This is a genomic window from Nonomuraea sp. 3-1Str, assembly GCF_031570565.1.
GTDB lineage: Bacteria > Actinomycetota > Actinomycetes > Streptosporangiales > Streptosporangiaceae > Nonomuraea.
Genome location: NZ_JALHBK010000007.1, coordinates 1 through 227972 on the forward strand (window position 1 = coordinate 1; position 227972 = coordinate 227972).

General features: G+C 70.4%; 207 protein-coding genes, 4 tRNA genes and 4 pseudogenes (1 of these 215 running past the window's edge). 120 read left to right on the forward strand and 95 right to left on the reverse strand.

Going from position 1 to position 227972, the window contains the following annotated elements; all coding sequences use genetic code 11:
* Positions 1–744: 744 nt before the first annotated feature.
* The 3 genes from MTP10_RS13550 to MTP10_RS13560 all read left to right on the forward strand — a co-directional run bounded on the left by MTP10_RS13550 (position 745) and on the right by MTP10_RS13560 (position 4681).
* Positions 745–1128 (forward strand): hypothetical protein, encoded by a 384-nt coding sequence (locus MTP10_RS13550; RefSeq protein WP_310709499.1) that lies wholly within the window; start codon positions 745–747, stop codon positions 1126–1128.
* 86 nt (positions 1129–1214) lie between these two features.
* Entirely contained in the window at positions 1215–2672 is a 1458-nt protein-coding gene (locus tag MTP10_RS13555) for an ATP-binding protein (protein WP_310709500.1), read from the forward strand.
* A gap of 212 nt (positions 2673–2884) precedes the next feature.
* Positions 2885–4681, forward strand: coding sequence for a Druantia anti-phage system protein DruA (locus MTP10_RS13560; RefSeq protein WP_310709501.1), 1797 nt, complete (start codon positions 2885–2887; stop codon positions 4679–4681).
* 134 nt (positions 4682–4815) lie between these two features.
* On the opposite strand, the gene MTP10_RS13565 is transcribed toward MTP10_RS13560, so the two are convergent.
* The 4 genes and pseudogenes from MTP10_RS13565 to MTP10_RS13580 form a co-directional block, all read right to left on the reverse strand.
* Positions 4816–10386, reverse strand: coding sequence for a DEAD/DEAH box helicase (locus tag MTP10_RS13565; RefSeq protein ID WP_310709502.1), 5571 nt, complete (start codon positions 10384–10386; stop codon positions 4816–4818).
* Positions 10383–11228: a hypothetical protein gene (locus MTP10_RS13570; protein WP_310709503.1), complete on the reverse strand. Its 846-nt coding sequence runs from the start codon at positions 11226–11228 to the stop codon at positions 10383–10385. The genes MTP10_RS13565 and MTP10_RS13570 overlap by 4 nt, the downstream gene beginning before the upstream one ends.
* 236 nt (positions 11229–11464) lie before the next feature.
* Positions 11465–14314, reverse strand: a complete 2850-nt coding sequence (locus MTP10_RS13575; protein WP_310709504.1) for a hypothetical protein — start codon at positions 14312–14314, stop codon at positions 11465–11467.
* Positions 14315–14764: 450 nt separating this feature from the next.
* Positions 14765–15816: pseudogene (locus MTP10_RS13580) on the reverse strand (IS630 family transposase); the annotation flags it as partial.
* Positions 15817–16192: 376 nt separating this feature from the next.
* Here MTP10_RS13580 and MTP10_RS13585 point away from each other — a divergent pair.
* Entirely contained in the window at positions 16193–16798 is a 606-nt protein-coding gene (locus tag MTP10_RS13585; RefSeq protein ID WP_310709505.1) for a hypothetical protein, read from the forward strand.
* Entirely contained in the window at positions 16798–18192 is a 1395-nt protein-coding gene (locus MTP10_RS13590; RefSeq protein ID WP_310709506.1) for a hypothetical protein, read from the forward strand. The genes MTP10_RS13585 and MTP10_RS13590 overlap by 1 nt, the downstream gene beginning before the upstream one ends.
* 51 nt (positions 18193–18243) lie before the next feature.
* Here MTP10_RS13590 and MTP10_RS13595 read toward each other — a convergent pair.
* Positions 18244–19015 (reverse strand): annotated as a pseudogene (locus MTP10_RS13595) (transposase family protein); the annotation flags it as partial.
* A 298-nt stretch (positions 19016–19313) separates the two neighbouring features.
* Entirely contained in the window at positions 19314–20048 is a 735-nt protein-coding gene (locus MTP10_RS13600; RefSeq protein WP_310709507.1) for an XRE family transcriptional regulator, read from the reverse strand.
* A gap of 149 nt (positions 20049–20197) precedes the next feature.
* Here MTP10_RS13600 and MTP10_RS13605 point away from each other — a divergent pair, with 149 nt between their 5' ends.
* The 4 genes from MTP10_RS13605 to MTP10_RS13620 all read left to right on the forward strand — a co-directional run bounded on the left by MTP10_RS13605 (position 20198) and on the right by MTP10_RS13620 (position 22381).
* Positions 20198–20551 carry a hypothetical protein gene (locus MTP10_RS13605; protein WP_310709508.1) on the forward strand — a complete coding sequence of 118 codons (354 nt, stop codon included), beginning with the start codon at positions 20198–20200 and terminating at the stop codon, positions 20549–20551.
* Positions 20535–21032, forward strand: a complete 498-nt coding sequence (locus tag MTP10_RS13610) for a GntR family transcriptional regulator (protein ID WP_310709509.1) — start codon at positions 20535–20537, stop codon at positions 21030–21032. Before MTP10_RS13605 ends, MTP10_RS13610 begins: the two co-directional genes overlap by 17 nt.
* A gap of 67 nt (positions 21033–21099) precedes the next feature.
* Positions 21100–21666 carry an HD domain-containing protein gene (locus tag MTP10_RS13615; RefSeq protein ID WP_310709510.1) on the forward strand — a complete coding sequence of 189 codons (567 nt, stop codon included), beginning with the start codon at positions 21100–21102 and terminating at the stop codon, positions 21664–21666.
* A gap of 22 nt (positions 21667–21688) precedes the next feature.
* Positions 21689–22381 carry a DUF6000 family protein gene (locus tag MTP10_RS13620; protein WP_310709511.1) on the forward strand — a complete coding sequence of 231 codons (693 nt, stop codon included), beginning with the start codon at positions 21689–21691 and terminating at the stop codon, positions 22379–22381.
* On the opposite strand, the gene MTP10_RS13625 is transcribed toward MTP10_RS13620, so the two are convergent.
* Together MTP10_RS13625 and MTP10_RS13630 are read right to left on the reverse strand one after the other, a co-directional pair.
* Complete coding sequence (locus tag MTP10_RS13625) at positions 22345–22821, reverse strand: NUDIX domain-containing protein (protein WP_310709512.1); 477 nt, start codon at positions 22819–22821, stop codon at positions 22345–22347. The genes MTP10_RS13620 and MTP10_RS13625 overlap by 37 nt on opposite strands.
* A gap of 2 nt (positions 22822–22823) precedes the next feature.
* Complete coding sequence (locus MTP10_RS13630) at positions 22824–23564, reverse strand: XRE family transcriptional regulator (protein ID WP_310709513.1); 741 nt, start codon at positions 23562–23564, stop codon at positions 22824–22826.
* 154 nt (positions 23565–23718) lie between these two features.
* Between MTP10_RS13630 and MTP10_RS13635 the strand changes: the two genes are divergently transcribed.
* Together MTP10_RS13635 and MTP10_RS13640 are read left to right on the forward strand one after the other, a co-directional pair.
* Positions 23719–23931 carry a hypothetical protein gene (locus MTP10_RS13635; protein ID WP_310709514.1) on the forward strand — a complete coding sequence of 71 codons (213 nt, stop codon included), beginning with the start codon at positions 23719–23721 and terminating at the stop codon, positions 23929–23931.
* Positions 23928–24119 (forward strand): hypothetical protein, encoded by a 192-nt coding sequence (locus MTP10_RS13640; protein WP_310709515.1) that lies wholly within the window; start codon positions 23928–23930, stop codon positions 24117–24119. Before MTP10_RS13635 ends, MTP10_RS13640 begins: the two co-directional genes overlap by 4 nt.
* Here MTP10_RS13640 and MTP10_RS13645 read toward each other — a convergent pair.
* Positions 24079–24447: a winged helix-turn-helix domain-containing protein gene (locus tag MTP10_RS13645; RefSeq protein ID WP_310709516.1), complete on the reverse strand. Its 369-nt coding sequence runs from the start codon at positions 24445–24447 to the stop codon at positions 24079–24081. The genes MTP10_RS13640 and MTP10_RS13645 overlap by 41 nt on opposite strands.
* A 99-nt stretch (positions 24448–24546) precedes the next feature.
* On the opposite strand from MTP10_RS13645, the gene MTP10_RS13650 reads away from it, so the two are divergent.
* The 8 genes from MTP10_RS13650 (at position 24547) to MTP10_RS13685 (ending at position 30210) form a co-directional block, all read left to right on the forward strand.
* Positions 24547–24876, forward strand: coding sequence for a hypothetical protein (locus MTP10_RS13650; RefSeq protein WP_310709517.1), 330 nt, complete (start codon positions 24547–24549; stop codon positions 24874–24876).
* Complete coding sequence (locus MTP10_RS13655) at positions 24869–26188, forward strand: FtsK/SpoIIIE domain-containing protein (RefSeq protein WP_310709518.1); 1320 nt, start codon at positions 24869–24871, stop codon at positions 26186–26188. Before MTP10_RS13650 ends, MTP10_RS13655 begins: the two co-directional genes overlap by 8 nt.
* A gap of 18 nt (positions 26189–26206) precedes the next feature.
* Positions 26207–26866, forward strand: a complete 660-nt coding sequence (locus MTP10_RS13660; protein ID WP_310709519.1) for a DUF2637 domain-containing protein — start codon at positions 26207–26209, stop codon at positions 26864–26866.
* Between the two features lie 22 nt (positions 26867–26888).
* Positions 26889–27050, forward strand: coding sequence for a hypothetical protein (locus tag MTP10_RS13665; protein WP_310709520.1), 162 nt, complete (start codon positions 26889–26891; stop codon positions 27048–27050).
* 5 nt (positions 27051–27055) lie between these two features.
* Positions 27056–27184, forward strand: coding sequence for a hypothetical protein (locus MTP10_RS13670; RefSeq protein ID WP_310709521.1), 129 nt, complete (start codon positions 27056–27058; stop codon positions 27182–27184).
* A 133-nt stretch (positions 27185–27317) separates the two neighbouring features.
* Complete coding sequence (locus MTP10_RS13675; RefSeq protein ID WP_310709762.1) at positions 27318–28661, forward strand: replication initiator; 1344 nt, start codon at positions 27318–27320, stop codon at positions 28659–28661.
* Entirely contained in the window at positions 28658–28849 is a 192-nt protein-coding gene (locus MTP10_RS13680; RefSeq protein ID WP_310709522.1) for a helix-turn-helix domain-containing protein, read from the forward strand. The genes MTP10_RS13675 and MTP10_RS13680 overlap by 4 nt, the downstream gene beginning before the upstream one ends.
* Positions 28846–30210: a tyrosine-type recombinase/integrase gene (locus MTP10_RS13685; RefSeq protein ID WP_310709523.1), complete on the forward strand. Its 1365-nt coding sequence runs from the start codon at positions 28846–28848 to the stop codon at positions 30208–30210. The genes MTP10_RS13680 and MTP10_RS13685 overlap by 4 nt, the downstream gene beginning before the upstream one ends.
* Positions 30211–30277: 67 nt before the next feature.
* Here the strand turns inward: MTP10_RS13685 and MTP10_RS13690 are convergent, their stop codons facing one another.
* From MTP10_RS13690 to MTP10_RS13700, 3 genes are read right to left on the reverse strand one after another with little or no spacing between them, the layout of a single operon-like run.
* Positions 30278–30604: a hypothetical protein gene (locus MTP10_RS13690; protein ID WP_310709524.1), complete on the reverse strand. Its 327-nt coding sequence runs from the start codon at positions 30602–30604 to the stop codon at positions 30278–30280.
* Entirely contained in the window at positions 30597–32081 is a 1485-nt protein-coding gene (locus MTP10_RS13695; protein ID WP_310709525.1) for an ADP-ribosyltransferase, read from the reverse strand. The genes MTP10_RS13690 and MTP10_RS13695 overlap by 8 nt, the downstream gene beginning before the upstream one ends.
* A 2-nt stretch (positions 32082–32083) precedes the next feature.
* Entirely contained in the window at positions 32084–32323 is a 240-nt protein-coding gene (locus MTP10_RS13700; protein WP_310709526.1) for a hypothetical protein, read from the reverse strand.
* Positions 32324–32865: 542 nt separating this feature from the next.
* Here MTP10_RS13700 and MTP10_RS13705 point away from each other — a divergent pair.
* Complete coding sequence (locus MTP10_RS13705) at positions 32866–34749, forward strand: DUF2075 domain-containing protein (protein WP_310709527.1); 1884 nt, start codon at positions 32866–32868, stop codon at positions 34747–34749.
* A gap of 131 nt (positions 34750–34880) precedes the next feature.
* Here the strand turns inward: MTP10_RS13705 and MTP10_RS13710 are convergent, their stop codons facing one another.
* From MTP10_RS13710 to MTP10_RS13720, 3 genes are all read right to left on the reverse strand, one after another.
* Positions 34881–37502, reverse strand: a complete 2622-nt coding sequence (locus MTP10_RS13710) for a tetratricopeptide repeat protein (RefSeq protein ID WP_310709528.1) — start codon at positions 37500–37502, stop codon at positions 34881–34883.
* Entirely contained in the window at positions 37499–37987 is a 489-nt protein-coding gene (locus tag MTP10_RS13715; protein ID WP_310709529.1) for a hypothetical protein, read from the reverse strand. Before MTP10_RS13715 ends, MTP10_RS13710 begins: the two co-directional genes overlap by 4 nt.
* Positions 37988–38264: 277 nt before the next feature.
* A tRNA-Arg gene (locus MTP10_RS13720) sits at positions 38265–38337 on the reverse strand.
* Positions 38338–38583: 246 nt separating this feature from the next.
* On the opposite strand from MTP10_RS13720, the gene MTP10_RS13725 reads away from it, so the two are divergent.
* Both MTP10_RS13725 and MTP10_RS13730 read left to right on the forward strand, forming a co-directional pair.
* Positions 38584–39144, forward strand: coding sequence for a hypothetical protein (locus tag MTP10_RS13725; protein ID WP_310709530.1), 561 nt, complete (start codon positions 38584–38586; stop codon positions 39142–39144).
* 419 nt (positions 39145–39563) lie between these two features.
* Positions 39564–40655 (forward strand): D-alanyl-D-alanine carboxypeptidase family protein, encoded by a 1092-nt coding sequence (locus MTP10_RS13730; RefSeq protein ID WP_310709531.1) that lies wholly within the window; start codon positions 39564–39566, stop codon positions 40653–40655.
* A gap of 153 nt (positions 40656–40808) precedes the next feature.
* Here the strand turns inward: MTP10_RS13730 and MTP10_RS13735 are convergent, their stop codons facing one another.
* Positions 40809–41282, reverse strand: a complete 474-nt coding sequence (locus MTP10_RS13735; RefSeq protein ID WP_310709532.1) for an SAF domain-containing protein — start codon at positions 41280–41282, stop codon at positions 40809–40811.
* Positions 41283–41681: 399 nt separating this feature from the next.
* The gene (locus tag MTP10_RS13740) at positions 41682–42488 is read right to left on the reverse strand and encodes an S-methyl-5'-thioadenosine phosphorylase (RefSeq protein WP_310709533.1); all 807 of its coding nucleotides are present in this window, start codon (positions 42486–42488) and stop codon (positions 41682–41684) included.
* 142 nt (positions 42489–42630) lie between these two features.
* Here MTP10_RS13740 and MTP10_RS13745 point away from each other — a divergent pair, with 142 nt between their 5' ends.
* A complete protein-coding gene (locus MTP10_RS13745; RefSeq protein WP_310709534.1) occupies positions 42631–44598 on the forward strand; it encodes an MFS transporter in 1968 nt (655 codons plus the stop codon).
* A gap of 696 nt (positions 44599–45294) precedes the next feature.
* On the opposite strand, the gene MTP10_RS13750 is transcribed toward MTP10_RS13745, so the two are convergent.
* From MTP10_RS13750 to MTP10_RS13760, 3 genes are all read right to left on the reverse strand, one after another.
* Entirely contained in the window at positions 45295–45615 is a 321-nt protein-coding gene (locus MTP10_RS13750) for an FmdB family zinc ribbon protein (RefSeq protein WP_310709535.1), read from the reverse strand.
* 72 nt (positions 45616–45687) lie between these two features.
* Positions 45688–47193: a potassium/proton antiporter gene (locus tag MTP10_RS13755; protein WP_310709536.1), complete on the reverse strand. Its 1506-nt coding sequence runs from the start codon at positions 47191–47193 to the stop codon at positions 45688–45690.
* Positions 47194–47216: 23 nt separating this feature from the next.
* Positions 47217–47786, reverse strand: coding sequence for a 5-formyltetrahydrofolate cyclo-ligase (locus MTP10_RS13760; RefSeq protein WP_310709537.1), 570 nt, complete (start codon positions 47784–47786; stop codon positions 47217–47219).
* A gap of 24 nt (positions 47787–47810) precedes the next feature.
* Here MTP10_RS13760 and galU point away from each other — a divergent pair, with 24 nt between their 5' ends.
* The 7 genes from galU (at position 47811) to MTP10_RS13795 (ending at position 52424) form a co-directional block, all read left to right on the forward strand.
* Positions 47811–48713: a UTP--glucose-1-phosphate uridylyltransferase GalU gene (gene galU, locus MTP10_RS13765; protein WP_310709538.1), complete on the forward strand. Its 903-nt coding sequence runs from the start codon at positions 47811–47813 to the stop codon at positions 48711–48713.
* 5 nt (positions 48714–48718) lie between these two features.
* On the forward strand, positions 48719–49906 hold the full coding sequence (glp, locus tag MTP10_RS13770; RefSeq protein ID WP_310709539.1) for a gephyrin-like molybdotransferase Glp: 1188 nt from the start codon (positions 48719–48721) through the stop codon (positions 49904–49906).
* A gap of 22 nt (positions 49907–49928) precedes the next feature.
* Positions 49929–50399, forward strand: coding sequence for a cyclic pyranopterin monophosphate synthase MoaC (moaC, locus tag MTP10_RS13775; protein ID WP_310709540.1), 471 nt, complete (start codon positions 49929–49931; stop codon positions 50397–50399).
* Complete coding sequence (locus tag MTP10_RS13780) at positions 50396–50878, forward strand: MogA/MoaB family molybdenum cofactor biosynthesis protein (RefSeq protein ID WP_310709541.1); 483 nt, start codon at positions 50396–50398, stop codon at positions 50876–50878. Before moaC ends, MTP10_RS13780 begins: the two co-directional genes overlap by 4 nt.
* Before the next feature lie 32 nt (positions 50879–50910).
* The gene (locus MTP10_RS13785) at positions 50911–51564 is read left to right on the forward strand and encodes a GNAT family N-acetyltransferase (protein WP_397334459.1); all 654 of its coding nucleotides are present in this window, start codon (positions 50911–50913) and stop codon (positions 51562–51564) included.
* Between the two features lie 124 nt (positions 51565–51688).
* Entirely contained in the window at positions 51689–52294 is a 606-nt protein-coding gene (locus tag MTP10_RS13790; RefSeq protein ID WP_310709543.1) for a hypothetical protein, read from the forward strand.
* Positions 52295–52350: 56 nt separating this feature from the next.
* A tRNA-Ala gene (locus MTP10_RS13795) sits at positions 52351–52424 on the forward strand.
* A 176-nt stretch (positions 52425–52600) separates the two neighbouring features.
* Here the strand turns inward: MTP10_RS13795 and xerC are convergent.
* Positions 52601–53149: pseudogene (gene xerC, locus MTP10_RS13800) on the reverse strand (tyrosine recombinase XerC); the annotation flags it as partial.
* 9 nt (positions 53150–53158) lie between these two features.
* On the opposite strand from xerC, the gene MTP10_RS13805 reads away from it, so the two are divergent.
* Entirely contained in the window at positions 53159–53521 is a 363-nt protein-coding gene (locus MTP10_RS13805) for an FtsX-like permease family protein (protein WP_310709544.1), read from the forward strand.
* 131 nt (positions 53522–53652) lie between these two features.
* Here the strand turns inward: MTP10_RS13805 and MTP10_RS13810 are convergent, their stop codons facing one another.
* Complete coding sequence (locus tag MTP10_RS13810; RefSeq protein WP_310709545.1) at positions 53653–54231, reverse strand: TetR/AcrR family transcriptional regulator; 579 nt, start codon at positions 54229–54231, stop codon at positions 53653–53655.
* A gap of 112 nt (positions 54232–54343) precedes the next feature.
* On the opposite strand from MTP10_RS13810, the gene MTP10_RS13815 reads away from it, so the two are divergent.
* Complete coding sequence (locus MTP10_RS13815) at positions 54344–55501, forward strand: amidohydrolase family protein (protein WP_310709546.1); 1158 nt, start codon at positions 54344–54346, stop codon at positions 55499–55501.
* A 181-nt stretch (positions 55502–55682) separates the two neighbouring features.
* Here the strand turns inward: MTP10_RS13815 and MTP10_RS13820 are convergent, their stop codons facing one another.
* Both MTP10_RS13820 and MTP10_RS13825 read right to left on the reverse strand, forming a co-directional pair.
* On the reverse strand, positions 55683–56573 hold the full coding sequence (locus tag MTP10_RS13820; protein ID WP_310709547.1) for an alpha/beta hydrolase: 891 nt from the start codon (positions 56571–56573) through the stop codon (positions 55683–55685).
* A 60-nt stretch (positions 56574–56633) separates the two neighbouring features.
* On the reverse strand, positions 56634–57494 hold the full coding sequence (locus MTP10_RS13825) for an alpha/beta hydrolase (protein WP_310709763.1): 861 nt from the start codon (positions 57492–57494) through the stop codon (positions 56634–56636).
* Positions 57495–57556: 62 nt separating this feature from the next.
* On the opposite strand from MTP10_RS13825, the gene MTP10_RS13830 reads away from it, so the two are divergent.
* Positions 57557–57994: a helix-turn-helix domain-containing protein gene (locus MTP10_RS13830; RefSeq protein WP_301309554.1), complete on the forward strand. Its 438-nt coding sequence runs from the start codon at positions 57557–57559 to the stop codon at positions 57992–57994.
* A gap of 101 nt (positions 57995–58095) precedes the next feature.
* Here the strand turns inward: MTP10_RS13830 and MTP10_RS13835 are convergent.
* The 3 genes and pseudogenes from MTP10_RS13835 to MTP10_RS13845 all read right to left on the reverse strand — a co-directional run bounded on the left by MTP10_RS13835 (position 58096) and on the right by MTP10_RS13845 (position 60623).
* Positions 58096–58840 (reverse strand): annotated as a pseudogene (locus MTP10_RS13835) (transposase family protein).
* A gap of 706 nt (positions 58841–59546) precedes the next feature.
* Entirely contained in the window at positions 59547–59885 is a 339-nt protein-coding gene (locus tag MTP10_RS13840) for a hypothetical protein (protein ID WP_310709548.1), read from the reverse strand.
* A 453-nt stretch (positions 59886–60338) separates the two neighbouring features.
* On the reverse strand, positions 60339–60623 hold the full coding sequence (locus MTP10_RS13845) for a hypothetical protein (protein ID WP_310709549.1): 285 nt from the start codon (positions 60621–60623) through the stop codon (positions 60339–60341).
* 241 nt (positions 60624–60864) lie between these two features.
* Here MTP10_RS13845 and MTP10_RS13850 point away from each other — a divergent pair, with 241 nt between their 5' ends.
* Positions 60865–64164, forward strand: a complete 3300-nt coding sequence (locus MTP10_RS13850) for a serine/threonine-protein kinase (protein ID WP_310709550.1) — start codon at positions 60865–60867, stop codon at positions 64162–64164.
* 450 nt (positions 64165–64614) lie between these two features.
* Here MTP10_RS13850 and MTP10_RS41960 read toward each other — a convergent pair whose 3' ends face one another.
* Both MTP10_RS41960 and MTP10_RS13855 read right to left on the reverse strand, forming a co-directional pair.
* On the reverse strand, positions 64615–65127 hold the full coding sequence (locus MTP10_RS41960; protein ID WP_397334458.1) for a tyrosine-type recombinase/integrase: 513 nt from the start codon (positions 65125–65127) through the stop codon (positions 64615–64617).
* 20 nt (positions 65128–65147) lie between these two features.
* The gene (locus MTP10_RS13855) at positions 65148–65624 is read right to left on the reverse strand and encodes a hypothetical protein (RefSeq protein ID WP_310709551.1); all 477 of its coding nucleotides are present in this window, start codon (positions 65622–65624) and stop codon (positions 65148–65150) included.
* Positions 65625–65851: 227 nt separating this feature from the next.
* On the opposite strand from MTP10_RS13855, the gene MTP10_RS13860 reads away from it, so the two are divergent.
* From MTP10_RS13860 to MTP10_RS13870, 3 genes are all read left to right on the forward strand, one after another.
* A complete protein-coding gene (locus tag MTP10_RS13860; RefSeq protein WP_310709552.1) occupies positions 65852–66547 on the forward strand; it encodes a glutamine amidotransferase-related protein in 696 nt (231 codons plus the stop codon).
* Positions 66544–67428 (forward strand): LysR family transcriptional regulator, encoded by an 885-nt coding sequence (locus tag MTP10_RS13865; RefSeq protein ID WP_310709553.1) that lies wholly within the window; start codon positions 66544–66546, stop codon positions 67426–67428. Before MTP10_RS13860 ends, MTP10_RS13865 begins: the two co-directional genes overlap by 4 nt.
* 398 nt (positions 67429–67826) lie before the next feature.
* Positions 67827–68021 (forward strand): hypothetical protein, encoded by a 195-nt coding sequence (locus MTP10_RS13870; RefSeq protein WP_310709554.1) that lies wholly within the window; start codon positions 67827–67829, stop codon positions 68019–68021.
* A gap of 265 nt (positions 68022–68286) precedes the next feature.
* Here the strand turns inward: MTP10_RS13870 and MTP10_RS13875 are convergent, their stop codons facing one another.
* A complete protein-coding gene (locus MTP10_RS13875) occupies positions 68287–68814 on the reverse strand; it encodes a CGNR zinc finger domain-containing protein (RefSeq protein ID WP_310709555.1) in 528 nt (175 codons plus the stop codon).
* A 26-nt stretch (positions 68815–68840) separates the two neighbouring features.
* Between MTP10_RS13875 and MTP10_RS13880 the strand changes: the two genes are divergently transcribed.
* Both MTP10_RS13880 and MTP10_RS13885 read left to right on the forward strand, forming a co-directional pair.
* A complete protein-coding gene (locus MTP10_RS13880) occupies positions 68841–69305 on the forward strand; it encodes a GNAT family N-acetyltransferase (RefSeq protein WP_310709556.1) in 465 nt (154 codons plus the stop codon).
* The gene (locus MTP10_RS13885) at positions 69290–70465 is read left to right on the forward strand and encodes an MFS transporter (RefSeq protein ID WP_310709557.1); all 1176 of its coding nucleotides are present in this window, start codon (positions 69290–69292) and stop codon (positions 70463–70465) included. The genes MTP10_RS13880 and MTP10_RS13885 overlap by 16 nt, the downstream gene beginning before the upstream one ends.
* A 189-nt stretch (positions 70466–70654) precedes the next feature.
* Here the strand turns inward: MTP10_RS13885 and MTP10_RS13890 are convergent, their stop codons facing one another.
* Positions 70655–71419 carry an SDR family oxidoreductase gene (locus tag MTP10_RS13890; RefSeq protein WP_310709558.1) on the reverse strand — a complete coding sequence of 255 codons (765 nt, stop codon included), beginning with the start codon at positions 71417–71419 and terminating at the stop codon, positions 70655–70657.
* Positions 71420–72047: 628 nt separating this feature from the next.
* On the opposite strand from MTP10_RS13890, the gene MTP10_RS13895 reads away from it, so the two are divergent.
* Complete coding sequence (locus tag MTP10_RS13895) at positions 72048–73289, forward strand: hypothetical protein (RefSeq protein WP_310709559.1); 1242 nt, start codon at positions 72048–72050, stop codon at positions 73287–73289.
* Between the two features lie 104 nt (positions 73290–73393).
* Here the strand turns inward: MTP10_RS13895 and MTP10_RS13900 are convergent, their stop codons facing one another.
* The 3 genes from MTP10_RS13900 to MTP10_RS13910 all read right to left on the reverse strand — a co-directional run bounded on the left by MTP10_RS13900 (position 73394) and on the right by MTP10_RS13910 (position 75815).
* Positions 73394–73936, reverse strand: coding sequence for a GNAT family protein (locus MTP10_RS13900; RefSeq protein WP_310709560.1), 543 nt, complete (start codon positions 73934–73936; stop codon positions 73394–73396).
* 353 nt (positions 73937–74289) lie between these two features.
* Entirely contained in the window at positions 74290–74508 is a 219-nt protein-coding gene (locus MTP10_RS13905; RefSeq protein WP_310709561.1) for a hypothetical protein, read from the reverse strand.
* 104 nt (positions 74509–74612) lie between these two features.
* Positions 74613–75815 (reverse strand): PP2C family protein-serine/threonine phosphatase, encoded by a 1203-nt coding sequence (locus MTP10_RS13910; RefSeq protein ID WP_310709562.1) that lies wholly within the window; start codon positions 75813–75815, stop codon positions 74613–74615.
* 348 nt (positions 75816–76163) lie between these two features.
* Here MTP10_RS13910 and MTP10_RS13915 point away from each other — a divergent pair, with 348 nt between their 5' ends.
* Together MTP10_RS13915 and MTP10_RS13920 are read left to right on the forward strand one after the other, a co-directional pair.
* Complete coding sequence (locus MTP10_RS13915) at positions 76164–76919, forward strand: ABC transporter ATP-binding protein (RefSeq protein WP_310709563.1); 756 nt, start codon at positions 76164–76166, stop codon at positions 76917–76919.
* Positions 76920–76984: 65 nt separating this feature from the next.
* The gene (locus MTP10_RS13920) at positions 76985–78232 is read left to right on the forward strand and encodes an FtsX-like permease family protein (protein WP_310709564.1); all 1248 of its coding nucleotides are present in this window, start codon (positions 76985–76987) and stop codon (positions 78230–78232) included.
* Positions 78233–78297: 65 nt separating this feature from the next.
* Here MTP10_RS13920 and MTP10_RS13925 read toward each other — a convergent pair whose 3' ends face one another.
* Positions 78298–78705, reverse strand: a complete 408-nt coding sequence (locus MTP10_RS13925; protein ID WP_310709565.1) for a MerR family transcriptional regulator — start codon at positions 78703–78705, stop codon at positions 78298–78300.
* A 48-nt stretch (positions 78706–78753) separates the two neighbouring features.
* Here MTP10_RS13925 and MTP10_RS13930 point away from each other — a divergent pair, with 48 nt between their 5' ends.
* Positions 78754–79638 carry an NAD(P)-binding domain-containing protein gene (locus MTP10_RS13930; protein ID WP_310709566.1) on the forward strand — a complete coding sequence of 295 codons (885 nt, stop codon included), beginning with the start codon at positions 78754–78756 and terminating at the stop codon, positions 79636–79638.
* 236 nt (positions 79639–79874) lie between these two features.
* Positions 79875–80294 carry a DoxX family protein gene (locus MTP10_RS13935; protein WP_310709567.1) on the forward strand — a complete coding sequence of 140 codons (420 nt, stop codon included), beginning with the start codon at positions 79875–79877 and terminating at the stop codon, positions 80292–80294.
* A gap of 37 nt (positions 80295–80331) precedes the next feature.
* Here MTP10_RS13935 and MTP10_RS13940 read toward each other — a convergent pair whose 3' ends face one another.
* A complete protein-coding gene (locus MTP10_RS13940; RefSeq protein ID WP_310709568.1) occupies positions 80332–81300 on the reverse strand; it encodes a helix-turn-helix domain-containing protein in 969 nt (322 codons plus the stop codon).
* A gap of 170 nt (positions 81301–81470) precedes the next feature.
* Between MTP10_RS13940 and MTP10_RS13945 the strand changes: the two genes are divergently transcribed.
* Positions 81471–82241 (forward strand): dienelactone hydrolase family protein, encoded by a 771-nt coding sequence (locus MTP10_RS13945; RefSeq protein WP_310709569.1) that lies wholly within the window; start codon positions 81471–81473, stop codon positions 82239–82241.
* 56 nt (positions 82242–82297) lie between these two features.
* Here MTP10_RS13945 and MTP10_RS13950 read toward each other — a convergent pair whose 3' ends face one another.
* From MTP10_RS13950 to MTP10_RS13960, 3 genes are all read right to left on the reverse strand, one after another.
* A complete protein-coding gene (locus tag MTP10_RS13950) occupies positions 82298–82618 on the reverse strand; it encodes an antibiotic biosynthesis monooxygenase (RefSeq protein WP_310709570.1) in 321 nt (106 codons plus the stop codon).
* An 80-nt stretch (positions 82619–82698) separates the two neighbouring features.
* Complete coding sequence (locus tag MTP10_RS13955; protein WP_310709571.1) at positions 82699–82857, reverse strand: hypothetical protein; 159 nt, start codon at positions 82855–82857, stop codon at positions 82699–82701.
* A 17-nt stretch (positions 82858–82874) separates the two neighbouring features.
* Positions 82875–83447 (reverse strand): dihydrofolate reductase family protein, encoded by a 573-nt coding sequence (locus MTP10_RS13960; protein ID WP_310709572.1) that lies wholly within the window; start codon positions 83445–83447, stop codon positions 82875–82877.
* A gap of 73 nt (positions 83448–83520) precedes the next feature.
* On the opposite strand from MTP10_RS13960, the gene MTP10_RS13965 reads away from it, so the two are divergent.
* Positions 83521–84093 carry a TetR family transcriptional regulator gene (locus tag MTP10_RS13965; RefSeq protein ID WP_310709573.1) on the forward strand — a complete coding sequence of 191 codons (573 nt, stop codon included), beginning with the start codon at positions 83521–83523 and terminating at the stop codon, positions 84091–84093.
* A gap of 35 nt (positions 84094–84128) precedes the next feature.
* Here MTP10_RS13965 and MTP10_RS13970 read toward each other — a convergent pair whose 3' ends face one another.
* The 3 genes from MTP10_RS13970 to MTP10_RS13980 all read right to left on the reverse strand — a co-directional run bounded on the left by MTP10_RS13970 (position 84129) and on the right by MTP10_RS13980 (position 87496).
* Complete coding sequence (locus MTP10_RS13970; protein WP_310709574.1) at positions 84129–84797, reverse strand: response regulator transcription factor; 669 nt, start codon at positions 84795–84797, stop codon at positions 84129–84131.
* On the reverse strand, positions 84794–86410 hold the full coding sequence (locus MTP10_RS13975; protein ID WP_310709575.1) for a histidine kinase: 1617 nt from the start codon (positions 86408–86410) through the stop codon (positions 84794–84796). The genes MTP10_RS13970 and MTP10_RS13975 overlap by 4 nt, the downstream gene beginning before the upstream one ends.
* Before the next feature lie 249 nt (positions 86411–86659).
* The gene (locus MTP10_RS13980) at positions 86660–87496 is read right to left on the reverse strand and encodes a hypothetical protein (protein WP_310709576.1); all 837 of its coding nucleotides are present in this window, start codon (positions 87494–87496) and stop codon (positions 86660–86662) included.
* A 167-nt stretch (positions 87497–87663) separates the two neighbouring features.
* On the opposite strand from MTP10_RS13980, the gene MTP10_RS13985 reads away from it, so the two are divergent.
* Together MTP10_RS13985 and MTP10_RS13990 are read left to right on the forward strand one after the other, a co-directional pair.
* Positions 87664–88191, forward strand: coding sequence for an SMI1/KNR4 family protein (locus tag MTP10_RS13985; RefSeq protein ID WP_310709577.1), 528 nt, complete (start codon positions 87664–87666; stop codon positions 88189–88191).
* 220 nt (positions 88192–88411) lie between these two features.
* Entirely contained in the window at positions 88412–89788 is a 1377-nt protein-coding gene (locus MTP10_RS13990) for a serine hydrolase domain-containing protein (RefSeq protein ID WP_310709578.1), read from the forward strand.
* A gap of 107 nt (positions 89789–89895) precedes the next feature.
* On the opposite strand, the gene MTP10_RS13995 is transcribed toward MTP10_RS13990, so the two are convergent.
* Together MTP10_RS13995 and MTP10_RS14000 are read right to left on the reverse strand one after the other, a co-directional pair.
* The gene (locus MTP10_RS13995) at positions 89896–91467 is read right to left on the reverse strand and encodes a carbohydrate-binding protein (protein WP_310709764.1); all 1572 of its coding nucleotides are present in this window, start codon (positions 91465–91467) and stop codon (positions 89896–89898) included.
* Between the two features lie 267 nt (positions 91468–91734).
* A complete protein-coding gene (locus MTP10_RS14000) occupies positions 91735–92097 on the reverse strand; it encodes a MerR family transcriptional regulator (RefSeq protein ID WP_310709579.1) in 363 nt (120 codons plus the stop codon).
* Between the two features lie 74 nt (positions 92098–92171).
* On the opposite strand from MTP10_RS14000, the gene MTP10_RS14005 reads away from it, so the two are divergent.
* Together MTP10_RS14005 and MTP10_RS14010 are read left to right on the forward strand one after the other, a co-directional pair.
* A complete protein-coding gene (locus MTP10_RS14005; protein ID WP_310709580.1) occupies positions 92172–92831 on the forward strand; it encodes an SDR family NAD(P)-dependent oxidoreductase in 660 nt (219 codons plus the stop codon).
* Positions 92828–93199, forward strand: coding sequence for an SgcJ/EcaC family oxidoreductase (locus MTP10_RS14010; protein ID WP_310709581.1), 372 nt, complete (start codon positions 92828–92830; stop codon positions 93197–93199). The genes MTP10_RS14005 and MTP10_RS14010 overlap by 4 nt, the downstream gene beginning before the upstream one ends.
* A 4-nt stretch (positions 93200–93203) precedes the next feature.
* Here MTP10_RS14010 and MTP10_RS14015 read toward each other — a convergent pair whose 3' ends face one another.
* Together MTP10_RS14015 and MTP10_RS14020 are read right to left on the reverse strand one after the other, a co-directional pair.
* Positions 93204–94304 (reverse strand): M48 family metalloprotease, encoded by a 1101-nt coding sequence (locus tag MTP10_RS14015; RefSeq protein WP_310709582.1) that lies wholly within the window; start codon positions 94302–94304, stop codon positions 93204–93206.
* A gap of 60 nt (positions 94305–94364) precedes the next feature.
* Positions 94365–94724 (reverse strand): ArsR/SmtB family transcription factor, encoded by a 360-nt coding sequence (locus tag MTP10_RS14020; protein ID WP_397334460.1) that lies wholly within the window; start codon positions 94722–94724, stop codon positions 94365–94367.
* A gap of 151 nt (positions 94725–94875) precedes the next feature.
* On the opposite strand from MTP10_RS14020, the gene MTP10_RS14025 reads away from it, so the two are divergent.
* Together MTP10_RS14025 and MTP10_RS14030 are read left to right on the forward strand one after the other, a co-directional pair.
* On the forward strand, positions 94876–96120 hold the full coding sequence (locus tag MTP10_RS14025) for an MFS transporter (protein ID WP_310709583.1): 1245 nt from the start codon (positions 94876–94878) through the stop codon (positions 96118–96120).
* Between the two features lie 83 nt (positions 96121–96203).
* On the forward strand, positions 96204–97409 hold the full coding sequence (locus tag MTP10_RS14030) for an SMI1/KNR4 family protein (RefSeq protein ID WP_310709584.1): 1206 nt from the start codon (positions 96204–96206) through the stop codon (positions 97407–97409).
* 12 nt (positions 97410–97421) lie between these two features.
* On the opposite strand, the gene MTP10_RS14035 is transcribed toward MTP10_RS14030, so the two are convergent.
* Positions 97422–97979 carry a TetR family transcriptional regulator gene (locus tag MTP10_RS14035; RefSeq protein ID WP_310709585.1) on the reverse strand — a complete coding sequence of 186 codons (558 nt, stop codon included), beginning with the start codon at positions 97977–97979 and terminating at the stop codon, positions 97422–97424.
* Between the two features lie 129 nt (positions 97980–98108).
* Here MTP10_RS14035 and MTP10_RS14040 point away from each other — a divergent pair, with 129 nt between their 5' ends.
* The gene (locus tag MTP10_RS14040) at positions 98109–99635 is read left to right on the forward strand and encodes a carboxylesterase family protein (RefSeq protein ID WP_310709586.1); all 1527 of its coding nucleotides are present in this window, start codon (positions 98109–98111) and stop codon (positions 99633–99635) included.
* Positions 99636–99784: 149 nt separating this feature from the next.
* On the forward strand, positions 99785–101911 hold the full coding sequence (locus MTP10_RS14045; protein WP_310709587.1) for an alpha/beta hydrolase-fold protein: 2127 nt from the start codon (positions 99785–99787) through the stop codon (positions 101909–101911).
* A gap of 42 nt (positions 101912–101953) precedes the next feature.
* Here the strand turns inward: MTP10_RS14045 and MTP10_RS14050 are convergent, their stop codons facing one another.
* Positions 101954–102703, reverse strand: a complete 750-nt coding sequence (locus tag MTP10_RS14050; protein WP_310709588.1) for a TetR/AcrR family transcriptional regulator — start codon at positions 102701–102703, stop codon at positions 101954–101956.
* Positions 102704–102838: 135 nt separating this feature from the next.
* Between MTP10_RS14050 and MTP10_RS14055 the strand changes: the two genes are divergently transcribed.
* The 3 genes from MTP10_RS14055 (at position 102839) to MTP10_RS14065 (ending at position 104869) form a co-directional block, all read left to right on the forward strand.
* Positions 102839–103540, forward strand: coding sequence for a DUF4386 domain-containing protein (locus tag MTP10_RS14055; protein ID WP_310709589.1), 702 nt, complete (start codon positions 102839–102841; stop codon positions 103538–103540).
* 36 nt (positions 103541–103576) lie between these two features.
* Positions 103577–103870, forward strand: coding sequence for a hypothetical protein (locus tag MTP10_RS14060; RefSeq protein ID WP_310709590.1), 294 nt, complete (start codon positions 103577–103579; stop codon positions 103868–103870).
* A 267-nt stretch (positions 103871–104137) separates the two neighbouring features.
* Positions 104138–104869: a hypothetical protein gene (locus tag MTP10_RS14065; RefSeq protein WP_310709591.1), complete on the forward strand. Its 732-nt coding sequence runs from the start codon at positions 104138–104140 to the stop codon at positions 104867–104869.
* A gap of 74 nt (positions 104870–104943) precedes the next feature.
* Here the strand turns inward: MTP10_RS14065 and MTP10_RS14070 are convergent, their stop codons facing one another.
* The 8 genes from MTP10_RS14070 to MTP10_RS14105 form a co-directional block, all read right to left on the reverse strand.
* Complete coding sequence (locus tag MTP10_RS14070; protein WP_310709592.1) at positions 104944–105525, reverse strand: HAD-IA family hydrolase; 582 nt, start codon at positions 105523–105525, stop codon at positions 104944–104946.
* Positions 105526–105592: 67 nt separating this feature from the next.
* A complete protein-coding gene (locus MTP10_RS14075) occupies positions 105593–105922 on the reverse strand; it encodes a DUF3140 domain-containing protein (protein WP_310709593.1) in 330 nt (109 codons plus the stop codon).
* Positions 105915–106151: a DUF2945 domain-containing protein gene (locus MTP10_RS14080; RefSeq protein ID WP_310709594.1), complete on the reverse strand. Its 237-nt coding sequence runs from the start codon at positions 106149–106151 to the stop codon at positions 105915–105917. The genes MTP10_RS14075 and MTP10_RS14080 overlap by 8 nt, the downstream gene beginning before the upstream one ends.
* A gap of 43 nt (positions 106152–106194) precedes the next feature.
* Positions 106195–106707 (reverse strand): S26 family signal peptidase, encoded by a 513-nt coding sequence (locus MTP10_RS14085; RefSeq protein ID WP_310709595.1) that lies wholly within the window; start codon positions 106705–106707, stop codon positions 106195–106197.
* Positions 106704–108569: an ABC transporter ATP-binding protein gene (locus MTP10_RS14090; protein WP_310709596.1), complete on the reverse strand. Its 1866-nt coding sequence runs from the start codon at positions 108567–108569 to the stop codon at positions 106704–106706. Before MTP10_RS14090 ends, MTP10_RS14085 begins: the two co-directional genes overlap by 4 nt.
* On the reverse strand, positions 108566–109123 hold the full coding sequence (locus MTP10_RS14095; protein ID WP_310709597.1) for a hypothetical protein: 558 nt from the start codon (positions 109121–109123) through the stop codon (positions 108566–108568). The genes MTP10_RS14090 and MTP10_RS14095 overlap by 4 nt, the downstream gene beginning before the upstream one ends.
* Before the next feature lie 83 nt (positions 109124–109206).
* Complete coding sequence (locus tag MTP10_RS14100) at positions 109207–109377, reverse strand: hypothetical protein (protein WP_310709598.1); 171 nt, start codon at positions 109375–109377, stop codon at positions 109207–109209.
* A gap of 140 nt (positions 109378–109517) precedes the next feature.
* Positions 109518–112259: a BTAD domain-containing putative transcriptional regulator gene (locus MTP10_RS14105; RefSeq protein ID WP_310709599.1), complete on the reverse strand. Its 2742-nt coding sequence runs from the start codon at positions 112257–112259 to the stop codon at positions 109518–109520.
* A gap of 157 nt (positions 112260–112416) precedes the next feature.
* Here MTP10_RS14105 and MTP10_RS14110 point away from each other — a divergent pair, with 157 nt between their 5' ends.
* The 5 genes from MTP10_RS14110 to MTP10_RS14130 all read left to right on the forward strand — a co-directional run bounded on the left by MTP10_RS14110 (position 112417) and on the right by MTP10_RS14130 (position 116812).
* Positions 112417–113226, forward strand: coding sequence for an NAD(P)H-binding protein (locus tag MTP10_RS14110; protein WP_310709600.1), 810 nt, complete (start codon positions 112417–112419; stop codon positions 113224–113226).
* Positions 113227–113276: 50 nt separating this feature from the next.
* Complete coding sequence (locus tag MTP10_RS14115) at positions 113277–113654, forward strand: TIGR03618 family F420-dependent PPOX class oxidoreductase (RefSeq protein WP_310709601.1); 378 nt, start codon at positions 113277–113279, stop codon at positions 113652–113654.
* 31 nt (positions 113655–113685) lie between these two features.
* Positions 113686–114561: a haloalkane dehalogenase gene (locus tag MTP10_RS14120; RefSeq protein WP_310709602.1), complete on the forward strand. Its 876-nt coding sequence runs from the start codon at positions 113686–113688 to the stop codon at positions 114559–114561.
* A 29-nt stretch (positions 114562–114590) separates the two neighbouring features.
* Positions 114591–115475 carry an NAD(P)H-binding protein gene (locus MTP10_RS14125; protein ID WP_310709603.1) on the forward strand — a complete coding sequence of 295 codons (885 nt, stop codon included), beginning with the start codon at positions 114591–114593 and terminating at the stop codon, positions 115473–115475.
* Positions 115476–115636: 161 nt separating this feature from the next.
* Positions 115637–116812: an MFS transporter gene (locus MTP10_RS14130; RefSeq protein ID WP_310709604.1), complete on the forward strand. Its 1176-nt coding sequence runs from the start codon at positions 115637–115639 to the stop codon at positions 116810–116812.
* On the opposite strand, the gene MTP10_RS14135 is transcribed toward MTP10_RS14130, so the two are convergent.
* The 5 genes from MTP10_RS14135 to MTP10_RS14155 all read right to left on the reverse strand — a co-directional run bounded on the left by MTP10_RS14135 (position 116783) and on the right by MTP10_RS14155 (position 120975).
* The gene (locus MTP10_RS14135) at positions 116783–118003 is read right to left on the reverse strand and encodes an MFS transporter (RefSeq protein ID WP_310709605.1); all 1221 of its coding nucleotides are present in this window, start codon (positions 118001–118003) and stop codon (positions 116783–116785) included. The two genes, MTP10_RS14130 and MTP10_RS14135, sit on opposite strands and share 30 nt — an antisense overlap.
* A gap of 85 nt (positions 118004–118088) precedes the next feature.
* Positions 118089–118664 carry a CGNR zinc finger domain-containing protein gene (locus MTP10_RS14140; RefSeq protein WP_310709606.1) on the reverse strand — a complete coding sequence of 192 codons (576 nt, stop codon included), beginning with the start codon at positions 118662–118664 and terminating at the stop codon, positions 118089–118091.
* A gap of 174 nt (positions 118665–118838) precedes the next feature.
* Positions 118839–119588, reverse strand: a complete 750-nt coding sequence (locus MTP10_RS14145) for an MBL fold metallo-hydrolase (RefSeq protein WP_310709607.1) — start codon at positions 119586–119588, stop codon at positions 118839–118841.
* Between the two features lie 22 nt (positions 119589–119610).
* A complete protein-coding gene (locus MTP10_RS14150; protein WP_310709608.1) occupies positions 119611–120201 on the reverse strand; it encodes a DinB family protein in 591 nt (196 codons plus the stop codon).
* Positions 120202–120228: 27 nt separating this feature from the next.
* Positions 120229–120975, reverse strand: a complete 747-nt coding sequence (locus MTP10_RS14155) for a 2OG-Fe(II) oxygenase (protein WP_310709609.1) — start codon at positions 120973–120975, stop codon at positions 120229–120231.
* Positions 120976–121076: 101 nt separating this feature from the next.
* Between MTP10_RS14155 and MTP10_RS14160 the strand changes: the two genes are divergently transcribed.
* Complete coding sequence (locus MTP10_RS14160; RefSeq protein WP_310709610.1) at positions 121077–121295, forward strand: hypothetical protein; 219 nt, start codon at positions 121077–121079, stop codon at positions 121293–121295.
* Positions 121296–121386: 91 nt separating this feature from the next.
* Here MTP10_RS14160 and MTP10_RS14165 read toward each other — a convergent pair whose 3' ends face one another.
* Entirely contained in the window at positions 121387–121842 is a 456-nt protein-coding gene (locus MTP10_RS14165) for a MarR family transcriptional regulator (protein ID WP_310709611.1), read from the reverse strand.
* Between the two features lie 86 nt (positions 121843–121928).
* On the opposite strand from MTP10_RS14165, the gene MTP10_RS14170 reads away from it, so the two are divergent.
* Both MTP10_RS14170 and MTP10_RS14175 read left to right on the forward strand, forming a co-directional pair.
* Positions 121929–122378 (forward strand): SgcJ/EcaC family oxidoreductase, encoded by a 450-nt coding sequence (locus MTP10_RS14170; RefSeq protein ID WP_310709612.1) that lies wholly within the window; start codon positions 121929–121931, stop codon positions 122376–122378.
* Positions 122379–122410: 32 nt separating this feature from the next.
* Complete coding sequence (locus tag MTP10_RS14175; RefSeq protein WP_310709613.1) at positions 122411–123037, forward strand: NAD(P)H-binding protein; 627 nt, start codon at positions 122411–122413, stop codon at positions 123035–123037.
* 78 nt (positions 123038–123115) lie between these two features.
* On the opposite strand, the gene MTP10_RS14180 is transcribed toward MTP10_RS14175, so the two are convergent.
* Positions 123116–123832, reverse strand: a complete 717-nt coding sequence (locus tag MTP10_RS14180) for an FCD domain-containing protein (RefSeq protein WP_310709614.1) — start codon at positions 123830–123832, stop codon at positions 123116–123118.
* 315 nt (positions 123833–124147) lie between these two features.
* Here MTP10_RS14180 and leuA point away from each other — a divergent pair, with 315 nt between their 5' ends.
* A complete protein-coding gene (gene leuA / locus MTP10_RS14185; protein ID WP_397334461.1) occupies positions 124148–125872 on the forward strand; it encodes a 2-isopropylmalate synthase in 1725 nt (574 codons plus the stop codon).
* Here the strand turns inward: leuA and MTP10_RS14190 are convergent, their stop codons facing one another.
* A complete protein-coding gene (locus tag MTP10_RS14190) occupies positions 125873–126826 on the reverse strand; it encodes an oxidoreductase (RefSeq protein ID WP_310709616.1) in 954 nt (317 codons plus the stop codon).
* A 53-nt stretch (positions 126827–126879) separates the two neighbouring features.
* Between MTP10_RS14190 and MTP10_RS14195 the strand changes: the two genes are divergently transcribed.
* On the forward strand, positions 126880–127296 hold the full coding sequence (locus tag MTP10_RS14195; RefSeq protein ID WP_310709617.1) for a MerR family transcriptional regulator: 417 nt from the start codon (positions 126880–126882) through the stop codon (positions 127294–127296).
* A gap of 107 nt (positions 127297–127403) precedes the next feature.
* On the opposite strand, the gene MTP10_RS14200 is transcribed toward MTP10_RS14195, so the two are convergent.
* The 5 genes from MTP10_RS14200 to MTP10_RS14220 form a co-directional block, all read right to left on the reverse strand.
* Positions 127404–128777 carry a hypothetical protein gene (locus MTP10_RS14200; RefSeq protein WP_310709618.1) on the reverse strand — a complete coding sequence of 458 codons (1374 nt, stop codon included), beginning with the start codon at positions 128775–128777 and terminating at the stop codon, positions 127404–127406.
* Positions 128774–129439 (reverse strand): ABC transporter ATP-binding protein, encoded by a 666-nt coding sequence (locus MTP10_RS14205; RefSeq protein WP_310709619.1) that lies wholly within the window; start codon positions 129437–129439, stop codon positions 128774–128776. Before MTP10_RS14205 ends, MTP10_RS14200 begins: the two co-directional genes overlap by 4 nt.
* Positions 129432–129956 (reverse strand): PadR family transcriptional regulator, encoded by a 525-nt coding sequence (locus MTP10_RS14210; RefSeq protein ID WP_310709620.1) that lies wholly within the window; start codon positions 129954–129956, stop codon positions 129432–129434. Before MTP10_RS14210 ends, MTP10_RS14205 begins: the two co-directional genes overlap by 8 nt.
* A gap of 42 nt (positions 129957–129998) precedes the next feature.
* A complete protein-coding gene (locus MTP10_RS14215) occupies positions 129999–132329 on the reverse strand; it encodes a polysaccharide lyase 8 family protein (protein WP_310709621.1) in 2331 nt (776 codons plus the stop codon).
* 200 nt (positions 132330–132529) lie between these two features.
* Positions 132530–133066, reverse strand: coding sequence for an ATP-binding protein (locus MTP10_RS14220; RefSeq protein WP_310709622.1), 537 nt, complete (start codon positions 133064–133066; stop codon positions 132530–132532).
* Positions 133067–133385: 319 nt separating this feature from the next.
* On the opposite strand from MTP10_RS14220, the gene MTP10_RS14225 reads away from it, so the two are divergent.
* The 4 genes from MTP10_RS14225 to MTP10_RS14240 all read left to right on the forward strand — a co-directional run bounded on the left by MTP10_RS14225 (position 133386) and on the right by MTP10_RS14240 (position 139930).
* Positions 133386–135560 carry a sensor histidine kinase gene (locus MTP10_RS14225; RefSeq protein ID WP_310709623.1) on the forward strand — a complete coding sequence of 725 codons (2175 nt, stop codon included), beginning with the start codon at positions 133386–133388 and terminating at the stop codon, positions 135558–135560.
* Positions 135561–135639: 79 nt separating this feature from the next.
* Entirely contained in the window at positions 135640–136476 is an 837-nt protein-coding gene (locus MTP10_RS14230; RefSeq protein ID WP_310709624.1) for an SAM-dependent methyltransferase, read from the forward strand.
* Positions 136477–136495: 19 nt separating this feature from the next.
* On the forward strand, positions 136496–137302 hold the full coding sequence (locus MTP10_RS14235) for an SAM-dependent methyltransferase (RefSeq protein ID WP_310709625.1): 807 nt from the start codon (positions 136496–136498) through the stop codon (positions 137300–137302).
* A 42-nt stretch (positions 137303–137344) separates the two neighbouring features.
* Entirely contained in the window at positions 137345–139930 is a 2586-nt protein-coding gene (locus tag MTP10_RS14240; protein WP_310709626.1) for a DUF6493 family protein, read from the forward strand.
* A 48-nt stretch (positions 139931–139978) separates the two neighbouring features.
* Here MTP10_RS14240 and MTP10_RS14245 read toward each other — a convergent pair whose 3' ends face one another.
* Positions 139979–140761, reverse strand: coding sequence for an MBL fold metallo-hydrolase (locus tag MTP10_RS14245; RefSeq protein WP_310709627.1), 783 nt, complete (start codon positions 140759–140761; stop codon positions 139979–139981).
* 62 nt (positions 140762–140823) lie between these two features.
* Here MTP10_RS14245 and MTP10_RS14250 point away from each other — a divergent pair, with 62 nt between their 5' ends.
* Complete coding sequence (locus tag MTP10_RS14250; protein WP_310709628.1) at positions 140824–141222, forward strand: MerR family transcriptional regulator; 399 nt, start codon at positions 140824–140826, stop codon at positions 141220–141222.
* Positions 141223–141229: 7 nt separating this feature from the next.
* Here MTP10_RS14250 and MTP10_RS14255 read toward each other — a convergent pair whose 3' ends face one another.
* On the reverse strand, positions 141230–142414 hold the full coding sequence (locus MTP10_RS14255) for a hypothetical protein (RefSeq protein WP_310709629.1): 1185 nt from the start codon (positions 142412–142414) through the stop codon (positions 141230–141232).
* A gap of 110 nt (positions 142415–142524) precedes the next feature.
* A complete protein-coding gene (locus MTP10_RS14260; RefSeq protein ID WP_310709630.1) occupies positions 142525–144156 on the reverse strand; it encodes a phospholipid carrier-dependent glycosyltransferase in 1632 nt (543 codons plus the stop codon).
* A gap of 77 nt (positions 144157–144233) precedes the next feature.
* Between MTP10_RS14260 and rsmI the strand changes: the two genes are divergently transcribed.
* Both rsmI and MTP10_RS14270 read left to right on the forward strand, forming a co-directional pair.
* The gene (rsmI, locus tag MTP10_RS14265) at positions 144234–145082 is read left to right on the forward strand and encodes a 16S rRNA (cytidine(1402)-2'-O)-methyltransferase (protein WP_310709631.1); all 849 of its coding nucleotides are present in this window, start codon (positions 144234–144236) and stop codon (positions 145080–145082) included.
* Positions 145083–145092: 10 nt separating this feature from the next.
* Entirely contained in the window at positions 145093–146673 is a 1581-nt protein-coding gene (locus MTP10_RS14270) for a phospholipid carrier-dependent glycosyltransferase (protein WP_310709632.1), read from the forward strand.
* Here MTP10_RS14270 and MTP10_RS14275 read toward each other — a convergent pair.
* Positions 146609–148150 carry a hypothetical protein gene (locus MTP10_RS14275; protein ID WP_310709633.1) on the reverse strand — a complete coding sequence of 514 codons (1542 nt, stop codon included), beginning with the start codon at positions 148148–148150 and terminating at the stop codon, positions 146609–146611. The genes MTP10_RS14270 and MTP10_RS14275 overlap by 65 nt on opposite strands.
* A 99-nt stretch (positions 148151–148249) precedes the next feature.
* Here MTP10_RS14275 and MTP10_RS14280 point away from each other — a divergent pair, with 99 nt between their 5' ends.
* The 3 genes from MTP10_RS14280 to MTP10_RS14290 are packed head-to-tail and all read left to right on the forward strand — an operon-like array spanning position 148250 to position 152249.
* Positions 148250–149554 (forward strand): glycosyltransferase family 2 protein, encoded by a 1305-nt coding sequence (locus tag MTP10_RS14280; RefSeq protein ID WP_310709634.1) that lies wholly within the window; start codon positions 148250–148252, stop codon positions 149552–149554.
* A gap of 56 nt (positions 149555–149610) precedes the next feature.
* Positions 149611–151392: a methionine--tRNA ligase gene (gene metG, locus MTP10_RS14285; RefSeq protein ID WP_310709635.1), complete on the forward strand. Its 1782-nt coding sequence runs from the start codon at positions 149611–149613 to the stop codon at positions 151390–151392.
* 2 nt (positions 151393–151394) lie between these two features.
* A complete protein-coding gene (locus MTP10_RS14290; protein ID WP_397202504.1) occupies positions 151395–152249 on the forward strand; it encodes a TatD family hydrolase in 855 nt (284 codons plus the stop codon).
* Positions 152250–152283: 34 nt separating this feature from the next.
* Here MTP10_RS14290 and MTP10_RS14295 read toward each other — a convergent pair whose 3' ends face one another.
* Together MTP10_RS14295 and MTP10_RS14300 are read right to left on the reverse strand one after the other, a co-directional pair.
* A complete protein-coding gene (locus MTP10_RS14295; RefSeq protein ID WP_310709766.1) occupies positions 152284–153495 on the reverse strand; it encodes a hypothetical protein in 1212 nt (403 codons plus the stop codon).
* A complete protein-coding gene (locus MTP10_RS14300) occupies positions 153495–155444 on the reverse strand; it encodes a serine/threonine-protein kinase (RefSeq protein ID WP_310709637.1) in 1950 nt (649 codons plus the stop codon). Before MTP10_RS14300 ends, MTP10_RS14295 begins: the two co-directional genes overlap by 1 nt.
* Before the next feature lie 70 nt (positions 155445–155514).
* Between MTP10_RS14300 and rsmA the strand changes: the two genes are divergently transcribed.
* From rsmA to rox, 4 genes are all read left to right on the forward strand, one after another.
* Positions 155515–156381 (forward strand): 16S rRNA (adenine(1518)-N(6)/adenine(1519)-N(6))-dimethyltransferase RsmA, encoded by an 867-nt coding sequence (gene rsmA / locus MTP10_RS14305; protein ID WP_310709638.1) that lies wholly within the window; start codon positions 155515–155517, stop codon positions 156379–156381.
* 143 nt (positions 156382–156524) lie between these two features.
* The gene (locus MTP10_RS14310; RefSeq protein ID WP_310709639.1) at positions 156525–157772 is read left to right on the forward strand and encodes an NlpC/P60 family protein; all 1248 of its coding nucleotides are present in this window, start codon (positions 156525–156527) and stop codon (positions 157770–157772) included.
* Positions 157773–157923: 151 nt separating this feature from the next.
* Positions 157924–158496 carry a GNAT family N-acetyltransferase gene (locus MTP10_RS14315; RefSeq protein WP_310709640.1) on the forward strand — a complete coding sequence of 191 codons (573 nt, stop codon included), beginning with the start codon at positions 157924–157926 and terminating at the stop codon, positions 158494–158496.
* Positions 158497–158968: 472 nt separating this feature from the next.
* Complete coding sequence (gene rox / locus MTP10_RS14320) at positions 158969–160396, forward strand: rifampin monooxygenase (protein WP_310709641.1); 1428 nt, start codon at positions 158969–158971, stop codon at positions 160394–160396.
* A gap of 247 nt (positions 160397–160643) precedes the next feature.
* Here rox and MTP10_RS14325 read toward each other — a convergent pair whose 3' ends face one another.
* Positions 160644–161786, reverse strand: coding sequence for an arginase family protein (locus MTP10_RS14325; protein ID WP_310709642.1), 1143 nt, complete (start codon positions 161784–161786; stop codon positions 160644–160646).
* Between the two features lie 491 nt (positions 161787–162277).
* On the opposite strand from MTP10_RS14325, the gene MTP10_RS14330 reads away from it, so the two are divergent.
* From MTP10_RS14330 to MTP10_RS14340, 3 genes are all read left to right on the forward strand, one after another.
* The gene (locus MTP10_RS14330; protein WP_310709643.1) at positions 162278–163180 is read left to right on the forward strand and encodes a 4-(cytidine 5'-diphospho)-2-C-methyl-D-erythritol kinase; all 903 of its coding nucleotides are present in this window, start codon (positions 162278–162280) and stop codon (positions 163178–163180) included.
* Between the two features lie 391 nt (positions 163181–163571).
* Positions 163572–164663 (forward strand): tryptophan--tRNA ligase, encoded by a 1092-nt coding sequence (gene trpS, locus MTP10_RS14335; RefSeq protein ID WP_310709644.1) that lies wholly within the window; start codon positions 163572–163574, stop codon positions 164661–164663.
* 62 nt (positions 164664–164725) lie between these two features.
* Complete coding sequence (locus MTP10_RS14340) at positions 164726–166570, forward strand: ABC-F family ATP-binding cassette domain-containing protein (protein WP_310709645.1); 1845 nt, start codon at positions 164726–164728, stop codon at positions 166568–166570.
* Positions 166571–166588: 18 nt separating this feature from the next.
* Here the strand turns inward: MTP10_RS14340 and MTP10_RS14345 are convergent, their stop codons facing one another.
* Positions 166589–167089: a MarR family transcriptional regulator gene (locus MTP10_RS14345; protein WP_310709646.1), complete on the reverse strand. Its 501-nt coding sequence runs from the start codon at positions 167087–167089 to the stop codon at positions 166589–166591.
* 56 nt (positions 167090–167145) lie between these two features.
* Here MTP10_RS14345 and MTP10_RS14350 point away from each other — a divergent pair, with 56 nt between their 5' ends.
* Together MTP10_RS14350 and MTP10_RS14355 are read left to right on the forward strand one after the other, a co-directional pair.
* On the forward strand, positions 167146–167952 hold the full coding sequence (locus tag MTP10_RS14350) for a trans-aconitate 2-methyltransferase (protein ID WP_310709647.1): 807 nt from the start codon (positions 167146–167148) through the stop codon (positions 167950–167952).
* A gap of 71 nt (positions 167953–168023) precedes the next feature.
* On the forward strand, positions 168024–169514 hold the full coding sequence (locus MTP10_RS14355; protein ID WP_310709648.1) for a CYTH and CHAD domain-containing protein: 1491 nt from the start codon (positions 168024–168026) through the stop codon (positions 169512–169514).
* Between the two features lie 12 nt (positions 169515–169526).
* Here the strand turns inward: MTP10_RS14355 and MTP10_RS14360 are convergent, their stop codons facing one another.
* The 4 genes from MTP10_RS14360 to MTP10_RS14375 form a co-directional block, all read right to left on the reverse strand.
* Positions 169527–170366: an NUDIX hydrolase gene (locus MTP10_RS14360; protein WP_310709649.1), complete on the reverse strand. Its 840-nt coding sequence runs from the start codon at positions 170364–170366 to the stop codon at positions 169527–169529.
* Complete coding sequence (locus MTP10_RS14365) at positions 170353–172416, reverse strand: RNA degradosome polyphosphate kinase (protein WP_310709650.1); 2064 nt, start codon at positions 172414–172416, stop codon at positions 170353–170355. The genes MTP10_RS14360 and MTP10_RS14365 overlap by 14 nt, the downstream gene beginning before the upstream one ends.
* Positions 172417–172469: 53 nt before the next feature.
* A complete protein-coding gene (locus MTP10_RS14370; RefSeq protein WP_397202502.1) occupies positions 172470–173381 on the reverse strand; it encodes a TetR family transcriptional regulator in 912 nt (303 codons plus the stop codon).
* A 79-nt stretch (positions 173382–173460) separates the two neighbouring features.
* A complete protein-coding gene (locus MTP10_RS14375; protein WP_310709651.1) occupies positions 173461–174399 on the reverse strand; it encodes an acyl-CoA desaturase in 939 nt (312 codons plus the stop codon).
* A gap of 294 nt (positions 174400–174693) precedes the next feature.
* Here MTP10_RS14375 and MTP10_RS14380 point away from each other — a divergent pair.
* From MTP10_RS14380 to MTP10_RS14435, 12 genes are all read left to right on the forward strand, one after another.
* Positions 174694–174765 (forward strand) — tRNA-Gln (locus MTP10_RS14380).
* A gap of 123 nt (positions 174766–174888) precedes the next feature.
* Positions 174889–176373: a bifunctional UDP-N-acetylglucosamine diphosphorylase/glucosamine-1-phosphate N-acetyltransferase GlmU gene (gene glmU / locus MTP10_RS14385; RefSeq protein WP_310709652.1), complete on the forward strand. Its 1485-nt coding sequence runs from the start codon at positions 174889–174891 to the stop codon at positions 176371–176373.
* A 64-nt stretch (positions 176374–176437) separates the two neighbouring features.
* On the forward strand, positions 176438–177415 hold the full coding sequence (locus tag MTP10_RS14390; RefSeq protein ID WP_310709653.1) for a ribose-phosphate diphosphokinase: 978 nt from the start codon (positions 176438–176440) through the stop codon (positions 177413–177415).
* 214 nt (positions 177416–177629) lie between these two features.
* On the forward strand, positions 177630–178235 hold the full coding sequence (locus MTP10_RS14395) for a 50S ribosomal protein L25/general stress protein Ctc (protein WP_310709654.1): 606 nt from the start codon (positions 177630–177632) through the stop codon (positions 178233–178235).
* A gap of 124 nt (positions 178236–178359) precedes the next feature.
* Positions 178360–178944: an aminoacyl-tRNA hydrolase gene (gene pth / locus MTP10_RS14400; protein ID WP_310709655.1), complete on the forward strand. Its 585-nt coding sequence runs from the start codon at positions 178360–178362 to the stop codon at positions 178942–178944.
* A 113-nt stretch (positions 178945–179057) separates the two neighbouring features.
* Positions 179058–180497, forward strand: a complete 1440-nt coding sequence (locus MTP10_RS14405) for a sugar transferase (protein ID WP_397334462.1) — start codon at positions 179058–179060, stop codon at positions 180495–180497.
* Positions 180497–181336 carry a 3'(2'),5'-bisphosphate nucleotidase CysQ gene (locus tag MTP10_RS14410; RefSeq protein WP_310709657.1) on the forward strand — a complete coding sequence of 280 codons (840 nt, stop codon included), beginning with the start codon at positions 180497–180499 and terminating at the stop codon, positions 181334–181336. The genes MTP10_RS14405 and MTP10_RS14410 overlap by 1 nt, the downstream gene beginning before the upstream one ends.
* A gap of 18 nt (positions 181337–181354) precedes the next feature.
* Complete coding sequence (cysD, locus tag MTP10_RS14415; RefSeq protein WP_310709658.1) at positions 181355–182269, forward strand: sulfate adenylyltransferase subunit CysD; 915 nt, start codon at positions 181355–181357, stop codon at positions 182267–182269.
* 4 nt (positions 182270–182273) lie between these two features.
* Positions 182274–183536, forward strand: coding sequence for a sulfate adenylyltransferase subunit CysN (gene cysN / locus MTP10_RS14420; RefSeq protein WP_310709659.1), 1263 nt, complete (start codon positions 182274–182276; stop codon positions 183534–183536).
* 185 nt (positions 183537–183721) lie between these two features.
* The gene (locus tag MTP10_RS14425) at positions 183722–184603 is read left to right on the forward strand and encodes a sulfotransferase (protein ID WP_310709660.1); all 882 of its coding nucleotides are present in this window, start codon (positions 183722–183724) and stop codon (positions 184601–184603) included.
* On the forward strand, positions 184600–185538 hold the full coding sequence (locus MTP10_RS14430) for a glycosyltransferase family 2 protein (RefSeq protein ID WP_310709661.1): 939 nt from the start codon (positions 184600–184602) through the stop codon (positions 185536–185538). The genes MTP10_RS14425 and MTP10_RS14430 overlap by 4 nt, the downstream gene beginning before the upstream one ends.
* Positions 185539–185594: 56 nt before the next feature.
* The gene (locus tag MTP10_RS14435) at positions 185595–186452 is read left to right on the forward strand and encodes a WecB/TagA/CpsF family glycosyltransferase (protein WP_310709662.1); all 858 of its coding nucleotides are present in this window, start codon (positions 185595–185597) and stop codon (positions 186450–186452) included.
* Here MTP10_RS14435 and MTP10_RS14440 read toward each other — a convergent pair.
* Genes MTP10_RS14440 through MTP10_RS14465 form a run of 6 tightly spaced genes read right to left on the reverse strand, consistent with a single transcriptional unit; the run spans position 186439 to position 194041 of the window.
* Positions 186439–187338 carry a sulfotransferase gene (locus MTP10_RS14440; RefSeq protein WP_310709663.1) on the reverse strand — a complete coding sequence of 300 codons (900 nt, stop codon included), beginning with the start codon at positions 187336–187338 and terminating at the stop codon, positions 186439–186441. The genes MTP10_RS14435 and MTP10_RS14440 overlap by 14 nt on opposite strands.
* A complete protein-coding gene (locus tag MTP10_RS14445; protein WP_310709664.1) occupies positions 187335–188639 on the reverse strand; it encodes a lipopolysaccharide biosynthesis protein in 1305 nt (434 codons plus the stop codon). Before MTP10_RS14445 ends, MTP10_RS14440 begins: the two co-directional genes overlap by 4 nt.
* Positions 188627–189481: a sulfotransferase gene (locus MTP10_RS14450; protein WP_310709665.1), complete on the reverse strand. Its 855-nt coding sequence runs from the start codon at positions 189479–189481 to the stop codon at positions 188627–188629. Before MTP10_RS14450 ends, MTP10_RS14445 begins: the two co-directional genes overlap by 13 nt.
* Entirely contained in the window at positions 189478–190401 is a 924-nt protein-coding gene (locus MTP10_RS14455; RefSeq protein ID WP_310709666.1) for a hypothetical protein, read from the reverse strand. Before MTP10_RS14455 ends, MTP10_RS14450 begins: the two co-directional genes overlap by 4 nt.
* A complete protein-coding gene (locus MTP10_RS14460; RefSeq protein WP_310709667.1) occupies positions 190398–191666 on the reverse strand; it encodes a hypothetical protein in 1269 nt (422 codons plus the stop codon). Before MTP10_RS14460 ends, MTP10_RS14455 begins: the two co-directional genes overlap by 4 nt.
* A complete protein-coding gene (locus MTP10_RS14465; protein WP_310709668.1) occupies positions 191663–194041 on the reverse strand; it encodes a Wzz/FepE/Etk N-terminal domain-containing protein in 2379 nt (792 codons plus the stop codon). Before MTP10_RS14465 ends, MTP10_RS14460 begins: the two co-directional genes overlap by 4 nt.
* 407 nt (positions 194042–194448) lie before the next feature.
* On the opposite strand from MTP10_RS14465, the gene MTP10_RS14470 reads away from it, so the two are divergent.
* Positions 194449–195549 (forward strand): hypothetical protein, encoded by a 1101-nt coding sequence (locus tag MTP10_RS14470; RefSeq protein WP_310709669.1) that lies wholly within the window; start codon positions 194449–194451, stop codon positions 195547–195549.
* Here MTP10_RS14470 and MTP10_RS14475 read toward each other — a convergent pair.
* The 3 genes from MTP10_RS14475 to MTP10_RS14485 form a co-directional block, all read right to left on the reverse strand.
* Positions 195494–196375 carry a sulfite exporter TauE/SafE family protein gene (locus tag MTP10_RS14475; RefSeq protein ID WP_310709670.1) on the reverse strand — a complete coding sequence of 294 codons (882 nt, stop codon included), beginning with the start codon at positions 196373–196375 and terminating at the stop codon, positions 195494–195496. The two genes, MTP10_RS14470 and MTP10_RS14475, sit on opposite strands and share 56 nt — an antisense overlap.
* Positions 196372–197586, reverse strand: a complete 1215-nt coding sequence (cysC, locus tag MTP10_RS14480; protein ID WP_310709671.1) for an adenylyl-sulfate kinase — start codon at positions 197584–197586, stop codon at positions 196372–196374. Before cysC ends, MTP10_RS14475 begins: the two co-directional genes overlap by 4 nt.
* Positions 197587–197655: 69 nt before the next feature.
* Positions 197656–198372, reverse strand: a complete 717-nt coding sequence (locus tag MTP10_RS14485) for a class I SAM-dependent methyltransferase (protein ID WP_310709672.1) — start codon at positions 198370–198372, stop codon at positions 197656–197658.
* Positions 198373–198472: 100 nt separating this feature from the next.
* Here MTP10_RS14485 and MTP10_RS14490 point away from each other — a divergent pair, with 100 nt between their 5' ends.
* The 19 genes from MTP10_RS14490 to MTP10_RS14580 all read left to right on the forward strand — a co-directional run bounded on the left by MTP10_RS14490 (position 198473) and on the right by MTP10_RS14580 (position 217629).
* Positions 198473–198865: a signal peptidase I gene (locus tag MTP10_RS14490; protein ID WP_310709673.1), complete on the forward strand. Its 393-nt coding sequence runs from the start codon at positions 198473–198475 to the stop codon at positions 198863–198865.
* Between the two features lie 65 nt (positions 198866–198930).
* A complete protein-coding gene (gene mfd, locus MTP10_RS14495; RefSeq protein WP_310709674.1) occupies positions 198931–202419 on the forward strand; it encodes a transcription-repair coupling factor in 3489 nt (1162 codons plus the stop codon).
* Positions 202420–202448: 29 nt separating this feature from the next.
* Positions 202449–203084: a SurA N-terminal domain-containing protein gene (locus MTP10_RS14500; RefSeq protein WP_310709675.1), complete on the forward strand. Its 636-nt coding sequence runs from the start codon at positions 202449–202451 to the stop codon at positions 203082–203084.
* A 3-nt stretch (positions 203085–203087) separates the two neighbouring features.
* Complete coding sequence (locus MTP10_RS14505) at positions 203088–204023, forward strand: MazG family protein (protein ID WP_310709676.1); 936 nt, start codon at positions 203088–203090, stop codon at positions 204021–204023.
* Between the two features lie 91 nt (positions 204024–204114).
* Complete coding sequence (locus MTP10_RS14510) at positions 204115–206319, forward strand: WD40 repeat domain-containing serine/threonine-protein kinase (RefSeq protein WP_310709677.1); 2205 nt, start codon at positions 204115–204117, stop codon at positions 206317–206319.
* A gap of 41 nt (positions 206320–206360) precedes the next feature.
* Complete coding sequence (eno, locus tag MTP10_RS14515; RefSeq protein ID WP_310709678.1) at positions 206361–207638, forward strand: phosphopyruvate hydratase; 1278 nt, start codon at positions 206361–206363, stop codon at positions 207636–207638.
* An 89-nt stretch (positions 207639–207727) separates the two neighbouring features.
* On the forward strand, positions 207728–208150 hold the full coding sequence (locus tag MTP10_RS14520) for a septum formation initiator family protein (RefSeq protein WP_310709679.1): 423 nt from the start codon (positions 207728–207730) through the stop codon (positions 208148–208150).
* The gene (locus MTP10_RS14525; protein WP_310709680.1) at positions 208137–208661 is read left to right on the forward strand and encodes a DUF501 domain-containing protein; all 525 of its coding nucleotides are present in this window, start codon (positions 208137–208139) and stop codon (positions 208659–208661) included. The genes MTP10_RS14520 and MTP10_RS14525 overlap by 14 nt, the downstream gene beginning before the upstream one ends.
* Positions 208652–209596, forward strand: coding sequence for a Ppx/GppA phosphatase family protein (locus MTP10_RS14530; RefSeq protein ID WP_310709681.1), 945 nt, complete (start codon positions 208652–208654; stop codon positions 209594–209596). Before MTP10_RS14525 ends, MTP10_RS14530 begins: the two co-directional genes overlap by 10 nt.
* 173 nt (positions 209597–209769) lie before the next feature.
* The gene (locus MTP10_RS14535) at positions 209770–211230 is read left to right on the forward strand and encodes a hypothetical protein (RefSeq protein ID WP_310709682.1); all 1461 of its coding nucleotides are present in this window, start codon (positions 209770–209772) and stop codon (positions 211228–211230) included.
* A gap of 103 nt (positions 211231–211333) precedes the next feature.
* Complete coding sequence (locus MTP10_RS14540) at positions 211334–211660, forward strand: PadR family transcriptional regulator (RefSeq protein ID WP_310709683.1); 327 nt, start codon at positions 211334–211336, stop codon at positions 211658–211660.
* Complete coding sequence (locus tag MTP10_RS14545; protein ID WP_310709684.1) at positions 211657–212631, forward strand: hypothetical protein; 975 nt, start codon at positions 211657–211659, stop codon at positions 212629–212631. The genes MTP10_RS14540 and MTP10_RS14545 overlap by 4 nt, the downstream gene beginning before the upstream one ends.
* Positions 212632–212649: 18 nt before the next feature.
* On the forward strand, positions 212650–213444 hold the full coding sequence (locus MTP10_RS14550) for a uracil-DNA glycosylase (protein ID WP_310709685.1): 795 nt from the start codon (positions 212650–212652) through the stop codon (positions 213442–213444).
* 92 nt (positions 213445–213536) lie between these two features.
* Positions 213537–214853 carry an NAD(P)/FAD-dependent oxidoreductase gene (locus MTP10_RS14555; protein WP_310709686.1) on the forward strand — a complete coding sequence of 439 codons (1317 nt, stop codon included), beginning with the start codon at positions 213537–213539 and terminating at the stop codon, positions 214851–214853.
* A gap of 82 nt (positions 214854–214935) precedes the next feature.
* Entirely contained in the window at positions 214936–215448 is a 513-nt protein-coding gene (locus MTP10_RS14560; protein ID WP_310709687.1) for an ACT domain-containing protein, read from the forward strand.
* A gap of 261 nt (positions 215449–215709) precedes the next feature.
* Positions 215710–215782: transfer RNA gene (locus tag MTP10_RS14565), tRNA-Leu, on the forward strand.
* A gap of 169 nt (positions 215783–215951) precedes the next feature.
* Entirely contained in the window at positions 215952–216749 is a 798-nt protein-coding gene (locus MTP10_RS14570) for a Bax inhibitor-1/YccA family protein (protein WP_310709688.1), read from the forward strand.
* A 174-nt stretch (positions 216750–216923) separates the two neighbouring features.
* On the forward strand, positions 216924–217157 hold the full coding sequence (locus tag MTP10_RS14575; RefSeq protein WP_310709768.1) for a DUF4287 domain-containing protein: 234 nt from the start codon (positions 216924–216926) through the stop codon (positions 217155–217157).
* Positions 217158–217218: 61 nt separating this feature from the next.
* A complete protein-coding gene (locus tag MTP10_RS14580) occupies positions 217219–217629 on the forward strand; it encodes a PPOX class F420-dependent oxidoreductase (protein WP_310709689.1) in 411 nt (136 codons plus the stop codon).
* Between the two features lie 51 nt (positions 217630–217680).
* Here the strand turns inward: MTP10_RS14580 and MTP10_RS14585 are convergent, their stop codons facing one another.
* From MTP10_RS14585 to MTP10_RS14595, 3 genes are all read right to left on the reverse strand, one after another.
* A complete protein-coding gene (locus MTP10_RS14585; protein WP_310709690.1) occupies positions 217681–218898 on the reverse strand; it encodes an acetyl-CoA C-acetyltransferase in 1218 nt (405 codons plus the stop codon).
* A 112-nt stretch (positions 218899–219010) separates the two neighbouring features.
* Positions 219011–220378, reverse strand: coding sequence for a PQQ-binding-like beta-propeller repeat protein (locus MTP10_RS14590; RefSeq protein WP_310709691.1), 1368 nt, complete (start codon positions 220376–220378; stop codon positions 219011–219013).
* 59 nt (positions 220379–220437) lie between these two features.
* The gene (locus tag MTP10_RS14595; protein WP_310709692.1) at positions 220438–221421 is read right to left on the reverse strand and encodes an SGNH/GDSL hydrolase family protein; all 984 of its coding nucleotides are present in this window, start codon (positions 221419–221421) and stop codon (positions 220438–220440) included.
* Between the two features lie 128 nt (positions 221422–221549).
* On the opposite strand from MTP10_RS14595, the gene MTP10_RS14600 reads away from it, so the two are divergent.
* Positions 221550–222920 carry a cystathionine beta-synthase gene (locus MTP10_RS14600; RefSeq protein ID WP_310709693.1) on the forward strand — a complete coding sequence of 457 codons (1371 nt, stop codon included), beginning with the start codon at positions 221550–221552 and terminating at the stop codon, positions 222918–222920.
* Positions 222921–223001: 81 nt separating this feature from the next.
* Here MTP10_RS14600 and MTP10_RS14605 read toward each other — a convergent pair whose 3' ends face one another.
* Positions 223002–223862 carry an NAD(P)-binding domain-containing protein gene (locus tag MTP10_RS14605; protein WP_310709694.1) on the reverse strand — a complete coding sequence of 287 codons (861 nt, stop codon included), beginning with the start codon at positions 223860–223862 and terminating at the stop codon, positions 223002–223004.
* A gap of 63 nt (positions 223863–223925) precedes the next feature.
* Between MTP10_RS14605 and MTP10_RS14610 the strand changes: the two genes are divergently transcribed.
* Positions 223926–226973 carry a BTAD domain-containing putative transcriptional regulator gene (locus MTP10_RS14610; RefSeq protein ID WP_310709695.1) on the forward strand — a complete coding sequence of 1016 codons (3048 nt, stop codon included), beginning with the start codon at positions 223926–223928 and terminating at the stop codon, positions 226971–226973.
* Between the two features lie 12 nt (positions 226974–226985).
* On the opposite strand, the gene MTP10_RS14615 is transcribed toward MTP10_RS14610, so the two are convergent.
* Positions 226986–227972: the 3' portion of a histidine kinase gene (locus tag MTP10_RS14615; protein ID WP_310709696.1), read on the reverse strand. It continues 156 nt past the right edge of the window; 987 of the gene's 1143 nt are visible here — the last part of the coding sequence; its start codon lies off the right edge, out of view — the gene reads right to left on this strand; its stop codon occupies positions 226986–226988.

Below are 227972 nucleotides of genomic sequence, written 5' to 3' on the forward strand. Positions count from 1 at the left end.
TGGCCGCTCAACGCCGCGAACGCGCCCGCATCCGCAGCGAGAAAGGCATCCGCTGGGGCGGCCGACCCCTCGCACCCGCAGCCTGAACCTCACCCAACCCGGCGATCATTTCCGGTCACAGCACTAGGTCTGGGTGAGAGTGTCCTTGGGGCAAGCCGATTGACGGTGGCCGTGCAAAGCGTGCAGCCCTTGGGAAGACATTGGGAAAGATCTCCCGCAAACGATCGCCGACAGCCGTACGTCACCGGACACACGAAAAAGCCCTTGACGGGCGTTCCCCCTGGTCGAGGGCGCCTTGCTACTGGTCGGACCCTGGTGCCCCCGGCAGGATTCGAACCTGCGGCACCCGCTTTAGGAGAGAGGAGGTTCTACGCCTGTTCAAGTGGCTTGACCTGGGAGAATAGGAGACGCAGATGTGGGACACGTAAGATCATCCCGCGCATGTCCCGGGCCCCGATAAAGAGCAACCACCTCATCCGGTGGCAAGCCGATCCGGAGCACAGGGCCGCCAGGCCCGAGCACCGGAAGCGGTGCGGCAGCCTGAGCCGCGCTTTCGCCAGCCGGCCTCTTCCGACCAGTGTTTGCACAGAGATAATGGCCCGATTACGGGCGCTGCTGCCAGCGGGCGACCTGAGGCCTCCTCTGCGCGCCCCCTTGACCGCTCCGGGGCCGCGCCGGAGCGGATCCGAGAGGCACCCACGGGAGGATGTGCCTCGCGCCTCCTGCTTCGGCCATGATGCTCGTATGGCCACCATCCAGTCAGCATCTGAAATCATTCCGCTCCTCGCGCGTCTCCAGGGACGGGAGATCGCTATGCTCCAGGTGCTCGGGATCAACTCGTTGAAGACTGTGTCACCGTCTCCAGAGGCGCTAGCGGGTGAGTTGGTCACAGAGACAGACATCGCTGAACGCAGTATCCGCATCTGCACGGCTAGCCACTGCATCTTCCTTGATCTGCAGCGCGCTGGTCACGTCGTCTTCCTCGAATCCGCAGAGCCGCACCAGCTTGTTGCCATGGTCAGACGCCCGACCGTCCGGCTCCTCTTGGCTGACGGATCGACCCTGGACTTCACTGAACCGTCCAAGACGAAGCGGATCACGGTCAGGATCGTGGGCAGGTCTGGCTGACTCTGCAGTGAAACGATCAACTTCCCAGGCGGCCTCGATGCAGCTACTCTCGACACAGACACTTGAACAAGTCACCGGGAGAGGCGATGGGCCGACAGACGCAACGCAAGGACGACCTCTTGGTCTCCTCCAACTTCATCCGCGCAGTCCGAGAGTCAGGCTACGTGAGCCTCTCAACTGCCCTCGCGGAACTCATAGACAACTCGCTACAGGCAGCCGCGACGGAGGTCAAGATTACGATCGCGCGGCCGGCGGCAGGTGGCCTTCCAGAGATTCGTGTCGAGGACAACGGGGAGGGCATGTCGCGCTCCCAACTCGAGGTATGCCTTCGGTTTGGCGGCTCGTCCCGCTTCGATGAGCGGCAGTCGTTCGGCCGATTCGGTATGGGCTTGCCCGCCGCATCCCTCAGTCAGGCTCGGCGAGTCGAGGTAACTGCCTGGCAGGACAGCCAACCCGCAAATCAGGTCTTCCTAGACGTCGACGCGATCGCCACCGGAGCCCCGGTTGATCTGCGTGCTAGCCGTCTACCCGGCCCAACCAATGGGTCGGGCTGCTTGGTCGTCTGGCAAAATTGCGATCGCATCGAATACCGGCGCCTTGCTTGGCTCCAACGTGCCTTGCGCCGGGACCTTGGGCGCATCTACAGGCGCTTTCTGAGCAACGGCGACCTTGCCCTCACCATCAACGGGACACGGGTCGAGCCGATCGACCCTATGCTGCTTATGGCGAAGGTCGAGGGACACAGCGCACGCCTGGCCTTCGAACCGCTCCGTTACGAGCTTGCAGCATCGTCAGGCGAGACTGCCTTCGTCACAGTTCGGTTCGCGATGCTGCCAGTTCAGCACTGGCATCGTTTGGATAACATGACCAAGCGACGTATCGGCATCGTCGGCGGAGCTGGCGTCTCCATCCTTCGTGCTGGTCGCGAGATCGCAAGTGGTTGGCATCTGATGGGCGCGAAGCGAAAAGAGAACTATGACGACTGGTGGCGCTGCGAGATCGAGTTTGACCCCATCCTTGATGAGCACTTCGGGATTACCATCAATAAGCAGGGCATACGAGCTTCGCAGGTGCTCCAGGAAGCCCTTGCGCCGGAGCTGGAGTCGATTGCCCGGTTACTGAGTTCGCGTGTACGCCAGGCCTTCGAGGAGGTCAAGTTTCAGGCGGCTACGGAGGCTTCATGTCGGATAGCGGAGGCCGCGGATATTGATCTACCGGTTATTAGGAGAGTTGGAAAGGGCTCAGGTGCGCTAAACTATCGGATCGGCTCCGAACAACTGCCGATCGAGACTATGTTTATCTCAGTTCTTAAGCAGCGCACGCTCGATGTAACGCTAAACGTTGACCACCCGGCCTTCGCAGCGTTGTATCGTCCTCTCCAGACGTTGGGCGACGAGGCGGCAGCAGAACTGCGCATTGCACTCGAACTGCTCCTGCTGTCCTTTGCTCGTACCACGGCCCTCCTGGACCGCGATGGCCACAACTGCGAGGCTCTCCTGCAACTATGGAGCAGGACCTACGGACGGATGCTCCAGAAGTCATGAAACAAGAGGACATGCTCGTCCCCCTCGGTCTTCCAGCCGACGCCTCTCGTCGGGAACGACAAGGGTTCGCTCGGCTCTGCGCTCTACTCGCGAGCGCGTCAATAGGTGATAGGTCTCTAGGCGATCACGATCATTGGATTCGGGCCGCCGAGATAAATGATCTATTCGATCAACCCCTGCTCGCCGCTGCGGCTCACTCTGTCATCGATCTCATGAATCAAGGTTGGACCATTCAGGTCGAAGGATCCAACCATCTTTTCACGCCGCCGTCGGTACAGGGTAGTCAGGAGGAAGAAAAAGCTCGGATCCGACGTCAGGAGCATATCCGTCGCGATGAGCAGCTTAGGAAGCGCAGCGTACGCCAATTCGTCGAGAACATGGAACGGGTGCATCAGCATGGAAACCGGCTAATTTCCATATTCAACCTGATGCGCGACGGCCGTGAATTGGCAGAAGCGCTTCAGAGTGCTGGTGCGTCCACGAAGGTCATTAAGCCATACATTCAGATTGTCGACTCCTCGGTTTGCGAGCTAACCGGGTTCAAGCTCCACGACATCTGGAGGTACTTTCGCCATACGTGGTCTAACGCCTATGCGACTGTGCCCGGCCGCTCCATGCCGATCCTGATCCGGGACGCGGCCACTGATTTCCACGCGGTTATTGGCCTGGCGGCGATCTCCAGCCCAGTCGTCCAAATTGCTGAGCGCGACCGTTGGATAGGATGGGAGACGGATCAGTTCCTGGAACAAGTTCGAGCCGAGCCCACTGCCGATATCGCCTGCTGGCTAGCTCACCGGATCGATGCCCAGCAGAGCGAGATCTATGTCGACGATCTGCTTCGCGACGGAGTTCTTCAGCCAACTGATCTTGCGACGCCCACGCCAGAGGTCATCAACCGTCTGCGGGCTGATGCCGAGCGCCACCGTAAGAAGCACCATCAGGCCAGCACGATCCGCGAGGTTCGCAACATCAAACGCGACGCGTGGGTGGAGCGCGCCATGACGGATCTGTTTCGGTGTAAGCGTTCATCGGCGCTCGCAGAGGCTCTTGAAATCGCCGCCCTGCTAGGAGGCTATCTCTCCCCACCTACAGTCGAAGGACTCACCAAGGCGCTTTCAGATCCGAAGGCACGTACGCAGATGCGCCGTGTGGTGCGTCGCGCACGAGGAGAGCGGGTCGGCACTGTCATCGCAGATCTCACCGTCTGTGGAGCCGTGGCACCCTACAACGCGCTGGCGGCTGGAAAACTGGTTGGGGCGCTGGCCGTCTCGCCGCAGGTATTGGCCGCCTACCGTGAGAAGTACGCGCGCCCAAGTGAGATCGCGTCGGCGATGGCCGGCCGTCCGATCTTGCGCGAACCCCGCCTCTCCTTCGTCGGAACCACGTCGCTATACGGCGCCGGATCAAGCCAGTACAACCGACTGTTCTGGCCTGCCGAGGTTATGGGTGGCAACGGCACCACTCGCATGGGTTTCCACAAACTCGGACGGTCGCGTTCCTTTGGGACCTCGCACTTCTCCGAAGAGACGGTTGGCGCCCTAGTGCGCCTCTCAGCGCTGCGTGGGTCGCTTGTTCGAGTCAATAGCCTTTTCGGCGAGGGCGTTAGCCCTCGGCTGCGCAAAGTGCGGCTGGGACTTGCCGCACTCGGCTGGCCTGTCGACGAGCTCCTCAGGCATGGGCGGGAGCGCATCCTGTACGGTGTTCCGCTGGTTGAGAACCTTCGGGACTACACGTTGGGTATCGACCGGGAACCGAAGTACCTACTGAATCCCGAACTGCCCGAAGCAGACGCCCAGGTCTCTGACTGGTGGCTCGAACGCTGGTGCACAAAGAGAGCGATGCGTCAGGACGTCCTTGAGTCCATGCGTTCCCACCGCTTGATCCGGCCGGTGCAGCACGGTGCCCGCGTACCGCTACCTGTCGGAGACGACATGCTGCCCAACCCTACCGAGAGACCGGGCGTTGTCGAACAACTAACCCTCGCTGTTGGCGGGGACGAATACCTCTGATGTTGTGACTAGCCGCCACTGCCCGCGACGACATTTGCGTCGCGGGCATGCCTCCGTCGCCTTCAAGAAAGAGTAGCCGGTGGCGAGTCGCTATCGACATATAGATGCTTGTGACGATGAGGGCCTGTTTTCGCCTACGTCAGCTCTCTCTGAACCAACTGGCTGGCGAATGGCAGATTGCGAGAGATGACTATGTCATCAATGAGCTTGACCGGGACGCTGCCAAGTGCTTTAGCGTCTCGCAATTCGTTGGTTGGTGCCACGTCTGGGGTCAAAGGACCATGGACACCAAAAATCCACTGCCGGCTATCTTGCGTTGCCAGGATGGGCGCAGTTACCGCCTGGTTCCCTTCGAGCTGGATCGCGACGCCTCGCTCGAACCGAATGCCTTCGATCCGTCGACTGATGAGGTCCTCGAAGAGCCTGTCAGCCGACTGCTCGAAACGTTCTCTGTCCAATGTCGGCAGAGTTCCATAGATCAAGTAACGCAAGAGACTAGCGCCGACGCGCCGGTCTAGGAGATTGTGCTCGAACCGATTCCGAAAACTACGCAAACAGCGGTAGCACGACTCATCACACTTTGCTGGGCAGTCTTCGAGGCGTTCCAGGGCCCGTTCGAATATCTCTAGCCCGTATTCGTTGACCCGGCGGGTGAACCCTGCGCCGCCGGCGAGTGTGTCATAGACGTAGACCTCCGCCTCGAGGCCTTCGCTACCCAACGGGGTCAGGGCAGGTCGGTATTCAGCTTGCAGCTCAGTCGCGTCAATGTCGAGCTTCCGTGTCCCAGCAATCGTGAGTGCCTCCGCGACTGTCCGAAGCGCGATGTGGGTGGACAGAAACCCGGGCCTCAGGGTAATTGGCGTCGCTACCTTCAGGCGGATTAGTAGCACATCGGAAATAAAGTCAGTTCCCAGTACCAGGCCTCGCGTGGAGGCTGAGCCTGAGCAGTGCGGTTCCTTCTCGTCAGGGTATGGCTTCTTGTGCGTTCCGATGACCACATGCGACGCGGTCGCTGTGGGTTCTATGAGCCCGCACCGGATGCAATAGGTGTAACCCTCGCTGCGTGGGCCGGTATTGCTGACTAGCAAAGTCTCTCGGCGGTACGTCTGCTCTAGGCGATCAGTGACACGCAGCCAGGCTGCCTCCTCGGTCGGCCCAGGCGCCATGAGTTTGGCGCGAGTCGCATAACTGAGCGCCGGCGCGTCGTCGGGGCTTGTCCCAGGATCCTTGTCAGCCCGATGCGCAAACCCGGGCGGACGCATCCAGTTCTTCGCCTTGCCGAACTTGCCCTCAGCACCGCACGCCGGACAGTCACGCTCTTCTCCGCGTTCGGCCTGGTCGTAGGGGAAGTGCTTCGCGTAGTGGCAGATCTGGCACTCGAAGTAGAGCAGTTTATCCCGCCAGGCCTCGAATCGCTCCTTCTGGACCAGTGCATAGATGGCCCCGGAGGTCCATTCCTTGTTGTCGATCCACACCACCTTGCCCGGGGCGTACTGGCTGAGTGCCACCGGGAGGCCTTGGCTAGGCGCGTAGCGAAACTCGGCACTGTACGGAGTTGATCGGTCAAGGTCAAAGACGTGGAAGGCAACGACATCCGTTGGAAACGCGTAGCGGGGCAGCACACCCTTGTACAGCAGGCGATCGAGCAGGTTCTTCTGACTGCCTCGGACGCTCGGCTCCTCGGCGTCATGCTCGGCGGTGCTTTCTGCTTGCACGTCATCGGACTCCACCGGAGCCTTATGAGCTGAAGAAGTAGGCAGGCTCGTGTCGAGGTCAAGGTCAAGGGCCTTGTCGATCTCTTGCAGCGTGCTCGTAACGACACCGTCAAGGACAGATGCGCGGTCGGCGTGGCTCAACTCATCGGGAAGCCATGATGCAATCTCATCTCGCAGCGTGCTCTCCCTGGCCTTCAGCCACTCTTCAAGACCAACCCGATTCAGGGGGGAGGCTGTCTTCACGAACGCCTCGACGCTTCCGAGGACCTCGAAAAGCTGCGGCTGCTCGTCTGGGGCGATCTCCGGCAACTGGTCCTGATGGTAGCGCTGCAGCAGGTAAGCGATGACGTGTCGCCGAGCAATCTCGTCATTGTCCATCGTCAGCACCGGATCATCCACTTCCCCTCGGATCATGAGCTCCGGCTGACGGAAGTAGTGGTCATCGTGTGTATCAGCGCTGCCGAAGGCTAGGACGGTAGCGACCGCATTGCCTCGACGCCCCGCCCGACCTGCCCGCTGTTGATAATTGGCGCGCGAAGGTGGCATGTTGCGAAGAGCGACGCCGCTCAGGCTGCCTATATCGATGCCCACCTCCATTGTCGTTGTACAGGAAAGGACGTCGATGGCGGCGCGTGCTTGCTCTCCCGAATGGGACAGGCCGAGGTCGATATCTTGGAACAGCAACTCGTGTTCTTCCGCCTTTGAGAACACAGCGTCAGACTGAGCAGCATTGAGCTGCGCAGTGTGCTCGGCGGCAACAATGCTGACCGGCGACTCGGGCGGATTGCTAAGAGCTCGGACAGCGCTAGCTCGGTAATAGCCCTTACGGGCTTGGAAGACAGGATCGGTGTCTGGGTTGAGCGTACGAATATCATCGGCACCGCAGCTAACGCACCTATCGATGCCAGGGAACGGCCGCTGTGTGAAGCGACAACGTTCGCAGTAGCCCCAAAGTGCGCCTAGCTCCAGAGCAACGTTCTTCGCCAACAGTCGGTACTTGCCAGCCACTGGTTCACAGAACTCCGCCAGCAGGGTCTGGAGCCAGCCGTCCCTGAATTTCTTCTTAGCGGTGCTCGAATTGAGCCAACGCTCGATCGCTTGGAATTTGCCCGTGTGCGGCTGGACGCCACCCTTGGTCTTCCACCAGTCACCATCGGTCATCGAGGGAAACCAGATGCCACGAGTAGGAGTACTCCACTGCATCAGCCATAGCCGCACCAGAGCAAGCTTAGCGTCGGCGTTGCTCGCGATACCGTCGATGTCCGGTAGCTTCGTTAGTAGCGCATCCGCTAAATCGGCCCGCTCGCGGAGGGATGCCAGTCCTAGGGACGATAATCCATAGTGCTTGTCCGTGAGCGTTGCATACATTGCACGCAACAGCGACTGCGGCGGTGAGTCGGTAGTCATTAGAAGCGGCATTAGCTCCATCCCGGTGCCCGTAAGAGCTCCCTTATCAATCGCCTTGGCGACATCACGCATGGCATGAAGCGTTTCCGTGGGACGGAGCTCTGGGCGCAGCCGCACTGACAGCACCCGGGCTCCGATCATGACGACGAGGTACAGACGCTCCAAGCTAAGGGACGGTGCCAGGAACGGTTGCTTAGCCAGTTCACTCCATCCACGTACAATAAGGGGTCGAATTACGTCACGCATCGAGTAGTTCTGCAGGTTGGGTGCCAATCGAGCAGCGACCTGCCTTGAGTCGGAGAAGGCGAGTACTTTGCGGCCGCGTAGCGGTGCAAAGTCGCTGTATGGTTGAGCGCCTGGCGGTTGGACTTCGAGCTGGCGTGCCACTAGTGCCTGGAACGGCTGGTCCCCCTTAGTCTGGTGATCTTGAACAGACGAACGGCCATAGCCGGCGAGCTGACCACAGACGCCGCACGGTTTGAACTCTCCGTTTGCCTCGGTCTCATTTTCGTCGTCCCCATCGTCACTGTTGACGGACTCTCCTCCGCGAAGTCGGGGAAGGAAGACGCTGCGAATGCGGGGACCGAGTTCTTCTGGATTGAGCCGGCCTGTGATCAGATCGAGGTCAGCAATTTCGACACCACTCTGAGATGGCTCCTCGAGCAGCAGATCAAGGGCTTGGAGTTCTGGAATAGAACCTGACGCAGACTCAAAGGCTCCCCCCGGCTCGTGCCACAAGTACGAAGGTTCGAGAACGTCATCGGTATACGCTCGAGCGTAGGCAGAGCCACAGTGCCGACAGGTGTACAACTCGAAGACCCTGGTGCCGCAGCTACAGGTTGCTTGTGGTTGCGCGTAGAGCTTGCCCACTGGCCCCGGCGCTGGGATCGCCTCCCGGTCGACCTCTGGACAGTCGGGGTCCAGGCACGCCCAGAGGCCAGGCAACCCACGGAAGAATGCGTGCACGCGACATGGCAATAGGCCTGCGTCGTCCGCAGACCGGCGCGCCGCGCTCCCCAGTGCTACGAGTGAAGAAACGGCCCTGTCTGCAAGTTGCTTGTCGACCGTTGGGAAGATGAATGAGCCCAACTCGCTGATCGGCTGTGCCCGCTTCATTGTCTCATTCACCAGCAGATTCATTGGGCCGAAGCTACTGAGCGCGCGGTGCAGCAGTTCGCCGACCGTGGCGCTCTTCGCTAGGGCTACCTGCCGGTAGTCCAGAAACCCCTGGACGGAAGCGATGCGGGCCTCGTTGTCGCTGCCTTCGTAGAAGGCGTGCATCGGCACTGCCGCCAGAGCCTCCGCGTCCTGGAGGCTGCCCCAATCGGCTAGTTCACGTAGTGCGTGCCGTCCCTCCACCGTCCTGAAGTCGGCTTCGGATTTGCCACTTAACTGCGCGGCGAACTTACGTGCATATTCCGGGCTTGCGAAACTCGCACTGGTGCAGATTACCTGCAGTTGTTCCGGAGCGATCCCAAGCCGAGCGCGAAGGCGACGCAAAAGAAGCGCGACCTCAGCACCAGCCGCGCCTCGGTAGAGGTGGGCCTCATCGATGATCAAAAGAAACTTCTCGTCGGGGTTGTTCTCCAACCAGGCCCGTGTCGCATCAAACACCGGCCGCTCGAGCGGCCGCATCAGCATGTACTCGAGCATCGAGTAGTTTGTGATCAGGACATCTGGGGGAGCTTCCAAGACCTCGTGGCGTGTCAGAAGTTCGGGGTCGTCGGGCTGAAGGACAGCGCGGACAAACTCGCCATTCTTATTTTTCCAGCGAGAACCTTTAGCACCATACCAGGCCTTAAGGTCGGCTTTAGCAGGCCATTTTCCGCGCAGTCGAAGCTTCTTGATGAGAGCTACCGCGTTGGCGTGTTCTGGTGAAGAGGGATTGGCCTCCTTGTCGAGTAGCTGAATGTAGAAATCCTCGATCGAGCGCAACCGCACCTGGTCCTTCTCGGCCCGCCGCACGCCGGGGTACAACGTGCGGCTTGTATAGCGGGCGAAACGTGCCGGTCGGCCGGCCCAGGCGCTGAAATGGGCAAGGACGCGTGGATCACCCAGCAGTAGCCGGAGACGGCCCAACTGATCGTTCACTAGTGCATTCATAGGATAAAGAATCATGGAGCGAACAGCAGGGGCAGCGAACGACTCTGGCTTGTGGGCAGCCTCTGTTGCAAGCTTTGCCAGCATCGGCAAGAGGAAAGACTCCGTCTTGCCGGAGCCAGTACCTGTGGTGACCGCCAGACTGAGACCGTCACGCGTCGTCCACTCTAGCGCTTCGGCTTGGTGAGTATAGGGAGGGTCATACAGTAGAGGCCCGAGGTTTCCCTCTTGTGTCGTCAAGCTTGCAAACAGCGCGTGAACAGCAGCGTCCAGATCGAGATCGGCAAAGCGTCGATTTGTCTGGTAGCGGGGCGTGCTCTCGATGAATGGTGCACGGAACAGCACACCCTCCTGGTCGAGCAGCGTCCGACGCTGGTCGATTAGAGTGGGATGGCTGACGTGGTAGGTCGCCTCAATGTAGTCCCGAAGGGCCGCTGTGATCTTGTTGACTGTCTCTGCGATCGTCGGCTCTTCCACTGTCACTCCACCGCTCCCTCTAGTGTGATGTGCATCCACAGCATGTCAGCGAAGAAGGCCGACAACTCATCAATCTCGGAAGTTGGTGCACGGTAGCAAAGCAACGCTCCAGCTGTCCGCGAGACCGGTGTCCCCGCAAGTTCAAGGTAGCGCTGCGCCCAGCCAGGCACGGGCCCGAAGAGATCTAGAACCCGGCTCTCCTCCGCACCTGGAGTGGACCGGACTCTGAATAGTTGTGGCTGGCCCCTCACAGCGTCGATGGCAGCCTGAAAGCGCCATGCCTCGTCACAGCCAGCAGCTGCTGGGTCATCGAGCGGCAGGTCCAGGAGTGCGCGAGGCACGCCCTGCTCGATCCGTACCAGGCACCACAGGTCCGCGCCATAAGCCTGCGGTCGACGGCCAACGAAGTCTCCAGAGTCGCCGTTCGAGACTGCGCGCCATCGACCTCGGTAGTAGGTAACCGGCATCTCCGGATCAAGGACTGTCAGACCGTCGATCTGACCTGATTCTGCGGCCTCATCCAAACGCTGGCGCATCACGTCGACAATAGTGAGCGCGCGGTCCGGACCAGGATGTTTGAGCCAGTGTGCGCGGCAGATCTCATTCAGGCCGGCCGCGTGCAACTGGGGAGGCGCGATCTCGGCCTTGAGCGAGAGGAGCCGCATATGACGCTCGTACTGCACCACCGCGCCCACTGACTCATCGACGAGTTGCACGCCGTTGGGGCGCACGCCTAGGAGGAGGTACTGACCGGGTGCCTTCCTCACATACGAGGGTGGACCCAAGTAGAGCTGCCTCCCTCCACCGTTATCCACTCTAGAAAGTTCGATCAGATCGCCAATCGACACCAAGAGATTCAATTGCTCGACGACTCGGTCACGCGTTATCCACGACGACTTATCTAGTGGTGCGATGGCCTTAAGTACAGCGTCTGCTAGTTGACGGGGCGTCGCTGGACACAGGAACGAAGCCGCACGGCGAAGTGAGGCACAGAGAGCCTCCGTTGAGAACAGATCCAGAGCCGCCTCGTCCAGGTCCAGTGCACGTACTGTACGTTTGACGACTTCTTGGCTACTGAGGGGACTTATGTTCGCCAAGTTTCTCCAATAACATCTATATTTGACTTATCTCGAAGATCTTCGGTGCCGAGCACCGCAAATCGAGCCGCTCGAATGAGCGCAGGAGAATGAAGTACGGAGTTCAGAAGCGTGTCCCGCTCGGTGGAGTTCCAGTTCGCGAGGCACCCCGGCTCGCGAGCTAGAAGGAGCAGAAGTTCGGCAGCGTATTGCACGTTCCCTATGCCATTGACGGCTGCTAGCGACGCAATTGCGTTGGAGAATCCCTCTCTCAGTGCTGTTGCTGAGTCCGCCCACCTCCAGAGGTGGGTGGCGATTTGCTTGGCTACAGCACGCTGCATAGGAGAGTCGCCCACCAGTCGCTGCATCTCGTCTAACATATCCGGTTGCTTGCTATTAATCAATGGCAGGCGTTTGCGCTCAAGGCGAGCCCACCTGTTTCCAGCGACAAGGGATACGAGGGCAGTCGTGATTGCGTCTAGCACGCGCTCCCGCTGGCGATCGGCAAAGGGGTCTGGAGATCGATCAGCATTCTGCCAGCGATGGTGCGCGTAGATGAGCTCTAGCACCTCGGATAATGACTGGCCTGCGCATTCTACGAGTGGGTGGTCATTCGCATTCTGGCGTAGCTGATTGGGCTCGGGTGGGAGTATAATCGCGGCGGTTGCATTGCCAGATCTCGCCTCCAGCATTCCACCACTATCAGGGAAGGCGATCGGCCGACGCGGATCGCACTCCTCGCTGATCGTTGGGGTTTCAACTCGATATAGGTGAACCCGCGTGTCCGCATCTGTGCGATCGATCAGGCGTGCCTCATATTCGCCATTGCGCCGCTTGATTAGCACCCAACGCAGCGGAAGGAATCCCCGCTCGCAGATCAGCGAAGCAAATTGCACTCCATTTCGCTTCACTGATATCTCACATGACTCAGCTTCGCCGTAAGAGTAGAACGAGTTGCTTTTGCGCAGATGTTGGTTTGAGAACGTCTTCCACGCGTCATGATTGAAGGGAAGCGAGACGGCCTGCCTACGCCGTGCCAGTTCTCCTCCAGCATGGTCACGCAGCACGATCGTCAGCTCAGCTCTTGTGTGGAGCGGTCCATCGATTGAGATGCTTATGCGACCGTCCAACAGCTCGGATAGTTTTGGTCGAGCTGGTGACGTAAACAATCGGATTCCAGACCCTTCCGTGGCCTCAATTGATGTCACGTGCGGGTCGCGAATTGTCAGTATGAGCGACCCGCTTGCCAAGGATTCGCTCATATCTGCTGGCAGTAATGTGACGCCTACCTCATGCGTGCCCACGGAGAGGCCCTCAATAGCGAAGAGCAGTTCTGAGTTGTAGGCGGGCCAATCAAGCACTACGGGAACGTCGTGATCTACGCTAATTACGCATCTATGTGCAGCTCGAGTTGAACGGATTAGCAGCATCGCTGGCTCACCGGCTAGCCACTCGACAGCACCTTCCCCATCCCATGCGCCAGGTACCAGTCCAACCGGGCCGATAGAGACATCGGACACCACCGCTAGCCCCGCCGAGGCTAGTCGAGCAATATCTGTATCTCCAACAATTTGTGGAACTGTTATTTCAAAACCGCAGACCCCCTCAGCTAAGATCGTTGTCTTAGTGCTCCATGGCAGCGAGAGTGAGTCACTTTCCAGCCGTCCGACCAGGCAGTACTGGTATCCGGGCCGCATCGTTTTGTTTTTGACTTCGACGGCCGGCCCGCCGGCTTGCTTACGGAACAACCACCACGGCCCTCTGCTGATGGCACAGTGATCAGCTATCAGTCGGTTTATAGCTTCGGTGCCATGTTCTAGTTGGATGAGGGGGACTTCGTTCCGCGGCCACGCATACAGGGGCACCTTATCCGGATACATTAGCTTTCCGCGCGGAAGAGGACCTCGATTGCCTTCCACGCTTGGTCGTAGGCTGCGGAGCTCCTGGATAACCTGCTTCTGTCGATTCTGCAGTGGAGTAAGATCGGGCAATTCCAGATATGGGCGCCAGCCGTCGCTGTCGCGTTGAAGCAGCAGCTTTGGGTCGGTGGCATTTGGGAGACGGTTTATCGGTTGCCTAAAACTAGGGTCCGATTTGGGTGGGCGGAACCCTCTGGAGCGTACCAAGTCGGCCGAATGCTTGGCACGAGACAGCCAGGTACGTGATTGCTGCTCGCTAGATAGGCCTTCAACCAGACGATCGAGCGTCGACCTAACGAGGTATGGGCACTCTTCGTCATCGCCTGAGAGCAGTGCTGCAGCGACTTGCCCGAGGAGCCCCTGATTAGCGCAGAAGATTTGAAATCGCTCACTGTATCGGCCCGTGCGAGAAGCGAGGCATGCACCTAGGGAGCTGGGGTCCCTGAGCAACTCCGAGGTCAATACCGTGCGCGACTCGAACAGCAGCTGAGCTAGCTGTCTTTGGAGGTACGTTGGCATGACCGCGTGAGTGATCGGCCAGGCAATGATGCTGAAGTTCGCGGCAAAGCTTCCCTTTGGCTTAGCTCCGCCATAGCCTACTGAGAATTCCTCAAACCACTGTTTGATACGGTTTCGGTTGTTCGAAACGTTCCATCCCTGCTTGCTCTCCCAACCCGGTGTCTCCTGAGAGAAGAGCGGCCAGTACTCGCCGCCTACATAGTTGTAACCGATCTCCGCGGCATACACGACAAAGGGCAACCACCACACGCGGTTCCGAGCACTGAGCCCTTGCGCAATGGCATCACGGACCGCTACAAGGAGCAGTTCGAAATCCACACCACTGAGGTCATGTTCCAGAGCGAAGACAGGAGCCGTGGGTTGCAGTGCCTGGCGGTGTTCGTGCAGCGTTCGAAAGTGGTGATCGAGACGGTTGTGCAAGTACCTGAGGATTTCGCCCGAGTCGCTACGTGCTAACCCCTCCACACTCGACCGACCTCCCTTGAGCCCTACCTTGCGCATAACAGTCTGGAACAGGACACTGACAATTTGAAGAGTCTCCCCTGGCACAGTTGAACCTGCAGCATCTCAGTGACCATGCGCGGCTGGATCGGGATCCGTGACCATCTGGCAGGCCGAGTGGGCGCCATGCCGGCTCAGGTCGACGAGCTCCATCGTGGGCAACTTCTGAGGAAGCACGTCAGACCAGTTCCTGGGGGTAGTACTCGTGATCGGATGCGGCTCCAGACCCTGGCGGTCTGCTGGTCCTGTGGCGAGGTCTTTCGCAGACGCTCAGAGCATGCATCGGAGATCACCATAGGAGTCGCTGCGAAGGCGGCGCGGAAAGCCTAGTGCTGTGACCGGAAACGATCACCGGGTTGGGTGAGCTTTTCAAGCCGCGCATGCGAGAGGTCGGCCGCCCCAGCGGAGGCCCTTCTCACTGCGGATTCGGGCCCGCTCGCGACGTTGGGCGGCCAGCACGTCGGGGTAACGGGCGTGAGCGTTGCACCAGCGCAGATAGGCACGCAGGGCCCGCGTTTGGACGACGTGGTTCGGGTGGTCGGAGTTGGCCAGGGTGAACTGGCGCAACGGACCGAAGTGCGCCTCGATCGGATTGGCCCACGACGCATACGTCGGCGTGAACAACAGCCTGACCTTGTGCTTGTTCGCCCAGGAGCGGATGCGCCAGTTCTTGTGCGCCGACAGGTTGTCCAGGATCACGTAGATGGGGGCGCCGTCCGGTCGGACGGCGCGGACCGACTTCAGGGCGGCCCAGGTGTGGTCGATGCCCTTGGGGCTCGGTTGACGCCCCACAACAGGTGGTCCCCGACCGAATAGCAGCCGTGGAAGTAAGTCACGCCCTGGGTGCGGCGGTAGGTCGCCGGCAGTCGGTCGGGCTCACCAGAGGGCGCCCAGCCCGAGCCGGCGGTGGGTCGGATGCCGAGCGGCCCGAACTCATCGAAGGCGAAGGTCCTCTCCGGCCCGTGCGTCAGGGCGTAGTCGATCTCCTCGAGCTTGGCGTCGAGGTCCGGGTCGGGCGAGTCCTTCCAGGTCTGGGTGCGCTGGAAGGTGATGCCGTGGCGGGCCAGCAGGCTGCGTAACGCCTCCCGGCCGATGGTGAGGCTGCGGCCGGGAAGTCGGTGCAGGTAGTGCAGAAGTTTGCGGATGGACCAGCGGGTGAACGGCTGGCCGAGCTTGCTGGGGCGGGTGGTGGCCGTCGCCGCGATGAACTCTTCGTCATCAGGACTCAGTGGGCGGGGACAGCCTCCCGACCACTGAGGGTCCAGGCAGGCCAGCCCGATCTCGTTGAAGCGATGGATCACATCGCGCACGGTGTCCTCATCGGCCTGCACCAGGCGGGCGATGACCGGCACGGTGTTGCCGCCGGCCGCGGCCAGCAGGATCATCGCCCGCCGGTAGCGGACCGTGCTGGTCGTGCTCTTGGTGCGTGAGCCTGCGGACCTTGACCGGTTGCGTCACCTGGCCTCCTGCATGTTGATCGGTGGTGATCAGCACCATCCAAGTGGCAGGACCGCCTCAGGCGCCAACCCGGTGATCATTTCCGGTCACAGCACTAGCCAGTTGATCTGTCTGCGGTCCAGGTAGCATCCCCAGCCGGAGAACGCTCCGCTGGCCGGTGACATCGCACCAGCGTGTACATATTGCTCGCGACTCCGCGCTCGCACACCTCTACGTCACCATATGCCCCGCCACGCGAACGTGTACGGCCAGTCGTTTAACTACGATAACGGACAAACAGGGCCACCGGGGTGGATATCTATAGCTGACGTACCTGCTGGGACGCGTTACAGTTCTTGGATGCCAGGCGAGGCGATGCACATCAAAGGTGCAGATGGGGCTCGACGCGCGAAGCGTTGGCTTGATTCCACAACCCGGGTGCGTTCGTCGTGGACGAACGAAGATGAGGTGCATGCCTCACGGCTCGAGTTCACTTGGCCCTACGGTGGTCAACCATTTTCCTTTGATATCGGGGGAATCTTTACTGGTGGCGAATTTGAAGGACAATTCTTCGCAGCCGAATGTAAAAACTATACCGGTGACTCCGATCAAGGCACACATTTCGATGACTGGGTAGCCAAATGCTATGTGACTCGTAAGAATCATGCACGGCTAGCTGATCACTTTATGTGGATCACATGGCATCCTTTCCGCGTAACAAGGTGGGCAGATTTGTGCTCTGCTGATTCGGTGAGGGCTGGGCTACTTATACCTCGTAATGCCAAGCGTGTCTTTGGGCATGAGGATATCGATGCTGCGCGGTCTCTTATAGATGACTCTCTTGTAGAGGACGTTGCGAGCCGAATGTGGTTGCTTGTTCTCTCTGAAAAGCAAGAGAAGCTGGTAATCACGCGCGAGCATAGGGCTTTAATTGTAGCTCACCAGATTAAGGAAGGTGAGTTTTAGTGGATGAGTTCTCGTCTATAGTAGCCAATTTGGCATCAAATGAACCATTGCAAAACATGGCATCGATCAAGAATGCCGTAATTGAGCGAATTAAAGAAACGGATGCGGGGGTGGCCATCGAGTCAACAGAGTATTTCAATCATACCTTCGCTCCAGACTTGGTACTTCGATGGCCGACGGACCGTTCGACGCGACATGTGTATTTGCGCACAAGTACTAACCTCAATTATTTGAGGGAGGATATAGCGGTCGTGTCGGGCGTCGGTCCGATCTTTATGCCTTTGCTCCCACTGGTGCCCGGCAATGGGGGCGAAGACTTGGATCGGGAAGCCAGCGAAAGTAATACGCTCGTTGCTGACCCTCCCACCGTCGTTGCCTTTGGTAGCGCTAGCCGAGAGCGGTCCATTCGAAACCTAGTTTCGAGAGCGGTCCTGCAGGGTGGCCGTGGTTATGTTACAAAGCAGCGCGCACGGGCGACCTCTCATACCATCGGTCTGGGATTCGTTGGAGCACAAAAGGCTAATTCTTATATCACGCGGCGAGCGATTGATGTAGCTGCGGTACTGATGGATATCCATCGTGCTGATCAACTGACACGTCTGCTCCATGCCATTTGGCTTGGGTCGGGGGCGCCGGCTTCAGATTTCCCGGGTACGACTGCTATTACTGCAATTCTGGATGCATCTGCGCTCCGGCTTTTGCTAGATATTGCGATAACCGAAGATAGTGAATTCTGGAGGCGTATAGGTGCGAATTTAACGCTCGAGAGGCTGTGTGAGGCGGACGTACCTGCCACTTCGGATGGTCTACAGCAGCTTATCTTGGCAAATTTGGATCGACTGCGAGCTAGAAGTTGTCAGATAGTCAGTCACCGTGATGAGGAGCACGGTTATCCAACTCACCGATGGCTGGTTAAAGCAGGATGCCTGACAATGTCCACCGAACGCTATAGCGCGCATTTTTTGCCAGGTTCTGTTTCGGCCATCGCTGCGGACAGGGTCGGCGAAGAGGATTATATTACTTTGCGGGAGCTGGTTAGTCGAGCAAATGAGGGCAATATCGGGATATCGGAAGTTACGCTAGAGGTTACAGGGGGGCGCCAGCTGGATTATAAATCCTCTAATGATGCCAATATTGTCAGTGACAATATGCTTCAGGAGCTAGGAGGGGTTCTCGGGTCGGATGCTATCGTTCGCGCTGCTGTAGTGCCACTCGGCTCTGGGGCTCGCCAGCTACGCTGCGACTATAGTAAGAACTTTGCCGCCGGGCGAGCAGGTGCTAAGTTTCATATATTTGAGCTACTGGGCACTGCAATTCCACTTCTAAGGGCTCTACTCCCAAGTGAGAGAAATTTCATCAATGGCATCGTGGAACCGTTTGATGGTGCGCTTTAACTGGTGATGCGTTGTTCCGTGTTCTCTGTGAGCCTTTTTCATCCTGAGTAAACGGCCCTCTTCGACGAACTGCAGCACGAGGATCGCCTGTACGAGCGCGGTTGCGCGATGAGGGCAGCAGCGGAGCTTGGTGAGCACCTTCCAGGACTTCAAGGTGGCGACGGCGCGCTCACCGATGGCGCGGATGCGGGCATGCGAGCGGTTGACCTCTCGCTGCCCGCGTGACAGCCATGGACGGTGGTGATGACGCTTGAACGGCGTGCGGATAGCGCCGCCCGCGCCTTGGTAGCCCTTATCCGCGAAGGTCTTCACGCTGGCGCTGGTCAGGGCATCAATCAGGCCGACCGTCCGAGCCGCGGTGACGTCGTGAACGGCGCCCGGAAGTGCAGGAGAGGCCCACACCAGCCGGCCCACGGGATCGGCCAGCACTTGCAGGTTCATCCCATGCTGCTTGTGTTTCCCGCTGTAGTACGGCCGCTCGTCGGCCAGACGATCTATGGGGGGTGAGCGTGCCATCCAGCACGGTGTAGGCCAGCCAGGACACCCGCCTCACGGCGGCGTCCACGTCATCGGCCAACGCGGCCAGCAGATCGACGCTTTCGCGGACGTACCGCCAGGCCGTGGTGGTGCCTATCGCGAAACCGGCGGCCAGTCGTGCGTAGGTGTCGCCGTTACGCAGGTGGGCCAGCACCAGTAGCGCTTGCTGAGCCGGGTCTAACCGCCGCCACCGCGAGCGGCGTTCGGCACGCTGCGTGCGGATGAGCTCAGCCAGGCGGATGAGGGTGTGGTTGGACAGCGGTATCGAGGCACGGTAAGACAGCAACGAGGCTCCCGGTTGGGGCATCGGATCTTGGTCGACTGCTGTCTTATCGGGAGCCTCCTCTCATCCGCCACCGCTCTGCGCACACCGGTCGTGACCAGCGCCGTCAGGTTGGAAAGAGCTCTGTGAGTCGCCTATTTCGCTGGATGCGTGTCGGGCGGTCCTGGCCGCGACCGGCCGGAGAGCCGCAGCGCGGCCAGTGACCGCCCAGGCGCGTGGCAGGCCGCCGCAGGCGGGCTGCCCTTGATGACGTACAGAGAAGTTGCTTTCTGATCTTGCTGCGTCTGGTCCCGCTGGCGGCTCAAGTGTTGTGACGGTAGGGCAGCCCGGTGTCCCATGCGCGCCGGAAGCTGGTGAGGTAGGCGGCTGCTGGTCCATGTTCGTCGGTGCGGCGTAGGTGCATGACGGGGGCGTTGGCTGCTGGTGTGGCGTAGGCGTGGGTGTTGACGAGTAGCTCGTCGTCGGCGCGGTAGATGGAGTTGTAGAGCACCGTGCTGTGCAGCCGGATCTCGACGCCCTGGAGGCCAAAGAGAGGGCTGTAGAGCGTGAGCGCGTTCTGGATCCGGGCGGCCATCACGGTGGCGCCGATTCCTTCGTCTGTTCCTCGGCCGGCGACTTCGGCGCTGTCGGGAGCTCCCAGCAGGATGCGGGTCTTGACGCCTGCGTTGGCGCGGGTGGCGAGGGTGTTGATGAGGCCGCGGTCTTCGGCGAGGAAGAGGGCGCTGTAGGCGAGGATGCCGATCTCCTCGGTCGCTCCTTGGAACAGGTTGTGCCAAACCCTTTGGGGGACGCTCCAGCGGTGGGGGTAGATGGCTTCGACTCCGTCGGCGAGTGCTCGGTGTCGCTGGGCTGCTTCGGGCCACAGGTCGGCTTCGTCGATGTGGAGGAGGTCGGCGATGGCCCAGCGGTGGCGTGGATAGGGGGTGCGGCCGGCAAGCCAGCGGGCGACGGTCTTGGGGTCGACTGCTAAGGCGGCGGCGACGTCGGTGGTGGTGAGTCGGGCGGCGGCCAGGGCGTAGCGGAGGTTGTTGTTCATGAGGACCCGCCTGCTTCTCGCGAAACGGTCTTGTCCTGCGACGATACATCAGACGTCCCTAGACGTCCCTAAGTTGTGGTGTTCCCGCCCCTGACCTTCGGGCGACCCTCGACGCGTACACCGAAGTGGGAGCGTCAGGGAGGACGAGGATGCAGACGAGCAAGAGCGTCAAGGAGCAGCAGCGGGCGTATGCGGAGCGGTTGTTGACCGCGCTGGGCAAGGAGCTGGCACGGCGGGAGATCACGGCGGTGCTGGTCGTGGCCCAGGACGAGCGGCCGGCCCTCGACGTCACCGACAGCCGGTACAGGATGCGGCGGGTGTTCGTGCAGCTGCCGTTCTGCTGGTTCTACTGGGGCGACCAGGGCGACGAGCGGGTCTCCTTCCTTCAGATGCCCGCCGCGGTGGATCGGATCGAGCAGGCCGCTCGCGACGGGTGGCCCGACGGCGAGCAGCAGGAGCTCAGCATCGACTTCAACAAGATGCTCGATGCTTACCGCGGCTGATCGGGTGTCCTCGGGGCGGTGGCTGACTGGTGGGCGGGTCTACACGCAGGTCGCCGACCGGCTTCGGGAGCGGATCATCTCGGGTGAGTTCCCGCCGGGCAGCGTTCTGCCCTCGGAGACGGCTTTGGGCCGCCTTTTCGGGGTGGCTCGGAACACGGTCCGGCGGGGGCTGGCGATGCTGGAGGACGAAGGGCTGCTGGTCACCGTTCCGTCCAAGGGACGGGTGGTGTGCGGGGCGGGGCCGGCGGCGCCGTATCGGTATCAGGTGATCGCCGCTGAGCTGCGCGGGCAGATCGAGCGTGGGGAGCTTGCTGCGGGTGCCGCCGTACCGAGCGAGGCCGAGCTACGGCGATGCTTCACGGCCTCGCGCAACACGGTCAGGCAGGCGTTGGCAGTGCTGGAGCGGGAGGGCCTGGTCGTGGCCGAGCACGGCCGCGGCCGGTTCGTCCGTTCAGAAGCCGATCGGCACGGTGAAGAGTAAGACGTCCTGGGACGTCTCATCTCGCCCACTAGATCCGGCTAGGCCCAGGATGCCTATCGTGAGGCTCGTGGGAGATGTTGAGTGGGCGTACGGGCTGGCCAAAGTCCTGCTGGCAAGCGCGTTGCCCCGGCGGTGGGCGCACACGCAGGGGGTTGCCGAGCAGGCTGAGACGCTGGCTCCGATCCTCGGCACGGACACAGACACGTTGATCGCCGCTTCGCTGTTGCATGACATTGGGTACGCCCCTGACCTGGTCGCCACCGGGATGCATCAGCTCGACGGGGCCCGGTATCTGCGCGACGTGGCCGGCGCCGAGGGTCGGTTGTGTCGACTGGTGGCCTACCACTCGTGTGCGGACAACGAGGCTCGACAGCGTGGCCTGTTCGACGTCCTGGCCGCGGAGTTCGACGCCGAACGGCCTGACCTGGCTCGGGCGCTGACCTACTGCGATATGACCACCGATCCGGACGGCCGGCACCTGGACGTGCGGGACCGGCTGGCCGAGATCCACTTGCGCTACGGCCCTGAGCATCTTGTCTCGCGCTCGATCGGGGCCTCTACGCCGTGCATCCTGGCTGCTGTCGAGGCCGTCGAGACCGCCCTGGCTGCGAAGACTGGGGAGGTTCCTGGCTGAAGGGTCCCGGCATGATGACCTCATGTGGTTACCGGCCCTGTCCGAGCTCAAGCAGGTCGCCGTCGTCCGACGTTACGTCGGCGCGAAGACAGGCGGGAGACCGCGGTACATGCATCTCATGGGCTCCTTCATGATGCTGCCTGACCGAAAGCTGATCCGGTTCGGGCGGTTGCTGGCCAGAGATGCGCGAAGGATCGCGGATGATGATCTTGAGATGCTGCTGGACTTCGAATGGCGCTCTCGGATGACCGCCGCCTGGCTGATCGGTCTCGACCGGCGGACGCGGTTCCGGGAACGGCTCGGAACGCTGCTGTTGGAGAGCGAGATGGTCTACGCGGGTGGGGCATACTGCTTCGCGCTGGCGAGGTTCGCCGAAGAGCAAGACGCCGCGCTCCTGGCCGCTTATCTCGATCGGTATCTTCCCCAGCTGGACTGTCGCTACGACCAGGACGATGCGATGGGCGCTCTCCTCCACCTTGATGAGCGCCGTGGAACGAATCACGCCGCTCGATTCCTTGCCCCAGAAGGCCTGTGGGAGAGATCGGCGGTGCGAGAGCTCGTTCCTGCTGAGGAGAAGGCATACATGGACGAACTGTGCGCGTTCGCCGAGAGTTGCATGACGGGCATGGTGAATGAGTGGTTGCCTCGTGGGCGACTCTTCTTGGATGAGCGCCGGGCTCAGCCGATGTACGGCGACGACGCCCCCGAGAGATAACGCTCGATCCGCATCCTCATCGACCGATCCATGCGCAAGGAGGGGACCTGTTCGCGAGGCACCCATCGGACCTCGCGGGATTCGTCGCTCGGGGTCGGTTCGCCGCTGATCGGGCGGCCGGTGAGGACGATGGAGAATTCCTGGCGGACCTCGCCGTTGGAGGTGTAGAGGATCACGTGGCCGGGGTCGCTGTAGGTCCCTACGAGGCCAGTGATCTCACAGGTGATTCCGGTCTCTTCGAGGGTTTCGCGCACGGCTGCCTGCGGGATTGACTCCCCCAGGTCGATGGCTCCGCCGGGGACGGCCCAGTTGTCATTGTCGGTGCGGTGGATCATCAGCAGGTCGCCGGCGTCGTTGGTGACGATGACGTTGACCGACGGCACCAGGCTGTTGGGCTTGGGCGCGTCAGGGTCATGGTGGAAGTCGATGCGCTGGCCCATGGTCAGGACTCTACCGGGGTGGCCTTGGCCCAGACCTTCTCGTAGCTCTCGGCGTAGGTGGCGACCATGTCGCCTCCGGCCACGCGGCGTAGGTGCAGGACGGGGGCGTTGCCGGCGCGGGTGCCGTACACGTGGGTGTTGATCAGGTATTCGTCGTCGGCGCGGTACATCGAGTTGTACAGGATCGTGTCGTGCAGCCTGAGCTCGAAGTTGTCCAGGCCGATGATGGGCCGGTAGAAGACGAGGGCGCTGCGGATCTGGGCGGCCATGCTGTCGCCGATGCCTTCGTCGGCGCCGCGCTGGGAGACCTCGTGGCTGTCGGGGTCACCGAGCAGGACGCGGACCCGTACCCCGGAGCGGGCCTTGTCGCCGAACATGCGCATCAGGCCGGCGTCGTCGGCGAGGAACAGGCCGCTGTAGACGAGGACGTCGATCTCCTCAGATGCGCCCGAGAAGAGGCGTCCCCAGATGTCCCTGGGGACTGCCCATCGGTGTGGGTAGATCGTGAGGACTTCGCTTTGCGAGGCGGCGGCGACCTGGTCGCGGGTGAGGGCGTCGGGCCAGAGGTACGTCTCGTCCACGCCCAGGTAGGAAGCCGTGGCAAAACGGTGCTTTCGGTAGGGCTGGCGGCCCTGGGTGACCCATCGTTCGGCGGTCTTGGGGTCGACTTCGATCGCGTCGGCCAGGTCGGCGATGGTCACGCCTTTTTGGAGGAGCGCCGCGCGTAGCCGTTCGTTGGCCATCTCACCTGCCCAGTCGGGACGTCCGGGGACCTGCACATCGTAGGCCGGACGTCTTGAACATGTCCCGTCGTGTAGTGATCTCGTCCTGACTCTGCGTCGCATCCTCGGTTGCACAACGCCACAACGGCCCCCAACCGAAGGAGGAGATGCCCCAATGAACATGATCAGCTTCCTGGACGAGACGCCCTCGTGCGAGTGCGGCAACGCGCTGGCCGACGGTCAGGTGCGGTGCTCCAAGTGCATGGCGCGCGAGCGCTGGACGCGTAAGCAGCGGGCCAGGAACCGGCGCGAGCGGCGGCGGGCCACCACCCGGCGTCCCCCGCGCGGTCCCCGTACCGTCGCCGCGGCGGGGGTGAGCTGGACGTGAGCTGGCTCCCGCTGATCGTCGCCGGCCTGCTCGGCGTGTCGCTGCTGGTGGGTTACGTCACGGTCCTGGTCGGCATCCGGCGTCAGGACAGGGCCATGACGCTACGGCGTGAGGTCACCGGCGTGTCGGCGTCGCTGGCGCGCAGGGTCACCGGCTGCCACGTGCGGGATGGCGTGCAGTGGACGTAGCCAACTGCTCCTCGACCTTCGCCAGGCGCACCGAGAGGTCTTGTACGGCGGTGCGCAGCTCGGCGACCTCGCCAGCCAGGTCGCCGGCGGCCGGGGCGTCGCTCGTGTCCCGGACGAAGACGCCCTTGCCCTGCTGGCCGATCACCAGGCCCTCGTTGCGCAGGATGCCGACGGCCATCTTCACCACCGACAGGGAGGCGTCGTACTCCTCGGCGAGCTGGGCGGTGGAGGGCAGCGGGGTTCCGGGCGCGAGGGCGCCGCCGCGGATCTGGGCGCGGAGATCGTCGGCGATCTGGAGGTAGCCGGGCCGCCCGGTGTGCTTGACCATCGCGTCAATCTCACCACACCAAGACAGCCACGCCAACATTGACAACTCAGCCAACTAGGTTAACTATGTTGGCTACGACGTATAAGGAGGTCACACGCCATGCGCACCATCCCGATCCCGGTCGACACCGGCAAGCTCACCATCACCTGCGTCAAGGCACCCCGCCCGCGCGTCCTCAACCGGGACACCGGCGAGATCAAGACCGACAAGAACGGCAACACCGTCTACGAGGTCACCGTCTCTGTGGAGGACGAGTTCGGCCGGATCGAACTCGTCAAGATCGGCATCACCGGCGAGCCGCCCATCACCGCCGGCGACCCGGTCAACGCCGTCGGCCTGGTCGGCTACGTCTGGGAGATGTCCGGCCGGTGGGGCATCTCCTACCGCGCCTCGGCGCTGCTCCCGGACCGGGAGGCCGCCGGTGTCTGACCTGCTGCACTGGCTCGCAGTCCTGCCCCTGATCGGGGTGGGGCTGTGGGCCTGGCGCCGCTTCCACTACCCGTCGTTCTGGCTGATCGCCGCCTTCCCGATCGCCGCCGTCTCGGTCCGTACGTCCTGGCGGCGTATCGCGCTCGGGTGCGGGCTGACGAAGAAGCGGCAGCGCTGGTGGTTCACCACCGTTCCCGGCCTGGTCGCCTCGACCGGGATCGTCAAGGTCAAGCGGCGCTTCCAACGGGTCGCCGTCGACACCAAGCCATTCATGTGGCTGCCCCTGCCGACACGGCACGGCTGGCGCGTCACCGTCCACACGCTCGAAGGACAGACACCCGGCGACTACGCCAACGCCGCCGAACGCCTCGCTCACTCCTGGGGTGTCCACGCGATCCGCGTGTCCTCACCCGGCCCTGGACGGGTCGTGCTGGCCGCGACCATGCGGGACCCGCTCGTCACCGTCGACCAACTCCCGCCCTCAACCGACCTGCTCAAGGTCACCGTCGGCCGGCTGGAAACCGGCAAGCCCTGGGTGCTCGACTTCCGCACCGTGCCGCACTGGCTCAACGCCGGAGCAACACAGTCCGGCAAGTCCAACCTCGCCAACGCCTTGATCGTCGGTTTGGCTCCGCAGCCTGTGGCGCTGGTGGGGATCGATCTCAAGGGCGGGGTGGAGTTCACCCCGTACGCGCCCCGCCTGTCGGCCCTGGCCACCTGTCGCGACGAAGCCGGCCGCCTCCTGGACGACCTGGTCGCGCTCATGCTCGACCGGATGGGCGTCTGCCGCCAAACCTCCGCCCGCAACATCTGGCAACTACCACCCGCCCTACGGCCGGTGCCCGTCGTGGTCCTGGTCGATGAGCTGGCCGAGCTGTACCTGATGGCCGACAAGTCCGAGAAGGACGAGATCGCCAGGACCTCGACCGCCCTGCTGCGGGTGGCCCAGCTCGGGCGGGCGTTCGGCATCTACCTGTTCTGCTGCGGCCAACGGATCGGCTCCGACCTCGGCCCCGGCGTCACCGCCCTCCGTGCGCAGTGCTCCGGCCGGATCTGCCACCGCGTCAACGACCCGGAGACCGCGACCATGACCCTCGGCGACCTCGACCCGGCCGCGCTCGCCTCGGCCCGCGCCATCCCCGCCGAGACCCCCGGCGTCGCCATCGTCGCCGGACAGGACGGCCAGTGGTACCGCGCCCGCTCCTTCTACGTCAGCGAACAGACCGCCGAACACGCCGCCCACACGTACGCCCACCTCACCCCGCCCTGGGCGGAGATCATCACCCACCTACCCGAACACGCCAACGCCTGACCCACGAAGGGAGGAACGATGCGACGCATCACCAGCTGGCTCCTCGACACCGGCCCCGTGCTCGTCCTGGCCGCCATCGCCGGCGCCGGATCGTTCACCCACATCCGCGACACCGCCACCGAACACGGCCAGACCGGCTGGATGTCCTGGGCCGTCGCCGTCTGCATCGACCTCACCTGCGTCATGGCCGCCCGCGAACGCCAACGCGACAAGAAGACCAGCCGCGTACGGCGCGGCCGGTTGTCCTGGCCTGCTCTCGTCCTGACCGGCGGCATCGCCCTCTCATTGGCCGCCAACCTGCAACAAGCCGACCCGACCGTGTGGGGCTGGATCACCGCCGCCACCCCGGCCGGCGCGTTCCTCATCGCCGTCTCCATGCTCGAACGCCGCACCACCAGCACCCGTTCCGAACCCACCCCGGCCTCTGCGCCGTCCACAGCGCTCGTCCCTGCCTCGTCATGCGCACCGGCTCCCACCGTGTCCCGCCAGGACACCGAAGACGTCAAGGACGTCCGTAAGGACGGCCCCGCCCCGGCCCTTGTCGACTACGCCCGCCGCATCGCCGACGAACACCACACCCGACACGGCGCACCCATCACCCGCGACGCCCTACGCACCCGCCTCGGCATCTCCAACCAGCTCGCCAACGACCTGCTCCACACCCTGCACACCGCCTGACCGACGAAAGGAGAAACCGGCCATGCGCATCCGCCTCGACGGCACCCGCGCCGAACTCATCGACGCCCTCTTCCGGCTCCGCCTGAACTTCACCGTCTCCGGCGTCTCGCGCGCCTACCCCGACCGCGCCAAGCCCCGCCACTGGCGCATCTACGTCACCACTCACCCGCGCGAGCGGACCTGACCGCCATGGACGAACAGGACCCGGCGATCGTCCACTACCGGTGCTGCACCTGCAACGGCACTGGCATCACCACCGACAACGCCCGCTGCCTCGACTGCGACGGCACCGGCATCGACAACCACGGCGCCCAATAAGCGCAGCGCCCCCGGCCTGGCCGCACATCCGCCAAGACACACGCCAGGTCGGGGGCCATCCCCTCACCCGAACGAGTGAAAGGAGGTCTCCATCTTGCCTGCAACCCACACCACCGCGCACGCCAAAGCGGGCATGATCGCCCGGCTCAACAGCCCCGACTACGACCGCTGGGCCGCCCAGATCCACCGCACCGGCGGCTGCCGCCAACCCATCCACCTGCGCGGCAAGGTCGACCACTACGACCGCGCCACCGGCCGGCTCCTGCACCGCTACACCACCCGAACCGAACCCGGCGGGGTCCTGCGCCTGCCCTGCAAGACCCGCCGCGCCTCCCGCTGCCCCGCCTGCGCCGAGACCTACCGCGCCGACACCTACCACCTCATCCGCGCCGGCCTGACCGGCGGCAAAGGCGTCCCCGAGATAGTCGCGACGCACCCCACGCTCTTCGTCACCCTCACCGCCCCTTCCTTCGGCACGGTGCACGCCCGCCGCGAGCAAGGCGGCAAGGTCCTGCCCTGCCACCCCCGCCGCGACGCCGAGACCTGCCCACACGGTCGCGTCATGTCCTGCACCACCAAGCACAGCCCCGACGACCCACGCCTCGGCGAACCGCTCTGCCCACACTGCTACGACTACACCGGCTCAGCTCTGTTCAACGCCCTGGCCCCACTGCTTTGGAAGCGCTTCGCCGACTCCCTACGCCGCCACCTGGCCAAACTCGGCGGCCTGACACTCAAGGACCTCCGCCACCACCTCACCGTCTCCTTCGCCAAGGTCGCCGAATACCAGCGGCGCGGCGTCGTCCACTTCCACGCAGTCATCCGCCTCGACGGCCCCGGAGGCCCCACCGCACCACCACCGGCCTGGGCCACCGCCGACACCCTCACCGACGCCGTACGGCACGCCGCCCGAGTCGTCAGCGCCCTGGCCCCCGCCTACGACGATCAACCCGCCCGCCTGTTCAAGTGGGGCACCCAACTCGACATCCGCCCCATCACCCTGACCGGCGACCTCACCGAACAAGCCGTCGCCGGCTACATCGCCAAGTACGCCACCAAAGCCGCCGAATGCGTCGGCACCCTAGACCGCCGCATCAACCCACTCGACAACCTCGACGCCTACAACCTCCGCGACCACGCCAAACGCCTCATCACCGAATGCCTCCGCCTGGGCGCCATCGAAGACCTGGCCGACTTCCGTCTCACCCAATGGGCCCACATGCTCGGCTTCCGCGGCCACTTCTCCACCCGCAGTCGCCACTACGGCCCCACCCTCGGTGACCTCCGTGCTGCCCGCGAGCAGCACGCCCGCGATGACGGCATCACCACCGGCCGGCTGCCGCTCTTCGAAGAGGACACCATCCTCGTGATCAGCGAGTGGGTCTACGCAGGTAAGGGCTACAGCCTCGGAGACCAGATCATCGCGGCCGCGATAACGGGATCTCGAGTCCCCGACATGGCGGGGGATGCCCGATGAGCCGCCGTGACGAACTGCTGACCGTCCCGGAGGTCTGTGCCGAACTGGGTGGAGTCTCCCGTCGCACCTTCTACCGCTGGCGCGAACTCGGCCGTGCGCCGGCCTGCATCCAACTGCCCAATCTCGAACTCCGCGTCTGGAGGAGCGACCTCATGAACTGGCTCGACTCACGGCGGGAGGGTAAGTGAAAACCACCTACTACGTTCAGATCGGCCAGGTTCAGCAGCGCTCCAACCGCGGTACCACCGCATACATCGCGCGCTGGCGAGTGGCAGGCAAGGACAGGTCGAAGACATTTCGAACCAAAGGCCTGGCCAACGCCTTCATGTCCGACCTGCGCCAGGCGGCCAAGGCTGGGGAGGAGTTCGACACCGCCACCGGCTTGCCGGTATCGATGCTCGCGCCCGAAGCCTCTGGACCGTCCTTCCTGGAGTTCGTCCAGGCGTACGTGCTTCGGCGTTGGAACACCTCGGCGGCCCGGACCCGCGAGACTGACGCGTACGCCCTCCTGACGCTGATCCCGGCTCTGGTCGCCGACGCGCCACGTCGTCCCACCGCGGATGAACTACGCGAGGTCCTCAAGACTCACGTCCTCCTGCCGAAGGAAAGGCGAGTCGAACTGACTACGCCGCAGGCTGCGGCGCTGAGCTGGCTGGAAAGGGCATCCCTTCCGCTGTCGGCACTCGGAGAGGCACATGTTCTCCGCACGGCGCTGGACGCTATCTCGGTCACCTTCGCCGGTGCTCCGGCGGCTGCCAACACGGTACGGCGCAAGCGCGCCATCCTTCATCACCTTCTGGAGCACGCGGTGGAGGAAAAGGTGTTCAGCAGCAATCCACTGGACGGGATCAAATGGACGGTACCCAAGGCCGTGACGGTCATAGATCCCCGCACGGTGGTCAACCCCGCCCAGGCACGGCGACTCCTCGATGCCATTCCCAAGGTGGGCCGCAAGCGAGGTGCGCGGCTTCAAGCGTTGTTCGCGTGCATCTATTACGCCGCCCTCCGGCCGGAGGAGGCGGCCGATCTGCGGCTGAGGAACTGCACGCTGCCGGAGTCAGGCTGGGGCCTGATCGTCCTTGAGAAGGCGCGTCCCCAGGGCACGAAGCGCTGGACGAACTCCGGCGAGACTCACGAGTCGCGGAGCTTGAAGCACCGCGCGGACAAGGAGACGCGAGAGATCCCTATTCCGCCGGTCCTGGTCGCCATGCTCCGCGAACACATTGCGAGGTACGGTACCGCCAAGGACGGCAGGATCTTCAGCACAGGCACCGGCGGCACCTACTCCAGCTCGGCGCACTCCTATGTCTGGCAGGAGGCGCGCAAGCTCGCGCTCACTCCGGAACAGGTCGCCTCGTCGCTGGCTGCTCGACCGTACGACCTCCGCCATGCGGCGGTCTCCCTCTGGCTGAACGCAGGCGTTCCGGCCCCTGAAGTCGCCAAGCGCGCCGGCCACGGCGTTGATGTACTACTGCGGGTCTATGCCAAGTGTTTGGACGGCCAGCGAGAGCAGATCAACAGCAAGATCCACGATGCCCTGCGCACATAGGGGTTAGCTCATTGCCCTTCGGCCCCGGCTCGCCCGGGGCCACTTCACGTCTGGACGACTCCAGGCATCACGGTGTGAGACGCAACTCGAAGTCCGGTGCGTACAAGGCTGGATCTAGAAGTTGGCTGGCGGGGGTTCCCGCCTTGTAGGCCTCGGTGAGAATTCGATCCATGCGGCTTTCCGCATACCCCATGTCCGGTTCAGGGTCGTCGATGATGCTGAACCCCGCGGCTTGACGGTCATCCGTCCACACATCTCCGAGCAACCGTCCCCTCCGGTCATATACTTGGGCGCGCCGTACCTGGCCTTTGGCCTTGAAGTCGTAGGAGTCGTTCTCGTCGGCGAACATAGCGGTGGCATCGTGAAATCGAGGAAGGTTCGGGGTGTCAGTCATCTAACGGTCCTTTCCAGCCGAGGTCAGCATCCCTGGACGGCTGAGCGTCCCAGCCAGGCGGCTTGGTCCAGCCATCCGGTACGACGTCCGCTTCCAAGTACCACTGGCCATCTTTACGGTACACACCGCGCACGATGTACCGAGTGCTGCGGCGCAAGAGTACTTCTCGTTCCACAGATAGCTCGGTGATGGGGTACATGTTGAGTGCTTCGTGTCCCTTAGGGACCCGTAACATCATGCGGACCTCTCCATCGAACCCGGCTCGCCGGCCCACGCTCGTGCTCATGTATCCCGGTTCGGTGATGACGCGACCTCGCAGTCGCTTCATTTCGTCGACGGAGTTGATATCGACGTTCAGCGAGTCCAAGAGCCGTTTGCCGACGCCTCTATGCAGGACGATATCGGATGGGAGGTGAGATTTGGCGATTGCCTGATCTATGGCGGAGATCTGGTTGGTTACGTCCGGAGACCAAACAACATCAGGATCAGCAGCCTTCGCTCGTAAGGCTGGGTTGATCTCCAGATAGCCGTGTCCGCCGTAGAACCGCAGTGCGCGCAGTTCCTCCGTGGTGAGGTCCGGTAATGGCAGGTTCTCCTGGGCCCATGCGCGTCCTTCGGCGTTGCTGGTGTGCCGTAAAGCGTCGTCCAGAGGATTCGCCCCCGCCATCGTTGGCTGGCCCGGGGAGGCGGCGATCAGGCCATTCTCGCCGGAGAGGCGCTCTTCGATGCGGGAGAGCGAGGTCGACGGCTTGGGCTTAATCACGTTCTTGGCCGCCCTGCCCAGGGCTCCCACGGCCTTGGCAGTTCCTGACGCTGCTCCGCTGGAGCCGGCTGTTGTGACGGCTGCCACGAGGTCCGGGATCAGCCGGCCGAACGCCCGGTCGGGATTGGACGTCCACGTATCCCAGTCCAGTGCCGACTTGGCGAACTCGGCAGGGTTCTGAGCGCCTTGGATCAGGGCTTGGGCCAGGTCGCTCATGTTGCGTTGCCAGCCCATGAAGTCGAAGATCGCCCGGTTGGGGGAGAAGTCGATCACCATCTTCCCCAGGCCGGCCACGCTCTCCACGGCACCCTTGGCTTGCTCTGTCAGCGGGTCGCCGGAGTTCAGATTCGGATCGAGTGAGTCCTGCAGCTTCTGGCCGAAGCGGTCCCAGAAGCCGCCTGTCACTGGGAGAACCGCTCCAGGGGCGAAGAGGGAGTCGTCGACGGAGATCGGCGGTTTGCCCGCGCCGAACAGCTCTGGCTTGTCCAACTCCATGCGTTCCAGGAGCAGCAGCCGCTTATTGATCTCAGGGCCTTGAGTGCCGGCCCACGCCGCTACTCGACGAATCGTGTCGGCCGAGCCGGTCGACAGCCAGGCGCCCCGCAGTAGGCCCCATAACTCCTCGCCGATGGAGTCCAGCGACGATTCGGCCTGGCGCAGCGCGTCCTTGAGGTTGCGGACTCCCTCGGGGACCATGCCCTCCAGTTGGCCCATGGTTACCGGGGGCTGTCCGCCGGCGTACGGGCTAATAACGCCCGAAGCTCTTCCACCGCACCGGCGCACGCCCCGATCAGGGCGTGGCGCTGAGCGGTCAGCTCGTCAGCGAAGCGCTGGGCGGCCGGGCCAGTCCAGACGTTCTGCGCCATGTGGGCGATCGCGCGGTCGAGGCCGGGCCTGGCTTGATCGGTAAGTTCCTCGGCTCGACGTATTGCCTGCTCCAGTTGCTCCCGGGTCATGCTGACTCCTTGGGTGCGATCGATCAAGCTTGAGACCAAGACGTGAGGCCATTGGACTGCGCTCGATCTAACGCAGCAACCGAATTGCCCGGATTGGTCTGGAGTACTGCGTGACGCGACGTTGAGCCGTGACCACATGCCTTGTGTGGGCGCTTCAGCTCCTATAAGAGTGGCGATCATGAGGAACGCCTGAAAAACCATCAATCACCTCCAGCGATGAAAGCGGGCGGCGTTGCGAAGTCGCCGCGCGGGCACTCTGCCAAAGTGCCGCCAGCAGCAGCGGACAAGCTTCTGATCAAGTCGACGGGCGAGCGAGGCTGGTACGGCATGCCCGATGGTCATGGTCGATGCGGGCCTCCCCGCTCCATGCGCAGCGATCCGCTCCGTATCGAAGGCTCTCGATTGCCTGATCGGGGACTGGAATGAGTGAAGATCCCGGTAATCTCAGGACGTATCGGTGATGCGGCCCGACGGGCTTCCGCTCTGATGGCGGACACGCCCCCATACCGCACGAGTCTTTCGTGCTGCCTGGGGGTAGATCCGTGGCCGTTTTCCGGCATTCGGCGGAAAGTCTGGTCCAGCTGGTGTCCGAGTCGGTGCCCGAGCGCATCCTCAGTGATCTGATCGCCGACTACCTGCGCGCCACCCAAGGGATCAATCCAGGCAGGAGTGAACGCAAGTCCTGGGATCGGAGCATCCCGATTCTGGCCCGGGACCTGGTCGAAGCCGGCTTGGGTGGCGTCGAGATGCTCATCGAGTACCAGCTCCCGTTAACCAGCAAGCGGGCTGACGTCATCCTCGCTGGACGCGACCGGCGGACGGGAGCGGACTCCTACCTGATCGTCGAGCTCAAGCAGTGGAGCCAGGCCGAGCTGTACGAGGACGACGCCAACATGGTTCTGGTGTCGGGAATGGGGCACCGGCCCAAGCTTCACCCGGTCTTGCAGGTGCGGGGCTACTGCGAATACCTGGCCGACTTCGCCGGGGCCCTGGACCAACACCAGAACGCGGTGCGCGGGGTCGCTTACCTGCACAACGCCAGCGATCCGGACATCCACGATCTCTACGATCACGTCGAAGACGAGCGCACCCGGCTTTTCAGCAAGACCCGTCGGGGTCAGTTCGTCGACTACCTCAAGGCCCAGTTCGCGCCCGAGTCCGGGGCTGCGGCGGCCGATCGCCTGCTCTCCAGTGCCATCCGCCCGTCCAAGCAGCTGCTGAAGGTCGCCGCAGGTGAGATCAAGAATCGCGATCAGTTCCGCCTGCTGGCCGAGCAGCGTCTGGCGTACGAGATGGTGCTGCACGCGGTGGAGAAGGCACGGGCGGGCAACTCGAAGCAAGTGGTGATCATCACGGGAGGCCCCGGTTCTGGCAAGAGCGTCATTGCACTGTCCCTGCTGGGCGAACTTTCCGACCGCGGCTACTCCGCTCTGCATGCCACCGGTTCGCGCTCCTTCACCGAGACCATGAGGCGCGTCGTTGCCAAGGGCTCGACACAGGTGAAGGCGATGTTCAAGTACTTCAACAACTTCATGACTGCCAACCCCAACGAACTCGATGTGTTGATCTGCGACGAGGCCCACCGCATTCGCGAGACCTCGGCCAACCGGTTCACCAAGTCGACCGAGCGGACGGGCCGGCCACAGCTGGACGAACTGATTGCTGCGGCGAGGGTGCCGGTGTTCCTGCTGGATGAGCATCAGGTGGTACGGCCGGGTGAGATGGGACGGGTCGCTGACATCACTGCTCACGCCCATGGTCTCGGCCTCGCCGTACACCAGGTCGATCTGGACGCGCAATTCCGTTGCGGTGGGAGCCGCAAGTACGAGCAGTGGGTGCTGCGGCTGCTGGGCCTGGACGGCGACGCTCCGGAGGCATGGTCAGATGACGATCACTTCACCGTTTCCCTCGCCGAGTCGCCCCACGAGTTGGAAGCCCTGCTGAGGAGCCGGCTGGACGCGGGGCACTCGGCACGGATGACGGCGGGGTTCTGCTGGCCCTGGAGTGCCCCGAACGGGGACGACAGCCTGGTCGCAGACGTGCGGGTCGGCGACTGGGCGCGGCCGTGGAACGTCAAGGGTGACAGGGCTGTGGGAAACGCTCCGGCCAGCGCTTTGTGGGCCACCGCACCCGGCGGGTTCGAGCAGGTGGGGTGCGTCTACACCGCCCAGGGCTTCGAGTACGACTGGAACGGCGTCATCTTCGGCCCGGATCTGGTCTATCGAGATGGAAGGCTGGTTACCGTCCGCAGTGCCAGCAAGGACCCGGAACTTATGCGGAAGAAGGTCAGTGACGAACAGGCGGACAGACTGATCCGCAACACCTACAAGGTGCTCCTGACTCGCGGCATGATGGGCACCGCTGTGTACTCGGTCGACCCGACGACGCAGGAGTTCCTACAAAAGCTGCTGGAGTCTCGTGTATGAGAACTGCGATAAGCGCGAGCATCGCGTCTCCAAGTCGGCCAGGGTGCGGTGTGTGTGCTGGAGTTCGACGGCGCCACCTGATGGGCTTGCAGCCACTCGACCTCCAGCATGCCGACTGATCCTCGGGGGGCTTACGCGATATCGCGGATGCGATCGCCTTCCATAGACTCAGACCTGGCCACGGCCTGCTTTATTGCGGTGGTGGCCTCGTCGAGGCGGCCCATCTGCAGTAGGGCGAGGCCGAGGTTGGTCAGCGCTCTGCTTTCGCCGTGGCGGTCGCTGAGGTCGCGGTAAATGGCGGTAGCGTTCCGCAGGGCGGTGATGGCCTCATCGAAACGCCCCACGTGGCGAAGGGCGAGGCCGAGGTTGGTCAGCGCCTGGCCTTCGCGGTGGCGGTCGCCGAGGTCGCAGCAGATTTGTAGGTCTTGCTGGTGGGCGGTGATGGCCTCATCGAAGCGGCCCACTTCTTGCAGGGCGAGGCCGAGATTGTTCAAGGCTTGGCCTTCACCGTGGCAGTCGCCGAGCCTGCGGCAAATGGCGGCGGCGTCCTCGTGTGCGGTGATGGCCTCATCGAAGCGGCCCACCCTTTGCAGAGCGATGCCGAGGCCATCCAGCGCCAGGCCTTCGCGGTGGCGGTCGCCGAGCTCGCAGTAGATAGTGACGGCGTCTTCGAGGGCGGTGATGGCCTCGTCGAAGCGCCGCACGTGGCGAAAGGCGATGCCAAGATTGCCCAACGCCGTGCCTTCGCCGTGGCGGTCGCCGAGGTCGCGGCGGATTTGTAGGTCTTGCTGGTGGGCGGTGATGGCCTCATCGATGCGCCGCATGTGGCGAAAGGCGATGCCGAGGTTGTTCAGCGCTGTGCCTTCCCGGTGGCGGTCGCGGAGGTCGCGGTAGATGGCGGCGGCGTCCTGGAGGGTGGTGATGGCCTCGTCGAAGCGCCGCATCTCTTGCAGGGCGCGGCCAAGGTTGCCCAGCGCGGCGCCTTCACTGTGGCGGTCGCGGAGGTCGCGGTAGATGGCGGCGGCGTCCTGGAGGGTGGTGATGGCCTCGTCGAAACGCCGCACTTGGTGAAGGGCGAGGCCGAGGTTGGTCAGCGCGGCGCCTTCGCTGTGGCGGTCGCGGAGGTCGCGGTAGATGGCGGCGGCGTCTTCGTGGGCGGTGATGGCCTCGTCGAAGCGCCGCACGTGGCGAAGGGCGATGCCGAGGTTGTTCAGTGCCGCGCCTTCCCTGCGAAGGTCGCCGAGCTGGGTGCTAGCAGTAGCAGCGGTGGAGTGGATGCTCAGAAGATCGTCGAATGCGCGACGCCAAGACAGATACTCGCTCAGGCAGGCCGGGAGGAGGCTGGCAATGCGATGACGGCCAGAGGCTTCAGCAAGGCCAACGGCGGAGACCAGATTGGCGCGTTCAGCATCGAACCATGCCATGGCATCGTCTCGTCCGGTGAAGCTGTCCGGGACGGACTGACCGGGCAGAGCGCACAGGTGATCGTTAGCGGCGTCGGCGGTGTGCAGGTAGAAGGTCAGCAACCGCTCCAGCGCCTGTTCGCGGTCGTCGTCGTCTGCTTGGACGTAGCCGTGGTGGTCAGCGTAGAGATGGAGGAGGTCGTGCATACCCCATCGACCGGTGGCCGGGGCGGTGAGTAGGTGCGCCCGGGCCAGCGCGGCCAGTTGCCGACGCACCACCGGCTTCGGGGTGCCCGTCAGGGCGGCGGCGGCCCGGGTGGAGAGGTCCGGGCCGGGGTTGAGGGGCAGCAGTCGAAACAGCCGGGCCTGTTCGGGCTGGTCGGCCAGGAGGTGGTGGTAGGACAGGTCGAACGCTGCACGTACCCCCACCGGGCGGCCACGTTGGTCGCGGTCGCCGCTGTCCAGGGCATCCAGCCTCTGGCGGGCATCGGCGAGTTCGGTGGCCATGTCGGCGAGTGGGCGGTTGGGTTCAGCGCGTAGGAGGGCGGCGATGATCTGCAACGCCAGCGGCAACTGCCCGCACAGCCGGGCGATCTCCGCTGCTGATCCGGGCTCGGCGTCGACGCGCGGATCAGGTCGGCCCACCTGCAGGGCGGTGCGCAGCAGGCCGAGGGCCTCTGCTTCAGGCAGGACGGCCAGGTCGACGAGGTGGGCAGGCAGGGTCAAGGTGTGCCGGGAGGTGATCAGCAGCCGGTGGCACGGCTGTGCCGGCAGCAGCGGCTCGACCTGGCCCGTGACGGCGACGTTGTCGGCCACCACCAGTACCGGCAACGCCTGGCGAGCCCGGTCGGCCAACAGCGATCGATACAAGCCCAACTGCTCTTCGCCGCTCGGCGGAAGTTCGGTGTCGCGGATGCCCATCGCGCGCAACAGCTGCCCTGCCGCGGTCGCGGCGGGTACACGTTCGCCAGGGTCGAGGGTGTAGCCGCGCAGATCGATGAAGAACACCCCGCCGCTGAACCAGCCCTGCTCCATCGCCCGATGGGCACCCACAAGCGCCAGCGCGGTCTTGCCGACCCCGGCCATCCCTGCCACCGCCGACACCAGCACGCCCGGCCTTCCTCCGCCTGCCGGGTCCAGAAAGTCCAGCACCTCTTCTAGGGCGTAGGTGCGGCCGACGAAGCCAACTGGTGCGGCCGGCAGGCCCGCCAATGCCTGAAGGGCCGGACCGGGGACCTGCACGGTGACGTCGCGCGCCAAGGTCACCGGCGCGTAGAACGTTCCGCCAGTGATCTCGTTGCGGATGGCATCACTCCCTGCCTGTTCGTTCGCCATGCGCGACTCGCTCACCGAGGCTGCTCTGGGACATCCGGACCGTCCGAAGACGAGGCAGGAGGCAGGAGCGGTTGAGCTGCGGGCGGGCCGGTGATGTCCCGGGCCATTATCACGGGCGCATGAAAGGTGCCGCCCTTGATCGTGTTACTCGTGTCGCCCGCCCCAGTGGTGGTGGTGTGCCCGGCGTCGCCGGTTCGGATCACCTCGGAGTTGTTCCGGATCGTGACCGGTCGTTCACCACGCGCCGTGACGGCGTCTGTGTCCGAGGGCGGAGAGCTTGCCGGGGAAGAATCTGCGCTCGAAGCTTCGCTGCGGCGGGCCAGGACGACTCCGTACACCGAGATCCCCAGCCCGGCCAGGGCGATGAAGACACCGACCACGCTGGCCAGCTGATCGGCCTCCTCCAGATCCAGCACGATGAAGATCACACCCAGCGCGCCGACCACGATCCCGCCAACAGTCAGCGAGATCCACAGCCCAGGGCTCTTCCACGTCACCATGCCGCCATGGTGAACCACTCACCGCACGTCGCACCGGCATGTGTGCAAACTGCAACGAACCCGCTAGTGCGCGCTACCTGTACCCTGCACGCAGGGGACGGGCGTATGAACCAGGTGAGCTGGGAAGACGCCACCAAGATCATCCCGCACATATCCCGTGATCATGGTCTTATGGCTGCCTAGGGGTGCCTTCGGTGGCCTACTAAGGGTCCGACAAGTAGAAGACCTGCGGCCGTGAAACCACAGGTCGGAGGGCGAAATGCCTGGTCGAGAAGAGTGCCCCCGGCAGGATTCGAACCTGCGGCACCCGCTTTAGGAGAGCGGTGCTCTATCCCCTGAGCTACGGAGGCGGACCCCGTAAGCCTAGCGAAAGTCCGGCACTGTGTGGGCCGTGGGGGCGGGTGACTTTGAGGTCATGAGCATGGGATGTGGGTTCGGGCGGGTCGCGGCCGCGGTATCGCTGCGTCTGCTCCTGGTGGGTGAGCGGACCGCTCGGTGGGTCCCACCGCGTGGCGAAGTCATGGGTGGTGTGAGTAGGCGTAAAGGGATGGCGGTGATCGGGTGGGGTGGGGGCGGGGGTGGCTAACGTCGGGCGGGTGACCAGAAGGCGGCGGCAGGACGTGCATCGGCGGCCCGTGGTGTTGGGGGTGGCGTTGGTGGCGCCTGTGATCTTGGCGGGTGGGTTGCTGGCCGGTGAGCTCAGCGGGTACGAGCGTGCCGGCGTGAGGCAGGAGATGAGGGTCGCTGCTGACGGTGGCGACGTGGTGGTGGAGGCCGTGTTGTTGCCGGCTCCGGAGCGGGCTGAGCGGCGGTATGAGCGGGTTGTTCCGGCTCCGGTATGGGGGCGCTCTCGGTCTGAGGTGAAGGTGGATCGGGTGCCGGAGGTCATGTCTGTTTCCTCCGTTCCTGATCTGGGTGTGGTGGGGCGTTCATCGCGTGGGGGGCGGACGGCTCCCGTTGGGGTGGATGCGATGTCGCCGGGGGTCGCTGAGCGGCGGAGCTCGGGTGAGGCGATGGAGGGTGCTGCCGGGGCTCAGGAAGAGGAGTGCCCGGGGGAGTGGGTGGACACCTGGTTGTGGGAGGTCTGCCGGGAGCGGGAGCAGGAGCGTGCGATCGCCGAGGGGGGCGTTGATGTGCTCTCCGGGGATGAGGGGTGAAGCGGCTCGCATGCCGCGTCACTGAGTTGTGCACGCCTCGCTGGCTCGATTCGCCCGTTCGCTAGGTCTGCCCCGTTCGCTAGGTCTGCGTGGAGGCGGTGGTGGTGGCGGGCGAGGGTTCGAGTGGGCCCGGGCGGGCTCTGGGCCTTCGTCGGCGGGTGCTGTGATCACCGCCTCCGGCGGGGCTTATGGCCGGGGCTTTCTGTCTTCGGTGGGCGAACCCGGTGGCGATGGTGAGCGTAGTTCGGGATATGGGTGTCGATCTTGTTCCGGTGTTCGCGCCGGTCCCGGCAGGGTGGGCGTACAAAGTGCGCTTTTGTGTCATAACGGGTCGCCGGAGTTAGGTCCGGGCACTCCGGGGGCTGTAGTAACGTGCGTGCCTGACCCAGGTAACGAGTTCGCAAACGGAGGAGTCGGACGTGCCATCCCCTCGATCAGCGGGTCTGATCGCGGTCGTCATGGTGATGGCTTCTCTGGTCGCGATGCCTCCTCCTGCTCAGGCCGTTACCGGGCGCGCCGACCGTGCGGAACGGGCGGAGAACAAGGACCCGGCTGATCTTGCCGCGTTGCGGAAAGAGGCCGAGAAGTCGGCCAAGGAGCTGGAGGACGCCACCAAGGCGCTGGAGAAGCGCCGGGCGGACATCGCGGCGGCTGAGAAGGATCTGAAGGCCAAGCTGGACAAGCTCCAGGAGGCCGACCGGAACCTCGCGCGGATCCGCCAGCCGGTGGCGCAGATGGCGGAGCTGCTGTACCAGCAGCCGGTCAGCGGCGATGGCGTCGCGCCGTTCTTGTCGGGTGACGCGAACGCGAACTCGCTGCGGGCGATGACCTATGCGACGTACATCGTGCAGGTCAAGCAGCACTCCGTCGAGCGGACCGCCGCGCTGGCCCGGGAGGCGCAACGGCTGGCGGCCGAGGCGCAGGAGATCAGGGCGAACAACCTGCTGGCCGAGGCGCAGATGTCGGCCGAGGTGGACACGTTGCGGCAGCGCTCGGACAAGATCGTCAAGTCGTTGACCGCTGCCCTGGTGAAGCTCGGTATCAAGATCGACAAGGTGGGGCGGGCGGCGCTGAGCTGCAACCCGCTTCGGGCCGCGACGGCCAACTCCTTCCCGAACGGGCTGATTCCCCAGGCCATGCTCTGCCCGTTGCAGCAGAAGGGGCACAGCCTGCGGGCCGATGCCGCCATCGCGTTCGTCAGCCTGAACGAGGCGTACCGCCGGCGGTTCGGCAGGCAGATGTGTGTGACCGACGCCTATCGCAGCCTTGCCGCGCAGCAGTCGGTGTACTACCGGCGGCCGGGGTTCGCCGCGGTGCCTGGGCGTAGCAATCATGGGCTTGGCCTGGCCGTCGATCTCTGTGGTGGGGTGGAGAGGTACAAGTCGGCGGAGTTCGTGTGGATGGAGCAGAACTCCAAGAGGTACGGGTGGTTCCATCCGGCCTGGGCGTACAGCAGCCCGTTCGAGCCGTGGCACTGGGAGTACAACCCGAAGATCGACTCCCTGTTGTAGAGCGTCCGTCGTATCGGTGGCGGTGGTTCGGGTGGTGGCTCCTGCGGCGTGGCTTGGCCGGCCGGCCCCCGTACAGGCTCTCTGCCAGTTGGCCTGCTTCGTCGGCCATCGGCTCTGGTGCTGAGTTGTGGCGTCGTGGTCAGGGTGCGTGGCTCAGGTTGGTTTGATGGTGATGGAGAGGCGGCCGGACGCCTGGGCTGCCGCCAGCCGGCCCGCCTGGTCCGGTGTGGTGGCGAGGACCAGCAGGGCGTCGTGCTCGTCCGTGGCCTTCGGGATGGTGACGACCGTGACGTCGTCGGCCACCAGCTGAGCGGATTGGCCTTCCCAGGCCGCCAGCACGGCGATGGTCGAGCCGGGGGAGAGCAGGCTCGCCACGTCGGCGTCCGCGATGCGTACCGGTGTCGCCACCGTTCCGGCCGGCAGATGGAGCGAGTGGAGCAGGCGGGCGTCGGTGAACGGCTCGCCGCGGCGCATGGGGCCGGCGAGGACGCGGCCGACGGCTCCGGTCCGCAGGGCTCCGTCGGGGGGCGGTGCGAGGGAGACAGCGCGTACGTCACCGGGACGGAGCACTCCTGGGGCCAGGTCGCGGGCGGCCACCAGCACCGTAGGAGCGGGGTCGGGGCGCATGGCCGCGTAGCCCAGGAGGACGGCGATGCCGGCCAGGACGGCGGCGATGAGGCGCCGTCGGCTGCGCCGGGCCCACCGGCCTGGTCTTCTGCTCGCTCCATCCGTTTTCGGGATGCGCCCACCGGGTCGTCGGCTTCGGTTGCCGCTGAGGTTCAGGATCGTTGCTGCTGAGGGACTCAGACGGCCGGGCTTGCGGTTGCCTGGCTCCGTCATCTCAGGCTGACCGCCTTGGGTGGTTGGCCTGCCCGGCCGGGCCGGTCCAGCCGGGGCGCTCGGCGGCCGGTCGATCCGCGTGGGGCTGCGGCGGGGTTGGTTCGCCGAGGGTGTGTAGGGGCTGCAGCCCGCCGGTGGCCGGGGTCGAACGGCCGGGTGTGGTGGGTGCGAGGGCCTGGAGGGCGGTCATGGGAGCTCGAAAGGCAGGTCGAGACCGTCCAAGGTGGAGCCGCATGGGCACGTGGGTTCGGTGGGCAGGGCTTCGACCGTGTCGGCGACCAAAGTGCGCATGCGGGTCACGTTCTGGGCGAAGAACTTCATCACCTCCTCGTGGGTCACGCCCTCACCTGCCTCGACGCCCGCGTCGTGGTCGGTCACCAAGGAGAGGGAGGTGTAGCAGAGCGCAAGCTCGCGGGCCAGGACGGACTCGGGGAATCCGGTCATGCCGACGATCGTCCAGCCGTTGGAGGCGAACCAGCGCGACTCCGCGCGCGTGGAGAACCGCGGGCCTTCGATGACCACGAGGGTGCCGCCGTCGACCGTTTCCCAGCCGTTTGACCTGGCCGCCTCGATGGCGACCGCGCGGCCCGAGGGGCAGTAGGGGTCGGCGAAGGAGACGTGCACCGCGTGGCCCGCGTCGTAATAGGTCTGCGCTCTGCCGGACGTGCGGTCGACGAGCTGGTCGGGGATGACGAGAGTCCCGGGCCCGTGCTCGGCGCGCAGGGAGCCGACGGCGCTGGGAGCGAGCACCTGTCTCACGCCGAGCGAGCGGAGTGCCCACAGGTTGGCGCGATAGGGGATGCGGTGGGGCGGGAACCGGTGGTCGCGGCCGTGCCGGGGGATGAAGGCGACGGAGCGCGAACCGATCCGTCCGACGGTGACGATGTCGCTGGGCGGGCCGTACGGGGTGGGGACCTGGATCTCCTCCGCGTCGTCCAGCAGGGAGTAGAGGCCGGATCCGCCGATGACGCCGATGTCTGCGCGAGTGAGCATGGCGCTGAGATTAGCGGGGGCGGGTGGTGGGGAACGCGGCTGGAACGGCGGTCTGTGGACAAGGGGACGGCAGAACAGGGTTCTGTGGATAAGCGACCTTGGCGAGGAGTGATCACGAGATAACGGTGAGTAGGATCGGCCCATGAGGCGAAGGGGTCTCGCGTTCATCATCGTCGCGCTCATGCTCGGCATGTTGCTGGCGGCGCTCGATCAGACGATCGTGTCCACCGCGTTGCCGACGATCGTGAGCGACCTGGGCGGCCTGGAGGAGCTGTCCTGGGTCGTGACGGGCTATCTGCTGGCCTCGACCGTGTCCACGCCGCTGTGGGGGAAGCTGGGCGACCAGTTCGGGCGCAAGTACCTGTTCGTGGCCGCCATCGTCATCTTCCTCGTCGGTTCGGCGCTGTGCGGTCTCAGCTCCAGCATGGGGCAGCTCATCGCCTACCGCTCCCTCCAGGGTCTCGGCGGCGGGGGCCTGATGGTGCTGGCGCAGGCCATCGTGGGCGACGTCGTCTCGGCGCGCGAGCGGGGGAAGTACCAAGGGTGGTTCGGCGGGGTCTTCGCCGTCGCGAGCGTGGTGGGACCGCTGCTCGGCGGCCTGTTCGTGGACCATCTGTCGTGGCACTGGGTGTTCTACATCAACCTGCCGCTCGGCGCCGTCGCGCTGTTCGTCATCGTCGCCGGCCTGCCCAACGACAAGTCGCAGACCCGGCACAGGATCGACTTCGCGGGTGTGGTGCTGCTCGGCGGCGCCACCTCGTGCCTGGTCCTGCTGACGACCTGGGGCGGCACCACGTATCCGTGGAGCGATCCGGTGATCCTCGGGCTGGCCGGCGCGGCGGTCGTCCTGCTGGTCGCGTGGGCGGCGGCGGAGCGGCGGGCGCGTGAGCCGGTGCTGCCGCTGGAGCTGTTCAGGATCAGGGCGTTCACGATGTCGTCGGCCGTGGGGTTCGTCGTGGGGTTCGCGATGTTCGGCGCGCTCACGTACCTTCCGCTGTACCTCCAGGCGGTCCACGGGGTCACGCCGACTCTTTCGGGCCTTCACCTGCTGCCGATGATGGCCGGCATGCTCACCATGTCCATCATCTCGGGACAGATCATCAGTAGGACCGGCAAGTATCGCTACCTGCCCATCACCGGCACCGCGTTCGCCACGGTCGGCCTGTTCATGCTCTCCATGCTGACCGAGCACAGCAGCCTGTGGACGATGAGTGTGGACCTCCTGGTGCTCGGCATGGGGCTCGGGATGACCATGCAGGTGCTGGTGATCATCGTTCAGAACGCCGTCGACTTCAAGGATCTCGGCGTGGCCACGTCGGGCGTGACGTTCTTCCGGTCGATCGGCGGTGCGTTCGGTGTCGCCACTCTCGGCTCCGTCTTCTCCTCCCGGCTCAACGACGATCTGTCCAGGCTGCTCGCCAGGACGCGGTTGCCGCCGGGGTTCGACCCTGCCCAAGTGCAGCAGGACCCGACGGCCATCCAGCGGCTGCCGCCCGAGCTCGCGGCCGACTTCTTGCACGTCTACGCCGACGCGATCGCCACCGTCTTCAAGGTGGCGGCGCCGATCATGCTGGTGGCGTTCGCGCTCACCTGGCTCATCCCGCAGCAGCAGCTCCGGGAGACCACCAAGGCCGCCGACCTGGGAGAAGGGCTCGGCGCCACCTCCGCCGAACGCTCCTCACTGGCCGAGGTCGAACGAGGTCTGGTACGGCTGGCGGACGCCGACCTGCGCCGGGGCTTCTACGCCCGGCTCGGCTCGCTGGCCGGGCTGGACGGCATCGCGCCGCAGGGCGTGTGGATCATCGCCAGGCTCGACGGGAAGGGATGGGTGGAGGCGGCGGAACTGGCGTGCCGGGCCGATGTCAGCAGGGCCACCGGCCGGCCGTACGTGGATCAGCTCGTCGAGCGGGGGCTGGTGCAGCGGTCGGACGATGAAGACCGTCTGCGGCTGACCGGTGAGGGCCGGATGGCGGCGGGGCGGCTTACACGGTCGTCGCTTGAGAGCCTGCGGGGATTGGTGGCGGATTGGGGGGACAGCCCGCAGTTGGAGCGGTTGTGTGAGCGGATCACGCCGGAGCTGCTGGGGGCGCATGCCGATCGGCCACGTTGATGACGGTCGGCGGCGAGGGGCGTCGCACTGGCGGAGCGAGCGGCGAGGGGCGCGCGAACGGTCGGTTCGGCGTTGCGCGTGCCTCGATGTCCAGCGTTGCTCGGTTGCGACCACTGGGGGTGGACGAGGCTGACCCGGTGGGCGTGGCTTCGTGGAATGAGGACGGCCATCGAGTGATCCTTCGAGTTTTGACCTGGACTGAAGGAGCAAGCGATGGCCGCGGACAACATTGTGACGCCCGAGCAGTGGCTGGCGTGGCAGATCGAGACAAGCGACCCGGATGTGTTGGGACTCCAGGGTGGCGAGCAGCTCGTCGCGGTCCTGGGCGGCCGAAGGGCTCGCGATTTGTGCGGCAGCCCCGCGTCGGGGCGGCCGGGCCGGCCGGGGCGGCCGGGGCCGCTGGGGCAGCGTTGCTGGTGCGTCGCCGTTCGAAAGCGCGCGTTTCGGCTGTTCGCCCCGCCGCCCAGGGGCGTGCGCATTGCCCGGCCAGAGGGTGTGCTCGCCCGGCGAGCGGCGAGCGGCGAACGCGGTGCGCGTTCGCGGGCCGGGACGGGCGTGCGTGGTGCTTGCCGGGCCTACGAGCGTCAGGTCGCGGGCACAGTGCTACGGCTGGGCTGGCGTCTCATGTTGTGCGCGGCCTGACGAGACGCCGTACCAGCGTTGTGTGCTTGGGGTCGCCCGAGCGCCGGCCCAGGGTCAGTTGGTGGCGGCGGCCGCGGCTGTGCTCGGGGTGGAGGACGTCGACGAAGACGACGACTCGCTCTTGCTCGACGACGACGACGTAGAAGACGACGACGAAGAGGAAGACGAGGACGAGGCGGGGGACGTGGATGACGACGACGAGCGGCTGTCCGTGCGGTAGAAGCCGGAGCCCTTGAACACGATGCCGACCGCCGAGAACACCTTGCGCAGGTTGCCCTGGCAGGCGGGGCAGACCGTCAGCGCCTCGTCGGTGAACTTCTGGACGACCTCGAGCTGCTCACCGCAGTCGTTGCAGGCGTACTGGTAGGTCGGCACGCGCTCCTCCTTCAGGCTTGCTCTGGCACTCGAGCTATGCGACTGCTAATGGTAACCGATACCGTCAATTGACTATTCCAGTCCCCGCTCCCCGTACCATCCGGCCAGCTTGCCGCGGCGGCTGACGGCGCGCAGCCGGCGCTCCACCTGGTCGCGGCAGGAGGCGGTGGTGACCACGAGGAGCTGGTCATCGGCGTGTACCTGGGTGGTGCCCGAGGGGACGAACGAGCGGCCGTCGCGGACGACGAGCGTCACCGCGGCGCCCGCCGGGAGCCGCAGCTCGAACAGCTCCACGCCGTGCAGCTTGGAGCCGGCCGGGATCCGTACCTGCAGCAGGTCGGCCTGGAGCTCCTCCAGCGGGGCCGACTCGACCTCCAGGTCGTGCGCCTCGCCGGGGGCGGTCACGCCCAGCATCCGGGCCACGTACGGCAGCGTGGGCCCCTGCAGCAGCGTGAACACGATGACGATGATGAACACCTCGTTGAAGACGTCCTTCGACCCCTCGACGCCCGCCGCCCACGGGATGGTCGCCAGAACGATGGGGATGGCGCCGCGCAGACCCGCCCACGACAGGAACGCCTGCTCCCGCCAGCTCACCCGCGCGACTCGCACCACCCGCGCCAGCACCGAGCTGAACAGCACGGACACCGGCCGGGCCAGCAGCACCAGGACGGTCCCGGCGATGAGGCCGGGCACGATCGACGACGGCATCTCCTGCGGGCTGGCCAGCAGTCCCAGCATGACGAACAGCCCGATCTGCGCCAGCCACGCCGCCCCCTCGGCGAAGCCCCTGGTCGCCGCCCGGTGCGGCAGCCGGGAGTTGCCGAGGATGAGGGCCGTCAGGTAGATCGCCAGGAAGCCGGAGCCGTGCAGCAGCACCGCGCCGCCGTACGAGACGAAGGTCAGCGCCAGTACGGCGATCGGGTACAGGCCCGAGGCGGGCAGCGCGATGCGGCGCAGCGCGTACGCGCCCGCGGGGCCGACGGCCAGGCCGACGGCGGCGCCGATGGCCAGCTCGACCCCGGTCTCCAGCAGGAACGTGCCGATCGACGGCGTCTGGTGGGCGGCGGCGCTCAGCAGCATCACGGCGATCACGGTCGGGGCGTCGTTGAAGCCCGACTCGGCCTCCAGCACGCCCGCGAGCCGTGGCGGCACGGGCAGCCGGCGCAGCACGGAGAAGACGGCGGCGGCGTCGGTGGGCGCCAGCACCGCGCCCAGGATGAGCGCGGTGATCGGCTCGAACCCGAGCAGCACGTGGACGGCCAGCGCCAGCACCACGATGCTGACCGCGACGCCCACGGTGGCGAGGATCAGCGCCAGCGGCACCGCCCGGCGCACATGGCTCCAGCTCGTGGTCAGACCGCCCTCGGCCAGGATCACGGCCAGCGCCGTCATGCCGATCTGCTTGGCCAGGTCGGGGTTGTCGAACGGGATGCCGAACCCCGACTCGCCCAGAACCAGCCCGAACCCCAGGAACAGCAACAGACTGGGCAGACCGCTGCGGTGCGCGATCCGTACCGAGACGATGGCGGCGATGACGATCGCCGCCCCGATCAGAAGCCAGACATCAAGTGGCATCTGGCCCCCTCTCGTACGTTCGGTCACATAAGCCTAGTGAGTTCCTCGGGACTGATCGCCCAGCCCACCCGCTGGTCATGCGGCTCGGCCGGAACCCCGTCGACCAGCTCGCCGGGGTGGAGCAGCGCGACGGTGGGCACGTTCGGGCCGACGCGGGCCAGGGCGCGGTCGTAGGAGCCGCCGCCCCGGCCCAGCCGAACCCCCGTCAGCCTGTCCACGGCCAGCGCGGGGACGATGACCAGGGCGGCGGTGCGGATCGCGTCGACGCCGCGGCGCGTGTCCACCGGCTCCATGACCCCGTACCGGCCGGGCGCGAGCGTGTCGGGCCCGTCGTACACCGCCCAGTCGAGGTCGTGGTCCTCCTTCAGGACCGGCAGGATCACGGTCGCCCCGTGCTTCCACAGCGCGAACACCAGCCCGTGCGTCCCCGGCTCCGTGTCCACCGACCAGTAACAGGCGACGAGCCCGGCCATCTGGACCCACGGCTGGTCAAGCAGTGTTTCGCGGACTTTGGAGGCGTTCGTCCGGAGCTGTTCTGGGGAGAGTGAAGCACGTGACGACATCACTTCGCGGCGCAGGTTCAGCTTGTCCACAGGTCCCTCCACTAGGGTCTACTCATGGCTGACTTCGACCCTGTGACGAAAGCCGTCGTGCCCGCCGCGGGTCTGGGCACCCGGTTCCTTCCGGCGACCAAGGCGACACCCAAGGAGATGTTGCCCATCGTCGACAAGCCCGCCATCCAGTATGTCGTCGAAGAGGCCGCCTCCGCCGGGCTCCTGGACGTCCTCATGGTGACGGGCAAGAACAAACGGTCGATCGAGGACCACTTCGACCGCGCGTTCGAGCTGGAGGAGGTGCTCGAAGCCAAGGGCGACGAGCACCGGTTGTCCCAGGTTCGCGAGCCGGCCTCGCTGGCCACGCTCCACTACGTACGGCAGGGCCAGCCGAAGGGCCTCGGCCACGCGGTGCTCTGCGCCAAGCAGCACGTGGGCGACCACCCGTTCGCCTGCCTGCTCGGCGACGACCTGATCGACTACCGCGACCACCTGCTCCAGCGCATGATCGAGGTGCGCGGCACGTACGGCGGCAGCGTCATCGCGCTCATGGAGGTGCCGAAGGACCAGGTCTCCCTGTACGGCGTGGCGACGATCGAGGCGACCGACGAGTCGGACGTCGTGCGCGTCACGGACCTGGTGGAGAAGCCGTCGGTCGACGAGGCGCCGTCCAACTGGGCGGTCATCGGCCGGTACGTCATCGACCCCGCGGTGTTCGAGGTGCTGGAGAACACCCCGCCCGGCCGCGGCAACGAGATCCAGCTCACCGACGCGCTCCGCACGCTCGCCGGCCGTAGCTCCGACCAGGGCGGGCCGGTCCACGGCGTGCTGTTCCGCGGGCGCCGTTACGACACCGGCGACAAGCTCGACTATCTGCGCACCGTGGTGAAGTTCGCGGCGGACCGGGAGGATCTGGCCCCGGAGTTCGTGCCGTGGCTGCGCGAGTTCCTCGACGAGATCGGTTGACCTCGATGAAGTCGGTCGACGCGCATCTCGCCGACATCCTGGCCACCGTACGCCCGCTGGCGCCCCTGGAGCTGGAGCTGGAGCGGGCGCTCGGCACGACACTGGCCGAGGAGGTGACCTCGCCGGTGCCGCTTCCGCCGTTCGACAACTCGGCCATGGACGGCTATGCCGTCCGCGCCGCCGACATCGCCGAGGCGCCGGTCAGGCTGCCGGTGGTGGACGACGTGGCGGCCGGCTCCGGCGAGCTGCGGGCGGTCGGGCCCGGGCACGCCGTACGGATCATGACGGGCGCTCCCGTGCCCGCCGGCGCCGACACCGTCGTGCCGGTGGAGTGGACGGACGGCGGCACGGTCACGGTCACGATCGAGCGCACGGCTCCCGAGGGCAACGCCATCCGGCGGGCCGGCGAAGACGTAGGGGCCGGCGACGTCGTCCTGGAGGCGGGGACCGTGATCGGCCCCGCCCAGCTCGGCATCATCGCCGGGGTGGGCCGCCGGCGCGTGCTGGCGCGTCCGCTGCCGCGGGTCGTCGTGCTGTCGACGGGCGCCGAGCTGGCCGAGCCGGGTACCGAGCTCCAGCCCGGGCAGATCTGGGATTCCAACAGCTTCACGCTCACGGCCGCGGTCCGGGCCACCGGGGCGGAGGGCTTCCGGGCCCCCACGGTGAGCGACGACCCCGCCGTGTTCCTCGACCAGCTCGACTCGCAGCTCCTGCGCGCCGACGCCGTCGTCACGAGCGGCGGCGTCTCGATGGGCGCCTACGAACCCGTCAAGGAGGCGCTCGCGCCGCTCGGCACCGTCCGGTTCGAGAAGGTCGCCATGCAGCCGGGGATGCCCCAGGGATTCGGCGTCGTGGGGGAGGACCAGGTGCCGATCTTCGCGTTGCCCGGCAATCCGGTCTCGTCGTTCGTGTCGTTCATGCTGTTCGTACGGCCGGCGCTGCGGAAGATGCGCGGCCTGGACGCCGAGGCGCCCGAGACCGTGACCGCGCACGTCGTCGGCCCGCTGCGCTCGCCGTCGGGGCGGCGCTCGTTCCTGCGCGGCGTGCTGGCGTCGGACGGCACCGTGACGCCGGTGCGCGGGCAGGGCTCCCACCAGCTCGCGGCGCTGGCCTCGGCGAACGCGCTGATCGTGGTGCCCGAGGACGTGACGGAGGTGCCGGCGGGCACGGCCGTCGAGGTGATCCCCCTGTGACCTGTCGGAAGGTGAACCTTCGGTGAGTGAGTTCACGCACCTGGACGAAACGGGCGCGGCACGCATGGTGGACGTGTCCGGCAAGGACATCGGGGCGCGCACCGCCACCGCCACCGGGCGGGTGCTGCTGTCGCCGGAGGCCGTCGCGTTGCTGCGCTCGGGCGAGGTGCCCAAGGGCGACGCGCTGGGCGTGGCCCGGATCGCCGGCATCATGGGCGCGAAACGGACACCCGACCTGATCCCGCTCTGCCACCCGATCGCGCTGCACGGTGTGAAGGTGACGCTCGACGTCGAGGACGAGGGCGTCGCGATCACCTGCCGGGTGAAGACGGCCGACCGTACCGGCGTGGAGATGGAGGCCCTGACCGCCGTGTCGGTGGCCGCGCTGGCGCTGATCGACATGGTCAAGGCGGTGGACCCCGCCGCGGTGATCAGCGACGTGCGGGTGGAGGAGAAGACGGGCGGCAAGACCGGGCACTGGACGCGGCCGTGATCCGCGCGCTGGTGGTGACGGTGTCGAACCGGGCCTCCGCCGGGGTGTACGAGGACCGGTCGGGGCCGCTGCTGGTGTCCCTCCTGGAGGACGCCGGGTGCTCCGTGGACGGGCCCGTGGTGGTGCCGGACGGCGAGCCCGTGGAGGCGGCGCTGCGCGACGGGGTCGCGGCCGCGTACGACGTGATCGTGACGACAGGCGGGACGGGGCTGACGCCCACCGACCTGACGCCGGAGATGACCGCCCGAGTGATATCTCGGGAAATTCCCGGCATAGCCGAAGCGATCAGGCAGGTGAACCGCGACAAAGTTCCCACCTCGATTCTCTCCCGCGGCCTCGCCGGCCAGGCCGGCCGCACGCTGATCGTCAACCTCCCCGGCTCCACGGGAGGCGTACGGGACGGCGTCGCGGTACTCGTGTCCGTTCTCGGACATGCGGTGGAGCAGGTCAACGGCGGCGACCACCAGCGCTCCGCCTGAGCCGTGGCGGCGACATCCCCGATGGGGGGATGATGAGTGATGTGGATCGACTTCGTGGCTGGCCGGCGACCCTGGAAGAGGGTCCCGTGGGTCTCAGGCCGTTGCGGCTGGCCGACGTACGCGTCTGGCGCGATACGAGAGTGCGCAACGCCGACTGGCTGCGTCCCTGGGAGCCGAGCAACCCGGAGACGCCGCTGTTCAAGACCGGTCTCGGCCCGTACGTCTCCATGGTCGGCACCCTGCGCCGCGAGGCCCGGCAGGGTCTGGCGCTACCGTGGGTGATCACGTACGGCGATCGGTTCGCCGGGCAGCTCACCATCGGCGCCATCGTCTGGGGCTCGGCCCGCTCCGCCCAGGTGGGCTACTGGGTGGACGGCGCCCTCGCCGGCCGCGGCATCACGCCCACGGCGCTGGCCATGGCCGTCGACCACTGCTTCTTCACCACCGGCCTGCACCGCCTGGAGGCCAACATCCGCCCCGAGAACCAGGCCAGCCGCCGGGTGGTTGAGAAGCTCGGATTCCGGGAAGAAGGCATTCGTCGCCGTCAGCTCCACATCGACGGAGCCTGGCGCGACCACATCTGTTACGCGCTGACCGTCGAGGACGTCCCCGGCGGCCTGCTGGTGCAGTGGCGACGCGCTCGCGAGTCGGCCTCCCACGGCGGGTCTCCGGTAGAAGAGGTTTGACGATCTCGCGACACACCGCACCGAATGCTCGTCAATCAGTGACACGCGGTCTTACGGTGCGTGACGTGAGCACATCGAAGACGCCGAAAACACCCGGGTGTCTTCGTCGTGCCCGGAGGTGGCCGTGAGCAGCGTCCTCCTCTACCTCGCCATCGTCGTCATGTGGTTGTGCGTGCTCGTGCCCATGTGGCTGCGCCGCGACAAGACCAACCTGGCCGAACTGGCGGAGCTCGAAGAGTACTACACCGGCGAGCACCAACTGCCCGACCTGGAGCGCCTGGAAGCCCAGGAAGGCGCTTTCACACCGCCACCACCGCCGCCGGGTGCCGTCGAGGGCGAACGGGTGGACCCGCGCCAGTTCCGCGTCAGGCGCCGCGCCATCATCGTCGCCCGGCGCCGCCGGCTGCTCTTCTTCACCGGGCTGCTCGTGGTCGCCTCGGTGGTGACGGCCTCGGTCAAGATGATGCCGTGGTGGGGGGTGGCGCCCTCGGTGGTCGTCATGCTGTCGTACCTGGGGTTCCTGCGCATCGCCGTACAGGTGGACCGGGAACGGCGCGACCGCGCCGCCCAGTCCCGCGCCGAACGCGCCCGCCGCCTCCGCGACCAGCGCCGCGCCGCCAGCCTGGCGGCGGAGCAGGAACGCGCCGAGATCATCGACCTGGCGGCCCGGCAGGAGGATGCCCTGTTCGACCAGTACGCGGAGCCGCCGCGGCGCGCGGTGGGAGACTGAGGGGACGGGGATGGCGCGAGGACCTCGGAGAGTTTGCTAATCTGGTCGAGGTTCTTGGGGATGTAGCGCAGTCCGGTAGCGCACTTCGTTCGCATCGAAGGGGTCAGGGGTTCGAATCCCCTCATCTCCACCTAGGTCAAAGGCCGCTTCCGAGTGATCGGGAGCGGCCTTTTGTGTTGCTGAGTGACTACAGGTCCCGGAGGATCTGGTCCATCGCCGCGGCACCCTCCAAGAGGACGGGGCGGAGCTGCTGCGGTAGACGGTTTCGGTGACGCTGGTGTTGCGGTGGCCGACCAGGCGAGAGATGGCCTCGATGGGCATACCGGAGTCAGAGAGCATCGAGACGAAGCTGTGCCGCATCTCGCGCGGCGTCCACTCTTGCGCGTTGAGGCCGGCCTTCTTGAGGACGGCTCGGAACGAGCGGCGGACGTTGCGCGAGTCGAGTTCCGTGCCGACCTTGGACGCGAAGACGAGGTCATTGTCCTGCCACCGGTCACCGGCCGCCTTCTTGGCCACCTCCTGACGCTCGCGGTGGAGCTTGAGGGCTTCCGCGCAGCGTCTGGGCATGGCCAATGTGCGGCGGGATTTGCGGGTCTTGGTGTCGCCGCCTTCGCGTATCGAGCGCCAGACCATGATGACGGGCGGCGTCTCGTCGAGGTTGAGGTGTGACCAGGTGGGCGCCCGCAGTTCCTCCGTGCGTACGCCGAGTAGGAGCGACAGGACGACGTACGCGTGCAGGGTGCTGCCCTCGGACGCCTTGAGGACGGCTTCGGCCTGGTCCAGAGTGAGTGGCTTGGATGGCTCGCCTTCCTTGCCCTTGGGGATCTCGCAGAGCAGGACCACATTGCGCTTCACCTTGTCGGCATGGCGCTGTTGCTGGCGCTGTTCGGGATGGCGACCACGGTGTCGATGAGCGTCGCCGAACGCAGGCGGGAGTTCGGGCTGCTGGGGGCCGTGGGCGCGAGCATGAGGCAGATCCGCTCGATCGTCCGCTGGGAGGCGGCGGCCGTGGTCACCCTCGGCACGATCCTCGGTCTGGTGATCGCGATGGGTACGCTGGTGCTGCTGCATCTGACGAGCGGCAGCTCGTACCTGCGCCCGGCCCCACAGTGGTGGCTGTTCCCGCTGGTCGCGGCGGGTGCGGCCGTGGCGACGCTGGCGACCTCGACGCTGCCCGCGCGCCGGGCCGCGTCCGTACCCGGCCTGGAGGCAGCCAGGGCGGAGTGAGCCCCCACGTCCAGTGAGCGGCCGTCGCATCGTCGAGGCGAGATGCCGACGGCTTCCAACGGTACGGGCGGCGACTCACAACGTGCACCTTTCGTCTCGCACTGCCGCCCTGCGGGATGCCGGCTAGGGGGTCATGGCCTGGTCAGCGGAATGAGCACCTCATCGACGATGGAGGCGATCTCGCCGGAGTCCACGAGACCGCCCTCCCATGCCTGGAGGAGGATCAGGCGTGGCCCGACAGAGACAATGCGCGGGGTGAGGCTGCCGGGTGCGGCTTCGCCGCGTTCGACCGCCTGGCGCAGGACGGACAGCAGTACTTCCTGGTGCGGGCGGATCACCAGCCGGTGGACCTGCTCGAACAGCTCGGGATGGCGGCGGCGGTGGGCGATGAGCGGGAGCAGCGCGCGGCCGCGCGGCTCGTCGAGCGCCCGTACGAAGTGCTCGAGCAGGGCGATCAGGTCATCGCGCAGTGTGCCCGTGCCGGGCGGCGCCGGCGGTTCGCCGAAGCCGGTCGCGGGGTCGCTCAGCGCGGCGAGGACGAGTTCGGCCGGGGTGGACCAGCGCCGGTACAAGGCCGCTTTCCCGGTCCCGGCCGCGGAGGCGATCTTGTCGAACGTCAGCTCCTCGAAGTTGCTCTCGGCCAGTTCGCTCAGGACGGCCTGGAAGATCGCGGTGGTGAGGGCGTCTCCGCGGCGGCGGGTAGGACTCATGAGGACGGATTATCACGCACTTCGCCGTGCTAGCCTCCGTTAGTGAACAAAGTTGTTCCCTATTTGAGGCGGGTGGCCCATGTCCACTGACGGCCGGACAGCCTTACGCAATGTGCGGGTCTTCGATGGCAAACGGCTCGGCGAGCCCCGTACCGTCGTCATCGACGGTGCGCTGATCGGCGACGATCCCGCAGGGGCGGAGGAGATCGACGCGGCTGGGGCGGCGCTGCTGCCCGGGCTGATTGACGCGCATGTCCACCTGCACGGCCCTGGGAACCTGGCCGCCCTGGCCGCCTGGGGAGTGACGACCGGGCTCGACATGGCCTGCTGGCCGGCGGAGCGGGTGGCCTCGTTGCGCGAGGCCGGGGGAGTGGCCGACTTCCGTACTGCTGGACTGCCCGCGATCGGGCCGGGCGGCCACCACGCCCGCATGCCGGGAATGCCGCCGGAAGCCGTCATCCTGACGGCAGCCGGTGCCCGGCGGCACGTCGAGGCGCGGGCGGCGGAGGGTGTCGACTACATCAAGGGCGTCGCCGAGGCTCCCGGTGAGGGCGGGCCGCCCGCGGACGCGCTGCGCGCGCTGGTGGAGGCGGCACGCGAGTACGGGCTCAAGACGATCGTGCACGCCGCCACCCCGGGCGCCTACACGATGGCCGTGGAGTCGGGAGCGGAGTTCGTCACGCACACGCCGATCGCCGGCGGGGTCCGGGCGCACGACGTGGCCGCGATGAGGAGCGCCGGCCAGAGGTCCATCCCGACGATCACCATGATGGAGGCGTTGCTCACCGCCTTCATGACCTCCGGCCCGCCGCCTGGGCGGGACCACCACCTGGGGGAGGTGCTGGGCGACGTCGGCCGTCTGCACCGGGCCGGTATTGAGATCCTCGCCGGGACGGACGCGAACGCCCAGCCGTCCGCGCCGCTGCCCGTGCCCCACGGCGAGAGCCTGCATCACGAATTCGAGCTGATGGCGCGGGCCGGAATGACGCCGGTGGAGATCCTGCGCTCGGCGACCGTGCTGCCCGCCCGCGCCTTCGGCCTGGCCGACCGGGGCGCCGTCCGGCCGGGTATGCGGGCCGACCTGTTGCTGGTCAACGGCGACCCGACCCGGGACATCACGGCCACCCGCGACATCCGCGCCGTATGGTGCGCCGGTCACCCCGTCACTCCGGCCGCCGCTGCCGGGGGGCTGGACGACGAGGCGGAGCCTGTCGTGCAGCTCCGCAGCGAACGGCTCAGGACGCGACCGTCATGCTTCTTCTCTGCTTGATCGTCTTGGTGATTCCGGTGGTCAGCCCGTTGCACCTCCCGACGAATCGGCCACCTCGACGCGCTCCACAGCCTCGCCGACCAGGTCGCCGGCGACCGCTACAACTCGGCCGGAATGAGCGCCGTCAACCACTGACCGCTCACCCGGCGCGGATGCCGACGCCGGGCGGGTGGCTTGCTGCTCACGGCTTCACCATCGTGCGGACGAATGTGGCCGCGCGGGTCATCGCCGCGTCGGCCTCGTCCCACGAGGCGGCGAATGACTGGAAGACGTGTGTCGCCTGCGCGGTGACGTCTAGCGTCACCGACACGTCGGCCGCCACGAGCCTTGCCGCGAGCCGGGTGGAGTCGTCCAGCAGCACCTCGTCAGAGCCGACCTGGATCAACGTGGGCGGCAGACCGTGCAGGTCCGCGAACAGCGGGCTGTGCTGTTCTGCCGCGGATGCGTCGCCGAGGTAGTCACGCACGCGGCGTTCGAGGGCGGTGCGGTTCACGATGAAGTCCGCCTCGGCCCTGACCGTCATCGAATCGCCACTGAGTGTGAGGTCAACCCACGGCGAGAACAGCAACGCCGCGGCGGGCATCGGCTCGTCGGCGGCGGAAAGAGCCGCCAGCAGGCCGAGCGCCACCCCGCCGCCGGCCGACTCGCCGGCGACCGCCACCCGTTGCGGATCGACGCCGGAGGCGATCAGGGCGCGATAAGCGCGTACCGCGTCGTCGGTGGCGGCAGGGGCGGGATGCTCGGGTGCCAAGCGGTAGTCGATGGTGATCACCCGTGTCTGTGACCTGCGGGCCAGGTCTGCGACGATCCCCAGCGAGCTGCGCGCCGACCCGAAGACATACGCCCCGCCATGGAAGTACAGGACGGTGCCGACGCGGGGCTTTTTCGCGAGTTCGACCAAGAGGCCAGGGATCGTGTCGTAGTGGGCTTCGGTGACGATGACGTCCTCAGGGACAGGATGGTGGGACAACAACTGCTCGAATAGGGCACGCTGTTCGTGGACCGCCCCGCCGAGGTCGAGGGGGGACGACGCGCGAAACTGCCGGATGGCCTCTCGCTGCTCACGGCTCATATCTGCTCCTTGCTGTGGGTTCGGTCGGCTCTGTTCCGGACGGGTCTTGAAGGTGTGAGCTCAGACGGCCCGGGCGTGCTCAATGAGAAGGTCGGCGAAGGCGTCCGGCTGGTCGATCGGGGTGATGTGACCGCAGTCCTCAAGCAGGTGCTGGGTGAGGCAGCCGGTGATCGGTTCGAGCTGGCGGGCGGTGGCCGCGCCGATCGCGCCACCGCCGATGGCGAGGGTCGGCGTCGTCAGTCGCTGGTCCTGCGCCCAGTTCCCGATCCATTCCGCGGTGGCCGGCACCGCGCGGTAGTGGTCGAAGGCATTGCCGAGACTCGTTTTGCCCCGATATGCCTCGACGATCACCCGTGTAAGGTCTGCCGGCAGACCTCGGCGACTGCCGGCGGAGAGGAAGAAGCGGACGTAGCGCTCCGCCGAGTTCTCCAGGACGTCCTCGGCCAGACCACCGGGCGCCTGGTGGAAGCCGAACCACCACGGCGGCCCCTGTCGTAGGAAGGCCTCGGCGCCGGGCAGAAGTCCGATCAACCCTTCGGACAGGGTCAGGCTGGTTACGCGCTCGGGCGAAGATGCTGCCAGGGCGAATGCCGGAGTGACACCTAGATCGGTGCCGACGACGTGTGCCTCGCGGTCACCTAGGACGTCCAACATTCGGAGCAGGTCCGTGGCGATCGCGGATGCCTGGTAGCCGCGGACGGCGGGTGTGCTGTCGCCCAGCCCGTGCAGGTCCGGCGCGAGGGCCCGGAAACCTGCCGCGGCCAGCCGGGGTGCGACATCGCGCCAGATCGCGCGGGTGTGTGGGAAGCCGTGCAGCAGCAGCACGGCCGGCCCCTGCCCGAGAGTCTCCACGGCGAGTTCGACCCCGTCGATCGGTATCCGGTGCACGGTCGCGCCGGGAAGGTGAGGGGAAAGAGTCATCTGGCGCACAGGTGCCCTCCTTGATTACGCTTGGGAACGTGGTAACCGTAGGAGACCGTTCAATGAACGGGGAAGAAGGCACTTTTCCGACACCAGGTGACCTCGTGGTAACTGCCTCGCGGCAGGGGAACTTGTTCGATCCTCTGTGCCCGACACGGCTCCTGCTCGACCGGGTGGGGTCGCGATGGACGACCATGGCGGTGCTGTCGCTTGCCGCCGCCGAGGGCGAGCTGCGGTTCACCGAGTTGAAGCGCGAGATGACCGGTGTGTCGCAGAAGATGCTGGCGCAGACCCTCAGGGCGCTGGAACGAGACGGACTTGTCGATCGTCGTGTCGAGGCGAGCAAGCCTCCACGGGTGTACTACCGTCTGACCGGCCTGGGCGCCACGCTCGTCGCGCCGCTGCGAAGTCTGCGAGCCTGGGCTGAGCAGTACATGCCCCTGATCCAGCACAACTGCGATATGTTCGACGCCGCCGACCGCCCGGACGGCCACGGCTAAACAGCCGCGAGCCGACGAAGGACTCCTCCAAGCTGCGTGATACTGCGTTGGCATGGATTTCGAAAGGCGGGTGGTACACCGCCAAGATCAGTGACCTCTTTTCATCCTCGGGCGATTTCGTAGTTCTGCAGAAGAGCGATGGCTTTGCAGAGGTGCCCAGCCTTGAGTGGGCAGCAGTGGAGCTTCCGCAGGATGCGCCAGGTCTTGAGCTGGGCGTTGGCGCGTTCGCCTGGACCGCGAAGGCGGGCGTGTGATCGGTTGGCCCGCTTCTGAGAGGCGAGCTTGTCTCTGCCCTTGTAGGGCGTGATGACCGGACCGTCGGCACCCTGGTAGCCCTTGTCCGCCAAGACAACGATCCCGGCCCGTTCCAGTTCCCTCAGGATGCCCCCAGATCCGGGGAGCGCTGAGATCGTGCGTCCTGCCCGGCAGCGCCCCCGCGGTCCACAGGGTCGCCCCGTCCGGTGACGCGATCACCTGGATGTTCATCCCGTGCACGCGGTGCTTGCCGGAGAAGTACGGCCGGTCGGCGGCGACCCGGTCGGTGCGGATCAGCGTGCCGTCCAGCACCAGGTAATGCACTCCATCCCGGCGGGCCTTGCGCAGCGCCTGCCCAAGCTTGAGCGAACGCGCCGCCAGCAGCATCACGGTCTCCTCCACATGCCGTCAAGCGGTCGCGGTGGAGACACCGAACCCGGCCCCCAGCTCGGTGAACGTCTTGCCCTTGCGCAGGTGAACCAGCACCAGCAGGGCCTGCTGTCCCGGGTTGAGCAGCCGCCAGGCCGACTTGTTCGCCTTACGATGCCGGCGGATCGCTCCGGCGACGTAGTTCAGCGTTGAACGCGACAAATCGACGGCAGCACGATAGACAGCATCCGAGGCCCCTGGTTGTGACGGATCTGGTTGTGGCGATCAATGCATCTACCAGGGGTTTCTTACGTCGTCAGGCGATCGCCAAGCTCGCGATTAGGCTGTGACCAGCGCCCTGCCGTCAGGGGGATGAAAAAGCCTCAGTGATGCTGGAGTACTAAGTAGTGGCGAGGCGGAGTTGGCAGCAGAACCGTAGGTCGTTCTGGAGTTCAGCGAGGGCTTGAGCGGCGCGCTCCTTGTCGCCTCGATCTCTGCTGGGTGACAAACTGAGTGACGATCTAGACGTACGAGCTCGGACGTTCGCGGACTCTCGGAGACGGGCGACGCAGGTCAGAGGCCATATTGGTGCTGCTGGCCATCATGGTCAACTGGCTTCGCATCGAAGGGGTCAGGGGTTCGAATCCCCTCATCTCCACCCAGGGTCGTTCTTGAGACGGCCGGACTGAAGTTGACGGGATCCCGTCTGATCATCGCGATCAGGCGGGATCTTGTTGTTTCAGGGGTTTTCCGAATCGGGTTCGTCCTGATTGGGGACCGCAGGGCGGGTGTCTGGGAAGGCCCGGGTGTTGTCAGGCCGCTGGTGGGGGAGCGGGATCCGGCCGTTGGGCATGGCGAAGCCGGCGGTGGGCTGGGCGCTGCGGTGGGGTGGCGGGTTCTGCGGCTTATGGGGTGGGTGGTGGCCTGCTCAGGCCTGCGGGTGGTGTGCCGTCGAAGGGCTCGACTGGAGTCTGCGGGGTGTCGGCGGGTGTGATGGGCTCGTTTTGGGGCTGGTGGGTGTGGCGCCACTGGCGAGGAAGTGGTCGTTGGCAACCGTGATGAGCAATGCGACCAGGATGGTCTGGGCGACGCGTCCGTGGGCGAGCCGGTTCTTGGGATCGCCGAGGTCGAGGTCGTGTCCCTTGAGTCGGCCGTTGATGCCTTCGGTGTTGGCGCGGACGGACCTGTAGGTTCCGATCCAGGCGGGACTGAGGCAGGGCAGGTCTTGGCGGAACTTGTCGAGGTGCCCGAGGTCGTCCTTGCTCAAGGTGATGGTGTGCTGGCGGCAGATCTTCGGCAGCTCGTCCGTCTTGTGGTCGGGTGTCGGGGGCAGGACGCGGGGTATGGCCGCGAGGTGAGCCGCTCGCTGCCGGGCACTGGAAGCGGATCGAGCCGTCTGCGTTCGCGCTCTGTTTGAGACGCAGCAAGTACGGCCCTCGCGCGGTGATCAACGCGTTGAGTTCTTCCGATGGTGTGCGGATGGCGGCGTCGTCCAGGCCGGTGGTGGCGCGGGCGAGCCTGCCGGGCATCAGCGGGCAGGCCAAGGAGCCGTCGATGGGCAGGGCACCGTGGGCGCTGCCCTGCACTCCCCGTTGATCCACTTTGTAATCGAGTGCGAGTCGGTAGCCGAGTTCGCGTGCGGGTTGGGCGAAGTGGCCGGGTTGTTGGTCGGTGTAGGCGCGGTCGACGACGGCGAATGCTGCGGGCAAGCCGAGGGTGGTCAGGGCGGCCAGCACACCACCCTGACCCACAGCGCCCGGTGCCGGCGGCTCATGTCGTCGCGGTCGTCGGACCACTGGTAGCTGTACTCGGCGATGCCGTCGTGCCTGTCGACGAGGACCTGCCCGTACGTGAACCCCTTCGGGATGTGGTTGACGCGAACTCCTTTGATCGCTGCCGCGCCTCTCGCCGGCTTGTCGACCTTGGCAGCTGACGACCGCAGAATGTCTGCTTTGGAGGGGACGGGACAGCTCGGCCGCCCCGCCGCCTGTGCGGGGAAGGCCACGACAGACGCGGCAACAGGGAGCACGGCCAGGGCGGCAAGCTTCTAAAGCTTGTTCATGTCAGGGTTGGATGCGTCCGGATCGAGAAGGGTTCGGCACTCTTTTCGAGTTCCGCCCGCCGCAGCGTAGGGCCCAAGACAGCCCACTCCGGCGCGTCCCAGGGATGGGATCGCTCAGAAGGAGCGATGCGCACATGGGTATTTTGGGCAGAACTTCGTCGGTGATGAGTGCATCAAACCGAGCGTGTTGATCGAAGGAGACCCTCAGCGGCTCGGTCGTTACTGGCTGGCCGGGCGGCTCGGCGCCGGCGGCCAGGGAGTGGTGTACGAGGCATATGCCGAGGACGGCCGCCGGGTGGCGATCAAGGTGCTGCACGGCGATCAGGTGGCCCAGCTCGGCCGGGAGGCGGCGGCCGCCCAGCGGGTGGCCTCGTTCTGCACCGCGCCGATCATCGAGGCCAAGCTGGAGGGCCCGCGTCCCTACATCGTCAGCGAGTACGTGGAGGGCCCGAGCCTGCGCACGGCGGGCAGGATCTTCGCGGGTGACGACCTGCACCGCCTGGCCACCGCCATCGCGACGGCGCTGACCGCCATCCACGACGCCGGGGTGATCCACCGCGACCTCAAGCCCGACAACGTGCTGCTGGGCCCGGACGGCCCCCGCGTGATCGACTTCGGCATCGCCAGGACCGCCGAGATGTCGCTCACCGCGACCGGCGTGGTGAGCGGCACGCCCACCTACATGGCCCCTGAGGTGTTCGTCGGCCAGCGAGCGGACGCCTCGGCGGACGTGTTCGCCTGGGGAGCCGTCATCGTCTTCGCCGCCACTGGCCGTGATCCGTTCCACGCCGAGAACCTGGGAAGCGTCATGCACCAGGTGTTGTCGGCCACCCCCGATCTGTCCGCGCTGCCCAGCACGCTGCGCCGGTTGGTCTCCTCGGCACTGGCCAAGGAGCCGACCCAGCGGCCGACCGCCCGCGAGCTGCTGCTGGCGCTGGTCAGCGGCGACGGCGACCTCGACACCGCCCGCCTGCTCGCCCAGGGCGGCCGCCGGGCCGCCGGGATCGGCGCGCAGGGGCACGATCCGGCGCTCGGCACGCTGGCCGAGCAGGCGTACACGATGCTCGATCCGGCCGAGCGCGAGCTGGTCCCCGAGGTGTTCCTGCGGCTGGTGACGGTGGACGAGGCGGGCGAGCTGTCGGCCCGGCACGCCGAGCTGGCCGAGCTCGTCGAGGGGCGGGCGCCGCACGAGGTGGCCGCCGTGCGCAGGATCCTCGCCGTGTTCGGCTACCTCCTGGCCAGGCAGGACGGCGGCGTACGGCTGGCCAGGCCGGCCCTGCCCCAGGCCTGGCCGCGGTACCGCCGGTGGATCGAGACCAACCGCGACGGCCTGGCCGTACACCGGCAGATCCTCGCCGCGGCGCGACGCTGGGAGACGGCGGGACGTCGGGACGGCGACCTGTTCCAGGGCAGCAACCTGGACAACGCGTTGGAGTGGGCGGCCACCGCCCGCCGCGACATCACCCTGTCGCCCACCGAACGCGACTTCCTGTCCGCGGCGGCCACCCTGACCAGGCACAGGGCCAGGCGGGCCCGGCTGACCTCGCTGAGCCTGGGCGGGCTGCTGGTGATCGCGCTGGTGGCCGGCGGGCTGGCCGTACAGCAGAGCGCGGTGGCCGACGACCGGGCCGAGCAGATCGCTGGGCAGCTGACCAGGTCGGAGGCGGCCAGGCTCGCGGGGGTGGCGACCACGACCCGCGGGAGCGACCCTCGCCAGGCGATGCTGGCGAGCCTGGCGGCCTGGCGGCTGGACCGCACGCCGGCCACCAGGGCGGCCCTGGTGGCCTCGCTGGCTCAGCGCGAGACGGCGATGTTCCGCGACCCGTCGACCGCGGGCGACACGGTACGCACGCTCGGCGCCGACGGCCGGACGCTGATCAGCGCTGATTCCACCGCGACGCGCGTGTGGGACGTGCGCAACGGCCGGCTCCTGCGGACACGCGGCGCCCGGCCGGCTGAGCCGATGGACAGCGTGACGCTGAGCCCGTCGGGCAAGGTGCTGGTGACAGTGACGGCCAGGCGCGCATCCGCGGTGGACCTCGTCAGCGGCAGGCCGATCAGCGACTACGTCTTCCCCACTGCCAAGGATTTCACGAACGAGTGGGTCGACGTGGCGTTCGAGCGGGACGATTCCGTCCTGCTCCGGGAGGCTGACCGGCGTACCCGCTGGGACCTGCGAACCGGCGCCGCCAAGGCGCTCGGGCCCGCCCCCGCAAGCACATTCAGCCGGGACGGGGTCTGGCGGGCCGCATGGCGCGGTCGCCAGCTGGAGCTGACCAACCTGAGGACCGGGACGAAGGACTTCATCGGCGACAAGGACGGCGCCGGCACTCAGGGCACCTGGAACGGTGGCGAGGCCGTGTTCGGCGCCGGCCTCGTCGCGACGGTGGCATCGGAGTCCATCCAGTTCTGGCGCAGGTCGGACACGCAACTGCTCACCACGGTCCAGGTACGGGGGGGATCTGAGGAGGCGGTGCGGGGGGCCTTCGACGGAAGCACGTTCCGCTACCTGCTGGGCGACCAGGTTTTCTCGGTGGACGTGGCCGACCTGACCACCGAGGACGACGATCACTCTGTGGGCACGGCGGCGCTGAGCGGCGACGGGCGGTTCGTGGTCCGCGACGGCGAGCTGTCGGCCGTCGGCGGGAGGAAGGTCGGCGCGGTGCCGGAGGCGGAGTACGCGGTATTCAGCCCGGACTCCCGTTTCGTCGCCATGTTCGGGCCCGGGGTGCGGATCGTGGACACCGCCTCGGCCGCCGTCCAGGGCACGCTGCGCACGTCCGCCGTGCAGGTGGCCTTCTCTCCCGACGGCGCCAGGCTGGTCGTGGTCACCGAGAAGGGCGGGGTCGAGCTGTGGGACCGGCAGACCAGGCGGCGCATGTGGTCGGCCGAGGCGGGCGCGGCGACGTACGCGGCCTTCTCCTCCGACGGGCGCACGCTGGTGGTGGCGGGCGACCGCGTTCACCTGCTGGAGACGGCCGCAGGCAAGGCGTTGGGGCCGGCGTTCGGCGGCGGCGGCAGGAACGCCGAGGGGGTGCACGCGTATTTCACCCGCTCCGGCAAGGCGGTCGTGGTGCTCGACGCGCGGCGACGGATGACGGTCTGGGACGTGGCCACGCGCCGCAGGCTCGCCACCGCGCGCGGGTTCGGCGACCCCGCCGCCTACTCGCCGCGCGAGGACCTGCTCGCCAGCCTTCAGGTGGGGGGAAGGGTGCGGCTGGTCGACGTGATGTCGGGCACGGACCTGGGCGCGCTGCTTGACCAGGGCGGCGGGCAGGACCCGGAGATCGGGGAGCCGCTCGACGTGGCGTTCACCGGCGACGGGTCGGCGGTGCTGACCGTGGACCGCAACGGCGCGGTCAGGCGGCACGCCGTGGGCGGGGAGGCGTTGGCGGCGGCGGTGTGCGCGAAGGCGGGCGGACTGAGCGCAGCCCAGTGGCGGGTGATCGTACCCACGCTGCCGTACAGGAAGGCGTGTCCCTAGCCGGCGACCGCGACGAAGCCCGTGCCGCGGTGGGTCACATCGGAATAGGCGCGTGTGCGATCCTCGCCCTCAATGGTCTGCAACTGACGACACCCGACCACATCCGTGGACGGGTCATGGTGTTCGTCTTCAGCTCTCGTCCGCGTTCCGTTCTCCGCGCGATCATCTGGTCAATAGGGTCATCACGTATCAGGGTCACACAATTGGATACCCCCACGAGGGCCCCTTCGATGCCTGATGCTGACCTCACCGGCCCCGCATCGTCAACGCTCAGAACGGAGCGACACCGGGCCGGGTGTAACGGCCCGATCGCAGGCTGAGCGGGAAATGATCTCCAAGAGTTCGGGAAGCGATCTTCAAACAGTCGTTCCTCCGCACGTCACAACCACTTGTGAACACCCCACAAGACCAAAAGCCCGATCCTCGCTTCGAGGATCGGGCTTTTACTGGTCAGCCCAGGTGGGGGTGGTCAGTCGTCGAGATCAGAGGGTGGCGCCTCCGCCGAACACAACCCGAGCCCTGTTGTTGCGGTCGCGTGACGCGTGTGTAGCGGTTGAGCGTGGTGGAGATCTGCTCGTGGCCGATCAGTCCGGCGACGTCGTTGACCGGGACGCCTTCGGAGACGAGCCAGGTGGCGTAGCGGTGCCTCAAGTCGCCCTTCGCCCGTGTGCTGGGCGATGTGGGTGACCGCCGCCTCCTTGGTCGGGAAGTGCTTGGTCTGCTCGGTGCCGGCCTTGTTGGTCCAGGTGTCGACGCAATCGCTGCCCGATGGCACCACTGAGCCGAGGAGGCCGGCCCGGAAGGCGTCCCGGTGCGCGGTGAGCAGGTCGACGGCGAAGCGGGGAAGTGGAACCTCACGGCGACCGGCTCTCGACTTCGGGTATGGCTTGATGCTGACGTGCCCGTTGACCTCCACAGCGACGCGGAGCACGCGGACCGTGCCCGCGTCGAGGTCGACGGCATCCCAGCGCAGGCCCGCGCATTCACCCCACCGTAGGCCGGCGCCGGCCGCCAAGGCGACGACCGCGCGATACCGGTCGGGAACGTGGCGGAGGAGCGCGGGTGAACTGCTCGCGGGTGATGATCCGGTCGTCGTCGTCCTGGCGGCGCCGCTTGGGGAGGCGAACGCCCTCGCAGGGGTTGGCCCCGATGAGTCGATCGCGGACGGCGGACTTCATGACGCCGGGCAGGAGACGGTGGCATTCGATCACCGTGGCCGGGGAGAGCCGCTTGCCGAGGTCGGTGATCCATGCCTGAACGGCTGCGTGGTCGATCTTTCCGAGAGGCAGGTCGCGCCAGCGGGCCAGGACATGGTTTCGCATGATCGACGCGTCGCGGGCGGCCGTGGCCAACTCGTGGTTGCGGGATTTGAGCCAGGTGTCCGCGTAGGGCCGAACGTGGTCTTGCTCGCGTGAGGGTCGACGTACGTCCCGCGTGGTCTGGGCAGCCTTGGTGATCACTGGCGGAGCTGGTGCCGCTGCTGGCGAAGATGTCCACCGGCCCGCCGCCCAGCGCCGAGATCAGCCGGTGCAGGCCGCACTCCTGACCGCGGATGCCGCCGTCGTCGCCCAGCCTACCTGCTCACCGCCGCCGACCTGCGCCAACTGATCTGACATGAGTGATCGCTCATGGCGGGGGCGTGGTCCAACATTGGCGCTCATGGCTGGGTCGTCGCATAGTGAGGGCCATGGACCGATCCCTGCGCGTCGCGGTCATTGGCGACCGCGACCCCGCGTTTCCTCTGCACCTGGCCACCGACGACGCGCTGCGCCACGCCGCCGCGCACCTCGGCATCGCGGTGGACGTCCGCTGGCTCGCCACCGAACCGCTCGAGTCCAATCTGGCCGAGGTCAAGGCCGCCGACGTGTTGTGGTGCGCGCCCGGCAGCCCGTACCGCAGCCTGCTCGGCGCTCTGGCCGCGCTCCGGCACGGCCGCGAGCACGGCGTCCCCACCCTGGGAACGTGCGGCGGCTGCCAGCACATGGTCATCGAATACGCCCGCCACGTGCTCGGCTATGAGGACGCCCAGCACGCCGAATACGACCCGTACGCCTCGACCCTGTTCGTGTCGGAGCTGACCTGCTCGCTGGCGGGCAAGACCATGCCCGTGACCCTGGTTTCCGGTTCCCGGGTGGCCACGTCGTATGGGCGGACCGAGGTCGAGGAGGAGTACTACTGCAATTTCGGCCTCGACCCCGGCCGACAGGGAATCCTGCACGACGGCGGCTTCCTGGTCACTGGCGTGGACGGCGGCGGCGAGGCCCGGGTGCTGGAGATCCCCGGGCACCCGTACTACGTGGCCACGCTGTTCGTGCCGCAGGCCCGCTCCCGTCCCGAGGCACCACACCCCTTGGTGGTCGACCTGCTGCGTGCGGCGCTATGACGTTCACCCAGCTCAGGATCCTGCAGGCGGTCGCGCGAATCGGCAACATGACCAGGGCCGCGGAGGAACTGGCCACCACCCAGTCCGCCGTCAGTCACGCGTTGCGCGCGCTGGAGAGCGAGCTCGGGGTGGCGCTGCTGGTACGAGGCAATCAGGGGGTGAGCTTGACAGCGGCGGGGCGAGCTGTGTGCCGCCGCGCCACCCTGATCCTCACCCAGGCGGAGGCGCTGGAGCAGGAGGTGGCCGCGATCCGCGGGCAGGAGCGCGGCAGCCTACGCGTCGGCGTCATCCCCAGCGCCAACGCCCGGCTGCTGCCGCCCATCCTGCGCCGGTTCGCCGAAGCGCATCCGCGCGTGCGGCTCACGGTGATGGAGGGCTCGGACAACGAGGTCCTGGAGTGGCTCGAGACCGGGGCGGCGGACATCGCCACCGTGTCGGCTGCAGTCGACGAGGCTCCGCTTCCGGCCGGGTCGGTGGCGCGGCCGCTCGCCGCCGACCGCATGTTGGCCGTCCTGCCCAGCGGCCACGAGTTGAGCGTCCGCCATTCGTTGCCGGTGGCCGAGCTGGCGCGGCACCCTTTCATCATGTCCACGGGCGGGTGCGAGCCGCTGATCACGGCGATCGCGCGGGCGGCTGGTGCGAGCCTGAAGTGTCACTACCGAGTGCGCGATACCAACAGCATCCTCGCCATGGTCGCCGAAGGGCTCGGGCTGAGCATCGTCCCCGAACTGTCGCTGCCCGCCCACCACGCCGGCGTGCACGCGATCCCGCTGGAGCCCGCCGCCGAGCGGATCATCCTCCTCGCCTTGCCCGCGGACCCGCTCCCCACAGCCACCGCCTTCGCCGAACTGGCCACCGCCCACCATGCGGCGTCCCCATGAACTCACGGGCGGTCAGTCAGGCTCCACAGCGCCGCCACCAGCGGTCTGCGCAGGTCGGCGCGGCGTACGCACAGCCCTACGGCGAGCGGCGCAGGGGCGGGATCGGTCGGGCCCCGGCGAGCGCTCTGGGACGCGGTCGCGCGGCACGGCGGAGAACATCGCAATGCCCTACAACGTCGGACCGGTGCGGGAAACGATCATTCGAGGTCCGGAAAGCGATCTTCAAGCAGGTCTTCTTCTTGCTGGACAACACGACTCGTGAACATCCCACCCAGGGTCGTTCTTGAAACGGCCGGACTGAAGTTGACGGGATCCCGTCTGATCATCGCGATCGGACGGGATTTTGTCGTTTCAGGGGTTTCCTGACCTGGCCTCTCTACTGGCCCCCATGGACGGAGATGGCCGATACAAGGTTTTCCGACGGTGACCAGCCCTCCTGGTACGAGTTCGAGTCGCTGACCTGGATCAGTCTGGCCCTTCACGTGCTGGTTGTGCCGACGACGGTTGTTGCGGCTCTTTATGTCCGCCGGCTGACCGCCATGCAGGCGGCTGAACTCGGCGAGCGACCGCTCACCCGCGTCCCGGCGGTGTGACATGCCGGGCACTGCAAGCAGGTGGCGCCGCCTGCATTCGGGCTCTGTTTGAGACGCAGCAAGGACGGCTCTCGCGCGGTGACCAGCGCGGTGAGTTCTTGCGATGGTGTGCGGATGGCGGCGTCGTCCAGGCCGGTGGTGGCCTGCGCGAGCCTGCTGGGCATCAGGGGGCATGCCAGGGAGCCGTCGAGGAGCAGCGCGCCGTGGGCGCTGCCCTGCACTCCCCGCTCATCCTCTTTGTCATCGAGCGTCGCCGGCCGGCCAGTCAGGTGGCAGGCGTGGACTGACGGGCGCGGTGGCGGCGGACCGCATCCCGGTTGGCGCACGGCTGGGAGCAGTAACGCTGCCGTGCGGTGCGTGAGGTGTCCGCGAAGATCGTCTCGCAGCCGGCGGCAGCACACCGTCCGAGCCGGTCCATGCCCCGGCTGACGAGGTGCATCGCCGTGCCCACGGAGATCAGCGCGAACAGCACCGCGCCGAGCGGCTGCAGGTCGTCGCGGTAGTGCAGGTGCCAACCATGAGCGTGATCGGTCAGCCGGGGGTAGGCGGCCGACCGGGCCAGCATCTCGTTGACCAACTCGGCCTTGGCGCGCTCGCCCGTGGCGTCGACGACGTTCGTCCAGGCGTCGATGACGGCGAGGGTCTGGTCGAGATCCGACGGTTCGACGGGGCGTTCCAGCACCAGACCGGCCGTGCGGCAGCGGTCGGCAAGTTCATCGGCGCTCGCCGGTGGGCGGTTCGCCAGTTCCGCGGCGAAGTTCACCACGTCCGCGCCGTAAGGGTTGAGGTGCACAAGCTCATTACATCAGCCTGTACGCCATGACTCGAACAGCAACAGAGCACGACATTCCGGAGCTCGTCCACCTTCGGGCACAGCTCTTCGAGGACCTCGGCGGCGACTTCTTCAACCCCGCTGACGCCGGTGACCACTGGCGCGACGCGCTGGCACGGGTTCTCAAGCAGAAGCTGACCGAACCCGACTGCCAGATCCTGGTCGTGGACGGCGACACCGGCCTGGCCGCCTGTGGCATCGGCACGATCGAACAGTGGTTCCCCGGCCCCCACTCCCGCAACGGGAGGATCGGCCACGTCATCGGCATGGTCACCGACCCGTCGTACCGGCGACGCGGGCACGGCAGGGCGATCATGCTCGGCCTGCTCGATTGGTTCCGCGACCGCGACGCCGTACGGGTCGACCTCACCGCCTCCCACGAGGCCGAAGCGCTCTACCGGCAGCTCGGCTTCTCCGACCACCCCGATCCCCTGCTGTGCTGGAAGCCGTGAAGACATCGCAATACCGCTGGGTCATTCTCGGTGTCGCGACCTTCACTCAGGCCGCGGCCGCGTTTTTCGTGCAGGGCATCGGCGCGATGAGTGTCCACCTGCAACGAGACCTGGAGCTGAACACGACCCAACTGGGCTTGCTGCTGTCGGCGGCTCAGCTACTTCCTCTAGCCGGACTACTCGTGGCGGGACGACTGCTGGACCGCCACGCCGAACGCTGGGTCGTCGGGATCGGTGCCCTTGTGGTCGCCCTCGCGCTGGCCGCCGGCAGCGCGGCCCCGGGGTACGTCTCCTTGCTCGTCGTCCTGCTGATCGTCGGTGCGGGCTACAGCACCATTCAGCCGGGCGGCAGTAAATCGGTGGCGTCCTGGTTCGACGCCTCGCAGCGTGGCTTGGCCATGGGCATCCGCCAGGCGGGGCTCCCGCTCGGGGGCGTCCTCGCCGCCTTCGCACTTCCCTCACTGGCGACGGCCTTCGGCTGGCGGTCCACGCTCGTGGCAGGCGCGCTCGTCGCACTGTCGGGCGCCGCCGCCTTCATGATCTTCTACCGCAGCCCACCGGACCAACGCCCCACGCTGACCACGTCCCGCGTGCGGCTGGAACTGCTCCGCGAGCCGTACATGAAGAAGATCATCTTTTCCGGTACGAGCATGGTGTCGGTGCACAGCGGCGTGGGCGTCCTCACCGTGCTGTACCTGCACGAGGTGACATCCATGGACTCCGCCTCGGCGGCCTTGGTCTACGTCGCGGTCCAGTGCGCGGGCGCGCTGGGCCGTGTCTGTCTGGCGGCCTGGAGCGACCGCCACAGGTCCGGCCGCTACGCCTGCGTCCTGACATGCCTGATCGCGGTGATCATCGGGATGGCGGTGTTGACGACCCCCATCGGCGGCTCCCCCGTCGCGGCCTGCCTGGCCTTCATCTGGCTCGGCTTCTTCGGAATCGGCTGGTACGGTCCCTGGATCGCCTACGCCGCCGAATCGGCGCCGCCGGGCCACACCGGATTCGCCCTCGGCCTGGCCATGGCCGTCAACCAGGTGGCGGTCATCCTGGCGCCACCCGTGCTCGGCCTGCTCACGGACCTGAGCGGCAGCTTCGCGCCCGCCTGGGCCCTGCTCGCCGCGTTGACCGCTGTCACCCTGACGACGACAGCCCGGCTGTGACCAGACGGTAGCCGCTGCAGCCCTCGGACGACGGCCGGCGTCTCCGCGAACGCCGCCGCTACGACGGGATCGCTGTGCGGAAGATGCGAGTGGCCGGCGAGACGGCGTTCCTGGTCGACTTCCTGCCGGTGATCCGGCGGACACCGACCCGGATCGGTTCACGGCCGACCACGTCCCCTTGCCGGATCCCTACCAGGGCAGGGGGCCGTCCTCACTGAAGAACCCGCCGGTCGGGCCGCCCTCGCCGAGGGTGGCCAGGCGCACCACCACGGCCGCGCCCTGCGCCGGGGTGAGGAAGCCGCTGTGGCCGTTGATGTCGGTGTTGACGTAACCGGGGGCGGCGGCGTTGACCAGGATGTTCTCTTTGCGCAGCTCGTTCGCGTACTGCACAGTCAACGCGTTCAGCGCGGCCTTGGACGGAGAGTAGGCCGCTGACGTCAGCCCCGAGAAGGGTCCGTCGACCTCGGCGGTCAGCGCCAGCGAAGCGGCGTGGCTGGAGAGGTTGACGATCCGGGCGGCGGGGGATCGCCGCAGCAGCGGGAGCACCGCGTTGGTCACGGTGATCACTCCGATGACGTTGGTGTCGAACACCTCGCGGACCAGCTTCACGTCGACGGCGCTGGGGATGCGGTCGAGGGCGTCCTGGGGCGCGGCCTGACCTGATCCGGTGATACCGGCGTTGTTGACCAGCACGTCCAGAAGGCCGAAGCGGTCGTCGATCCAGGAGGCGGCCGCCTGGGCGGTGGACGGGTCGGTGACGTCCAGTTCGATCGCGTGTGCGTCGCCTCCTGTGGCGCGAATCGCCGCCGCGGTTTCCTCGCCGCGGCGCGGGTCGCGGGCGCCGACCAGGACGGTCACCCCCTGTGCGGCCAGCAGTTCGGCGACCGCGCGGCCGATTCCCTTGTTCGCGCCGGTGATCAGGGCCACCTTCGGCTGTGACGTGTTCTCGTTCATGGGTTGGACTTCCTTCCGTTCCGGGCAGGTGATGTGTCGCGAGCGTCGCCGCCCTGTCCATGGAGACGCCGCTCCCGTGGATCCTGTGACGGTTTGAGCATGTGGTGTGCGTCACCTCTGTGTGGGTCAGGGCGCGGCGGCACACCTTGAAGGTCAGGCGGGATCTTGTCGTTCGGGCCCAGCCCTGAGCCGCGTTCTCGCCCCGGTCCGGCCGTCCGGAGCCTGCCAGGATGACGGCGACCCGGCTTGCCGGTACGTCGGGCTCCTCGGCGCACCTCTACGCCGTCAACCAGCGCACGGGGGACACCTGGCGCAGGTGGACGAGCACGTCGAACGCGTCGGGCAGGGAGGCGACGGCGAGATGTTCGGCCGCCGCGATCAAGTAGGGGTGCCGTGCTTTACGGCACCCCTCACCATCGGACCGGAAATCACCTGTAGAGAACGTCCGTTTCGGCCTGGTTCAGGGTGGAGGGACTTGGATGGTCGGCCCTTCTTGCCCTGGGGGGCCTGACAGAGTAGGACCACATTGCGCTTCACCTTGTCGCGGGCCTGAGCGCGAGAGACTGGTGCGGCGTTGACTGCGTTCAGGTGAGGCCAACCCCAGACCTTCAGGCGAAGGGCAAGACCGTTGGATTTCACGATTTGCGAGTTCCTCGGGCATGTCTGCGACGACAATGCTTCGTCGCTCGACTGGGGCGAAGAGATGCAGGTGGCGGCGCATGCTCACCTGCTGAACCGCTGGCTGGACGAGGACGCGGCCGGAGATCCGGCAAACGCCGCGCGCCTTGTGGTGGACGTCCGGGACCATGAAGGCCCGCTGCTTGCCGCCTCCTTACTGGAGTGCGGGATTCTCCCCCTCCTGTCGCCGGACGGACCGATGCGCGAGCCGTTCGCCTGTGAGCCGGTCGGCATCCAGGACGCTGTCATGGCCGTCCGGCAGGCTCTGTTTCGCGTCGGGCCATCGCGACGCCTGGAACTGCTCTCCGCCGCGCTCGACAAAGCCATCCTCGATTGGGCGGATGAGGCGGTCCTGGTGGCGGTCACAGACCCTGCCACCGGAGAGGTCGTCCGGGACGAGACTCATGTCGTTTTCGCGTTCTGCTCCAGGCTGATCCGCATCAGCGTCAGTCGCGTGGCCGGTCGACGGGTCGACCGGGACCCGGCTTGCTCGTTCGCCGGACATTGGTGCGCGGCCCATGCTCCCCTGCTGGACGCCGGTCTCGCGCTCGCCGAGATACGACTGCGTGCCGTCTGCGCCGGAACGATTCTGCGGGCCCCGCTGAACCTTGCCGGGCACGCCGCGTTCCGGGTGGGCCTGGCCGAGCACGAGCTGCCGCCCGCCCCCGATCTGATCGCCGTCCGCCAGTGGTGGAGCAGCACCGAATGGTGCCGACGCTATGAAGAGGAGTATCTGGAGGACGAATACCCCGTACCCGACGACCCGCAGGCGCAGGAATACGATCTTGATGAGATCTTCCCTGTGGAGGAAGGCGATCCACTCGAACTGGGCGATCCGGCGCAAGGCCTTGAGCCGACAGGATGGATTCCGGGCGAAGGGATGAAACCCCTGACGGCGGCGGGATTCCTCGCCGAGGTCGAAGCGTTCGCTGTCGCCTGCCGGGAGGAAGCCGCCGGGCACGAGGAGGACGAGCTCGTCTCCTTTCTGCTGGACGAGCTCCTCCACGAGCCCGTCCGGTACGTGGGTGGTCCGCAGCGCCGCCTGCTGGTGTGGGCTGACGCCGAGGACGACGGCCGCTTCTGGCGGACGGAGGAAGGCGGCCTCGAACGGTACGGCGAAGCGCGCAGGGTCCTGGTCGTGGGGCCGAGCCGGGCACTGTACCTGGTGTTCAAGGAGGAGAAGAACTGCTGAATGTGCATCCGACACATTCAGCGGATGCGTGTTCGACCCGGTGCCGTCCTGCTTGTCGGCCGTCCGTGGCGGCTCGGCGGCCCCCTCGACCGTCGGGCGGCAGCCTAGCTCTTCGAGTCCGGCTTCCAGTCCTGGACCAGGAGCCCGAGCAGCACCTCGTCCATGAACTCGCCCATCACCCACGCCGAGGAGCGCAGCACGCCCTCGCGGACGAAGCCGTTGCGCTCGGCGGAGCGCAGCATCGCGGTGTTGTCCGACAGCGTCTCGATCTGCAGCCGGTGCAGGCCGCGCACGACGAAGCCGTAGTGGCACAGCACCGCGACCACGTCGGTGCCGTAGCCATGGCCGCGGGAGGAGGACAGCAGCCCGAGCCCGATGTGCGCGGACCGGTTGTGGTTGTCGATGCCCCACAGCACCGCGGTGCCGACCAGCGTGCCGCCGTCCAGCTCCACCACGGAGAACGGGACGTGTCCCTGCTCCTTGTCGTCCACCAAGAGCGGCGAGTTCTTCGAGCCGGGCGTGATCGGCCGCCAAGGTCGGGCTTGGGCTCGCGAGTGGGTGACCACGTCGTCGTAGAGGTCGGACTGCAGGATCGGGATGTCGTCCTCGTGCCGGGCCCTGAGCCCGACTTTGCTCCCCTTCAGCATGCAAGCTTCCTAACCGATCGGGCAGCGCGGTGCTGCTCTTCCGTCCCAGGTCGGACCGGTTCATGGACACCCCGGTGTGGCGTTGAAACGCGCCCGCGGACGCACGCCCTCCACCTGGCGCCACTCCTCATGATCGAGTGTAGGGTGAGGCGTTCGCTGCCATCCCACGCTGTTCGCGACCGTGACCGAAGGCGTCGCGGCGACAGGGCAGAACCTGCTCCTCCTGATCCTGGCCGGGCTGCCCTGGGCATGGGGAATCTGACAGGCCCTGCCCGGGCCGCCATGCTCCTGGAGGGGGACTACCTCGGATCAACCCCCGCCGTGCTCCGGCGACTCAGCCAGGAAGCTCGGGTCTACAGCGCCTGGTGGAACGTCAACGCCCACAACCGGCTGAGCTTCGCGACCGGAGGCGAGCTCGTCCTGACGATCGACGCGTTCGGTCCCGGGCGCCCGGAAGACCATGCCGGCATCGGCCAATGGCCGCAACTGCGGGCGATGACCCGACGCAGCGCGCTGAATCCTCGGGAGCTCGCCTGGGAAACGATCACGACGATCTCGGGGAAGATCTTCACCAGGGCGTCGTCGTCGCTGCTCGACCACACTCGTGAACGTCCCACCGCATGGCCGTTCTTGGGACGGCCGGACTGCGGTCGACGGGATCCCGTCCGCGGCAAGGTCAGACGTCGGCTCTGGCGTTCGCGTGGCGGTCTCCGGAGTGGAAACCGTGCCAGTCCAGGCACAGGACGGTGGCGTCGTCTTTCACGTGGCCGTTGCAGGCGTTGTTGACCGCGGCGATCAGAGCGCGCACGGCCTCGCGCGGGTGCTCCGCTGCGGTATCACGGATGAGGCCGGGAAGGTCGACCGCCTCCGCTTGGCGGTCTTGCATGCCGTCGGTGTAGAGCACGAGGCGGTCACCGGGGCGCAGGTCGAAGTCCTGCACCTGGTACGAGACCTGCCCTGGGAAGCCGAAGGGCAGGTTCACGGCGACTTGCAGAACCTCGACCACGCCGTCGCGCAGCAGCAGTGGCCAGGGATGGCCGGCGTTGACGAGCTGGGCGCTGGATCCGTCCAGGGCGATGCGCAGCAGCTGGCCGGTGGCGAAGGTCCCTCGCCCGTGGTCGAGGAGGGCCTGGTGGGTCTGACGGGCCTGCTCGGCGAGGTCCGCCCCGGCGCGGCGGGCGCCGCGGGAGGCGTTGACCAGGAGGGTGGCCATGAGCGAGGCGTCGACGTCGTGGCCCATGGCGTCGGTGATGGACAGGTGCACGGTGTCGTGGTCGAGGCTGTAGTCGTAGGTGTCACCCGCGATGTCGGAGGTCGGGACCAGGGCGCCGGCGAGGGCGAACTGGGCCGCCTCGCAGGAAGCGGCTGAGGGCAGGAGCTGGCGCTGGATCTCTGCGGCCAGGCTGACCGAGGTGGTGCGATTGCCCCAGTAGTAGAGGTCGGTGAAGCGGCGGTCGGCCACGATGATGTACGCCAACGCGTGCGCAGCCTCTTCGACCTGCTCGAGCACGTCCTGGGTGACCTCGGGGAGGAACAGCTCCAGGACCCCGATGGTGTCGCCGCGGTTGGTGACGGGGGCGAGGACCCGCTGTCCTTGCTCCTCCTGTGGCGCCTGTACCAGCTTCTGGGTGCGCAGGACCTCGTCGTAGACGCTGCTGCCGGCGAGGGCCACCTGTTCGGCGTGGCGCTCCTGTTGCGTAGCCACCTGCTCGTTGACCCGCAGCAGGCGTCGGCCGACGACGTCGACGAACAGGAAAGACACGTATCGCGCGTCGAACCGCTCACGCAGATCACGTGCCACGACATCGAGGGAGCCGACCGGCGCGGCATCCTCCGCCGCTGCCAGCACCTCCGCCAATCCGATCCGAGTCGCCGCCATATCAGCCTCCAAAGTAAGGTGCCCTCCTTCCCACGACACGAAGCGGCACCCACTGTGACACAACAGTTCCACGGGTTTCCGAGTCGCGTTCGTGTGGGTTCGCGGCCTGCGGGTCGGGTGCCGTGGAATGCTCGAATGATGTCAGACGGCAGCGCCCCGGGGAGGAACGAGGCGATGACTCTCGACGCAGGCGCAGCGTCGCCGACAGCACGACTGAGGGCCGTTCTTGAGACGGCTGGATGAAGCTGGGGATCATCGAATCTGCTGTCGGCATCGCGCTCTCAGGGTCAAGGGTCAGGGGACGAGTGGCGGATCCGAGGGGGCGGCCAGGGAGAAACCCGATGGGCGATGACGGACCTCTCCGGCACGCTGCTGATCATGAGTGATCATGCGGTCCTCCTTGAGGGAGTGACCAAGACATATGGGAGAGGTGCCACCGAGGTGGCGGCGCTCTGCCAGGTCAGCATCGGGTTCCCGCGCGGCAGTTTCACGGCCGTGATGGGCCCGTCGGGATCAGGGAAGAGCACGCTGCTGCAGTGCGCGTCGGGGCTGGACCGGCCGGACTCGGGCGCGGTGCGCATCGCTGGGCAGGACATCACCCGCCTGGGGGAGAGGGAACTGGCGGTGCTGCGCCGCGACCGGATCGGCATCGTCTTCCAGGCGTTCAACCTGGTGCCGTCGCTGACCGCGTGGCAGAACGTGATCCTGCCCAGCAGGCTGGCCAGGCGGCGGCCCGAATCCGCACGCGTGCGGGAGCTGCTGCACCGGGTCGGGCTGGCGGGGCGGGAGGGGCATCGCCCGGCGCAGCTGTCCGGGGGCCAGCAGCAGCGGGTGGCGATCGCCCGCGCCCTGCTGGGCAGGCCGGAGGTGCTGTTCGCCGACGAGCCGACGGGGGCGCTGGACCGTCGCACCGGGCACGAGGTGCTGGCATTGCTGAGGGAGGCGGTCGATGAGTTCGGCCAGACGGTGGTGATGGTCACCCACGATCCGGAGGCGGCGGCCCGGGCGGACAGCGTGCTGTTCCTGACCGACGGGCGGATCGTCGACGTCCTGGACAAGCCCTCGGCCGACCAGATCAGCATGCGGCTGGGCGGCCGCCGGTGACACTCGTCCTCGCATGGAACAACGTCCGGACCAATCGGATGGGCTTCGCCGCTTCGTTCGCGGCTGTGGTCTTGGCAGTGATGCTGGTGGCCGGCAGCGGCATGGTGGTCGCCGGCGCCGGAGCGCATGACGAGTCGAACGGCGTCGTGGGGTTGCTGGTGCTGTCGGCCGCGGTGTCGGGGTTCGTGTCGGTCTTCGTGGTCGCGGGCGTGCTCAGCCTGCACGTGCTGCGCCAGCGCAGGACCTGGGCGCTGCTGCGGTCGGTCGGCATGACGCCGGGGCAGGTGAGCCGGCTCATCACGGCGGAGGCGCTGGTGGTGGCCGTGCTGGCGAGCGCGGCGGGCTGCGTGCTGGCCGTCCCGTACGCCGCGGCGATGGCGGCGTTCATGCGGATGACCGGGTTGGCGCCGGCGGGCGTCCCGGTGGAGGTAACGACGGGGCCGTTCATCCTGGCGCTGGTGGTCGGGTTGGCGGTGACGCTGTTGGCGGCCCGGGCCGCGGCACGCAAGGCGGTAGGCGTGGGACCGCTGGAGGTGCTGCGGGAGAGCGCGGCGCAGGGGCTGCTGCTGCCCTGGCCCAGGGCGGTCCTCGGAGGGGTGGCGCTGGCCGGGGGCATCGTGCTGTTGTACCTGGTGCCGCAGGTGAAGGCGACGGCTGCGGTGCCGACCGGGCTGGGGGCCACGATGGCGCTCTGCGTAGGCGCATCGGCGGTGGGCCCGGTCGCGCTGCGAGGGATCGGCTGGCTGCTCGGGGTCGCAGCGGCCCGGTTCGACCCAGGCGCCGGGATGCTGGCCGGGTCCTCGCTGGTCACCCAGCCACGCCGGGCGATGGCGGCCGCGTCCCCGGTGATGCTGACCATCGCGCTCGCCTGCACCTTCTTGTTCGCCGTGGCGACCACCGACGCGGCGACGGGCGTCACGCGCACGGGGCCGGCGGCGTGGGCGGCCCCGATGCTGGTGGGATCGGCAGTGGCCTACACCGTGATCTCGGTGCTCAACGCGACGGCCATGACGATGGCCGAGCGGACCGAGGAGATCCGGCTGCTGCGCACCCTGGGGACCAAGCCGCAGCAGCTCACCAGGATGGTCTGCTGGGAGACGTTGACCGTGACGTGCGCCGGGACGCTGCTCGGAACGGGCATCGCCGCCGCGTCCCTCACCGCGCTCGGCAAGGCCGCGACCGGCCGGTCGTGGTTCGCCTACTCGGTGCCGCAGTACGCAGGGCTGGTGCTGGTCTGCGTCGTGAGCGGCCTGGCCGGAGCACTGGCCTCCACGCGGAAGGCGCGGCACGGGTCGCTTCAGCCCGATGACTGAACCGCGCCCAGCTCGAACGCCTGGTCGGTAAGCGCATCCTGATGGAGACCGAACCAGGCTTTCGCTCAGGCGGGCACGGGCTCCTGGTCGGCGTCGTCGAAGGGGGGATAGCTCTCACCGGCCATGCGATCGGCCGCGGCGATGTAGTCGGCAAGAGCGTCGCGGGATTGAGCGAGCCTGTCCATCTGATCGTCCAGTCGCCGCAGCCGTGACCGCATCGCGGCCAGCAGCTCGGGACACCCGAGCAGCTCCGGGGCCTCTCCGACCGCACAAGGCAGCAGGTACGCGATGTCCTCGGAGGACAGACCCGCACCGAGCAGGTGCCGGATCTGCTTCACCCTCAGAACGGCGTCTTCGTTGTACTCGCGGTAACCGTTCGCGCCGCGGTCCGCCTCCAGCAGCCCCTGGGCTTCGTAGTAGCGCAACTGATGGGCGTTCACGCCCGTCCGGCGACTGAGTTCCCCGATCAGCATCGAACCTCACTTGACCTTCATACCGGTATCAACGTTGACGATGCTGCCATGGACCGCAGAACCGGTACACCCGTGACAGTCATCGGACTCGGACTGATGGGCCGCGCGCTAGCCGGCGCGTTCCTGAAAGCCGGGCATCCCACAACCGTGCGGAACCGCACCACCTCCAAGGCCGATCAGCTGGCGGCCGAGGGTGCACGGCCGGCCCCAACGGTCGGCGAAGCGCTCGAGGCGAGTTCTCTGACGATCATCTGCGTCACCGATTACCAGGCCATGTACGAGCTGCTCGGCACGAGCGATGTCGAGCCGGACGGCAAGATGTTGATCAACTTGACCTCGGGCGACTCGGCCCAGGCCCGGGAAGCCGCTCGATGGGCCGAGCAACGCGGCGCCCGGTACCTGGACGGCGCCATCATGGCCATCCCGCCGGCGATAGGGACCGCCGAAGCTGTGATTCTGCACAGCGGGCCGCAGCCGGACTTCGAGGAGCACCGGTCGACGCTCGACGCGCTCGGCACCGTCACCTACCTTGGTGCGGACCATGGGCTGGCGTCTCTGTACGACGTGGCCGGCCTCGCCATGATGTGGAGCGTCCTGAACGCCTGGCTCCAGGGCACTGCTCTGCTCAGGACGGCCGGTGTGGACGCCGCGACGTTCGCGCCGTTCGCGCGGCAGATCGCTGCCGGCGTCGCCGAATGGCTGCCTGGGTACGCCGAGCAGATCGACCGCGGCTCCTTCCCGGCCGAGGTGTCGGCCCTGGAGACCGACGCGCGGGCGATGGCACACCTGATCGAGGAGAGCGAGGCGGTGGGCGTCAACGCCGAACTGCCGAAGCTGATCAAGGCGATGGCCGACCGCTCGATCGCCGCCGGACACGGTGGGGAGCAGTATCCCGTGCTGATCGAAGAATTCAGCAGACCTCGCAACGACTGACCGATCCCGGTACTGGGATCTGGGGTCTGGTCGGTTCACTGCAGGGGTCGTGCCGGCTCGTCAGCTGATGAAAGTTTCAAGGAAGTGCACGTTCATGCCGGCGAGTTCGGCCCTGTGGCGCACATGACGTGCTGCTGGAACGGTCCCCCAAAGCGGGCGGCGTTGACAGGTTCGGCAGGGCTGGAGACCCTGCATGGGAGCGCTCCCATTCCTGGCTTCGTTTCTGAGAAAGGGCAGTGGATCTGTTGAAGAAGCATCAGGACCTCTTCCTGGCCCTGTACCGGTCGGTGATCGGACTGCTGTTCGCCTGCCATGGCGCGGCCACCCTCTTCGACGTGCTGGGAGGGCCGGAGGGTCAGGCACCTGGCTTCGGACAATGGCCCGGATGGTGGGCCGCCGTCATCGAACTGGTCGGCGGCGCCCTCGTCCTGCTCGGGCTGGCCGCCCGCGCCGCCGCAGTCATCTGCTCGGGCACCATGGCCTACGCCTACTTCATCGTCCACCAGCCGCAGGCGTTGTTCCCGATCCAGAACGGCGGTGAGAAGGCCGCGCTCTTCTGCTGGGGTTTCCTGCTCGTCGCCGTCCTCGGCCCCGGCCGCTGGGCACTGTCCGCACTGCTCACGCCGTCGCGAGCCCTCGCAGAAGACCGGAGGTGAGTGTCTGGGCGCCCTCCGCCTGAACGGCCGAGGATGATCAGTCAGCGCAGCGGAAGGCCGCGCGGTAGTCCCTCGGGCGTCGTCCGGCGTGCTTGGCGAAGAGGGCGGCGAACGTGCTGGGGTCCCTGTACCCGACCGCGGCGGAGATGCTGGCGACGGTGCGGTTCGTGGTCTCAAGGAGATGGCGGGCGCGGCGGACGCGCGACGACTGCAGGTACTCCAGCGGGCTCTGGCCGGTCTCCTCCGCGAAGCGCCGCAGCAGCGTCCGAGTGCTGACCTTGAACGTGTCCGACAACGCGGCGAGGTCGTATCGCGCGGCGAGGTCCTGGTCGAGCCGTCGCATGACCTGGTGGGAGAAGGCGTTCCCGGGCTGCGGAAGAAGTCGCGCGTCCACGTACGGAGTCTGGGACGATCGCGCATCGTCGACGAGCGCCACCCGCGCGGTTGTCCGTGCCACGCCGGTACCACTGTGCCGGCGGATCAGATCCAGCGCGAAGTCGTACATGGCACTGAAGGCCGCCGTCGTCGTCACCCCCGTGTCGGTGACGACCAGACACTCGGGTCGGACGTCAGCGTCCGGGTAGCGTCGAGCCAGTTCGTCCGCGAGAAGCCAGGCTGTCGTGGCCCGGCGTCGGTCGAGGAGTCCGGCCTCGGCGAGCAGGAACGCACCGACACAGATCGAGACGACGACGGTGCCCGCAGCAGCGTGTGAGCGGATCGCCGCGATCTCCGGGGCCAGGGGTGCGAGCTTCGCGTCCACATCCAGGCTGGGCAGGAGCTCGAACCCGGGCACGACCAGGACATCCACCTCGCGCAGCGGAGAGACGTCCAATGCCGCACCGCCCGATGCGGCGACATGACGACGAGGCGAAACGATCGACACCTCGTATCCGGGGCCGCCCGGTCCGGCGATGTGCGTGGCCATCGTCAGGAGGTCGGGTACGCCGAACACCTCGGACGCGAAGCAGCCTGGATAGGCCAGGACACCAACCCGGAGCGCGCTCACGCTCGCCTCCTCACCACCCGCCAACGGCGAGATTACCCGCATACATGGCGATCCGGCCTCTCGCCCTGTGCGGGGCATCGGTCCACGCTGTGACCATGAGCGCTCCCAGCGGACGACTTGACGACATGATCACGGACTTCTCCCGCCGGCTCGTGGACGTGGAGGGGGTGGTGAAGACGGTGTACGTCGCGGGTTCCGGGCCGGCCGTCGTGTTGATGCCGGAGATGCCCGGCATCAGTCCTGACGTCCTTCGACTGGCGCGGTGGGTGCGGGATGCGGGCTTCACCGTCCATGTCCCCTCACTGTTCGGCGTCGACGGCGCCTATCCCACGGTCGAGGGTGGTACGGAGGTCGTCCGGCGCGCGTGTGTCAGTGCCGAGTTCCGCGCGTTCGCCGGGGGCGGCACCAGCCCGGTCACGGCATGGCTGCGTGGGCTCGCGCGCCAGGCCCATGCCGAATGCGGCGGTCCGGGAGTCGGGACGATCGGGCTGTGCTTCACCGGCAACTTCGCCCTGACCATGGCGCTTGAGCCGGCTGTCATCGCGCCAGTGGTCAACCACCCGTCGCTGCCGCTGGACGACCCTGCCGGACTCGAGATCAGCGCCGAGGACGCGCGCGCGGTCCGAGACCGCATCGCGCGCGACGGGCTGAAGGTTCTCGCCTACCGCTTCGACGACGACCGCTGGTGCACCGGCCAGCGCTTCGCCGCCTACCAGGCACTCCTCGGCGACGCCTTCGACGGCCGTGTCCTACCGGGCAGCTCCGCGAACACCAGCCCGCCACCGTTCTTCGGCGACGTGGTCGAGACCCCCCACAGCGTGGTCACCGCCCACCTCGTCGACGAGGACGGACATCCCACGCTGAAGGCCAGGGACGAGATCATCGCTTTCCTCGCCGCCCGCTTGAGCCCGTCCGGACACTCCGCGACGACATCCGGCTGAGCGCGAGGCCCTTCCGGGAAGCGATCTTCCCGGCCTGCTCTCAAGCAGGTGCGCCATCAGGAACGGAAGCTGTAGGCGCGCTCGACGCGGGCGATCTGGATGTCGTAGTACTCGTACCAGCGCTCGCGTCCGAGTCGTTGCGCCTCCAGGTGCTCGACATCGGCCTTCCAGCCGGCGATCGATTCGGCGTCGGCGTAGTAGATCACCGTCAGTTCGTGGCCATCGGCTCTGGCGACGGACTCGCGGCCCAGGTAGCCCGGCCACTTGGTGCCGAGCTCGACCATCCGGGCGGCCATCTCGTCATACCCCTCCAGGCCCGTGTCCTTCAGCTTCTGGGTGATGATCACCGCATAGTAGGGAGGTGTAATCGGCGTCATGTGCTCATGCTACTGACACCTTTCCTGGTCGCCGCTTGCACCGGCATGCTTTGCGCCAAGGCCGTGCCGTGCCGGTCCAGTCAATACCCGCTGCGGCGAGGGGTGGCGGTCGGGCGGCGGGAGAGGTTGGTCCGGCCCGTGGGCTTGAGGTCGCGCGCCGGGTGTTCGTGCTGGTGCGGCGACCGGTGCAGGTGGTCGGTCTTGGCCTGGTTGATCGCGGCTGGGAGTTTGATATGCATGGTTCCTCCTTGTGGTTCTAGGCCCTAGTGAGCCAGGTGACCTGGGCGCCGTTGTCGAAGGACTCGCGTCGGGTGGGGGCGAACAGGGTGGGGCGGAACTGTCCGGAGAGCATGGGGATGCCCGTGCCCGCCACCACGGGGTAGCTCTTGAGGATGATCTCGTCGATCTCCGGGAGCAGGGAGGCGGCGAGCTTGCCGCCGCCGCAGAGGTAGATGTCCAGGCCGGTGTCCTCCGCCTTCAGTCGCCGGACGAGCTCGATCGGGTCGCCGGTCTCCACCTGCACCGTCGGGTCGTCGATCTGCAAGGTTCGGGAGACGACGTACTGGCGCAGGTGGGAGTACGGGCTGGTGGTGGGGACGTTCAGGGCCGGCTCGTAGGTGCCGCGGCCCATCACCAGGGTGTCGAAGACCTTGTTGGGCACGCCGTCGAGACCGACAAGCTTGCGGATGTGGGTGGGGAGCGTCTCGGGATAGCGGGCGTTGATCCAGGCGGCCATCTGGTCCGACAGCGGGTAGAAGTCGAACTCGGCGTTGGGGCCCGCGATGTAGCCGTCGAGAGACACAGCGATGTAGTACACAAGCTTTCGCATACCAAATCAACTCCATATGTAGTACTCTGAACGAAGTGATCTGAACGTAGTACTACACATGGAGTGGTGTCAAGTGCGGACGAATCCTGCGCGGCGGCTGGCGCTGATCGACGCGGCCATCGAGGTGCTGGCCAGGGAGGGAGCGCGAGGGCTGACCTTCCGGGCCGTCGATGCGGAGGCCGCCGTCCCCGCGGGTACGGCCTCCAACTACTTCGCCAACCGCGACGACCTGTTCACCCAGGTCGGTGGGCGCATCTACGAGCGGTTGCTGCCCGACGAGGCCACGATCGCCCGGCACCAGGAGGGCGTGCAGGACGAAACCCGCTATGCCGAGCTCATGCACGAGCTGGTGGATCGGGTCGCCGCCTTCAACTCCGGCTACCTGGCGCTCCTCGAGCTCCGGCTGGAGTCCACTCGGCGCCCTGAGCTGCGCGCCGTGCTGACCAAGCGCATCCGCGAGGACATCGACGCCAACATCGGCTACCACGCCGCCTCAGGTCTGCCCGGCGACTCGACCTCGGTGGTGCTCCTCTATCTCGCACTGAACTGGCTCATCGTGGAGCGGCTGACACTGCCCGACATCTTCACCCAGCAGGAGATCCACGAGCTGGTGGACGCCGCCGTGCGAAGATCGCTGAATACCTGACCCCTTGTAGAGGTGGTGGCCGACGGTCCGGGGACTCAGTCTCTGTGGACGGTTCTGAAGGCGGCGTCGACCAGGCCCACACGGTGTGCGACCACCGCAGCCTGGATGCGGTTGCGCAGTCCCAGCTTCTCCATCACCCCCGCCACGTGGGTCTTCACCGTCGTCACCCCGATGTGCAGCTCGTCGGCGATCTCGGCGTTCGACAACCCCGTCCCCAGCAATGCCAGCACGTCCAGCTCCCGCTCCGTCAGCCCCGCCGGCGTGGGCAGGTCCGCGTGCGCCTGGGCGTCGAGCGCCCGTTCCACGACCCGGCGCAGAACGGACGGCGCCAGGAGCTGCTCTCCCGCCGCGGCCCGCCGTACGGCCTCCACCATCCGCTCGGCCTCGTCGTCCTTCAGCAGGAACCCGATCGCTCCCGCCCGCAGCGCCGCGTACACGTCGGCGTCCTCGGCGAAGGTGGTCAGGACGACGATCCTGGCCGCGGGACTGGACGACAGGACGCGCTTGATGGCTTCGAGCCCGTCGACCCTGGGCATGCGCAGGTCCATGAGGATGACGTCGGGCTTGTGCAGCTCTGCCAGCCGTACGGCCTTGGCCCCGTCATCCGCCTCGCCCACCACCTCCATGTCGCCGCTCGCCTGCAGCAGCATGCGCACGCCCGCCCGCACCAGAGCCTGGTCGTCGGCCACGACGACGCGGATCACGCCGTCTCCCTGGTGGGCAGCAGGACGGTCAGCAGCCAGCCGCCGTCCTCGTCGGGACCGGCGGAGAGGGTGCCGCCGAGCGCGCGGGCGCGTTCGCGCATGCCGCGCAGCCCCTGCCCGGAGGAGGGCAGGCTGCGCCAGGCGGTGGGCGGGGGACCGTTGCGCACCTCGACGGCCAGCCCGTCGGGGGCCGAGGTGAGGCTTACCCGCACCTTCGTGCCCGGGCCCGCGTGTTTGAGCACGTTCGTAAGACCTTCCTGGATGATCCTGGTGGCGGAGGCGCGGGCAACCAGAGGCACCTGCTCCACTTCCGGGCCGACGTCGAGCTCGACGAGCAGCCCTGCCGCGGCCATGCGCTCCGCCGACTCGCGCACCACGTCGGCGGGATCGGCCGGGTCGGCCGGCAGGTCGGGCCGTTGGCCGGGATCGCGCAGCAGGTCGAGCAGGCCGCGCAGGTCTTCGAGCACCTGGTGGCCGGTGTCGCGGATGTCGGTGAGCGCCTGAGCGGAGGGCCCGTCGGGGTCGGCGTAGCGGGCGGCGCCGGCTCGCAGGGCCATGGCGCCGACGTGGTGGGCGACGATGTCGTGCACTTCGCGGGCGATGCTCTCACGCTCGGCCAGCTGGTCGGCTCGCATCTGGGCCAGCGCCAGCCGCTGCGACTCGCGTACGCGCAACCGTTCCGCCTCGCCTGCGGCCTGCCTGACCCGCAGGTAGCGGCCGATCGCCACGGGAGCGACGACGAGCGTCATCAGCACCACGACGCGCATCGGCTCGACCTCGGCGCCCGGCCCGACGATGCCGATGGCGACGGTGAAGAGGGCGACAGTGAGGACGGCGACGAGGTAGACGACGAGCGTCCAGAGCCAGGAGGCCACGCGCATGGCGAACACGCCGGCGGCGATGAGGACGAGCATGACGCAAGTGGCCGTCGCCGCCTGGAAGTACTGGTCGGCCAGCAGCATGAGGGCGACCTGCAGGACGAACACCAGCCCCGGCAGGCGCCGCGCGACGCCGAGGGACAGGCCCGCGAGCACCACCAGCGATCCGACGACCCAGACAGGCAGGCCGGAGGCGTCCCACTCCGTCCAGGTGTTCAGGACTGTCAGGGCGACGCCGCCGCCGGCCAGCAGCACGTCGGGGGTGATGTCGCGCTCGGTGAGGCGCCCGGCCGGGCCGCGCAGGTAGGCGCCGATGAGGACGGGCACGACGGCGGCGCCGGCGGAGTACCACCACGAGCTGGCGGTGAAGGCGAGGCCGGGATCGGCGAGGTTGAAGCCGGTGGCCACGGCGCCGAGCGCGGCGGAGCAGAGGACGGCGAGCGGGCGCGCCTTGTAGGCGACGACGCCGAGGCAGGCCAGGAGGAGGATCTGCACGGTGTTGACGGTGAAGGCGCTGATCTGGTCGGTGAGGATGAGCAGCCCGGACAGGTAGCCGGCCACCGGTACCGGCCACTGCCGTACGAACCCCATGGGAACCCCGGCGAGTACGGAGAACCCGGCGCAGACCACCGCGGGCGCCGAGGAGGTGCCCCAGGTGTGCCATGTGGTCATGACGTCGAAGCCGATGGCGGCCGCCACCAGCAGAACGTCCAGAGCCTGACCACGCCGTCGCATGCGTCAACGGTATCCAGGACGTCACGGAGATCGATCCTCCACAAGGAGGAAGCCGCCTCCTCCAACTGGCCGCAAGTCAGCGGTGCAGTGTCCGGAGCAGCGTGCCGGGTGGAGGGCGATGCTCGCGGCGCGGAAGGCCTGGGGGACATGTCGGTAGTGCCGTTCGAGCGAGGCGCGCGACGAGCCGCCGTCGCTGCCGGACTCCATGGACCCGGACGGGAACCACCCGGTCGCCGTCCGGGACCACAGCTAGTTCCAGGCGCCGGGCACCTGGTGGGGCACCTTGTCCTGGAGTTGCTCCTGGTCGAGAACATCGCCTCTCAGGGGCAGCAGAACGGTGACCTGCCGCCCCCAGGCGGAGTAGCGGGTGTCCGAGGCGGCCCGGAGCGAGCCCTTGCGGGAGCGCAGGACCCCCTCGGCCGACACCCGCTGCACCAGCCCCGACGAGCTCAGCCGGAGGGTGTAGGAGACCGTGCCGACGGGCTTGCTTCCGGCGTACGCACTGAAGCGCGAGGCGAAGGAGGGGGACGCCTTGGCCAGCTTGTCGGTCTTGATCGTCCCCTTGAGCACTCCGCCCTGCCAGGAGGTGCGGTGCGCCAGCAGCGCCTTGAGCGTGGCGGGCTCCAGGACCTCCAGCAGCAGATTGCTGGCCGGCAGGTCGGTATGCGGGTAACGCACCCAGCTCGCGTCCTGCGGCAACGCCTCGGCGAAGCGCGGGCCTGAGACGTAGTCGTCGTGGCCTGACGAGATCACCTGCAGAGGCATCTCCGCCAGGGCGGCGTCCTCCGCCATGCCGGACTTCTTCAGACCGCTCATCGCCTTCTTGCTGAACTGCACACGCTGCGACGTGTCGGAGGCGAGCTCGCCTTGCGGGCCGAACCCGACCGTGCCGTCCACGTACGAGGTGTAGAAAACGCCGCTACCGTGATCGACCTTCGCGGTGGACACGATGTTCACGCCCATGCCGCGTGTCCATACGGCTTGGAGGGCTTTCGCCGGGTCGGTCCCGGCTGCTGCCTGCGCGGGGGTGGCGGTCAACTGCGCCAGGCCCGCGATCAGGGCCACGCCCACGACGGTCCGCTTCATAACGATTCCTTGAAATAGTGCGGAAAGACGCACTAATCATGTGCACAAAAGATCGACTGTCAAGCCGAATCGGTCGTGGCAGGTGGAACCCCTGTGCACCACCCGTTCACGCTCCGGGCCACCTGAGCAGAGCGCCATCCTCGTGCGCAGTCGCTAGGGTCGCCGCCATGAGCGTTCCTGACACCTCTCGCCACCCCTGGCCCGACCTCCTTGGACGTCTGGGTCAGGTCGCCTCGGCCGGCGCGACCGAAGACGAGATCAGGCAGCTCGAGGAACGTCTCGGTAGCGGCCTGCCGCCGAGTTACCGGGCATTTCTCCACGTCGCCAACGGATGGGACGGGGGCACGTTGCGGGCGTCAGGCGAGGTCGGATGGGTGCGTGATCTCGACGAGTACCTGGCCGCGATGGGGTCCGAGGACGACGAGTACGCGATGACGAGTGCGTCCGATGAGGACTACTTCGTCTATGGCGACGATCAGGACACGGTCTTCTACCGGCCCGAGTATCTGCCGGACATGCTTCTGATCGGCGAGTTCGACGACGGCGTCTACCTGCTCAACCCGCACATCACGACTCAAGAGGGTGAGTGGGAAGCGTGGTATTTCGCGCCCTGGTTGCCGGGCGCTCAGCGCTTTCGGTCCTTCTGGGATCTCATGCAGGACGAGTTCGGGAGGTTCGAGAGGTACCACTCGTAGTTTGGTCGACGGCAACCAGGTCCATGCGACTGGCGCGTGGGAGGACACGCATGTGTGCGGGTGTCGGGGTGCTGAGAGGGCGTGTTAGCGCGGCGTCAGCGCCGCGTCAGTGGCGGCGCCCATCGTCGTACGTGCACGCCAGGACGTACGGGAGAACGTACGAGATCTCGAACGCGAGAACCCCGGCGTGGAACAGCCCGAGCAGCGAAAGGGAAATCACATGTCGCAGGAGCAGCTGTCCGATTTCGTCGAGATGACGGCCAAGGAGTTCGGCATCCCGGGGGTTGCCGTCGGGGTGCTGGCCGGTGGTCAGGAGTTCTTCGCCTCGCACGGCGTGACGAGCCTCCACAACCCGTTGCCGGTCGATGACAGGACGCTCTTCCCCCTGGCCTCGGTGACCAAGACCTTCACGGCGACCGCGCTGATGCGCCTGGTCGCGGAGGGCAAGGTGGAGTTGGACGCTCCGGTGCGCCGCTACGTGCCCGAGCTCATGCTCGCCGATGCGGACGCCGCCGCCGAGATCACCGTGTTGAACCTGCTCAACCACACCGCCGGGCTGGACTGGAACCTGATCGACACCGAGAACGGCGACGGCTCCCTGGCCGCGTTCGTGGCCAAGATGGCCGAGCTGCCGGTGATCGCGCCGCCCGGCACCCGGGCCTCCTACAGCCAGGCCGGCTACAACCTGGCCGGGCGGGTCATCGAGAAGGTCACCGGCCTGCCGTTCGAGAAGGCCGTGGCCTCGCTGGTCCTGGAGCCGGCGGGGCTGTCGAACACCTTCTTCGATCTGGACGAGGTCATGATCCGGCGGTTCGCCGTGGGTCACAACCGCGGCGAGGACGGCACGATGCGCCTGGCCCGGCCGTGGACGTCGTTCCCGGCCGACTCGCACGGCAACAACCCCGGCGGCGGCATCGCGTCATCGGTGAGCGACCTGCTGCGCTGGGCCCGGTTCCACCTGGGCAGCGGTGACGGCGTCCTGCCGGCCGAGATGCTGCACCGCATGCGGGAGCAGACGGTCGAGCTGCGGGCCAGCACGCTCGGCGACGGCTTCGGCATCTGCTGGTTCCTGCGCGAGGTGGACGGAGTGCGCACGATCGGGCACGGCGGATCGGGCAACGGCCAGTTCGCCGAGCTGCTCATCGTGCCCGGACACGACCTCGCCGTCGTCTCCCTGGCCAACGCCGGCCCGGACGGGTACCCCTTCAACCAGGCCGTCGTCCGCTGGGCGCTGGAGCACTATCTCGGCGTGGTCGACCGGGACCCCGAGCCGATCCCGTACGACCAGGCGCGGGCGCGGGAGGTCGCCGGCCACTACGAGATCGACGCCATGAACCTCGACATCGCCACCGACGGATCCCGGCTCACCCTTGAGGTCGGGATCAAGCCGGAGATCCGCCAGGCGTCGGAGGCCGACATGCCCCCGGACTACGTGCCGGCCGGCATCGGGTTCCTGCCCGGGGACGGCGACGAGTACATCGTCACCGAGGGCGGGCTGAAGGGGCAGCGTGGCTTCTTCACCCGCGACGACAGCGGCGCGGTCGTGGGCGTCGACCTCGCCGGCCGGCTGTTCGGCCGGGTCACGGCCACCTCCTGAGCGGCGGGCCGTCCGGGCCACGACCTCGGTCCCACGAGCGAGCACTGCGGGCCGGGCCGGTACGGCGGGGTACCGGCCCGGCCCGGCGAACACGATGGGCGGGTCTGCTACGGCGTTGCCGTCCTGCCGCCGAAGGTCACGACCAGGCGGCCGTCCGCGGCGAACGACCAGCTCAGGGCGCCGGTGTAGGAGGAGCACCGGGACCCGTTCGAGCCGTTCCAGAACTGGTTCGAGCTGTCGGCGTCGCCGACGATCCGGTCGTTGCTGCCGCTGCCGCTGCGGCAGGAGACGTTGTCGCGGAACACCGAGGTGCCGCCGTCGAAGGAGTAGTTGCGCTCGGTGTTGTCGATGCTGACGTTGCTCGATATGGACATCGTGCCGAGGTTGCGGTTGTAGGTGAAGCCGTGCTTGCCGTTGTGGTAGGCGATGTTGCGCCGGATGACGTGGTTGACCGCGATGTCCTCGCCGCCGAGCTTGTAGCCGTTGCGGTCGCCGTTGCCGGCCTGGCTGCCGTCGCTGAGGGTGCCGTTGTCGTAGGAGAGGGAGTCCTCGATGGTCACGGGGCCGATGGGGCCGGTGTCCGTCTTGGTGTAGAGGTCCCAGCCGTCGTCGATGTTGTTGTGGGACACGGCGTAGCGGAAGACGTTGCCGGAGCCGACCGTGAGCTTCGCGGCGAAGCCGTCGGCGTCCTCGCCGTCGGAGTCGGCGTTGTCGTGCGACTCCGCGCTCAGCACGAGGTTGTTGGACGGCCACTGGTCGCGGGGGGTGTCGGAGACGATCCGCGAGAGCTGCAGCCCCGTGTCACGGTTGAACCGCGTCACCGTGCGCTCGAAGATGTTGTTGCTGCCGCCGACGAAGATGCCGTTGTCGCCGGCACGCTCGACGACGATGCCGTAGACGTGCCAGAACGACCCGTTCACGGCGAGCCCCCGGTTGGCCGGGTCCTCGCTCTGCGCCGAGAAGTTCAGCACCGGAGTCTCGCCGGGGTAGGCGGACAGCTTCTTGCGGGCGCTGGAGGTGCCGTTGTTGCCCGGCGCGATGGTGACGGTCTGCGAGAAGGGATAGGTCCCGCCGCGCATGTAGATCGTCCCGCCGGGGGCGATGCGGGTGATCGCCGAGGTGAGGGTCGTCGGGTCCGACTGCGTCCCGGTCGCGGAGTCCTTGCCGCTCGGCGCCACGTACAGCGTGCCGCCCGGCGGGGGTGTCGTGCCGCCCGCGTCGACGTCGATGTAGTCGATGTTGGGCAGGCCGTTCGAGGTGGTCGGGTTGAACCGGATGGTGTTGCTGCCCGAGTTGACCGGCACGGTGAGCGTCTTGGTGACCCAGGTGTTCCACGCGCCGGTGGTCTCGAAGGAGACGCTCTGGACGGTCGAGCCGTTGACGATGAGGCCGGCGGACCGGGTGCTCGTGGTCCCGTTGGCGAACCGCAGGCCCAGCGTCGCCGTCCCGGCCGCGCCGGCGTTGGCGGTGAACTGGGCGTAGGCGCCGGTGGCGTTGGTGCCGTTGCAGAAGCCGCTGCCCGAGTACCCGGACCAGTTGCTGTCGATGGTGCCGGTGCAGACCGCGGGCGAGCTCTCCGCCTCGTACCTCGTCGGCGCGGCGTGCGCGGCGGTCTGTGACAGTGCGACGAACGCGCTCGCCAACAGGCTGGCGCACGCGAGGACGGCTTTCAGGCGCATCATGCTGCTCCCATGGTGTTCGGTACGGCGGCGCGGGCGCGGGTTCCGGCGCCGGCCGTCTGTGTCCTTGGCCGGGCAAAGCATGGAGACATCGATGAAACCGAGGTCAGCGTAGGAAAGCGCTTTCCCCGGGTCAATGGACGCCGGGTGTCGTCGTGGGGGCATAAGGCATCGCCGCTGGCCAGCGACGAAACGGGCATGAGGCTGTCTGTGAAACTTTCATGGGGGGCGGGCCATAAGGGGCTCCCGCCTCGGACCGGCGCGGCGTCAGGGCTGTCGCAGCGCCGCGTCGAGGATCGTGTCGAGCATCCGCTGCGAGCCCTGGAGCTGGGCGATCAGCTGGGCGACGTGGACGCGTTCGCGCCGCAGCTCGTCGACGAAGGTGGGGCAGCCGGTGGGCGCGATCAGCTCGTCCTCGCCGTGCACGCAGCGCAGGACCCTGGCGATGACCGCGGTGGAGAGCCCGGCGGCGAGCAGGGCGCGGATGTGGCGCACCGTCGCGACGTCGGCCTCGGAGTACTCGCGGTAGCCGTTGTCCAACCGGAGCGGCCTGAGCAGCCCCTGCTCCTCGTAGTAGCGCAGCAGCCGCTTGTTCACCCCGGTCTCACGGGCCAGGTCGCCGATCCGCATCCCTTTGACCTTCACATGGTGTGACGCCTTACCGTCCCCAGTATCGCTGATCGACGAGAAATGAGGAGCTGTCGATGTCAGGTGCAGTGATCATCGGTGCGGGTCCCGGGATCGGGCAGGCGGTGGCCCGCCGGTTCGCCCGGGAGGGTCTGCCGATCGCGCTGATCGCCCGGAGCGAGCGGACCCTGCGTGCCGCGGCCGAGGCGGTGGCTCCCAGCGGTGTCCCGGTGGTCGTGCTGCAGGCCGACAGCGCCGACCAGGCCGGGTTGACCGCCGCGCTGGACCAGGCTGCCGGCGCGCACGGCGTGCCGGACGTCGTCGTGTACAACGCCGCGATCATCCGGGCGGACGCGCCGGGCGAGCTGTCGGTACGCGGTCACATGGAGGCATGGGCGGTCAACGTGGTCGGCGCGCTCAACGCCGCGGCTCACGTCGCGCCCGCCATGGCGGCACGCGGCAGCGGGACGTTCCTCGTCACGGGGGGCATGCCCGAGCCCAAGCCGGAGTACGTGAGCCTCTCGCTGGGCAAGGCAGGCGTCCGGACGCTGGTCACGCTGCTCGACCAGGCGTACGGACCCGCCGGGGTGCACGTGGCGAGCGTCACCGTGGCCGGCCCGGTCGCCCCGGGTACCGACTTCGACCCGGACGACATCGCCGAGCACTACTGGCGGCTGCACACGCAGCCACGGCAGGAATGGGAAGAGGAGGCTCTGCACGCTGGGCGTTCGCGATGACCGGCGCCACGGCCGCCGACGTTCTCGCCGGGCTGCTCGACGACTGGCGGCGGGCCTTCAACGGACACCGGCCGGCCGAGATGGTCGCCCTGTTCAGCCGGAACGCACTCTTTCAGGGCATCAGTCCACGGCTGCGACATGGTCCGGGCGAGATCTTCGAGTATTACGACAAGGTCGCTCCCGGTACGACGGCGCAGGTCACGGTGGTGTCCGCCGCCCGGTTGGAGCAGGCCGTCGTGCACGGATTCGCGGAGGTGACGTTCACCGCGCCCACGGGTGACACCCACCTGGTACGCCTGTCCGTCGTGGCCGAACAGGCAGGGGGCACCTGGCTCATCCACCAGTACCACGCCGCCACACGCCTGTGACGCCTCATCGGTAGAGGGCGGCCTGGGCGTTCTCCCGCAGACTCCGGGCCACGCTTTCGGCTGCCTTCTGCAGTTCCTCCTCGATCTGCTCCATGGGCGGGGCGGACACCCGGGGCTGCGTGTACGGCAGGGCCAGGAGGCGTCGCACGCGTAGGTGCGTCGGGGGATGGGTCGTGTCCACCCGGGTCCTCTCGGCGCGGGCGGCCTCGCGGCGTCGTTCGAGCTCGGCGTCCGGGACGGCGTCCACGGTGGACCGGAGGGTCGCCCACAGGTTTGCGGTGCCGACGGCCACCGCGCTGGAGCCTAGGAAGCGGCCGACGGATTCGGCTCGGGTGGTCAGGACGTCCAGGAGTGAGACGGCGGCTTCGGTGCCGGCTGTCCGGGCCTGCATCTCGTCGGCACGGTATTCGGCGTGCTGGGAGGAGCGGTACAGCAGGAGCTCCTGCAGGAGGATCACACCGCGGACCGGGATGCCCAGGAGGGCGTGGAGGCACTCGGTGATGAAGGCCGACACGCCGTCACCGGGCCGCCACGCGAAGCTCGCGAACAGGCGGAGCTCGTGGAGCGAGTGGAGCGCGCTGCCGACGACGAGGCCGTGCCTGGCGTCGCCGTTGCTGGAATGGGCCATCTCGTGGGCCAGGAGGGCGACGCGTTCCTGCGGGCCGAGGAGCAGCCAGAGCGGGTAGCCGATCTCCACCAGGTGCCTGCGCCGCCGGCCGTACGTGCGGAACGAGGCGTTGACCGCGCCGCTGAGGGCGATCAGGTCCGTTCTCGGCGCCCCCAGGTCCGCGCCGATCTGGTCGACGAGCGCGTACAGCCGCGGGGCGTCGGAGCGGGTGAGGGGGACGGCGGAGGCGGGGAAGGGTGCGGGGCGGGGGCGCAGCAGCCAGGCGAGGTCCAGCGCCACGAGGCCGAACAGGATGCCACCTATGGTCAGGCGGGTGACCAGGTAGATGCCGGTGACCAGGAAAGCCGGCGCCAGAAGGTGGACGAGGAAGGCGAGGAGGTAGCCGGCGGTCCGGGACGCGCGGCCGCCCGCGCGGGGCGGCGGGGCGGAGGCCGGTGGAGGGCACCCCGGAGACGCGGTCGGTGATGCGGCGGGCATGGCGGACAACGTGCCAGAAGCCCGGCATGGCGGCAAGACGCCCGCTCCCACCGGTGGACGTCAGCGAGCCGGCGTCCAGGCCGCGACCAGGTCCAGCAGGCCGGGGAAGCGGGCTTCGAGGTCGGCCGTGCGTACGTGGCTGCGGCGCTCCAGGCCGTACTGGCGCTGCCTGATGATCCCGGCCTCGCGCAGGGCCTTGAAATGGTGGCTGAGCGACGACTTGGGGCGGTCGAGGCCGAACCAGCCGCAGGGGTGGTCGAACCGCTCGCGTTCCAGCAGCAGTTTGCGCACGATGCGCAGGCGCAGCGGGTCGCTCAGCGCGCCGAGGACCACCTCCAGGCGCAGGTCCTGGGGCGCCGGCTCCGGCAGCGGTTCGGGCAGGCCGGGTGGCTCCGGCAGCTCCTTGACGGCGGCCGTGATGGGGGGCGTGGTGGCGGGTGTGGTGGCCACGGTCGGTGGCACGGGCGACTCCTCGTGACGGGATCCCGTAGTTCGACGCCAATCGTACTGGATGTTAGGTTCGACTCCATTCGTACTGGTTCGACTTTTTTCGTACTGATGGGAGAGCGCCGTGTCAGAGAGTTCGATCGCGGTCCGTGGGCGGCGGCGGGCCGGTGCCCGTCACCCCCGCCCGGCTCCGGCCTGGTGGATATGGCTGGCCGCCTGGCCCGTCACCGCCGTCTTCGTGCTGTCCAACGCGGCGACCCCGCTGTACGTGCTGTGGCAGCGCGACATCGGCTTCTCCAAGGGCACGCTCACCGTCGTCTTCGCCTTCTACATCGTCGGGCTGCTCGGGTCCCTGCTCGTCTCCGGCGTGCTCTCCGACCAGCTCGGACGCAGAGCCGTGCTGCTGCCCGCGCTCGGCCTCGCCCTCGCCGCTTGCGCGATCTTCGCGACCGCCCACAGCGTGGCCGCGCTGGTCGTGGCCCGCCTGTTCACCGGCGTCGCCGTCGGCGCCGTCGTCTCGGCCGGCATGGCCGCGGTCACCGATGTGGCCGGACCGGAGCGCAGGCGGCCGGCCGCGCTGCTCGCCTCCTGCTCGATGGTGTTCGGCGCGGGACTGGGGCCGCTGCTGGCGGGTGTGCTGTCGGAGACCGTGCCGGGCCCGACCGTCACCGTCTTCATCGTCGAGGCCGCGCTGCTGGTGACCGCCGTCCTCGCGGTGTCGCGCATGCCCGTGCCCCGCCCGGCCGCGCCGGGCTCCGGCGCCTGGGTACGCGTCCCGCGCGTTCCCCGCGGCGCCGGGGCGCGGCTCGTTCCCGGCATCGCCGTGTTCGCTCCCGGCATCACCGCCACCTCGTTCGTGCTGTCCCTGGGGCCCTCGCTGCTGTCCGCTCTGCTGGGTACGACCAGCCGCATCGTCGCGGGGGCCATGGCGTTCGTGATGTTCCTCGCCGCCACGGGGATCCAGTTCGCCGTCCAGCGACTGGACCGGCACGTCATCCTGACCGCCGGCGCCGCGAGCACCACGGCGAGCATGGTGGCCCTGGTCGTCGCGGTGCACGCCTCCTCGGTCGCGGCACTCATCGCCTCCGCCCTGCTGGCGGGCGCGGGCCAGGGCATGGGACAGCTCGGCGGCCTGTCCCTGCTCAACTCCGCCATCCCGCCCCGGCGTCTGGCCGAGGCCAACGCCGCCCTCAACGTCGGCGGTTACCTGCCCGCCGGTGCCCTGCCCGTAGCGGCCGGCTACCTCAGCGACGCCGCCGGCCTCACCACCGGGGCGACCGTCTTCGGCTCCGTGCTGACGGGCCTCGCGGTCATCGGCGGCATCGTGGTTCTCACCGGCAGGCGCGCTATGGCGCCCGGCTCGGGCTGATCGCGGGTACTCTGCCGGACGTGCGGCGAATGATCACTTCTCGCGGGTTATGGCGTGCGCTGTTGGCCGCCGCGGTGGCAGCGGTGGCGATCGTGGTCATCGTGCGCTCTCGCCGCTGGCCCGGGCGGCGCGCGGCCCGGCGGGGCGACGAGACCCCTCTTCCGGCCGCTCTTCCGGCCGCGACCGTGGTCAGGTGGCCCCCGGTGCCGGTCCTCGGCACCCCCACCGCCGATGACCTCGCGCGGTACGCCAGCCAGCCGTCCCTCTTCGACCGTCCCGCGTTCACCTCGTTCTTCGCGGCAGGTGAGCCGAGGGAGCCGTTGGACGAGGCGGCCCGGCGCCGCCTGGCCCGCTGGGGCGTGGCCGGACTCGCGCTGCTCCTGCTCGCCGCCGGTACTCAGGTCCTCGAGTTCGCGGTGTTCTCCAAGGAGACCGGGGGAGGGACCCGGGAGGAGACGACCGTCGAGGCCGCGTTCGGGTGGGAGTACGGGCCCGAGTACGGGGACGAGTCGTGTGACGAGACTTCCCCGGACGGCCACGTCGCCTGCTTCTTCGCCACGGTCCGGCCGAAGGACGCGCCGACCGGCGACCAGCTCCCGGTCGCGGAGGACCCGGTCGCGGAGGACGCGGTCGCTGAGGACGCGTCGGATCCCGACGTGGACTGCCTGCCCGGGGACGACCGCCCGCGCGTCCGGAAGCCCGACCCGAAGGTGGCCCGGGCGGTGAACCGGCAGTGGCGGCGGATCGAGGTGTGGCTGAAGGCCAACGCCCCCCGGAGCTACCGCACGCTCGGCAGGCCCGCGAAGCCCGAGGCCGTCGCGGCGGCGGAGGCGTCGACGGGCCTGCGGTTCCCCGACGACCTGCGGGCCTCGCTCCTGCGGCACGACGGGGCCGTCATGACGAACAGCACGTGGGGCTTCGGCTTCCTGGGCAACTCGAACATGGCCGTCCTGGACATCCGCGACACGTGGCGGGGGCTGTGCGAGATCGACGGCGACGCCGAGTCCGCGGATCCGCGTACGGACTGGTGGGACGGGCGGATGCTGCCCTTCGGCGCCAGCGGGACGGGAGACCACCTCGTGATCGACTCGGTGAAGGGCGACGTCGGCGAGACCGACCACGAGGGCAGCATGAGGTTCAGGCCGGGAGGAGTCCGGATCCGTTCGTACCACGCCCTGCTGAAGGCCACCGCCGAAGCCCTGGAGACAGGCGGCTCCATCGGCTACTGGAAGCCCAGGGCCGTGGCCGGTGAGCTCGACTGGGAGGTCCTGCGCGAAGGCGCCGGCTGAGGCGCCGGCCCGTCACTTCTCGGCGAGAGCCACCAGGGCTCGCAGGCCCTCCAGCACCTCGGCCGCCGTGGGGGCGTTGTCCGGGTCGCTGAGGCTCTGGATCATCAGGCCGGACATCAGTGCCATCTGCACCATGCCGACGGTGCGGACGGCCCGCTCCGGGACCTCGTCCTCCGGCACGTTCTCCAGGATCGCGGCCATGCCGCGGCGGCCCTCCCTGGTGCCCTGGGCGAGCTGGTCGCGGAGGTCGGGGCGGCGCTGGGCCTGCAGGAAGAGCTCCACGGAGGCCAACCAGAGGGCCTGGTCGCCGGCGAATCGCCCGAGCAGGTTCTCCCACATGCCGACGAGGCCGACGTCAGGGTCGAGCACCCGGCCCATCGCGTCACCCCACTCGTCGAGCAGCGCGAACAGCGCCTGGTTGAGCAGTTTCTCCCGCGACCCGTAGTGGTAGCCGATGGCCGCCATGTTCACCCCGGCGGCCGAGGCGATGTCGCGGACGCTGGAGCGGTCGTAGCCCTTCTCCAGCAGGCAGCGCTTCGCGGCGGCGAAGAGATCTTCCCGGTTCCCCATGCGCCCGAGCATATCAGCGAATTTATTCATGCGAACGCATTATGCGATCGCATAAAAACCGTGTACGGTCAGCGATCAGCGAGATGCGTCGTCGGAAAGATCGGAAATGATCGGAATGAGGAGAGAACCGTGCGCAAGCAGATGATCGTGATGTTCGGGCTCGTCGGCGGGCTGGTGACGGCCGCGCCTGCGATCGCCGCCCCCGTCCAAGGAGCGGCACCGGTGGTGAAGACCGCGGACGGCCTGGTGAGAGGGGTGGCTGGAGCGCGGGTGCGCAGCTTCCAGGGCATCCCGTACGCGGCGCCGCCCGTGGGTGAGCGGCGCTGGACGTCACCCGCGCCCGTCACCCCGTGGAGCGGCGTGCGCGACGCCACGTCCCCCGGCGGGGCCTGCGCGCAGCCGGCGGGTTACCCGATCGGGGTGCCCAGCGACAACGAGGACTGCCTGTACCTCAACGTCACCGCCCCCACCCGCGCCACGGGCCGGCTGCCGGTGATCGTCTGGATTCACGGCGGCAGCCTGATGTACGGCACGGGCGACATGTACGGCCCGCAACGGCTGGCCGCGGGCGGCGCCGTCGTCGTGTCCATGAACTACCGCCTCGGCGTCATGGGATTCCTCGCGAACGACGCGGTCGGCGGCGAGGGGAGCTTCGGCCTGCAGGACCAGCAGGCGGCCCTGCGCTGGGTCCGCAAGAACGTCGCGGCCTTCGGCGGCGACCCCGGGAACGTCACCATCGCCGGCCAGTCCGGCGGCGGGTACGCGGTCTGCGACCACCTGGCGTCCCCGCGGTCGGCGGGACTGTTCGATCGGGCGATCGTGCAGAGCTCGCCGTGCGCCACGGACGGCTCACGCACCATGGCCGAGGCGAAGGCCGACAGCGACCGCGTGGTCGAGGCGGTCGGCTGCGACGGGAAGGAGGACGTGGCGGGGTGCCTGCGCCGCGTCCCGGCCGCGACCCTGCTGAAGGCCTACGGCGCCTTCAACGAGCCCCGCCCCGTCTCCGGCACCGCCGTCCTGCCGCTCACCCCGGCCGAGGCCCTGCGCACCGGCCGGTTCAACCGCGTGCCCGTCCTCGTCGGCGTCAACCACGACGAGGAGAACGGCATGGTCCTCGGGCTGGAGCTCGCCCCGGGCGGCGCGCCCATGAAGGACGAGGAGTACGCGCCGGCCGTCAGGAAGCGGTTCGGCGAGCGCGCCGACGAGGTGCTCCGGCGCTACCCGCTGAGCAGGTACGACTCCGCCGGCCAGGCGCTGGCCGCCCTCGGCACCGACTCGGCGTGGTCAGTCCCGTCGCTCGACACCGCCCGCCTGCTGGCCCGCTGGACGCCCACGCGGATGTACGAGTTCGCCGAGCGTGACACGCCCTGGTTCGCCGGCTACCCCGCCCCGAGCTTCCCCGCCCGCGCCCAGCACATGGCAGAGCTGCCCTACCTCTTCGACATGAAGCTGTTCGGCGAGCTGACCCCCGCGCAGGCCCGGCTCGGTGACCGGCTGATCGGCGTGTGGACCGGCTTCGCCGCCGGCGGCCGCACCGGCTGGCCCTCGTTCCGGGACGGACAGTACGTGCAGTCGCTGACGTCGGGCGCCTGGCGCCGCACCGCGTTCGCCGAGGACCACGACTACCGCTTCTGGAAGAGCCTGCCCGCCGCGTGAAGCCAGGCCGTCGCAGAAAGCCCGAGTCCCGTCCAGGAACTCGGGCTTTTCGTGACATACGGACCGTTGACACCGTACCTTCCGCACCATGAAACTCTCCTGAAACAAGAACGTCCGAACTGTAAACGTTTACGGGAGTGCCGATGCCCATGCCCAGGTGGAGTGGCGCCGGGTTGCTCGCCGCCCTCGCGATGGTCCTGCTGCTGGCCGTGCCGGGTGAGGCGGTCGTGCGGGCGCCGAAGGGCGGAACCCTGACCACCGGCTCGGCACCCTCGAAGGCGCTGGGGGAGGACATCGCGTTCAACCTCTACCTGCCGTACGGGTACGAGACCGGCAAGAACCGCCACCCGGTGCTGTACCTGCTCCACGGCAGGGGCGACACGATGCAGGCGTGGACCCGCGTCAAGGACACCCTCGACCAGATGATCCGGACCAGGCGGATACCGCCGGTCATCGCCGTCATGCCGGACGCGCCGTGGAGCGAGCGCGGAAGCTGGTACGTCGACTCCCGCTACACCGGCGCCGACCTGCCGGGCCGCCCGGTGGAGACGGCGCTGACGCGTGACCTGGTGGCGTACGTGGACGCGACCTACCGCACGGCGCCGATCCGCGAGGCCCGCCTGATCGGCGGCTACTCGATGGGCGGGGCCGGCGCGCTGCGCTTCGCGCTCGCCCACCAGGACCTGTTCAGCGCCGCCGTCGTGCTCAGCCCGGCCGTCTACACGCCGCTGCCCCCGTCCGACTCCTCCGCCCGCGACTACGGGGCGTTCGGCAGCGGCGCCCAGAAGTTCGCCGACGACGTGTACCAGGAGCTGAACTACCCGGCCCTGCTGCCGAAGCTCGACGCCGACCGGCCCGTACGGCTCTTCGTGGCCGTCGGCGACGACGAGTACGCCAACCCCGCCCCCGCCGACGCGCACCACGACCTCGACTTCGAGTCCGCGGCGCTCTACAACGCCGCCCGGCGGTCGCAGGCGGTCTCCGCGCAGCTCCGCGTCCTCGACGGCGGCCATGACTGGACCGTCTGGTCACCCGCGTTCGAACAGGCGATGGCCGAGCTCGGCCCGGGCCTGAGCGTCACTCCGCCCGCCGGCCTGCCCGCTCCGCTGCTGGGCACGGCCGCCGCCGACTGGGCCGGCGGCGTCGCGGCCCACGCCGACGGAACGGTCACCACCGGGTTCGCGGCCGGCGGCCCGGTGGCCGGCCAGCCGTACGCGGGCCGCCTCGACGCGGTGCTGACCAGCACGGGCGCCCGCACCTGGACCAGGCAGCTCGGCACCGCGGCCGACGAGCGCCTGTACGGCGTGGCGGCGCTGCCCGACGGAGGCGTGCTCGCCGCCGGGTACACGAAGGGCGATCTGGACGGCCGCCACCCCGGCAACGCCGCCGACGACGCGTTCGTGGCCCGGCTCGACGCGAGCGGGACCGTCCGGTGGATCACCCAGTTCGGTGATCCCGGCGCGGCCGACCGCCTCTACGGCCTGACCGCCGCTCCTGACGGCGGCGCCTACGTGGCGGGCTACACCAAGGGGTCGCTCGACGGCCCCAACAGCGGCGACAAGGACGCCCTGGTCGCGCGCCTCGCCGCCGACGGCACGCTCTCCTGGGTCCGCCAGTACGGCGGCGCGGGCGAGGACAAGGCATACGGCGTGGCCGGTGATGCCACGAACCTCTACGTCACCGGCAGCACCACCGCCGCCCTGCCCGGGACGAACGCCCTCGGCGGCCTCGACGGCTGGATCGCCGGGTACGCGGCCGACGGGACCAGGCGGTGGGCCACCAGCGCCGGAGGACCCGGCGACGACCGGCTGAACGCGGTGACCGTCACCACTGCGGGCCTGGCCGTCGCCACCGGGACGAGCGGCGGCGACCTGCTCGCCGCCGCCTACACCAGCGCGGGCCGGCAGCGCTGGAACGCCGCCCTCACCACCCCGGCCGCCGACGAGGGCGCCGCCGTGGCGCCGCTGCCGGGCGGCGAGGTCGAGGTCGTCGGCTACACCAGGGGCCGGGTCGGCGTGATGGCGGGCGGCGCCGACGTCCTGACGGTCCGGCTGGACGGCAAGGGCGAGCAGCGCGGCGCCGCGCAGTTCGGCACGGCGGGGGACGACGCCGTCGACCCGTTCGCCGAGCCCAACCTGTACGCCGCCGCCACCGCCTCGGGCAAGGTGGCCGTCTCCGGCCTGACCTACGGCACCCCGGCGGACGGCACGGCCCCGGGCAACGGCGACGTCTTCGCGACCACCATCGACCCCTCGACCGGACTGCCCGCCGGCTGACGGGGAGGCCCGGTCAGCCGGCGCGCGCGGCGGCCGGGACCTTCACTCCTGGGCCGGGAGGCCCGCGCTGTCGTCCCGGGAACGGCCGGTGGGCCCCCACCCCTGCCGGTGGAGCCGCTCGAATCCGTCCAGCAGCAGATCCAGTGCGAACTCGAACTCGAACTGATCGTCGCACCCCTGGCCCACGACCGACTCTTCGTCGTGAGCCGCCGCCATCGCCACCTCCGCGATGTGGGGGTATCTGCCTGCCATCTCGCGCAGCATGTCGGCTTGCGCGTCCGGGTCGGCGCTCTCCGGGTCGCTCGGCGAGTCGTCGAACAACTCCTGGCTGAACCCCAGCATGCGGCTGCCCAGGGCGTGCATCACATGATGGGTGAGATCGACGGAGAAGCCGCCGGCCCGGAACAGTCCGATCATCGAGTCCATGTACTCCAGCACGACCGGTGTCGCCTTGGCCCGCGACTCGATCGCCCGAGACATCCAGAGGTGACGTCGCAGCACTCGCCGGGCCGAGAGGATCCTCTGCCGGACCGCGCTCTTCCAGTCGGCGTCGTGGACCGGCGGGTCGATCTCGCAGACGACGATGTCGACCATGCCGTCCAGGAGCTCTTCCTTGTTGGCCACATGCTTGTAGAGCGCCATCGGCACGACGCCCAGCTCGCGGGCGAGAGCGCGCATGCTGAGGGCTTCGATCCCGACGTCGTCGGCAAGCGCGACGGCTGCTCGCAGCACGCGGTCCCTGTTGAGGGGGGCCCTTCGCGCGACGTCCAGGTGCTCAGCCGTCTCGATCATCCTCCTCGCGTACAGGCGTCGACCGACGCCTTCCCCTTGACGAGCGTACGCCGTACACCATACCGTGACGGCATAGGTGTACACCGTCCACCTGAGCGGGTCGCCGAGCGGCCGCCATGAACAAAGGAGGTCCGGATGAACTCGACCAGAAAGGCCGCGTTAGTCGCGGGCGTGTTCTTCATCCTCACCGAGATCACCGGGATCGCGGCACTGGCTCTCTATGCCCCGGTTGTCAACACGCCCGACTACATCATCGGCTCCGGCGCCGACACCCGCGTGCTCCTGGGGGTGTTCTCCGAGGTGATCCTGGTGATCGCCGTCATCGGCACCGGAGTGACGCTGTTCCCCATCCTCAAGGCGCAGAACGAGGCCGTCGCCCTCGGCTATGTCTGCGGCCGTCTCATGGAAGCCGCGGCCATCGCCGTCGGCATCGTCAGCGTCCTTTCGGTCGTGACGTTGAGACAGGACCTGGCGGGGGCCGCGGACACGGACACGGCCTCTCTCGTCACCGTCGGCAGGTCCCTGGTGGCCCTTCATGACGGGACGTTCCTGTTCGGGCCCAACATCGCCTTGGGCGTGAACACGCTGTTGCTGGCGTACCTGATGTACCGGACCGCGCGCGTGCCGCGGCCCATCGCCGTACTGGGGCTCGCCGGAGGCCCGATCATCTTCGCTTCGGCGACCGCGGTGATGTTCGGGCTGTACGAGCAGGTCTCCGTGTGGGGGGTGATCGCGGCCGTCCCGGTGTTCGCCTGGGAGGTGGCGCTCGCCGTCTGGCTCATCGCCAAGGGGTTCAGGCCTGCGCCCGGCGCGAACGCGCTGTCCCCCAGCAGCTGAGAAGCCGGCGAAACGGAACGGTACGAAGGAGGAGCCATGGCGGCAGAGTTCGAGCTCGGCGATTACATCCTGGTGCAGGACGGCAGGACCCTGGAGGTCTTTCACCGGGCTGTGGAGGGCATGCGCTACCACGTGGCGTTCCTAGGCGTGGATGCCCGGCCGCACGGTGACGGCTTCAAGGTCCACCTGGGTGCCAGGCAGGGCAACGACGACATCTACGGCGGGGTGAAACTGACGATGAACCAAGAGGAGTACGCGCGTTTCCGCTCGTTCATCGCCCTGGCCATCGCGGCACGTGACCGCCCTTCCGATCAGTCCGCCTCGTCCTGAGTCCACCCGGATTGAGCGGCCCGCCGCGGCGCCCGTGGACGTCGGTGCCGGCGGGTGAGGGCCCCCTCGTAGGAGCGTGAAGTGTCGGTGGCACGGTGCTCGCGGTGAGCGCGGCGCTCGGCGTCCTCTTCACGGTCGCGACCCTGCTGGTCCCGGCGGTGTGGCGGGTCCGGGCCGGATATCAAACCGTGGTCTGACGCGCGGGGCCGCGGCGATGCGCCAGAGTGTCTCCGGTAGACCGGCTCGGCAAGCAGGGAGGACCTGGACGTGCACGCCCCGCGCAAGAGATCCCGCAAGTGGTGGGCACGGCTCGTCGCGGCGCTGGCGGCGCTGCTCGTGGCCGCCGTCGCCGGGGTCGCCCTGGCCTATCCCTCCGTCGCGGCGACCACCTGCCCCGGCTGCTACGGCCTGACCGAGCTGGAGCCCGGCGTGTACGCCGAGAAGGACCTGTCCGAAGCGCAGCGCGAGCAGATCCGCCGCACCGTGGCGAGCGCCCGCGACCGGATCGGGTCCTTCTACGGCACGCCGCTCAGCTCTCCGCGCCTGCTCGTCTGCGTGACCGACGCCTGCTACTCCCGCATCGGCGGGAAGAAGGAGCGCGGCATCGCGATCCTCAACCGGTCGGTGATGCTGTCACCCCGGGGCCTCGACGCCGTGATCGCCTCCCACGAGATGTCCCACGTCGAGCTGCACGCCCGCCTCTCCTCCGGCGTGGACGTGCCGCAGTGGTTCGACGAGGGTCTGGCGGTCGTGGTCTCGGACGATCCCCGCTACCTCGCCCCGGCGGGCTCCGGCGACCGCTGCACGACGCCTCCGGCGGGGCCGCTGCCCGTGACGCTGGAGGAGTGGCTGGCCGCGGCGAGCAAGGACATCACCACGTACGCCCGGTCCGCCTGCCAGGTGAACCGCTGGCTGCTGGCCCACGGGGACCGGCAGGGCCTCATGTCCCTGATCGACCGCCTCAACGCCGGCGCCTCCTTCGCCTCGGCCACGCGGTGAGACCGGCCTGCCCCAGCGTCCCCGCACAGGCTCGCCGGGAGCGGCGCGTTCCGGTGTTCCTGGCGCTGGGCTCGTTACCGGCCAAGCGCCGCCGCGAGATCGGCGGCCGTGCGGAAATGCACTCCGGTCATGCCGAGTGACCTGGCCCCCTCCACGTTCTCCAGCCGGTCGTCGACGAACAGGCACCGCTCGGGTGCGGCCCCGGCCAGCTGCGCCGCGAGCTCGTAGATGCGGCGGTCAGGCTTGGCCAGCCCGACGCGCGCGCTGCTGACCACGGCGTCGGCGAAGTAGGTCAGCCCCATCTGGTCGAGGTGCTCCTCCACGGTGTCCATGGCGTTCGTGACCAGCACCACCGGCACGTGCTCCTGCGCCTTCGCCAGCAACGCCCGCACCTCTTCGTCCACCCAGAACGGCACCTCGATGAACTCGGCCACCGCCTGCCTGGCCCGCTCGTCGTCGCCCAGGGCCACGGCGATCGCCTCCGCCCACTCCCGTTCGGTCGTCACGCCGAGAACGGCCGGGCCGATGAGGGCCGGGTCGAAGGCGGTCCGCATCAGAGGCAGGCCGTAGCGGGCCTCGATGTCGGCCTGGACGGCATGGTCGAACTGGCGAAGCACGCCGTCGAGATCGCAGAGCACAGCGTCAAAGGGGGTCACGCCGTCATTGTGCCGTGCATGTCGAGGGAGGACGGACGGCCGGCCCCGTCGTCACCTCCGGGAACGCCTACCTGAGCGGGTCGTGGCCCCAGTTCATGAGGGAGTACCGCCAGGCGGTTTCCTCGACGTCCCCGGACGGACGCTGCGCCAGATGGCGGTGCACGTAACCCGTCACCTTCCGCATGTGGGCGTAGTCGTCCTTCCCCAGGTCGCTCTTCTTCGTCCGCAGGATCTCGACGATCCGGCGGCCGGAGGCGTGGCCCGTCGACTCGCCGCCCCCGGACTTGTCCCCCACGCTTCTGGACTCCTTCGTGCCGAGCCAGCGTTCCAGCTCCGCGGCGGTCATGTTGACCGCCTCATCGAAGTCCGCGCTGACCGCCCGTTCGTCGTCAGTCATGGCGGTCCTTCTTCTGCAGGGCCGACGGCTTGTGCACGGCGGTCCGGCCGCTCTTGTCGCTGCGCACGCGGTACTGCGGGTCGTCGGGCGAGGCGTTCACGGTACGTCCCGCCTCCTCGGTCCGTTGCGTGATCTTCTTCTCGACCTTGCCCGAGGTGGACGAGCCGTGGCTCTTCCAGGTGACCTCGTCGCCTGCCGAGAGTTCGTCCTTCTTGCGCTTACCGGTCATGACCTGGGGCTACCCGTGGAGGGATGGCCGGAACACCCAGCGATCAGGGCTGTCCCACCTTGCGCAGCACCACGCCGAGCAGGCGATCCGTGGTCATATATCCGGAATGGCGGGAGTCGTGTGAGCGGTCTGGATTGTCGCCCAGCACGACCAGGTGTCCGGCGGGTACGTGTGTGCCGGGCGCGGTTCGCAGCGGGGGCACCGTGTCCCGCGGGATAGGATCACCCGGGACGGCCGAGACCCGCTTGATGATCCAGCGCGGGCCCATGCCCTGCTCGTCCCCGGCCGGCCGCGGCGCGGGCACCCCGCCCACACGGCCGCGCGCCGGACGGTGGCCCAGGCCGGTGAGCACCACGACCTGCCCCCTGCGCAGGGAGCGGGCCGACGTCCGCCGGACCACCAGGCGCTCGCCCGGCCGGTACGTCGGCAGCATGCTCTCCCCCTGAACGGTCACCACCACGTACCGCCTGCGCAGCCAGGCGACGGTGAGCATGACGGCGAGCACGACGGCACCGGCCAGCGCACCGGCCAGCGCACCTGCCGGCACGCCGGTCATCGAGCGGCCTCCGCCGGTCGGGCGTCGTCCCGGTAGCCGCTGGCCTGCCGGGTGAACAGCCGGGCGTACGTGCCGCCGTCCGCCAGCAGCGTGGCGTGCGTGCCCTCCTCGGTGACGACGCCGTCGGCCAGCACCACGATCCGGTCGGCGTCACGGACCGCGCCGAGGCGATGGGAGATCACCACGCTGGTGCGGCCGGACCTGAGCCGCGCGAGCCGGCTGTGGATCTCGTACTCGGCCTCGGGGTCCAGGCCCGCGCTGGGCTCGTCGAGGATCATCAGGTCCCGGTCGCTGCGCAGGAACGCCCGCGCGAGCGCCAGCCGCTGCCACTGCCCGCCGGAGAGCAGCACGCCGTCCCCCTCCCCGTCCTCCTGATCGTCGGCGGCGTCCTGGGCGAACTCGCGGCTCAGGAGCGTGTCGTAGCCGCGCGGCAGAGCCGCGACCGCGTCGTGGACGCCGGCGTCCCGCGCCGCCCGCTCGGTCCGCGTCCGGTCCTGGGCGGCGCCCAGGTCGCCCACCGCGATGTTGTCGGCCGCGGTCAGCTCGTACGCCACGAAGTCCTGGAACACCGCCCCGATCCGGGCGCGCAGCGTCTCCGGCGGCACGTCGCGGATGTCCACGCCGTCCCACAGGATCGCTCCGCGCGTCGGGTCGTAGAACCGGCACAGCAGCTTCACCAGGGTGCTCTTGCCGGCGCCGTTGAGGCCGGCGAGCGCGACCGTGCAGCCGTGCGGGATGAACAGGTCGACGCCGCGCAGGATCCACGGATGATCCTCGCTGTACCGGAACCAGACGTCGCGCAGCTCGATGCCCCGGCGCAGAGGCGGGAGCGACCTGGGGGAGCGTGGCACGGGCAGGTCGGGGCCGGCGGTCACGATCGAGACGTGATGGTGGAACGTCAGCAGCTGCTCGTAGGCCATCACCCCGGCCGACACCATGATGTTCAGCGCGGACTGGACCCCGGCCGCGGCCGCCACGAACATCGACACGTCGCCCACGCTGAGCTCGCCGCTGCCGGCCGTGAGGATCGCCCAGACCAGTCCCACGCCGATCACGCCCGCCGAGGCGCCCGACAGGCTCGCCTGCACGGCGAACTCGCGCCGGTCCATCCGGCGGCGCGCGGCGTTGGCCGTCCGCAGCTCGGTCAGCATGCGAAGGCGCAGGAAGGCGCCGAGGTCGAAGAGGCGGATCTCCTTGGCGGCCTCCGCCGTGGACATGAGGCGCGCGTAGAACAGCTCCCGGCGCTCGGCCGGCCCGATCCGCCACAGCATGGCGACCCGCTGCCGCGACATGCGCAGCTCGATGAGCAGCGCGGGTACGGCCGACAGCACGACGAGCACGGTGAACCAGGGACTGATCAGCAACAGGGAGCCGACGAAACCGGCGACGGTCACCGTGCTCCGCGCGGCGGACAGCGCGGTGTCCACCAGCCTGCCGGGGTTGGTGGCGCTCTGCTGGGCCAGGCGCAGCCGGTCGAGGAACGCGGGGCTCTCGAAGCCGGCCAGTCCGGCGAAGCCGGTCACCGCCTCGAACAGCTCGTCCTTGGCCCGCAGCGCCGTCCGCCGGTCCACCTCGGCACGCAGGTACTGCGCGGCGTGCGCCGCCGCCGCGGCGGCCGTCGTCACGACGGCCATCGTCACCGCCAGGCCGAGCAGCGCGGTGGTCCGCCCGTGCGCCAGTCCGTCCAGCACGGACTTCGTCAGCCACGCCAGGGCGATCGGGGTGGCGGCGCCCACGAGGGTGACCGCCAGGTATCCGAGGAGGTGCGCCGGGGCCGAGCGCCACACCGTCCGGGCCGCGCGTGCCGCGCATCCCGCCAGGCCGGCGGGCGTCGGTACGGCGCCCGGCCGGCGGCTGGTCACGCCGGCGCCCCGGCCGGCAGCCGAGTGACCCGAGGCGCCGTGGCGAGGAGCTTGCCGCCCGCGGCCACCTGGAAGAAGGTCGGGAAGGCCTGCACCTTGAACGCCTCGGCGACCTGCGGCGGCGACGTCTTCTCCACGATCACCTGCGCCACGGGTGACAGCGTCGTGACCAGCTCCGCGGGGTCGCCCGAGCGGCCGTCGACCACCGCGAGCACCCGTGACCGGTCATGGCGCGCCGCCCAGGAGGTCAGCTCCGGAAGCTGCTCGTGGCAGCCCCGGCAGTCCGGTGACAGGAACGCGACGACCGTCCCCTCGGGCAGGCCGTCCCGCGTCACGCGCACGTCGTCCACGGTGGTCGCGTCGAAGTCGCCGACGGCCTCACCGATGGGCAGGCTCGCGCCCGCTCCGGGCATGCCGCCCGCGCCGACGACCTCGTACAGCGCGTCGATCAGCTTCGTGTGCTCCCGGATCCGCCGGACCACGCCGAGGGTCAGCAGCAGGTCCGCCAGACACAGGACGCCGACGAGGACCATGATGGCGACCAGGTAGGGCACAAGACACCTCCGTGTGGAAAAGGGCATGAATGTGCCCGGCCGCGGCCGTCCGCGGCCGGGCACCGTTCAGTCACAAGTGCCGGTTACCGGCAGGACGTGGTGGACACGCAGCCGCCGCAGTGGTGGCTGCCGTTCGGGTAGTAGCAGCAGTACTTCCAGGTGGAGCTGTTGCAGCACTGGTAGTCGCAGTCGGTCGCCCGAGCCGCGGTGTGCGGCGCGATCAGCTCCAGGAGCCGGTCCGCCATTCTGGTCACGACGCGCATTGAACCTCCCTGTCGGGGTTCCGGGTGGGCCCTCCCTCACCCGGCGCGGCAGGGCCACGGCCGTCCTGCGCCGTCGTCCCGCCGCACGTCGCAGCCTGCGCCGGGGATCTCAGCGATTTCTCAATGATTTCTCAACGGCCTGCCGCCGGGGGCGGGGCGTGGGCGGCGATGCGCTCGCGTACCTTGCCGGCCTGCGCGTCGCCGACGGCGTCGTAGTACTCCGCCGCTCGTTCCCAGGCGGCGAGGGCGGCCGCGGTGTCACCGGCCCGCAGCTGGGTCTCGCCCAGGCGCACCAGCGTCTCGGCGGCCGGGTGCAGGTCGTCGCAGCCGCGCAGCAACTCCGCCGCCCGCTCGTAGCACGCCACCGCCTGCGCGAAGTCCCCCTTGACCTGCAGGATGTACGCGATGCTGTCCCAGGCGTGCCCCTCGCCCTGGGCGTACCCGAACTCGGCCAGGATGCGCTGCGCCCTGCGGCAGTCGGCCAGCGCCTCGTCGTAGTCGCCGCCCTGGGCCCGCCACCAGCCCGCGTTGTTCAGCGCCCTCGCCTCGCCGATGACGTCGCCGGCCCGCCGGAACAGCTCCCGCGCCCGCACCGCGTGCTCCAGCACCTCGGCGGGGCGGATCTGGGCCAGCGAGACCGTCAGGCCCAGCTCGACGTGCGCCTCCAGGACCGGCTCGTCGAGGAGCCGGTGCAGGCCGACGGCCTGATCGAAGTGCCCGACCGCCTCCTTGTGGCCGCCCAGCCTGGCATGGGCGCGCGCGATGCTGTTGTGGCAGCGGGCCTGGGCCAGCAGGTCGCCGGCCCGGCCGGCCGCGTCCAGCGCCACGGCCTGCACGCGCAGGATCTGCTCCCACGGACCGCGGCGCTGCATGAACTCCGCGAACGCCCACGCCAGCTCGTACGCGTACCGGTCCAGCCCGGCCTCGGTCGCCTCCGCCAGCAGCGCCGGGAGCGCCACGCATTCGTCGGCGTACCACCGCAGGGCGTCCGCCTGCCCGGCGAACCGCTCCACCGCTGCCCCTCGCGCCCGGGGCCGTAGCTCCAGCTTCTCGCGATGGGGGTAGCACGCCTCGCTCGCGGCGCACGCCGAATGCAGGTAGTAGTCCAGCAGCCGCCGCGTCGCCCCACGCCGCACCGCCCGGCTGTCGGCGGCGCGCTCCTGCTCCGACGCGTACACGCGCAGCAGGTCGTGCAACCGCAGGCGGCCGGGGGTACGCATGTCGACCAGACTGGCGCGGTCGAGCCGCACGGCCAGCTCCCTGGCCCGGTCCACCGGCAGGGCGGCCAGGCTCGCCGCCGCCGCGAGCGGCACGTGCGGTCCGGGGTGCCGCCCGAGGCGCCGGAACAGCCGGATCGCGGGCTCGGGCAGGTCTCGGTACGACCGCCCGAAGACGGTGCGCAGGTCGATCGCCGGGTCGCTGTGGGCGAACGGCTCCAGATCCGCGCCGGCCCGCGAGAGGTCCGCGGCGACTTCGGCCAGCGGCAGCTCGGTGCGCTGCGCGAGCTGCGCCGCGACGATCGCCAGCGCGAGCGGTAGCCGGCCGCACTGGCGGATGATCAGCGCGGCGGCCTCCGGCTCGGCCACCAGCCGCTGCTCGCCCAGCCTCGCGGCCAGGAGGTGGTAGGCGTCGTCATCCGGGAGGACGTCCAGCCCGACCAGGGAGGCGCCCGCGGCGACCGCGAGACCGGACAGCTCCGAGCGGCTGGTCACCAGCGTCAGGCATCCCGGCGCGGCGGCCAGCAGCGGGCGTACCTGGTCGGCGCCGCGCGCGTCGTCGAGCACGACGAGGACCCGCCGGCGGGCCAGCACGCTGCGGTAGAGCCCGATCCGGGCCTCCACGCCCGACGGCACCTGCGCTTCCGGGACCCCGAGCGCGACGAGGAAGCGGGGCAGGATCATCGCCGCGTCGGCGGAGCCGACCGTGCTGAGATCGGCGTACAGCTGCCCGTCGGGGAAGTGGCCGCGATGCAGGTGCGCCCAGCGCAGCGCGAGTGACGACTTGCCCACGCCCGGCGGTCCCGAGATGGCGCAGACGGCCGCGGTGCCCGCCGGTTCGCCGGTCGCGACCGCCGCCAGCCGTTCCAGCTCGGCCTCCCGTCCGACGAAGCACCTGAGGTCGACCGGCAGCTGGGCGGGGACCACGCGGACGGTCTCGGCCGCGTCGTCGGACAGCAGCAGTGTCCGGTGCACGCGGCGTAACTCCGTACCCGGCTCGACGCCCAGCTCCTCGGCGAGCGTCTGCCGTACCCGGGCGAAGTGCGCCAGGCCCTCGGCGGTCCTTCCCCAGGCGTGCAGGGCCTCGATCAGCGCGCTCGCCAGCAGTTCGTCCAGCGGGTACTCGTCGGCCAGCGGCGACAGCGCCGCCACGGCCGCCGCGGCGTCGCGCCCGGTCACCAGCCGGGCCCAGCGCAGCGTGGTCTCCTTGCGCTCGTCGCGCAGACGGTGGCGGGCCCGCTCGGCCCATCCGCCCGGCAGCCCGGTCAGCGGGTCGCCGCGCCACAACGCGAGAGCCTCGCCCAGCAGCGGCGCCGGGTCCGGCTCCGCCATCGCCTGGAAGGTGAGGCCTCGGAACCGCGACACGTCCACCGCGGACTCGTCCACGTCGAGCAGGTAGCCACCGGGCCGGTGGACCACGGCGCCGTCATCCTTCAGGAGCTCGCGGCGGATGCGGGTGATGACGGTGTACAGGGTGCGCCGCGCGCCGGTCGGAACCTGCTCGCCCCACACGCGGGCAAGGAGCGACTCGACCGGCACGACCCGGCCGGCCTCCCACGCGAGCGCCGCCAGCGTGAGCGCGACCTGCGGAGGGCGCACCGGCTGCAGCCGGCCCTCACGCTCCACCTCGACAGGTCCGAGCAGTCGAATCAGCACGACGTCCATCCCTTGCTTGTGGATCTTCGAGCGTAACGAACCCCGGGGCGCCGAGACCGGTGATCTTCTCCTGCGCACGCTTCCAGTGGACATGTCCCTCGGGGACACGCTAGAGTCCCTTTAAGTCAGTCAACTAACTTACTGAAGGGCAACAGCCATGATCGTCGTCACTGGAGCCACCGGCAACGTCGGCCGCGAGCTCGTCAACGCTCTCGTCGCCGCGGGCGAGCGGGTCACGGCCGTGTCCCGCAACTCCGCCGAGGTCCCCGACGGAGCACTGCACCACCGGGCCGACCTGAACGACCCCGTGAGCCTGCGCCCCGCGCTGGACGGCGCCGAGGCGATCTTCCTGCTCGTGGCCGGGGACGACCCGCACGCGATCCTGAAGGAGGCCGCGGGCGTCAAGCGCGTCGTGCTGCTGTCCTCGCAGGGTGCGGGCACCCGGCCCGAGGTCTACCGGCACCCGGCCATGTTCGAGCAGGCCGTACGCGAGTCGGGGCTCGACTTCACGATCCTTCGGCCGGGCGGGTTCGACTCCAACGCCTTCGCCTGGGCCGAGTCGATCCGGACCACGCGCACCGCCGCCGCACCCTTCGGGGACGTCGGGCTGCCGACCATCGACCCGGCCGACATCGCGGAGGTCGCGGCCGTGGTGCTGCGCGAGTCCGGGCACGCCGGCCGTACGTATGAGCTGACCGGGCCCGCGCTCACCACCCCGCGCGAGCGGGTGGCGGCGATCGGCGAGGCGCTCGGTGAGCCGGTGCGGTTCGTGGCGCAGACCCGCGAGGAGGCGCGGGCGCAGATGCTCCAGGTGATGCCCGAGCCCGTCGTCGAGGGCACGCTGGCCATCCTGGGCGAGCCCACCGCGGCCGAGCTGGCCGTCAGCCCCGACGTCGAGCTCGTGCTCGGGCGCGCGCCCCGCACCTTCGCCCACTGGGCCGCCCGCAACCTGCCCGCCTTCCGATGAGCCCGGCCGATGGGCGCGGACCGATGAGCGCGGCCGATGTACGCCAACCGATGAGCGCCGCGATCGAGCGGTTTCTCGCCGAGCCGCACGTGGCCACCCTCACCACTCTGCGCCCGGACGGCTCGCCGCACGTGGTCGCGGTGCGTTTTACCTGGGACCGTGCCGCGGGCATGGCCCGGGTCCTGACCACCGGCGCCACCCGCAAGTCCAGGAACCTCGCCCGGCCGGGCGGGCGTGTGGCGCTCTGCCAGGCGGTGGGGTTCCGATGGGTGACGCTCGAGGGCGCCGCCACGGTCCACGACGCGCCCGAGCGGGTGGCCGAGGGCGTACGCCGCTACGCCGCCCGCTACGGGGCGCCGCCGCCGAACCCGCCCGGCCGCGTGGTCATCGAGATCGCGGTCGACCGCGTCACCCGGCTCAACGTCTGAACCCGGACTCCACACGAAGGACCACCAGATCATGCCTGTTCAGCACATCCTCGACTCCACCATGCACCACCGGGAGTCCGGCGCCGGGACGCCGATCGTCTTCCTGCACGGCAACCCGACCTCGTCCTACCTGTGGCGGGACGTCATGCCGGCCGTGGGCGCCGGACGGCTCCTGGCACCCGACCTCATCGGCATGGGCGAGTCGGGCAAACCCGATATCGAGTACACCTTCGCCGACCACGCCCGCTACCTCGACGCCTGGTTCGACGCGCTTGGCCTCCAGGACGTGGTGCTGGTCGGGCACGACTGGGGCGGCGCCCTGGCCTTCGACTGGGCCGCCCGCCACCCGGATCGGGTACGCGGCATCGCGTTCACCGAGACCATCGTCAAGCCGATGACCTGGGAGGAGTTCCCCGAGGGCGGCCGCGAGCTGTTCCGTGCCATCAAGACCGAGGGCGTCGGCGAGGCCATGATCCTGGACGACAACACCTTCATCGAGCAGGCCCTGCCGGGCACCGTCGCGACGCCGCTCTCCGAGGGGGACCTGGACGTCTACCGCAAGCCGTACCCGACGCGCGAGAGCAGGCTGCCGCTGCTGCGCTGGCCGCGGTCGATGCCGCTGGGCGGCGAGCCGGCCGACGTCGTGGCCAGGATCGAGGCGTACGACCGGTGGCTGGCGGACAGCCCCGACGTGCCCAAGCTGCTGCTCACGTTCGCGCCCGGGCCGGGGGCGATGATGCACGACGCCATGGTCGCGTGGTGCGCCGCCACCATGGCGGGCCTGGAGATCGAGCGCTCCGAGGCCGTCGCCGGGCACCACACGCCGGAGGACCAGCCCGCCCTGATCGCCGCGGCCGTCTCGTCCTGGGCGGATCGGCACGGCCTCCGACGAACCGGCGCGGAATAACGCCCCACGTGTCACGGCTGACCCGTGGCGTGACCACGATTCTTGTGACCGGTGCCACCGGCAACGTCGGCCGGGAGGTCGTCGCCCGGCTGGCGGCCGCCGGCGTCTCCGTCCGGACGCTCGTGAGGGACGCGCGGCGGGCCCCGGAGGGCGTCGAAGCGGTGGAGGGTGACCTGGCCGTCCCGGCCACGCTGGAGCCGGCGCTGGCCGGGGTGGAGGCGGTGTTCCTGATCTGGCCGTTCCTCACCGCCGAAGGGGCCCCGCCCGTCCTCGACGTCCTGGAGCGCCACGTCCGGCGCGTCGTCTACCTGTCCTCGTCAGGGGTGAACGCGGCAGGCGTGAACGCGTCAGGGGTGAACGCGTCAGGGGTGGACAGCGCCTCCGGGCGGCGGACCGACCCGATCAATCAGCTCCATGCCGACATGGAGCGCCTGATCACCGGGTCCGGTATGGAGTGGACCGTCCTGCGGGCCGACACGATCGCCTCCAACACGCGCGGCTGGGCCGCCCAGATCCGCGACGCGGGCGTCGTGCGCGGTCCCGAGATCGCCCCCACGGCGGTGGTCGATCCGCGTGACGTCGCGGCCGTGGCGGCGAGGGTGCTGGCCGGCGGGGGCCACACGGGGCAGACGTACGTGCTGACCGGCCCCGAGGTGATCGGGCGGGCCGATCAGGTACGGGCGATCGGGGAGGCCGTCGGGCGCCCGCTGCGCTTCGAGAAGGTCCCCGTGGAGGAGGCGCGGGCCCGGATGCTCGCCGACGGCCGGCCTCCCGCGCTGGTGGAGGCCCTGCTGTCCGCCGCCGGGACGCGAGCGCGGTCAGGAGTGGTCACCACCACGGTCGAACAGCTCACCGGCGCGCCGGCACGCACGTTCGCCCAGTGGGCCGCCGACCACGCCGCCGACTTCCGCTGACCACCCACCCGCCTGACCACCCGCCCGCCGCGGCGCCCCGGTTCCCGCGATGCCGGTTCCCGCGATGCCGGTGAGGTCTGAAAGCCGCCGGTGTCAGACATGTCGTGACTGTTTGGCTGAGTCGTTCCCCGAAGCAGCCATCAACGTCCGAACGGAAACCCATGTCCACGGCAGTCCTGACCCGCTCGCGCCCGCCCATCGTCGGCTGGCTCGCCGTCACCACGCTCACCCTCGGCATCTTCGCCATCGTCACCAGCGAGATCCTGCCCATCGGCCTGCTGACCACCATCGCGGCGGACTTCGGCGTCTCGGAGGGCACCGCGGGCCTGACCATGACCCTGCCGGGCGTCGTCGCCGCGGTCGCCGCCCCGGCCGTCACCCTGGCCACCGCGCGCCTGGACCGCCGGGTGATGCTGTGCGCGCTCATGGTGGTGCTGGCCCTGGCCGACGTGCTGGCGGCGGTCGCCTCCGCCTACTGGGTGATGCTGGTCTCCCGGGTGCTCGTGGGGCTCACCATCGGCGGCTTCTGGTCCATCGGCGCCGGGCTGGCCGCCCGGCTGGTGCCGGCCCGGTCGGTCGGCACCGCCACGGCCCTGATCTTCTCCGCCGTGCCGCTGGGGTCGGTGCTCGGCGTGCCGGCCGGAACCCTCATCGGGCACGTCGCGGGCTGGCGGACGGCCTTCGTGGCCCTGGCCGTCCTGTCGGCCGTCGTCCTGGCGGCCCTGCTCGTGCTGGTGCCCCCGCTGCCCGCGCGGCAGGTGACCAGCGCCCGGGTGCTGCGCGACCTGCTGCGCGGGCGGGGCACCAGGGTGGCGCTGCTCGCCACCGCCCTCGTCGTCCTGGCCCACTTCGGCACCTACACCTACGTCACGCCGTTCCTGGAGCAGGTCACCGGGCTCGACCCGGCCTCCGTCAGCGCCGCCCTCCTCGCGTACGGGGTGGCGGGCATCGCGGGCAACTTCGTGGCCGGCCGGGCCGTCGCCGTGGCCCCGAGGGGCACGTTCGCAGCGGCCGGCTGCCTGATCGCCGCCGCGACGCTCCTGCTGCCCGTGGCCGGTACGCGGGCCGGCGGCGCCTTCGCGCTGCTCGTGCTCTGGGGGCTGGCCTACGGGGCCGTGCCGGTCTGCTCCCAGGCGTGGTTCGCCAGGGCCGCGCCCCACGCTCCGGAGGCCGCCACGGTCGTGTTCACCTCGTCGTTCCAGGCCACGTTCGCGCTCGGCGCGCTGCTCGGCGGGGTCGTCGTGGACGCGTTCTCCGTCTCGGCGGTGATGGTGTGCGGCGCTCTGGCGGCGCTGCTCATGGCGGCGTCACTGGGACGGCTGGGCCGCTCCGGCTGACGCCGGAGCGTGCTCGCGGCGTAGGCGCAGCAGGCGGCGCATCGCCACGATGCCCGCCAGCGGCCCCACGGCGAGCACGGCGAACGCCCACCGCCAGCCGACGGCCTGCTCGGCGGCCGGGACCAGCCAGATCGTCGCGCCGGTCAGCAGGAAGCCGAACGCCATCTGCAGGGTCAGCGCCGTGCCCACGTAGCTCTGGTCGGCCAGCTCGGTGACCAGCGCGGAGAACTGCACCGAGTCGCCCACCACGCTGTACCCCCACACCAGACCGACCACGACCAGCAGCCAGAGGGGCGCCCCCATGAGCAGCCCGATGAACGCGGCGCAGGCAGCCGAGACGGCCATCATGCCGATCGCGGTGCGCTCGCGGCCGAAGCGGTCGCCGAGCAGGCCGCCGGTGTAGTTGCCGAGGCCACCGACGGCGAAGACGCCGAAGGTGACGTAGATCCCGAGGAGCGAGTCCTCCATCCCGTGGACGCGCAGCGCCGCTGAGATGAACAGCAGGAACCACGTCCACATGGCGTACAGCTCCCACATGTGGCACAGGTACCCGATCGTGGCCAGCCGGGTGCCGCGGTCGCGCAGGACGCGGCGGGCCTGGCGGGGGTCCAGCACCGCGGCGGGGAACGGGTACGGCCCCTCCTTGACGACCGTGAGCGTGACGAGCCCGCCGGCCATCGTGAGCACCGAGGTGGCCACGATGACAGTGCGCCAGTTCAGCCCGCCGAGGCCGTTGATCAGGTGCGGGACGCCGGAGCTCACGGTCAGCGCGCCGATCAGCAGCCCCATCGCGGCCCCGCGCCCGTCGCGGTACCAGGTCGAGATGAGCTTCAGCGACGGCGGGTAGACGCCCGCGATGAACAGGCCGGTGGCGAAGCGGGCCAGGCTGCCCCTGAGCGCGTCGTGGGTCAGGAGCAGGGCCAGGTTGGCGACGGCGGCCCCGATCGAGCTCAGGAAGATCAGCCTGATGGGCGGCAGCGCGTCGGAGACGGCGAAGACCGCCGACAGCACGGCGCCCGCCACGAACCCCCACTGCACGGAGATCGTCAGCCAGGCGGCGAGGTCGGGCGTGAGCCCCCACTCCTGCCGGACCTGCGGGATCACCGCGGTCGCCGAGAACCAGGTGGACTTGAGCAGCAGCAGCGTCCCCGCGAGGACGAACAGGGTGCGGCGGGCGTCCGGACGGGCCACGGGACCGGTCCTTTCTCGACGGTGATCAGGCAGGAGACCAGGCGGGCATCCAGGCGGGCATTCGGGCGGGCATTCGGGCGGGCCTTCAGGAGGGCTCGGTACCGGCCGGAGGCGCTGCACGGCGGGCGCGGTAGGCGGCGACCGTGTTGCGGTTGAGGCAGGTCTTGGAGCAGTAGCGGCGGCGAGGGCCGCGTGAGATGTCGGCGTAGACGCGCTCGCACGCGGCGTCCGGGCACACACCGAGCCGGCCGGCCCCGTACTCGCAGATCACGAACGCCAGCCCCACCGCGGTGTTGGCCCGGACACGGTCGACGAGCGCGGCGCCGGGAGGGCCGTAGTGCAGGTGCGGGCCCTCGCCGTGGTCGGAGATGTGCGGGTGCATGGGCACCTCGCCCATGACGGTGTTGAGCAGGTCGACGGCCCGCGCCTCGTCGTTCTCGGCGAACACGGGCCGCAGCCGCCGCGCCCAGAGGCGCAGCGCCTCCGCCTCGTCCTCGGTCAGCGGATGGTCGACCTTGAAGTTGTACGAGGTCAGCAGGGCGCCCAGGGCCTCGGGGGTGGGGACGGGGGCGTCGGCGGTCACCGCGTTGACCAGGGCGACCGCCGTGCCCACGCCGTCGTTGCGGTAGCCGGTCACCTCGGTGGGGCTGGTTCTCGCCATGAATCCATCGTAATCTCAATACGTCACGAATGACATTACGTTCTCCCCATCCGTCGCTGCGCGTGCGGCGGCATGGGCGTGCGCCTGATCGCATGCGAGGAGTCGCCGCGTGCCGTCGCCGAGCTGACGGGGCCGGCGGGCGTCACTGAGCTGTTCGCCCACCGGCGCGGCCCGTCAGACCTCCAGGACCATGCCGTCCTCGGCGAGTTCGAGGTCCAGCTCCGCCCGCCGCGCCAGGACCTGCGGCCCCGCGTGGGTGAGCAGCAGCCGCCGGCATCGCAGCCGGTCGAGCCGGGCGATCAGCTCCGGCACGTGCAGGTGGTGGCGCACGGCCCGGTCGAACGTGTAGCCCTCGCAGAGGAACAGGTCGGCCCCGTCGGCGACGTCGATCAGCGTGTCGGTCCAGGCGCTGTCGCCGCTGTAGGCGATCGTGCGGCCGCCCACCTTCACGCGCAGCGCCAGCGCGGCCGCCCCGGCGGCGTGGTCCGCCTCGTACGCCCGTACCTCGACGTCCTCGACCAGCGCGGACGAGCCGGGCGCCACCTCGTGTACGTGCACCGGGAACCGCCTGCTCACCGACGCCGAGCCCGGGAACAGCACCTCCATCGCCCGCTCCAGTCGTGCCTCCAGGCCGGGCGGCCCCACCAGGTGCAGCGGCCGCACCCGCCGCGTGAACTGGCCGTCCAGGATGAGGAACGGCAGCCCGCCGAAGTGGTCGCCGTGCAGGTGCGACACCGCCACGACCGAGACGTCGCCCGGCTGCAGCCCGAGCCGCTTCAGCCCGGGCAGAGCCGTGGCGCCGCAGTCGACGAGCAGCGCCCCGTCACTCCCCGCGGCCTGGACGTGCACGCACGTCTGCAGCATGCCGCCGTCGCCGAACGCGTTGCCGGCCCCCGCCAGCGTGACCCGTACAGGAGCGTCCATGGTCACGAGTCTGGCATGTGGCTCATTCTCCGGCCGCCTCCCGGGCCACGCGCTCCAGGCGGCTCCGGTACTCCTCCCACCACTCCGGGCCGGCCTCCGGCAGGTTGCCGGCGTCGGCGCGCAGGCCGGCGGCGCCGTCGATCAGCTCGCGCACGATGTCGGCGTGGCCGGCGTGCCGGTTGGTCTCGGCGGTCACGTGGATGAGGATCTTGTGCAGCGTGACCTCGTTCCGGTGCTCCGGCCACCACGGCACGCGCCCGGTCGACTCCAGCGCGAGCGCGCCGATCGTGGCGTCCGTGTGCTCCCACGCGCGGTGGTACAGCGCGATGATCTGCTCGCGGGACTCGTCGGCGGTGGCCCACAGGTCGGCGTTGGGCTCGGCGCCCTCCTCGAACCACGGCTGCGGCTCGGCCGACGGCCGTCCGAAGACCTCGCCGAAGTACCCGAGCTCGACGCTCGCCAGGTGCTTGACCAGGCCCAGCAGGTTCGTGCCGGTCGGGGTCAGGGGGCGGCGGACGTCGTACTCGGAGAGTCCGTCGAGCTTCCACAGCACGGCCTCGCGGGCGGTCTGGAGGTAACGGTGGAGGTCCGCTTTGGGGTCGTAGCTGGTCATGCCGGGCATTGTGTCACTGATCGGGCGTCAGGCAGCGTCGTGGAAGACCAGGCCGAGCGTGCGCCGCAGACCGTGCCGTACCGTGCTGACGCCGTGCCGTACCGGAGCGGCCGACCAGCCCCGCGCCGAGGCGACGGGCCGGTCCCGGGTGGTGAACACGAGGCCGTGGCCCTGCGGCAGAAGCGTCACCGTGCCGCGCGACTGGGCGCGGGGCCGCTGCTCGACCAGCAGGAACTCCCCTCCGCCGTAGCCGGATCCGGGCTCGTCCAGGCCGATCACCACCTGCAACGGGAACACCAGGTCCCCGTACAGGTCGCGGTGCAGGGCGTTCCAGTCGCCCTCGCGGTAGCGCAGCAGGATCTGCGTGGACTTGGTCTGGCCGGCCTCGTGGCACATCGCCAGCCACGCGTCGAGGGTGTCCGGCCACGGCGCGGGCCTGCCGAGCCGGTCCGCCCAGTCCCGGGCGATCGGCAGCAGGCGTGGGTACAGCGCCTGGCGCAGCTCCTCGACCAGAGCGGGGAACGGCCGGGCGAAGTACCGGTACTGCCCGCGCCCGAAGCGCAGCCGCTCCATGTCGACGGTCGAGCGGAACAGCGCGGCCTCCTCGTACAACTCCGCGATCCCCCGGCACTCCTCGGCCGTGAGGAGCGGGCCGGTCAGCCCGCAGCCGTGGGCGTCCATCTCCCCGGCCAGCCGTCCCCAGTCGGCCCGCCCGACCCGTTCGGGTGAGGTGAGCTGTGAGGTGAGCTGTGAGGTGAGCTGTGATGTGTGCATGGCGTCTCTCCTTTCCCTCTCTTCAACACCGGAGGGGCCCGGAATCCCGGCGGTTTTCGGACGTCACGCTGCGGTCACGGCACGCCCCCGATGCTGAGGCCATGGAGAGAACATGCATCCGCAAGGCATGCGCCGTCCTGCTGGGCTCCCTGAGCCTGGCCGCCACGCTCGTCGCGTCGGCGGGCGCAGCCGCCGCGCAGAGCACCGACACGACGCAGCAGACGATCAGTGGACCGTCGGCCGGGGACCGCGCCGGTCCTCGATGCGGGGAGGGCTGGTACTGGAGCGACCGCTGGGACAGGTGCGTACGGCGCCGCTGACCGCTCGTCCACCTCGCCCAGATGTGACGCCTCAGCGTCCCGGTGTCCCGGCGCCGGGCGCCGAGGCATCGCGATCTCGCGATGAGCCCGGTCACGCGCGCAGGTCGTCGGTGGCTTCCTGGTACGCCGCGGCGGCGCGGGTGAAGTAGTCGAACAGCACGTCGAGCTGCTCGGGCGAGTATCCGCGGAGGATCTCGCCCACCTTCTCGCGGGCCGGCGCCATGACCTCGTCCAGCCGGGCGGGCTTGCCGACCGTCTCCACGATGACCTTGCGGCGGTCGTCCGGCGACGGGGTGCGGCGTACGTACCCCGCCTGCTCCAGCCGGTCGATGAGGCGCGTGGTCGGCCCCGTCGTCAGCCCGGCGCGCTCGCCCAGCTCGCCCGGGGTCATCGCGCCGTTGAGCTCCAGGATGTTGAGCGCGTACAGGTCGGTGGCCCCGAGGTCGCAGGCCCGCGCGCCGGCCTGGCCGTGCAGCAGCACCGCGCTCAGGTAGCGGCGGTAGACCGCGCCCGCGTCCGGTCGCATCCCCTGTGTTGACACCGTCACGCCTCCATGTCTAATCTCTTCCTCAGAGAAGAGAAATCTTCAGAGAAGAAACTTCTTCTGTGAAGCTACCATGGAGGAGCAGGGACATGAACCACCAGCGCACCACCGAGGCCGACACCGCCGCCGTCCGGCACCTGCTGGAGCGGTCCTGCGAGGCGTGGAACCGCGGCGACGGCGCCGCCTACGGCGAGCTGTTCACCGACGACGCCACCGACGTCACCTTCGTCGGCACCGTCTACCAGGGCGGCGAGGAGATCGGCCGCGCACACCAGGCCCTGTTCGACAGCTTCCTCAAGGGCACCCGCCTCGCCATGGAGATCCTCGACATCCGCTTCTACGGCGCGGACACGGCCGTGGTCGTCAGCCGCGGCGACGTCCACAAGGGCAGGCCGGGGAAGCTCGGCAAGGTCCAGACCTACACGCTGGTCCGCGGCGAGGACGGCCGCTGGCGCATCGCGGCCGTCCAGAAGACCAAGCGGCAGCGCCTGATGGAGGCCGTCTCCTTCAAGTTCCAGCCCGCCACCAAGCCGCGCTGACCCCGCCGATCCCCCGAGAGCAGGACACAGACATGGCGACCATCGCCGTCATCGGCGCCACCGGCCGCACCGGGCGCGTCCTCGTGGAGCGGGCGCTGGCCTCCGGTCACGACGTCACCGCGATCGCCCGCCGCCCCGAGACCCTGGGCCTGCGGCACCCCCGCCTCACTCCGCACGCCGCCGACGTGCTGCGCCCCGGCGACCTCGCCGGGGCCCTGTCCGGGCACGACGCCGTCGTCTCGGCCCTCGGCTCGACCGGCCGCGGCCCCACCACCGTCTACTCCGCCGGCACCGCGGCCATCGTCGCCGCCATGGGCACGAGCCGCCGGCTGGTCGTCCTGTCCTCGGCCGGGCTGGGGACGCCGCCCGGCGCGGGCCCCGTGACCAGGCTCGCCGGCCGGCTGCTGTACCGCGTCATGCGCCACCCGTACGCCGACATGCGGCTGATGGAGCGGCTGCTGGCCGCCACGGACCTCGACTGGACCGCGATGCGACCCACCGGCCTGACCGACCGGCCCGCCACGGGCCGTCCGCGCGTGAGCGTCGGCGCCACGGAGCGCGTCGGCACCCGCACGTCCCGGGCCGAGCTGGCGGCCTTCATCCTCGACCGGCTCGACGACCCGGCGACCTTCCGCACCACGGTGGCCATCTCGTCCTGAGCCGAGCGGCGGATCATGTCCTGCGGTCGCCCGTCCTCTCGTCCCCGCCTCGCCCGCCTCTGACGGGCGGGCGTCGGCTCATCCGGAGTGACGGGCCTCCCGCTGGAAGAGGCGGAGGGTGTCGCTCAGCTCGCGTTCGATGATGCGCCCCGACGCCTCGGAGTCGCCGGCGCGGATGGCCTCCACCAGCGCCGCGTGGGAGTCGTCGCCCAGCGCCGGGTCATGGGCGCGCAGGTCCACCAGGGCCATCAGGTCGGTCAGCCCCCGTCGTAGCACCGGGACGAAGTCCGCGAACAGGCCGGCGAGCAGCGGGTTGTGGCCCGCCGCCACCACGGCCGTGTGCAGCGCGATGTCGGCGTCCACGAACCTGGCGTCGTCCGCCTCCACGGCCGCCCGCCGCCGCTCCTCCAGCGCCCGGTCCATCGCCTCCAGGTCCTCCGCGGTGCGGCGGGCCGCCGCGATCCGGGCCGACTGCACCTCGACCATGGTCCGCACCTCGTACAGGTCCACCACGGCGGCACGGCGCAGACGAGCAGGCCAGTCCTCCGCCGGCTCGGTGGCGATCACGTACACGCCGGCGCCCTGACGGGCGGCGAGCAGGCCGGCACCGCTGAGCGCGCGGATCGCCTCGCGGACCGTCGAGCGGCCCACGCCGAGCTCCCTGGCCAGGGTGGTCTCGCCGGGAAGCTTGGTGCCGACCGGCCAGTGGCCGCCGGTGATCTGCTCGCGCAGCCGCTGGGTGGCCTGGTCCACGAGGGGGCTGCGGCTGAGCGGGGCGAGACCGGGCGACATCATCCGTACCTCTCAGGTTGTCTGAGGAGCTGTGGTGTGGTTAGTGTAGCGCCCATGACGCTGCCCGGTCTTCTTCTCGGCCGCCGCGGCGGGGCCTGACGCGATCGGCGCCCCGCCGCGGGACCCCGTGCCGCCGGTCGCCTGCCGTTCCCCGTCGCCAGGCCCGTTCCAGGCCCGTTCCACAGAACGGGTCATCCCGGAGAACGGGCCGTCCCAGAGAAGAGGACCTCCATGTCCACGTCGTTCCCCGGCCTGCGCACCCCCTCCGGCGCGGTGCCCGTCGCGCAGCCGCGCTGGAACCCCCAGCGGCCCAGCGCGATGCCGTCCTTCCGCTACCGGCCCGTTCACGACCGCGTCGCCGTTCCCCTGGAGGGCCGACGGTGGCCCTCGCGGACCGTCACCGCCGCCCCCCTGTGGGTGCCGGTCGACCTGCGCGACGGCAACCAGGCCCTGGCCGACCCCATGGACCCGGAGCGCAAGCGCCGCATGTTCGAGCTGTTCCTCGCCATGGGCTTCAAGGAGATCGAGGTCGGCTACCCGTCGGCCAGCCGGACGGACTTCGACTTCGTCCGCCTGCTCGTCGAGCACGACCTGGTGCCCGACGACGTCACCCCGGTCGTGTTCACGGCCGCCCGGCGCGACCTGATCGAGCGGACGTACGCCTCGATCGAGGGGCTGCCGCGCGCCGTCGTCCACCTCTACACCGCCACCGCTCCCACCTGGCGGGACGTCGTCCTCGGGCACGGACGCGACGAGCTGCGCGCGCTCATCACCGAGGCCGCCGAGGACGTCGCCCGCGCGGCCGAGGGGCGGCCCGGGGTGCGGTTCGAGTTCTCGCCTGAGGTGTTCAACCTCACCGAGCCCGACTACGTCCTGGAGGTCTGCAACGGGCTGTCGGCGCTGTGGGACGCGAGCCCCGACCGGCCGGTGATCCACAACCTGCCGGCCACCGTCGAGGTCGCCACGCCCAACGTGTACGCCGACCAGATCGAGTACATGGACCGCCACCTCGACCGGCGCGACGGCGTCATCCTGTCGGTCCACCCGCACAACGACCGCGGCACCGGCGTCGCCTGCGCCGAGCTGGCCGTGCTGGCGGGGGCGCAGCGGGTGGAGGGCTGCCTGTTCGGCAACGGGGAGCGCACCGGCAACGTGGACCTGGTCACGCTGGCGCTCAACCTGCACGCCCAGGGCGTCGACCCGATGATCGACTTCTCCGACATCGACGTCATCCGCGAGACGGTCGAGCACTGCAACCGCATCCCCGTCCACCCCCGGCACCCGTATGGGGGCGATCTCGTCTACACGGCCTTCTCCGGCACCCACCAGGACGCGATCAAGAAGGGCTTCGCCCACCACGAACGGCGGTCCGCGGAGCTCGGCGTGACGCCGGACCGGGCACCGTGGGCGGTCCCGTACCTGCCGATCGACCCGCGCGACGTGGGACGCGACTACGAGGCCGTCATCCGCGTCAACAGCCAGTCCGGCAAGGGCGGCGTGGCGTACGTGCTCCGCGCCGAGCACGGCCTGGACCTGCCGCGCGGGCTGCAGGCCGACTTCTCCCGGACGGTGCAGGCCGAGGCCGAGCTGAGCGGCGGCGAGGTGACGGGGGAGCGGCTGTGGGAGCTGTTCCAGGCGACGTACGCCGGCAGGACCGGCCCCGTGGAGCTGCTGCGCTGGAAGGTGGAGGGCGCGGACGGCGAGCACGCGTTCACCGGGGACTTCGTCGTCGGCGGGCGCGAGGCGCGGGGCGAGGGGACGGGTGTGGGGCCGCTGGCGGCGCTCACCGCGGCGCTGCGCGGGCTGGGGGTCGACGTGGAGATCACCGGCTACACCGAGCACGCCGTCCCCGCCTCCGCACACCCCGCCTCGGTGGGCCCCGGCGGCGCCGAGAGCGTGGCGGCGGCGTACGTGGAGTGCCGGGCCGGCGACGCGACCGCGTGGGGGGTGGGCCTGGCCTCCTCGGTCCTGACCGCCGCCGTGGACGCCGTCGTGTCGGCCGCCAACGCCGCCCTCGGCGCTCCCGGCGCCCCGGGCGCCTGATCAGGAGAAGGCGTCCACCCCGGTGAGCTCGCCGGACAGCTTCCAGAGCCGGGCCGCCTCGTCCGGGTCGACGGCCCACGGCTTGACCCCGCCGACGAGCATGTCGTCGGTCGTGGCCGGCTCGGCGACGTCGCAGTCCTGGCAGTAGGCGCCGCCGTGGTCGTCGAGCAGGGGCGAGGTCGCCGCCCACGTGGCCGTGGCCGCCCCCTGCCGCGGGGTCTTGAAGCCGGCGGGCGGAGTGCCGTCCGGCGTGATCCAGCCGAGCGCGGCCTGCTCCTCCAGGGGTACGTGCCGTTGCAGCGGCGTCAGGATGCTGCCGGGGTGCACGGCGTACGCGTGCACCCCGGCCGCGGCGCCCAGCCGGTCGAGGTGGACCGCGAACAGCGCGGCCGCGGTCTTGGCCTGGGCGTAGGCCAGCCAGCCGTCGTACCCGCCCCGGAAGTGGACGTCGTCCCACCGCATGCCGGACAGGAAGTGCCCGGAGGAGGAGACCGCCACCACGCGCGCCCCGCCCGCGGCGAGGACGGGGCGCAGGTGGTTGACCAGCGCGTGGTGCCCGAGGTGGAGGGCGAAGTGGGCCTCCCAGCCGGGGCCCACGCGGGTCTCGGGGCAGGCCATGACGCCCGCGTTGGCGATGACCACGTCGATCGCCCGGCCCTTCTCTAGGAGGTCGCCGGAGAAACGCCGCACGTCCGCCTGGTCCATCAGGTCGAGCGGGCCCACCTCCGCACGCGGCACGTCGCGCAGGGCCGCACCGGCCGCGTCCGGACGGCGGGCGCCCACCACCACCCGGGCGCCGGCCCCGGCCAGCGCCCGCGTGATCTCCAGCCCCAGCCCGGAGTAACCGCCGGTGACCAGGGCGGTCCGTCCTGTCAGGTCGAGGCCGGCGAGCACCTCCTCGGCCGTGCTCCACGCGCCGAACCCACTACCGATCTTGTGCTGCCTGTTCGTCATGGGCTCGACGCTAGAATCTAGAGCTCGCTCTAGGTCAAACCGTGGAGGGAAGCGTGGCGGACGGTCTGTCCATCGGGGACGTGGCGGCGGCCACCGGCCTGAGCGTGCACGCGCTGCGCTTCTTCGAGCGCGAGGGCCTGCTCCTGCGCCTCATCCCGCGCTCCGCCGGGGGCCGCCGGGTCTACGAGCCGGCGGACGTGGAATGGCTGCTGCTCTGCAACCGGCTGCGCGAGTCGGGCATGCCGATCGCGACGCTGAGGAGGTTCGCCGGACTGGTCCGCTCGGGCCCCGGCAACGAGCGCGACCGCCTGGAGCTGCTGCGCGAGCACGAGCGCGACGTCCGCGCCCGGATCGCCGAGCTGACCGCGAGCCTGGAGGTCATCCACGGCAAGGTGGTCGCCTACGAGCGGCACGTCGCGGACGGCACCGCCACCGGCCTCTGGTCCCCGACCCCCTCACCCCCCGCCTGACCGCTCGCCGGGCCGCAACCTGCGCCACCACTACCTCGGGCAGGTCGGCGTCTCGCCCGGCGACCACCGCCGCGCCTTCCCGCGCCCGGGCTCACACTCCGGCGAGGTCACTCGTCCCGGAGCCGCTCCGGAGCGGCGGTCCGGCGCAGCAGGGGACGGGAGAGCCGGGCCACCACCAGGGCGGCGAGGATCCCGATCCCGGCCATGACCACCGCCCGCCCGCCCGCCACGGCCAGCGCCGCGGGCGTCTCGGCGTACACCTCCGGCGCCGTCGCGATCACGACCGCCGCCCCGGCGACGGCCGCGACGGCGCACACCGGCAGGGAGGCGATGAGCGCCTGCCGGGCGAGCACCCGGCCCAGTGAGGGCGCCTCGGTTCCGGAGGCCGCGAGGGCGGCGAACGAGCCGCGGTGGTCGAGCAGCGCCTCGGCCTGGTGCGCCACGAGGGCGGCGGCCGAGACGACGAGCGCGAACAGCAACGACAGGTCCACGAGCGCGTACGCCGTGACGGCGAACGGCGACTCGGCCACGTAGCCTTTCACGATCCCCGGCCCCTGCTGGGCGCCCACCATGGCTCCGAAGAACACGGTCAGCCCCACCACGGACAGCGCGCGGGCCCACCCCCGGGGGTCCGCCTCCAGCATCCGGGCCGCGAGCAGCGTCTCCGCCTCCCCGGTGCGGCGCCCCACCCGGCGGGCGGCGGCCCCGATCAGCCAGGCCGCGCTGAGAACCAGCCCGAACAGCAGCAGCACCGCTCCGGTCACGAGGACCGCCGACATCCCGTACGCGTCCAGCCACAGGAGCCGGCCCTTCCCGGTCAGGATCGCCACGATGAGCCCCGCACCCACCGTGACCATCACCAGGTCACGGACGTGGGCTTGAGCCGGCCGGGACCGCCGCGTCACGCCCAGCGGTGAGGCGATCACGTGCCGCCCCGCCAGCAGCCCCGACAGCATCCCCCAGAGCGCGACCCCCAGCAGGACGCCGAGCGCCGTCAGCGGCGACGCGCCGCCGAGGGCCCAGGCCCCCGCCAGGTACACCGCGGCGCCGCACACCCCTCCCACCAGAGCCTGCCGGCCTCCTTCGTACGCACCGAGCAGCCGGACGTCGCCCGGCGTGGCCCCCGCCAGCCGCAGGGCGGCCAGCCGCCTCTCCCGGGTGGCCGCGGCCAGGCGGCTCACCTGGTGGACGAAGGCCGCCGCGGGCACCGCCAGCAGCGCCAGGACCAGGGCGGTGACCGCCCGCCGGTCGGGGGTGGCGAACGCGGCCATCACCCCATGCACCTGCGCCGGATCGCCGGAGCCGGCGTCGGCCAGTCCCAGCCGGGTCCCCCGGTTGAGCGCGCTCACCGCCGAGGTGAGCAGGCTGACCGCCGAGCAGAGCAGGAGCACCGCGAGCGCCGCCCCCGCGGCCATGAGGCGCCCGCGCGCCCGCTCCCTCCGGGACCCGCCCCGGGCCAGCATCCGGGCCAGCGCGATCACGTGGTCACCTCCGCGGCGACGGCGCCGTCACGCAGGACGACCTCCCGGTCGGCGTAGGCGGCCACGCGGTTGTCGTGGGTCACGAGCACCAGGGCGGCGCCGCTCCCGCGGGCCGTCCGGACCAGCTCGTCCAGCACCCGCTCTCCGCCGAGGGAGTCGAGGGCGCCGGTCGGCTCGTCGGCGAACACCACGCGCGGGCCGGTGACCAGCGCGCGGGCCACCGCGACCCGCTGCGCCTCGCCGCCGGACAGCTCGCCGGGGCGGTGGTCGGCGCAGCCGGCCACGCCCAGCCGCTCCAGCCAGGACCGGGCCGTGTTCAGCGACTCCTGGCGCGGATGGCGGCCGAACAGCAGGGGTAAGGCGACGTTCTCGGCCGCCGTCAGCTCGGGCACGAGCCGGCCGGACTGGAAGACGACGCCGAAGCTCTCCCTGCGCAGCCTCGCGCGGCCCGCCTCGTCCAGGGCGTCGACGCGCCGCCCGTCGAAGAGGACCTCTCCCGACTCCGGCCGGATGATCCCGGCCAGGCAGTGGAGCAGCGTTGACTTGCCGGACCCGCTCGGCCCGGTGATCGCGACGATCTCGCCGTCGCCGATCGTCAGGGACACCTCGTTCAGCGCGACGGTCCGGCCGAACGTCTTGCGCAGCGCGCGTGCCTCAAGCATCGCCGCCCTCCTTCAGGTCCGTGAGGCGGCCGAGGGCCGTCTCGATCCAGCGCAGATCGGCGTCGAGGTGCTGGAGCGCGTAGTCGGCGGCCAGCGCCTCGGCGGGTGAGCCCGCGGCCTTCTCGGCGGTCAGCTCCCGCATGCGGGCCAGGTGCGCGGCCCGCTGCCTGAGGAGGTAACCGTCGGCGGCGCCACCGGCCAGGCCGGCGACGACGACGCGGGAGAAGAGCGGGCTGGAGACGTACGGGGCGGGCGGCTCCGTCTGTTCGAGCCAGCGCGCCAGCTCGGCACGGCCCCGCTCCGTGATCGCGTAGACCGTCCGCTCAGGGCCGGCCTCCTGCGCCGTCTCCGCCACCTCGGCGAGCCCGTCGCGCTGGAGGCGCTGCAACGTCGCGTACACCTGGCCGTACGCCAGCGGCTTGGCGCCGGGCAGGCGCCGGTCGTGCTCGCGCTTGAGCTCGTATCCGTGCTTCGGGCGTTCGGTCAGCAGCCCGAGCATGACATGTCCTGTCGACATGGGCGCGACTATACATGGAATGTATACATGCCATGAATAGCTTCAGGCCGATGCGGTGCTGAGGGTGATCGTGCAGGAGGCGCCGAGGTGGCCGGCGAGGCCGTCGAAGCGGGCGGTGAGCGCCGGGCCGGTCGTGGCGCGGGTCAGCAGCGGGTGGCCCTCGACCAGGGCCGTCACCGGCCGGCGCCAGGTGACGGTCAGCTCGTCCAGGTCGCAGCGGGGGTCCGCCACGGTGAGGGTCGCGGTGCCGTCCGGCAGCTCGCGGAGCAGGACGGCGCAGGGCGCGGAGGCGGTCAGGGGGCCGGCCGTGCCCGGGTGCCAGAAGTTGACGCCGGTCAGCCCGAGTGACGGGACGTGGACGCCCTGCGCGCGGGAGGTGTTGGCGAGGACGCGGGCCCAGCCCGGGTCGGCGGCGCGGGCCCGGGTGCGTTCCTGAGTGGCGCCGGGGAGGAGCAGGTAGACGTACGCGGCGTCGCGCGGGTCGGCGCCGTGGTCCAGCCAGAGCGTCACGTAGTCGCGCGCCACAGCGCCCGCCGCCTCCGCCCCACCTGCCCCGGCGCGCCGCTCGCGGAGAACCCTCAGGGGACCGCCACCGGGCAGGACGTAGCCGCCGTGCCCGTCCAGGTGCGCCCAGCGCGCGACCCCCGTCCCTTCCGGAAGGTCATCGGCGGCCACCCGGGTGCCGTCGACCGTGAGAGGCGCGCCGGTGCGGCGGTTGTCGACGACCGTCTCGACCGGGACGCCGTCCTCGCTCCTGATGCCCGCCCCCAGGCACAGCACCGCGTCGTCCAGGAAGAACCACGACTTGAACGCCTCCATCGTGCTGTCCAGCCCGTTGAGGTGCTGCCCGACCGCCGCGTACGCGCCGTCGGACGCGCCCCCCACCCACCGGCCCGGCGGGCACGTGTCGCCCCATCCCGCGCCCGCCCCGTCGGGCAGCCGCTTGGTGGAGACCGTGGTGCCCGGCAGCCGGTACGGGTCCACGGTCGCCCAGAAGGAGTCGGAGTACTGGTCCCCGTGGCCCTCGGCCCACCAGTAGAGCATTCCGGAGCCGGTGTGCCAGCCGCGCAGGTTCTCGCCGTTGCCGTGCTCGTAGTGGCCCACCCGGTACGACGCCATGCTGAGCCCCGCGCACCAGCCCGGCGCGCGGTGGACGGCTCGGGCGCTCATGGGCAGCAGCCGGTGCCCGGCCGGCTCGGGGGCCGCCGGGATCCGCTCGTCGGCCGTGACCGCCGCCAGCCGGGCGTGGAAGCCCAGGTCGCCCTCGGCCTCCGCCGTGCCGAGCATCGGCCGGGCGGTGTCGCGGGCCGCCCATCCCTTGACCATCGCCCGCCAGCGCTCCCGGTCAGCGGCCGGCGCCGTCTCGGCGAGCAGCAGGATCGACGCCGCGATCATGCGTCCCCTGCGGTGGTCACCGTACGGCCGGCGCCCGACGCCGCGCCCGCCGGCCAGATCCATGCAGAACCCGTCATGGATCACCGGCGCGAACGACCCGTCCACGCTGTCGTGGAGCACCCGCCGTTCGTGCTCGGGGATCTCCCACGGCGTGCCGCGCAGCACGGCGAACAGCGCCGCCAGCCCCGCGAGGGCCACCAAGCCGTACCCGCCCTGGTACGGCACGTACGTGTGCTGGATGAACGAGCCGTCCCGGTAGAACCCGTCGCCCTCCTCGACGTACCGCAGGACGGGGGACAGCGCGGAGGCGGCCAGCGCGGCCCGGTCCGGGTCGGCCCCGAGGACGGCGCGCAGCAACATGACCGTGCACAGGTCCACCCGGTTCGCCCCGGTGCTGTTGCCGCTGTAGTCGTACAGGCGGCGCGGCGGCACGAAGTGGTCCACGGCGTCCCGCAGCCCGTCCGCCTGCCTGGAGGTGAGGTGCGGTGCGACGAGCACGGCCGCGTCGAGCAGGGCCTTGGGCACGCCGATCTGCCAGTTCCACCAGTTCCCCCTGGCCTCCGCGCCGGCGGCGTACACGTGCCGCCGGTAGTGGTCGAGGCCCGCGGCGACGGCCGAGGCGAGGCCCGCGTCGCCGGTCAGCCCGGTGCCGGGCAGCACGTACGCGCGGGCCATCGAGCGCAGCCGCGCCGGGGTGGCGTTGAACGACGGGTACGGCATGCCGGGCCAGAGCGACGTGGGGCCCGGCGCCATGGTGTCGCGGAGGCGGGCCGCCTCACGCCCCAGCTCCGCCAGCCTTTCCCGGTACGGCGGGAGCGTCGCCTGCCCGGAGACCGGATCGGTGGTCAGCGCGGTCCACCGGCGGCGCAGGACGGCGAACGCGTCACCCCACAGGCCGCCGGCGGCCACCGGGACGACCGCTCCGGCCGCCGCTGCCCCGCCGAGCACCAGGAGAGATCGCCGGGTGTATCCGCGCACGGGGCAGATTATCGCGTGACGACGCGCCCGCCCTGGGACGAAGGGCGAAGGGCGAGGGGGAAGGGGGAGAGGGGAAGGGGGGACCGCGATCCGATGGGGAGAGGTGCGAAGGATCGCGGCCCGTCAGGGTGGGGGAAAGGGGACGCCGGGGTCGATCCTTACCCGGTGACCTGCACGGCCCCGGCGTCCCGAGGGGGATCTCAGGAGGGCTCGGCGATGATCGCGGCCAGGCGCTGGGCGTGGCCGTGCGCAGCCCGCCTGACCGTGCCCGCGCAGGCAGTGCCCGCCGGCGCGTGCTCGGCCTGGGCGCTCACCGGCAGCTCGAACCAGACGACCTTCCCTCGCGGGGTGTGGTCGCGGCCCCAGCAGCAGGCGAGCATGTCCACCAGTTGCAGCCCGCGTCCGCGCTCGTCGTGGCGGCGGGACAGCTGTACGTCCGGCAGGTCGGGGTTGGAGTCCTCGACCTCGAAGCGCAGCAGGCCGTCGGACTCGGAGAGGCTGACGCCGATCGGCCCGTGGGCGTGCTCCAGGGCGTTGCTGACCAGCTCGCTGATGAGCAGCTCGGCCACGTCGGCCTGGTCGGCGAAGCCCCATTGGGTCAGCTTCTTGCGGACCAGGCGGCGCGCCCTGCCCACCTGGTGGGGGTGGGGCGGGAGCCGCCAGGAGGCGACCCGGCTGTCCACCGCGGTGTTGCCGCCGAGGGCGGCGATCAATGAGACCCAGGAGTGCACGTTCATGACACGTCCTCCTGGTGGGCACTGTCGCCGCAGTGGTGATCCACTGACGGGCTGGTGGGCCGGTGGTGGGACATGGTCGGAACCCTTGCTTCTCGCTTCCCCCGAGCGGTCTGCTCAGGTCTTAAGCCTCCCTCACTGGTTCGCCCGAGGGGACGTGAGAAATCCCGATATAGATACCTATTTCCTGAGTAGGGGGACGGCTAGGTATGGCGGCCCGGGTGGTGGCCGTAACGGCCTGGCCACGATGGGCGAAATGGCACCTTGAAGGGTCCATAATCCTGTCCAGCGTGGCACGCGGGGGCGAGGAAGCGGGGACAGGATGGCCGGACTGACCGGCGCGGACGGCACCACCGAGGCGGACGGCTCGACCGAGAGGGCCGGGGTCAGGACCGAGGGGCCCGGGAGCGCGACCGAGGGGTCCGGGAGCACGGTCGCCCAGGCCGGCGCCGCCGTGGCCGCGGCCCTCGGCCCGGTCCTGGAGATCACCGCACTGCTGATCTTCGCGGGCCTGCCCGACGCGTGGCTGCCCTCCCTCACGGCGACGCCCCAGTCCGCCGCCGCCCTCACCTTCCCCGTCGTCGGCGCGTTCCTGATCCACCACCGGCCCCGGCTGAACATGGCCTGGCTGATGTGCGCGGGCGGCCTGGCGGCCGGCATCAGCGACTTCTCCCAGGCCCTGATGTTCCGGCTCGCCGCCGAGGGGGAGCTGGCCACGGCCGGCTACCTGCGCTTCGCCGGGAGCATCGGCTGGGCGGTGTGCGGCGTGACCCTGACCACGCTGCTCCCTCTGTACTCGCCCGACGGCCGCCTGCCCTCGCCGCGCTGGCGCCCGGTCGTGGCGCTGGGGGCGGTGGCCCTGGCAGCCGAGATGCTGAGGTCGTTGTTCCGCCCGGACCCGCCGCCGTCCGGCTACGCGTTCCCGGCCGTGATCCCGAACCCGCTCCAGATCCCCGCGCTGGCGCCGTACAACGACACGATCTCCACGATCGCCTGGACCGGCATCTACGTCGCGATGGCGCTGTCGGCTCTGTCCCTGGTGGTGCGCCTGCGCCGCGCGGACTCCGTCGGCCGGCGGCAGATCGGCTGGCCGTTGCTCGCCTACATCGGGTACATCGTCTTCCTGGTCGTGGGCGCGTTCGTGCCCGGGCTGACGTGGCTGTCGATCACCTGGGCGGCGCTGATCCCGGTGGCGCTGGCCTTCTCGGTGACCCGGTACCGCCTGTACGGGATCGACACCGTGATCAGCCGCACGTTCGTGGCCGCCGGCCTGCTGGCCGTGGTCAGCGCGGTGTACTTCGGCGCCGGGGCGCTGGCCGGTCTGGTGGTCTCCGGGTACGACGAGATCGCGGGGCTGGTGGCCGCCCTGTTCGCCGGGGCGTTCTTCCAGCCGCTGCGGCGCGCGCTGCAACGCGCCGTCGACCGCCTGCTGTACGGCAAGGTCGGCGACCCGCGGCTGCTCGCCGAGCGGCTGACCCATGAGGTGCGGCGGGCCGACCCGGCGGAGGCGCTGAACTCGGTGGTGGGGGTGCTGCGCGACGGGCTCGCCGTCGAGGGCGCCGCGGTGGAGGTGGCCGACGGCGAGCCCCGCTACGTCGAGAGCGGCCGGGTGGGCGACGAGCCGCGTGAGGTGCCGCTCGTCTGGCACGGCGAGCTGGTCGGCCGCCTGCTGGTGGGGCCGCCGGGTCCGCGCCGGTTCCCGGCCGCGCACGACGAGCGGGTGCTGGCCACGCTCACGCCGTACGCCGCCGACGTGGCCCACGCCGTGCGGATGGCCGCCGACCTGCAACGCTCCAGGGAGCGCATCCTCACCACCCGCGAGGAGGAGCGCCGCCGCCTGCGACGGGACCTGCACGACGGTCTCGGCCAGACCCTGTCGGGCATGGCCATGACCATCAACATCGCCCGCAGCCGCCTCAAGAGCTCCCCCGACTCCGCCGACACGCTGCTCCAGGCCCTCCGCTCGGGCATGGACGCCGTCGCGGGCGACATCCGCGAGCTGGTGTACGGCCTGCGTCCCCCGGCGCTCGACGACCTCGGCCTGGCGCGGGCCGTACAGGAGCTGGCCGGCCAGTCCTCGCCCGAGACGGTGGTCGAGGTGGAGACGGTGGTCGAGGTCGAGACGGGCGGCGACCTGGGCGGCCTGCCGGCGGCCACGGAGGTGGCCGTCTACCGGATCGTCCAGGAGGCCCTGACGAACGTCCGGCGGCACGCCGACGCCCGCCACGCCCGCGTGGTGCTGCGGCGGGAGCCGTCGGCGCTGCGGGTGCGCGTCAGCGACGACGGCCGGGGCCTGCCCGACGGGCACCGGGCGGGCGTCGGCCTCGGCTCGATGCGGGAGCGCGCGGCCGAGCTGGGCGGAGTCTGCGTCATCGGCCCCGAGCCCGGGGGCGGCACCCGCGTGGAGGCCGTGCTGCCCCTCCCGGCGGCCGGACCGGACGAGACCGGGACCCCGCCCGAACCGGCGCACGGGACCGCCGACCGAACTTCGTTCTGACGTACTTCGCCGATCTTGTGGCACGGGGCCGGGTTTTTCCTAGAATCAGGCCCAGAAGATCACAGCGAGAGGGGGTCGTGTGAGCGACCTGGACCGCGTGCCACCGCCCGGAGTCGACACCCGAGTCCCGAGCGTCGCCCGCATGTACGACTACTACCTCGGCGGGAAGGACAACTTCGCGGCCGACCGCGAGGCGGCCGAGAAGATGATCGAGCTCGGCCTCCGGATGGGCAACGACGCCCGCCAGATCGCCCGGGCCAACCGCGGCTTCCTCGGCCGGGCCGTCCGCCTGCTCGCCGAGAGGGGGATCACCCAGTTCGTCGACATCGGCGCGGGCCTGCCCACCCAGGACAACGTCCACCAGGTCGCCCAGCGGTACGCGCAGGGGTCGCGCGTCGTCTACGTCGACAACGACCCCATCGTGCTGGTCCACGCGCGGGCCCTGCTCGCCCGCGACCCCGACGTGCTCGCCGTGGCCGGCGACCTCAAGGACCCGGACGCGATCCTCGACGACCCCGAGGTGACCGCGCACATCGACTTCTCGCGCCCGTACGCCGTCCTGCTCGTCGCGGTGCTGCACTTCGTCACCGACGACGCCGAGGCCGCCGCGGTCGTCGCGCGGATCCGCGAGCGGCTGACCCCCGGCTCCTACCTCGTGCTGTCGCACCTGTACGAGGGCAACGCCACCGACGACATGGCCCACGCCGGCCAGAAGGTCTACTCCGGCACGACCTCGGGCGGCCTGGCCCGGCGCGGCTACGACCAGATCGCCTCCTACTTCGACGGCCTGGAGCCGCTCCCGCCCGGGATCGTGCCGGTGGACGCCTGGGACCCGCACGGGGAGCCCGGCCTGGACCTCGACCTCGACCGTCCGGGCATCCTGGCCGGTGTCGGTCACGTATCCGCAAGCGACTGAGACCTCCGATCGGAGACCAATGGACGACCAGAGCGCTCGCTCCGCCTGGGACCGGGTCGACACCACCAAGCCGCACTCGGCCCGTGTGTGGGACTACCTGCTCGGCGGCAAGAACAACTACGCCGTCGACAAGCAGGCCGGCGACACGATCCTGACGCTGTTCCCGGCCTTCGCCGAGGTGGCGCGCCTCCAGCGGCGCTTCCTCAACCGAGCGGTGCGCTTCCTGGCCGGGCAGGCGGGCATCCGCCAGTTCCTGGACATCGGCACGGGCCTGCCCACGGCCAACAACACCCACGAGGTGGCCCAGTCGGTCGCCCCCGACTCCCGCGTCGTGTACGTCGACAACGACCCGCTCGTGCTGGTCCACGCGCGGGCGCTGCTCGCCGGCACGCCGGAGGGCGTCACCGAGTACATCGACGCCGACGTCCGCGACCCGCAGCGGATCCTGGAGGGCGCCGCCAAGGTGCTGGACCTGTCCCGCCCGGTCGGGCTGACCATGCTGAGCATCATGGGCCAGGTCCCCGACGCCGACGACCCGGACGGCATCGTCCGGCAGCTGCTCGACGGCCTCCCGCCGGGCAGCTACCTCGCCCTCAGCGACGGCACCAACGGCAACCCGGCCCTCGTCACGGCCGTCGAGAGCTACAACTCACGGGCCGCCTACCCCTACCACCTGCGCGCCCCCGAGCGCGTCGCCGCGTTCTTCGAAGGGCTGGACATGGTGGAGCCGGGCGTGGTCCCGACGCCGCTGTGGCGGCCCGACGCCGAGAGCGTGAACCCCTCCGATCCGGTCAGCGCCGTCTGCGGGGTGGGCCGCAAGGCCTGAGCCTCCGGTGATTGTCGGCGGGCGCCGCTATGGTCCCCGATCATGACTGGAGCATGGGAGGCGGTCCGCGCCGCCGTCGCGAAGGAGGACGCCGCCGCCACGGCGGCCGTGGTCGCCGGGCTGACCGGCGACGAGCGGGGCGAGGTGGCCCGCGAGCTGCCCGGCCACCTGGCCGTGCTGAAGCGCGAGGCCGCCGGTGGTGAGAGGCCCTGGGACATCTGGTCCGACGGGGGACGCGGCTGGGCGGAGCCGCTGCGGGTCGCCGGGGCGGGCACGATCGGCGGGGCCGCCGCCGCGGCCGTGTGGCTGAACCGCCGCGAGTTCCAGCGGTTCTGGGACCAGCCCGACGACGTGCCGCACATCCTCCACGCGGTCGCCGCCCGCTCCCCGGAGTGGCAGGCCGATCTCGCCGCCCGCCTCGCGCTGCGGCTGCGCGGCACCGACAACGACTCCGGCCGGTCGGTACGGCTGGCACTGGAGCTGCTGCGCCGCACCGGCGCCGAGCCGCCCGCGCACGACCCGCTCACCCTCGCCTGGGTCCGCGTCTGGCCGCCCGACCCGGGCGGCGCGCCGCTGCTCGACGCCATGCTGCCGCGCCTGTTCGAGGTGGAGGGGGTGGGCCGGCTGCTGCGCGCCGACGAGGAGCGGCCCGTCCGGCTCGCCGCCCTCGCCGCCCGCGGCCGGATCTCCCGGGCGTTCCTGCTCGACGGCTGCGTCAGCCGGTTCCTGCGCGGCGGCACCGCTGCCGACCTGCGCTTCTTCGTCCGCCTGCACGAGGCCCTCGACCCGGCCCCCGATGAGGTGGCCGGGCGGCGGCGCGACTACGCCCGGCTGCTGCCCGCCGCCCCCGCCAACGTCGCCGACCTCGCGCTCAGGCGGCTGCGCTCGGCCGGCCCGCTGGACCCGGAGGAGGCCGCCGAGGCGGTGGAGGGCCTGGTGTTCCGCGCCGAGGGCAGGCTGGTGCGCGCCGGGCTGGCCTGGCTCGACCGGCTCGTCCGCGACCACCCGGGCGACCTCGACGGCTACGCCCCGGCCCTGGCCACGGCGCTGGTGTGCGAGGCCGGCGAGGCCCGCGACCGCGCCGCGCGGCTGGCGCTCAAACACGCCGGCCGCTTCACCCCCGACGGCGCGTCGGCGATCCGCGACGCCGTCGCACTGATGCCGGCCGGAGAAGGGGTGGAGCTCGCCCAGGTGTTCGGCGGGGACCCGGTGCCCGCCTTGCCGGACCCGGCCCGGTTCATCCCGCCCTCGCTGCCTCCGGCTCCAAGGCCGGCCCGCATGCCGCCGCCTGTGACGGCGCCCGAGGCGTTGACCGGCTTCACGCCGAGCGAGTACGACTGGCTCGCGCCGGAGCGCTGGCTGGACGCGTTCGTCCGGCTGGCCGCGAGCGACCGGCGGGGCCTGACCGAGGCCCTCGCCCCCGTGGCCGCCCGCTTCCGCACCCGGGTGCTCTGGGGACGCCCCTGGTGGCACGCCGACGAGTGGGTGATGGCCATGGCGAAGGAGCTGACCGACCCTGGCACGGAGCGCAGGGCCGCCGAGCGGACCACGAGCTTCGGCGCGCCCGCCACGATCCAGGAGCGCGTCCCCGAGTCCGGGCACGCGAGGCTGAGCCGGCTCATGCCGCTGCGCCGCTACGCCGAGGTCTACGAGGCGCTGACGGCCGGCACGCTGCCGCCGTACCTGCTGGCCACGCCCACCTACGCCAGCGGCCTGCTCGACGCGGCCGAGCTGGTGGAGCGCCTGGAGGGCTACGAGCGCGACGGCGTCGAGCCGCTGCCCGTCGACCTGGAGCAGGCGCTGCTCCGGCTGTCGCGGACCGCGTCCGCCGAGGTCGCCGGGCGGGCCGCGCGACTGACCGGCGCGGCGGGCCGGACGGTCGCCCGCCTGCTGTCCGCCGACCGCGTCGACCCCCGCGTGGAGCTGCGCTGGGAGGACACCCCGAACGGCCCGCTGATCGTGCCCGTCCTGTTCGCGGGCGGCTCGGGGATCACCGTGCTGGACGGGGAGATGACGCACTCGCGGCGCGACGAGGTGCTCGAACTGCTGCTGCCCGTGCTGGCCTCCCACCGGGATCTGGCCGCGGCCCACGCCGTTCACGGCCTGCTGTCGTACGCCCCGTACAGCAAGCCGGGGCTCGACGCTCTGACCGCGCTGGCCGCGGCCGAGGGGCCTGCCGGGGACGGAGTGGGCTTCCTCGTGGCGTACCACCTGTGCGAGAGCCCGGAGGAGGCGGTGCCGCGCCTGCTGGAGCTGGCCGCCTCCGGCGGGCTGCCGGGCGAGGGGACGGGCCGTGGGCTCGCCGCGCTGCTCCGGTATGACGAGACCCGGTGGGAGTACCGCTGCTACAGCCCCGCCGGGGTGCTGCGGGCCCTGGAGGAGCTGGCCCGGCGCGGCGCGCACCGGGAGGTGTGGGGGGTGCTGGCCGGGCTGCTGACCGGCTACCTGCCGGGGCCGGGCGAGCGGGCCACGAGCACGCACACCCGGATGATGACGCTCGCCGCCGACGTGGCCGGCTGGGCGGGGGCGCGCGGCGCGCTGGCGCCGGTCGCCGAGCTGGCCGCCCGCCCACGCGAGACCGGCCTGGTCCGCCAGGCCGGCCGCCTGCACACCACGCTCACCGCTTAGCCGCCAGGCCCGCCGGCCCGGCTCACGCACGCTCCTTACGAGTTCGGCTCACCGCTGGGCGAGCTCCCACGGGTCGTGGGCGGAGAACACGTCCACCCCGTGCTCGTGGGCCAGCGTGCGCAGCCGGACCTGGTTGGCGATCCGGAGCTCGGCGTCCACCTGAGCCAGTTGCTGGACGAGGTCCATCAGCGGGTGCGCGACGGGCTCCGGTTCGAGCTCGCGGTGGTAGAAGTAGGCGTCGCCGGCGTGCAGCAGCCAGCGCTCGCCGTCCCTGACCGCCACGCCCGCGTGTCCCCGCGAGTGCCCGCCGAGCGGCACGAGCAGCAGGTCGTCCAGCCCCTCCAGGGGCCGCGCGCCCTCCATCCCGAACCAGGTCTCGCCGCCCTCGCCGTAGGTGACCCAGCGCGGGCCGTGCGCCCAGTGGCCGGGCCGGTAGCGCCGGCTCGGCGCCTGCTCCGCGGCGGCCTCCAGCTCGGCCGCCATGACGTGGACGGCGGCACCGGGGAAGTCGGGCAGCCCACCGCTGTGGTCCACGTCCAGGTGGGTGAGCACGATGTGCCGCACGTCCGCGGGGTCGTACCCGAGCGCGGGGAGCCGCCGGGCGGCGGTCTCGGCGGGGGCGAGCGCGGGCGTCACCTGCTCCACCCACTCGGTGTCGAGCAGTTCTCCGGGGCGGGTGATGTCGTCGAGCCCGAGGCCGCTCTCGACGAGCACGAGGCCCGAGGAGGGCGTCTCGATGAGCAGGGCGTGGCAGACCGCCGGGGCGGAGGGCAGGCCGGTGGTGGACTCGATCTCACGCATCGAGCCGAGGTTGAGGTGGTGAATCTTCATGCGCCTACAATGCGACTTGAAGCGCGGTTCAAGTCAAGCGCGCGAAAAGAAGGGCGTCGTTGGTGGAAGAGACACTGCTCGACATCGGTGAGGTGGCGCGGCGGTCCGGCCTGGCCCCGTCGGCGCTGCGGTTCTACGAGCGCAAGGGCCTCATCGAGTCGGCGGCGCGCAACGGCCTGCGCCGCGCGTACCGGCCGGAGACGCTCGACCGGCTGGGGCTGATCGGCTGCGCCCGCGACGCGGGGTTCACGCTGGCGGAGATCGGCGCGTTCCTCGGGGCCCGGCCGTCCGACACGGCGCTGCGCGAGCGCATGGCGGTCAAGGAGCGGGAGGTGGACGCGCGGGTGCGGCAGCTCACCCGGCTACGTGACAGCCTGCGCCACGCCGCCGTCTGCGCCCACGACCCGCTCGTCGAGTGCCCGGACTTCAAGCGAGCCATCCGGAACGTCAGCGCCCCCTGAGGAGGGGTCAGCCCGCGCTGACGTACTGGCGGGGCCGCAGCGCGTGGCCGCGCAGCGCGGCCAGGGCCGCGAAATGGCCCACCCGCGACATGCGTACGGCCAGCTCGTCGCCGAACGCGAGCCCGAGCGCCGTGAGCCGCTCCACCAGGTCGTCGACCGGCTTGGCGACGTCGCCCGGCTCCGTGGCCGGATGCCAGCCCTCGTCGCCCACCACCTCGGCCACCCGGCGGCGCAGCTCGGCCGGCGAGATGAGCGACCCGTCGGCCAGCAGCATGAGCGCCGCCTCCCGGGCCGACAGCTCGAACTCCTGCTCGCCCTTGGGCAGCAGCAGCCGCGTGACCGCCTCCCACATGGTGTCGGGGGAGAGCAGCAGCCGCCTGCCCACGGCGGTGATGGACAGCCGGGCGCCGTCGCGGCGCAGCGCGCTCAGCTCCCGCTCGGCCAGGTCGCGCAGCCGCAGCGCCTCCGGCGACGGCGCGAGCCGCATCGGCAGGCTCTCCTCCGAGGCCGCCAGCGACAGCAGCCGGTGGAGCTGGGGGACCGGCTGGGCCGGCACCGGCGCGTGCAGCCGCACCTCGAACGGCTGCGCCAGCTCCCGGCGGGCCGGACCGCGGCCCAGCACCCACCGGTTGAGCCGCTCGCCGTGGACGCGGTTGAGCCAGCTGTCGCCGCCCAGGTCGGCCCGGGGCTCGGTGAGCCAGCGCCGGGTCAGCGCGACCCGGTCGACCTCCTCACCGGCCAGGATGGCCAGCTCCAGCGCGGCGGAGCAGGCCACGTGCGCGCCCAGCTCCTCCGGCCCCATGATCGTGCTCCACTGGAGGTCCGGCACGTCGGGCGGCAGCACCCCTGTGGCCTCCAGGGCCTCCTGGTAGGCGACGGTGCCCGCGTCCTCGCCCTCGCGCGCGTACGTGCGCAGGATGTCCAGGGTGGTCGGGGAGACGCACAGCGCGGCGTAACGCCGCAGGCCGCCGAGGTGGAGCAGGCGGCCGAGCGAGCGGGCCAGCCGCTCGTGGTCGCCGCCGACCTTCAGCGGGAGCGTGTACCAGAGGAACTCGCAGACATCGAGCTGCGTCACCGTCTCCAGCGGCTCGCCGCCGGTCAGCCACTCGACGGCCGTTCTGGCCTCCTCGGCCAGATCCGGCTCGGAGCGCTCCAACTCGGCGAGGAGCGCGGCGACGTCTGGTGCACTCATGCCTCGAAGTTTGCCGTATCGACCCCGGGCCTGACGATGCCCGAAGCCGGTGCGTATTGGGTCGTGCACGGATCTACCCTACGAAACAACTGGTAAGTGGGCCGCCACTGTCAGATCCACCGTTTGTCGAAGAGCATGCGGGCCTTCCATTCGGTGTAGGGGATGAGCTCGCCGGACAGGATCGGGTGCAGCCACCAGAAGTTGATGAGAGCCAGCAGCGCGAACGCCCCGACCACCGCCGCGCCGATCGTGCGCCTCATCGGCAGCGCGCCGGTGGCGGTGCGCGTGGCCGGCCCGATCAGCCACCCCGCGCACAACGTGATGGCCAGCACCATGAACGGCACCATGGGGATCGCGTAGAACAGGAACATCGTCCGGTTCTGGGCGATGGCGAAGTAGAACCAGGGCAGCCAGCCCATGGCGTAGGCCAGCAGCACCGCCCCGGCCCGCCAGTCGCGGGAGGCGACGTACCAGGCGATGAGGGCGACCAGCGCGAGCAGCGCGCCGAACCAGATCACCGGCGTGCCCACGCCCAGCACGGCCTCGGAGCAGTCGCGCGTGCCGCAGACGTTCTGCCGGCCCTCGTAGTAGAAGGCGACCGGGCGCAGCAGCAGCGGCCACTGCCACGGCTCCGACATGTACGGGTGGGACGTCTCCAGCCCGCTGTGGAAGGTGAAGACCTGCCACTGGTACTTCACCCACGACCGCATCGAGTCGAACACGAAGTAGAACGGCCCCGCCGAGGTGGCCTGGTCCCAGTTGCGGCCGTAACCGCCCGCCGTGACGAACCAGCCCGTCCACGTCGCCATGTACGTGACGAACGGCACCACCCCGAAGGCCGCCACCGCGGGCGGCACGTCCTTGGTGAAGGCCCCCGCGTACGGCCGGCGCAGCCCGACCGCCCGGCGCGCCCCGAAGTCCCACAGCACCGCCATGACGGCGAACGCGGCCAGGAAGAAGATCCCCGACCACTTCACCGCGCAGGCGGCCGCCAGGCAGGCGCCCGCGGCGATCCGCCACGGCCGCAGTCCCAGCGACGGGCCCTCCGGCGACAGGGGGCCGTTCTCGTACCACTCGACCAGCCGCCGCCGCGCCCAGTCGCGGTCGGCGACCAGGCAGGCGAACCCGGCCAGCACCCAGAACATCAGGAAGATGTCGAGCAGCGCGGCCCGGGACAGCACGAAGTGCAGGCCGTCCAGCGCGAGCAGCAGACCGGCGAAGCAGCCCAGCATGGTCGAGCGGGTCATTCGCCGCGCCACCCGGGCCAGCACCAGGATCGACAGCGTGCCGACGACCGCGGCGGCGAAGCGCCAGCCGAACGGCGTCATCCCGAACATCCACTCGCCGGCGCCGATCATCCACTTGCCGAGCGGCGGGTGGACCACGTAGGAGGCGCACTTGTCGAGCTGGTCGGCGGAGCACTTCTGCCAGATGTCCAGATTGCCGGCGAGGATCGCCTTGTCGGCGTCCTTGATCGTGACCCGCTCCACCAGCCACGAGATCAGCGAGTAGGCGTCCTTGGCGTAGTAGGTCTCGTCGAAGACCACGGCCTTCGGATGGGCCAGGCCGATGAAGCGCAGCGCCCCGCCGAAGGCCGCCACGAGCAGCGGCCCGAGCCAACCCCACAGCGGGTTCGAGGGCATGGGCGGGACCATCCGCTCGCGCACGGAACGCGCCGGGGGACTGCTCTCGTCGGCCTTCGGCTCACCAAAGGCGTGGTACGCGAAATCGGTCACCGCCATTCGGACATCGTACGGGCCTCAAGCCGGTGTTTACCCGTGAACACGGTCCGATCGGGAGGTCCTGCCACAATGGCCGAGTGAGAGAAGACGGCAGGCTGGTACTGGCGGGAGCCCCGATAGGCCAGGCGGGCGACGTCTCGCCACGGCTGCGCGACGTGCTGCGGAGCGCCGACGTGGTGGCCGCCGAGGACACCCGGCGGCTGCGCAGGCTGGCCGCCGACCTCGGGGTGGAGATCGGCGGCCGGATCGTCTCCTACTACGACGCCAACGAGGCCGGCCGCGCCCAGGAGCTCATCGAGACGCTCAAGGAGGGCCGCACGGTCGTCGTCATCACCGACGCGGGCATGCCGGGCGTGTCGGACCCCGGCTACCGGCTGACCCGCCTGGCGGTCGAGGAGGGCGTCACGGTCACCGCGCTGCCCGGCCCGAGCGCCGTCACGACCGCCCTGGCCGTCTCCGGGCTGCCCAGCGACCGCTTCTGCTTCGAGGGGTTCCCGCCGCGCAAGCAGGGCGAGCGCGCCCGCCGCCTGGCGTCGCTGGCCGCCGAGGAGCGCACGATGGTGTTCTTCGAGGCGCCCCACCGGCTGCGCGAGTCGCTGGAGGCGATGGCCGGGGCGTTCGGCCCCGACCGGAGCGCGGCCGTCTGCCGGGAGCTGACCAAGACCTACGAGGAGGTGCGCCGCGGCGGCCTGGCCGAGCTGGCCGCGTGGGCGGCCGGCGGGGTCAAGGGCGAGATCACCGTCGTGGTCGCGGGCCACGTGCCCGACGAGGGACCGCCCGACGTGGAGGCGCTGGTCGCGGAGGTCGACCGCCGCGTGGCCGCCGGCGAGCAGCGCAAGGCCGCCGTCGCCGACGTCGCCAAGGCCGCCGGGATGCCCAAGCGGGACCTCTACGACGCGGTACACAAAAGATCTACCACGCCTTAGGGTGCAGTCCGTGAAGGACTGGGGGAGCTCACCGCGCAGGCTCGTGCCGCCGATGCAGGGAGCCACCCTGTGGGGCTGGCTCGGTCCCGTCCTCGTCGCCGTCTTCGGCGGGATCCTGCGCTTCGTCCGCCTGGGCGAGCCCCGCTCGATCGTCTTCGACGAGACCTACTACATCAAGGACGCCTACTCCCTGCTCACGTTCGGCGTCGAGCGCACCACCCTGGGCGACGCCAAGAACCCCATCGCCGACCGGCGCATCATGACCGGCGACCTGGACATCTGGCAGCACTGCCCGAACCCCGCCGACTGCGCCGCGTTCGTCGCCCACCCGCCGCTCGGCAAGTGGATGATCGGCGCCGGCGAGTGGATGTTCGGGATGACGCCGTTCGGCTGGCGCTTCGCCGCCGCGGTCGTCGGCACGCTGTCGATCCTGGTGCTGGCCCGGGTGGCGCGGCGGATGACCCGCTCCGCCCTGCTCGGCTGCCTGGCCGGTCTGCTGCTGGCCCTCGACGGCCTGCACCTCGTGCTCTCCCGCACGGCGCTGCTCGACATCTTCCTCATGTTCTGGGTGCTGGCCGGGTTCGCCTGCCTGGTCGCCGACCGCGACTGGGCGCGCGGCCGGCTCGCCGCCCGGTACGAGACCTCGCCGCTGACCTCGTACGGCCCCCGGCTCGGGTTACGGCCGTGGCGGGTCGCCGCGGGGGTGTGCCTGGGCGCCGCCTGCGCGGTGAAGTGGTCCGGGATCTTCTTCCTGGTCGCGTTCGCCCTGATGAGCTTCGCGTGGGACATGGGCGCCAGGCGCGCCGCCGGGCTTCGCGAGCCGTACAAGGGGGCCTTCTCGCTGGACCTGCCGGCCGCGAGCGCGGCGCTGGGGCTCGCGCCCGCGCTGACCTTCCTCGCCTCGTGGGGGAGCTGGTTCGCCCACGAGGGCGGGTACGGGCGCGACTGGGAGCGGGCGACCTCCTCCGGGCCGCTGTTCTTCGTCGTCGACTCGGTGCGGTCGTGGCTGAAGTACCAGATGCAGGTCCTCGGCTTCCACACCGAGCTCGACGCCTACCACGAGTACATGTCGGAGCCGTGGACGTGGCCGGTGCTGTTCAGGCCCGTCACCTTCCACTACGTGGGCGGCAGGGCCGGCTGCGGCGCCTCCGCGTGCTCCGAGGCCGTGATCGGCGCCGGCACGCCCGCCCTCTGGTTCGCCGCCTGGCTGGCCCTGCTGTGGCTCGTCGTGCGGTACTCCGCGGCCCGCGACTGGCGGGCCGGGGCGGTGCTGCTCGCGGTGGCCGCCGGCTGGCTGCCCTGGTTCTACTACGCGATCGCCGACAACCGCACGATGTACCTGTTCTACATGATCCCCGTCGTGCCGTTCATGGTGCTGGGGCTCACGCTGGTCGCCGGACTGGTGCTCGGCCGGGAGGACGCCAGGCCCGCGCGGCGGGCCGTCGGCGCCGCCGCCGTGGGCGCGCTCGCGCTCGTCGTGCTGATCGACTTCTGGTGGTTGTCGCCCGTGCTGACCGGCGAGCTGCTCACGCAGGCACAGTGGTGGGCTCGGATGCTGACGCGCTCGTGGGTCGAGGTCGCCCCCAAGTGATGCCGCGGCGCAGCGTGATGGCCGCCGCGACGCACGCCAGCGGCACCGCGGGCAGCACGTAGCGGTAGTCGAACTCCGCCGTCGCCGCCGGCGCCAGCAGCAGCCCGAAGGCCCCCAGCCACGGCAGCGCCACCGGCCCCCCGAACCTGCGCCAGCGCACCGCCACGCCGTACAGGCCGACCAGCATGATGCCGCCCAGCAGGATGCCCCGCAGGTAGAACACCTTCTGGTAGCCGCTCATGATGTCGGCCCACGGCGAGACGATGCGCGTCTCCGGCGGGCCCTGCTCGTAGGAGAACGCGTCGGTGTCGGTGCGGCCCTGGTAGGACGGCCAGTTGGGCAGCCGCTTCGGCCGGCCGCTGGTGTCGAGGTCGTAGTACGGGCGGAACTCGTACATGTTGTACGTCTGCTCGTCCGGGAAGCGCGGCCGGCCCCAGTGGAAGGCGCGGAAGAAGTCACGCGTCACCACCTTCAGGTAGTCGCCAGGCTGCGACAGGATCGCCCGCGTGGCGAACGCGCTGGCCGCCTCGTTGGTGATCTCGGTGAACTTCTTGCCGGCGCCCCACCGGTGCAGCACCTCACCGGTGCCCGTGCCGCCGCCGCCCTGGCCCCACAGGTACCACTGGGCGTAGTCCTTGCGCTGGTCGACCGGGTCGTTGATGCACAGCAGGAGGAGTTCGAGCTCCTTGTACTTGTCGATGTGCATCTTCGAGCAGTCGGCGAAGATCGCCGTGCGCATGTAGAGGATGAGCCCGTCGCTGTTGGTCATGGCGAACTTGCCCATGCTGGCGGAGAACCAGCCCATGTAGCTGAGGATCGGCACCGCGCAGGTCAGCACGACCGCCACGATCGCCTTCCAGCTCGTGCGCTTGACCACCAGGTACGCCACCACGAGCGCGAGGATGGGCAGCCCGATCGAGCGGGTCAGCCAGGTCAGCGCGAGCAGCAGGCCGACCAGCGCCCCGACCTGCCACGACATCCGCCGGTGCCACAGGACCAGCGTGACCACGCCCACGACCAGCAGGATGAACATCGAGTCGGACATGATGAGCTGTTCGAGCTGGATCTGGTAGGCGTCGAAGAGCACCGGCGCCGCCGCGAGCGCCGCTCCCCACTTCGGCAGCGCGAACCTGCACCGCAGCAGCGCGTAGATCAGCACCGCCGTGGCCAGCCCCATCAGGTGCTGCGTGAGCACGACCAGCGTGAAGCTGTGGAACGGCTTGAGCGCGAGCAGCCAGAACCCGTAGCCGTCGGGCCTGATCGGGTGCGGTCGCGGATGCAGCGCCACCGAGACGTACTCGTACGAGTCGTTGAACCACATCGCCGGGCCGTATCCCAGCATGGTGACGATCCGCAGCACTCCGCCCAGGGCGAAGGCCACGGCGAACACCCGATGACGGCGCAGAAGGCCCAGCGCGCGCGCCGTCCGGCCAGGGGCGGAGTGGTCCACAGGGGTAATCTCCGCGACGCTCACCATGCTGTAAAGAATGCCAGCCGTTTCTAGGACTTGCCCCGACCAAGTCTGGGCAGAGGGCATGATGGTGTGCCTGAAGTGTCCTAACTGAAGGGTTGAGACGTGGAACTGACGGTGGTCATGCCCTGCCTCAACGAGGCCGAGACCGTGGAAGTCTGTGTGCGCAAGGCTTTGGCGTGCATGGAGGAGCACGGCATCGAGGGCGAGGTGCTGATCGCCGACAACGGCAGCACGGACGGCTCCCAGCAACTCGCCCGAGACGCCGGCGCCCGCGTGGTCCACGTCGACGAGAAGGGCTACGGCAACGCCCTCATGGGCGGCATCCGGGCCGCCCGCGGCAAGTACGTCATCATGGGCGACGCAGACGACTCCTATGACTTCACCGCGTTGCTGCCGTTCGTGGAGCAGCTCCGCGACGGAGCCGACCTGGTGATGGGCAACCGGTTCAAGGGCGGCATCTCGCCCGGCGCCATGCCCCCGCTCCACCGCTACCTGGGCAACCCGGTGCTGTCGTTCGTCGGCCGGCTGTTCTTCCCCTCGGCCATCGGCGACTTCCACTGCGGCCTGCGCGGCTTCCGGCGCGACTCGATCCTGCGCCTGCAGCTCCAGACCGGCGGCATGGAGTTCGCCTCCGAGATGGTGGTCCGCTCCACGCTGTCCGGCCTGGACGTGCGCGAGGTGCCCACCACGCTGTCGCCCGACGGCCGCTCCCGCCCGCCGCACCTGCGCTCCTGGCGCGACGGCTGGCGTCACCTGCGGTTCCTGCTGCTCTACAGCCCCAAGTGGCTGTTCTTCTACCCCGGCCTCGTCATGATGGCGATCGGCCTGGTCGCCGGCACCGCGCTGACCTTCGGCCCGGTGGAGATCGGCGAGCTGGCCTTCGACATCGACACCCTGGTCGGCGCGTCGGCGGCGGTGGTGATCGGGTTCCAGGCGGTCCTGTTCGCCGTGTTCACCAAGGTCTACGCGGCCGAGGAGGGATTCCTGCCGGAGTCGCCCCGCATCCGCAAGCTCATCGACATCGTCAGCCTGGAGAAGGGCCTGGTCGTCGGCGGCGCGCTCGCCCTGGCCGGCCTCGTCGGCCTGGTGATGTCGCTGGTGCACTGGCAGGTCCGCAGCTTCGGCGAGCTCGACCCGCGCGAGTCGCTGCGCATCGTCGTGCCCTCGGCGACGGCGCTCATCATGAGCTTCCAGACCATCTTCGCCGCGCTGTTCGTCAGCATCCTCGGCATCCGCCGCACCCGCGAGACCCCCGTCGACGTGGCCGCCAAGGCCGCCGAGGAGGCCGCCGAGGCCGTGTCCCGCGAGCAGGCCGAGAAGGCCGGGAAGGCCGTGGAGAAGACCGTCGAGCAGGCCGCGGACAAGCCGGCCGAGGCGGCGCCGCGCGAGGACACCACCACCCGCTGACCCGAGGGGCGGGAATCGGTTCGAGCCGCCCGCCCCCGACCCGTAGTCTTGGAACCATGTCCCAGCACATCTTGACCGCCGTCGCGTGGCCGTACGCTAACGGCCCTCGCCACATCGGGCACGTCTCCGGATTCGGCGTGCCGTCCGACGTCTTCAGCCGCTACCAGCGGATGGCGGGCAACAAGGTGCTGATGGTCTCCGGCACCGACGAGCACGGCACGCCCATCCAGGTCCAGGCCGACAAGGAGGGCGTGAGCGCCAAGGAGCTCGCCGACCGCTACAACCGCGTCATCGCCGAGGACCTCACCGGGCTGGGCCTGTCCTACGACCTGTTCACGCGCACCTCCACCCGCAACCACTACGCGATCGCGCAGGAGATCTTCAAGGGCCTGTACGACAACGGCTACATCTTCCCCAAGACCACGATGGGGGCGATCTCGCCGACCACCGGGCGCACCCTGCCCGACCGCTACATCGAGGGCACCTGCCCCATCTGCGGCTACGACGGCGCGCGCGGCGACCAGTGCGACAACTGCGGCAACCAGCTCGACCCGATCCAGCTCATCAACCCCAAGAGCCGCATCAACGGCGAGACCCCGGTCTTCACCGAGACCGAGCACTTCATGCTCGACCTGCCCGCCTTCGCCGAGGTGCTCGGCTCCTACCTGCAGGCCAAGCAGGGCGAGTGGCGGCCCAACGTGCTGAAGTTCGCCCTCAACCTGCTCGGCGACCTCCAGCCGCGGGCGATCAGCCGCGACCTCGACTGGGGCGTGCCCATCCCGCTCGACGGCTGGCGCGACCAGCCCAACAAGCGGCTGTACGTGTGGTTCGACGCGGTCGTCGGCTACCTGTCCGCCTCGATCGAGTGGGCCAGGCGCTCCGGCGACCCCGAGGCGTGGCGCCAGTGGTGGCAGAACCCCGACGCCCGCGGCTACTACTTCATGGGCAAGGACAACATCGTCTTCCACGCCGAGATCTGGCCGGCGATGCTGTTCGGCTACAACGGCCAGGGCGCCCGCGACGGCAAGCCCGGGTCGCTGGGCACGCTCGACGTGCCGTCCGAAGTGGTGTCCAGCGAGTTCCTGACCATGGAGGGGCGCAAGTTCTCCTCCTCGCGCCAGGTCGTCATCTACGTGCGCGACTTCCTGGAGCGCTACGACGCCGACGCCCTGCGCTACTACATCGCCGTGGCGGGCCCGGAGAGCCAGGACACCGACTTCACCTGGCAGGAGTTCGTCAACCGCAACAACGGCGAGCTGGTCGCCGCCTGGGGCAACCTCGTCAACCGGTCGATCTCGATGGCCGCCAAGAACTTCGGCCAGGTGCCCGAGGCCGGCGACCTCACCGACGCCGACCGGCGGCTGCTGCAGCGCTCGCGCGAGGCGTTCGGCCCCGTGGGCGCCGAGCTCAACCGCTCCCGGTTCAAGAACGCCATCACCGAGGCCCTCGACGTGGTCCGCGACGCCAACCGCTACCTCGCCGAGCAGGAGCCGTGGAAGCTCAAGGACGACCCGGACCGGCAGAAGTCGATCCTGCACGTCGCCCTCCAGGTCGTCGACGACGCCAAGACCATGCTGACGCCGTTCCTGCCCGGCTCGTCCAACAAGGTCCACGCCATGCTCGGCGGCGAGGGCGTGTGGTCCGGCATGCCGGAGATCCGTGAGGTCGACGAGGACGGCGGCGCCCCGTACCCGGTGATCACCGGCGACTACGACGGCGCGGCCCGCTGGGAGCACCAGCCGATCAAGCCGGGCGTCCCGCTGGCGCCGCCGGTGCCGCTGTTCAAGAAGCTCGACCCGAAGGTGGTCGACGAGGAGCTGGCCCGGCTGGGCCAGTGACGGTGAGCACGCCGCCCGCCGCACCGGAGCCGCTGCCCGCTCCGGTGTTCGACAGTCACTGTCACCTCGACATCATGGTGGGCGACCGGCAGGCGTCCTCGGGCGACCCGGTCGCCCAGGCGGCGCAGGCCGCGTCGGCCACCGTGAGCGGCATCCTCGACGACGCCCGCGCCGTCGGGGTGACCCGGCTCGTCACGATCGGCTACGACCTGCCGTCCTCCCGGTGGAACGCCGAGGTGGCGGCCGCCCACGCCGACGTCCACGCCGGGGTGGCGATCCACCCCAACGAGGCGCACGCCGCCACCCCCGAGGCGCTGGCCGAGATCGAGGCGCTGGCCGGGCGGCCGGAGGTGCGCGCGGTCGGCGAGACCGGGCTCGACTACTTCCGGGACTGGGCGAGCCGCGACGACCAGCACGCCTCCTTCCGGGCGCACATCGAGATCGCCAAGCGCACCGGCAAGGCGCTGGTCATCCATGACCGCGAGGCGCACGGCGACGTGCTGAAGGTGCTGGCCGAGGAGGGGGCGCCGCCGGTCGTGGTGTTCCACAGCTTCTCGGGCGACGCCGAGATGGCCGCGGAGTGCGCGGCGGCGGGCTACCACATGTCGTTCTCCGGGCCCGTCACGTACAAGAACGCCGGCTACCTGCGCGAGGCGGCCCGGGTGGCGCCGGTCGAGCTGATGCTCGTCGAGACCGACGCGCCCTACCTGCCGCCGGTGCCGCACCGCGGCAAGCCCAACGCGCCCTACCTGATCCCGCTGACGCTGCGCTGCCTGGCGGAGGTCAGGGGCGTCGACCCGGGCTCGCTGTGCGAGGCCATCAGCGCCAACGGCGTCGCCGTCTTCGGCGCATGGTGACCTGGCTCGGATCCGGCTCTGGCCTGGCTCCGGCCTAGCTCCCGAGCGACATCCCGAAGTCGGCCCCCTTGAGGGGCCGCACCTCCTGCGGGTCCTCGGCGTTGCGGCCGGTCACCGCGACCTTCCCGTACGGCGCGGCGTCCGGGCGGCCCACGAACAGCTTGTTGCCGGCGAAGGCCACGGCGTAGCCCGTCAGATCGTCGCCCGTGCCGGGCAGCATGCGATCGTCTCCCGGGTTCCTGAACGGCATCACGCGGACGCCGCCGCCGTACGGGGCGCCGATGGCCAGCCGACCGTCGGCGGAGGCGGCCAGGGCGAAGCCGAACGCCTGCTTGCCGTCCTGCCGTACGGTCCTGAAGGGGGTGAGCTCGGGGTTGAGGAGCTGCACGTAGCCGGCTCCGGGCGCGCCCACCGCGAGGCCCACGCCCTCGGCGTACGCCACCGCGTAGCCGTACCTGTCGCCGTCGGCGTCAGAGGGCGAGTCGATCTTCGCGCCCGACAGGCCGGGCGCGAGCGGGTCGGCGATGGCCACGACCGAGCCCGAGTCGATCTTGCCTGAGCCGACCTGCCGGCCCGCGCCGTCGTCGTTCTCGTACGGCACGCCGACGATCAGCTGGTCGCCCGCCCCGAAGGCCAGCGACCAGCCGAACTGGTCGCCCACCTCGCCGTTGCCCGGGACCTCCGGCGACTCCTGGCTGATCCGGCGCGGCCGGCCTTCGCCCTTGGTCACGTAGACGGCGCCCGTGTCGGTCACCCGCGCCTCGTCCTCGTACGGGGCGCCGATCGCGACCAGGTCGCCCTTGCCGGCCACGGACCAGCCGAAGTGGGCGTCACGCTGCGGCTCGGACGCGGTGAGCTGCCTGGGCGGCGCCGCGCCACCGCCGTACACGACGTAGGCGGCGCCGGCGTCCTCGCTGCCACGCACGTCCGTGAACGGCGCGCCGACGACCAGGTCCGCGCACGAGTCGGCGTTGACCTTGGCCAGCCGCACCGACCAGCCGAACCCGTCACCACGCGCCAGGCCGGGCACCGGGACGGGCACGACCTTCTGCCCGGAGACGACCTGAACGGCACCCTTGTCGTCATCGGCGAACGGGTCACCCACGGCCACGTCGTCCACGCCGTCACCGTCGAAGTCACTCGGACTCGTACAGGCGACTGCCCGTGTCCGGATGGACAGCGTGGTCGTGTGAGGGGCCGTCGCGGACAGCGCCACCGCCAGGGCGACCGTCGCCCGCAGGATCATCACAGCCTGACCTCCACCTGGCGGCCGCCCTTGAGCAGGGTCGCCGTGAGCCGGACGGGCGTGCGGTAGAGCGGCAGGTCGAAGACGTAGGCCCGGTCCAGCCGGCCACCCGGCGCGATCACGTCAGGAAGCCGGACCGGCACCGGGTCGTGCCGGCCGCCCTTGTCGTCCAGGATCGACACGGCGGGGCTGCCGATCTCCCGCGGCGCACCGCCCGGGTTGATCATCGACCAGCGCACCACGCAGAGCTGCCCCTGGGTCTGCCGCGTGCCCTCGTACTCCTTCAGCCCGCACGTCGGCGCCGTGGCGACCACCAGCACCGGATCGTCGAACGCCGTGCCCAGCGCGAACCTGCGGCCGAGGTCGCCCGGCTCCCGTTGCGCCGTGGGGGAGGCGGTCCGCGTCCGGGTGGGGGAGTCGACGTTGCGGCTGGAGGTGAGGATGAGGACGGCGGCGGTGACGGCGATGGCCAGGACGGCGGCGGCCGCGGCGATGAGCCACCGGGTGCCACGCGGACGCCGCCCGTGCTGATCCTGCGGCGGGGTCGTGTCGGACGCCTCCACGGGCCGGGCGGCCCGCCCTGGCACCGCCCCAGCCCCGATCCCGGCCTGGGCCTGTCGGACCTCCTGGCCCTTCCCCCTGTCCTTGCCCGGGGCCTTCCCGGCCGGGCCCTTCCCCCTGTCCTTGGCCGGGGCCTTCCCGGCCGGGGCCTTCGCCCGGGACTCGGCCTCGGCCTGAGCCCTGGCCCGGGCCTCGGCCTCCGCGTGGGCCCGCGCCTGGCTTTCGACCTGAGCCTGCGCCTCGGCCTCCCAGCGGGCCAGCTCCTCCCTGGCGGCCAGCTCCTCACGCCGCGCCAGCTCCTCCTCCGACAGCCCGCCCATCCCCTCCTTGCGCGGCCTCTCGACGTGCGGCGTCGAGGGCGAGGGCGAGGGCGGCACGGTGGGGGCTTCCACCGCCGTTCGGCTCGTCAGGGTGTCGGCGGGAGGGGGAGTGGCGAACGTCGCGGTGATGTCGGGCTCGTCCACCACGTTCTGCGGCGCCTGCCACTCGCTCATCAGCTCGGTCGCCACGAGCGTCGGCGGGTCCACCGCCGGGGCGGCCTTGACGGTCGCACCGGGAGCGGGCAGCGCGCCGCCGACCAGGGCGATCACCAGATCCTGTGCCGAGGGCCGCTGGGCGGGGTCCATCGAGGTCGCCTGCCGTACGAGATCGTTGAGCGGGGCGGGCAGCGTGCCGAGCTCCGGCGTCGTGTGCAGCACCCGGGAGGCCAGCGTGATGACGTCACCGCGTCCGAACGGGTGACGGCCGTTGCCCGCGTAGGCGACCAGACAGCCCCAGGCGAAGATGTCCACGGCCGGGGTGATCGCCTCACCGCGTACCTGCTCGGGAGCCCACCAGCCCGGGCTGCCGAGCAGCTCGCCGGAGAGGGTGAACCCGGTCTCCCGGTCCAGCGCCCGCGCGATGCCGAAGTCGATCACGCGCGGGCCGGACAGCGACAGGATGACGTTCGCCGGCTTGAGGTCGCGGTGGACCAGCCCCGCCACGTGGATGGCGGCCAGCGCCGCCGCGACGCCGAGCGCGACGCCGTGCAGCGGACCGGGGTCGAGCGCGCCGTACTGGGAGATCTGCGCCGACAGGGGGGTGCCCGCGATGTACTCCGTCACCATGTACGGGCGGCCGTCGCCGGTGTTGCCGTTGTCGAGGACCTGGGCGGTGCAGAACGACGCCACCTTGCGCGCGTTCTCCACCTCGGCGTGGAAGCGGACCGCGAACCCCTCCTGGTTGGCGAACTCCACCTTCACCACCTTGACCGCCACGAACCGCCCCGTAGGAGCGCGGGCCAGGAACACCGTGCCCATGCCGCCCTCCCCGAGGCGGCCGAGTAACCGGTATGGACCGATTTCCCGCAGATCCGTCGGGCGGAGCGGCGCGGCGCCCGTTGGCTCCATGAGGGATGTCCCTTCCTGTTCCACGCCATCCTCCCCTGTGGTCCCCCCGTACGCCATCGCACGTTCTTCGATGCGGGAGACTGGTTGGATGATGAGGCTGTTGGGCCCAACAGAGATACGTATTTTGGCGGATAAGCTCGATCTTCGTCCTACGAAAAGGCTAGGACAGAACTTCGTCATCGACGCGGGGACCGTCCGGCGCATCGTACGGGCAGCGGACCTGTCGCCGGAAGACGTGGTGATCGAAGTGGGACCGGGCCTCGGGTCGCTCACGCTGGCGCTGCTGCCCTCGGCCCGGCACGTCGTGGCCGTCGAGATCGACCCCGTGCTGGCCGCCCAGCTCCCCGTCACCGTGGGGGAGCGCGGCCTCGGCGACAAGCTGACCGTGATCCCGGCCGACGCCATGCGCGTCGCCCCTGCCGACCTGGGCGGCCACACTCCTACCGCGCTGGTGGCCAACCTGCCGTACAACGTGGCGGTGCCGGTGGTGCTGCACCTGCTGGAGGCGCTGCCGTCACTGGCCAAGGGCCTGGTCATGGTCCAGTCGGAGGTGGCCGACCGGCTCGCGGCGGGGCCGGGTTCCAAGGTGTACGGGGTGCCGTCGGTGAAGGCCGCCTGGTACGCCGACGTCCGGAGGGCCGGGCCGGTGGGCCGCACGGTCTTCTGGCCGGTACCGAACGTGGACTCGGGCCTCGTCTCGTTGGTCCGGCGTGACCCACCGCCCACCAGCGCGACGCGGCGGGAGGTCTTCGCGGTGATCGACGCCGCGTTCGCCCAGCGCCGCAAGACCCTGCGGGCGGCTCTGTCGTCATGGGCGGGCAGCCCGGCGGCGTCGGAGACGGCACTCAGGGAGGCCGGCGTCGACCCGTCGGCGCGCGGCGAACAACTGGACATCCACGCCTTCGCCCGCATAGCCGAGCACAAGCCCCAGCCGTAAGGCGCACCGCAGCGTCCGCAGCCACTTTTCCACAGCCACGCCCCCGGCCGGTCGCTCTTCCACAGAACCCCGCTCGGCTCCCCGCCCCCACGGCCGCCCGGACGATCCTGGGGCCTCCATCCCGCAACGGCACTGGAGGCCTCATGCACCCCCACCCCGTGTCCCTGCTCTGCCGCGCCTCGCTCACGATCGGCGGCGGCCTGTTCGCCGGCCTCACGGTCCTGCCCGGCCCGGCATCCGCCACGGCCCCTGGCCCCTGCTTCGGCACCGTCACCCTCTCCAAGACGTACGCCCGGCTCCTGAACGACGCCCGCCTCACCGGCGGCCTGTCGCGGAGACCCGGTCGCCTCGGGGGCACCGATCAGCCGATCCTCTTCGCCGCCCGCCCCGGCAGCCCCGCAAGGGGCCAGGTACGCGTCATCGTCGCCCTGCCTCCCCGGGCATGCGCGCGGCGCGCGCCCCTGACGGACGCACTCGCCCACGCGGGCATCACCCTCACGCATCCCCTGTCCACACTCGTCAGGCCCACCTGGTGGCCTCTCTGGCCCTACGCCACCCCGTTCTCAAGCCACCCCTCACACGCCTCGGCCGCCGCACTCACCACACCGTGGAAGCCCTACGGACAGAGCGGGCAGGAGCCCTTCCCGAGGTCGTCAGCACCCACAGACCCCCTCGGCAGGCCCCACTGGAGCCCCCTCCGGAACCCACGAACCGCCACCCCACCACCCACGCGGCCCAAGACCCATCCCCCCACGCCTCCCATCCCCCCGAACCCCGCCGCAACCGACCCCGCCCTGACCCTGCCTCCAGACTCGCCCGCCACCTCCCTGACCCTTCCGCCCCCTCTCGATGAGCCGGTCATCACGCCGATCCCTCAACCCCGTACTTCCACAGCCCCGGATCACCGGGGAGACAGCAAGAGGGACGGCGCCACCCCCGCGAGCAAGCGGGACGACGACTCGCCCACCGTCAGCAAGGAGGCCCGAGGGGATCTCGCCGTGGCGGCCGCCCTCAACCAGCTCGGCACCCCGTTCTCCTGGGGCGGAGGCTCCTCCTCAGGCCCGACCAGAGGTGTCGGGAGAGGCGCGGGAACCACGGGCTTCGACTGCAGCGGCCTGACCCTCTACGCCTGGTCCAAGGCGGGGGTGAAGCTGGGTCACTACACCGGCTCGCAGTTCCGCCAGGGCCGTAGCGTCTCCCTGGCCGACCTGCGCAGGGGCGATCTGGTCTTCTTCGGCGGCGGCGCCGGCGACCCCACCCACGTGGGCCTCTACCTGGGCGAAGGCATCATGATCCACGCCCCCAGGACGGGAGACGTGGTACGCAGGACCAGCTTCCTCCAGTCCAGCCACTACCGCCCCCTCTACCGAGGCGCCGTCCGCCCCGGCTGACCACCCCAATGCCGCCAGCGCGCGAGATCGGGTGTCTCCATCCTGGGAGTCTCCTGGCCGGGTTCATGCCAAGGATCCGGAGTGGCCTTCGGTTCCCGGACTCCTTCGGCCGGTCGATGCGCGCGATCGTCGTTCCCGCGATAATCGGCGGGTGCCCTTGCTCGTCGAACCTTCGTTGCCCCCGGGCAGGATGGCGACGCTCTCGCAGCCCATGCTCGACGCCGACGGCATCCTGCTGCGGCCGTGGCAGCGGTCGGACCGGCCCGCCGTTCTCGCCGGTTACGCCGATCCGGCCATCCAGCGCTGGCACTGCCGGTCCATGACCGCCGACGAGGCCGACGACTGGATCGGTTCCTGGGCCGGGCGATGGCGTCAGGAGACCGGTGCGGGATGGGCCGTGGTGGACGCGTCGGAGGTGGTCGGCCAGGTCAGCCTGCGCCGGCTGGACTTCCGGGATGGTTGGGCGGAGGTGTCGTACTGGGTGCTGCCCGCCGCGCGGGGCCGTCGCATCGCCACGCGGGCCCTGTCGGCCGTGACAGCGTGGTCGTTCGTCGCGATCGGACTCCACCGTGTGGAGCTGAACCACTCGACGGCCAACATGGCGTCGTGCCGGGTGGCGCAAGCCGCCGGTTTCGCCATGGAGGGAACGAAACGCCGCGAGGCGCTCCACGCCGACGGCTGGCATGACATGCACCTGCACGCCCGCCTCGACACCGACGACTGACCTCGGGTGGCGCGTCCGAAGCCGTACGCGGCGCGCCGCCGCTTTGTGCGGTGGTTGTCCGTCCACTGCAGACGACAAAGGCAAGGAGTTTCCGCACTCCTTGCCACTCTCAATCTATAGCGCCCCCAGGGGCTTGCGGCAAGACCCGGGTCGTGCTGCAGAATCTCCCACCGAAGCCGGCACCTGCGAAATTCAGGGATGTACGACGTAGGCGGGCGTGGTTCTTGTCGACGGCCGTGGCTCGCTGAACGTCGAACCGATGGTGGGACTCGCGATGCGGTTCCGGACATGCAGCCCGAAGGCACGGAGGCGCGCGTCGCCGGGCTGCGCGAAGGCACGAAGGCGCGCGCAGTCGGGGTGCGCGAGGGCACGGAGGCGGGCGTCGCCGGGCTGCGCGGAGGTGCGGAGGTGCGCGCAGTCGGGCTGCGCGGAGTAGGCGGCCGAAAATGCGACTTTGTTGAATGGGGGGTTCATGTTCGACGTGATCATTGTCGGCGGCGGACCGACCGGCGTGATGCTGGCCGGCGAGTTGCGGTTGCACGGCGTGCACGCGCTCGTGCTGGAGAAGGAGGCGGAGCCGACCAAGGTCGTCCGCGCGCTCGGCCTGCACGCCCGCAGCATCGAGGTGATGGACCAGCGCGGCCTGCTGGAGCGGTTCCTCGCGCTCGGCAAGCAGTACCCGGTCAGTGGTTTCTTCGCCGGCATCAGCAAGCCGCGGCCGGACCGGCTCGACACCGCGCATCCGTACGTTCTCGGCATCCCGCAGACCATCACCGAGCGCCTGCTGACCGAGCATGCCACCGAGCTCGGCGCCGAGATCCGGCGCGGCTGCGAAGTGGTCCGGCTGAGCCAGGACGAGGACGGGGTGACCGTCGAGCTGGCCGACGGCACGGAGCTGCGCTCGCGCTACCTCGTCGGCTGCGACGGCGGCCGCAGCACGGTGCGCAAGCTGCTCGGCGTCGGCTTCCCTGGTGAGCCCGCCCGGGTCGAGTGGGTGCTGGGCGAGGTGGAGGTGACGATGCCGCCGGAGGAGTTGGCGGCCCTGGTGGCCGAACTCGGCAAGACCCACAAGGGGTTCGGCGCCGTACCCCTCGGGGACGGGGTGTATCGCGTCCTCGCGCGCGCCCAAGGGGTGGCCGAGGACCGTGCGGTCCCGCCGACCCTGGATGAGCTGAAGCAGGGGGTACGGGCGATCGCCGGCACCGACTTCGGCGTGCACTCACCGCGCTGGCTCTCCCGCTTCGGTGACGCCACCCGGCAGGCCGAGCGCTACCGGGTCGGCCGGGTGCTGCTGGCCGGCGACGCGGCGCATGTCCATCCGCCGACCGGCGGGCAGGGGCTCAACCTCGGCGTCCAGGACGCGTTCAACCTGGGCTGGAAGCTGGCCGCCGAGGTCGGCGGCTGGGCACCGGAGGGGCTGCTGGACAGCTACCACACCGAACGTCACCCGGTGGCCGCCGACGTGCTGAACACCACCCGCGCGATGGTCGAGTTGACGTCCGTCGAGCCCGGTCCCCAGGCAGTGCGCCGGCTGATGTCGGAACTGATGGACTTCGAGGACGTGAACCGGTACCTGATCGAGAAGATCACCGCGATCGGCGTCCGCTACGACTTCGGCGAAGGGCACGAACTGCTCGGCCGGCGGCTGCGGGACGTGGGGCTGAAGCGGGGCCGCCTCTACGAGCTGATGCACGGTGGCCGCGGGCTGCTGCTCGACCAGACCGGCCGGCTTTCGGTGGCGGGGTGGGCGGATCGGGTGGACCACGTCGTCGACGTCAGCGAGGAACTGGACGTGCCTGCCGTGCTGCTGCGGCCGGACGGCCACGTGGCGTGGGTCGGCGAAGATCTGACGGATCTGCTCAGCCACCTGCCCAAGTGGTTCGGCGCGCCCGTCAGCTGAAGGGGAGGTCTGGCCCGAGAGGGCGGGCCGTTGTGACGGGATGCGCGACCCGTTGTGACGGGACGCGCGACGTCGCGGCGGCGATCCGGGCCGAGCAGGGCGAGATCATCCGTCCTCGATCACCTCGGGGTGCTGGTGACCGAGGACGGCCCAGGCGCAGGGAGCAGAGCGAAAGAGGGTTGCACGGGTAGCCCAGGACGAGCCGGCTCCCCGTCCGTGGCCCGCAGTTCGGTCATGGTTTCTTGCCTCAGGGGCGTGCGCACGCCTCCACCAGCGCCTTGACCAGAGGCGCGAGGAGCGCCTGGTCCTCTGGCCGGGAGGGTTCGTACTCCGTGATGCCGAGCCCGGCCGTCTCGAAGCGATCCGCTGTCGCCCTGACCATGGCGAGAAGCTGGTCCGGCTGAAGTCCGCCGGGGGCAGGCGAGCCGACACTGGCGAAGGTCTCGGGGTCGAGCACGTCCAGGTCGATGTGGATGTACACGGCCGGGCGCTCACCCGGATCGCCCTCGTCGCGGACTGCTGACGCGATCGCCGCCGTCAGCGCCTCCGGGGCCGTCAGCGAAGCCGGGACCGTCGCCGAGGCTGCGGTCGTCAGGTCGGCCGGGACTGCGGGGGAGATTGCGGTCGTCGGGGGAGCCGGGACCGCCGAAGAGGTTGCGGTGGTCGGGGGAGCCGGGACCGCCGAAGAGGTTGCGGTGGTCGGGGGAGCCGGGATCGTCGGCGAGGCTGCGGTCGTTGGCGGAGCCGGGGGCGTCGGCCCGGCCGGGGTAGGGGGCGGTGCGCTGACGTGCTGGATGCCGCTGCTCCGGATGAAGGCCGTCTCGCCCGGGTCGAGATCCCGGGCTCCGGCGAGCACGATGCGGCGTGGGTCCAGCGGGCGGTCCGGTACCAGGCCCGTGGGGCCCTCGCCGGTCAGGGCGCGAAGGACCATGCCGTGGAAGGCGCCCGAGGGTGACGTGGCCGGGGTGTTGAGGTCTCCGTGCGCGTCGAACCAGACGACCACCAACCGGTCCCCGTACCGGCGCAGCGCCTCTGCCACGGGTTCCAGCTCGACCCCGCAGTCGCCTCCGGCCGTGACCACGAACCCACTGGCCTCCGACACCGCCGACCGCACCCGCGCCGCCGTCGCGGGCAGGTCGTCGTCATCGACGTCGACGCGTACGCGGTGGGTCGCGGGCACCATGCCGGCCAGGAGCCGTGCCCCTTCGCGCAGCCGCTCGGCCGTGGGCGCCCCGGAGCCACGCCACTGCGGCACTTCCACCACCGTGACGTCGGTGCTCGCCGCGACGGTCGCACCGGCCTCGGCGACGGCCCTCGCGTCGAGGGTCGCCCTGGCCGGAGCTGCGGATTCATCGGCGGTGTTCGTCGTCGCCCTGGCCGTCTCGTCCACTCTGCCCCCTCACCGATCCGAGCGACATGATTGCACGGTCACAGGCCTGGCCGGCGTGCCGGGTCACCACTCCCATGGGCGTCCGTCCCGTCAGGTGGACCGGCGTCCACGCCGTACGACCGGCAGGCGTCCGTCCCGTCAGGTGGACCGGCGTCCACGCCGTACGACCGGCAGGCGCCCGCCCCGTCAGCCCGCCCGGCGTCCACCGACCGGCAGGCGTTCACGTGGTCAGCCGGACAGGTCGTCCGCGCGTACGGTCAGTAGGCGTCCAAACCGTACGGCCGGTGGGCGTCCACCCCGTAACCGGGTCGGGCGGGGCGGGGCATCGCTGCCGTTCGGGTGGCAAAAGACCAGGCCAGTACAGAACCGTGCATTGCCGCACCCTCACAAGGGATGACCCCGGCCACTTCCCGGAGAACCGCGTGACAGGGCTACGGGCCGTATACCATCGGGTGTCCTTCCCGGCAGGCGATGAGAGTGGCAGAAGATTCATGAGTTCGGTGACCGTACGGGTGCCCGCGAAGGTCAACGTCCAGTTGTCCGTGGGGCCGCTGCGTGAGGACGGCTACCACGACCTGGTCAACGTCTTCCATGCCGTGTCCGTCTTCGACGAGGTCGTCGCCAAGGAGTCCGACTCCATCACCGTGTCGGTGGCGGGCGAGTGGGCCGACCAGGTGCCGCTCGACGACGGCAACCTCGCCATCCAGGCCGCCCGCGCCCTGGCCAAGCACGCCGGGCGTACGTACGGGGCCGAGCTGATCATCCACAAGTCCATTCCGGTGGCGGGTGGCATGGCCGGAGGCAGTGCCGACGCGGCGGGCGCGCTGGTGGCGTGCAACGAGCTCTGGGGCTTGGGCCTGCCGGTCGAGGATCTCATGGAGATCGCCGCCGACCTGGGCAGTGACGTGCCGTTCTCGCTGCTGGGGGGAACGGCGGTCGGCACCGGGCGGGGCGAGCGGCTGAGCGACGCGCCGACGGGCGGTGAGTTCCACTGGGCGTTCGCCGTGGCGCACGGAGGGCTGTCCACGGCCAAGGTGTACGCGGAGTGCGACCGGCTGCGCGAGTCGTCCGGCGCGGAGGTGCCGTGGCCGCAGCTCAGCGAGTCGCTGCTGGCGGCGCTGCGTACCGGTGACGCGGAGGCGCTGGGGGCCCGGCTCGGCAACGACCTCCAGGCCGCCGCGCTGTCCCTGCGCCCCGATCTGAGCCAGACCCTGGACGCCGGTCGCGAGGCCGGAGCCCTGGGCGCCCTGGTCTCCGGCTCGGGCCCCACCTGCGCCTTCCTCGCCACGGACGCCGACCACGCCCAGCGCCTGGCCGACACGCTGACCGCCCTCCCGACCTGCCGCACCGCCCTCGCCGCCCACGGCCCGGTCCCGGGCCCGCGCCCGGTCTGAGGGCAGACGGCCGGGTCGCCGGCCCGCGCCCGGTCTGAGGGCAGACGGCCGGGTCGCCGGCCCGCGCCCGCTCTGAGGCGCGACGGTCGGGTCCCGTGCCCGCGCCCGGCCTGGCGCGTGGGAGTTGCGTGAGGCTCGGAACGCCCGGACCGCAGGCAGGGCCGGGCGTGGGCGAGGTGGCAAGCCCGCCGATCTTCTTGAGATCACGCCGGCTGACGTTATGATGAGCCCATGCATCTTTCGTCATGCCTGAGCTGGTGGCGCTCCTCCTAGGAGCGGCCGCCTCTCACGCATGACAAGGGCCGTTCGGACGGACGGCCCTTCTGTGTTCCCTGGAGCAGGGGTCGCGTCGTCCTGACGGCGATACCGACCCACTCACCAGGAGACGCTCATGAACACCATCGCAGAGCCCGAGACCCTCCCCTCCGACTCCCTCGGGGTGTCCGCCGCGCAGGCTCGCAGCACGGAGCTGGAAGAGCTGATCCGCAAGGACCCGGGGCAGTTCCGGGTGCTGACCGGCGACCGCCCCACCGGACAGCTGCATCTGGGCCACTACTTCGGCACCCTCCACAACCGGGTACGTCTGCAGAACCTCGGCGTGGAGATGTTCGTCGTCATCGCGGACTATCAGGTCCTGACCGACCGCGACGTGGCGAGCAACCTGACCGGGTACGTCGAGGAGCTCGTACTGGACTACCTCGCCATCGGCGTGGACCCGGCACGCAGCACGATCTTCACGCACAGCGCCGTCCCCGCCCTCAACCAGTTGCTGCTGCCCTTCCTCAGCCTTGTCTCCACCGCCGAGCTCAGCCGCAACCCCACGGTCAAGGACGAGATCGCCCACTCGCGGCAGTCCTCCGTCAGCGGGCTGATGTTCACCTACCCCGCCCACCAGGCCGCCGACATCCTCTTCTGCAAGGCGAACCTGGTCCCGGTCGGCCGGGACCAGCTTCCCCACCTGGAGCTGACCCGGACCATCGCCCGCCGCTTCAACGACCGCTACGGCGCCGGCACCGCCGTGTTCCCCCAGCCTGACGCCCTGCTGTCGAACGCGCCGCTCCTGCTCGGCACGGACGGCACCAAGATGAGCAAGAGCCGGGGCAACGCCATCACCCTGGCCGCCGACGCCGACGAGACCGCCCGCCTGCTCAAGGGGGCCAAGACGGACTCCGAGCGGCACATCACCTACGACCCGGCCACTCGCCCGGAGGTGTCCTCGCTCCTGCTCCTGGCAGCCCTCTGCCAGGGCCGGACCCCCGAGCAGGTCGCCGCCGAGATCGGCGCCGCGGGAGCGGCCGCGCTGAAGAGGACCGTGACCGAGGCGGTCAACGAGTACCTGGCTCCGATCCGGGCCCGCCGGGCCGAGTACGCGCAGGACCGTGCCCACCTCCGCCAGGTGCTGCGTGAAGGCAACGAGCGGGCCGTGGCCGTGGCCGATGTCACCCTCGCCGAGGTGCGTACCGCCATGAACAGCCACTACTGACGCCCTCGCCGGGCAGCGCGGGGGCTCGGCCGGGCGGTTGGGGCCGATACGCTGGTGTAGCCATGAATCTGGTCAATCTTGAGTCTGTCTCCCATGCCTACGGGCCCAAGCCGCTGCTCGCCGACGTCTCCCTCGGGGTCGAGGCCGGTGAGCGCATCGGTGTCGTCGGCCGCAACGGCGGTGGCAAGACCACGCTGCTGTCGGTCATCGCCGGTGACGTGCAGCCCGACACCGGCCGTGTCACGCACACGCGGGGCCTGCGCGTCGGGTTCCTGTCCCAGCGCGACGACCTCGACCCGAGCCTGCCCGTGCGCGAGCTCGTGCTCGGCGGGCGCGCGGAGCACGAATGGGCCGGTGACCAGTCCGTACGCGAGATCCTGACCAACCTCATCGGCGACCTCGACCTCGACGCCAAGGCGGGCGAGCTGTCCGGCGGGGAGCGGCGGCGTACGGCGCTGGCCCGGCTGCTCATCGACGAGCATGACCTGATCATGCTCGACGAGCCCACCAACCACCTCGACATCGAGGCGATCGCCTGGCTGGCGGCGCACCTGTCCGGCCGCAGGAGCGCGCTCGTGGTCGTGACGCACGACCGGTGGTTCCTCGACGCCGTGTCCACCCGTACGTGGGAGGTCGTGGACGGCCGGGTCGAGCGCTACGAGGGCGGATACGCCGCGTACGTGCTGGCCAAGGCCGAGCGGGCGCGCATCGCGCAGGCCGCCGAGGAGCGCCGCCAGAATCTCATGCGCAAGGAGATCGCCTGGCTGCGGCGCGGCCCGCCCGCCCGTACGTCCAAGCCGAAGTTCCGCATCGACGCCGCGCAGGCGCTGATCGCGAACGAGCCGCCGCCGCGGGAGAGCGTCGAGCTGGTGAAGTTCGCCACGGCGCGGCTCGGCAAGACCGTGTACGACCTGGAGGACGTGACGCTCCACGCCGGCGGTCCCGGCGACGGGCCGCTGGTGCTCGACCGCACCACGTGGCAGTTCGGGCCGGGTGACCGCATCGGTCTGATCGGCGTGAACGGCTCGGGCAAGTCCTCGGTGCTGCGCCTGCTGGCCGGCACGGTCGAGCCCGACTCGGGCCGGCTCGTGCGGGGCAAGACGGTGCGGCTGGCGCACCTGTCCCAGGAGCTGGCCGAGCTGGACCCGGGGCGGCGCGTGCTGGAGACGGTCGAGGAGATCCGCAAGTACGTGCAGGTCGGCAAGAAGGAGTGGACGGCCTCGCAGCTCCTCGAACGCCTCGGGTTCAAGGGCGACGCCCAGTGGAAGGTCGTCGGCGACCTGTCGGGCGGCGAGCGGCGGCGCCTGCAGCTGCTGCGGCTGCTCATGGACGACCCGAACGTGCTGCTGCTCGACGAGCCGACCAACGACCTCGACATCGAGACGCTGAACGAGCTGGAGGACCTGCTCGACGGCTGGCCGGGCACGCTGATCCTGGTCAGCCACGACCGCTACTTCCTGGAGCGCGTCACCGACCGCTCGGTGGCCCTGCTGGGCGACGGCCGGCTGTCTCTGCTGCCGGGCGGCGTGGACGAGTACCTGGAGCGGCGGGCGTCGGGCGTGGCCCTCACGGCCCGGACCGGCGCGGGCACCTCCGGCGCCCCCGCGAAGAACACGCTGAACGGTCCCGCCAGAGAGCCGAGAGAGGCGGCGACGGCCGAGGGCGAGGCGGCGCCGGGCGGGCTGTCCGCCAAGGAGGAGCGGGAGCTGCGCAAGGAGCTCAACCGCCTCGAACGCCAGCTCGACAGGCTCGGCGAGCAGGAGGCCAAGCTGCACGCGGCGATGGCGGACGCGGCCAGCGACTACGCCCGGCTCGGCTCCCTCGACGCCGAGCTGCGCGACGTGCTGGCCCAGAAGGATTCGGTCGAAGGCGCCTGGCTGGAGCTGGCCGACCGCCTCGGCGACTGACCCGTCCGAGCCGGGCGGTCAGGAGTCGAACGGCGTCAGGAGGGTGCGGAGGAGGGCGGCCAGGGCCCGCTGGTCCTCCGCGCTCAGCCCCGCCAGCAGCTCGTGCTCCCTGCGCAGCAGCCCCGCGAACGCCGCGTCCACCCGGTCGAGCCCGGCCGGGGTGAGCGACACGAGCACGCCCCGCCGGTCCTCCGGGTCGGGCCGCCGCACCACGAGCCCGGCCTGCGCCAGCCGGTCGATGCGGTTGGTCATCGTGCCGGAGGTGACCAGCGTGGCCCGCAGCAGCGCGCCGGGACTCAGCTCGTACGGCTTGCCGGCGCGTCGCAGCGCCGTCAGCACGTCGAACTCCCACGGTTCGAGGTGGTGCTCGTCGAAAGCGGCACGTCTTGCCCGGTCGAGGTGTTTGGCAAGCCTCGATACGCGGGAGAGCACCTGGAGGGGCTCGACGTCGAGGTCGGGCCGTTCGGCCCGCCAGGCCGCGACGAGCCGGTCCACCTCGTCCTGCGCATCCTGCGTCATGACATTCAGTCTACTATCTTGACATCGAGATATGTGTCTCGATATCAATTATCTTTATGTCGAGAGATATCTGGGACCCCGCGACCTACGCAAGGTTCGCCGACGAGCGGTCGCGCCCCTTCCACGAGTTGCTCGCCCGCGTCGGCGCCGACGAGCCGGACTACGTCGTGGACGCGGGATGTGGCACCGGAGAGCTCACGCTGGAGCTGGCCCGCCGCTGGCCCGGGGCGACCGTGGAGGGCTTCGACTCGTCCCCGGCGATGATCACCAAGGCGCGGGAGCTGCACGCGGCGCCGAGGTTCGCGGTGGCCGACATGACCATGTGGCGGCCCGACCGGCCGGTGGACGTCATCGTCTCCAACGCCGCCCTCCAGTGGGTGCCCTCGCACCGCGACGTGCTCGAACACTGGGTGGAGGCGCTCGACGACGGCGGCTGGCTGGCCTTCCAGGTGCCGGGGAACTTCGACGCGCCCAGCCACGCGGCGATCCGCGAGGTGTGCGCCTCGCCCCGCTGGGCGGACCGGCTCGGCGACTTCGACCGCGGCAGCCCGGTGGGCGACCCGGTGGAGTATCTGGACCTGCTGGACTCCTGCGGCTGCCAGGTCGACGCCTGGGAGACCACGTACATCCACGTGCTCCAGGGCGAGAACGCCGTGCTCGACTGGATCTCCGGCACGGCCCTGCGGCCCATCCTCGACCGGCTGTACGTGGACGAGCACTTCTCCTTCAAGGAGGACCTCGCGGCCCGGCTCGACGAGGCCTATCCGGCCAGGGAGTACGGCACCCCGTTCCCGTTCCGACGGATCTTCGTGGTCGCCCACAAGGGGGTACCCGTCGACCAGGGTGGTGACGACCACCGGTAATCAATTCGGGCTTATGTGATTGTTCGCCGCACAGTGGCATGATTGTCCATATATGGACCTTGTGAGGTGTGGTGGGCATCGAGATCGAGGACAAGTTCGACGTTCCCCCCGATTACGCGATTCCGGACCTGAGCCGGGTCGGACAGGTCGTGGGGCCCAAGAGCCACACGCTCGTGGCGATCTACTACGACACGCCTGACCTGAGGCTGGCCGCCCACGGCATCACGCTCAGGCGCCGCAGGGGCGGCGACGACGCCGGCTGGCACCTCAAGCTGCCCAGAGCCAAGGGCGCCCGCCAGGAGATCGGCCGGCCCCTGACCCGCAGCGTCAGGGTGGTGCCGGACGACCTGGCCGAGCTCGTCCGCGGCCACACGCGGGGCGCGCCGCTCCAGGCGGTGGCCGAGCTGGAGACCCGCAGGAGCGTCACGGTCGTCCGTGAGGGCGACAGGCGGCTCGTGGAGGTCGCCGACGACCGCGTCAAGGGCACGGTCTTCGGCGAGGAGCTGCGGATCGTGCGCTGGCGGGAGGTCGAGGCGGAGCTGCTCGACGGCGACGCCGCGGTGCTCGCCAAGGTCGGCAAACGGCTCAGGAAGGCGGGCGCGACCCCGTCCGGCGCGGCCAGCAAGCTCGCCCGGCTCCTCGACGTGCCCGCCCCGCCCGCGCCGCCGGCCGAGCCGGGCAGCGCCGGCGAGGTGGTGACCGAATACCTCTCCGGCCAGGTCCGTGCCCTGCTCGCCCAGGACCCCCAGGTACGGCTGGCGGAGAAGGACGCCGTCCACCAGATGCGGGTCGCCTCCCGGCGGCTGCGCAGCGCGCTCAAGGCGTTCAAGAAGATCGTCAAGAACACCGGCCACGTCCAGGACGAGCTCAAGTGGCTCGGCAGCGTGCTCGGAGAGGCCCGCGACCTGGAGGTGATCCGGGGCAGGTTCGCCGAGGAGCTGGCGGAGATCGCGCCCGAGCTGGTCACCGGCCCCGTCCGGCACAGGCTCGGCGACGGCCTGCGCGCCCGCGAGGCCGAGGCGTACGGGCGGATCCGCGAGGCTCTGAGCGGCGAGCGCTACTACCGGCTGCTCGACGCCCTGGAGCAGTTGGCGGCCGAGCCGGAGCAGGGCAAGCGCGCCGTCCGGCCGGCAGGGGAGGAGCTGGCCGCCGTGGCCGCCGCGAACTGGGAGCGGGTGGCCCGGAAGTACGACGCCGCCCGGGCGATCGACGACCCGCAGCGCCACGAGACGGCCATGCACGAGGTCCGCAAGGCCGCCAAGCGCGCCCGCTACACCGCCGAGGCGGTCAGAGCCGTCCTCGGCCCCGGGACGCCACGGCTGGCCAAGCTGGCCGAGGGCGTCCAGGACGCGCTGGGCGCCCACCAGGACGCCGTGGTGGCCCAGGAGACGCTGGTCAAGGAGGCGGAGAGCGCCCGCGAGGCGGGGGAGGACACCTTCACCTACGGGCTGCTGATCGGGCTGGAGCGCGCCGTCGCGGACCGCGCCCTGGAGGACTTCCCCCGGGCGTGGGCCCGCACGGCCACGGCGGCCGGCAAGGCGCTCAGCAGGCTGAACCCCTAGGAACGGCCGGCGTCAGGTGGGGTAGCGCTCCACGCCGACGACCCGCCCGTCCACCCGGTGCAGCACCGCGAACTCCCCCTTCTCCAGCCGGACGTCGTCGCCGCTGAGCCGCATGATCAGGTGGGGCAGCACCTTGCCGTGGCTGCACACGACCGCCGGCCCGCGCAGCATGGCCACCAGCGCGGGGGTCTTGTCCGGGTCCTGGCTCTCCTCGCTCAGCAGCGGCTCCAGCCGCACCGGGGCGCCGTACGGCTCGACCGTCTGCACGCAGCGCAGGCTCGGCGAGCTGACCACCTCCTCGGGCCGGTAGGCGGGAAGCACCGCGGCCAGCGTCGCCGCCTGGGCCACGCCGTCGGCGTCGAGCGGGCGCAACGTGTCGTCCCCGTCCCATTCCCGCCGGGACCCGGCGAAGCCATGCCGTACGAGGACGAGCGGGGTGGTCGTGAGCGGCGCGGCCATGAAGGCGTCGGTCAGATCGGCGTCCCACGCGTGGGTGAGCAGGGCGCGGGCCTCCTCCGCCGGCAGCCAGCGCAGCTCGTCCACCTCGTCGCCGGGCGCGAAGCCGTCGTCCCCCACGACCCGGGCCGTCCAGTAGTCGACCCGCTTGAGCCGGTCCTTGTACGGATAGTGGACGGGCGGCAGGGCGCGGCCGAGCGCGACCCTGAGGCCCGTCTCCTCGCGCACCTCGCGCAGGGCGGCGGCCACCGGGTGCTCGCCGGCCTTGAGCTTGCCCTTGGGGTACGTCCAGTCGTCGTAGCGGGGGCGGTGGATGAGGGCGACCTCCGGCGCGGCCGCGTCGCCGCGCCAGACGACGGCTCCGGCCGCGCGCAGCGGGTCGTCAGTCGTCGTCAACGGTCCTCCAGCGGCGCGTGGCGATCAGGTGGTTCTGCAGGTCCTCGCCGGGGTGGTGGACCCACTTGCCGTCGCCGTCGAGCCACCAGGCGTTGGTGGTCTCGGCCATGACCCGGTCCATGAGGTCGATCAGGTACGCCCGGTGCTGCGACGAGGTGACCTTGACCAGGGCCTCGACCCGGCGGTCCAGGTTGCGGCGCATCAGGTCGGCACTGCCGATCCACACCTCGGGGCGCCGGCCGAGCCCGAACTCGTACACCCGCGAATGCTCCAGGAACCTGCCTAGCACCGACCGAACCCGGATGTTCTCGGACAGGTCGGGCACGCCGGGTCGCAGGATGCACACGCCCCGCACCCACAGGTCCACGGGCACGCCCGCTCGTGAGGCGCGGTAGAGCGCGTCGATGAGCGGCTCGTCCACCAGGGAGTTCGTCTTGATCCTGATGCGCGCGGGCCGCCCGGCCCGCTGGTGGGCGATCTCCCGCTCGATCCGGGCCAGCAGCCCGCCGCGCAGGGAGTGCGGGGCGACCAGCAGCCGGCGGTAGGCCGAGTGGTTGGAGTAGCCGGTCAGGTGGATGAACAGGTCGGTGACGTCCTCGCCGACCAGCGGGTCCGCGGTGAGCAGGCCGAAGTCCTCGTACTGCCGGGCCGTCTTGTTGTTGTAGTTGCCGGTGCCGATGTGGCAGTAGCTGCGCAGCTCCCCGGAGGGCTCCTGCCGCACGACGAGGGCGAGCTTGCAGTGGGTCTTGAGCCCGACGACGCCGTAGACGACGTGGCAGCCGGCGCGCTCCAGCTTGCGGGCCCACGAGATGTTGGCGTGCTCGTCGAAGCGGGCCTTGATCTCGACCACGACGACGACCTGCTTGCCCGCCTCGGCCGCGTCGATGAGGGCGTCCACGATGGGGGAGTCGCCGCTGGTCCGGTAGAGGGTCTGCTTGATGGCCAGCACCCTCGGGTCGGCGGCGGCCATCTCGATGAAGCGCTGCACGCTGGTGGAGAAGGAGTCGTACGGGTGGTGCAACAGCACGTCGCGCTCGCGCAGCACGCTGAAGATGTCGTCGTCGGCGCTGACCACCTCGGCCGGCACGAACGGCCGGTAGCTGAGGTCGCCGCGGTCGAGGTCGGCGATGGCGTGCAGGCCGGTCAGGTCCAGCGGCCCGGCGATGCGGTAGATCTCGTGGGGCGCCACCCCCAGCTCGTCCACCAGCAGCTCCAGCACCTCGGGTGTGATGGTGTCCTCGACCTCCAGCCGGACGGGCGGACCGAAGCGGCGCTTGAGCAGCTCCTTCTCCAGAGCCTGCATGAGGTTCTCGGTCACGTCCTCGTCGACGTCGAGGTCCTCGTTCCTGGTGACGCGGAAGACGTGGTGCTGGACGATCTCCATGCCCTTGAACAGCTGCCCGAGGTGGGCCGCGATCACGTCCTCCAGCGGCACGAACCGGCTCGGCGACGCCTGCACGAACCGGGGGAGCTGGGAGGGCACCTTGACCCGGGCGAAGACGGTGTGGTCGGTGGACGGGTTGCGCACCACGACGGCCAGGTTGAGGCTGAGGCCCGAGATGTACGGAAAGGGGTGGGCGGGGTCCACGGCCAGCGGCGTGAGGACGGGCCTGATCCGCTCCCGGAACAGCTTGCGCAGCTCGGTGCGCTCGTCGCGGCCCAGGTCCTCCCAGCGGGCGATCTCGATGCCCTCCGCCGCGAGCTTCGGCACGATCGTCTCGTGGAACACGGCCGCGTGCCGTCTGGCCAGGTCCTCGGCGATGGTGGCGATCCGGGCCAGCTCCTCGCTGGGTTTCAGCCCGCTCTTCGTTCTCAGCAGCAGGCCGGTGGCCATGCGTCGTTTCAGGCCGGCCACCCGCACCCTGAAGAACTCGTCGAGGTTGCTCGCGAAGATGGCCAGGAAGCGCACCCGCTCCAGGAGGGGGAGCGACGAGTCCTCGGCCAGCTCGAGGACCCGCTCGTTGAACTGGAGCCAACTCTCCTCGCGGTTGAGGAACCTCTCCTGGGGCAAGGGCAGGTCACTTCCAGGATGCAGCAGTTCCACGGACATATGTGAAATATGCCCCACAAGTCTGAACGGAACGTTAACTAACTCGCAATGACTTAATCCTGCTGGTCAACCGGCCCAGAATCGCTCTGCCCGAGCCGCGCGGCCCGCTCCGCGAGACGAGCTTCGCGCAGGCGCAGCTTCTCCTCGCGCTCGCGAACCTTCTCCGCCTCCTTCAGCAGCCGCTCCTGCTCCTTCTCGGCCTCCTTGAGCAGGCGCTCGCGCTCCTTCAGCTCGCGGACGCGGGCCTTCTCGGCCTCACGCAGCTCCCGCAGCCGGGCCTTCTCCGCCTCCATCAGCTCCCGCTCGCGCGCCTTGTCCGGCACCCCCTTGTCCACGGGCCGCGGCGGCTTGGCCAGGCTCGGGTGCGACCGGGTCGTCACCGTGATCGACGGGTCCGGGTTGAGGCCGGTCAGACCGTTCCAGGCGAGGTTGACCAGGTGCGCGGCGACCTCCTCGCGGCCGGGCTTGCGCACGTCCAGCCACCACTGGCCGGTCAGGGCCACCATGCCGACCAGCATCTGGGCGTACATGGGGGCGAGCTTCGGGTCGTAGCCCCGCGAGGAGAACTCGTCGGCGAGCACGTCCTCGACCTGGCTCGCGATCTCGCTGATCAGGCTCGCGAACGTGCCCGTGCCGGAGGCGGCGTGGGAGTCGCGGACGAGGATGCGGAACCCCTCGCTGCTCTCCTCGATGTACTGGAGCAGGGCCAGGGCGGCCCGCTCCAGCTTGATCAGCGAGTGGGAGGCGGAGAGCGCCCCGGTGATCATCGTGAGCAGCTTCTGCATCTCACGGTCCACGACCACCGCGTAGACGCCCTCCTTGCCGCCGAAATGCTCGTAGACGACAGGCTTGGAGACCTGGGCCGTGGCCGCGATCTCCTCGATGGAGGTCCCGTCGAACCCCTTCTCGGCGAACAGCGTGCGGCTGATGTTGATCAGCTGCTCGCGTCGCTCTCTTCCGGACATGCGCCTGCGAGATCGGGGTTCGGTCACGGGTTCCATCATGGCGGTGCCGGACGTGCGACCGGTCACCACGGCTTGACTGTCAGGCAAGCCTCTTCGCCGCCAGCCGCTCAGGAGTCGGCCAGCGCACGTCGGACACCCAGCCGAGGCGCTCGAAGCCGCGGATGACCTCGGCGCTCAGGTCGATCTGGCCCTTCAGCGCGCCGTGCCGCGCGCAGGTCGGGTCGGAGTGGTGCAGGTTGTGCCACGACTCGCCGAAGGACGGGATCGCCAGCCACCACACGTTGCGGGACTTGTCGCGAACCTGGAAGTCCTCCTCGCCGAACACGTGACAGATCGAGTTGATCGACCAGGTGACGTGGTGCAGCAGGCCGATGCGGACCAGCGAGCCCCAGAACAGCGCGGTCAGCGCGCCCTGCCAGGACCAGGTGAGCAGCCCGCCGAGGACGCCCGGGAGCAGGAGCGAGGTGAGCGCCAGCGCGGGGAACCACTTGTGCAGCTTGCGCACGTCCGGGTCCTTGCACAGGTCGGGGGCGTACTTCTCGCGGTTGGTGCGCTCGGCGTCGAACATCCAGCCCATGTGCGCGTACAGCAGGCCCTTGGCCATCGACCTGAAGCCGGGGCCGAAGCGCCACGGCGAGTGCGGGTCGCCCTCCTTGTCGGAGAACTTGTGGTGCTTGCGGTGGGTGGCCACCCAGTCGAGCACGGACATCTCCAGCGAGAGGCTGCCGGCGATGCCGAGGGCGATCTTCAGGGGACGCTTGGCCTTGAACGAGCCGTGCGTGAAGTAGCGGTGCAGCCCGACGGTGACGCCGAGTCCCGAGACGGCGTAGAAGACGAACATGATCACGATGTCCGTCCAGCCGAGGCCCCATCCCCATGCCAGCGGCACGGCCGCCACGAACGCGATCAGCGGCAGCCCGACCACCAGGGAGAAGGTGACGAGCTCCGCCTTGCTTCGCGGTTCGGGTTCGGCGTCGGGCTTCGGTCCGGGGGTGGGACGTTCGGCGAGAACTGTCATGGGCTACCTCTCACGACCTGTATGACAATGAATGTCCGAGCTACGCAACCGTAACCTACGCCATCGTAAGTAAGGAAGTCCTAAGCCGCGAATGTGCGATGGGCAACGGTTCGTCGCCCGAGGTGAGTGGATTCCGTGGCTTGCGCGTTTTCGGTACATCTGCTAGCCCTACGCCCTACCCGGGGCGGGTGGCCTCAATCGGGCGAGCGTGATCCAGGCGTTGCCCATGCGGGCGCGCGACGGGGGGCGGGCTCGGTATCGTAGGTGTGTCGGATGCCACGCGCGTCCGATTAATCCCGGATCGTCTAATCGGCAGGACAAGTGGTTTTGGTCCACTTTGTAGGGGTTCGAGTCCTCTTCCGGGAGCATTGAGGCACGCCCCTGCGCGGTGGACCGGGAGGCGGGCAGGTATCCTCGCGGTGTCGGGAGGGTAGCGGTGCGGTAGCCGCATCCAGCCCTGATCCGTCCAGCCACAGGGAGCCTCAGTCCGTGAGTGTGCCGCGCCCGGCAGCCGTCATCGTCCTCGCCGCAGGCGAGGGCACCCGGATGAAGAGCCAGACCCCGAAAGTCCTCCACGAGGTGTGCGGCCGAGCCCTGCTCGACCACATGCTCACCGCCGCCCGGGACCTCGGTCCCGAGCGCCTGATCGTCGTCATCGGCCACGCGCGCGAGCGCGTCGGCTCCCACCTCGCCGAGACCAGCCCCGACGCGCTGGCCGTCGTCCAGCGCGAGCAGCGCGGCACCGGCCACGCCGTCCGAACCGTGCTCGACGAGGTCGGCGCGATCGACGGCACGGTCCTCGTCACCTACGGCGACGTGCCGCTGCTGCGCGCCGAGACCCTCGCCGCGCTGCTGACGCGCCACGCCGCCGACCGCAACGCCGTCACCGTCCTCACCGCCGAGGTGCCCGACCCTACCGGGTACGGCCGCATCGTCCGCGACCCGGCGGGCGCCGTCCTCGCGATCGTCGAGGAGAAGGACGCCACCGACGAGCAGCGCGCCATCAGGGAGATGAACTCCGGCATCTACGCCTTCGACGGAGCCCTCCTGGCCGACGCCGTCAAGCGGGTGTCCACCGACAACGCCCAGGGCGAGGAGTACCTCACCGACGTGCTGTCCATCCTCCGCGAGGACGGCCACCGGGTCGGCGCCCACACCGCCGCGGACTTCGCCGAGGTCGAGGGCGTCAACGACCGCGTCCAGCTCGCCCAGGTCCGCAAGCTGCTCAACCAGCGGCTGCTGGAGCGGCACATGCGCGCCGGCGTCACCGTCGTGGACCCGGCCAGCACCTGGATCGACGCGGACGTGGAGATCGAGCCTGACACGGTCGTCCACCCCGGCACCCAACTCCACGGCCGCACCGTCATCGAGTCCGGCGCGGAGGTCGGCCCCGCCACCACGCTGACCTCCACCCGGGTCGGCGCGGGAGCCGTCGTGCGCAACGCCGTCTGCGACTCCGCGGTCGTCGGCCCGGGGGCCAGCGTCGGGCCGTACGCCTACCTGCGCCCCGGCACGGTCCTCGGCCGCGGCTCCAAGGCCGGCACGTTCGTGGAGATGAAGAACACCCAGGTCGGCGAGCGCTCCAAGGTGCCCCACCTGTCCTACGCGGGCGACGCCACGATCGGCGACGACGTCAACATCGGCGCGGCCGTGGTGTTCGTCAACTACGACGGCGTCAACAAGCACCGCAGCACCGTGCGCGACGGCGCGTTCGTCGGCTGCGACAGCATGCTCGTGGCGCCGGTGACCATCGGCGACGGCGCCTACACGGCGGCGGGCTCGGTGATCGACGGCGACGTGCCGCCGGGCGCGATCGGCGTGGCCCGCGCCCGCCAGCGCAACATCGAGGGATGGGTCCTGCGCAGGCGCGCGGGCACGAAGTCGGCTGCGGCGGCACAGCGCGCCCTGGCCGAGCAGGAGCAGGCCGGCCGGGCGCCGGGCGACCAGCAGCATCAGCAGGAGAGTGGGGCATGACCGAGCTTGTCGAGGTCATCAACGAACACAGCACCGTGGTCATGAGACCGACGAAGGAGAGCTCGTGACCAGCATCAAGCAGCCCGGCGAGAAGAACCTCATGCTCTTCTCCGGCCGGGCCTACCCGGAGCTGGCCGAGGAGGTCGCCGAGCACGTCGGCGTCTCGCTCACGCCGACCAAGCTGATCGACTTCGCCAACGGCGAGATCTACGCCCGCTACCTCGAATCCGTCCGCGGCTGCGACGCCTTCGTGATCCAGAGCCACACCGGCCCGATCAACAAGTGGATCATGGAACAGCTCATCATGGTCGACGCGCTCAAGCGGGCCTCCGCCAAGCGCATCACCGTGGTCATGCCGTTCTTCGGCTACGCGCGCCAGGACAAGAAGGGCCGCGGACGCGAGCCCATCACCGCGCGCCTGATGGCCGACCTGTTCAAGACCGCGGGCGCCGACCGGCTCATGTCGATCGACCTGCACACCTCGCAGATCCAGGGCTTCTTCGACGGCCCGGTGGACCACCTGTTCGCCATGCCCGTCCTGGAGAGCTACCTGAAGAACAAGCTCGACCTGGCCACCACCACGGTCGTCTCGCCCGACACCGGCCGCGTCCGGCTGTCGGAACGCTGGGCCGACACCCTGGGCACGCCGCTCGCGTTCATCCACAAGCGGCGCGACCTCGACGTGGCCAACTCCGTGAAGGTCAACGAGGTCGTCGGAAAGGTGCGGGGCCGCACCTGCGTGCTCATCGACGACATGATCGACACCGCCGGCACGATCTGCAAGGCGGCCGACGCCCTCTACGAGCAGGGCGCCACCAACGTGATCGTCGCCGCCACCCACGCGGTCTTCTCCGACCCGGCCGTCGACCGGCTGAAGAACTCCCGCATCAGCGAGGTCATCGTGAGCAACACGCTCCCGCTGTCGCAGGCCGCCCGCTTCGACAAGCTCACCGTGCTGTCCATCGCGCCGCTCATCGCACGGGCCATCACCGAGGTCTTCACCGACGGCTCGGTCACCAGCCTGTTCGAGGGCGACACCTGACGTGCTCCGCCCGGCCACGGCCCGCCGGGCGGAGCCCGGCCTGTTTCCCGTGATGGATCCGCAGCGGAGCGAGGACATCCATCACGGCCCGCCGGGCGGAGCCCGGCCTGTTTCAACACGGTAAGCTGAGTCGGTCGCGCTCGTAACGCCTTCCGCTAGGGCGGGTGAGGGTGAGCGCCACAGATCCGATTCCCATGCATCCCTAGGAGATGTCGTGTCCGAAGTACGTATCGCCGCCGAGCAGCGCTCCACGTTCGGCAAGGGCGCCGCCCGCAAGATCCGCCGCGCCGCCAAGGTGCCGGCTGTCCTCTACGGGCACGGCATCGAGCCCAAGCACCTGACCCTGCCCGGTCACGAGGTCCTCCTCGCCCTGCGCACGCCCAACGTGCTGATCCGCCTCCACGGCGAGGGCGTGGACGAGCTGGCCCTGCCCAAGGGCGTGCAGCGCGACCCGATCAAGGGCTTCGTCGAGCACGTCGACCTGCTGCTGGTCAAGCGCGGCGAGAAGGTCACCGTCGAGATCCCGGTCACCACGATCGGCGACGTCAACTCCGAGGGCATCCTGGACCTCCAGATGACCTCCGTCGCCGTCGAGGCCGAGGCCACCCACATCCCGACCGGTGTCGACGTCGACATCGAGGGCCTGCAGGTCGGCACCGCCATCACCGCCGGTGAGCTGAAGCTGCCCAAGGGCGCCACGCTGATCGCCGACCCGGAGGCCGTCATCCTCCAGGTCAGCGCCAAGCAGGCCGAGGCCCCCGCCGAGGAGGGCGCCGAGGGCGAGGCCGCCGAGGGCGAGAGCGCCGAAGCCGCCGAGTAGTCGCCGGTCGACGGGGCGGCCGGTGCGTCCGGCCGCCCCGTCCCGCGCCGCGACCCCGATCCCCGAGCCCCGAGCCGGGGGCGTCCCCGCGCCCGCAAGCCGTGTTCGCGCCTGAGGAGACTTCATGGACCGCTGGCTCATCGCCGGGCTGGGCAATCCCGGCGCCGAATACGCGGGCAACCGGCACAACGCCGGCTTCATGGTGCTCGACGAGCTGGCCGCACGGGCCGGCGGCAGGTTCAAGGCGCACAAGAGCCGGGCCGAGGTGCTGGAGACCCGCGCCGCGATCCTGGCCAAGCCGCTCACGTACATGAACCTGTCTGGCGGTCCCGTCAAGGCGCTGTGCGACTTCTACAAGATCGGCCCTGACCGGCTGATCGTCGTCCACGACGAGCTGGACGTGCCCTACGGCGCGCTGCGCGCCAAGCTCGGCGGCGGCGACAACGGCCACAACGGCCTCAAGTCCATCACCAAGTCGCTGGCCACCCGCGACTACCTGCGCGTGCGCTTCGGCATCGGCCGCCCGCCGGGCCGCATGGACGCCGCCGCCTTCGTCCTCCGCGACTTCGCCACCGCCGAGCGCAAGGACCTCCCCTTCCTCGTGGACCGCGCCGCCGACGTGGTCGAGTCGCTCATGGAACGCGGGCTCGAAGTAACCCAGAACGAGTTTCATCGGGCAGATCTCAAGATTTCCGGCCCTCCACGCTGATCCCCACATAGGTCCGTTCGCGACACTGCCCAGGTGCCTGGCGCTACTATCTGGTGACTGTCGGTTACGGACGCATCACGGGGAGGCGCGAGGTGAGCGACGGCGAGGGGCTGCTGACCGTCGTCGGGTTCGGGCCTGACTCCTCGTGGAGGGTGAGCCCGCGGCTGCCCGCATGGGTGCGGGCCTACCGGGCGCGGGCCTTCGCGGCCGACCTGCTGGGCGCCGCCGCGGGCTCGGCCGGGGCCTTCTTTCTGCGCTTCGGCGAGCTGACCCCCTACGCCGCGCCCTACCTCCTCGTCAGCGCGCTGCTGCCCGGGCTGTGGATCTGCGCGGTCGCGCTCAACCGGGCGTACGAGCCGCGCATGATCGGCATCGGCTCCGACGAGTTCCGCCGCGTCGTGCAGTGCGGCGTCGCGCTGACCGCCGCCACGGCCATCGGCTCCTACCTCACCAAGACCGACGTCGCCCGCGGCTACGTCGTCCTCGCGCTGCCCCTGGTCACGCTGTTCACGCTGCTGCTCAGGTACGGCCTGCGCCGCTCGCTGCACCGTCGCCGGGCCCGCGGCTCCTGCATGCGCAGGGTCGTCGCCGTGGGCCACGCCGCCTCGGTCGCCGAGCTGGTGCAGCTCTTCCGGCGCGAGCGCTACCACGGCATGGAGATCGTCGCCGCCTGCCTGCCGGCCGAGGTGCCGGGTGGGCGGGTGGCCGGGGTGCCCGTCGCCGGCGACTTCAGCGACGTGCCCATCGTCGTCGACCAGGCCGCCGCCGACACGGTGGCCGTACTGGCGTGCCCCGAGATGGACGGGGTGGCGCTGCGCCGGCTGGCCTGGCGGCTGGAGCGCACCCACACCGAGCTGGTGGTCGCGCCGGCGCTGATGGAGGTGGCCGGGCCGCGCACCACGATCAGGCCCGTCGCCGGGCTCCCGCTGCTGCACGTCGAGCATCCGGAGCTCACCGGCGCCCGCCAGCTCGTCAAGAACGTCTTCGACCGGCTGGTGGCCGCGGCGCTGCTCGTCCTGCTGTCCCCGCTGCTGCTCACGCTGGCCGTGGCGGTCCGCGCCACCAGCCCGGGTCCGGCGCTGTTCCGGCAGACCCGCGTCGGCAGGGACGGCAGGCCGTTCACGATTGTGAAGTTCCGCACGATGCGGCGCGGCTCCGAGCGCCAGAAGATCACCCTCGTCAGCGACGCCGACGGCGTGCTGTTCAAGATCCGCAACGATCCGCGGGTCACCACGCTGGGCTCCCTCATGCGCCGCCACTCCCTCGACGAGCTGCCCCAGCTCGTCAACGTGGTCCTCGGGCACATGTCGCTCGTCGGCCCCCGCCCGCCCCTCCCCGAAGAGGTCGACCGTTACGGCGACGACGTGCGCCGCCGGCTGCTCGTCCGCCCCGGACTCACGGGCCTGTGGCAGGTGAGCGGCAGATCCGACCTGTCGTGGGAGGAATCCGTCCGCCTCGACCTGCGTTACGTGGAGAACTGGTCCCTCATGCTCGACCTCCAGATCCTGTGGAAGACTTGGTCGGCCGTCGCCCGCGGGCAAGGAGCTTACTGATGACGATTCGCGACGACCACGCCCTCGCCGCTGACCTGGCCACCGAGGCGGGCGAGCGGCTGCTGGCGCTCCGCGCCCGCGAGGGCTTCGACGACCCCGCGGGGTTGCGCGCCCTCGGCGACCGGGCCTCCCACGTGTTCCTCATGGAGTCGCTGGCGCGGCTGCGCCCGAGCGACTGCGTGCTGTCGGAGGAGTCCAGCCGCGAGGACCGGCTCGACCCGCGCCGGCTGAGCGCGCCCCGCGTATGGATCGTGGACCCGCTGGACGGGACAAGGGAGTTCTCGGAGCGGCGAGCCGTCCCCGGAAGCGGCAGCTTGCGTGACCAGGACGGGGCCGAAGGGAGCGCGACCACAAGCACGGAGGAGGGCAGGTCCGACTGGGCCGTGCACGTCGCTCTCTGGGAGGGTGACCGGCTCACCGCCGGCGCCGTGGCGCTGCCCGCCCAGGGCCGCACGCTCAGCACCGCCGAGCCGCCCAAGCTGCCCACCCTGGAGCGCGGCAGGTTCCGCATCGCGGTCAGCCGCACGCGCCCGCCGGAGTTCGTCCAGAAGCTCGCCTACCTCGTCGGCGCCGACCTCGTGCCCATCGGCTCGGCAGGGGCGAAGATCTCCGCGGTGCTCACCGGCGACGTCGAGGCGTACGTCCACGCGGGCGGTCAGTACGAGTGGGACTCCGCCGCCCCGGTGGCCGTCGCACAGGCCGCAGGAGCGCACACCAGCCGCATCGACGGCACGCCGCTCACCTACAACAGGGCGGACCCCTCACTACCAGATATTCTTGTTTCCCTACCGGACTTGGCGTCAACCCTGCTCGCCGGGATCCGGGACCTGCACCGCTAACCGCCGGAGGAAGCTCCCATGCTCCAGCGCGACTACACGACGTCGCAGCTCGACGTGCTCGAGGCCGAAGCCATCCACATCATGCGCGAAGTCGCGGCGGAGTTCGAGCGTCCCTGTCTGCTCTTCTCCGGCGGCAAGGACTCCATCGTCATGCTGCGCATCGCCGAGAAGGCGTTCTGGCCGGCGGCGATCCCGTTCCCGCTCATGCACGTCGACACCGGCCACAACTTCGACGAGGTCATCGAGTTCCGCGACCGCCGGTCCCAGGAGCTCGGCGCGCGGCTCATCGTGGCCAGCGTGCAGGACTCGATCGACGCGGGCCGCGTGGTCGAGGACACCGGCCGGCGCGCCTCGCGCAACCGGCTGCAGACCACCACGCTGCTCGACGCCATCGAGGAGCATGAGTTCGACGCGGTCTTCGGCGGCGCCCGGCGCGACGAGGAGAAGGCCCGGGCCAAGGAGCGGGTGTTCTCCTTCCGCGACGACTTCGGTCAGTGGGACCCGAAGAACCAGCGCCCCGAGCTGTGGAACCTCTACAACTCCCGCATCCGCAAGGGCGAGCACATCCGCGTCTTCCCGCTCTCCAACTGGACCGAGCTCGACATCTGGGACTACATCCGGCGCGAGGGCATCGAGATCCCGTCGATCTACTTCGCCCACACCCGCAAGGTGTTCGAGCGCGACGGCATGCTGCTGCCCGACGCCGACGTCGTCCAGCGCGGCGACGACGAGGCGCTGTTCGAGGCCGTGGTGCGCTACCGCACCGTCGGCGACATGACCTGCACCGGAGCGGTGCAGTCCACGGCCGCCACGGTCGAGGAGATCATCGAAGAGATCGCGGCCACCCGGATCACCGAGCGCGGGGCCACCAGGGCCGACGACCGCGCCTCGGAGGCCGCCATGGAGGATCGCAAGCGGGAAGGCTACTTCTAGACCGATGGACATTCTGCGTTTCGCCACGGCGGGAAGCGTCGACGACGGCAAGTCCACCCTGATCGGGCGCCTGCTCTTCGACTCCAAGGCCATCTTCGAGGACCAGCTGGAGGCCGTCGAGCGCACCTCGCGCGACCGCGGCACCGAGTACACCGACCTGTCGCTGCTCACCGACGGCCTGCGGGCCGAGCGCGAGCAGGGCATCACGATCGACGTGGCCTACCGCTACTTCGCCACGCCGCGCCGCAAGTTCATCATCGCCGACACGCCCGGGCACATCCAGTACACCCGGAACATGGTCACCGGCGCCTCCACCGCCGACCTGGCGATCATCCTCATCGACGCCCGCAAGGGCGTGCTGGAGCAGTCGCGCCGGCACGCCTTCCTGACCTCGCTGCTGCGGGTGCCGCACCTGGTGCTGGCCGTCAACAAGATGGACCTGGTCGACTACTCCGAGGAGCGGTTCGACGAGATCCGCGAGGAGTTCACCGCGTTCGCCTCCAAGCTCAACGTGAACGACCTGACGTTCATCCCGATCTCCGCGCTCAACGGCGACAACGTCGTCTCCCGGTCGGAGAACATGCCCTGGTACAACGGCTCGTCGCTGCTGCACCACCTGGAGAACGTGCACATCGCCTCCGACCGCAACCTCGTCGACGTGCGCTTCCCCGTCCAGTACGTCATCCGCCCGCAGCGGGCCACCGACCACGCCTTCCACGACTACCGGGGCTACGCCGGCCAGGTCGCGGGCGGCGTGCTCAAGCCGGGCGACGAGGTCGTGCACCTGCCCTCTGGCCTGAGCACCCGGATCGCCTCCATCGACACCTTCGACGGGCCGGTGGAGGAGGCGTTCCCCCCGATGTCGGTCACGCTGCGCTTCGAGGACGACCTCGACATCTCGCGCGGCGACATGATCGCCCGCCCGAACAACCAGCCGCACGCGGCCCAGGACCTCGAAGCCATGGTCTGCTGGATGGCCGACACCGCCAAGCTGGCGCCCCGCAGCAAGCTCACCATCAAGCACACCACCCGCACAGCGCGGGCGCTCGTGCGCGACCTGCACTACCGGCTCGACGTCAACACGCTGCACCGCGACGAGGAGGCCACCTCGCTCGGCCTCAACGAGATCGGCCGCGTGACCCTGCGGGTGACGCAGCCGCTGTTCGTCGACGACTACGCGCGCAACCGGCTGACCGGCGGCTTCATCCTGGTGGACGAGGCCACCAACGGCACGGTGGCCGCCGGCATGATCATCGACGCCCACTGATCCACCGGCTGCTTCCGGCCCCCGCCCGCACGGGCGGGGGCCGGTTCCGTCTCCGGGCCCGGTTAGATCTTTTGGGCTTTCACTGACGCTCCCGTTACTCTCCGCGCTAGTCTCGCCACGTTCCGTGTAACGACTAGTACAGGAAAGCCCATTCCCCCGTGACTCACCCTTCGACAGCCCCCCGGGTGGTCTTCCTGGGAGGCCTCGGCCGTAGCGGCACCACGCTCCTGGAGAGGCTGCTGGGAGAGCTGCCCGGCGTGGCGCCCCTCGGTGAGGTGGTCCACCTGTGGGCCCGTGGCGTCCTGGCCGGCGAGCTGTGCGGCTGCGGCCGGCCCTTCGGCGCCTGCCCGTTCTGGACGGCCGTCGGCGACCGGGCCTTCGGCGGCTGGACGCGACCGCTCGCCGAGCGGGTGCTCTCCCTGCGCCACCGCATCGACCGGACCCGCCGCGTCCTCAGCATCGGCCACCCCGACCTCGACGAGTACGTCCGCGCCTACCGCCGCGTCCACGACGCCGCCGCGCAGGTCGCCGGCGCGAGCGTCGTCATCGACTCCAGCAAGCACGCCTCCCTGGCCCACTGCCTGGCCGAGGGCGGGGCGAGCATCCACGTCGTCCACGTGGTGCGCGACCCCCGGGCCGTCGCCCACTCCTGGCGCAGGGCCGTACGCCGGCCCGAGGACGGGCGACCGATGACCCGCTGGGGCCCCGCCCGCACCGCCTTCCACTGGACCGCCCAGAACATCGCCCTGGACCTTCTCGCCCGCCGGGGCGAGCCGGCCGTCCAGGTCACCCGGCTGCGCTACGAGGACCTCGTCGCCGCGCCGGAGGCCACGCTGAAGGGTCTCGCGCAGCGGCTCGGCCTGCCGGCGGAGTTCCCGTTCGTCACCGGGTCCACGGCGCACATCACGACGGCCCACACGGTGTCGGGCAACCCCATGCGGTTCGCCGTGGGGCCGGTCGGGCTGGCGTTCGACGACTCCTGGCGCTCCGGCGCCCACCGCGGGCTGGTCGCCGCCCTCACCTGGCCCCTGCGATCCCGGTACGGCTACCACGGGGTGACCGCGTGACCCGGCCGCCCGCTCCCGGCGGGACCAGCGCCTGGACGCCGTCGGTCGGCGTGGTGATCCCCACGCGCGGCGACCGGCCCGGACACCTTTTCGCCGCCGTACGGGCGGCACTGGCGCAGGACCACCGGGGGCGGATCTCGGTGGTCGTGGTGGCCGACGGCGCGAACCCGGAGACGGTCCTCGACGGGCTCGCCGGCCTTCGCGACGCTCACGACCTCCGGGTGCTGTCCAACGGCCTCACTCCTGGCCTGCCCGGCGCCCGCAACACCGGCATCGCCGCCTCCGACACCGACCTCGTCGCCTTCTGCGACGACGACGACCAGTGGCTGCCCGGCAAGCTCACCGCCCAGATCCGCGTCCTCGCCGAGACGGGGGCCGAGTTCGCGAGCTGCGGCATCGAGGTCGAGCACGGCGGGCACCGGGTGCCGCGGCTGGCCGGCACCACCACCGTGACCGAGGCCGACCTGCTCCGGTCGCGCATGGTGATGGTGCACTCCTCCACGTTCCTGTTCAGGCGGGGCGGGCTGTGGGTGGACGAGAGCGCCCCCGGCGGCCAGAACGAGGACTGGGACCTCGCCCTGCGCGCCGCCCGCCGTCATCCCATCGCCCACGTCGACCGTCCCCTCGTCCGGGTCCACTGGGGCGCGTCCCACTACGTGGCCCGGTGGAGCGAGCGCATCGCCGGACTGGAGTGGATGCTGGCCCGGCACGCCGGCCTGTCCGCCGACCCGCGCGGCGCGGCCCGGGTCTACGGGCAGCTCGCCTTCCACCACGCCGCCCTGGGTCACCGGCGCGAGGCCGGGCGCTGGGCCATGCGGGCGTTCGGCGCCCGGCCGGCCGAGCCGCGTGCTCCCATCGCCCTCGCGGTGGCGGCCGGGCTCATCCCGGCGGCGACGGTGCTGACCCTGCTGCACGGCCGGGGGCACGGCATTTGACGGGCGGTGACGGCGTACCGCGGGTGCCCGGCAGGGTGGCCGTCGGAGGGGTCACGGTGGACGCCCTCAGCGAGTCGCAGGTCGTCGCCCGGGTGGTGGCCGGGCTGGCGGCGGGGCGGGGCGGGCGCATCGTCACGCCCAACGTCGACATCTGCCGCTCCGCCGCCGCCGACCCCGCGCTGAGGGACCTCGTCAACAGCGCCGACCTGGTCGTGGCCGACGGGATGCCCCTGGTGTGGGCGGCCCGGCTGCTGGGCACCCCGCTGCCCGAGCGGGTCACCGGGGCCGACCTGATCTGGTCGCTGAGCGGGCCGGCCGCCGAGCACGGGTGGCCGGTGTACCTGCTCGGAGGGCCGCCGGGCGTCGCCGTGTCGGCGGCGCGCGCCCTCGTGCGCCGCCTTCCCCGGCTGCGGGTCTGCGGGGTGGAGTCCCCGCCGTACGCCTTCGACCGCACCGCCGCCGGGCGGGCCCGCGTGCTGCGCAGGGTGGTGGCGGCGCGGCCCCGGATCGTGTTCGTGGGGCTCGGCTTCCCGCGCCAGGACCGGCTCGTCTCGCTGCTGCGCGAGCGGCTGCCGGACGCGTGGTTCGTCGGGTGCGGGGCGGCCATCGCGTTCGCGGCGGGCGCGGTGCCGCGGGCGCCGGGCTGGATGCGGACCGCCGGGCTGGAGTGGACGTTCCGCCTGCTGACGGAGCCGGGCCGGCTGGCGCGCCGCTACCTGGTCGACGACCTGCCCTTCGCCGCCCGCCTCCTAGCGGGGAGCCTCCTCGCCCGCCGCACGCCCGCCTCCTCGCCGGCAGCGCCTTCGTCGGCAGTGCCTTCGTCGGCAGTGCCTTCGCCGGCGGCGTCCTCGCCGGCCGCCCGGCCGCCTGACGACCCGGCACGCCTGGCGGGCGGGGTCGTCAGGCGGCGGTGAGGGCGCGGACGCGGGTCACGTCCTCCGGCGTCAGCCCCTGGGCGGCCCCGGACAGCGCCTGACGGGAGTCCATCCTGCGGTACGCCGTCCGCGACAGCCCCGACCAGGCGAACCCCCGCTCCGGGCCGCCGCCCCCGGTGCAGGCCCGCGCCACCCGGCGCTCCACGGCCGGCGACCAGGTCAGGCCCGCGTGCCCGTACAGGCGCCGGAAGCCCGCCACGGGATCGGCGGCCAGCGACTCGTACGTGACGACCAGGATGCCCGGCGTGCGGGCGAGGATCCGATGCGTCGCCCGCCACAGCGCGGCGGCCCGGGCGACCCGGTCCGGCGAGCCGGCGAGCGGGCCCAGCTCCAGCAGCTCGGGATGGTCGCGGACGAGGAGCGGCTGGCCGAGGAGCTCGTGGAAGGAGACCGTCCAGCCGAGCCGCTGCCAGCTCGCCACGAAGGAGACCGGGTCGCGTTCGAGCGCCACCACCGTGCAGCCGAGCCGCGCGGCGAACCAGGCCGCCGACAGCACCGCGAACGGGTCGTCGAGCAGCGCCCGCCGCCCCGCCAGGCGGCCCAGCGTGAACGCCGTGCCGTACTTGAGCATCCGGGCCAGGTCGTACGGCGAGCGGTTGGCGCGCAGCTCGGCGCCGAAGCGGTAGCGCAGGGCGACCGTGTCGCGGAGGGCGGGCAGCCAGTCGTGGGCGTTGTCGTCGCAGATGTACTGGAACCGGTGCGTGACCGTGGCCCGCAGGACGCCGGGGGAGTGGCCGGGCGGGTGCTGGGGGTTGAGCGGCTCGTTGACGTAGACCGCCCCGCGACCGGCCGTGAGCATCTTGCCCGTCCAGCTCGTGCCACTCCTCGGCAGGCCGGTGACGAGGAGCGGCGGCCCGGCCGTCACGCGGGGGCCCAGGAGCGTACCCGCAGGGCGGTCAGGGTGTGGCGGCCGAAGGGATGCAGGCCGTAGCGGCGGTGGAGTCGCCACAGCGGCAGGAGGTTCTTCACCAGCGTGCCGCCCGACCAGCCGAGCGCCGCCCCGAGCGCCCCGTGACCGGGGATCAGCGCCACGTCGAGGGCGATCGTCACGGCCGTGGCGGCGACCAGGTTGACCAGGCTGGCCGTGGTGTGCCCGGCGGCGGTCAGCACCACGTCCACCATGCCGCAGGCCGTCGCCACCATCATCGTGGCGGCCAGCACGAGCGCGACCGGCACCGCCGAGGAGTACGCGGGGCCGAACAGGCCGAGCGCCCACGGCGCGAGCGCCGCGTACCCCAGCCAGACCGGCCACGTCACCAGCACCAGCCACGCCGTGGTCGCCTGGTACAGCTCCCGGGCGCGTGCCAGCTCGCCCTCGGCCATCGCTCGCACCAGCCGGGCCTGTACGGCCTGCGCCATGCCCTGGCCGGCGAGCTGGCCGACGACCTTGAACCGGGTGGCGGCGGTGTAGACGGCGGCCTGGGCGGGACCGCCGAGCAGGGCGACGACCACGATGTCGAGCCGCTGGAACACCGCCTGCACCGCCCCGGCCACCGCCCGCGGCGCCGTGTGCCGCCACAGGTCGCGGGCCGTGCCCGGCAGGTACGGGGTGCGCGGCGCCCGACCGCGCACCCCGAACGCGGACAGGACCAGCACGGGGGCGTACGGCAGCGCCCACGCGAGCGGCAGCCAGCCGGGAGCCGCGGCGAGGGCGGCGGCGGCCACCAGCGTGAGCTGGGCGACCGGCAGCATGAGGCCGTCGAGGAGCACGGTGGGCCGCATCGCGCCGAACCCGCGGGTGGCGGCCAGCAGCACGTCACCCGCGACGATGACCGGGAGCGCCAGCGCGAGAAGCCCCAGCCGGGGGAGCAGGACGGCGGCGGCGAGAGCGGACACCACCGCGCACGGCACCAACGCCGCCCGGATATATCCGGATATGCCGCGGTAGTCGTAGGTCGCGGCCCGGGCGATGAAGAACACCAGCCCGTTGCCCGCGTCCAGCTTGGCCATCCCGGCCGCCATGAGGGCCAGCGCCGTGGCCGTGAAGAACGCCCCGGCCTGCTCGGCCGTGAACGCCCTGGTGACGATCACGACGAGCAGGAACTGGGCCAGCGCGCCCGCGGCGGCCCCGGCCAGGCCCGCGGCGCCCGCCCGCGCCACCCGCCCCATCGGCGACGCCCCGCCGAGCCTCGGACGCCCGAGGGCCTGCGGTGTCAGCGACGCCACGACGGGTCACCGCCCAGCCAGCGCACGAGCCGCGTGTCGTACACCTCGAAGTGGTCGAGCAGCCGCCGCCGCACCGACTCGGGCAGGGACTTGGGCCTGGACCGGCCGTTGTGCCGCTCGAAGACCGGATAGCCCAGATGCGGCACGTCCAGGAACTCCAGCACCCGCTCGTAGGTGCGCTCCGGCTCGGCGAAGAACTCGTGGCTGTCCAGCACCAGGATCCGCTCGCGCCCGAGCAGCGGCTCCAGCCTGTCGAGCTGCTCGGCGTAGCGGCCCCGGGCCAGGTAGGCGTGGTGGCGGTGCGAGTGGTGGACGGAGTACGGCCGCGCGCGCAGGCTCTCCTCCGCCCCGGCCAGCCGCCCGGCCTCCAGCTCCACCGCGTACTCGAAGTGCGACTCCGTCTCGAACCCCCGCGCCAGCTCGTGCGCGTGCGCCGAGCAGGCCCGTTCGACCGGGTCGCGCACCAGGACGACCAGCTTCACGCCGGGCAGGTCGGCGGCGATGCGCTCGCCGGCCAGCGGATGGAACAGGTAGTACGGCGACGACTCGAACGCCCTGGGCCGGCCGCCGTACCTGCCGGCCAGTACGGCCGCGCCGGCCCGCAGCGGGAAGTGCGCCCGGTACCAGGCCAGGCCGCGATCGTAGCCGACGTCGAAGTAGTGGACGCCCTTGTGCAGCACCGGCTTGAGCAGCAGCGGGTGCTGCGCCAGCGCCCGGTACAGGGACGTGGTGCCGCACCGCTGCGCCCCCACGACGAGGAACGACGGCAGCAGCCGCGCCCCGGCCGTCAGCCGGCCGGCGGTGCGCGACACGGCCAGTACGGCCTGCTTCCCGGTCTTCACGGCAGCAGCTCCTGGTGGTCGACGAGCGGGCTGAGCCACACGTCCGGCGGGCCGAGCGGGCTGTGGCCGTCGGCGGCGTGCCGATCGGCCAGCTTGATGAGGTACAGCAGCGCCGTCCGCCGTGCCTGCGCGCCGGACAGGCCGTACGGAGCCAGCAGCCGTACGGCCTGCGCCAGGCAGGCACGCGCCGCCGTCGCCGGGTCCATGCGGCGCAGGGCCCGCTGGAAGAAGTGGTGGACCGCGTCGAACCCGTACGGCACGCCCACCTCGTACCGCTCCCAGTCCCACACCAGGAGCCGCCCGTCGGCGGAGGGCGCGATGTTCCACGGCGACAGGTCGCCGTGCCAGGCGGCACCCTCCGCGGCGCCGGTGGCGGCGATCTCCTGGACGGCGTCCCGGAGCAGCTCCCCGGGCACCCGCCCCCGGCCGGGACGGAGTGCCGGGCCCCGGCGCACGGGCAGCGGGGAGACGGCGAGCAGCTCCAGGCAGCGCCAGCGACCGTGGTGCAGCACGGTGGGCGCGACGACGGACTTGAGCGGCACGGCGGCCAGCTTCCGCAGCGCCGCCGCCTCGTTGGCGACGAGCGCGGCGGTCCGCTCGGTGTCGCCCACCTTCACGTACGCGAGGAGCTCCCCGCCGGAGCGGGCCTCCAGGACCGGCTTGCGGTTGGCCCGCCGGGCGGGCCGCACGTGCAGCACCGTCTCGACGGGCACGCCGAAGACCTCGCCCAGATGGGCCGAGATCGACCCCTCGACGGGCACCACGAGTCGCCGGCCGACGTGCCACCAGCGGCGGGGCGCCAGGCGGCGGGGCAGCAGCGGATGGGGCAGCAGGCTGTGGGCCCGGGGGGAGCCGGAGCCGGGGTAGAGCAGCCGGACCGTCTCGTCGAGGTAGCCCAGGCGCATCTTGGCGTCGTTCACGAGGTGTTCCTCCACAGCAGGGCGAAGGAGATGAGATAGAGGATGAGGGGGGTGACCAGGCCGTCGTAGACGAGCATGTAGAGCAGGACCAGGGCCATGACCAGCACCCCGGCCAGGCCGACGGGGCTGCGGTCGGTCCAGTGGCGGCGGATCGCGCCGACGAAGAACGCCACGTACAGGGCCGCCCCGGTGAATCCCTGCGTGATGACGAGCAGCCAGAGCTGCCCGTCGCTGCCTAACGGCGGATGGCCGCAGTCCGTGCACCAGGCGGTTCTGCCGGTCGTGATCGTGCGGTGGTTGCCCAGGGCGTTGCGGGTGTTGCCGTAGCCGATGACGGGGGAGTGGGCGGCGGCCCTGATCGTCGCCGTCACCGTGAAGGCCCGGATGTCGTTGGAGTGGGGGTTGTCCAGCCGCTGGCTCACCAGCCCCGACAGCGGGCTCAGCGCGAACACCAGCGCCCCGGCCACCGCGGCCCCGCACAGCGCCGGCCGGGCCCGGCCGCCCACGCGCAGGATCACGTACAGGGCGGTCACGCCGAGCCCGATCCACAGGCCCCGGTTGAGCGAGTAGACGATGGGGACGGCGGCCAGCGCCACCAGCGCCACGGCCGCCACCCTGCGGGCCCGTCCGCCGTTCACCCACCAGCCGACCACGAACCAGATCAGCAGCACCGACACGTTGCTGCCCCAGGCGTTGGCCCACTCGAACGGCGCCTCCGGGCGCGGCGAGGCGTAACCGAGCACCTTCTGGGTCTGGGCGGCGGTGGGGTGGACGAGGTTCTGGACGAACGCGTTGCCGCCGATCCAGTCGGGCAGCAGCAGCTCCACCGGCGAGGTGAACGCGAACCCGGGCGCGAGCACGCCCAGCAGCCCGCCCGCCACGGTCACGACGAACAGCACGCCGAGCATCCGCACCAGCCTGAGCTGGGGCAGCTCCCGCTCGGTGAGATTGCCCAGGTAGAGCACCATGACCAGCAGGGCGAGGTAGAGGGCCAGCCGCATCACGTACCCGACGACCCGGCCCGCGCCCAGCTCGCCGTAGGTGCCGGGGGGCGACTCGGACAGCATGAGGGCGCTGAGCCCGTAGCCGGCGAGCAGCAGCAGCCACAGCCCGAACCCGCGCGGCACCCGGATCGGCCTGCGCCGCCACAGGATGACGGCCATCGGCACGGCCAGCACGACCACCGAGAGCCCGCCGAACCCCAGCGCCCACCACACGGGATAGCCGAGCAGCAACGCGCCGACGGGCCACGCGGGCCCTCTCACGAGGACAGGCCGGGCGGACGGGGCCGCTCCCACGGGGGCCCGGCGTCGGCCACCACGCCCGGCTGGATCCCCTGCTCGGTCCCGTGCTGGATCCCGTGCTGGGTCACGTGCTGGGTCATGTGCTCGGGCGCGTTCGCCCGCCAGTCCGCCGCCGCGACCGGGTCGACGGCTTCCGGGCCCCCGAAGGGGGTCGTACCGGGGTCGGTCGTCCACGGCCGTGGCAGGGGCGTCGGGCCGAGGTGGGGCATGTCGGGATCGGTTGCCCCGGGTTGCCGGAAGCTTGCCGCTCCTGGGTCGGGTGCTCCTCCCGGTCCCCGGCGACCGGACGGGTCAGGGCCGGTCGTTCCCGGCCGGCGCAGGGGTGTGACGCTCCGGTCGGTCGTTCCGCGCTGCCGGATGCCCCCCACGCTCGGGTCGGTCGTCCCTCGCTGCCGGATGCTCGCGGCGCTCGGGTCGGTCGCTCCCAGCCGTCGGAGGCCGGATGGGGTGGAGCCGGGCGGTTCCGGGCGGCGGAGGCCGGATGGGGTGGAGCCGGGCGGTTCCGGGCGGCGGAGGACCGTCGCGTCCGGGTCGGTCGGAGGGCCGCCGTCGGTGAGGGCCGACGCTGAGTCACTCCTGGAGCCCGCGACCAGCTTGCCGAGTGCCGTCCGCGAGTCGGCCGGAGCGGGCGCCGGGGACGCGGCCTCGCCGGGCGTCGTCACCACGCCGATGACCGGCACCTGGTGCCTGCCCAGGTGGCGCGCGGCGTCCAGCACCTGTGCCGAGGTGGTCCGGCCGAGCCCGACCAGCAGCAGCGCGGCGTCGGCCCGGGCCAGGTCGCCCGTGTCGGACCCGTCGAGGACCGACAACAGCGTGCTCGCCGACAGGGAGGACGTCACGGTCGTCGTGGAGAGTCCGGCGGGGACGGCGCGTACCAGGAGCCGCTTGCCGGGGCACGCGGCGACGGCGGCGGAGGCCAGCTCGTGCAGCGCGTCGGCGAGCTCCGTGCCGTCCCCGTCCTCGCCGTGCCTCCCGGCTCCGCCTCCGGCCCGCTGCCCGCGCGCCCCTTCCGCCCCTCCGCGGTCCGCGCCCCTGCGGTCCGCGCCTCCATGGTCCGCATTCCTCCGGTGGGTGCCTTCTCCGGCGGCGCCGTGACCCGCGCTCGCCCGACGTGAGTTTTCGAAGGCCGGGCCCGTTCCGGCGCCGCCGTCGCCGTCCGCCCACATGCCCCGGTCCGTGCCGGCACGGCGGCCGCCTCCCACGCCCCTGCTCCGCCCCGTGCCGGTACGGCGGCTGATCTCCGTGTCCTGGTCCGGTCCGGTGCGGCCGTCGCCGTCCGTCCACATGCCCCGGTCGGTGCCCGTGCGGCGGCTGCTCCCGGTGTCCCGGTCCGGGCCGGCGCGGCGGCTGCTCTGCAAGCCCGTGCTCCAGTTCGCGCCAGGGCGGGCGGTGTCCTCGGAACCCCTGCCCTCCGCCCCCGCGGAGTCCGTGCCCGCGCGGCGGGTGCCGTCCGGGCTCGTACGGCCCGCGGGGGGCAGCGCGGCGACCACCGGGAGGCCCGTCAGGCGCTCGACGTCGGCCGGTGTGCGCAAGCGCGTGTCGAGGCGGTCGCGGGCCGTCGCGGCGCCCGCCCCCAGCAGAAGCCCGAGCATGAGGCCCGTCCCCAGGAACAGCGGCAGGCTCGGCCACGCCGGGTCGGTGGGCGGCACGGCTTCGCTGATCACCGAGCCGGGCGTCACGGTCGTCGTCTTCAGCCCGTCGTACTTGAGCGTCAGGGTGTACGCCTGCCGGTTGAGCACGCTCTGCCGGTGGCTCGCCAGGGTGTGCTCGGCGGTGCCCTTGCGGAGCGTCGCCAACTGCCTGGTGACGACGGCGAGCGAGGAGTTGACCTGCTTGAGCTTGGCCAGCATGGCCTTCTGCTGGAGCGCCAGCGCGGCCTGTGCGGTGGCGGCGCGGTTGGCGAGGTACGCCTCGGCGTAGGCGCGCGACTGGGCCGCCGCGGCGGCCGGGGTGCCCGCGGTGACGGACAGCGACAGCACGGCGGAGTTGGGCGGGACGGCCACCTCGACCGGCTCCAGCGCGGGGGCCTTCAGCAGCCCGGCGGCCCGGGCGGCGACGACGGCGGAGCCGGCGACCTGGGCCTCGGTGTCGAGGTTGAGCGGCTCGCGCTGCCGGTTGGTCACCTGGTTGCCCTGCTCCTGGAGGCCGACGGCGGCGACGAGCACCTGCGTGGTCGCGTTGTAGGCGGGAGGGGTCAGCCGCATCAGCCCCAGCCCCGCCGTGCCGCCCGCCAGCACGAACCCCGCGAAGATCAGCCGGCGTCTGCGCAGCAGCGACAGGTGCTCCCCCAGATCGGTGCCGGACCGGCGGGCCGGGAGATCCGGCGGCAGGCTCATGAGGCTCCCTGGAGTGAGTGCGGTGCGTGGTGGCGCGGCGACGGTGCGTCACGGCCGGAGGGGTGTGTCCACTATAGGCGGGACGAATTCCCCCCCAAGCCGAATGCGCAAGATTTCCTGCGTTACAGCGGGCGATTCGCCCCTCTATAAAGCGATATATGACATCTAACTGACGGGCTGATACCTGGGATCACCAGCGGGAACGCCCGCACCGGCTGACGTTCATGAGAATCACATGGCATGGTTCAGCTTTGATGTGTCGGGGGTCTTCCGGGGAGAGGGGGCGTACGGTCGTGCTGCCAGCTGGCATTTCGCGTATTTCATGTATTTCGCGGGTTTTCTCGTATGAATGGCGAAGAACGGACACCGGGAGGGGTAAGGGGGGCGGCGCTGGAACCCGTGCCGGCGTGGTGGTGCTGCTTGCGGTGATCCTGGCCGCCTGCTCGGGTACGGGGACGGGCTCGGGCGCGCGCACGGCCGGGGACCCGGTCATGACCGCCGGCACAAGCACGGGCGGCACGGACGCGGGCGGCGCATCGGCCGGTCCGGCCTCGCCCCGGGCCGGGGCGACCCCGGCCTGCGCGGTGACCGACAAGCTCATCCCGTCCTGCGGCGCCTGGTGGGGCGTGGCGCCGGAGATCTTCACCGGCGCGCCCGTGGACAAGGCCCTGCGCGGCGCGGAGACCCGCATGGGCGCCAGGGCCGACGTGGTGCACGTCTACCACCGGGGCAAGGACCTGTTCCCCACGGAGCGGGAGATCCGGATGGCCCGTGACCCGGCCGGCCCCCGGCTGCTGCTGGTCAACTGGAAGCCGTCGGTGGACCGCACCTGGGCGGAGATCGCCGACGGCGCCATCGACGGCCGGATCGACCGGCTGGCGGCGCACATCCGGCGGGCGTTCCCCGAGCGGTTCTTCCTGACCATCCACCACGAGCCGGAGGACGACGTGCGCCCCGGGCCGGGGTCGGGGATGGAGGCGGCCGACTACGCGGCCATGTACCGCCACGTGGTGCTGCGGCTGCGCGAGAAGGGGGTGCGCAACGCGGTGACGGTCATGACGTACATGGGGGCGCCGAACTGGGCGGCGAAGCCCTGGTTCGAGGAGCTGTACCCGGGCGACGACGTGGTCGACTGGGTGGCGATGGACCCGTACGCCGACGACCGGGTGCGCGACTTCGACGGCCTGGTCAACAAGACCCGGCCGGAGTACTCCCGCTGGCCGGGCTTCTACCGGTGGACGCAGCTGCGCTTCCCGGGCAAGCCGGTGATGGTGGCCGAGTGGGGGGCGTTCCTGCGGGGTGAGGACCGGGCGTTCCAGCGGGCCTTCTTCGAGTCCGTACGCGCCCAGGTGTGGCACTACCCGCAGATCAAGGCGCTGGTGTACTTCGACTCGCCGCGGGCGCCGCGCGGGGACACCCGCTTCGACGCCGAGCCGGCGGCCGCCCGGGCCTTCAGCGAGCTCGCGCGAGATCCGCACTTCCGCTCGACGCCCGTGCCGCTGCCCTGACCTGCCACACCCGGCCGCCGACCGTGACGGCGACGGCGGCGGCCAGTGCCCAGAGGGTGGCCACGTTGCCGACGTTCAGCAGCTTGAGCGCGGAGGCGAGCAGCACGATCGCGAGCAGGGCCCTGATGAGGCCGCCGGGCGCCCGGGAGGAGATCCGGGCGCCGAGGTAGACGCCGGGGATCGAGCCGATGAGCAGCGAGACCGTGAGGTGGAGCTGGAAGTCGCCGAAGAGCAGATGGCCGACCGCGGCCGAGGTGACCAGCGGCACGGCCTGCACCAGGTCGGTGCCGACGAGCTGGTTGGCCTTGAGCATGGGGTAGAGCGCGATGAGCGCCACGATGATGAGCGACCCGGATCCGACCGACGACACGCCGACGATCAGGCCACCTACCGTACCGACCAGTAGGGTCGGGATCGGGCGTACGACGATCTCATTCGCCTCGGCCGCGCCGCCCCGGCCGCCCATCAGCGTCTTGGCGGCCAGGCCCGCGACCGCGAGCAGCAGCGCGACACCGAGGGCGTACTTCACCCCGTCGCCGACCGCGAACGCCCGCGCCACGAACACCCCGGCGAACGCCGCCGGCACCGACCCGGCGCACAGCCAGCCGACCAGGCGCAGGTTGACCGTGCCGCGGCGCAGGTGGACGACGCTGCCGACCGGCTTCATCACCGCCGAGGCCACCAGGTCGCTGGAGACCGCGGCGAGCGGCGGCACGTTGAAGAAGAGCATCATCATCGGGGTCATGAGGGCGCCGCCGCCCATGCCGGTCAGGCCGACGACGACGGCGACGAGAAAGGACCCCGCGATCAGGGGAAGGTCGATCAACGGACCCATCCTCCGCTCCGCAGCGCTCCCAGCACCTGGGAGACGGCCGCCTCGATCGAGATGTGCGTGGTGTCGATGGTGAGGTCGGCGTCGTCCGGCTCCTCGTACGGGTCGGAGACGCCGGTGAACTCGGGGATGATCCCGGCCCGGGCCTTGGCGTACAGGCCCTTGCGGTCGCGCCGCTCGCACTCCTCCAGCGGGGTGGCGACGTGGACGAGCAGGAAGTCGGCGCCCACGGACTCGACCATCTCCCGCACCTCCTCGCGGGTGGCCGCATAGGGGGCGATGGGGGCGCAGATGGCGAGGCCGCCGTGGCGGGCGGCCTCGGCGGCGACGAAGCCGATGCGCCGGATGTTGAGGTCGCGGTCGGCCTTGGAGAACGTCAGGCCCTTGGACAGCAGCGAGCGCACCACGTCGCCGTCGAGGTGGGTGACGGTGCGGCTGCCGAGCTCCAGCAGCGCGTCGCGCAGGCCGCGCGCGATCGTGGACTTTCCGGAGCCGGACAGGCCGGTGAAGAAGACCACGAGACCGCGCCGGTGCGGCGGCCCGGGAATGCTCACCGGCTCGGGGCCGGCCAGGTGCTCGGTCGCGCCGTAGGCGGTGGCGACGTGCTCGCGCAGCTCCAGGTCGAGCTCGGGCTCCTCGCGCGGCGCGAGCGGCACCGGCACGACGAGCGTGTCCTCGGGGAGCCGGTCCTTGGCCTTCAGCGCGGCCCGGACCACGGCGGGGCCGGGCTCGCCGTACGCGAGAGGGAGGAGCACGATCACCGCGTCGAGCTCCTTGGCGGTGGCGGTCACCTCGGCGAGGTCGTCGAGCGGCCCGCGCATGGTGACGACCAGCGACGGACGGCCGCCGAGCAGCTCGCGCACCTCCGCGGGAGTGCGCCGCAGCCGGGCGAACGGGCCGTGCTCGGCGGCGCCGAGACCGCGGAGCGGACCGGCGGCCAGGCCGTCGTGACCGCGCTCGGTCACGGTCAGCACGGCGAGTGGCGCGCCCTCCGGGTCGAGCAGCGTGACCTCGTCACCCGGGGCGACCTCGTCGGGCAGGTGCAGCGTGACGGGCACCGGCCAGGGAGTCCCGTCGGCCAGGGTGCCGCGCTCGTGGACGGCGTGCAGGTCGTCGTGGCCGAGAAAGCCCGTCAGCGGCTCGAACGCCCCCGACAGCAGCAGCTCCAGGTCGGCCAGCTCCCGCGCCCCGGGGGTCCACTCCACGTCTCCGCCATCCCAACTATTCCGATTGAATTGGTAGGAAAGGAGTTTAGCGGGTGTCCGCGTGCGTCGCTAGATGAGCCGGGCGAAGTGGTTCTGCGGCTTCTTGATGACCATGGTGATCTCGTCGTGCGCCGAAGGGCAGCGACCCCGCGTCAGCCGGTCGGCCAGCGCCACCGCACCGCGTCCGGGGGCGTTCATCGCGGGCGCGCTCGTCGCCGTCTCGTCGTCGGTGATCATGAGCCCCCGGCTGAGGCAGAAGGCGTGGATGCCGTCGCGCGAGGTCAGCGGCTCGTACACGGCCGGCAGCGGGCCCGGCGTGCCGTCGGTCACCAGGTGGCGCCACAGCGGACGGCGCAGCCACCCCGGGGTGAGGCGGTCGCACAGGCCGTAGGCGGAGCGGCGGTCGCGCATGCGCAGCAGGATCAGCCCGCCCGGCCGCAGGGCCTGGAGCAGCCGGTCGAGGACCAGCTCGGCGTGGTGGATGCGCTCCAGCAGGAACGAGACCCGGATGACGTCGAACGACCTCGGGCGGATCGGCGCCGAGCGCAGGTCGCCCAGCACGCACGTGGACAGGTCGGCGCGCTCCGCGGCCGCGCTTCTGATCACCGGCAGGTCCTCGTCGACCCCGGTGAGACGCGCCTCGATCCAGTCGGGGACCGTCGCCTCGTCGCGCAGGCAGCCCGCCACCAACACGTCGAGGCGGCGGCCGAGCTGCTCGGCCCACAGCTCGCGCAGGCGGTGGTCGAAGACGTCGCGGCGCGGGGCGACCGGCCGCAGATCAGACATGCTACTCACAGTAGTCATCATATGACGCGTGGTGGCGGGCCCGGCGTTCCCCCACCTCGCCCCGCCGTGCCGCCCGGAGGCGCTGCTAGCGTGCCGCTCCATGGGGGACGAGGTGTACGTGGGGAACGCGGGCGTCGACGGGGCGGCGGACCACGGCTGGCTGCTCGGCCACTTCAAGCCGTACGGCGACCCGCGGCACAGCGAGGACGTCGAGATCAAGTGGGGCGTCCACCCGGCCGGCGAGGAGCGGGCCTCGTGGGTGACCGGCGAGCGGCGCACGGCGCTGCTCGTCCTGATCAGCGGCAGGTTCCGGGTGGAGCTGCCCGGCCGCAGCGTCCTGCTGGAGCGCAGGGGCGACTACGTGGTGTGGGGCCGCGGGGTGGACCACTCGTGGCGCGCCGAGGAGGAGTCCGTGGTGCTGACCGTTCGCTGGCCGTCCGTGCCCGGGTACGCGGTCACCGACGGCCCGCCGCCAAGTACTCTTGATGGCTGAGACCCCCGCGACCCGACCCGGCCGGGGGTAGTCGTGTTGCCGTCGTGGGGCTGTGGGCGTATCTGATGAGTCTTTCCGGGCTGCTTGACCTTGTTGCCGCCGACCCTAAGCTGACCGCCGCCCTGGATGAGGGCGGCGACGTCGCGCTGGTCGCTCCCGCCGCGCTGCGCCCGTTCGCCGTGGCCGCGCTGTCCGGGCACGACCAGCGCGCGGTGCTCGCCGTCACCGCGACCGGCCGTGAGGCCGAGGACCTGGCCGCCGCGCTGACCAGCCTCGTCGACCCCTCGGCCGTCGCGGTCTTCCCCGGCTGGGAGACGCTGCCGCACGAGCGGCTCTCGCCGCGCAGCGACACCGTGGGCCAGCGGCTCGCGGTGCTCAGGAGGCTGGCGCACCCGATCAAGGGCGACCCGGCGGCCGGCCCGCTCAGCGTGGTCGTGGCGCCCGTACGCGCCCTGCTCCAGCCGCTCATGAAGGGGCTCGGCGACCTGGCGCCCGTCCGGCTGCGGGCGGGCGACGACGCCGACCTCGAGGACGTGGTGGCGCGGCTGGTCGACAACGGCTACCACCGCGTCGACATGGTGGAGCGCCGCGGCGAGGTCGCGGTGCGCGGCGGCCTGCTCGACGTCTTCCCGCCGACCGAGGAGCATCCGCTGCGCCTGGAGTTCTGGGGCGACACGGTCGAGGAGATCCGCTGGTTCAAGGTGGCCGACCAGCGCTCCTTGGAAGCGGCCGAGGGCGGCCTGTTCGCGCCGCCCTGCCGCGAGCTGCTGCTGACCCCCGAGGTGCGGGCGCGGGCCCGGGAGCTGGCCGCGCAGTACCCCGCGCTGGCCGAGGTGCTCGACCAGCTCGCCGAGGGCATGCCGGTCGAGGGCATGGAGGCGTTCGCGCCGGTCCTGGCGGGCGAGATGGACCTGCTGCTCGACCACCTGCCCGCCCGGTCCGCGGTGTTCGTCTGCGACCCCGAGCGCATCAGGGGGCGGGCCGAGGAGCTGGTGCACACCTCCCAGGAGTTCCTGGAGGCGTCCTGGATCACCGCGGCGGCCGGCGGCGAGGCGCCGATCGACCTCGGCGCGGCGGCCTTCCGCACGCTCGACGAGGTCCGCCTGCACGCCGACGTGCTGGGCCAGCCGTGGTGGTCGATGGCGCCGTTCGGCGACGGGGTCGAGCTGGACGCCCACGACTCCGAGGCGTACCGGGGCGACACCGCGAGGGCGCTGGCCGACGTCAAGGGCTGGCTCGCCGAGGACAAGGCCGTCGTGCTGCTCAGCGAGGGGCACGGCCCGGCCGAGCGCATGGTCGAGGTGCTCAAGGGCGTCGACGTGCCGGCCAGGCTCCACACCCACCTCGACCAGCCGCCGGAGCCCAAGGTCGTGCACGTCAGCACCGGCCTCATCGAGCACGGCTTCGTCACGCCCGGCCTGGCCGTGCTCACCCACCTCGACCTGGTCGGTCAGAAGGCGTCCACCAAGGACATGCGGCGCCTGCCGTCCCGCCGCCGCAACATGGTGGACCCGCTCCAGCTCAAGGTCGGCGACCATGTCGTCCACGAGCAGCACGGCGTGGGCCGCTACGTCGAGATGGTCCAGCGCACCGTCCAGGGCGCCACCCGCGAGTACCTCGTCATCGAGTACGCCAAGGGCGACCGCCTGTACGTGCCCACCGACCAGCTCGACGAGGTCACCCGCTACGTCGGCGGCGAGGCGCCCACTCTCAACCGGATGGGCGGCGCCGACTGGGCCAAGGCCAAGTCCCGGGCCAAGAAGGCCGTCAAGGAGATCGCCGGCGAGCTGATCCGCCTCTACTCCGCGCGCATGGCCTCACCCGGCCACGCCTTCGGCGCCGACACGCCGTGGCAGCGCGAGATGGAGGACGCCTTCCCCTACGCCGAGACCGGTGACCAGCTCGAAGCCATCGACGAGGTCAAGCGCGACATGGAGCGCGGCGTCCCGATGGACCGGCTGATCTGCGGCGACGTCGGCTACGGCAAGACCGAGATCGCCGTGCGCGCCGCCTTCAAGGCCGTGCAGGACGGCAAGCAGGTGGCCGTGCTCGTGCCCACCACGCTGCTGGTCCAGCAGCACCTGTCGACGTTCACCGAGCGCTTCTCCAGCTTCCCGATCACCATCAAGCCGGTCTCCCGCTTCCAGACCGACGCCGAGGTCAAGGGCACCCTGGAAGGGCTCCGCGGGGGCGCCGTGGACGTGGTCATCGGCACCCACCGGCTGCTCAGCCCGGAGGTGCGGTTCAAGGACCTCGGGCTGATCATCATCGACGAGGAGCAGCGGTTCGGCGTCGAGCACAAGGAGGCCATGAAGCATCTGCGCACCCAGGTCGACGTGCTGGCCATGTCCGCCACGCCGATCCCGCGCACGCTGGAGATGGGCCTGACCGGCATCCGTGAGATGTCCACCATCCTCACCCCGCCGGAGGAGCGGCACCCGATCCTGACCTTCGTCGGGCCGTACGACGAGAAGCAGATCACGGCGGCGATCCGGCGCGAGCTGATGCGCGACGGCCAGATCTTCTTCGTGCACAACCGCGTGGCCTCCATCAACAAGGTCGCCGCGCGGCTGCGGGAGATGGTGCCCGAGGCGCGGATCGCGGTGGCCCACGGCCAGATGAACGAGCACCAGCTCGAAAAGATCATGGTGGGCTTCTGGGAGCGGGAGTACGACCTGCTCGTCTCCACCACGATCGTGGAGTCCGGGCTGGACGTGCCCAACGCCAACACGCTGATCGTGGACCGGGCCGACAACTACGGCCTGTCCCAGCTCCACCAGATCCGCGGCCGCGTCGGGCGGGGCAGGGAGCGGGGTTACGCGTACTTCCTGTACCCGCCGGAGAAGCCGCTCACCGAGACCGCCCACGAGCGCCTGGCGACCATCGCGCAGCACACCGAGATGGGCGCCGGCATGTACGTCGCGATGAAGGACCTGGAGATCCGCGGCGCCGGCAACGTGCTGGGCGCCGAGCAGTCCGGGTTCATCGCGGGCGTCGGCTTCGACCTGTACGTCCGGCTCATGGCCGAGGCCGTGGAGGAGCAGAAGGCCAAGCTGTCCGGTGTGGAGGCGCAGGAGGAGCACCACGACGTCAAGGTCGAGCTGCCCATCAACGCGCACATCCCGCACGACTACGTCACCTCCGAGCGGCTGCGGCTGGAGGCGTACAAGCGGATCGCCGCGATCACCACGGAGATCCACATCCACGAGGTGCGGGAGGAGCTGACCGACCGCTACGGCAGGCCGCCCGTCGAGGTGGACAACCTGCTGGAGGTCGCCCGCTTCCGCATCAGGGCGCGCCAGGCGGGGCTCACCGACGTCACCCTGCAGGGACAGAACATCAAGTTCGGCCCGGCCCGGCTGCGCGAGTCGCAGCAGGTGCGGCTCGACCGCCTCTACAAGAAGGCCATCTACAAGCAGGCGGCCGAGACGCTGCTCGTGCCCGTGCCCAAGACCAAGCCGCTGGGCGGGCAGCCGCTGCGCGACCTGGACCTGCTCAAGTGGTGCGGTGATCTCGTCGAGGCGATGTTCCTGGAGCCCATGAGGGTAAGCTAGCGCCGGGTTTTTGTCGGAAAGGGACGTAAGTGAAGTCGATTCGAATGGCTGTGGCCGCCGCAGCGGCAGGGGCGAGCCTCGTCGCGCTGACCGCCTGCTCCGCGCCCATGGAGGCCGGCGCCGCGGCCGTCGTCGGGAACGAGCGCATCTCGGCGGGCGATCTCAAGCGCAACGTCAAGGAGTACGACGCCGCGCTGGCCAAGACCGGCCTCAGCGCGCAGTCGCTCGGCATCCCCGGCTCCACCACCGAGGTGGTGCTCTACCAGCTCGCCAACATCGAGCAGGCCGAGCAGCTCGTGCAGAAGGGCAAGGTCAACGTCACCGAGGGCGAGGTCGACCGGGCCATCACGGGCGCCACCCAGCAGGGCGGCAGCTTCGAGCAGTACATGGTCTCCCAGGGCATGGCGCCCAGCATGGGCCGCCGGTTCATGCGCATCTCGGTGGGCCTGCAGAAGCTGCTCTCCCAGTACGGCGGCGGCACCGACCAGGCGGCCCAGCAGCGCGGCAGCGAGCGGATCCAGAAGGAGGCCGCGACCATCCCGATCACCTACAGCCCCCGCTACGGGGTGCTGAACGCGCAGCGGTCGCAGGAGAACCCCGCCCTGTTCGTCGACGGCGGCCGGTTCGGCAAGGCAGTGCCGCAGAACAGCGCGCAGCAGGGCTGACCCGTGCCCCTGGTCGTCGTCACCACCTCGCCCCGGGTCGCGCCGGGGCTGCTCAGCCACCAGGCGTGGCAGGCGCTGCGGTCCGGCCGGGTGTTCGCCGGGTCGCCGGCGCACCCGCAGCTCCCGTACCTGGCCGAGGCCGGGATCGAGGTGACGGTCGTCGCGCCCGACGCCCACCGGCTGGCCCGTGAGGCCGCCGAGGGGACCGTGGTGTGGCTGGCCGAGGACGACGAGGACTTCATGCGCGCGCTCGGCCACGCCGCGATCGCGCTGGAGGACCCGCCGCTGATCGAGGTCGTGCCCGGCTCGTACGACCTGCCGGGCGCCCGGGTGCTCGACCTGGTCGCGGTGATGGACCGGCTGCGGACCGAGTGCCCGTGGGACCGCAAGCAGACCCACGAGTCGCTGGTGCCGTACCTGCTCGAAGAGGCGTACGAGGTGCTGGAGACCATCGAGCAGGGCGACCACGCGGCGCTGCGCGAGGAGCTGGGCGACCTGCTGCTCCAGGTGGTGTTCCACGCGCGGGTGGCCGAGGGCTTCGACGTGGACGACGTGGCCGCGGGCATCGTCGAGAAGCTCGTGCGGCGGCATCCGCACGTGTTCGGCTCGGTTCGGGCCGACAGCGCCGACGAGGTCAACGACAACTGGGAGGCCATCAAGGCCGCCGAGCGGGCCGCCAGGGACGAGGAGCCGTCCGTGCTGGACGGGGTCCCGCTGGGCCAGCCGTCGCTGTCGCTGGCGGCCCAGCTCCTGCGGCGCGCCGGGCGCGGGGGCGCCCCCGACGCCCTGGCCGCCGCGGTCGGCCAGGGTCTCGGCCGGGAGCTGTTCGACCTGGTACGCCGTGCGCAGGACGCGGGCGTGGACGCCGAGGCGGAGCTGCGCGCGGCGGCCCGCTCCTACCGCGACCGGGTACGCGCCTGGGAGTCCTCCCCGTCCTGACCCATCCCTCCGTTCCCGTGGGATCACGCGATCCGGTGGCGCCGGACCACGGTGAAATGTCAGGATCGCGGGGTTACGGGGGTGATGCGGGGTGCCTGAGCCACGCGTGCTGCACGCCGACGAGCCACGGGAGATCGGCGGCTACCGCCTGCTGGGCGGCCTGGGCGACGGCGGTCAGGGGTCCGTGTACCTGGGGGAGGACGCCGGTGGCCGCCTGGTCGCGGTCAAGGTCCTGCACGCCCGGCTCATGGGGAACGACCGGGCCACGCGCCGGTTCCTCCAGGAATGCGTCATCGCCGGCCGCGTCGCCGCCTTCTGCACCGCCAGGGTGATCGACTCCGGGCTGGCCGCCGGCCGGCCGTACATCGTGAGCGAGTACGTCCCCGGCCCGTCACTGCGGGAGCTGGTGGCGGAGGAGGGCCCTCGGACAGGCGGGGCGCTCGACCGGCTGGCCGTCGGCACCGTGGCCGCCCTGGGCGCCATCCACCGGGCCGGGATCGTCCATCGCGACTTCAAGCCGGCCAACGTCCTGTGCGGCCCCGACGGGCCCCGTGTCATCGACTTCGGCATCGCGAAGGGCGTGGAGGCGGCCACCTCGGCGAGCACGGTCGTCGGGACGCCGGGCTACATGGCGCCCGAGCAGATCGCCGGTGACCCGGCCACGCCCGCCTCGGACCTGTTCGCCTGGGCCGCCACGATGGCGTACGCGGCCACGGGGCGGTCCCTGTTCGCGGGGGAGTCGATCCCCGCGGTGATGCACCGGATCCTCACCGAGCAGCCCGACCTGTCCGGGGTGGACGAGCCGCTCCGCTCGCTGTTGGCCGCCTGCCTGGACAAGCGGCCCGCCGCCCGTCCCTCCGCCGCCGACGCGCTGTCCGCGCTGATGGAGGGCGGCCTGATGGAGGGTGCCCAGGCGGAGGGTGAGCCGGTACTGGAACGGACGCTGCTGGAGGGCACCCCGTTCGAGGGCGCCGCCGGTCGGCGTCACGGGCCGCGCGGGACATCACGGGACGACGGGAACCCCCCGTCCGGGAACCCCCCGTCCGGGAAGCCGCGGGCCGGGAAGCCGCGTGTCGGGGAGCTCCGTGCCGGGGACCCGCGGCGGGGTCAGGGGTTGGTGGTGAGCCGGCGCGGCCGGGCGCTGGCCGTGGGAGGGCTGGCCGTGCTCGTGCTCGGCGGCGTGACACTGGGGCTGACCTGGAACGGGAGCGCGCTCGGGAGCGGCCCGGGGCCCGCCGCCTCCACCGCCGGTGGCGGCGAGCCGGACGGGCCCGGCGTCGCCGAGGCGTACGGCCCGGCGTCGGGTGTCGCGCTGGGCGGGCGGGAGGCCGCCGCGCTCGCGGTCGGCGAGATGGGCGGCCGGGCCGTCGTGGCCGCCGCGCGGGAAGGGGAGCCCGTCCAGGTGTGGGACGCCGCCACGGGCAGAGGGCTGGCCACCGCGCCGGAGACGGCTCGGGGCGTGACCTCGCTGGCCTTCGCCGAGGTGGGCGGCGCCCCCACGGTGGTGTGGGCGGCCCAGGACGGCCGCGTCTCACGCTGGACCCCGACGCTCACGCCCGCCGGACCCACCGCGGTCCCTGTCGCGGAGGAGGCCTCCGGCGCGGCGGCCGGGGCGGGCGGCGCGGTGCGCGCCTTCACCGCCTGTACCAGCCGCCGCCCCCAGGCCGCCGCGACCGCGGCCGTGATGGCCGTCGTGGGCCGCGCGGAGGGCCCCGCCGTGGCGGTCGGCTGCGCCGGCGGCATGGTGAGGGCGTGGGACCTGCTGAGCGGGCGCAAGTCCGGCCTGTTCCTCGCCGGCGAAGCCGCGATCACCGGCGTCGCCTGGCCGGGCAACGGTTCACGGGTGGTGTTCGGCACGGCCGCGACCCACTTCCAGATCGGCGACCTGTGGGGCCGGGCGAACCCCGTCAAGGTCCAGGTGGGCGGCCCGGTCTCCCACGTCGTCAGCCGGGGCGGGCTCGTCGCGGCGAGCGTCGAGGGGAGAGGCGGCGCCACGGTGTACGACGTGACGGGCCGGGAGGTGTGCCGGGTCCCCGCGGAGGAGGCTCCGGGCACGGCCACGCTGGCGCTCACCGAGGCCGGAGGGCGCGCCCTGCTCGCCGGAGCCATCGCAGCGGGTGGAGGGCTGCGCGTCTGGGACGCCCGCACCTGTGAGCGGGTCGCCACGCTCCTGCCCTCCGGCGCCGTCACGGCCCTCGCCACCGGCCCTCTCGACGGGAGTCCGGGCCTGGTCGCGGCCGTCGGCGGCACGATGCGCGCGTGGACCCTGCGGGCCGGGAGGCAAGGGTACCGATAGGCTCTGAAGGCATATCGCCTTTCGACTTAGGAGCGCATCCCGTGGCTACCATCGAGGTCGTTTACGCCCGCGAGATCCTGGACTCCCGCGGCAACCCCACGGTGGAGGTCGAGGTCGTCCTCGACGACGGCAGCAGCGGCCGGGCGGCCGTGCCGAGCGGCGCGTCCACCGGTCAGTTCGAGGCCGTGGAGCTGCGCGACGGCGACGAGCGTTACGGCGGCAAGGGTGTGGAGAAGGCCGTGCTCGCCGTCACCGACGAGATCTTCGACGAGATCCACGGCGTCGAGGCCGAGGATCAGCGCATCATCGACCAGATCATGATCGACCTGGACGCGACGCCGAACAAGTCCAAGCTGGGCGCCAACGCCATCCTGGGCGTCTCCCTGGCCGTGGCCAAGGCCGCCGCCGACAGCGCCGAGCTGCCGCTGTTCCGCTACCTCGGCGGCCCCAACGCCCACGTGCTGCCCGTGCCGATGATGAACATCCTCAACGGCGGCGCCCACGCCGACACCAACGTCGACATCCAGGAGTTCATGATCGCGCCGATCGGGGCCGAGACGTTCCGCGAGGCGGTTCGCATGGGCACCGAGGTCTACCACACGCTCAAGAAGGTGCTGAAGGAGAAGGGCTACGCCACGGGCCTCGGCGACGAGGGCGGCTTCGCCCCCAACCTGCCGTCCAACCGTGACGCCCTCGACCTCATCCTGGTCGCCATCGAGCGGGCCGGCTACACGCCGGGCGAGGACGTCGCGCTGGCGCTGGACGTGGCCGCCTCCGAGTTCCACAAGGACGGCGTCTACACGATCGACGGCAAGGGCCTGTCGGCCCAGGAGCTGATCGCCTTCTACACCGACCTCGTCGACAACTACCCGCTGGTCTCCATCGAGGACCCGCTGGACGAGGAGGACTGGGAGGGCTGGAAGGCCATCACCGAGGCCCTCGGCGACCGGGTCCAGCTCGTCGGCGACGACCTGTTCGTGACCAACCCCGAGCGGCTGGAGCGCGGCATCCAGAGCGGCACCGCCAACGCGCTGCTGGTCAAGGTCAACCAGATCGGCACCCTGTCGGAGACGCTCGACGCCGTCGACCTGGCCCACCGCAACGGCTACCGCTGCATGATGAGCCACCGCTCCGGCGAGACCGAGGACACGACGATCGCCGACCTCGCCGTGGCCGTCAACTGCGGCCAGATCAAGACCGGCGCCCCGGCCCGCTCCGACCGCGTGGCCAAGTACAACCAGCTGCTCCGCATCGAGGAGCTGCTGGACGACGCCGCTCGCTACGCGGGTCGCGGGGCGTTCCCGCGTTTTCGCCGCTAGTTTCGGGTACGGTCCCCGCGGCCGCCGATCGACCGCGGGCCCATGACCGGGCCCGCCGCGCGGGCGCGACGTGAGGGGGTGCGCAGAGCATGGCGAAGAGACCGCAGCTGACCGGCCGGGCCGCCATTCTCGCGGTCGTGGTGTGCGCGATCGCGATGAGCCTGGCCTACCCCGTGCGCGAGTACATCGCCCAGCGCCGCGCCATCGCGCAGTTGCAGGCGGAGAAGGCGCGGGTCGAGGCGGACCGGCGGACGCTGGAGGCGCGGGTCCAGCAGATCCGCGACCCCAACTGGATCAAGCGGACGGCCAAGGAGCGGCTGCACTACTGCGGCGCGGGCGAGAAGTGCTACGTGGTGATGGACGCCGACGAGGGCAGGACGCCGGCCACGGTCAAGCAGCCCGCCGCGCCGCCGCCGTGGTACCAGACGCTGTGGCAGTCCGTCGAGGCGGCCGACTCGGGCACGGGCCACCAGGTGGGCACACGGGAGAAGGAGAGCGTTGGAAAGCCCTGAGAACGAGGCCGGCACCGGCCGGGTCGCCGAGCGGGACCTGGAGGCGGTGCGCCGGCAGCTCGGCAGGCCGCCCCGGGGAGCGCGCGGGGTGGCGCACCGCTGCCCGTGCGGCAACCCCGACGTGGTGGAGACCGCGCCGCGCCTGCCGGACGGCTCGCCGTTCCCGACCCTGTACTACCTGACCTGCCCGCGGGCCGCCTCGGCGATCGGCACGCTGGAGGGTTCGGGCCTGATGCGGGAGATGCAGGCCCGCCTGGCCGACGACCCGGAGCTGGCCGCCGCCTACCAGGCCGCGCACGACGACTACATCGCCAGGCGCGACAAGGCGGCCGAGGACGAGGGCATGGAGCCGCTTCCTCGTGGCATGCAGAGCACCGGGGGCATGCCGTCGCGGGTCAAGTGCCTGCACGCGCTCGTCGCGCACGAGCTGGCGGTCCCCGGGACCAACCCGTTCGGCAGGGAGGCGCTCGATGCCCTCCCCGACTGGTGGAGTGACGGACCATGCGTGTAGCCGCCATCGACTGCGGCACCAATTCCGTACGCCTGCTCATCGCGGACGTCTCCGACGACAAGCTCACGGACGTGGAGCGGCGGATGGAGATCGTGCGCCTGGGGCAGGGCGTCGACCGTACCGGCCGGCTGGCCGCCGACGCGCTGGAGCGCACGTTCGCCGCCATGCGCGGCTACCGCGAGCTGATCGACCGGCACGGCGCCGAGCGCACGAGGGTCGTGGCGACGAGCGCGACGCGTGACGCGGCCAACCGCGACGAGTTCACGGCCGGGGTGCGGGAGATCTTCGGGGTGGACCCGGAGGTCGTGACCGGCTCGGAGGAGGCGGAGCTGTCGTTCACGGGTGCGACCAGGGGGCTGGTGCATCTGTCGCGCGAGACCGAGGTGCCCGAGGGGCCGATGCCTCCGTACCTGGTGGTGGACATCGGCGGCGGTTCGACGGAGTTCGTCGTCGGCTCCGCGCACGCGGAGGCCGCGATCTCGGTGGACATCGGCTGCGTGCGGCTCACGGAGCGGCACCTGCGCGACGCCGGCGACCCGCCGTCGGCGCGGGCGCTGGAGGCCGTGGTGGCCGACATCGACGACGCGCTCGACAAGGTGACCGACGCGGTGCCGGTGGAGCGGGCGCACACGCTGGTGGGCCTGGCGGGGTCGGTGACGACCGTCGCGGGCATCGCCCTGGACCTGCCGGCGTACGACCCGGCGCGCATCCATCACTCCCGTATCGGCGCCGAGCGGGTTCACGAGGTGACGCGGCGGCTGCTCGCGATGACCCATGGTGAGCGAGCCGCGATTCCGGTGATGCATCCGGGCCGTGTCGACGTCATCGGCGTGGGCGCGCTCATCCTCGACCGGATCGTCCGGCGTTTTGCGTTTGCCCAGGTCGTGGTGAGCGAACACGACATTCTGGACGGAATTGCTTGGTCGCTGGCCTGAAACGCCGCTAAATCCGGACATTTCATCTTCGCGTTCGTGTTGAGCGTGCAATCAGTTTTGTGCTTAGGTAAAGGGGCAAAACGGGGGCTTTGCCATATTGCCGTGCATAGGTATGCCGGCGTGGCGACCGTTCCCGAGCGCGTCTTTTCCCTCACGGAATGGAGCACTCTCACATGAAGTCCTCTCCCTTAGCACGCAAGGCAGCGGCGTTCGGCGCCTCCGCCACCGTGCTGGCGGGCATGGTCGCGGCGCTGGTCGCCAGCCCGGCCCAGGCCGCCACCCCGGTCGCGACGGCGACGCCCGCCGCCGGTACGGCGGGTCTGTCCGCCGCCGCGACCGCCACGAAGTCCGCCCCCAAGGTCTCGGTCTCCACGCCGAGGGCCTCGAAGGCCGACTACGAGGGTTCCTGTCCGGTGAACGTGACCTTCTCCAGCAAGATCAAGGTCGCGGTCAAGGGCAAGACCACGCTTGCCTACCGCTGGCTCCACGGTGACGGCTCCAAGGGCAAGATCGAGACGATCAAGCTCAAGGGCCACGGCGCCAAGTACGTCAAGGTCAGCGAGAAGCTCTCGTTCAAGGAGAACGTCAAGGGCTGGGAGGCCGTCCAGGTCCTCGGCCCGCGCAAGGCGGTCTCCAAGAAGGGCTACTTCTCGGTCTCCTGCCAGAGCCCGATCGTCATCGAGGAGGAGCAGGGCCCGGAGGTCTCGGCGCGCGTCTGGGCGAGCCCGAGCTCCTACGTCGGCGCCTGCACCCCCGGTGACAAGATCGACTTCACCGGCCGGATCAAGGTCAGCGACCCCACCTGGGTCAAGTACCGCTGGGTCCTGAACGGCAAGGTCGTCGACTACGGCCGCACCAAGGTCTACAGCAGCAAGACGGTCGGCTTCGGCATCTCCCCGCGGGAGAGCCAGCGCGGCTACGCGCAGCTGGAGATCCTCGGCCCGGACCGCACCTCCTCCAACCGGGCCTACTACAAGGTCTGGTGCAAGGACGAGGCCCCGGCCACCCGCGTCTCGGTGTCCAGCCTGGTCACCGCGACGAACAACGTCGGTTGCAAGGTCGGCGCCCACGCCACCCTGAGCTCCACCGGCCGCGCCCGCGTCGAGTACACGTGGCTGGTCAACGGCAAGGCCGTGGACAGCGACTACGCGTACTTCTCCGGCGCCGGCTCGCGCACCGTCACGCTGTCCGACCGGGAACTGGCCGGCGACGCGACCAAGGGCGGCAAGATCACGCTGACGGCCTCCGGGGCGGGCAGCACCGACTCGATCACGCAGTCCTACGCCGCGTGCGAGACGCCCAAGCCCACCGTGTCGGTGTCGGCGGTCTCCCAGACCGGCCAGCGCAACGACATGTGCGCTGACAAGCGTGGCCCCGGCGTGGACTTCAAGGCCACCCTCACCAGCACGGGTGCGACCACCGTCAAGTACTACTGGCTGGTCAACGGCGAGAAGGACGGCGGCGAGCTCACCCGCGAGGTGAACGGCAGCCTGGACGTGACCTGGGGCATCGGTGGCACGCACAATGCCTCCGAGACCAAGGGCAACATCCAGCTCGTGGTCGTGAGCCCGACCTCCGTCACCTCGGGCAACGCCGCCTTCTCGGCGGTCTGCCCGAAGCCGGTGGCCGGCTGAACGGCTCGGCACACCGGTTGACCTAGGCCGGATGGCGTCCCCGCGGCGCCATCCGGTTTTTTCTTGTTGGTAGTACCGCGCAAAACACAGTAGTGTGCAGCGCGTGGATAGCACCCAGCTCCTCAAGGGCGTGCTCGACCTGGCCGTCCTCGCGGTGCTCGCCGAGCGCGACGGTTACGGCTACGACGTCGTGCGCCGGCTGCGCGAAGCCGGCCTGGAGGAGGTGGGCGACGCCTCGGTCTACGGCACGCTCCGCAGGCTCTTCAAGGCGGGCGCGCTCAACTCCTACGTGGTGGCCTCCGACGAGGGGCCGCACCGCAAGTACTACGGGCTGAACGACACCGGCAGGCGGATGTACGCCTCCTACGCCGGGATCTGGGGCTCGTTCGCCGCCACCATGGCATCCCTGCTCAAGGAGGGACACGCATGACAAGCATCGCAGAGTACGCGCAGGCCGTACGGGATGCCCTGGCCGACCACCCGGACCGGGAGGAGTTGCTGGAGGACCTGGACGACCACCTGGCGGAGATCGCGGCCGAGTCGGACGCGACGCTGGAGGAGCGGCTCGGACCGCCCGCCGCGTACGCGGAGGAGCTCGCGGCCGCCTACGGGGGCCGGCCGGCGAGCGGCCGGAGGCGCAGGCTGGACCTTCGCCGGCGGTCGGCGGATCTCCATGCCCTCCTGCTCCGGAAGGCGCCCTACCGCGCTCTCGCGGGCTTCCTGCCCGACTTACGGCCGGGCTGGTGGGTGCTGCGCGGCTACGTGCTCGCCATGCTCCTGGCCAACCTCGCCGCCGACGAGCACGTCGCACCGGACAACGCCGGCGACTGGGTGATCGTGGCCGCGGCCGTCTGGGCCTCGGTCTGGCTCGGGAGGCGGGGCCGCGGCCGGGCGGTGCGCCCGGTGGCGCTGGCCGCCAACGTGGTGACCGGGGTGGCGCTGCTGGCCGGGTACGCGGTCGCCATGCACCTCGCCAGTTCGAGTGACAGGCTGGAGGCCATCGGGTCGGACCGGGTCATGATGGAGACCGTCTCAGGGGTGGACGGCGAGGTCTACAACATCAAGCCGTACGCCAAGGACGGCACGCCGCTGACCGACGTCTACCTCTACGACCAGGACGGCAACCCGGTCATCACCCATCCCGAGAGCTACGGCTACTCGGTCGACCGCTCCTGCGGCGAGCCCATCCTCAATCGCTACCCCCTGCCGCTGGTCGCCGACGAGACCACCACCGAGGAGCCCGGAGTCACGCGCTCGGCCCCGTGCCCCTCCGTCTCGCAGGCACAGCCGATGCCGACCGCGCAGCCCGAGGTCACGGCCAGTGAAACGGTCGCACCGACCCCCGGAGAGCCGACCCCCGGCAAGCCCACCGCCACGCCCACGCCGAAGCGGTCTCACTGATCGGGCACCATCGGAGGCATGAGCTTCGTACCTCCCGGCACCGGCTGGCCCGGCGACCCGGCGGCCGCTGACACCCCGGTGGCCCAGGACCCCGCGGACGTGCGCCGCCTCGCCGCCACCAGTCCCACCCTCGCGGAGCTCACGGCCCGGCAGTCCGTCTGCCGGGCCTGTCCCCGCCTGGTGGAGTGGCGTGAAGAGGTCGCCCGGGTGAGGCGGCGCGCGTTCGCGGACGAGACGTACTGGGGGCGGCCGGTCCCCGGCTGGGGGGACGAGGAGCCGGGCATCCTCATCACCGGCCTCGCCCCGGCCGCGCACGGGGGCAACCGGACCGGCCGCATCTTCACCGGCGACCGCAGCGGCGACTGGCTGTTCGCCTCGCTGCACCGCTGCGGCCTGGCCGCGCGCGGGACGAGCACGCACGCGGGCGACGGGCAGCGGCTGATCGGCACCCGCGTGGTGGCCTCGGTGCGGTGCGCGCCGCCCGCCAACAAGCCCACGCCGGAGGAGAAGGCCGCCTGCTTCCCGTGGCTGGCGCGGGAGATCGGCATGGTCGCGCCGTCCGTGCGCGTGGTCGTGGCGCTCGGCGGCTACGCCTGGCAGGCCGGGTGGCCCGCGCTGAGGGAGGCCGGCTACACCCTGCCGCGCGTCAGGCCGCCGTTCGGGCACGGGGCCGAGGCGGTGATCGCGTACGAGGGGACGCCGGTGACGCTGCTCGGCTGCTACCACCCGAGCCAGCAGAACACCTTCACCGGCCGCGTGACGGCACAGATGCTCGACGACGTCTTCCTCCGGGCTCGCGAGCTCTCAGTGTGACGCGTTGCATTGCTCACGGATTGGAGTTATCGGGTCCACTTGACGTAGGCTTGTGAATGAATTCACAAGCTCCGCGAGGGATGGGCCTCAGGATGAACAAGCACATCTTGATCGTCGGTGGCGGTTACGTCGGCCTCTACACCGCTCTGCGCCTCCAGCGCAAGCTCGGCCGAGAGCTGCGCAACGGCGAGGCGAGCATCACGATCATCGACCCCCAGTCCTACATGACCTACCAGCCGTTCCTACCCGAGGCGGCGGCGGGCAACCTGTCGCCGCGGCACATGGTCGCGCCCCTGCGCCGGGTCCTGCCCAAGGCGCGGATCCTCAACGGCACGGTGACGGAGGTGGACCACGCCGCCCGCGTGGTCACCTTCCAGCCCGCCGAGGGCGAGGCGCGCAAGGTCTCCTACGACGTCATCGTGATGGCCGCCGGCTCGATCTCCCGGACGCTGCCGATCCCCGGGCTCACCGACATCGGCATCGGCTTCAAGACCGTCGGCGAGGCCATCGCGCTGCGCAACCGCGTCCTGCACCTGCTCGACGTGGCCGAGTCCACCGACGACCCCGAGGTGCGCCGCCGGGCGCTCACCTTCGTCGTGGTCGGCGCCGGCTTCGCGGGCGTCGAGGCGCTGGCCGAGCTGGAGGACATGGCCAAGGACTCCACCCGCTACTACCGCAACATCAGCCCCGCCGACATCCGCTGGGTGCTGGTCGAGGCCACGAACCGGGTGCTGCCCGAGGTCGGGCCCGAGATGGGCAAGTGGACGCTGGAGCAGCTGCGCGAGCGCGGCATCGACGTCAAGCTGGACACACGCCTGGAGTCGTGCGTCGACGGCCACGTCGTGCTCTCCGACGGCGCGGAGTTCGAGGCGGACACCCTCGTCTGGACCGCCGGCGTCAAGCCCAGCGTGGTCGTCAACTCCACCGACCTCCCGCTCGACGAGCGCGGCCGGATCAAGACCACCGCCGCGCTGAGCGTCGCCGGCACGAGGGACGCCTTCGCCGCCGGTGACATCGCGGGAGTGCCCGACGTCACCAACCCCGGCCAGTACTGCGCGCCCAACGCCCAGCACGCGGTGCGGCAGGCGAAGGTCCTCGCCGACAACCTCATCCGCCACCTCCGCGGGGAGCAACTGGTCGACTACCGCCACAAGTATGTGGGATCGGTCGCCGGTCTCGGCCTGCACCAGGGTGTGGCGAACGTCTACGGCGTCAAGCTTCGCGGATTCCCTGCGTGGTTCATGCACCGCACCTACCATCTGTCGCGGGTGCCGACGCTGAACCGCAAGGTCCGTGTCGTCGTCGACTGGACCCTGGCGTTGTTCTTCAAGCGGGAGACGATCTCGCTCGGCGAGGTCGAGCACCCGCGTGACGGGTTCCGGGCCGCCGTGGCGACGATGCGTCACTGAGCCCAGTACGGCAGCGCCCCGGTGCACCACGCGCCGGGGCGTTCCGGCGCCCCCGACCTGGCGACTGAAAGGGGACCCGCGGGTGGCGCTCTCAGCGGTGACCGTGCTCGGGATAGACCGGCCCGGAGTCATCGCCGCGATCACCGGCTCGCTCGCCGAGTGCGGTGCCAACATCACCGATTCGACGATGACGCTGCTCGGCGGCCACATCGCGATGATGTTCCTGGTCTCCGGCCGCCTCGGCGCCGAAGAGATCACCGAACGGCTGCGCACCTCCGACCTCGTGGTGACCGCCGCCGCGGTGGAGGCCCGCCGCCACTTCGGCTGCGTGTCCACCGGCCACGGCCACGTGCTGACCCTCCACGGCCCCGACCGGCCGGGGATCATCTCCGCCGTCAGCGCCGTCCTCGCCGCCGTCGGCGGCAACATCACCGGCATGAGCACCCGCCTGACCGGGCGCCTCTACGTGCTCATCGCGGACGTCGACCTGCCCCGCGCGGTCGACACCGGCGCGCTCGCGCGCGATCTCGCGAAGGTCGGATCCGGCCTCGGCTCCGAGATCACCTTCCGCCCCGCCGAACCGGCCCACTCATGATCGGGCGCTCCGGAACACCCGGCGGCACCGGCCTTCGATGCCCTCACCTGCACTGCTTGCGAGGAACGAGAGATCCCGTCACCATCGAAGCCGATGCCTCCTTAGCCGGGGGTATTCCGCACCTACGGGACCACTTGATGGGGCTGCCCTTCCTGGACACAACGTCAGGAGCTCTATCACTTGACCACACACTTCACAGTTGTGACGCATGATGCGAAGTTGTGCTCAACGGAAGCATGGTCCGTTTCGTATGATTGCGGCGCCCCCGTAGCCCAATGGCAGAGGCAAACCCCTTAAAAGGGTTGACGTGCGGGTTCGAATCCCGCCGGGGGCACCTGCGTCTACCACGGGAAATGCGTTTCTCCGGCGATACCGGACCCGGGAACTCGCCGGATGGCACGTTCGTTGTCCCTCCTGGTTGAAGTCTCGAAACTACATAGATCTGAGCGTGAGCCGACCCAGGCGGCGACCCGTCCCATAGGCTCGGCGCACAGGAGGCAGCGATGGAGAGCAAGAACCCGGTTTTCAGCAGGACACGACAGCAGTCAGCCGGGTGGGGCGTCCCCACCCCGACTCCCGGCCAGTTGCAGAACATGTACGACAACGACTCCCCGTCGTACGCTCCCCCCGTCAGGCCCGCCTTCCGCACGATGACGCTCGACGACGTCGTGGTCCGCGGGTTCATGACCCTCGGCACGCTGGTCGTGGGCGCGGCCGCCGCCTGGTACTTCAAGGTCCCGACGGGCGTGGCCGTCGCCTCCGCCATCGTCGCGCTGGTCCTCGGCCTGGTGGCGTCCTTCAAGCAGAGCGTCAACCCCGCTCTGATCCTCGGCTACGCGCTCTTCGAGGGCGTGTTCCTCGGCGCGATCAGCCGGGTGTTCGAGATGTACATCCCCGGCATCGTGATCCAGGCGGTCCTCGGCACGGCACTGGCCTTCGGCGCCGTCCTGACGGTGTACGCGCTGCGGATCGTGCGCGTCACGCCCAAGCTCGTGAAGTTCGTCGTCGCCGCGGGTATCGCGGCCCTCGCCCTGGTGCTGGTCAACCTCGTGGTCGGCATCTTCAACGACGGCGGCCTCGGCCTGCGCACCGACAGCCCGCTCGGCTGGGGCTTCAGCCTCCTGATGATCCTGCTGGGCTGCTTCTTCCTCCTGCTCGACTTCGACTCCATCGAGCAGGGCGTCCGGGAGGGCGCTCCGGAGAAGTTCGCCTGGCAGTGCGCGTTCGGCCTCACGCTGAGCCTCGTGTGGATCTACCTTGAGGTGCTGCGCTTCATCAGCTACTTCACCAACAGCGACTGACCACCCGCGCCGGCGGTGTCCGGCCGGTCGAAGGGGCTCCGCCGATCCGGCGGGGCCCCTTCTGTGTCGCTGAATGATGAACCCCGCGTAACGAACTGGTGGCGACTTGGGGGTTGCGATCACGGAAGAGGTGTTGCAGTGTCAAGCAAAGGACCTTATTCCGTGGAGGTGCCCATGTCCTTGAACCACTCACCGGAGACGCAGACAAAGCTGATCGCCAGAGTCCCATCGATAACGGGACGCGAACTCCCCGAGTGGTTCCTAGCCATCGACAACGGCCCGTCGTTCCTCAGGTGTGACGAGCGGGCCAACTGGCTCGCCGACGAGCACGGGCTGACACACGGCTACGCCGCGGCCATCGTCCACGAGCACGAGCGCCACCGCCGTAACCGGATGGGCTTCATCTAGAGGGCCCCAAGTCCAGAGCGACGCGCCCGTGCCTACGGTCCGGGCGCGTCATCATGGACGGATGGATCTGGACAAGGCACGAGACTTCCTGCGGCGGGCGCACCACGCCGTCCTCCACACCCGGCACGCCGACAGGCGTCCGCAGCTCTCTCCGGTGACGGTCGGCGTGGACGCCGAGGGGCACCTCGTGATCAGCACGCGCGAGACGGCGGTCAAGACACGGAACGTCCGCCGCGACCCGCACGTGTCGCTCTGCGCGTTCACCGACGCCTTCTTCGGCGACTGGGTGCAGGTGGACGGCACCGCGGAGGTCGTCAGCCTGCCGGAGGCCATGGACCACCTGGTCTCCTACTACCGGGACATCTCCGGCGAGCATCCCGACTGGGACGACTACCGCGCGGCCATGATCCGCGACCGCCGCGTCGTCCTCCGGATCACGCCCACCCGCGCCGGGCCTGACGTGCACGGCTGAGCGGCTTTCCCGGCCGCCCGGCACCCGGTGCCGGGCGGCCGGCGCGCGTCCCTACGAGAGGCGCTCCAGGACCATGGCCATGCCCTGGCCGCCGCCCACGCACATCGTCTCCAGGCCGATCGTCCTGTCGTGGTGCTGGAGGCTGTTGACGAGCGTGGAGGTGATCCGGGCGCCGGTCATGCCGAACGGGTGTCCCACCGCGATGGCGCCGCCGTTGACGTTGAGCCGGTCGAGGTCGATCCCCAGGTCCCGGTACGACGGGATGACCTGGGCCGCGAACGCCTCGTTGATCTCCACGAGGTCCACGTCCTCGATCGCCATCCCGGCGCGCGCCAGCGCCTGCCGCGACGCCTCGACCGGCCCCAGGCCCATGATCTCGGGCGACAGGCCCGTCACGCCGGTCGAGACGATGCGGGCCAGCGGCGTGATGCCCAGCTCGGCGGCCTTGACGTCGCTCATGATGATCACCGCGGCGGCGCCGTCGTTGAGGGGGCAGCAGTTGCCGGCGGTCACCGTGCCGTCGGGGCGGAAGGCCGGCTTGAGCCCGGCCACGCCCTCGTAGGTGGTGCCGGGCCGCGGCCCGTCGTCCTTGCTCACCACGGTGCCGTCGGGCAGCGTCACCGGGGTGATGTCCTTCTGCCAGAAGCCGTCGGCCAGCGCCTTCTCGGCGAGGTTCTGCGAGCGGACGCCGAACTCGTCCTGCTCGCGGCGGGTGACGCCCTTGATCTGGGCGAGGTTCTCGGCCGTCTGGCCCATGGCGATGTAGATGTCGGGCACCTGGCCGTCCTCGCGCGGGTCGTGCCAGGTGCGGCCGCCCTCGCCGAACGCCTTCGTCCGCGCCACCGCGTCGCCGAAGACGGGGTTCTGCGTCTCCGGGAGCGAGTCGGAGTTGCCCTTGACGAACCGCGACACCATCTCCACGCCCGCCGAGACGAACACGTCACCCTCGCCCGCCTTGATGGCGTGGAAGGCCATCCGCGTGGTCTGGAGCGAGGAGGAGCAGTAGCGGGTGATCGTGGTGCCGGGCACGTTGTCCAGGCCGAGCAGGACGGCGACCACGCGGGCCATGTTGAAGCCCTGCTCGCCGCCGGGCAGGCCGCAGCCCAGCATGATGTCGTCGATGGTCGCGGGGTCGAGCTGCGGCACCTTGGCCAGCGCCGCCCTGATCATCTGCACCGTGATGTCGTCGGGCCGGAGGTCCTTGAGCGACCCCTTGAAGGCACGCCCGATGGGCGAGCGGGCGGTGGCGACGATGACTGCCTCGGGCATGTGGCCCCTCCTTTGTCAGCACTCTAACCAGAACTATATTCCAGCGCTGTCGGGGAGCCAGATGCCGTCGGCCGTGGGGATCTCTGCTGTTTTTACCGTCCTGCGAAGTTCGTCAGCCGTACATGCCGGGTGCCGGGGCGGTGTTGTCGTTGACGGCGTGCATGCCGCCCTTCTCGTCGCGCCACAGCCGCCAGCCGTTCTGGCTGCCGGTGAACCACGACGGCGGCGCCTGCGTCCCGGAGGTCCGCTTGCCCGTCGCGAGGTCGTACTCGCACAGGGCCGCCACCGAGTAGAACCCGGCCGGCTGGCCGCGCAGCGGCAGCGGCTTGGGGTCGGTGACGCAGAACGACCAGCCGTGCTCCTCCTCGACCGGCACGGGCCGGCCGGTGGCGAGGTCGTAGACGGTGCCCTTGGCGTCGTGCTTGAGGAAGCCCAGCTTCTCCAGGCGGTCGGGGAAGGCCAGCCACCAGCCCGAGCCGGGCACCTCGGCGGCGCTGATCTGGCCGACCACCCGCCCCGTGCCGGCGTCGAGCCGGGCGAAGCCGCCGTAGCCGCCCCGCTGGTCGACCGGGCGCACCACCGGCGCGAAGCCGGGGTTGCCGCTGGGGTAGACGCGGACCACCGACGGCCGCATCCAGTTGACCGTGCCGTCCGCGATCTTCACCGAGAACAGGCCGAACGTGGAGATCTTCTTCGTGCGCGGGTTGGTGTAGGGGGCGACGTAGCCGACCAGGTCGGGCCCCGCCGCGCCGAACGCCCAGCCGCCCGACAGGTCGATGCCCGGGCCGAGCGCCTGCTCGATCGGCTGCTGCCACTGCGGCCTGCCGGTCTTCAGCTCGTACGACTCGATCACCGGATCGGCGGCGAGCCGCAGCATGAGCACCCGCTCGTCGTCGGACCACTCGACCTCGGCGATGCCCGGCAGCTTCCACTTGAGCGCGCCGGTGGCCGGGTCGAGCACGACCACGCGGGCCGACGACAGCGCGGTGTTCTCCGCCAGGCACACGTACGGGCCGCAGCGCTGCGGGCCGAACGTGGAGTGGATGGGCCGCGTCCACCGCTGCGCGCCGGTGCGGGCGTCGCGGGCGACGAGCGTGGAGGTCCAGTGGCCCTTGTGGGCGGGGTCGAGCGCCACGACCACGGACTCGCGCCCGCCGCCCTTCCCGGGGAAGTCCACGAGCGCCGGTGCGGAGACGCCCATGCCGGGCAGCCGGCCCGCCATGGTGGCCGGGTGCGCCCACAGCCGCCTGCCGTCGGACAGGCCGAGGGCGACGGTCTCCAGCGTGCCGTCGGGCTTCATCGAGGTGGCAGCGGCGACCCCGCCGGCGGCGACCATCCGGCTGACGACGTTGGCCTGGGTGTCGTGCCAGGCCGGGAAGGCCGCCGTGGCCGCGTCGCTGCCGGAGCAGCCGGCCAGGGCCGTGGTCACGGCGAGGACGCCGGAGAGGGCGAGGGCGGGTTGCGCGAGAGGCCGGAGCACGGGCCATCCACTCCAAAGGGGACGAGGGGTGACGGCCCCGGAGCGGAGAGTGACCGGTGTCAGGCGTCGTTGACCATCTCGCCGGGGCGGCGGCGGAACAACGTCACCCATCTGCCATAGGGACCCGTCGCCCGCCCCGCGACCCGGGTCGCGGAAACCTCGGTGCCGGACTCCTCCGCGGCCGTGGCCGCCGCCAGGTAAATCGGTTGCAGTCCTTCGCCACGCGCGGGTCGCGGCTCGGGCCACAACCCCAACGCAGTGCATACAGAAGGTAGCACCGCGTAAGCGGCCGAGGCGTAACCTCGGTCAGATGGATGGAAACGATCCGGTCCGAACATCTCGCCCGGATTTGTAGCGAATTCCGGCCCCAGGAGGTCGGCGAACGCCACCGTACGGCCGCCCGCGTCCACCACCGCCACCATCTGCGCGGCGGCGAGCTGCCGGCTCCAGCGCCTCGTCACCCAGCGCAGGGGCTGCGCGATGGGCCGTACGGTGCCGAGATCCGGGCAGGTGCCGACGACCACCTCCGCGCCCGCCTCGCGCAGCCGCCGCACCGCCTTGACCAGGTGGCGCACGGCCATCGCCGGCGGCGTCTGCGTCACCACGTCGTTAGCGCCGACGAAGATGACCGCCACGTCCGGGTCGAGGCGCAGGGCCCGGTCCACCTGCTCGACCAGGGCGGCCGACGGCGCGCCCGACTTGCCGAGCACGTCCAGCCGTACCGGCCGCTCCGCCACGTGCGCCAGGCTGTTGGCGAGCAGCACACCGGGAGTCCTGTCCGGCGAGCTCACGCCGAGCCCGATGGAGGTGGAGTCGCCCAGCATCACCAGCCGCAGCGGCGGGCCGGTGTACGGGCCGTAGACGCCGTCGGAGGGCAGCCCGTCCAGGCCGTGCGGCTGGCCGATCACCTTGCGCGCCACCAGGCTCTCCACGATCAGCAGCCCGTACGCGGTGGCCCCCAGGGCCGTCAGACCGCCGCCTCCGAACGCCGCCGCGATGGCGATCTTCCGGGCGGCTCGCGCCACCCCCGCTGCCCAGACCATGTGGGTTCTCCCCTCATCCGAACTCGGCGGTAGCGTTTGCTTGAAAACTAGCCGAGCGCCCGCCACCCCCACGGGATCCCGGCGACGGGCAAGCTGATCAAGCTTTTGCAAAGAAGGTGAACACCTCGGTGCGCGTACACGATTCCCTGGTCGAGCTCATGGGCAACACTCCGCTCGTCAGGCTGCACAAGGTTTCCGCGGGGGTGCCCGCCCAGGTGCTCGCCAAGGTCGAGTACTTCAACCCCGGCGGCTCGGTCAAGGACCGGATCGCCGTCCGCATGATCGAGGCCGCCGAGGCGTCCGGCGAGCTGCGGCCCGGAGGCGTCATCGTCGAGCCGACCTCGGGCAACACGGGGGTCGGGCTGGCCATCGTGGCCCAGCAGAAGGGCTACCGGTGCCTGTTCGTGGTGCCGGACAAGGTGGCCCAGGACAAGATCGCCGTGCTGCGGGCCTACGGCGCCGAGGTGGTGGTCTGCCCGACCGCCGTCGCGCCCGACCACCCCGAGTCGTACTACTCGGTGTCCGACCGGCTGGCGCGGGAGATCCCCAACGCCTGGAAGCCCGACCAGTACTCCAACGTCAACAACCCCGACTCCCACTACCACTCGACCGGGCCCGAGCTGTGGGAGCAGACCGAGGGCAGGATCACCCACTTCGTGGCCGGCATCGGCACGGGGGGCACGATCAGCGGCACCGGCCGCTACCTCAAGGAGATCTCCGGGGGCAAGGTCAAGATCATCGGAGCCGACCCGGAGGGCTCGGTCTACTCCGGCGGTTCCGGCCGGCCGTACCTTGTGGAGGGCGTCGGCGAGGACATCTGGCCCGCCACGTACGACACGAAGATCTGCGACGAGATCATCGCGGTCTCCGACAAGGACTCCTTCACCATGACCCGCCGCCTCGCCCGCGAGGAGGGGCTGCTCGTGGGCGGCTCGTGCGGCATGGCCGTGGTCGCGGCGCTCCAGGTGGCGGCCAAGGCGGGGCCCGACGACGTGGTGGTCGTGCTGCTGCCCGACGGCGGCCGCGGCTACCTGTCCAAGATCTTCAACGACGACTGGATGGCCGACTACGGGTTCCTGACCGAGTCCTCCGACGAGGGCCTGGTGGGCGACGTGCTCGCCCGCAAGGGCGCCGGGCTGCCGGAGTTCGTGCACGCGCACCCGCACGAGTCGGTCGGCACGGCCATCTCGATCATGCGCGAGTACTCCGTCTCGCAGCTCCCGGTCATGAAGGAGGAGCCGCCGGTCATGGCGGCCGAGGTCGTCGGCTCGATCGTCGAGCGTGACCTGCTGGACGCCCTCTACCGCGGCAAGCTGTCGTCCGACGACTCGATCTCCGAGCACATGTCGGCGCCGCTGCCGACGCTCGGCAGCGGCGAGCCGGTGGCGCGGGCGGTCGAGGCGCTGGAGAAGGCCGACGCCGCCGTGGTGCTGGAAGACGGCAAGCCGGCCGGGCTCATCACCCGCCAGGACCTGCTCGCCTTCCTCGCCAACCACTGACCGAGCCGACCACTGACCTGATCGGTCACCGGCCCACCAGGTCACCGACCGATCAGGTCACCGACCGATCAGGTACGGCCGTCACGGCTTCCTGATCGACTCGAACACGGTGCCCAGGCCCTCGTGGCCGCGCCCCTCGGCGACGGCGCGCTCGAAGAGCTCCTTGAGCGCGCCGGGCACCGTGGTCTCCAGCCCCGCGTCACGCAGCGCGTGCACGGCGTGGTCCAGGCCGACGGCCTGCATGAGGAGGCTGTTGAGCTCGCCCGGGTACACCCCGGCCGTGATCTCCTCGGCCAGGATCTTGGCGAACCCCATCGGGCCCTCGCCGCCCAGCAGCGTGAACATCTCCCGGGCGTACGGCAGGAAGCGCGCCGGCTCCACCCCGGCCGTGCCGAGCAGCGCGACGGCGTGCATGTAGCTGGTCAGGCTGGACCAGAAGACCAGGAGCTGCGCCTGGTAGAACATCATCGCCAGGCCCTCGTCGGCGCCCATGTAGTGGACGTCCCCGAGCGCTCCCAGCGTCTCGGCGTGCCGGTCCACGGCCTCCTGGGGGCCGCTGTAGAAGACGTACGAGCCGGGCCTGCCGATGCCGGGCGGCGGCACCATGATCCCGGCCGTCACCAGGACGCCGCCCCGCCCGGTCACCCACCGCGCCGCGGCGCGCAACTCCTCCGGGGTGCCGGAGCTGAGGTTCACCAGCACCTTCCCGTCGAGCCTCAGGTCGCCGAGGCTGTCGTACATCGCCTGGTAGTCGAGCTGGCTGATCACCAGCAGCTCGCCCGAGTCACCGGGGGAGGCGGCCAGCCTGGCCCCCCTCGCCACCAGCGGCTCGGCCTTGCTCGCCGTGCGGTTCCACACCGTCACGTCATGGCCGGCGTCGAGGAACGTCGACGCCATGGTCGAACCCATCGGCCCGAGGCCGATCACTGTCACATCAGTCATGCGGCCCAGCCTGCGCCGGGCCGCCACGGAATTCCTTCGGGGCGACTACGGGTTGGGACTGTCGTGGTGCGTTTCGGAGTGCTCGGCCCGCTCGTGGTGTGGGCGCAGGACGGCGGCCCGGTCCGGGTGGCCGAGCCGAAGGTGCGCGCCCTGCTGGCCGACCTCCTGGCGCACGGAGGCGGCCCGGTGCCGCCCGACCGGCTCATCGACGACCTGTGGGGCGAGCGGCCGCCGCGCAACCCGGCCGGGACGCTCCAGGCCCGGGTCTCCCAGCTCCGGCGGGCGCTCGGCGACCCGGGGCTGATCACGTACGGGCCGGCCGGCTACCGCCTCGCACCGGCGGACACGGACGCGTCCCGCTTCCTCGCCCTCCTCGCCGGCCCTCCCGCCCGTCCCGGGCTCCGGCGGCTCACCGACGGGCCGCGCGGGGACGAGGGGACCGCCTGGTTGCGGGAACGGCTGGCGCGGCTGGACGAGGCGCTGGGGCTGTGGCGCGGGCCGGCCTACGCCGAGTTCGCCGACGCGGGCTTCGCGCGGCCGGAGATCGCGCGCCTGGAGGAGGCGCGGCTGTCGGCGCTCGAAGAGCAGGCGGAGGTCCGCCTGGCGCTCGGCGGCGACGCCGACCTGGCGGGCCTGGTGAGGCTCCACCCGCTGCGCGAACGGCTGCGCGGGCTGCACATCCTCGCCCTCTACCGGTGCGGCCGGCAGAGCGAGGCCCTGGCCAGCTACGGGGAGCTGCGGGAGCTGCTGGCCGAGGAGCTGGGGCTGGACCCGTCGCCGGAGCTGTCGGCGCTGCACCAGGCGATCCTCCGCCACGACCCCGCCCTGTCCGTCCCCATTTCCGCCTCCATCGCGGGCCCAGGGCAGGCCACTCCGAAGGAGCCTGTGACCAACCTGCCCGCCCCTCTCACCGACCTCGTGGGCCGGGACGGCGAGCTGGCCGCCGTACGCGACCTGCTCGCCGCGGGCCGCCTGGTGACGCTCCCCGGGCCGGGCGGCGTGGGCAAGACCCGCCTCGCCCTGGAGGCCGCCCGCGCCCTCGCCGGAACGGATCTCCCGGACGGCGTGTGGCTGGTCGAGCTGGCGGGGGCCGCGGACGTGGCGGAGGCGGTGGCGGCCGTGCTGGGCGTGCGCGACGACGGCGCGGAGCCGCTGGCCCCGAGGCTGGCGCGGGCACTGTCCGGAAAGCGGGCCCTGCTCGTGCTCGACAACTGCGAGCACGTCGTGGCGGACGCCGCCGGCCTGGCGGCGCGGCTGCTGAAGGCCGCGCCCGGTCTGCGCGTCCTCGCCACCAGCCAGGAGCCCCTGGACGTCACGGGGGAGCGGCTGCTGCCCGTGCCGCCGCTGCCCGAGCCCGAGGCCGTGCGGCTGTTCACGGCCCGCGCCGGGGTCGAGCCGGACGCCGCCGTCGCGACCATCTGCCGCCGGCTCGACGGCATCCCCCTCGCGCTGGAGCTGGCGGCGACGCGGGTGCGCGCGCTGGGCGTCGAGGGCGTGGCCGAGCGGCTCGACGACCGGTTCAGGCTGCTCAGCGCGGGCATGCGCGACGCCCCCGCCCGCCAGCGGACGCTGCGGGCCGCCATCGACTGGAGCTGGGAGCTGCTGACCGCCCCGGAGCGGGTCGTCCTGCGCCGGCTGGCCGTCCACGCCGACGGCTGCACGCTGGAGGCCGCCGAGGATGTCTGCGCCGAGCCCGGCGTCGACGTGCTCGACGCCGTCGCGCGGCTCGTGGACCGGTCGCTGGTCGTGGTGACGCCGGGGCCGCGCTACCGGCTGCTGGAGTCGGTCGCCGCCTACTGCGCCGAGCGGCTCGCCGAGGCCGGCGAGCTGGACGCGATCAGGGAGCGGCACGCGCGCCACTACACGGAGCTGGCCGTACGGGCGGAGCTGCGCGGCCCGCGCCAGCTCGCCTGGCTGGACCGGCTCGACCTCGAAACCGCCAACCTCCGGCTCGCCCTGGCCGGACCCGAGCCGTTGCGCCTGGTCAACGCGCTGTCCTGGTACTGGTACCTGCGTGGCCGGCTGGGCGAGGCCCGCAGGTCGCTGACCGCCGCGCTCGCCCGCCACGACGGTCGGTCCGGGGGCGCGTCCGGTGAGGCGGCCGTGGCGTCCGTGTGGCTGGCCGGGATGACGCTGCTCAGCGGCGAGACGCCGCCGGTCGTCCGCCAGGCCGGCCTCGACGCCTCCGGCCGGGCGCTCGCCTCCTGGTTCCTCACCCACGTCCAGTGGGCGTACGGCGACAACGAGGAGCGCCGGGCCGCCGCCGACCGGGCGCTGGCCGCGTACGAGGAGCTGGACGACCGGTGGGGCGTCGCCGCCACGCTCTCCCTGCGCGCCAAGCTGGCCCAGGTCCGGTGCGACCTGGAGGCGATGCGGCGCGACGGGGAGCGCAGCCTCGCGCTGTTCACCGAGCTGGGCGACGACTGGGGCCGGATGGAGGCCATGGACGCGCTCGACCGGCACGCCGAGACACGCGGCGACTACGCGGAGGCGGCACGGCTGCGGGAGGAGGAGCTGCGCCTGGCCGAGCGGCTCGGCTTCGAGGTGCCGTTCAAGCTGTCCGCGCTGGGGCGGATCGCGCTGCTGGCCGGCGACTACGCCACCGCCGACGACCTCCACGAGCGGGCCAGGCGGCTGGCCGTGGCGCAGTCGTACAAGTCGGCCGAGGAGTCCGCGGTGCTCGGCCTGGCCATGAGCGCCAGGCGGCAGGGCCGGTACACGGAGGCGGAGGCGCTGCTGACGCCGTGGCTCGACTGGCTCCGGGAGGTGCGCGGGACGGCCGGCGTCGCGTTCGTCCTGGCGGAGCTGGGCTTCGCCGCCGAGCAGCGCGGCGACGCCGCGACGGCGCTGGCCAGGCATCGGGCCGGTCACGAGGCGGCCCTGGCCAGCGGCGACCCGCGGGCGGTGGCCCTGGCCCTGGAGGGGCTGGCGGGCGCGGTGTCGCTCGCGGGTGACCACGCCGAGGCGGCCCGCCTGCTGGACGCGGCGTCAGCCATGAGACGGGAGGCGGGCACGCCGCGGCCCGCCGCCGAGCGGCTCGACGTGGACCGGATCGCCGCCCGGGTCCACGAGGCCCTCGGTGAGACCGCGTGGGAGCACGCCCACGCCTAGCGGACGGCCTGCTCAGGGCAGGGGGAACTCGGCCACCACTTCCCAGGCGCCCTCCGGGGTCGGGCCCGCGTACAACCTGCCGCCGAGCGCCTCCACCCGCTCGGCCATCCCGACCAGCCCGAACCCGCCACCCAGCCGGGAGAGCCGCGGGTCTGACGCCGACCCGAAGTTGCTGACCCGCAGCACCGCGACGCGGTCCGCCAGCCGCAGGGCCGCCTCGATCCACGACGCCCCCGGCGCGTGCTTGCGGATGTTGGTGAGCGCCTCGCGCAGCACCCGGTGCAGCGTGGTCATCACCTCCGGAGGCAGCGTGTGGTCGTCGATGCCCTGCCCGATCTCGAACGCCACCCGCTGCCCGTTCACGGAGAACCGCTCGGTCAGGTGACGCAGGTCGGCCAGCGACGTGCCGGGCGTGCGGGCCGCCTCCTCCTGCGCCCGCAGGACCGTGACCAGGCGCCGCATGGCGCCGAGCGCGTCGCCGCCGGCCCCGGCGATGGCGTCCAGGGCGGGCACCACGGCCTCCGGCTTCGTCTCCGCGACCGTGCGGGCCGCCTGGGCCTGGACCACGATGCCGGTGATGTGGTGGGCGACGAGGTCGTGCAGCTCCCGGGCCAGCTCCAGGCGCTCGGCCCGCCGTACGGCGTGGACGGCCTCGTCGCGGCGCTCCTGCTGGAAACGGAGGTAGCCGCCGATGCCGGTGGCCGTGGACCAGCCCGCGAACAGCAGGAAGGAGAACGCCAGCCCGCTCCCGTCGGACAGGCGCCAGCCGCCCTCGGCCATCAGCACGACCAGCGCGACGACGCACAGCACCGCCGCCCGCCGCACCGGATCCACGTGGCGCAGCACCCCGATCGTGAGGACCAGCAGCGCGCCGGTCTCCGCCGACCCGGGCGCACCCGGCGTCGCGGTGACCGCGAGGACCACCGTGACGGCCACCGACATGCCCGCCAGCGCCGCGAACCCCTCCAGCAGCCACCGGCGCCGCAGCGCCACCGCGAT

Bases quoted from the DNA above. Each gene is read 5' to 3' on its own strand.
- MTP10_RS13550 (WP_310709499.1), top strand. From the start codon at position 745: ATGGCCACCATCCAGTCAGCATCTGAAATCATTCCGCTCCTCGCGCGT.
- MTP10_RS13555 (WP_310709500.1), top strand. From the start codon at position 1,215: ATGGGCCGACAGACGCAACGCAAGGACGACCTCTTGGTCTCCTCCAAC.
- MTP10_RS13560 (WP_310709501.1), top strand. From the start codon at position 2,885: ATGAATCAAGGTTGGACCATTCAGGTCGAAGGATCCAACCATCTTTTC.
- MTP10_RS13585 (WP_310709505.1), top strand. From the start codon at position 16,193: ATGCCAGGCGAGGCGATGCACATCAAAGGTGCAGATGGGGCTCGACGC.
- MTP10_RS13600 (WP_310709507.1), bottom strand. From the start codon at position 20,048: ATGAACAACAACCTCCGCTACGCCCTGGCCGCCGCCCGACTCACCACC.
- MTP10_RS13605 (WP_310709508.1), top strand. From the start codon at position 20,198: ATGCAGACGAGCAAGAGCGTCAAGGAGCAGCAGCGGGCGTATGCGGAG.
- MTP10_RS13610 (WP_310709509.1), top strand. From the start codon at position 20,535: ATGCTTACCGCGGCTGATCGGGTGTCCTCGGGGCGGTGGCTGACTGGT.
- MTP10_RS13620 (WP_310709511.1), top strand. From the start codon at position 21,689: ATGTGGTTACCGGCCCTGTCCGAGCTCAAGCAGGTCGCCGTCGTCCGA.
- MTP10_RS13625 (WP_310709512.1), bottom strand. From the start codon at position 22,821: ATGGGCCAGCGCATCGACTTCCACCATGACCCTGACGCGCCCAAGCCC.
- MTP10_RS13630 (WP_310709513.1), bottom strand. From the start codon at position 23,564: ATGGCCAACGAACGGCTACGCGCGGCGCTCCTCCAAAAAGGCGTGACC.
- MTP10_RS13635 (WP_310709514.1), top strand. From the start codon at position 23,719: ATGAACATGATCAGCTTCCTGGACGAGACGCCCTCGTGCGAGTGCGGC.
- MTP10_RS13645 (WP_310709516.1), bottom strand. From the start codon at position 24,447: ATGGTCAAGCACACCGGGCGGCCCGGCTACCTCCAGATCGCCGACGAT.
- MTP10_RS13650 (WP_310709517.1), top strand. From the start codon at position 24,547: ATGCGCACCATCCCGATCCCGGTCGACACCGGCAAGCTCACCATCACC.
- MTP10_RS13660 (WP_310709519.1), top strand. From the start codon at position 26,207: ATGCGACGCATCACCAGCTGGCTCCTCGACACCGGCCCCGTGCTCGTC.
- MTP10_RS13665 (WP_310709520.1), top strand. From the start codon at position 26,889: ATGCGCATCCGCCTCGACGGCACCCGCGCCGAACTCATCGACGCCCTC.
- MTP10_RS13670 (WP_310709521.1), top strand. From the start codon at position 27,056: ATGGACGAACAGGACCCGGCGATCGTCCACTACCGGTGCTGCACCTGC.
- MTP10_RS13675 (WP_310709762.1), top strand. From the start codon at position 27,318: ATGATCGCCCGGCTCAACAGCCCCGACTACGACCGCTGGGCCGCCCAG.
- MTP10_RS13680 (WP_310709522.1), top strand. From the start codon at position 28,658: ATGAGCCGCCGTGACGAACTGCTGACCGTCCCGGAGGTCTGTGCCGAA.
- MTP10_RS13690 (WP_310709524.1), bottom strand. From the start codon at position 30,604: ATGACTGACACCCCGAACCTTCCTCGATTTCACGATGCCACCGCTATG.
- MTP10_RS13695 (WP_310709525.1), bottom strand. From the start codon at position 32,081: ATGGGCCAACTGGAGGGCATGGTCCCCGAGGGAGTCCGCAACCTCAAG.
- MTP10_RS13700 (WP_310709526.1), bottom strand. From the start codon at position 32,323: ATGACCCGGGAGCAACTGGAGCAGGCAATACGTCGAGCCGAGGAACTT.
- MTP10_RS13715 (WP_310709529.1), bottom strand. From the start codon at position 37,987: ATGGTGACGTGGAAGAGCCCTGGGCTGTGGATCTCGCTGACTGTTGGC.
- MTP10_RS13735 (WP_310709532.1), bottom strand. From the start codon at position 41,282: ATGCGCCCCGACCCCGCTCCTACGGTGCTGGTGGCCGCCCGCGACCTG.
- MTP10_RS13740 (WP_310709533.1), bottom strand. From the start codon at position 42,488: ATGCTCACTCGCGCAGACATCGGCGTCATCGGCGGATCCGGCCTCTAC.
- MTP10_RS13745 (WP_310709534.1), top strand. From the start codon at position 42,631: ATGAGGCGAAGGGGTCTCGCGTTCATCATCGTCGCGCTCATGCTCGGC.
- MTP10_RS13755 (WP_310709536.1), bottom strand. From the start codon at position 47,193: ATGCCACTTGATGTCTGGCTTCTGATCGGGGCGGCGATCGTCATCGCC.
- galU (WP_310709538.1), top strand. From the start codon at position 47,811: ATGGCTGACTTCGACCCTGTGACGAAAGCCGTCGTGCCCGCCGCGGGT.
- glp (WP_310709539.1), top strand. From the start codon at position 48,719: ATGAAGTCGGTCGACGCGCATCTCGCCGACATCCTGGCCACCGTACGC.
- MTP10_RS13785 (WP_397334459.1), top strand. From the start codon at position 50,911: ATGAGTGATGTGGATCGACTTCGTGGCTGGCCGGCGACCCTGGAAGAG.
- MTP10_RS13805 (WP_310709544.1), top strand. From the start codon at position 53,159: ATGGCGCTGTTGCTGGCGCTGTTCGGGATGGCGACCACGGTGTCGATG.
- MTP10_RS13810 (WP_310709545.1), bottom strand. From the start codon at position 54,231: ATGAGTCCTACCCGCCGCCGCGGAGACGCCCTCACCACCGCGATCTTC.
- MTP10_RS13820 (WP_310709547.1), bottom strand. From the start codon at position 56,573: ATGAGCCGTGAGCAGCGAGAGGCCATCCGGCAGTTTCGCGCGTCGTCC.
- MTP10_RS13825 (WP_310709763.1), bottom strand. From the start codon at position 57,494: ATGACTCTTTCCCCTCACCTTCCCGGCGCGACCGTGCACCGGATACCG.
- MTP10_RS13830 (WP_301309554.1), top strand. From the start codon at position 57,557: ATGAACGGGGAAGAAGGCACTTTTCCGACACCAGGTGACCTCGTGGTA.
- MTP10_RS41960 (WP_397334458.1), bottom strand. From the start codon at position 65,127: ATGCCGTCGACCTCGACGCGGGCACGGTCCGCGTGCTCCGCGTCGCTG.
- MTP10_RS13860 (WP_310709552.1), top strand. From the start codon at position 65,852: ATGGACCGATCCCTGCGCGTCGCGGTCATTGGCGACCGCGACCCCGCG.
- MTP10_RS13865 (WP_310709553.1), top strand. From the start codon at position 66,544: ATGACGTTCACCCAGCTCAGGATCCTGCAGGCGGTCGCGCGAATCGGC.
- MTP10_RS13870 (WP_310709554.1), top strand. From the start codon at position 67,827: ATGGCCGATACAAGGTTTTCCGACGGTGACCAGCCCTCCTGGTACGAG.
- MTP10_RS13880 (WP_310709556.1), top strand. From the start codon at position 68,841: ATGACTCGAACAGCAACAGAGCACGACATTCCGGAGCTCGTCCACCTT.
- MTP10_RS13890 (WP_310709558.1), bottom strand. From the start codon at position 71,419: ATGAACGAGAACACGTCACAGCCGAAGGTGGCCCTGATCACCGGCGCG.
- MTP10_RS13900 (WP_310709560.1), bottom strand. From the start codon at position 73,936: ATGCTGAAGGGGAGCAAAGTCGGGCTCAGGGCCCGGCACGAGGACGAC.
- MTP10_RS13910 (WP_310709562.1), bottom strand. From the start codon at position 75,815: ATGGCGGCGACTCGGATCGGATTGGCGGAGGTGCTGGCAGCGGCGGAG.
- MTP10_RS13915 (WP_310709563.1), top strand. From the start codon at position 76,164: ATGACGGACCTCTCCGGCACGCTGCTGATCATGAGTGATCATGCGGTC.
- MTP10_RS13925 (WP_310709565.1), bottom strand. From the start codon at position 78,705: ATGCTGATCGGGGAACTCAGTCGCCGGACGGGCGTGAACGCCCATCAG.
- MTP10_RS13930 (WP_310709566.1), top strand. From the start codon at position 78,754: ATGGACCGCAGAACCGGTACACCCGTGACAGTCATCGGACTCGGACTG.
- MTP10_RS13950 (WP_310709570.1), bottom strand. From the start codon at position 82,618: ATGACGCCGATTACACCTCCCTACTATGCGGTGATCATCACCCAGAAG.
- MTP10_RS13955 (WP_310709571.1), bottom strand. From the start codon at position 82,857: ATGCATATCAAACTCCCAGCCGCGATCAACCAGGCCAAGACCGACCAC.
- MTP10_RS13960 (WP_310709572.1), bottom strand. From the start codon at position 83,447: ATGCGAAAGCTTGTGTACTACATCGCTGTGTCTCTCGACGGCTACATC.
- MTP10_RS13975 (WP_310709575.1), bottom strand. From the start codon at position 86,410: ATGCGACGGCGTGGTCAGGCTCTGGACGTTCTGCTGGTGGCGGCCGCC.
- MTP10_RS13980 (WP_310709576.1), bottom strand. From the start codon at position 87,496: ATGAAGCGGACCGTCGTGGGCGTGGCCCTGATCGCGGGCCTGGCGCAG.
- MTP10_RS13985 (WP_310709577.1), top strand. From the start codon at position 87,664: ATGAGCGTTCCTGACACCTCTCGCCACCCCTGGCCCGACCTCCTTGGA.
- MTP10_RS13990 (WP_310709578.1), top strand. From the start codon at position 88,412: ATGTCGCAGGAGCAGCTGTCCGATTTCGTCGAGATGACGGCCAAGGAG.
- MTP10_RS13995 (WP_310709764.1), bottom strand. From the start codon at position 91,467: ATGCGCCTGAAAGCCGTCCTCGCGTGCGCCAGCCTGTTGGCGAGCGCG.
- MTP10_RS14000 (WP_310709579.1), bottom strand. From the start codon at position 92,097: ATGCGGATCGGCGACCTGGCCCGTGAGACCGGGGTGAACAAGCGGCTG.
- MTP10_RS14005 (WP_310709580.1), top strand. From the start codon at position 92,172: ATGTCAGGTGCAGTGATCATCGGTGCGGGTCCCGGGATCGGGCAGGCG.
- MTP10_RS14010 (WP_310709581.1), top strand. From the start codon at position 92,828: ATGACCGGCGCCACGGCCGCCGACGTTCTCGCCGGGCTGCTCGACGAC.
- MTP10_RS14015 (WP_310709582.1), bottom strand. From the start codon at position 94,304: ATGCCCGCCGCATCACCGACCGCGTCTCCGGGGTGCCCTCCACCGGCC.
- MTP10_RS14035 (WP_310709585.1), bottom strand. From the start codon at position 97,979: ATGGGGAACCGGGAAGATCTCTTCGCCGCCGCGAAGCGCTGCCTGCTG.
- MTP10_RS14045 (WP_310709587.1), top strand. From the start codon at position 99,785: ATGCCCAGGTGGAGTGGCGCCGGGTTGCTCGCCGCCCTCGCGATGGTC.
- MTP10_RS14050 (WP_310709588.1), bottom strand. From the start codon at position 102,703: ATGATCGAGACGGCTGAGCACCTGGACGTCGCGCGAAGGGCCCCCCTC.
- MTP10_RS14055 (WP_310709589.1), top strand. From the start codon at position 102,839: ATGAACTCGACCAGAAAGGCCGCGTTAGTCGCGGGCGTGTTCTTCATC.
- MTP10_RS14060 (WP_310709590.1), top strand. From the start codon at position 103,577: ATGGCGGCAGAGTTCGAGCTCGGCGATTACATCCTGGTGCAGGACGGC.
- MTP10_RS14075 (WP_310709593.1), bottom strand. From the start codon at position 105,922: ATGACTGACGACGAACGGGCGGTCAGCGCGGACTTCGATGAGGCGGTC.
- MTP10_RS14080 (WP_310709594.1), bottom strand. From the start codon at position 106,151: ATGACCGGTAAGCGCAAGAAGGACGAACTCTCGGCAGGCGACGAGGTC.
- MTP10_RS14085 (WP_310709595.1), bottom strand. From the start codon at position 106,707: ATGACCGGCGTGCCGGCAGGTGCGCTGGCCGGTGCGCTGGCCGGTGCC.
- MTP10_RS14110 (WP_310709600.1), top strand. From the start codon at position 112,417: ATGATCGTCGTCACTGGAGCCACCGGCAACGTCGGCCGCGAGCTCGTC.
- MTP10_RS14115 (WP_310709601.1), top strand. From the start codon at position 113,277: ATGAGCGCCGCGATCGAGCGGTTTCTCGCCGAGCCGCACGTGGCCACC.
- MTP10_RS14120 (WP_310709602.1), top strand. From the start codon at position 113,686: ATGCCTGTTCAGCACATCCTCGACTCCACCATGCACCACCGGGAGTCC.
- MTP10_RS14130 (WP_310709604.1), top strand. From the start codon at position 115,637: ATGTCCACGGCAGTCCTGACCCGCTCGCGCCCGCCCATCGTCGGCTGG.
- MTP10_RS14140 (WP_310709606.1), bottom strand. From the start codon at position 118,664: ATGGCGAGAACCAGCCCCACCGAGGTGACCGGCTACCGCAACGACGGC.
- MTP10_RS14145 (WP_310709607.1), bottom strand. From the start codon at position 119,588: ATGGACGCTCCTGTACGGGTCACGCTGGCGGGGGCCGGCAACGCGTTC.
- MTP10_RS14150 (WP_310709608.1), bottom strand. From the start codon at position 120,201: ATGACCAGCTACGACCCCAAAGCGGACCTCCACCGTTACCTCCAGACC.
- MTP10_RS14155 (WP_310709609.1), bottom strand. From the start codon at position 120,975: ATGCACACATCACAGCTCACCTCACAGCTCACCTCACAGCTCACCTCA.
- MTP10_RS14160 (WP_310709610.1), top strand. From the start codon at position 121,077: ATGGAGAGAACATGCATCCGCAAGGCATGCGCCGTCCTGCTGGGCTCC.
- MTP10_RS14170 (WP_310709612.1), top strand. From the start codon at position 121,929: ATGAACCACCAGCGCACCACCGAGGCCGACACCGCCGCCGTCCGGCAC.
- MTP10_RS14175 (WP_310709613.1), top strand. From the start codon at position 122,411: ATGGCGACCATCGCCGTCATCGGCGCCACCGGCCGCACCGGGCGCGTC.
- MTP10_RS14180 (WP_310709614.1), bottom strand. From the start codon at position 123,832: ATGATGTCGCCCGGTCTCGCCCCGCTCAGCCGCAGCCCCCTCGTGGAC.
- leuA (WP_397334461.1), top strand. From the start codon at position 124,148: ATGCCGTCCTTCCGCTACCGGCCCGTTCACGACCGCGTCGCCGTTCCC.
- MTP10_RS14190 (WP_310709616.1), bottom strand. From the start codon at position 126,826: ATGACGAACAGGCAGCACAAGATCGGTAGTGGGTTCGGCGCGTGGAGC.
- MTP10_RS14205 (WP_310709619.1), bottom strand. From the start codon at position 129,439: ATGCTTGAGGCACGCGCGCTGCGCAAGACGTTCGGCCGGACCGTCGCG.
- MTP10_RS14210 (WP_310709620.1), bottom strand. From the start codon at position 129,956: ATGTCGACAGGACATGTCATGCTCGGGCTGCTGACCGAACGCCCGAAG.
- MTP10_RS14220 (WP_310709622.1), bottom strand. From the start codon at position 133,066: ATGAACGTGCACTCCTGGGTCTCATTGATCGCCGCCCTCGGCGGCAAC.
- MTP10_RS14225 (WP_310709623.1), top strand. From the start codon at position 133,386: ATGGCCGGACTGACCGGCGCGGACGGCACCACCGAGGCGGACGGCTCG.
- MTP10_RS14235 (WP_310709625.1), top strand. From the start codon at position 136,496: ATGGACGACCAGAGCGCTCGCTCCGCCTGGGACCGGGTCGACACCACC.
- MTP10_RS14240 (WP_310709626.1), top strand. From the start codon at position 137,345: ATGACTGGAGCATGGGAGGCGGTCCGCGCCGCCGTCGCGAAGGAGGAC.
- MTP10_RS14245 (WP_310709627.1), bottom strand. From the start codon at position 140,761: ATGAAGATTCACCACCTCAACCTCGGCTCGATGCGTGAGATCGAGTCC.
- MTP10_RS14255 (WP_310709629.1), bottom strand. From the start codon at position 142,414: ATGAGTGCACCAGACGTCGCCGCGCTCCTCGCCGAGTTGGAGCGCTCC.
- MTP10_RS14260 (WP_310709630.1), bottom strand. From the start codon at position 144,156: ATGGCGGTGACCGATTTCGCGTACCACGCCTTTGGTGAGCCGAAGGCC.
- MTP10_RS14275 (WP_310709633.1), bottom strand. From the start codon at position 148,150: ATGGTGAGCGTCGCGGAGATTACCCCTGTGGACCACTCCGCCCCTGGC.
- metG (WP_310709635.1), top strand. From the start codon at position 149,611: ATGTCCCAGCACATCTTGACCGCCGTCGCGTGGCCGTACGCTAACGGC.
- MTP10_RS14295 (WP_310709766.1), bottom strand. From the start codon at position 153,495: ATGATCCTGCGGGCGACGGTCGCCCTGGCGGTGGCGCTGTCCGCGACG.
- MTP10_RS14300 (WP_310709637.1), bottom strand. From the start codon at position 155,444: ATGGAGCCAACGGGCGCCGCGCCGCTCCGCCCGACGGATCTGCGGGAA.
- rsmA (WP_310709638.1), top strand. From the start codon at position 155,515: ATGCGGGAGACTGGTTGGATGATGAGGCTGTTGGGCCCAACAGAGATA.
- MTP10_RS14310 (WP_310709639.1), top strand. From the start codon at position 156,525: ATGCACCCCCACCCCGTGTCCCTGCTCTGCCGCGCCTCGCTCACGATC.
- rox (WP_310709641.1), top strand. From the start codon at position 158,969: ATGTTCGACGTGATCATTGTCGGCGGCGGACCGACCGGCGTGATGCTG.
- MTP10_RS14330 (WP_310709643.1), top strand. From the start codon at position 162,278: ATGAGTTCGGTGACCGTACGGGTGCCCGCGAAGGTCAACGTCCAGTTG.
- trpS (WP_310709644.1), top strand. From the start codon at position 163,572: ATGAACACCATCGCAGAGCCCGAGACCCTCCCCTCCGACTCCCTCGGG.
- MTP10_RS14340 (WP_310709645.1), top strand. From the start codon at position 164,726: ATGAATCTGGTCAATCTTGAGTCTGTCTCCCATGCCTACGGGCCCAAG.
- MTP10_RS14345 (WP_310709646.1), bottom strand. From the start codon at position 167,089: ATGACGCAGGATGCGCAGGACGAGGTGGACCGGCTCGTCGCGGCCTGG.
- MTP10_RS14350 (WP_310709647.1), top strand. From the start codon at position 167,146: ATGTCGAGAGATATCTGGGACCCCGCGACCTACGCAAGGTTCGCCGAC.
- MTP10_RS14365 (WP_310709650.1), bottom strand. From the start codon at position 172,416: ATGTCCGTGGAACTGCTGCATCCTGGAAGTGACCTGCCCTTGCCCCAG.
- MTP10_RS14370 (WP_397202502.1), bottom strand. From the start codon at position 173,381: ATGTCCGGAAGAGAGCGACGCGAGCAGCTGATCAACATCAGCCGCACG.
- MTP10_RS14375 (WP_310709651.1), bottom strand. From the start codon at position 174,399: ATGACAGTTCTCGCCGAACGTCCCACCCCCGGACCGAAGCCCGACGCC.
- pth (WP_310709655.1), top strand. From the start codon at position 178,360: ATGGACCGCTGGCTCATCGCCGGGCTGGGCAATCCCGGCGCCGAATAC.
- MTP10_RS14410 (WP_310709657.1), top strand. From the start codon at position 180,497: ATGACGATTCGCGACGACCACGCCCTCGCCGCTGACCTGGCCACCGAG.
- cysD (WP_310709658.1), top strand. From the start codon at position 181,355: ATGCTCCAGCGCGACTACACGACGTCGCAGCTCGACGTGCTCGAGGCC.
- cysN (WP_310709659.1), top strand. From the start codon at position 182,274: ATGGACATTCTGCGTTTCGCCACGGCGGGAAGCGTCGACGACGGCAAG.
- MTP10_RS14465 (WP_310709668.1), bottom strand. From the start codon at position 194,041: ATGAGCCTGCCGCCGGATCTCCCGGCCCGCCGGTCCGGCACCGATCTG.
- MTP10_RS14485 (WP_310709672.1), bottom strand. From the start codon at position 198,372: ATGTCTGATCTGCGGCCGGTCGCCCCGCGCCGCGACGTCTTCGACCAC.
- MTP10_RS14490 (WP_310709673.1), top strand. From the start codon at position 198,473: ATGGGGGACGAGGTGTACGTGGGGAACGCGGGCGTCGACGGGGCGGCG.
- mfd (WP_310709674.1), top strand. From the start codon at position 198,931: ATGAGTCTTTCCGGGCTGCTTGACCTTGTTGCCGCCGACCCTAAGCTG.
- MTP10_RS14520 (WP_310709679.1), top strand. From the start codon at position 207,728: ATGGCGAAGAGACCGCAGCTGACCGGCCGGGCCGCCATTCTCGCGGTC.
- MTP10_RS14530 (WP_310709681.1), top strand. From the start codon at position 208,652: ATGCGTGTAGCCGCCATCGACTGCGGCACCAATTCCGTACGCCTGCTC.
- MTP10_RS14535 (WP_310709682.1), top strand. From the start codon at position 209,770: ATGAAGTCCTCTCCCTTAGCACGCAAGGCAGCGGCGTTCGGCGCCTCC.
- MTP10_RS14545 (WP_310709684.1), top strand. From the start codon at position 211,657: ATGACAAGCATCGCAGAGTACGCGCAGGCCGTACGGGATGCCCTGGCC.
- MTP10_RS14550 (WP_310709685.1), top strand. From the start codon at position 212,650: ATGAGCTTCGTACCTCCCGGCACCGGCTGGCCCGGCGACCCGGCGGCC.
- MTP10_RS14555 (WP_310709686.1), top strand. From the start codon at position 213,537: ATGAACAAGCACATCTTGATCGTCGGTGGCGGTTACGTCGGCCTCTAC.
- MTP10_RS14570 (WP_310709688.1), top strand. From the start codon at position 215,952: ATGGAGAGCAAGAACCCGGTTTTCAGCAGGACACGACAGCAGTCAGCC.
- MTP10_RS14575 (WP_310709768.1), top strand. From the start codon at position 216,924: ATGTCCTTGAACCACTCACCGGAGACGCAGACAAAGCTGATCGCCAGA.
- MTP10_RS14580 (WP_310709689.1), top strand. From the start codon at position 217,219: ATGGATCTGGACAAGGCACGAGACTTCCTGCGGCGGGCGCACCACGCC.
- MTP10_RS14585 (WP_310709690.1), bottom strand. From the start codon at position 218,898: ATGCCCGAGGCAGTCATCGTCGCCACCGCCCGCTCGCCCATCGGGCGT.
- MTP10_RS14595 (WP_310709692.1), bottom strand. From the start codon at position 221,421: ATGGTCTGGGCAGCGGGGGTGGCGCGAGCCGCCCGGAAGATCGCCATC.
- MTP10_RS14605 (WP_310709694.1), bottom strand. From the start codon at position 223,862: ATGACTGATGTGACAGTGATCGGCCTCGGGCCGATGGGTTCGACCATG.